The organism is Natrarchaeobius versutus (assembly GCF_041205745.1).
Taxonomy (GTDB): domain Archaea; phylum Halobacteriota; class Halobacteria; order Halobacteriales; family Natrialbaceae; genus Natrarchaeobius; species Natrarchaeobius versutus.
Window position 1 is genome coordinate 115,343 of sequence record NZ_JBGFCC010000002.1, and the last position, 226,063, is coordinate 341,405.

Sequence of the window (226,063 nt, forward strand, 5' to 3'; positions counted from 1 at the left end):
GTCGGCGTCATGAGAAATGATACGGGCGAGAGCGCCATAGGTTGGCTCAGAAAATCTTTCACGACGAGGCCCTCGAGCGCCGGACCGCCGTGATTTCGCCCCGTGAAATCCGTTCGAGGGGCGAAAATCGTTTATCACGGGGGAGACGAAACGGGGTATGGAATCGTCGCTCGAAGAGATCGAGTTTCTCGCGCTCTCGGCCAACCGCGTTGACGTGCTCCGATTGCTCTCGGAGGGGAGGTACACGCGCCGGGAGCTTTCGGAGACGACCGGCGCCTCGCAGGCGACGCTCGGGCGAATCCTCGGCGACTTCGACGAGCGATCGTGGGTGAGGCGAGACGGAAGCGAGTACGTCGCGACCGCGACAGGGCGACTCGTCTCCGCGGGGTTTACCGACTTACAAGAGATCGTCGAGACCGAACGCACGCTCCGGGACATCGTCGACTTCCTGCCGACCGAGTCGCTCTCGTTCGATCTCCGTCGGCTCTCGAACGCAACGATCACCACGCCGAGTCAGACGCGTCCGAACGCACCGTTACAGCGGCTCCTCGAGTTGCTCGAGGAGGCCGAGGATGTGCGGACGGTTTCCCACGCCTTCAACGAGCAGACCCTCTCGATCGTCCGAGAGCGGACGAAAGCGGGCGAGCAGACGTTCGAGGGAGTTTTCTCGCGACGGGCGATCGAGGCCCTTACCGACGAGTCCGAGCTTCGAAGACGGCTCGAGAGCCTCCTCGAGGCCGATCGGGCGGCCGTCAGGATCACGGACGACGACGTTCCACTCGCCGTGATGATCGTCGACGACGTCGTCTACCTCCTGTTGCGCGACGCTCAGGGTATTCTGCGCGCGTCAGTCGACGTCGACGACGATCACGTCCGGTCGTGGGCGAAGGAGACGATCGCGGACTACTGGGAGGAATCCACTCGCCTCGAGCCGGAGTCTCTCGGACCGGAGTGAGCCGACGACGGTGTGCAATCGTCCCTTAGCGACGGACGTTCGGACCCGATCAGAACGGCGGTGGCTCGATCTCGATCGGATCGGCGTCGCCACAGCCGTGGCGGTAGAGACGCGTCGCTTCCCGCGTGCGCTCGGCCGGCGAATCGATCGTCTCGAGCGTCACCTCCTCTTCGATCAGGTACATCTCGAGGTGTGTGATCGCGTCGCCCTCGCCGCTTCGTTCGGTACAGATCGACTCGGCGAGCCGGGCGGGAACCTCGGGGTGGTCCGGTGTGGCGACGCTGTTCATGTAGAACCGTTCGCGGTAGGTTCCGTACTGCGTCTGCAGTTCGTCGGACGGGCGCTCGTAACTCAGTTCGCGGTCGTTGTAGGCGTCGATCACCTCGCCGTCTTCGGTCGTCGCCGGAAAGACGTAGTACCGATCCGTCGTCCGTGGCTCGGGAGCGAAGATCCGCCACTCGGTCTGGTGGTCGACGAGCGCCGACGTCGCGGCGTTCGCCTCCGCGGCGGGCCCGGACTCGTCGTCGACGACGCCGCCCGCGGAGAGCGCCGAGACGAGGACGACCACCGCGACGGCGGCGACCAGCGCGTGGGAGACGGCGAACGGTCCCCACGGCGCCTGTTTCCGGCGGAGGGCGTTCGAATGGACTCCGAGCGACGACGGACCGGGTCGTGGAACCGTCGCCGCGAACGCCTCGAGGAGAGAGCGAGCGGTCGTGATGGGTTTGGTCGTGAAGGCGGCAGTCTCGTCGGTTCCGGTCCGAACGCAGACGTTGCGAGCCAGCCGCCGGGAATCGTCCCAGAACTCGGCCTGGAGAAAGAGGATCACGCCGGCGATGGCGACGTAGGCGAACGCGCCGATCCGGACGGTGAGCGCAAACGAGAGGTGGGCCGCGACGAACGCGGCGACGAGCGCGGTTCGGAGCCGGCCTCGAGTGAGGACCAATAGCCACGAAAACGACAACATGAGAAACCACGTCAGACCGCCGATCTGCAGGGCCGTCGGGGCCGACCGGACCAGGTCGCCAAGCAGGAACGTCATGTCGTCTAACCCGAGTACCAACACGGCGGCCTCGCCGGTGAGCCACAGGTCGGAGGCGGTCTTGTGGGCGGCGTTGACCGTGTACATGGTGATCATCTGGAAAAGGACGAACGCCGATCCGAGACTCGCGACGGATCGGCGAGGCGGTCCATCGGCGTGGACGGCGTCGATCGACCACCGGGCACCCAGCGGGAGAAAGATCGCCCAAAACGAGAGCCAGGCGAAGAGTACGTCGGCGTAGCTCAACACCAGCGGGTTGGCGAGGTCGAGCGAGAGGACGAAGACGAACGAGAGGGCCGTCGCGATTCTGGTCCGGTAGCCGACGAGCAACGCGAGCGCGATCAGTCCGTGGGCGACGAACAGCGCCGCGGTCGCGGCCGGCTCCGACGAGACGAAATAGAGCGAACCGACCTCGAGGGGTGTGGTTTCCCTCGCGAGTTCGTGTGAAACCAGGCCGCCGTCGGTGTAGAACGTCGAGAAGTTACGCGAGCGAAGCAGGAGGTCGACGAGGACCAACGACGCGAGGGCGACCCGGAAGACCGCGAGCGTCCGGGTATCGATACGGATACAGTTCCGGAGGTATCGTCCGACGGCCTCCCCCGGCTCAGATACGCGATCCCGCCACCCGTCTTCCATCGGTTTACGTCCCGTCCGGTGCGGTGATATGCCTTGTCTTCCGCGGAGAGCGGTATCGGTACCAGCGGGCGAACCGATCGAGTGATTGCCGGGCGATCGAATCCACGGCGGAACGGCCAACGGCACCGTTCTCCCGGGACTCAGGCTCGAGGACAGAATAGCGTATTCGGCGGCCCGACCTACGTTCGTCTGGCGATCAGATGTCCAATGATTTTCAGTGGCTACGATATACTGTCGGCGCACGATCCGCCGGGGCGATCCCGGCCGCCCGTCTGCAACCGGTGGGAAACCCGTTTCGACGACTACTATTGTAACGGGTTTCGGTCGCGACTCGCGACGGGTCCCAGTTCTCTCACAAGAGGGCAGGGATGGCTCGTCTCTCGAGTCGGCCGCCGGAACCGCGCGGATCAGCCCGGCGTTCCCGCGGTGGGCTCGTCCTCGACGACCGCGTCTCCCGGTTTCGGCGTCGGCTCGGCCTCCTCGTCGGCGCGGCTGAGTACCTCGGTAAACTTGCTCGAGCGGTCGGCGATGTAATCCATCGTCTCGCTGTCCGGGCTCATGCCTTCGGATTCGACGAGATAGGTCGTGATCACGACCGTCTTGATCCACGGTGAGAGGATGCCGAAGTAGCCGACCGCGACGAATCCACCGACGACGAGCCAGACGGCGGCTTCGACGATCGTCCCGAATCCGCCGAGCGCACCCGAGACCACGGCCAGCACGGCAACGAACGCGAGCGTCACCGCCTGCATCCCGACGACGATGACCGCCGTCGAGCCGAGAACCGGCTTCCAGGTCTTCCCGTAGAGGACGAGTCCGTCTCGAGCGGCCGTCCACGTCCCTTTCTCCTCGTGGAGGAACATGTGCGCCAGAATCGCCTGATCGAGATACGACGCCGCCATCCCGATTGCCGCCGTCACGATCCCCATCAGTTGTCGTAACGCCGGGACGAAATCCACCAGTCGTCCGACGGAGGCGACGGCTTCGTTGAACTGCTTGATCACCGTCTTGACGACCTGATCGACCGCGAACAGCCCGCTGGCTTCGACGAAGCGGCCGGAGACTTTCTCCTTGCCAAACCGAAGTTGGTTATCCGGAACCTCGCCGGTGTCGACGGCGTGTGCGATGACGGCGACGTGGCCGGCGGCGACGAGATACAGCACGTACCGCCGAACCAACATTACGAACCCGCCGAAGATGACGGTCGCGAGGAGAAGCGCCCCCAGTCCGATCAGTCCAGAGAGACCGATCGATCCGAACACGATCCAGAGGACGATCCCGAACCAGAGGACCGCGAGCAGCGCGAACGCAACCCCGACTGCGAATCGAGCCACGACCCACGGCATCGTCCGAAGGAAGATGCGCGTTGCCTTGCCAAAGTGTAAGACCATACTACCAAACTGGTGTTCGATGCGATATTAGTTTTTTGCTAATATGTACGGACATCCGTACAGCTACTGAGTGGTGATATTATCGGGATCAGGGTCGCAAAATGGGCTTTCGATCGGGTGGTACGCTTCGGTAACAGTATCTTCCGTTCAGAAGGGCGCAATAGCCAACTACGATGTTCGAACGGCCAGACGACTCCAGGGTCACACTGGTAGCCGAGCGACCGACGAGCCGATAATCCGGTTCCAGAATCAAGTGATATTTCTCTGGTACTGTCCCACAGCAAGCCCGTCGTACCGATTACCACACAGTAGTTTCGGACAGCACACGCTCGAGCGAGCTCCGAACGCGTCTCCGATTGTCTTTCTGACGCTTCAGGATCAGCCCGAGGGGAAAGCCACTCGAGTGCCGAGCGGGGCAAATCGTTTCACCGTCTACGGCGGTCCGACACACGGGGAAACGGCTAACTCTCGGGCGGGCAACGTCGGGATATGAACGTCCACTGGCACCGTCGGGACCTTCGAGCGACGGACAATCGTTCTCTCGACGCCGCGGCGGAAGCCGGGACCGTCCTTCCCGTCTTCGTCTTCGACCCCGAGATACTCGAGTTCGCCTCCCCGCCGAGGGTCGCGTTCATGCTCGAGTCGCTCGCTGAACTCCGGTCGTGGTATCGCGACCGCGGCGGTGATCTCCTCGTCGCCACCGGCAACCCGCGGGACGAGCTTCCGCGGATCGCCCGCGATCACGGCGCAGACCGCGTCGTGTGGAACCGAGACTACTCCGGACTCGCACGCGAGCGTGACGACGCGATCCGGGAGGCGCTTTCCGAGGTCGGAATCGAGACCGAGTCGTACGACGATGCCCTCCTCTACGAACCCGGCTCGATCACCACGCAGGACGGCGAGGCGTACGCCGTCTACTCGTACTTCTGGCGCAAGTGGCGCGACCGGGAGAAAGAGTCAGTCTATCCGGAACCGGACGCCGGCCGACTGGCGGACGTCTCCGGCGACTCGCTTCCGTCGCTCGCCGATCTCGGCTTCGACGAGCCCGAAGCGTCCGTCCCCGGCGGTGGAACGGACGCCGCACGCCGACGGCTCGAATCGTTCTGTGAGGGACCGATCTATCGGTACGCGGACCGGCGGGACGAGCCCGCGGCCGACGCCACCTCGGGGCTCTCGCCGCATCTCAAGTGGGGAACCGTCGGCATCCGCGCGGTGTACGAAGCTCTCGAGGGGGCGAGGGTCGAAGCTCCGGACGACGACGCGGTCGAATCTTGTGATGAATTCGCGTCACAACTCGCCTGGCGGGAGTTCTACGCCCACGCGCTCGCGGCGAACCCACACGTCGTCACCGCGAACTATCGGTCCTACGAGAATCCGATCGAGTGGCGAACCGATCCCGAGGCCTTCCAGGCCTGGACGGACGGCAAAACCGGCTATCCGATCGTGGACGCTGGAATGCGCCAGCTCCGGAACGAGGCGGTTATGCACAACCGCGTACGAATGATCGTCGCCTCCTTCCTGACGAAAGACCTCCTGCTCGACTGGCGCGAGGGATACGCCTGGTTTCGCGAGAAACTGGTGGATCACGACACCGCAAACGACGCCGGCGGCTGGCAGTGGGCGGCCGGAACCGGCACCGACGCTCAACCGTACTTCCGGATATTCAACCCGACGACCCAGGGAGAGCGCTACGACCCCGACGCCGAGTACATCCGCGAACACGTCCCGGAACTCGAGGACGCTCCGGCGGAGGCGATCCACGATTGGCCCGACCTCGACTCCGAGGAGCGATCGGCCGTCGCGCCGGCGTACCCGGATCCGATCGTCGATCACGCGACGCGCCGGGAGGCGGCCATCGAAATGTTCGAGGCGGCTCGCGGCGACGGGTGAAATTAGTCCTCGGTTGGGATCGACCGACCGACCCGTTCGCCGGTCTCGAGCCCGTTTCGAAGCGCGGCGTGGAGTCGACCCTCGCCGGCAACCCAGTCGCCGAGACAGTACAATCCCGCGCGTTCGGCCACCTCGAATGCGTCTCGGTCGACACCGTCTTCGGGCTGTGCGTACCGCCAGCCCTGGTGGTCGGTCCAGGTCGGGTTCTCCAGGCGGTCGTCACCGACGACCTCCGCAGTCAGTCGGGCGAGTTTCGCGACGTTCTCGGCCGGGTCGTCGTCGTATCGTTCGACCGACCACGGCTCGTTCGCCTGCACGATCAACACCGATTCGCCGTCGGGGACGTGACCGGGTTTGCACTCCTCGCGGGCGATCCAGCCGATCTCGTGGCGCTTGTCGGTGTTGACGAGAGCGTAGTAGGGGACCTCGAGTTCGAACTCGTAGCCGAGAACCGCGGTCCAGACCGTCCGATACTCGACTGACTCGGCGGCCTCGACGAGCGCGTCCCGACGCTCGTCTTCCCAGTCGGCTTCTCGAAGGAGACGTGCCGTCTGCGGGGCCGGTGGATTACAGAGGAGTTTGTCGTACGGCCCCCACTTTTCGCCGTCGGAATCGGTCAGTCGCCACCGCCCGTCGTCGCGGTTGATCCCCGTAATCTTCGTTCGACGGTTGACCGTCGCGTCCGTCTCCCCGAACAGTCGCTTTGCGATCTGCGTGAGTCCCGTCCGATAGGTCAGCTTCCGTTCGGTGGTCGGTCGGCCCTCGCCCACGGTACCGTCCTCGTCGAAGACGGATATCGGCTCGTCGATCGACACGAGTCCGTCGGTCTCGAGGCGTTCGGTCACGAGCGAGCGGACGCGCTCGTCGTCGTCTTTCAGGTAGTTCGCTCCGTAGTCGTACCACCGGCCGTCCCTGCGTCGGGTCGCCGCCCGCCCGCAGACGCCGCCGGACTTCTCGAGTACCGTACACTGTGCGTCCGGCGCGTCTCGGTGGATGGCGTACGCCGCGGCCGCACTCGCCGCGCCGGCGCCGATGATCCCGATGTCCATACGTGACGATGGGCCCGAATCGTTGCAGGTGTTACGATCAGACGACCACACGTTTCGTGGGGTATCGAGGAACACGCCAAAGGGAAGAGTCCCCCGAACCGAGGCGGACGTCGAACGTCCCAGCCTGCCTCGAACAATCTGTCCATATGAGAGTTGCTACTGAAACGACCCACACCGATCGCAATGCCGCCCCGTGATCTGGCGAACGTTGACTTTCAGTAGCTACTATACAAACGACTTCGAACGGCCGGTATGACGCTCTCGACAATCCCCCGATACGAACCCGGTCGCGTCGCCGACGTCGGCGACCGCGCGGTCGTCCTCGGGGGGAGTATCGCGGGCCTCTGTAGCGCGCGGGTCCTGGCCGACGGGTTCGAGGAGGTCGTCGTCCTCGAGTGCGACCCGCTCCCCGACGAGCCCACCCCGCGTGAGGGCGCACCCCAGACCGGGCATCCACACGTCTTGCTCGAGGCCGGGCGGGCGACGCTCGAGGACTTCTTCCCGGGATTCGGCGAACGGTTGTGCTCCGCGGGTGGGCTGGTGATCGACGCGGCGACGGACATGCGATACTACGAACAGGGAGACTTTCTCGCCGACGGACCGACGCGGCTTCCGATGTACTGTGCGAGTCGGGCGCTGTTCGAACACGTCGTCCGGCAACGACTCGCGACGGTCGAGGCCGTCGAGCAACGTGGCGACTGTCGGTTCACCGACTATCTCGTCGACTCCGACGGCGAGATCGAGGGCGTGACGTATCGGACCGACTCCGGCGGGGAAACGTCTCTGGACGCCAACCTGGTCGTCGACGCGACCGGCCGGACGAGTCGAACGCCGGCGTGGCTCGAGGCCAACGGGTACGCGTCTCCGCCCGTCGACGAGGTCACCGTCGACGTGACGTACGCGACCATCCGCGTCGAGCGACGACCGGACGCCCGCTATTCGCTTTTCGTCCCACCCGTTCCGTCTCGTCCTCGAGGCGGCGCGGCGATTCCCGTCGAGGGAGACCGCTGGGAGGTGATCTTCCAGAGTATCCACGGCGAGGCGGCGCCGAAAACCGAACGTGAGTTCGTCGCGTTTGCCGAGAGCTTCCCTATTCCCGATTTCGAACGGCTCGTAACGAGCCGCGAGTGGGTTTCCGAAAGGATCCACCACTACCCCTTCCCCTCGAGTATTCGACGTCGGTTCGAGCAGCTAGATCGATTTCCGGACGGGCTACTCGTCACCGGCGACGCCGTCGCCAGCTTCAACCCGGTCTACGGCCAGGGGATGTCGGTCGCGGCACTCGACGCCCTGGTGCTTCATCACGCCCTCGCCAGCGGGAGCAACGACCCCCTTGCGGCGCGTTTTTTCGACGGGATCGCACCCGTGATCGACGCCGCCTGGAAAATCGCCGTCGGCGCCGACTTCGCGTTCCCCCAGACGACCGGACCCAAACCCCGCGGGACGGACGTCTTCAACCGGTACACGTCGCGGCTGGTTCGCCAGGCACACTCCGACGGCGCCCTGACCGACGCGTTCTACCGCGTCTTCCGCCTCGAGTGCCCCCCGACTACCTTGCTTCGTCCCGGCGTCGCGTGGCGGGTACTCCGGCCGAACGTCTGAGCCTCGACTCAGTTGTCCCGATCGGCGACGCCGGACGCGTCCGTCGTAACGTGTGCAGTGGTAACGGACGTGCGAAACGGATTTTATCGACTACATTCATGATCCAGTATGAGTGAAAAATGGCCGTTCGTTCGTCGAACGCCCGCCAACCCGGGATCGACGTCCGATTCGGGCCCGCGGCGAGATCCCGTGTTGGAGTGGAAACACGACGCTCACGCACGAATATTCGCCACACCGCTCGTCGCCGACGGACGGGTGTACGTCACCACCACCGCACAGTCACACTGGGAGGATATCGGATGCGTTGTCGCGATCGATCGGTCCACCGGGGAACGGGTGTGGATGAGCGCGGCGGAGGCGATGGAGGTCCGCGGCACGCCCGGCCTCTCCGATGGAACCCTCTACGCCGCCGATCTCGACAATCAGGGATTCATCGTGGACGCGATCGACGGACGAACGCGTTGCTTCGACGATGAGATGAGCCCCACACCGGCCGACGGGATCTGTCCGCTCGTCCACGACGAAACGGTGTTTACGACGCCGTACCGGCTGGAGGCCCGCGACGCCGACTCGTGGGAGCTCCGGTGGTCGTTCGACGGGAAAGACGGCGAAATGAGCGTTGTTGAACCTCCCGCGATAGACGGCAGTACCGTCGTCGCCGCCTGCGAGAACGTCACCGGCGAGCGGATCTACGTCGGTCAAGACGACGGGTATCCGACGTATGTCCAAGAGATCGAGCCGTCGCTTCGCGCGTTCGACGCGGACACAGGATCCCTCCGATGGAAGCGGACGCTCCCGGGTCGCGCCCGATCGCCGGCGATCGTCGGCGGCGTCGCGTACCTCACGACCAGGGGTAGCGATCCGCAAGGCAGAAAGCTCACCGCGATCACCCCATGCACGGACGAGCAGCCGATTCCGGACGAGGAACCAACGGACTACCGCACGTTCGGAACCGTCCACGCGATCGACGTCGAAACCGGTACGGAGTACTGGTCGCGGCGACTCGACGATCCGGCCGCGACAATGCCCGCGATCTATCGGGACACCGTCTGCTTCGGAACAGCGGCTGGAACGGTCGCAACGTTCGACGCCGAAACCGGCGAACGCCGGTGGGAAACCCGCGTCAATAACGACGGAAACGTTCTGTCGTGGCCGACTATCGCAACGGACACGGTCTACGTCGGGAGCAGGGACGAAGGCCTCTACGCGCTCGATCGACGCGACGGAAGTATCCTGTGGCAGTTCGAGACCAAATCGGCCGTCGATTCGAACCCGGCGATCGTCGGGGGGACCGTATTCGTCGGCGACAATCGCGGAACCGTCTACGCGATCGGCGGCGAGTGAGAACGTTGGTTTCGCCACACTGGCGGATGCCGCGTAGGAGCAGCCGACTCACCGCTCGTCGATCAGGACGAACTCCTCGTCGTCGCCGTACTCCGTGAGCCACTTTTCGACTTCCAGAAACGTCGGCTCGAGCGCGTACAGCTTCTCGGTCGGTTCGTACTCGACGCGGGGCGGAATCTCGTCGTAGGAGTTCCTGACGAGGAAGCCGGTGTCGACGAGTTCCTCGAGACGGCGAGAGAGCGTGTTCGGGGAGACGTCGATACGCTCCTGGAGCTGGTTGAACCGGATCGGTGGATCGGATTTGATGACGATTTCACAGAGGATATTCAGCGTGTGTGCCCGGCCAAGCAGTGAAAAGAGTTCCGCCGAATCGAGTTTCGCCGCCGACTCGTCCACCCGTTCGTCGCTCATGTCCGGTAGTCGAACGGTAACGGTCTTACTCGTTTCGACCACGTACCGGAAGACGAGACAGGAACACTACCAGATCTGGTAGTGGATATCGATACCGATACTATCGATACTCCCAGCACTGGTATTTGATTCCGATACTGTCACTCGAGAATATTTGTCCTATCCGGCCGTGTCTCCGGATACAGCAGGTAGCGCCACTCGACGCGAACCGCTGACTCGAACAGACGCGGAAGCGCGAGGGACGCTACCGATCGCCTGAGACCGATGACAGAAACGAAAGCTACTACCGAACCGTTCGTACAGCACGTTGGAACTGACTGGGTGCCCGTCGTCCTCCGGGGGCTCGTCGCCCTGCTTCTCGCACCCGCTGCAGTGCTCAAGTTCGTCGACTACAGCGGACAGGCCGCGCTCTTCGCCGAGTATGGGATTCCGGCACCGGAGACCACTGTGTTGCTGATCGGCGCGATCCAGCTTCCGCTCGCGATACTGATCGCCCTCGGCATTGCGGGACGACTCGGCGCGTTGCTGGTGATCCCCATCATGGTGACAGCGATGCTGACGGCGGGCGTCGAGGCGACCAACGTCGTCGTTCTGCTCGGCTGCATCGGAATCGTCCTCCTCGGGACGGGCAACTATTCGCTCTGGGAACCTGAGGACGAACTCGTCAATCGTCGGTGACGGCTGAAACGGGACACTCTCTGTCGTTCTGAGGGCGGTGTTCAGATCGATGTTTCCGATAGCGAACCGCTCGAAACAACCACGAGAACCCTTGCGCGTTCGGTGCCTATGATCCGGAAAAGCAGACACCACGAGCCCGTGAGTTCGGATCGGTACCCGAAAAGCTCGAGAACCACAATAATTATTCTTCCCTCCCAGCAACGTATTGCTGCATTGAACAGCGGCTCGAGACCGATCGTCTCCGCGTAAGCGGCGAATCTGTGACGATCGGTCGGCCGGCCGGCTGTGGGCGTCCCGACGGATGCAGCCGTTCCGTGATCAGCTGTTTCCGCCGGACGTTACGCTTTCGGCCACTGGTATGCGTGCCCCAACCGCCAGCGGTGCGATTCTCGTTCTCGGTCGTCGTGGCCTCGAGTGGCCCGTGATCGAGCCAAGAGAGTGATGCCCGGAATTCGGTGGGTCGCCCATTCCAGGAGCGTTCGTACTGGTTTTCGGGGACACTGACCGCCAGAGCGGATCGCTGCGAACTCAGTTCGCCGGCGATCGCGTTACTTCTGTGGTTCGACGATACTGTCACTACCGCTGCAGTTCGAACCGGCATCGCCGTTTCTCGTCGGTGATCGGCGGATCCACCGAGAGGATCCGACCGATGGGGCACGCGGGTCCAGCGCGTCGATCGCCTGCCGTCGAGCCCCACACCAATGCAACACACGTCACGAGCCGAGTCGTATCGTTTCGAAACCGTTCGCAGCCGTCCGCTGGGTGGTCTGCAGTCTCTCGTCCCACGGTTGGGTGGTCGTCGATGACCGCCGAACGGTCGCGGTTGACACTCGAGTCACGCGTCCCCGACGGCCCGCAGACGTTCGAGTTCCGAACGACTGACGGCGTCCACTCCCCCGACGAGTTCAGGGAGGGGGAACTCGCACTGCTGGAAGCGCTTTGGGGACGGAAACTGGGAACCGTGCTCTGTCTCCAGGCCAACTACGGCGTGGTCGGAACGGTCCTTGCACGTTCCCCAACGGACGTGTTGATGACGGAAACGAGCGTTCGTGCGTCCCGACTCTGCCGGGAGAACGCCGAGCGAAACGACGCGGATGCGGCGGTTTCACTCGTCGAGTCACCGGCCGGTATGGACGCATCGTTCGACACCTGCTGTTACGCACCTCACGAGTACACGCCGATCGACGTCGGGAAACAGCGACTCGTCGACGGTCTCTCGACGCTGGACCCCGGTGGCCGGTGCTATCTCGCCGGGCGAGAATCCGGCGGGGTGAATCGATACGAGCGGTGCCTGAATCGACACTGTCCGACCGTCGAAACCATCTTCGAGCGGGGAGAGTTCCACGTCGTCGTGGGAACCGCCCCCGAATCGTTCGATCGATCTCGGTACGTCGAGTATCGAACCGTTCGAACGACCGTCGGCGGAATCGAACTGACGCTGGCCACGGCACCCGGGCTCTTCTCACCGACGGCGCTCGACGACGGCACGCGCCACCTGCTCGAGACGGCGACGGTTCGAGACGGACAGCGGGTGCTCGACCTCTGCTGTGGATACGGTCCGGTCGGCGCGTACGCTGCACGTGCCGCGGACGTCGAGGTCGTGCTCGCCGACGACGACGTCCGGGCGACTGCCTGTGCAAACCGAACGCTGGATCGTACCGGAGCGACGGGAACCGTCGTTCCGTCCGACGGTATCCGGCAGATCGACGGAACGTTCGACCACGTCCTCTGTAATCCGCCAACGCACGCCGGCAGTGGCGTCCTCTCCGAGCTGTTCGGCGGGGTCCGAGACGTACTCGAGCGAGACGGAACGTTGTCGGTCGTCCACCACCGCAAACTCGATCTCGACCACCAGCTACGCCGCGTCGGGGAAATCGTCGAACGGTTCGAGGGAGAGAACCATACGGTCGTGTCTGTTTCTCCATAGCCTCGAGTCCCCGATTTCGAAATCCAGCGAGACAGGATCGCCCGTCAGGTCCGTCGGGCAGAAATCCAGACAGCCGATGATCGTCTACTGGCGTCGACTGCGGTAATCGACGGCTGACACTCGGATCGAACGACTCCCCCGGCACACCGGAACCGAAGGACGGAGAGTTACGTACTATGACACGTATTGCGTTCAATGACCACTGGAACGGACGACGAACCGAGGAGTCTCTCGCCGGACGACGCCTTCGCCATCTTAGCCGACGAAACGCGCTTCGAGATCGTACGGGCGCTGTGGGAGCTGTACGAACCGGAGGATCCGTCCAACGTGGTGAAGTTCTCGAACTTGTACGATGTGGACACCGGGATTACGTTCTCGGAGCTGTACGAGCGGGTTGGCTACGAGGATACCGGGAACTTCAACTACCACCTCGAGCAGTTAACCGACCACTTCGTACGGCGAACTGAGTCGGGGTACGAACTCACCGAAGCCGGGTTCGAGATCGCCCGGTCGGTCGTCGCCGGGACGGTTCGCAAACGGCCACACTTCGACTCCGTGGAGATCGACGAACGCTGTCCTCGGTGTGAGGCATCCGTCGTCCTGGACTACGAAGACCATCACGTAACCGCCTCCTGTCGCCGGTGTACAGGTATCTGGCAAGACGCTGACGGCGCCGACGGCGTGTTGTTCACGTTTCCGTTCCCGCCGACGGGATTGTCGGACCGAACCCACACGGAGGCGTTTCACGCGGCGCTCGGGTACAACCTCCAGCGGGTTCGGTCGTTCATCGACGGCGTCTGCCCCGACTGCTCCGGCAAGGTCGAAGAATCGTTCGACGTCTGTGCGCTGCACGAACCGGACGACGGCGGCGGATGTCCACACTGTCACCGCCAACACCGTACGGAGGTTGCCGAACACTGTCAGCGGTGTAAATCCGTCGCCCGTGGCCCACTCACGATCGCGATTCTCACCCGCCCGGCGGTGACCGCGTTCTACTCCGACCACGTGATCGACCACCGATTCGCGTCGTGGGAGACGTTTCGATTGGCACAATCGATCGAGGAGGAAATCCTCGAGATCGATCCCGTCCGCATCCGCCTCACCGTCCCCTGTGATGGCGAGTCGCTGGGACTGACCGTCGACGAAGAACGATCGACCCCAGTACGTCGTCGAGTGCGAGGCCGTCGCGGAGGAGGGGCTCCGCACGGCGGACCTCGAGCCGCCCCGGCGGGATCGCGTGACGATCCTGGTGACCGACGAGGAAGAGGAAAAAGAACTCGTCGTCGGCCCACACCCCGGCTGTCTCGCCCTCAGCGAGACCCACCAGCTGTCGATCACACTGGACGGCCAACCGGCTGACCTCGCCAACCTCACCTGGTCCATCGAGGGCGACGGCGACGTTACCCCCGACGACACCTTCGTCCCGTCCGCGGAGGGCCTGGTCGAACTCGAGTTCTGGCTCTCCGACGACCGCAGTGTGAGCGACGGACTGGCGTTCCTTATCAGCGAGGAGTGTAGCGAACTGCACATCGAACTCGCGGAAGGGGGTCGGACCACCACCCACACGTTCACCTGCGTGGACAGCCACGGATTCCCCGGCACCGAGGAGACCGCCTCGAGCGGTATCAACACGTCTCCGGAGCGATGGCGGAACGGGCCCCGACGCTGGGATCCGTACACTCCGGCGCTCGTCGAAGTCCGCCTCTCGATACCAGGCGTCTACCTCCCCACACTCCCGCTCGAGGAGCCACAGGTGGTCTCCGGATACGTCGTCGTGGACATCGAAGACCCCGATGCGATTCCGGACAAGATCAGTTTCGGGGAGTACGTCGACCAGGTCCCGATCACGATCACCCGACGGGTCGTCCCCGAGGGGGGGAACGACGGGAGCGACCTCGACGTTTTCGACGGGGAGTTCGGCCCGTACACGAACGAAAGCGGGTACTACGGCGACATGACCGTCGAGGGGCACTTCACCGGCGTGGGCTGGTTCGAGGATCGCTGTGGCGGGTTCCTCATCGGCCCCCACCGGTAGTCAGCTCTTCCGTTCGTGACTCCCAGCGGATCTCGGTTCGCTCGCGAGAGGACAGGAGGGTGATCGTGCCTCGAGTCGACGACTGCCGGAACGCCGCAGGTCAGCTCGGCGTTCACGGAGTGGGATCGTCCTCGGCGGTCGCGTCCACCGGTTTCAGCGACGGTTCGGCCTCCTCGTCGGCGTGGCGGAATGCCTCGATGAACTTGCTCGAGCGGTTTGCGATGTGATCTATCGCCTCGCTGTCCGGGGGTTATCATCTCGTCGGTAGAAGAGCGACGGCTCGAGTCGTCGCGTTGCGCTCGAAAAGAGTTCGTCTTCCGCCCCAGAATGCGACCCGTCTCGTACTCTGTGCGTCTCTCGGATCCGGTTGGGTCGACGGCGGTCGGATACACGGAAGCGATACGAACAGGTCGATCGCTCCCGGTTCGAGTAGCCGCGACGTCGCCGTTACTCGGTCAACCAGTAGGTCATCGGCGGATTCGGTCGTCCGACGAAACAGTGGCGGGAAAACTCGTGGTGTTCGATAGTGGCCTTCGCCGTTCGGATCGCTTCTTCATCCGGGTCGGTCATGAGTCTGCGGGTCCCGTCGGTGAGTCTCCACTCCCCGCCGGCCGTTTGCTCGACCGTCAAGTTCGTGTGATCGATCGAAATACAGTCCTCCGTGAAGGGAGTTTGACTGAGCGTCGCCGGCCGACCATCGACCAACCAGTAGGCCATCACCGAATCCGGGCGACCGACGAAACAGTGTCGATTGAAACCGTAGAATTCAATGATTTCTTTGGCCGAAAACGCGTCACTCATCGACTCGAGTTCCAGCAATTGGTGAGTATCTTCAATTACTCGGGCAACAGTTTTCCAGCGGCCGTCCGGTTCCTCGACACGTGCTCGAACGACATTCAGATTATCCGGGTCGAAACTGATACAGTCCTCTTCGAGTGACGTGGGAGGGTCGTCTGCGTCTTCGCCGGCTTCGTCCCTGGAGTCGTCTGCGTCTTCGCCGGCTTCGTCCCTGGAGTCGTCTGCGTCTTCGCCGGCTTCGTCCCCGGAGTCGTCTGCGTCTTCGCCGGCTTCGTCATCTGCGTCCCCACCGTAATCTCCCTCATCGACACCACCATCGTCGTCAGCGTTACCATCACCACCGTCAGAATTACCATTCGTCCCTTGTGGATCGGAGTCGCCGGTCGCCCCGTCGTCAGACGTGTCGACTGTGGGGTCACCCCCAGAACCGGCTTCCGAGCTGTCGTCATCAGCGCCGAATCCCATCTCGATCCCGTCTTCGTTGATAGCAATACACCCGGCTAGCGACGCACCCACCGAGGTGACCGCAGCAGCACGAAGGAGCGACCGACGCTTCAGGTGATTATCCGACTCATCGGTCGTCACGCCCCACCCCCTGTAGTTGCTGGATCACTGACTGAGACCGTTCCCGTACACTCCCCATAAAATTCATAAATAAAGTTATGAATAATCTATTATAAAAATTCCGGCCGAAACCGATCCTCATCTGATAAGACCGACTATCGTCGATCTATGAGGAGGCCCCCGACGCCAACGTGACGTTCGACTACGACGCGGCCCATCCGCGGGCACAACAGTTCGATCTCGCCCGCTTCGACGACGATCGACCTTCGAAGGTGGTGAGAAGCCACCGACTCGAGCGCATCTGTCCCGAACCGCTACTGTTCGAACAACGTCGCGGATCGATCTACTCCTCGCTATAGTAGCCACTGCAGGTCTTGCACACCTGATCGCCAGACGGGTCGGCGATCAGTGTGTACATCGTTGCAGTTGTTACTATAGTCAGATCGTCCCAAGCGACGGCTCCCGTGTCGTCCTATGAGAGTGACTGTTTACACTATGGAATCGAGAGCGCCGTCGACGCACGGTACAGTATCACCGACTAACCGGTCGCGATCGCCTGACTATGGGTTTATCATCGTCGTGGACCTACGTTCACTTCGGTGAATCCCATGCTGTTCGTAGTTACCGCACACCACAGCGCAGACAACTGCTGGGCGCGTTCGGAGAACGAAGAGAAGGGCGAAGGCTGGGTCGACGGGATGGACGAGACGGCCGAAGAAGCCGGCGTCGAACTCCACGGCGCGTACGTCACGCCGAACGAGCACGCGTTCTACTTCGTCCTCGAGGCCGACAGCTTCGAGGCGGTGACCTCGTTTCTCGGACCGCCGTTCCTGCAGGACCACGAGGCCCACGTGGCGCCGGTCATGCCGTTAGGCGACGCGCCCCAGATCGTCCTCGAAAACTGAACGGGGTAAATCGGTGGCCTCGGCACTCATAGGGCTCGTCACTACCGGGTGCCGAGTCCAGTTCGGAGCGGGTGCATCGTCATCGGCCAGGAGATCGTTGGTCCCTCGAGCAAAAGAGCGTTCGGTGATCGAGATTTGCCCAGTCACTCGGGTGCACACCCAGTCCCAGGCTTCGGCTGGAAGCGAAATCATGCGGTGAACGTCGGCTTGGTCGTGAGTTCAGCCTCGCGAGGGATCTACGTCCGGTGGGCCGGCGGAACTGATCGTTCGCTCGGGCGACTCGAGACGCCGCCGGGGCCGAGCGTAACGCGTGCGGCGGCGCCGATGCCGAGGACGCCGATGGCGAGCCCGATCGCGGTGCCGAGGTAGGGGATCGGCACGATGAGCGCGCTGAGTAAGCTGCCGGCGAAGATGCCGATCCAGACGTTGTCGGCGATCAGTCGGTTCGCGATGACGGTGCCGACGACGACGAAACCCACGGTGGTCCAGATCACCTCCACGGCGATCGCGATCACGATCAGCGGGAGACCGACGATCGCGCCGATGATCGTTACGGTGAGCAACCCGCCGATGAACTGGAGCATCCAGATGCCGATAATGGCGAGTACGCCGAAGACGAGCGAAAAAACCGGGCTGTATCGGGCGGTTCGCGCCGCCTGGTGGCTCCAGTCAGGAAAGAGGACAAACAGCGAGATGCCGACGAACGCCGTCAGGGCGAACTCGAGGACCATCAACAGGGAAAGCGGGAGGGTGTCGAGGAACGATCCGGCCCCGACGTCGGCGGCGGTGACGACGCCCGGGATCGACAACACGAGGAGGCTCGACAGGAAGAGGACCTTCGTATTAGCCATACGACAATTCTCGAGTGGGCTGGTAAATTAATGTCGTTGTGTAGTCAGAACAGCTCGACGTGGCGATGACCGTTTCGATCGAGAACGTGTACACGCTTCGAGGGCACAGCATCGGGATCGGTCTCTCGAGTGCGAGAAGACGACAACGACTTAAGCCTCGTGCGGACGCACTTCGAGAGAGATGGCAGACGAAAGTGGGTCGGACGACTCGACCGGAACCGAACGGGTCGCCACCGAGGAGACGGCGAACGAACACTCTGCCGGCGAAGAAACCGGAAACGGACAGTCAGTCCTGCCGTCGAACCGAGACCCCGTGGACGTCAGCTTCGTCGTCCCGGCGCGAAACGAGGCGGCGTACCTCCGTGGAACCCTCGCCAGTCTCGCCGGGCTCGATACGGCATACGAGTACGAGGTGATCGTCGTCGACGGCGACTCGAGCGACGCGACGCCCGCGATTGCCAGAGAGTACGATGCGACCGTCCACACAGAGACGAACGGAACCATCGCGCGGGCACGGAACCTGGGTGCCGAGCGCGCGAGCGGAGAGTGGGTCGCGTTCGTCGACGCCGATACGCGGGTCCGGGCGACGTATCTAACTCGGATGCTCGGCTATCTCGAGGCGAACGACCTGGCCGCGGCGAGTTCGTACTGTCGGATGGCCGGCCCCCGCCGTGCGAAACTGATGGAGGCGACGATCAATCACGTGTTCCCACGACTCGAGCGTCCGATTCTCCCCGGTTTCAACTGCTTCGTCGACCGAGAAGCCTTTCAAGAGATCGGTGGGTTTCCGTCGGTTCCAAACGAGGACACCGCCTTCAGCCGCCGGCTCGGTCGGCGGTACCCAACGGGATACTGTCCGCAGGTGCTCGTCGAGAGCTCCGGCAGACGAGTCGCCGAGATGGGGTTGATCGGAACGCTCTCTCACTACCTTCGGCTGGACGCCGAACGGGTCCGTACGACGCCCGTCGGCGGGCGTCGCTGACAGCGGACGAGGGTGGATCGGACCACCGTGAGACGGGCCGTCTCAGACGGACTGCTGTGATCGACAGCAGTTCATACCGCACCCGTCGCCTCCCCGGCCGCGCATCCTCGTGGCGATCGCTTTTGTTTCTCGACGTCCATCCGACACCGTGACGGTTCCACCCGAAGCCGAACGACTGCTCGAGAGCGAGCCCCTGATGGCGCATCTTGGAACCTGCCTCGAGGGCCGACCACACGTCGCCCCCGTCTGGTATCGCTACGAAGACGGGTTCGTCGAGATCGTGACGACGGGGCGAAAGCTCGCCAACGTCCGCGAAAATCCCCGCGTCGCCCTCTCGATCCAGGCCGACGAGGGCGGCGACGCCCGCTGGATGGTGTCGGTACTCGGGACGGCGACGGTCGTCGAGGACGAGGCGGAGGCGACGGCGGCTCGCCGGCGAATCAACGAGAAGTACGGCGCGACGGCGGACGCCTACGAGGAGAACACCCTGGTCCGGATCGACGTCGGGTCGGCGACCTACCGGACGTACTGATCGCCCACCCGCTCAGTCTCGATTGGACACCCCGTCGACGATCAGCGGGCGATCGACGGCCGGGCGGGACCGATCCGCAACCGGAAGCCGAATCCGGTATTACGTTCGCCCGCGAACTATCGGCCCATGGTGACGACGCTGGCGCCGTTGCTCGTCGAGATCGGAGCGACGATCGAGGAAACGAGCGGCATCCTCCAGTACGCCCTGGTATTCGTCCTCGCGGCGATTCCGCTCCTCGAGGTTCTGGTCGTCGTTCCGATCGCGATCGGCCTCGGCCTCGACCCCGTCGCGACGGGCGTCCTCGCATTCGCCGGAAACGCCCTCTCCGTCTGCGGACTCGTCGTCTTTCACCGGCGACTGAGCGAGTGGTGGCACGCGAGACGCGGGACCGATGGGGCGGAAAAGCGAGATCGCTACGCTCGAGCGCGTCGGCTCTGGGACCGGTACGGGTTGCCGGGACTGTCGATCGGCGGACCGATTCTGACCGGCGTCCACGTCGCCGCGCTCGTCGCGCTGTTCGCCGGCAGTCGAGACCGAGCAGTGATCGGGTGGATGACCGTCGGCATCGGCGCGTGGACGGCCATTCTGGTCGCCGGCTCGGTGTTCGGCTTCTCGGTCCTGGGCCTGCTCTGAGGGTCTCGACGTGGAATCGTTCGCGGAACGGAATCCTGCTTGTCGCGTGCATGGAGGACCGGGCGTGCGTGGCAGGAGCCGAGGTCCAATCGACACCGATATCCGTAGCGAGATTCTCGGTCCGATCGATTCGATGCGCACCGCGCTGTAGTTGGGCCTGAATCGCAGGCCCACGATCGGCTCGCTCACTCGAGAGCGGGAGCTGTTCGATTCACTATCGGCGACAACCGTTGCCCACGGGACATCCTGCGACACAGTTTTAACGAGCGACCCGCTCGACGATCGAAGACACCCCATGAGAGCGAAGACACACTATGGACGGCGCAGACGGCAGGCGACCACGCGATCGGTCCACGGAGTACAGCACGCACGACGAACGACAGTCTAAGAGAGGGAACCCGGTTCGCGTCTCGAGACAACCAATCCGAACGAGGGCCGAGCTGAAACCGACGAGCACACCGAGCGATCGAACGATGTGGGCGAGGGCCGGGCTGAAACCGACGAGCACACCGAACAACTGCCCGCCCGCTGGAGGGAGTGCGTGACCGACGCTTCGAACCGGTCGACACGGTTTACGGAGGGGGCGCTCGCGTGGCCGTTGCTCGCCCTGGCCGGGCCGCTGATGGCGACGCAACTGTTACAGGTCGTCTACAACCTCACCGATACGTTCTGGGTGGGACAACTCGGAACGGAGCCGGTGACCGCCCTGTCGTTCTCTTGGCCGATCATCTTCTTGGTGGTGAGCGTCGGCGGCGGGATGACGACCGCGGGAACGATCCTCGTCTCCCAGCACGTCGGAGCTGGGGACGACGACCGGGTGACTCACGTCGCCGGACAGACACTCGGCTTCGCGTTGTCCATCGCCGTCGCTGGCGCGGCCCTCGGAACCGTCTTCACACCGCAGTTACTCGCCGCCATCGGGACCACGCCGGGGACGACGGTCCACGGTCTCGCGGTCACCTACACCTAGATCGTCTTCCTCGGGATGCCCGTCACTGTGAGTTTCTATGTCTTCCTCTCGCTCCTTCGTGGCTGGGGCGATACGAAGACGCCGATGTACCTGGCAACGCTCAGCGTCGCGCTCAACATCGCGGTCGATCCGTTCGTCGTCCTGGGGTTCGTCGACAACCCGCTGTTTGGCTGGTTCGGACTCGAGGGACTCGAGTCGGCGCTGTTCGCCGCGACCGGCTTTACCGGCTTTGGCGTCGCGGGAGCGGCGCTGGCGACGGTCGTCTCGCAGGGCGTCGCCGCCGTAGTCGGTCTGTGGCTCCTGTTCAGCGGCCGCGTCGGCATCCACCTCGCGCTCTCTGACCTCCGTCCGGAGGGCGCGACGATCCGAAAGATCACCTGCATCGCCACCCCTGGAGCCATCGACCAGAGCACGGAATCGATCGCCGCCATCGTGATGACGATACTCATCGCCACCGTGAGCGCCGATGCGGTCGCCGCCTACGGCATCGGCAACCGGTTCATCTCGCTCGTCTGGCTTCCCACTGTCGCGATGGGGATGGCCGTCGAGACCGTCGTCGGGCAGAACCTGGGCGATGGGCGTCAAAAGCGCGCCCGTCACACAGTGTACGTCGCCACTACGATCCTCTCGAGTGCCTTCCTCGTCGCCGGTGCGCTGACGATCGTCTTCGCCCGCCCCATCGTCGACACGTTCGTCACCGGACCCGGAGCCGGTGCGATCGTCGACCACGGTGAGACGTTTCTCCGAATCGTCGCGCCGACGTGGGCCGTCATGGCCGTCTATCACGTGATGAACGGAGCGTTCTACGGCTCCGGGTCGACCCGGATGGCGATGGGAATCGGCGTGACGACCCTGTGGGGAGCCAGGGCGGTGTTCGCCGCGGCGTTCGTCCTCGCAGTCGGTCTCGGTGCGACCGGCGCGTGGTACGCCATTGCGCTCTCGAACGTCACCGCAGCGCTCGTTGGCGCGTACTTTTTCTACCGAGGACGGTGGCTCGAGAACGTTCTCGAAGAACGAACGAAAGAGCAATAGACGTCAAAACGCCGGCGTTAAAAGGCTAAGGCGGACGCGAGTGACGCGCCGGAAAGGAGCTATCCCTCGAGTCGCTCCCTCGCGGCGGCGACGACCAGCGGGAACGCGATCGAGGCGTCGCTGTAAATCGAGACGTTCTCGGCGTCTGTCTCGAGTTTGCCCCACGAACGGGCCTCGTCGAGCGTCGCGCCGGAGAGGCCGCCGGTCTGTTTGGGGTCCATCGTGATCTGGACGGCGTAGTCGTAGGCGTCGGGCGTGACGAGCATCGTCTGGAGGGTGAAGTTCTTGGGGACGCCGCCGCCGACGAGAAACGCCCCGGCCTCGTCGGCTTCGAACGCGATGTCAGTAAGTGGCGACATATCCGAGAGCGCGTCGAGGGTAAACGGCGACGTCTGAGAGTACATCCAGGCCTGCAGTCCGAGGACGGAGTCCTGGACGGCCGGACAGTAGATCGGGACGTCACACTCGAAGGCCGCGGCGGCGATCCCCGCGTCCTCGTCGACGTCGTCGCGCTCGTTTACGTCGGCGTTCGCCCGACCGAGTTCCTCGGTGAGCCGTTGGATCGAGACCGGACCGTCTTCTTCACACTCGGCCTCGAGCACGGGAAAGACCTCCTCGCGGAGGTGGGACTCGAACGTCGCGAAGTACTCCTGGGGGAGGTAAACGTTGTAGATCCGGTCGACGCCCTCCTCGCGGAGGGTTTCGTCGTGTTCGCGCTCGGTCTTGCCCTCGGGGGTGACACAGCCGTGGTGGTGTTTGCCGCCGATTGCCTCGATGCTGTCGTGGGTGAGGTTCGCCCCCGTCGTCACGAGGACGTCGATGTAACCGTCGCGGATCAGATCGGAGACGATCCGGCGCATACCGGTCGGGACCATCGCACCCGCAAGGCCGAAAAAGACGGTTACGTCGTCGTCGAACATCGCTTCGGTGACGTCGACGGCCTCGTGAAGGGCCGCACCACCCAGGCCGACCTCGCCGTACTCGTCGGCGAGTTCGCCGACCGTCATCCCCGCCTCGACCTCGGCGTGGCCGATCGGATCGTGAGAAAACGTCTCGCGCTCTGGATCGTGGTGTCCGTGGTCGTGCTCGTCGCTGTCCTCGCTCATGAGAAGCCGTCCGTCGGCCAGCGCTTTGAACGCCCCGATTCGGCCGAAAGCGAACTGCAAGACGCGACGACGAGTCACGAGCAAACGAAAGAACGGTCGCTAACAGGCGTCGGTCGGATCCGCGGACGCCGTCGCAATCGGCACACCTTCGTAGTACAGCGTAACCGTCGCCTCCCCCTCGGCTGTCCCGACCCAGAACGTCTCGGCGCTAGCCAAGCTGTCCTCGACCGTAATCGCGCCCGTCTCGCCGGTCTCGGCGACGCGGTAGACGAACGTCAGATCGTCGTCGGTCGCGTTGTGGACGTACCACTGCGCGCGGCCGTTCTGGAGGTCAGTACACTCGAGGTCGAGTGCGACCTCCCCACGCGGGATGCAAGCGCGTCGGGTCGCGCTGTCGCGTCGATCGACCGTCTTGCCCTGATAAAAGAGCGCGACAGATGCCTCGCCGCCAGGTGCGAAGACCTCGAAGTAGGTCGCGCTCGTCGCCTCGACGGGGACCGAGCCGGACCGATCTGTTCCGGCAACCGCATACTGGACCATCACGGGACCGTCGCCCCGGTTGTCGACCCGGTATCGAGCGAGGTTCGTCTCCGCGTCGACGCAAACGGGAGCGAGCCCGAGGGAGTTCGGACCGACGTCGTCGGTTTTCTCGTGGCGTTTCGATCCCGCGGCGTCCATCGCACAGCCCCGGTTCTCGACGGTCTCGCCGTCGATCGTCACCGAGAGCACCTGATCTCCGGCACCGAGTGGCCGGTCGTAAAACTGGAAGGCGGAGAACGTCCACGCGTAGGCGATTTCGCCCGACGTCTGGACCGCCTGGAGATCGTCGATCGTGATTCTCGTAAGTACGTTCTCGATCCGATTCTTCCGCGCGTTGTACGTCCGGATGCGGACGTCCACCAGAGAGTCGCCTTCCATGCGAACGACGGGCGCCGAGACGTAACCGCCCTCGTCGTCGCGAACCGGGAACGCCGCGTCGCCGTTCTCGAGTGGGATCTCGATCGCGTCGTCGGCTTTACCCACCGCAGGTAACTCGAGAAAGCCGCCGCCTTTCAGCGGAATCTCGTAGTAGCCGTCGCCGTTCCCGGCGTACTTGATCGCGAGCGATTCGTCCGTTCGATTTCCGATCGGGACGGTGACCGTCCGGGTGGTCTCGACGACCGGGCCGTCGCTCCGGACGATCAGTTCGGCGTAGTCGTCGTGGACTCCCACAATCGGTACCGCGAGATACGCGTTTCCGGCCGTGATCGCCAGCAGGGCGGTGTTCTCGAGCGTACCCGCGGTCGGCACCTCGAGGTAGCCGTTTCGCCTCCAGGTCGGGAGCGTGACGTGGCCGCTCGCCGCGGGTTCGACGAAATCCCGGTCGAACGAGACCGTCGTCGAGTAACAGTCATCGAACGCGACGCTCGAGACGCCGTCTCCGGTCGGATCGCCGTCGTGATCTTTCTTCGCCGTTCCGTCGCGTTCGTTCTCGTCGTCACGAGTTCTCCCGACGCCTGCACTCGCCGTCGTCGTCCCGAACTCGGTGGCGCCGATCAACCCGCCAGTCGCTACGATTGCTTCGAGACATCGTCGCCTGGAGAGACGGTGTTCGCCTGTCATAGTCGCCTCCGGCCACCAGCGGGGACTCCGGTCGGCCGCGAGTATCGATATCGCCGTCGAGCGAACAGTTTGTAATCGGTGAACTACTCGATGGCACGAGAGTGATACTTGCCGAACGGTTCGACGACGATGACAGTCTCGTCGCCACAACCGTCCGGTACGGCGTCGCCGGCCGTCGCGGCGAGCAAAGCCGCCGGTTCACACCGGCTAGGGCTCGCCTTCGACCGGTGAACGGCCACGAAACAAATGGAAAGAGACCCCTTACTCGGAAAGAGAAACCGGCGTGAGGAGGACCGAGACCGGCGATTCGAGCGACGAGCGGTCGATTCTCGCCCGAAGCGTGAACGCAACAACCGAAGCCGCTGGACACCCACTCGAGGCGGCGAGCGAGTGCTCACGTGCGTGAGTACGGCGAATCCAGAAATTCAGAGTCCCGTGGGTACCTCGAAATACGTCGTCTCGAGCCCCCACTCTTCGACCAGCCCCTGGAGCGACCGGACGCCGAACGTCTCGCTCGCGTAGTGGCCGGCCAGGAAGACGTGGATTCCCGCCTCCTGGGCGGCGTGGTAGGCTTTCTGTTTCCCTTCACCGGTCACCAGCGCGTCCGCGCCGATTTCGGCCGCGTGCTCGAGCCAGTCGGTGCCGCTTCCGGTGACGATGGCGACGTCCTCGATCTCGTCGGGGCCGAACGCGAGGTGTTGGACCGAGTTATCGTCGGTCTCGAGCCCGGACTCGAGGCGTTCGCACAACTCGTCGGGGGCGTAGGGCTCGTCCGCAACGCCGCGCTGGCCGATGTACTGCGGGCCGAGTTCGCCGAACGGCGCGCGATCGGAGAGCTCGAGAACGTCCGCGACGCCGGCGGCGTTGCCGAGGTCCTGGTGGCCGTCGAGCGGGAGGTGAGAAACGTACAGCGCGAGGTCGTTCTCGATCAGCGTCCGGACGCGGTCGTACGTCCGGCCGGTGACGCGGTCGAAGCCACCCCACGAGATGCCGTGGTGGACCACGAGGACGTCCGCGTCGGCCTCGGCCGCCAGTTCGAACGTCTCGCGGACGCCGTCGACGGCGACGGCGACGCGGTCGACGGTCCCCTCCTCGGGCCCGATCTGCAGGCCGTTCGCGCTGGCGTCGAGGTCGGCGTACTCGTCGTGGCGCAGTTCCTCGTCGAGTCGGTCGACGAACTCCGAGAGCTCCATACGTGGGCCTCGAGCGCCGTCGGCTTGTACCTGTTCGATTCCGACAGCTACCCCGCTCACAGCCCACGAGCACCCCCCAGACAGGGGCCCGTTTTACCGTCCCGCGGCGCGAACGAACGGGTATGTCGCGTCGAACGATCAGTCACGAGGACGGTGCGATCTACGAGTTCGCGGCCGATCTCGAGGGGATCGAGACCGTCGAGTCCGGCACCGAACTGACGATCGAAACGAGGGATAGCTTAGACGGCGCGGTCCAGTCCGACGACGACGAGATCGAGACCGTCCCCGAGGAAGTGAACGCGGCGACGGGACCGATCGCCGTCGACGGCGCCGAACCCGGCAGCGTTCTGGCCGTCCAGATCGAGGCGATTCGGCTCGCGGAGGAACAGGGGCGGGTGATTACGATCGACGGCTTCGGTCTCCTCGACGGGTTCGACGAGATCGAGGCGCCTCGGACGCGAATGACGCCCGTCGAATCCGACGGCGACGAACGGGCTGGCGACAACGGCGGCCCGATCGAGGGTACCGGGAGTGAGATCCGCTTTGGCGACCTCGAGATCCCGATCGATCCCGTGATCGGCACGATCGGCGTCGCGCCCGCCGGCGAATCGTACACGACGCTCGTCCCCCACGACCACGGCGGCAACCTGGACACGACGGACGTCGCCGCCGGAAACACGGTCTATTTCCCGGTGTTCCAGGACGGCGCGATGCTCGCGATGGGCGACTGTAAGGCCGCGATGGCCGACGGCGAGATGTGCGGAACGGGCTCCGAGATCGCGACCGAGATCGACGTCACCCTCGAGGTGATCGACGATCCGGAAACGACCATCGAGCGGCCCCTGATCGAGACGCCCGGCGCTTGGAAGACCGTCGCGAGCGCGGAGACGCTCGAGGAGGCCTGCCAGCGTGCGAACCTCGACGCGGTCGAGTTGCTCTCGGCGGCACACGGGTTCGACCCGACCGAGGCGTACATGTTCTCGAGTCTGGTCGGCGGCCTCGAGATCAGCCAGGTCGTCGATCCGCTGGTCACGGTGCGAAACGCGATCCCGAAGGCGTACCTGCCGACGCCGTTTTGACCCGCCGGGCGGAAATCTCGGTCCTGTCGACCCGGGCTCTCGATGTGTGGCGCTCACTCCATCTCGAGCAACGCCTCGAGATCGTCGAGCAAGGCGGACTCGCCGTCGAGCGTCCCCCTCACGACGATATCGTCGCCATGGGAGGTGTACTCGAGTACGCGATAATCCGCGAGTCGTGGCAGGTGATTGTGGACGAGCGAGATCTCGATCTCGCGGCGAACGGAGAGCTGTTCCGGACTCGCCTCCGCCCGCTCGCGTTCGGCCAGTTCGCTCGCGAGTGTGGAGACGGTCAGCCGTCGCGTTTCGCACAGCCGAGAAAGCAGGTGCCGACGCCGTCGATCCGAGAGGAGCGAGTGGACCGTTTCTCGAGATAGGTCGCTAGTCTCTGGGGCGGGCATAGAACACAGCAGGTGGGATGTGGTCCCAATGCTTTGGCCTAACCAGTAGGGTCTGGTCGTTCGACTGACAACCCCTCGAGGATCGCCATCTTCGATGCGTTCGAAGGGGGCGAGATCCGTGTTGTCTCGCGTTCGTCGACGGCCGTCGCTACTACGTTCGCCCGCGTCGGCCGTCTCGAACGAAACGAGCGACGACGGCGACGAGCGCGAACAGCGCGACGACGAGTCCGAAGCCGGGGATTCCGTCGTCGACCGCTGGTTCCTCGTCGGTCGAATCGTCCGCCACGTCCCGCTGGTCGTCTGCGTCGTCGAGGTGGACATCGTCGCGGTCGTCGGTCTCGGTTCCCGGGTCCTCGACGGCGATCGCGAACGCCGAGAGATCGGACGTCGTCGATTCGATTTGTACGATCCCGTCGTCTACGGGCTCCGTCTCGAGTGCGGCCCACTCTCCGTCGAGGTACTGATAGATCGTCACGTCGCCCGCACCGCCGTCGACGCCGAACGTGATCGTCGCTTGTGCGAGTTCACCCTCGAGATCGTGATCGATCCCGGCGTAGCCGAGCGTATCCGAGCCGTCGACCTCGAGCGCCGGCGTCGAGTCGGTAACGTCGACGATCGTCCGGCCCGAACGGACGGTCGTCGAGAAGTCACCGTCTACGTCGGGGGTGATCGAGAGCCGCTCGACGCTCGTCGCGCCAGCGCTCGTAAGCGGATGCCCGTCGTCGCCCTCGATCGCGACCGGTTCGCCGGAAACGGCATTTTGGACCGTCGCCGTCGCCTCGGTTCCGCCGTCGCTCGAGACGTCGACGCTCGAATCGGTCGTCGAGGGCGCACCGCTTCCGCCACCACCGCCGCCGCCCCCGCCGCCCCCGCCAGACGATCCCGAGCCGGAGACCGTGACCGTCGCGGTCGCGGTCTGGCCGGCAGTTTCGGCGGTGAGCGTCGTTTCGCCGACCCCTTCCGCGGTGATCGTACCGTTGGCCACGGTCGCGACCCGTTCGTCGGCGCTCGAGTAGTTGCTGGTCGTCGACGCGGGAACGCTTTCGCCGTCGACGAGTGCGAGAGAAACGTTCGCGTCGGTCGTCTCGCCGCGTCTCAGGTCGTCTTTCGGTTCGAACTCCACAGCCTCGACGGCGTGTTGGTGAGCGGGGTAGCCGTCGGTGGCGACCCACGTCTGTGCGAAGTCGAGGTACAGGGTTCGGACGGCGTTCGTGCCGGTCATGTTCGCCGTTGGAATCCCCGTACCGCCGAAGCTGTCGTCGTCGACGACGTCGGCGTCCCAGTAGGAGTCCCCTGTCGCGCCGTTGGTAAACTTCCCGACCAGTCCGCCGACGTTCTCGTCGCCGCCGACCGGACCGGCCGCGTACGATCGTTCGATCGTCGAGTGATTTTTCGTGCCGACTAGCCCGCCGACGTTCTCGTCACCGTGTGCACTCCCCGTCGCGAACGAGTCGGTGATCAGTGCCGGGTCGGGGAACGAACTGCTGGCGATATCGAGTCCATCGGTCCCGAGTACGGTCAGTTCGGAGTCGACACCATTCCCGGGTTCGGACTCGCCGTCGAGGTCGGGTTCGGGGACAGCGTGGTCGCCGTCGGCGCCCGCGATTTCGACCGCGTTCGCGTCCGCGTCGACTGCTCCGAGGCCGACGGCGTCGTCTCCATCCAGCGGCGCCGCGTTCAGGCCGACGAGTCCGCCGACGTCGGTTTCGGCGGTGACGTTGCCGGTCGCACTCGAGGTCGTTACCGTGTGCGTGTTGAGTCCGACCAGTCCGCCCGCGACGGTTATTCCGTCGACGTCACCGCCGGCGCTCGAGGTCGAAACCTCGTCGACGTTCACACCGGCGAGACCGCCGGTGAGGAACCAACCGGTGGCATCTCCGCGCGCGAACGAGTCCGAGACTGGCCCGTCGTTGTGGCCGACGAGCCCGCCCACGAACCCGAATCCGGTCGCGCGCACGTCGGCGCTCGAGCGCTCGATTACCCCCTGGTTCTCCCCGACGAGCCCGCCGGTTCCGAGGAGCCCATCGGCCGAACCGCTCGCGTTCGACCCCGAAACAGTCGCGTTCTCGTTGGTTCCGACCAGGCCGCCGACCCACTCGGTCCCGCTTACGGTGGCACTCGAGTGTGAGTCCGAAATCGTCGCCTCGGCAGTCCCGGGAACCGGTGCGTCCCCCGTGTTGTAGCCGACGAGGCCGCCGACTCGTTCGGCGCCGCGGACGTTTCCGGTCGCCCGCGCGTCGGAAACCGTACTACTCGAGGCGCCGAGCAGTCCACCGACCCGGTCTCCGTCCGTCTCGACGTCGACTGCGGCGCTGGCGTTCGTCACGGGGCCGACGTTCGCGCCGACGAGCCCGCCCGCGTAACTGCCGTTTGCGCTGACGGTTCCCTCGGCGCTCGCGTTCGACACCGAACCGAAGTTGAAGCCGACGAGCGTGCCGACGCGCTCGTCGCCGTGGACGCTCGCGTTCTCGAGGCGGACGTCCTCGATCGCCGCGTCGGAATCGGTCTGGCCGAACAGGCCGACTCGATCGCTCGCGTTTCGGTCGATCGTCAGCCCGGTGATCGTCGAGTCGTTTCCGTCGAAGCTCCCCTCGAACGGCGCCCCCTCCGCTCCGATCGGCTCGAAGCCGGCGCCGTCGTTCCAGTGTGCAGTCTCCGTAGCGTCGATATCGTTTCCGAGGACGTAGTGGGCCTCGATGTCGTCGCTGACGGCCTGTAACTCGAAGACGTCGGTGACGACGTACGGATCGTCGGCGGTCCCCTCGCCCTCGAGTTCCTCGGAGGGCTCCCACGCGAGCGCTGGATACGACGCCGTGATCGTCCACTCCGTGGTGAACTCGAGCGCATCCATGTACTCGGCCGCCGCCGATCCGGTCATCTGCTCGGTTTCGAGGCCGATCACCCCGCTCTCGCCGACGCCGTCGCCGATCCCGCTCGTCGCGTCCGTCCCGGTCCCGTCCCACTCGTCCGCTCCGGTCGTCGTCCAGTACGACGCTCCGGCCGCGGTGTCCCAGTAAGATTCGGAGACGGCCCCGTCGGTGTTTTCGCCGACGAGTCCGCCGACGGTTCCCGAACCGTCGATCGGGCCGACGGCGAACGATCGCTCGACCGAGCCGGCGTTCTCGCCGACGAGTCCGCCGACGACGCCGTCGGCCCGGATCAACGCGTCGGTGTAGGAGTCGCCGATCACGCCATCGTTGTGGCCGACGAGGCCGCCGACCGCCGTCGTCTCGTCCGCGTCGATCTCGAGGTGTGACGAGGCCGTAGACCCGATAGTGGTCCCGCCCGCGTTTTCGCCGATTACTCCGCCGACACTGCCCGCCGAATCGGCTTCGACGAAGGCGTGCGTCTCGACGCCGGTGGCGACGACGACTGCATCCTCACCCGCGACACCGACGCCACCACCGAGGCGGTCGACCGAATCGGCCGCGGTGACGTCGACGAAGCCGTCGATTTCGGCATCGGCCATCACGTACTCACTTCCCGCGTCGCCGACCACGCCGCCGACCGAGTCGACCGAGCCACCGGAGTCGATTGTCACCCCGGTGGCGACCGTCGAGTCGACGAAGACCGTCTCGCCCGCTGTGGTACCGGCTACCGAACCGACGTTGCGAACGTCGCCGTCGGAGTCGATCTCCACCATCCCTTCGACGGAGGATCGGACGACCGTCCAGTCCGCCACCGGAGCTCCCGCCCCGAGTCCGACGTCGGCCACGTCCGCACTCGCGTCGATCGCGACGGTGCCGGTGATCTCCGACTCCACGATCGCCCATCCGTCTCCGGGTTCCCCCGAGGCGACGGCGACGCTCCCTGCGCTGTCGGCCCCCTCGAGGTCCACGACGCCCACGAGTTCGGAGTCCAGAACGGCCCAGTCGTCTCCGGCGCTCCCGCCGAGAACGCCGATCCGATCGGCCGCCGTCGTCTCGGGTCGGACGACGCCGACGATCTCGGATTCGGTGATCTCCCAGCCGTCTCCGGCGCTACCCGCGACCGAACCAATCCGATTAGCCTCTTCCGTCTCGGGTTCGACGACGGCCACGACCTCCGACTCGGCGACCTCCCACTCGTCGCCCGCATTACCGGAGAGGCTGGCGACCCGCGTGACGCTCTCCGTCGCGGAGACGTCGAAGATACCCGCGATCTCGGCGTTCGTCACGTTCCAGCCGTCGCCCGCGGTTCCCGCGACCGTGGCAACCGAGTCGACGTCGCCGGTCGCATCCGTCGCCGATTCGACGTACACCGTCGAATCGGTCACCGTCCAGCTATCGCCCGCAACCCCGGCGACGCCACCGACGTCGCTGACGTCGTCACCGACGACGAACAGACCGACCTGCGCGTCGACGTCCGCCAGCTCGAGCGCCTCCCCATCCGCGGCCCCGACGAGGCCGCCGATCCGGGAGACGTCGCCGGCCGACTCGACTGTCACCGTTCCAGTCACCGCAACGTCCTCGAGCGTCGCGCCGTCTGCGGTCCCGGCGAGTACGCCGACGCGCTCGACTCGCTCGCTCCCGCCGTCGACGACGAGGTCGGCGTCGCGGATCTCGAGGTCGCGAACCGTCGCCCCCTCGAGGCCGGCGAACAGGCCGACGCGATCCGTGCTCTCCTCGAGCGAGAGCCCGGTGATCGCGTGACCGTCGCCGTCGAGCGTCCCCGTAAACGGGTTCTCCGCGTCGCCGATCGGTTCGAACGCCCCGGATTCGCCCGCGTCGACGTCGTTGCCGAGGACGTACTCCGCCCCGAGATCGGCCGAAACGGCCTCGAGTTCGGACGCGTTCGTGATCACGTACGGCTCCTCGTCGCCGTCGCCGGCCATCCCCTCGAGCGTCGCCTCGTGGTCCGCGGTCGCCTGGGTCACGTCCGCCGCTCCAACGGCGGCGAGACCGACACCGGCGACGACGGCGAGCGCGAGCACGAGGACGATCCGCAGTCCGCGATTCATCGGTCCACCCCACTCGTAGCTAGGCCTCGAGTGACCCCACCGCATCCGGACGAAGTGATCCCCTCCCCCCAGCCGGAAGACGACTGGTGACAGTGGTATAATAAATTCAATAGTGACATTTCACTCGATACGAGAGTATTCGAGCGTCGAATTCCTTATCTGTTTCCTAGAGGTTCTGTGTGCGGAGTGAGATGCCGTCTCAGAAACGAGACGAATGATACGCTGCGATAAAATTCACCACGTTCTAAACGTGTTCGTCTCGGCGATTCGGTCAACGGATCGACTCGGCGACCGTCGTCTCGGACCGTCCTCGAGAACGATTTCGACGCTGTTGCTCGAGTCCGAGACGCTTCGGAGAAACGACCGTTCGTCCCTGTGTGACGAGCCGGCTCACTCGAGGGGATCGCTACGCGGATTCGTGGACGGCCGTGTAGACGAACTCTCGAAGGAGTTTGCCCGCGAGCGACGCCGCCTGGCCGTCGTCCCGATCGTTGACCTCGACGACGTCGAACCCGCTTGTGTGGGGGGCGACCTCGCGAACGACGTCGCGCATCTCGCGGGGCTCGAGGCCGAACGGCTCCATCGTTCCCGTTCCGGGCGCGTAGGCGGGATCGGCCCCGTCGATGTCGACGCTCAGGTAGACCTCGCGGCCCTCGAGTCGGTCGCCGAACGAGAAGTCGGCGACGTCCGCCGGGGCGACGACGGTGACGTCACCCTCGCTCGCGCGGTCCCACTCCTCCTCGCTTCCCGTTCGGGCGCCGAGGACGATCACCTCCTCGAGCGAGTCGACGCCCTCGATGATTCGCCGCGTGACGCAGGCGTGTGAGAGACGATTACCGTCGTAGGCCTCGCGTAAGTCGAGGTGCGCATCGAGGGCGACGAACACCTCGGGGTCGACGGCTCGCGCGCCGGCGAGCGAGATCGTGTGCTCACCCCCGAGCGTCAACGGAATCGCGCCGTCCCAGACGACGTCCCGGAGCGTCCCCTCGAGGTACTCGAGGTACGCTTGCGCGTCGTCCCACGCGTAGACGTCGCCGTGGTCGACGACGCCGAGTTCGGAAAAGTACTGGTCGGTTCGACGGTCGTAGTCGTCGAACGTCTCCGCAAACGTCCTGATCCGCCGGGGGCCGAATCGGGTCCCCGGCTGAAAGGTCGTCGATACGTCCAGGGGCGCACCGACGACCACGAAGTTCGCGCCGCCACGGCCCGATTCCTCACCGACCGCGTCGGTTTCGGCGTCGCGGTCGGGTTCGGTTTCCGTGTCGGTCCGCTCGCGTTCGTCGGTCGCCCCGGGAAACATCAGATAATCTTCCGCTGATCTTCCATCTCGAGGAACTCCATCTCGTCGTCTGGGGAGACGTCAACGTCGTCGGGAATACGCATCGTGATCGTCTCGTACGTCTCCAGATCCATGACCTGCATGTCGGCGCCGTCGACGGAGACGACCTGTCCCTGTTTACGCTCGATGATCGGAACCCAGATCTTCGCGTCGACCGGCTGGGAGAACGACCGTTTCTTGCCGTCGAAGACGCCGCGCGCTTCGACGCGCGCTTTCGCGCTTCCGTGTTTGCCCGGTTTTGCCGTCGAGTAGGCGTCGATCTTACAGGCCGCGTCGTCGATCATCACGTAGCTTCCTTCCTGGAGGTCGCGAACTTCTTGCTGCTGTTTCGCCATGTCCCGGCGTAATCAACCGACGGCCATAAACCGTTTGGAATGGCGCCTGCCAGTCGGTCAACGTCCAGACAGGAAACTATCACCTTCGTGGAGAACGAACCGCCACCGATGACGGAACCGTCGGTCGCCGCGGTCGCGGCGATCCTCGTCGGGATCGGCCTTCTCCTGTTCGCCGGATGGCGACGGCGCAGGCGAGACCAGCACGCGCTCGTCTCCGAACTCGAGAGGAAACTCGAAGCCGAGATGGCTCCCGGAACGGGATCACACCTCGAACGCGCTCCAACCGTGAGACGACTGGCTGTCGTCGAACGAGCCGAGGGCGACCGCGGTGACGCCGTCGTCCCGGTCGTCCGCGTCGACCTCGGGACGAGCGACGCACCGGGGATGGAGATGGTCTTCGAGTACGTCGCGGCCGTCCTCGAGGCGATCCACCCCGTCCTCGCCGAGCGGGACGAACGCGTCGCCCACTACGACGTGGAGTTCACGTTCGGCCCCGGTGGACTGCTCGTTTCGGGCGAGTGTCGTCGCGTCTCGGTCCCGCCTGCCCTCGCAGACCGGTTGTTCGCGGAGGAAAATTACCGCGCGTTCGACCTCCGACGAGACGTCGAACGCGGAGAAGACGGCTCGGCGACGTGGGCCGAGTGCACGAAGCACTGACGTCGCCTCGAGATCCACGGCGACGACGGTCGGACGAGTCGAGGTGCGGGCGAGCGGACCCGCACGAAGTGGGCCGCGGCGCGCCGGATCACCCTCGCAGGGCTTCGACCGGTCTGTCGTTAGCCGCCTTCCACGCCGGATACAGCCCGCTCAACACGCTCGCGACCACCGCGAACATGAATCCGTACAGGAGATACTGCGAACTCTGCCAGGTGAAGACTGCCGTCGCGTCGCCAACGAGTCCGTGGAACAACAGGAGCCCGACGGCGAGCGAGCAAAGCGCCCCGAGTGCGCCGCCGAGTACGCCGATGAGCAACGCCTCCGTGAGGATCATCCGAAGCACCTCGCCGCGACGGATCCCGACCGCCCGGAGGACGCCGATCTCGCCTCGTCGCTCGATCGTACTCATGAGCATGACGTTGAGGATGGCGACGCTCGCGACGACGAGCGAGATCGACCCGATCCCGAGCAACGCCAGGTTCAGCGTGTTCATGAACGAACCGATCTCCTCCTGGATATCGCTGTAGTTCGTGACGCTCAGTTCCTCGTCGTTCCCGTCGTTGAACCGATCCTCGAGCGCCGCCGCGATCTGGCCGGCCTGGTCTCCGTCCTCGGCGACGATCGTTACCGAGTCGTAGTTGTTCTGATCGGCGAGCGCCGACGGCGGTAAGACGATTTCGTTACCCATTCCACCGAACCCCTGCTTCGAATCGACGAACCCGAGGATTCGGTACAGTCGTCCGTCGAACTCGACGGGGTCTCCCTCTTCGAGGCCGAGTTGCTCGGCGGTTCCGGTATCGATCAACGCGCCGGATCGGAGCCGGTCGGGCGGCTCCCCACGGGGTGTGCCGTACATCACGTCAGCCTCCGAGACCGCGGTCACCCTGACGAACGCCTCCCCTCCACCTCTCGCTTCGAGCGTCGTGAAATTCGACTTCTGGGGGGCGACCTCGGCGGTACCGGCGATCGCGCGGATTTCCTCGACCTGGCTGGGGGTTACCCCGTCGGTGTCGCTGTCCTGTCCGTTGGAGATACTCACTTCTGTCGTCAGATCCTCGAGATCGGCCGTCGCCTGGTACTGTAACGCCGCACCGGCCATTCCGAGCGACGCGATCGCGATGACGCCGATGACGATCCCGAGCGTCGCCAGCGCCGTCCGGATCCGACTCCGTCCGAGGTTTCGCCAGGCCATGAGCGCGCTCGGGAACCGCCACAGCAGGTCGGCGATACGCACTACTGGATCACCCCGTCGACGATCCGGACGACGCGGTCGGCATACTCGACCATCTGCTCGTCGTGAGTTACCGAGACGATGGCGACGTTTTCCTCCTCTTTCAGCCGCGTCAGTTCGTCGAGGATCGTTCGACCGGTGTCCTGATCTAAGTTCCCGGTCGGCTCGTCAGCTAACAGAATGTCCGGTTCGTTGATCAACGAGCGCGCGATCGCGACGCGCTGGCACTGCCCGCCCGAGAGCTGGTCGGGCGTGTGGTTCAGTCGATCCTCGAGGCCGACCCGCCCGAGCAGGTCGACCGCCCGGTCGCGGCGGTCGACGGCAGTATCCCACATCGAGGGGAGCTCGACGTTCTCCGTCGCGGTGAGCATCGGCAGGAGGTGAAAGTCCTGAAAGACGAAGCCGATTCCCGACCGGCGCTCTTCCGTGAGTTCGTCTTCCGTAAAGTCGGTCACCTCCCTGCCGTCGAGTCTGATCGCCCCCCTCGTCGGCGTATCGAGCAATCCGATCATGTTGAGCATGGTGCTCTTTCCCGATCCGGAGGGACCGATCACCGTCACCATCTCGCCGCGGCTGGCCTCGAAGTCGACGCCTTTCAGCGCGTCGACCGTCTCGGTCCCGTTTTCGTAGCGTTTGAGCACGGACTCGAGTTCGATGACGGTCATTCGCGGTTCCAGACGTAGTAGAGGCCGCCACCGACAGCGACGACGGCGACCACCAGCCCGATCCCGAACAGCCCGACGAAGCCGAAGAGGCCGGACGAACCGCCGCCATCAGCCCGTGGCTCCGACGTCTGTGCGCGTTCGCCCGTCGCCGCCGCCTGACCGGAATCGACGCCGACCTCCTGGACGGTCGTCACCCGTTCGTCGTCGACGATGTAGGCGATTTCGACGGGAACCGTCGACGCGTTCGACTCGAGCGCGGCGGTGAGTTCGAACGTGGCGAACTCGCTTGCGTCGATCGAGCCGATGAAGTAATCGCCACCGGAGGAGCCGGGACTCACGTCACCTTCGTCCGGAATCCGGACGAGGACGGATTCGGTGTCCGTGTTGCCGACGTTCGCGGCGTCGCCGCGGATCGTCACGCCTCCGGCGGTCCGGGTCGTTTCGACGCCCGTGAGGAGGACCTCGCCTTCGACCGGCTGATCCATCATCCGAGTCGTGACGGTTTCGTGGTCGTCGCCGGCCGCCGCGTACGATGCGGTGAACGTCACCTCCTCGTCGGCCAGGTCGTTGGTGTCGAATCGGACGGTCCGACTCGATTCGGGATCGACGTCGTGGCTCGGCCGCCGGTCGACGACCTCCCCGTCGACGGATGCCGTAACCTCGACGTCGGTGAGTTCGACGTTGCCGTAGTTCGTCAGCTCCACTTGGGTCGTCCCGGACTGATTGATCGACGATCCGATCGAGAGATCCGCTCTGATCGTCGGATCGGCGACGTCGACCGAGACGGGATACTGGTAGGTCCGTCGGGTCTCGGAGTCGTCTTCGACGACGACGTGGACGGTCAACGTCTTCGTTCCGGGCCGATCGAACGAAGTAGTCAACGGAACAGTGACCGATCCCCCAGGCCCGATCGACCCCACGTCGTCGACTCGTCCGTGCGTCTCCGCGCTTCCGTCCGTTCGGACGTAGACGTCTGTCACGTCGACCGGCCCGCTACTGCTCTCTAAGTTCGCGATCTCGGTTTCGAGCGTGACCTGCTCGCCGGTCGTCGGCTCCTCCGGCGAAACCGTCACCGACGAGACCTGGACGTTCGACTGTGCGGCGACGACGGTCGCGACCGCCGCCCCCGCACCGAGAGCAATCACGAGAACCACAGCGAGAGAGATTGTCGCTCGAGAGTGATTCATCTCAGAGACCTCCACAGATGCCACCAACTGCGATCGAAATTCGCATCACGTACTCGTGTACATGATATTCGCCGAACATCAATCTACTGTTCTTCCAACAGCTCTCGGTCGGATCGCAACGGGGACGTGACCGCTCATTCCACCACTGGCCACAAACCGTTCGGCTCGCGTCAGTCTGCAGTCCAGCGGAATCCGGCGGGATCGACAGGCGGCTCGAGCGGGCTGGCTGGCAGTCCGTCGCCGACGGTCGCCTCGTTGTACGCCCGCGGCGCGACGTCGTTGGGGCCGTCGGGATAGCACAGCGAGGCGATCGTCTGGAGCTGTCCGCGGCCGACGCCGAGTTCGAACTGACCGCCGCCGTACAGCCGGATCCCGCGCTCGTCGCAGTGAGCGATCGTCTCGAACAGCGACTCGAGCGAGCCGAACCGGGAGGGTTTGACGTTCAGCCAGCCCGGCTCCCAGGGGAGCGCCTCGACGTCCTCGAGACCGTGGATCGGAGCGTCCCACGACGTTCGCGACCGCACGTCGGGATCGTCGAACAGCCGCTCTGTCTCGTCGGTCAGCGCCGGATCCTCGAGGACGGCCTCGGGAAACGCCTCGATCACCCGCTCGTACAGGTCGGGGTCCGTTGGGACGTCCACCTCGGTCCCCTCGTACTGACCCTTGAGGTCGAGGATTCGGATGGCGTCCGTGCCGACGGCTTCGCCGATCGCCTCGATCAGTTCCTCGTCCCACGACGGCGTCGGATCCAGCTTGAACGCGAGGTCGGGAACGCGTTCTCTCAGCGCCTCGAGTCGGTCGACCGTCGGCGGATCACCCAAGCGGGTGCTCGCGACGAACGTCACGGGCTCGAGCGATCGCTCGAGGCGGCTCGCGAGGTCGGTTCCGGCCTGCCGGAGCGCGAGGTCGAGCGCGGCGCTTTCGACCCCCCACCGGCGGTAGTTTCGAAAGACCTCGCGGTCGGGTGCGTCCCCCGAGAAGAGATCGACGTCTTCCAGACGCGTCGAGAACGAGTCGACGGTGTACTCGCCTGTGAGGTCGGGGAGACCGGTCGACGCCAGCGCGTCGTGGTGGTCTGCCTCGTAGGTGACGTCCTCGCCGATCCCGGACGACCGGTCGTCGGCCGAGTCGCCACCCGGTCCGGCGAGACTGATCAGCGTCGTCACGCGGGTAAACTCACTCGAGGTGTCGCGCGATTTCCGCTCGGTCGAGACGGACTCGATCTCGAGGGGAAGGTCGGCGATTCGGTCGTAATCCATACGCCGTTTTCTCGGGCCAACGAAAAGAGTGTTCACACGACCACGGCGGCGGCTACCGCTCGACCACACCGACGACGGACGCCGTTTCGACGACGGACACCGGTCACTCGTTTCCGCGCTCGCGCTGTCGCATGCTCTGTCGGGTGAACTGCGGTTTCACGCGGGTCGGTCGGCGCCTGCGGAAGCTTCGATAGAGCAACACGGCCACGATCAGCGAGAACCCCGCCGCGACGACGACGGCCCGCGGCGCCTCGAGGGCGTAGAGGACGCCCATCGAAAACAGCGACATGGTGAGCAACATGCCGTAGATCAGCCGTTTGGCGAGTTTGGCGAAGACGTTCTCGGAGTCCTCGACACCGATGCGGACGTAGAGGTCGTCGCGGTCGAGTCGGTCGAGGGCACGTTCGGCTTTCGGCGCGATCCGCGTCAGCGACTCGCCGCTCCGCCGGAGATTTTCACCCGTCTTCGAGACGTACTGTCTGATGGACTCCTCCCGGTAGCCCTGTTCGGTGAGGTAGTCGGTCGCCGTCGAGATGAAGTCGAAGTCGGGATCGAGAGTAACACAGACGCCCTCGACGACGGTTGCGACCCGGAGGACGAGCGCGAGGTTCTTCGGGAGCCGAAACGGGAAGACGTAGATCGAATCCTCGATCTGGCCGATGATTTGGTTGACCCGGTACTGTTCGACGTCCTCGCCGCGGGCGTCCTGGATGGCGATCTCCATCACCTCGGCCATCGTCGCCCGATCGGCTTCGGGACTCAAGGTACCGATTTCGACCAGGGCGTCGAGGATCGCGTCGATGTCCTGGTTCGCGACGGCGATGTAGAACTCGACGATCTTCCCCTGGATGAACTCGTCGACCCGTCCGGACATACCGAAGTCGTAGAAGACGATCTTCCCGTCGTCGGTTACCGCCAGGTTGCCGGGGTGAGGGTCCGCGTGAAAGACGCCGTCGTCGATGATCATCTGGAGGTAGGATCGCTCTAAGTTCTCCGCGACCTTCGTGCGGTCGATCCCCCGTCGCTCGAGTTCCTCGACGTCGTTGATCTTCGTTCCCTCGATGTACTCCATGGTGAGCACGCGCGAGTTGGAGTGGCTCTCGATGACCTCGGGGATGAGAAACCGGTCGTCGCCGGCGAAGTTCGTCCGGATCTCGGTCAACATCTCGGCCTCGCGTTCGTAGTCCATCTCCTCGCGGATCGTCTTCGAGAACTCCTCTGCCAGGTTCTCGAGCGAGAACGAGCGGGACTCGTCGACGAAGTACAGCAGGATCGGAAGCGACCAGTGGATCACCCGCAGATCCGCCTCGACGAGTTCCTCGACGTCGGGTCGTCTGACCTTCACCGCGACCTCTCGAATGCGGTCGCTCTCGGCGTCTCGAGTCGTCACCCCGGAGTGGTCGGAAACGCCGCCCTCGCCGTCGATTCGGGCCCGGTACACCTGTCCGAGGCTGGCACCGCTGATCGGGTCGGTGTCGAACTCGAGAAACCGCTCGTCGACGGCACCCAGTTCCGCCTCGAGCACCCGTTTCGCGTCGGGCCAGTCGGCCGGTGGTACCTCGTCTTGAAGCGCCGAGAGCACGTCGATGTACTCCGGCGGCAGGACGTCCGGTCTGGCCGACAGCAGTTGGCCGAGTTTGATGAACGTCGGCCCGAGGGTCAGAAGCGACTCGAGCAGGAGTTCGGCCCGCTTTCGGTGGGTGGCGTGACCGACCGTTCGCGATCGGCCAAACAGCAGGAACCGACGACGATCACGGGCGTAGGCGAGTAACAACGGGAGGAACTGCCACGCGACGAGGACGAATCGCCTGTACGCGCGCAGGGAGACCAGCCTGAGTCACCTCGGTTCGTCTCGGGAGTCGGCGCCGTCGGTGGCCTCGCGTTCCCCGCTTCGCACACCGGCGTCGCTTGCGTCCCCGTCGTCGTTCGTCTCCCCGTCGTCGCTTGCGTCCCCGTCGTCACGCTCGACGACGGCGATCGTCGTCTCCGCCGGCTCCCGTTTGGGGATGGTGACCTCGAGGACACCACGTTCGACGGCGACGTCCGTCTCCCCTTCGAGTGCGTCACGCGGGAGCGGCAGGTCGACGCCCACGAACAGCGATCGATTCTCCTCGAGGTATCGGTACTCGCCGGGGAGGTCTTTCTCCCGACGACCGTCGATGGTGAGGCGACCGTTCTCGACCGAGACCTCGAGCGAGTCGGCGGTGATCCCCGGCACGTCGAGGACGAGCAGGTAGGCCTCCTCGCTCTCGAGCAGATCGAAGAAGACGTCCTCGGAGAGGTCCCGCAACGCATCACGGAGCGCTGACATGCATACACGTTCGAACGCCGATACGAAAAAGGCCGCGGTACCGGCGGGTTCGTGGCCATGCACTCGGCCGACCGGGACGCCACGAGACGAGCGGATGGCGCGTGACGTGACCGGGGAGGTGGCGCGTGACGTGATCGTGAAAGACGGATCGTGAACGAAAGGAGACGAAAACCCCCTCAGCGGCCGAGCACGTCCTTTGCGACCGCGCCGAGCAAAACGACACAGACGAGGATCATCGCGCTCTGGGAGACCGTCGCGACGACAGAATCCACGTCGCCGCCGGTCACCAGCACGATCGCGTCCGGAACGACTCGAGCCGAGCCGAGGATGCCGAGGACGGCGAGTGCGCCGATACCGTAGACGGCCGCCCGTCCGCGATCGAACTGTCGTCCCGCGACGCCGAGCAGGGCGATCAGGACGCCGAAAATGGCGGGAATGAGCGCGGTGACGCTCGCGAAATCGGTGACGACGTACGCGCTGACGCCGAGGGCGACGAGAACGACTCCGAGGGCGGTGCCGACCGTGGACGTGAGCTGACCGGAGCTATCCATACGCTGAATTTCACGCCCAGTGAGGAAATCGTCTTTGGTCGAACGCTCGAACGAGCCGGTTCCGAAGACGGGGAACAGTCCCCCACGCTTTTGCCGTCGGGCGACTCGAGTGAGCGTATGAAAGGAGCCGATCGCGAGCGAACGGAGGCCGGGTTCAAGGTTCGGACGCCGGTCGACGAGGCGCGCCGGATTCTACGGGATGCGATCGAAGGGAGCGAAACCGGCGACGGCGCCGCGTGTCCGGTCGGAACGGAGACCGTCGACGTCGAGCGAGCCGACGGACGGGTGCTCGCGATGGACGTCGAGTCTGGCCGGAACGTCCCACACTACCGGCGGGCGGCGATGGACGGCTACGCTGTCCGGGCCGCCGACACCTTCGGGGCTAGCGACCGCTCGCCGGAGGTCCTGCGGTTGGCCGACGGCCAGGGAGCCGACGCCGCCGTCGAACCCGGCGCCGCCGCACGCGTCCACACCGGCAGTGCACTCCCCGAGGGAGCCGACGCCGTCGTGATGATCGAACGGGTGACCGAACTCGAGGCGGCGGACGAACTCGAGGTCGCGGACGCCGTCGCCGGGGGCGAGAACGTCGCGCCGATCGGCGAGGACGTCGAGGAGGGACAGTCGTTGTACGAGGCCGGACACCGCCTGCGCCCCTCGGATCTCGGTCTCTTGCGGTCTTCGGGCTACGCCCGCGTGCCGGTCGCACGCCGACCCACCGTCGGCGTGATCCCGACCGGCGAGGAACTGGTCGCCGGCGATCCCGGTCCCGGCGAGGTGATCGAGACCAACGGCCTCACCGTCTCGCGGCTGGTCGACCGCTGGGGCGGCCAAGCGACCTACCGCGACGTCGTCACCGACGATCCCGACTCGCTTCGAGTCGCCATCCAACGCGACCTGACGAAAGACGTCGTGGTCACGACCGGCGGCTCCTCGGTCGGCCAACGCGACCTCCTCCCGGAGGTGGTCGACGACCTCGGCGACGTGCTCGTCCACGGCGTCGGGCTCAAACCGGGTCATCCGGTCTGTCTGGGGATCGTCGAAGACACCCCCGTTCTCGCGCTTCCCGGCTACCCGGTCGCCTGCATCGTCAACGCCGTCCAGTTCCTTCGGCCGACCCTGCGGTGGCTCGAGGGGACAGTCCCCGCCCCGCATCCGACGACCCAGGCGGTTCTCGATCGAAAGATTCCCAGCGAGCCCGGCACCCGGACGTTCGCCCGCGTCCGACTCGAGGAAAGCCAGGCTGGAAGCGACGATACCGAACGCGAGGAGGGCGAGCCGGACTTCCGCGCGATTCCGACGCGAGCCAGCGGCTCGGGCGTGCTCTCTTCGGTCGCGCTCGCGGACGGGTGGGTCGTCGTCGACGACGACCGAGAAGGGATCCCGGCGGGGGAGACCGTCGCCGTCGAAAACTGGGAACCGAACGCGTGATCGACCCGGCGTCTCGAACCGAATCCGAGTCCGTCAGCGCCGATCGAGATCCCGGGAGCGCGAACGGGACGAGCGCCCGTCAGCGCCGTCGTCTTCCTCGAGCAATCGATCGAGTTCGCGCTCGAGTTCCGCCTCGTCGATCTCGCCGTCGACGTACCGAGACCGGGCGCGACGTTCGGGATCGGCCGGAGCGGCGTCGCGTTCGCGGCTCTCGAGTGACCGGCCGATCGGTGTGGTCTCGACGCTGTTCTGGTCGTCGTCGCCACGGAGCAACGAGAATAGCCCGTAGGCCGCGAGTGCGATCGCACCGAGGACGGCAACCGTGACGAGCAACGAGACGACGATGGAAACGACGGTACTGAGGATCGTCCAGGCGACGAAGAGGGCGATCACTCCGAGGAGGAACAGACCCAGGCCCTTGAGGAGGAACGTGCTGAGGCGGCCCATACCGGTTGTTCGAGCGGCGGACACAAAAACGCCCCGCGTCCCCGATCGTCGCCGCGTCGAGGGACGTCTCGAGTGGCGTGACCGAACGGCGACGACCTCGAGCGGCGTGCTGGTCGGCTCGTAACTCCTGGTGGCGGCCTCGAGCAGTCGGTCGCTCGGCTCCCAACGTCCGTCGACGCGGATTAAGACCCGTTCGAACGCGGTTCGTCGGGGGAGCCGACGGTCGCTCCCGTGCGTTCGGTCAGCCCGATGAGATAGACGTCGAGTATGCAGACGAGCAAGACGGCGAGGGGAACGGCGACGTCTACGTACTCGACGCTCTCGAACTGCAAGGCAGTGACGACGAACGGCTCGCCGGGCTCGAACGCACCGGAGAGTGTGCGCGCGCTCAGGAACGCAAGCGCGAGAACGTAGAGGGCGAACCAGATCGCCCCCCGCTTCCATCGGCCGACGTAACAGTGACCCAGTCCGGCGGCGATCGCCGTCAGCGGGTACGCCAGCCAGACCGGTCGCGTTAGCTCAGCCATCGGTATCGGCTACGCGCTCGAACGGGATGCGTGTTGCCCTCTCGAGACGATCGATCGGATCGTGGCCCTCGTGGCGATCCGTCGTCCCACCTCGGCGTCGAAGGGTTTCGATCGCCTCCCTGGCGGTCTCGAGGTGGTGAGTGCTCGCCGTCGGCTCCCCCTCGCCGCTTCGTCGATGTCCCTCATCGCTCCGCCGATGTTCCTCGCCGTTTCGTCGGTCATCGGCCACACGAGGCTGATCCCCGGCGACGGAGAGCGCTCGAATCGCGATTGCACGCACGTCGTCGCGAGCCGACGGCTTCGCTGACAGCGTCGTGGCCAACGACCCGGCGTAACGTTCGACCGCCGACCGCGTCTCGGCCGTCGCACCGACGGCGGTCGTTCCGAGCGCCGCCGCCGTTTCGGCGAGCGTGACGTCCGGGTGTGACGACGCGTCCCAGCGATCCGTGGCCGAGACCTGGGGTCGAGTCGCGTTCGGGGTCCCGGCTTCCGGCGCGCGAGAGAGAAACTGCGCCGCGAGCGCCGTCGAGCCGGAGACGAGCGTACGGTACAGTTCGAGCGATCGGCGGTCGGAAACCGGCGTTTCCGCGATCGTTGCGTACGCGGCGGCGTGAAGATAGTCACTCGCCAGGATCGCGGCGTCGCGAGCGTCCGCGCGTTCGTATTGCTCGCCCGAAAGAAGATCGAACCGAATCCGAACGTATCCGTCGAAGGAGTAGACCGCCTCGCTTACGGGCGCTATCGTCCGATCGATTCGCGCCCCGACTCCATCGCCGTCGACGCTCCGAGCGACCTCGCCGGCGAGCGTACAGAGCGTCACCGAAAGACACCGGTCGCGGGTCGGGAGAGAGTCGGAGACGATCGTTCGAACCGAAGGAGGGAGATCTCGGAACGATCGAGCGTCGTGATCGGGTCCGTCGTGTATCGTCGTGTATTCGCTCATGGTGGGTTCGGAGACCAATGGTGGTTACGAGTCGTCCTCAGCCGTCTCGGCGTCCGAGCCGGAATCGGTCTCCGGTGGCGGCGCCGCTTGGACCGGAAAGTCGGCGGGGTCGGTCAGCAGTTCGTCGAAGATTCGCGCGACGAGTGCGGCGCGAACGTCGTCGAGGTACGCCTGGCGATCGAGCGTAAGCTGTCGGATCCGTGCGCCGTCGATCGCCGCGATCAAAAGCGCGGCTGTCAGTTCGGGGTCGTGGTCGACGAACGCTCCGGTGGCGATCCCGTCCTCGAGGATTCGCTCGAGGGCGACACGGAGTCGGTCGTCGCTTCGCCGAAGTTGCTCGCGGTACCGGTCGTTGTACGGCGCCTGAGTCCGGAGTTCGAGCATCGCCGTATGGAACGATTGGCGATCCCCGTCGCCGGAGCCGTAGAGAAACCAGTCGACGAACAGCGCGAGGCGCTCGACCGGGTCAGCCGACTGGAACTCGGTGACTCGTTCGTCGATCACCTCGAGCAGGTAATCGAGGAAGTCGGCGACGAGATCCTCCTTCGAGTCGTAGTGATAGAACAGGAGAGACTTACTCTTGTCCGTCTTGTCGGCGATGTCCTGTGCTGTTAATTCGGTGTAGCCGTGCTCGCACAGCGCCTCGTAGGTCGCGGTCATGATCTCTTCTCGAACGTCCGGGTCGGTCACTAGCTGACCCATTGGTCAGGAACGGATAAAAGTCGTTTCGTTTCTTCGGGCTGTCACTTGCGAAACTGGCGGATCCCGAACCGACCGTACTCGCCGTAGGCGACCTCGAGCGAGCCGATCCACCAGTTCCATCGCTCGGCGGGGGTACCGTCGGGTGCGTCGGATAGCTCCTCGACGACGACCTCCGCCGTCAGGGGAACGCCGACGTCGTCGGCGTACGCTCCCGAGTCCGCGAGGTCGACGGCCTGGCGGACGACGACTCGCGCCTCGCCGCCGGTGCCGCCGAACTCCTCGCGGAGGCGCCTCTCGAGGCGGTCGGGATCGATGAACACGACCGAGGATAGGCGGGCAACGTACTTGACTGTTCGAGTCGCCGACGCTCGAGGGGTGGAAACCGTTCGGGCTGAAACGATGTTCTTTTGAGCGGCGACCGTCTTCCGTCGGTCATGGCAAGTTTCACTGTCGTCGTTGGCGACCCCGAGTCGGGGTCGTCCTACCAGCTCGAGGCGGAAGAACAGGATGCAAACCGGTTTATCGGCCGCTCGATCGGCGAGGAGGTCGACGGCGGTGCGGTCGGACTCGACGGCTACACGCTCGAGATCACGGGCGGCTCGGACGATGCCGGCCGACCGCTCAACGGCGAGGTTCAGGGGCCGAACCTGACCGAGGTCCTGATGAAGGGACGCCAGACCGGATACCACCCACAGCGCGACGGCGAGCGCCGACGAATCACGGTCCGTGGCGGCGAAATCTCCGATGCAGTCGCACAGATCAACGCCTCGATCGTCGGCCGTGGAAGCACCGATGTCGACGAACTGCTCAGCGGCGACGAGTAATCCCCGTTCTTCCCGCTTATGGCAGATCGAATCTCGAGTGACCATCCCTCGGTGCGGACGGTTCGAGCGACGTGTACGGAGACGACGACCGGCGTCCGACTCGACGTTCCGACCGGCGACCGCGACGCGTTTCCGGCCGACGACGTCGTTCGGATCGTCGTCGACCGTGACCGACTGTTCGGCCGCGCCGAGCGGGCGTTGACGGGTGACGACCTCACCATCAACGGTATCTACGAGACCCCGGATTCGGCCCGGAGTCCCGCCGGTGACGTCGACCGGCTGGCCGCGTGGGTCGACGATTCTGCCGTCCGCGTCGGCGGCTCGGTTCTGATCGACGTCGTCGAACCGGAGTTTCTCTACGGGTTGCGAGAGCCGGGCGAGACGGTCTACTACGACGCCGTCGAGCCGCCGAGCGATTCGCTGAGCGAGATCGCGAGAAACCTCGAGGACTCCTGAGACGATTTCCTGTCAGTCAGTTCCGGCGCAACCGCCGCCCGGGTCGCGGTTGCAACGGTTGACTCGCTACACTCCTCCACCGAGACTCGTCTCACACGGCTCGACTCACCGCCGGGACATCGGGACAGTAATCCGTATGAGACGGACCGTCGTCCGGACCGATCCCCTCTCGGAGATGGCCCGCGACTGCGCCGGAACCGACGGACAGCGTCTCGTTCGAACCGATCAGTACCGCGAGAGGTACGCGTACATCAACAGACCGAACGCCAGGTGCTGGATCATCGACCGCTCGAGCGACGAACGGACGAACTCCTCGTCGGCGACCGAGTACTCCTTCGTTCGCACTTTCGCATGCATCGATAGCACGTCCTCCTCCTCTAGGTCGTGTAGAGACGGATAGATCGTGCCCGGACTCAGTTCGGTTCCGAAAAAGCGAGCGACGTCCGAGATCAACTGTTCGCCGTGAGCACCCTCTCGGAGTGCGATGAGCATCAGAAGGATCTCGTCGACGTTCTCCTTGACGATGGCTTCGTCGAACTGCAGCTCATCGGTCGGCAACGCGCCGTCGACTTGCGACAGTAGTTCGTCGAGTTCACGCTCTCTCTGGTCGGTCGCGTCCGACGCGCCGAGCGAGTACGATTCCGACGGTCCGTCCGTGCTCGCCCTCGAGAGCGCCTCGAGAACGGATTCCGTGATGGTTGCATCCTCACGCATTGACGATCACTGCTGGGGGTTCCGTGAGTGGGCGTTCACCCGCCACTGATCCCACACCGTCGGCGACCATGTGACGTGATCCCATTCACGACTACTGGATTGCTGGAACTACCGACTATTAAACGACAGGGAACCAACCGTACCGATTTCCACTAAATCAACCGATTTGAGAGGAAACAATAACGGAAGATGGAATGATGATCGGACACAAGAGTTTATCCGGGAGTGAAAATAACCCACATGCCCATTATTATCTCCAATTATTGGCCTCATGTCCAGTATAGTCCAGGAATGTCGAGCCAACATAACAGTTCCGGCCGAGTAGGACAACGCTTCTGGCATTCTTCCAAACCCAGTAGTAATGGCCGAAGGCTATAGTAGGTACATCGGCCTGCAGTGATCGATCACGGTTCGGTCGAGGTGAACGACGCCCTTTTTCCGCCTCCACCGGCAACGTCGATTATGAGCACACCTCGTGAAGAGTTTCTCGCCGGCGAACGACCCGACGACGTCGCGCTCTTTCTCGCCGAATCGTACGTCTCCGACGATCGGTTAGGACAGTTCGGGACCGACGTCGAAGGCGGCGTGTTGATCGTCGTTGACGGCGAACGCGGGAGAAACGCCTTTCAGGCGGCGACCGGAACTGGGGCGATGGAGTTCGCCCAATCCGCGATGAGCCTCGAGGGAGAGATCGACGACGACCTCACTGGCGGACGGTGTCCGGAGGCGCCGGACGACGACGATCACGTCCCGCAGTTCGTCTTCGCGTTCGCCGAGGAACGTAACGAAGACGTGGGCGGAATCTACGCCGAAGGCGACGTGATCCACGCCTACGCGCAGTGTCGCTGTGGCACGGCGTACTCGGATCGGTGGAACGTTTCCCAGCGCTAACGCCGAAAGAGCAATCCGCTAAACGGATTTCACCAGCCCCCCTGAAACGACTATCGCAACAACAGACACTATCGTAACAACTGCAACGATGTACACACTGATCGCCGGACGGATCGGTGATCAGATGGACAACGACGTGCAGTGGCGACTATAACTTCCCCGCCGTCGTCGATAGCCCGTGAGCACCGATCCCGACGATCTCGAGTTGAGCGAATCCGAACAGCAAGCGTTACACGATCTGCAGGTAGGAATCGAATACGTTCACCGCTCGTACGGCTCCTTGCTCGAGTTCCACCACCAGCTCGGTCACGCCATGGACCGCATGAGCGACGCACAAGAGGCCCTGCGATCGGCGGGTCACGACGAGTGGGCCGACGAACTCAGGGACGACCACTTGCCCGCGGGAGCGATTAGCGACCAGTGGACGTTCGAACTGGTCGAGGAGTTTTCGACCGAGTTTCTCGAAGACGTCGACGATTTCGAAAAGACGGTACGCGCGGAGCTGGCCGACGGAGTCGACCACGTGACCGAACGCCGGCAGAAACGGCGACTGCGCGAGCGCGCTCGCCGGGACGAGTAATACCGTCGGACAACAGTCTGTGAACACGCAATCGGGTCTCACGGCTCGTCGCTGACGGCGACGGCCGTTCGCATGCGATCGATGTGTGAACCGTTTTGCCCGACAGTATAAGCAGACGCAGGGTTCCGTATGAGCAAGGGTTTTCGAGGGGCCGGACGTAGGCACCCCCATGAGCGAACGGTACGACGTGATCGTGCTCGGGGTCGGCGGCATGGGAAGTGCAACGGTCGCCCACCTCGCTGACCGCGGCGTCGACGTCCTCGGATTGGAACGATACGACATCCCACACAATTACGGCTCCTCACACGGCCTCAGCCGCGTCTTTCGGCTCGCGTACTTCGAACACCCGGCGTACGTCCCACTGCTCCAGCGTGCCCAGGAGCTGTGGTACGACCTCGAGGCAGACCACGACAGCCAGCTGCTGTACCAGACCGGCTCGATCGACGCCGGTCCCGAGGGCAACCCACTCGTCGAGAACTCGAAGCAATCCTGTGCCGAATACGACCTCGAGTACGATCTCCTCTCGAGTTCGGAACTCACCGACCGGTTCCCAGGATATCGGTTACCGGAGGGGTACGAGGCGCTCTATCAGCCCCAGGGCGGGTTTTTGCGCCCAGAGGAGTGTACCGTCGCACACGTCAACCGGGCCCACCGCGACGGGGCGACGATCCGCGCCCGCGAGCGCGTCGTCGACTGGCGGCCAACCGACGGCGGCGTCCGCGTCGAGACCGACCACGGCGCCTACGAGGCCGACCGGCTCGTGATCACCGCGGGCGCGTGGGCGGCGCGATTCGTGGACGAACTCGAGGGCCTCGCCGTCCCCGAACGGCAGGTGCTCGCGTGGCTCCAGCCGACCGAACCCGAGCAGTTCGCACCCGAGCGGTTCCCCGTCTGGAACCTCCAGGTTCCGGAGGGGCGGTTCTACGGCTTCCCGGTCTTCGGCGTGCCCGGGTTCAAGTTCGGTCGCTACAACCACCGCGAGGAGACCGTCGATCCTGACGCCTTCGAGCGCGAGGCGACCCAGGCGGACGAACGACTCCTTCGCGGGTTCGCCGAGGAGTACTTCCCGACCGGCGCCGGCCCGACGATGCGCCTCCAAACCTGTCTCTTTACGAACACACCGGACGACCACTTCGTCCTCGATACGCTTCCCGACCACCCCCAGGTCGCAGTCGGCGCGGGCTTTTCGGGCCACGGCTTCAAGTTCGCCAGCGTCGTCGGCGAGATCCTCGCCGACCTCGCACTCGAGGACGAGACCGACCACGATATCGACCTGTTCTCGCTCGATCGCTTCGAGTGATCGCGCGGAACGGCGACTGTCGAGGGTGTTTCTCCCGCCGACCGGCGGACGATACCCGGCCCGACGTTCAGAACTCCCCGATGATCTCGTCGGCGAACGTCGACAGCGCCCGTTCGCTGTCCCCGTCCTCGAGGCCGACGATGACGTGATCCAGTCCGTAGCCCTCGAGCCGTTCGAAGTACTTCCGGAGCCACTCGACGCCCGCCCGGTAGCCGAGATGCAGGTGTTCGGGGTCGGCGGTCGGGTCGTCCGCGAACGCGACGCGGACCGCGATGGCGAACGGCTTCTCGCCGGCGAGGTCGCGCCAGTCGGCGACGTAGGACTCGAGTGTCGGCTCCGGGAGGTGGTAGAACAGCCAGCCGTCGCCGCGATCCGCGATCCACTCGCGAGACTGGCGGGCGTTCCCGGTCGGTAACATCGGGACTGTCTCGGTCGTCGGTTTCGGAACGACGTCGAGGTCGCCCTCGAGGGCTCCCCACTCGCCCTCGAGTTCTGGGAACTCCTCGTGCCAGCACGCGCGAATCGCTTCGAAGCGCTCGCGGAACGCCTCGCCGCGATCCTCTCGGTCGACACCGAACGCCGGATACTCGGGGTCGCGGTCGCCGGAGGCGACGCCGAGGACGAGCCGCCCCTCGGAGAGCTGGTCGACGGTCGCCGCCGACTTCGCGACGTGGATCGGGTGGCGAAGCGGGAGGACGACGCTCGAGGTACCCAAAGCGACGTCGTCGGTGTGGGCCGCGACGTGTGAGAGCCACGGCCAGGTGTCGAACGTCTGGCCCGCGTCGCCGAATTTCGGCCAGTCGGTCGGGACGTCCCGCGCCCACAGTGCGTCGAAGCCGGCGTCCTCGGCGTGACGAGCCAGCCGGGTTTCCTCGGAGACGTCCGGCCTCGAGCGATTCGTGGCGGTCAGCGGGAAGCCGGCGCCGAACGTCAGTTCGTCCGACTCGAACAGTCGTCGGTAGCCGACGTTCTCGTGTCCGTCGCTCATTCGGTCTCGCTATCCGCGCCGCGGTCAAGGCGCTGTCCGTTCCCCTCGAGTACGGTGCCGTCAGTGTGTCGAGTTGACACTTTACACAGCACCACAACGCTCATTACGAGCTGTCCGCACGTCGAAATATGACACTCGAGGGGGAACCGGAGCCGACGGCCGACGAGGTCGCCAGGGCTGTGGCCGCACGGGTAGGCCGACCGGTGTCGTCCGTTGTCGACTTCGACGAGGGGATGAACGCGGTGTACCGCGTCTCGTTCGACGACGGACCGGACGCCGTCTTGAAAGCGGGGACCGTCACGGGCGGATCGAAGCTGCTATCCGGCCCGGTGTTGCTCGAGCGGATCGATCGGGAGACGAACCTCCCCGTTCCGGACGTACTGGCCGTCGCCCCCGACGGCGACGAGCACGTCGCTGACACGTACTTCTTGCTGACGTACGTCGACGGACGCCACATCACGGACGTCACTTCCCTCTCGGCGTCCGCTCACGAGCGACTCGTTCGAGAGGCCGGCCGTCACCTCGCGGCGATTCACGACCTGCCGTTCGACGGCCCGTTCGGGCGGCTACACGCCAGTGACGGCGAACTGTTCGTCGACTATGGATTCGAGTCGTGGGCGGAGTGTCTCGGCGCGAGCGTCGACTACCACCTCGAGCGACTCGAGGCGCGCTTTGCCGACCTCGAGCCGGCGATCGAAGACGCGATATCACGGTTCCCGAGCGTCGTCGCCGAGGATGGGATCGACAAATCGGTTCTGTACCGGGATTATCACCCGAAGAACCTCGTGTTAGCACCTGACGACGACGCCAGGCCGCTCGTCCGAGCCGTACTGGACGTTAACTTCCGACCGGTCGGCGACGCGCCGCTGGATCTCGCGATCGCCGAAGCGAACCTCGTCGATCTTCCGATGGGAAATACGGACCGCGCACAACCGCTCCGAAACGCGCTTCGAGAGTCGTACGTCGAGGCACGAGGCGGAACGCACGAGACCTACGTCGACGAACGGTATCCGTACTATCGACTCGTAGCGGCGCTCGATTTCATGTGTCACTTCGAGTACTTCGGTTCGTTCGGCTGGGAGAACGAGGTCGATCACGTCGCTGATCGATTGGACACGTTCGTACGGAAGCGGATCGCGGAGATCACGTAGGGGCTCCTGCTCGAGTCGAGACGCGTTCAAAAGATACCGCGTTCAAGTACGACTCCGGCGTCTTCAGTCGTCTGCGGTTGCGGCGCCGCTTTCTTCGGCCTGGTCTTTCGTCCAGGCGAGTTTACCACCGGCCGCGAGGATGTCGCGTTCGCGCTCGGAGGCGTCGAGCGTCGCCGTGTACTCGTCACCGTTGACGCGGACGGTGAACTCCTCTTGCCCGGAGGTGACGGCGTCGTAGACGTCGTCGACGATCTCGATCTCGTCGCCCTGGTCGATGTTCTCGTACGTTTCCTCGTCGATCGTCAGCGGGACGATGCCGAAGTTGAAGAGGTTCGCGCGGTGGATCCGGGCGAAGCTCTGTGCGAGGACGCCCTCGATGCCGAGGTACATCGGGCAGAGCGCCGCGTGTTCACGCGAGGAGCCCTGGCCGTAGTTCTCGCCGGCGACGAGGAAGCCGCCGTCAGCCTCGAGTGCGCGCTCGGCGAACGTATCGTCGACGCGGCTGAGAGTGAACTCGGAGAGTTTGGGGACGTTCGACCGGTACATCAGGATGTCCTGGGTCGCCGGGATGATGTGGTCGGTCGTGATGTTGTCCTCCATCTTGAGCAGCGCCTCGCCCGCGACGTCGTCGCCGAGTTGGTCTTTCAGCGGGACGTCGCCGATGTTCGGCCCCTTGATGAGTTCGTCGTCGACGGCCTCGTCGGGTGCGATGAGGTCGGTCTTCGAGCCGTCGTACTCGTCGGGGAGTTCGACGCCCGGATCTTCCAGGTCCTCGAGTTCGTCCGCCAGATCGCGGGGATCGACGATCTCGCCGGCGAGTGCGGCGGCGGCGGCGACCTCGGGCGAACAGAGGTAGACGTTGTCGTCTTCGATGCCCGAACGACCCTCGAAGTTGCGGTTGAACGTCCGCAGGGAGACGGAGTCGGAGGCGGGCACGTGACCGATGCCGATACACGCACCACAGGTCGCCTCGGAGAAGTTGACGCCGGCGGCCATCATCTCCGCGACCCAGCCCTTTCGGGCGAGCATCTCGGAGGCCTGCTTGGAGCCGGGGGCGACGATCGTCTCGGTCTCCATCGCCGTCTGGCGGCCCTCGAGCATCTTCGCGACGGGGAGGATGTCCTCGTAGCCGCCGTTGGTACAGGAGCCGACGATGACCTGCTGGACGTCCTCGCCAGCGACCTCGCGGACGGGGACGACGTTGTCGGGCATCGACGGCGTCGCGATCAGCGGCTCGAGATCGGAGAGGTCGACGACGATCTCGTCGTCGTACTCCGCGTCGTCGTCGGGCTGGATCTCGACGTACTCGTCTTCGCGGCCGACGCGTTCGAGGTAGTCCTCGGTCTGCTCGTCGGTCGGGAAGATCGAGGTCGTCGCACCGAGTTCGGTGCCCATGTTGGTGATCGTCATCCGCTCGGGTGCGGTGAGCGTCTCGACGCCGGGGCCGGTGTACTCTAAGATCTTGCCGACGCCGCCTTTCACGCTCAGACGACGGAGCATCTCGAGGATGACGTCTTTCGCCGTGGCCCACTCGGGGAGTTCGCCCTCGAGGCGGACCTCGACGATTTCGGGCATCTCGATGTAGTACGGCGCACCGCCCATGGCGACGGTGACGTCGATTCCGCCGGCACCGATGGCGAGTTCGCCGAGACCGCCGGGCGTCGGCGTGTGTGAGTCCGAACCCAGAAGCGTCTTTCCGGGGGCGGCGAAGTTCTCGCGGTGGACGTTGTGACAGATGCCGTTGCCGGGGCGAGAGAAGTGTGCCCCGTAGGTTCCGGCCGCAGAGCGGAGGAAGCGGTGATCGTCCGTGTTCTTGAAGTCGAACTGGTACGTCTGGTGGTCACAGTACTGGGCGGCAATTTCGGTCTGGACCTCGTCCAGTCCCATCGCTTCGAACTGGAGCCAGACCATCGTCCCGGTCGTGTCCTGGGTGAGCACCTGGTCGATCTCGATTCCGATCTCCTCGCCGGTCTCGAGTTCTCCTTCGACGAGGTGATCGTCGAGAATCTTCTCGGTGAGAGTCTGTCCCATAGCATCCGAAACTCGGCTGTCCGTCTTGATAAATCCAGCGTGTTACTATAGCGATCAACCATGTTAATTCCGCCCAAAGCGATAATTTTACCGGAGTTTTTGTCATTCATCCGGACAATCGTCGAGCAATTCACGGCGTTCGGTATCGATTAACGAACGCACCCGTTCGCGTCGAAGCGGTTGCTTTTTCTCCGTCCCACACGGTCTGGGGAACACGATTATGTTTCGCTCCGGTCCGTTCGTCGCCGACCACGTCTCGCCGATCGAAACCGAACAGGTCCAGCCAAACGGCGTCGACCTCACGCTCGACGTCGTCTTCGAGCAACTCGAGCCGGGACGGATCGGTCGCAACGGAACGCAGATCGGCGACCGCGTCGCCCGTCCGCTCGAGGAACTCGAACAGAAAGCTCCCGACACCTACTACCTCCCGAAGGGTGCCTACATCGCTCGCTACGGCGAACGGATCGAGATTCCGGAGGGCCACGTCGGCTACGTCTACCCCCGATCGTCGCTGATGCGCAACTCCTGTATGTTGAACACTGCCGTCTGGGACGCCGGTTACGAGGGTCGCGGCGAAGGCCTGCTTCAGGTTCACCACGATATCGAGATCGAACGCGGGGCGCGGATCGCCCAGCTCGTCTTCGCCGAAGCGAACCACGAGGAGGTCTACGACGGGAGTTACCAGGGCGAAAACATAGAGTAGCGACCGTACCGCCGTACCCAACGGCGGCGGTGATCGACAACGCTTTTCTCGATCGAGTGACACACCGCGGACATGAGTCGCCCTCCACGGTGTTCCCGACGGAACGCCCTCGCCGCCCTCGGAATCGGTGGACTCGCGTCACTCGCCGGCTGTACGACCGCCTACAGCGCCCTTCCGGACCGCGCGAGTTACGCCCGAACCCGACGACGATCCATTCCCGCCGTCCCGTCGCCCGTCTACGCGACCGACGAACACCTCCACGATCTGGCCGACGAGATCGCCGACTACGCCGCGGACGGACTCGAGGCCTGGGAGCGAATGGGCGAACGAGAGCGCTTCGTCGTCTACAGCGAACGGCGTCTCGAGGACGACCTCGAGTTCGCCGAAACGCGTCCGTGGGAGTCGGCGACCGCGGATACCGCGAGGTCGGCCCGATCGCACCTCTGGCACGCCTCGGGGGCGTTCGTCTACGCGACGGTCCGCACCGACGGCTTCGAGGGGGATCCGGCGGCCGGAACGGAGCAGGCTCTCGAGGAAGCCGGCTCTCACCTCGAGGACTTCGAGTACGTCACCGACGATCCGGCGACGTTCCTGACCTACGGCCGGTTTCTCGAGTACGAACTCCAGCAGGCCCACAGCCTGCTATCGCACCAGCTGAAAGCCGACGTCGACGACCGAAGCGACAACACGAGCCGAGCCGAACGCCTCGCGGAGATCTACAGCACCGTCCGGCAAGGGAGATCCCAGATCGACCTCGCGACCGCCTACCACGACACCCTGCGAGAACGCGATCCGGGCGGCGACCCGTTCGGTGAACGGATGGCCAACGCTCGAGCGACGCTTCGAGAGCGCACCGACGAGTTGCTCGAGGATCGCGAGGATTGGTCCGGGCGGATCGGCGAGTTCGAGGGCAACGACGTCGGCGAGTCCGAAAGCGGGCGTCGCGACGTCCACGACGCCCTGTACTCGCGATCCCACCGCGGCGAATCGGACGCACGCAGTATCGAGCGGTACGTCGACGAGGGGTACGAAGTGTACGGAACCGTCGAACTCGCGACCGCGTGGCTCGTCCTCGCGGCCGCACGGGGCGAACGCGACCGCCTCGAGGCGGCCGGCACCGATCGTCTCGACAGCGGTTGGATCGATACCGCGAAACGCGATGCAGTCGACCGACTCGAGGATCTCCTCGCAGACGAACCGGACCCACTCACGCTGTTTTTCGCCGAAGAAGGTCGGTCACTGATCTACTCCGGAGATCGCGGACTCGAACGATCATCACTCGACGACGACGCGGATTGGCAGTGGAGACAGGCCAACGGCTACGCCCGCTATCTACTCGCGAAGGGGATTCTCGGGAAGATTCCGGACGTGCGGTCGCTTCTGGTCGACGGCGACTGATACGGATTACTGTCCCGGTGTCCCGGCGGTGAGTCGAACCGTGTGAGACGAGTCTCGGTGGAGGAGTGCAGCGAGTCCACCGTTGCAACCGCGACCCGGGGGCAGTTGCGCCGGAACTGACTGACAGTAACCCGTATGAGACGGGTTGCTGTCTGATGAGAGATTCAGGACGACCCCACCGTACTCGCCGGCACGCGCCGCCGCGTCTCCCGGCTTTTTGTACTGTGACGCGAAGAACGGGATATGGCCGGTGATCCGCCGTGATGGCGACCACCCACGTCTTCGCCGCGCTCGCAGTCGTCACGCCGGTCGCATACGCCGTTCCCGAACTCGGGACCGCACTCGCCGTCGGCGCGATCCTCGGCGGACTCGCGCCGGATTTCGACCTCGTCCTCGAGCACCGCCGGACCTTTCACTTCCCGATTTCCGGCCTCGTCGTCGCCGCTCCCGTGGTGATGGTCGCTTCTGTTTCTCCCTCGAGTCTTACGGTCGGCGTCGCGGCGTTCGCCGTCGCCGCCTGGCTCCACGCCGCGAGCGACGCGATCGGCGGCGGTCCCGAGATGGATCCGTGGAACGACCGGTCGGAACGGGCGGTCTACGATCACGTCCGCGCCACGTGGATCCGGCCCCGTCGCTGGATCAGATACGACGGCGCTCCCGAGGACGCCGCGGTCGCGGTCGCCCTCGCGACTCCGGCTCTCATCGTCTTCGACGGCTGGATTCGAACGGCCGTCGCCGGCGGAATTGCGATCTCACTCGTTTACGCCCTCTTTCGGCGGCGCCTGGTCGCGTGGACGCCCGACTGGCTCGAGTGAGCGCCGATCTCGGTTCCGAGCATCGTCGTGCAACCAGGGTCGACGACCCCGGCCGGAGGTTTTCGCCGCCTGAAAGTCGGAACCCTGATACCATCCCTCTCCAAGCCAACCCGTATGGTCGATACGTTCCTCGCACAGACGGCACACCTCGTGTTCGCCGCGATCTGGGCCGGTAGCGTGTTCTACGTCGCGTTCGTCGTACTACCGCTCGCTCGAGACGGCGCGTTCAACACGACGCGGCCGCTCGAGGGAATTTCGGGGAAGCTCACGACGATTTCACGCGTGAGCGCGCTCGTGTTGTTGCTCACCGGTGGCCACCTCGCGGGTACGCGATACACCAGTGAGAGCCTCATCAACACGGTAAACGGCCAACTCGTTCTGGCGATGGTCGTCCTCTGGCTCGTCCTTGCGGCGCTCGTCGAGATCGGCGCGAAGCGACTCGAGGCCGGGCTCAACGGGAAGAAACTCCGCGAGCCGGCGAGCGACGCGCTGGGGCTGTACCGGGGGGCCGCGGTCGTCGCGATCGCGTTGTTGGTCGTCTCGGGTGCGATCACGACGAACCTCGCGGCCTCGTTCTAAACGTTCGCGGCCTCGTTCCAGACGTTCGCGGTCCCGTTCCAGACGTTCGCGGCCTCGTTCCAGACGTTCGCGGTCCCGTTCCAGACGTTCGTGGCGCTTTTCTGTCAAAGCACGACAGGAATCGGACATTCTTGCGAAAGATACTTAGTCGGTTGCTGTAACGTACTTCCATGATGAACAGGGGGAAACGGCTGGCGGTCCCACTGCTCGCGGTCGGGACCGCGGCGCTCGTCGGCTACGCGCTCCGCTCGAGTCGGTCCCGGAGCGAGACCGCGCGTTCGAAGGCGGACCTTGGGGCTCGACTCATCGGCCCCGAGCAGATTCCCGTCGACGCGACCGTCGTCGACGCCTCGTCGCGACGACTCGACGAGATTCCGGGCGTTCGGCGTGCGATCAAGCGAGCTGTCAGAAACGGCGCACACGACGAGTGGGAACACGTTACCATCGATCGCGACGGCGCGTGGTCGGTCGTCGACGCGATCCGCGGCTCGCTTCCCTACTACGACGGAGCCGACGGGGCGTACAACGGCGTCTACGTCCACTACGACGACCGCTTCGTCGTTCTCGATGCGATCGGCTGGGCCCGTCTCGAGGAACCGCTTTACTGATCGCCGTGCCGGCGCTTCGTGGATTCATCCCGCAGTTAGTAGCAACGACACCGATTCACACGCAGATCGCCAGACGGATCGGCGATCAGGTGTGTACTGACGTGCAGTGGCTCTTGTCGTTCCGCCTCCGCTCGAGGACGGGGACTCGAGAATCACAACCACTACCACCCACCGCCGCAGAGCTACCCGCATGCACCTTGGCGTAATCGGACTCGGACGGATGGGACAGATCGTCGTCGACCGCGTCCTCGAGGCGGGTCACGACGTCGTCGCCTTCGATCTGGAGCCGGAAGCCGTCGCGACGGCGGCTGACGCCGGCGCTGAGCCGGCCGACTCCGTCTCAGATCTGGTCGATCGACTCGGCGAGGAGAAGCGACTCTGGCTGATGGTTCCCGCCGGCGAGGCCGTCGACGCGACCATAGAGGAACTCTCCCCTCACCTCGAGGCCGACGACGTCGTCGTCGACGGCGGCAACTCCTACTTCGAGGACACCGTCCGGCGAGCGGAGGCCTGTCCCGCGGCGTATCTCGACTGTGGGACCTCCGGCGGCCCGGCGGGTGCGGAACTCGGCTTCTCGCTGATGGTCGGCGGCCCCGAGTGGGCCTACGAAGAACTCGAGCCGGCGTTCGACGCCGTCGCCACGGGCCCGGACGGCCACGAACGAATGGGGCCTGCGGGGTCTGGCCACTACGTGAAGATGGTTCACAACGGCGTCGAGTACGCACTGATGCAGGCCTACGGCGAGGGCTTCGAGTTGCTCCACGAGGGACGGTACGACCTCGACCTCGAGTCGGTCGCGTCGGTCTGGAACAACGGCGCCGTGATCCGCTCGTGGCTACTCGAACTCTGCGAGGAGGCGTTCCGCGAGGAGGGCACCGACCTCGGCGACGTCGCCGACCGCATCGAAGGGGGATCGACCGGCACTTGGACCGTCCAGGAAGGCTTAGAACAGGAGGTACCGTTGCCGCTGATTTACACCTCACTCGCCGAACGGTTCGGCTCGCGGGCCGACGACGGCCGCTTCTCGCGGCGACTCGCCAGCCGACTTCGGTACGGATTTGGTCGACACGACGTGCCCCGCCGATAGAACCGACCGAGAACGAGATTGAAACCGGCCATCCGCCCGAATCGAGCGATCTCTCGGGCTCGAGTCACGTGGCACGCTGCCCTCACTCGTTGGTCGGTGACTGGCTCGAGTCACTGGAGTCGTCTGCGTCCCGGCCACGTCACTCGTCGTCCGGCTTCCCGCTCGAGTCCCCGGCCTCCGCGGCCGCCTCGTACACCGTCTGGCGCTCGTCGAAGTACGCCGGTGCGTCGTGGTCGGCCTCGAAGCGGACGACCCGCTCCATCGCGTCGTGACCGTCCGCCACGGCGTCTAACTCCGCCGCGAGGTCGGTATAGCCCGCCGCGAGGTCCTGAAATGCCTGCATGCGCGCCTGTTTCGCCTCGACGAGTAGCTGTTTTTCCTCTAAATCGCGCTGTAGCTCCTCGAGGGCCTCGACGTCGACCTCGTCGCCGGTCGGGCGCTCGGTCGAGGACGGCGTCGTCGGACCGACGCCGCGCTCGCCGAGTCGGGTGCGGATCTCGGCCATCTCCTCGTCGATCTCGTCGAGTAACTCGTCTGCCTCGTCGCCCATCGTCTGTACCTGCCCGGAGAGAAGCCCAGCCTGGGTCCGACAGTAGTCGACGAATTCGTCGACCGACAGCGATGGGCCATCGTCGCTCATACCCGTCGGTTCGCGTTCCCGACCGAAGTCACTTTGGACGCATTGGCCCGATATTCGTCGTCGATCGTCCCCCGAGAAACCACGTTAGCACGCGACACACTGTTACGCTTTCAGACGTGTTAAGTTCCTCCGGCCACTGACGCAATTACGATGAATCGGGTACCGCGACGCGAAACAAATCGGTCGCCAGCCACGCCCAGCCTATGACGAAAGAGTACATCGAGGTGCGGGGTGCAGAAGAGCACAACCTGAAGGACTTAGACGTCACCATCCCCCGCGAATCGTTTACCGTCGTCACCGGACTCTCGGGGTCGGGCAAGTCCTCGCTCGCGTTCGAGACGGTGTACGCGGAGGGCCAGCGCCGGTACATCGAGAGCCTCTCGGCGTACGCCCGGAACTTCCTCGGCCAGATGGACAAACCGCAGGTCGAGTCCGTCGACGGGCTCTCGCCGGCGATTTCGATCGACCAGAAAAACGCCGCGAACAACCCTCGCTCGACCGTCGGGACGGTTACCGAACTACACGACTACTTGCGACTGCTCTATGCCCGTGTCGGTACGCCACACTGTCCCGAGTGCGGTCGCGAGGTCGGCGAGCAGTCGGCTCAGAACATGGTCGAGCGCATCCTCGAGTTACCCGAGGGAACCCGCGCGAAGATCGCCGCGCCGGTCGTCCGTGACCAGAAAGGTGCCTTCGAGGATCTGTTCGACGAACTCGTCTCCGAGGGGTACTCGCGGGTGGAGGTCGACGGCGAGGAGTACGACCTCACACTCGAGAAACCCGACTTAGACGAGAACTTCGATCACACCGTCGACGTGGTCGTCGACCGCGTGCGGGTCTCGACGGAGGACCGTCCGCGGATCATCGACAGCGTCGAGACCGCACTCGAGGAGGCCGACGGCGTTCTGAAGCTGATTCTCCCCGATCCGCCGGAGGAAGCCGCCGCGGAGTTAGGCGAAGAGGCTCGCCGAACTGGCGCGCTCGGCGACGAACTCGAGGAGGACGACCGCTTCGTCGTCGAGTTCTCGAAGGATCTCGCGTGTACGCACTGCGGGATCGACGTTCCAGAAATCGAGACCCGCTCCTTTTCGTTTAACTCACCCCACGGCGCCTGTCCCGAGTGTGAGGGACTGGGCGAGACCAAGGAGGTCGACGAAAACCTCGTCGTCCAGGACGAGTCGAAGCCGCTGAAGGAGGTCTTCGAGCCCTGGAGTTACAACCGATCGTACTACCAAACGCGACTCGACGCCGTCGCCGAGCACTTCGACGTTCCGCTGTCGATGCCGTTCGAGGACGTAGACGGGGAGATTCAGGACGGGTTTCTCTACGGCACCAGCGATCAGGTGCTGTTCAAGCGCAACACGAAAAACGGGATTCGACGCAAGCGAAAGCGATTCGAGGGGATCGTTCCGAACCTCGACCGGCGCTACCTCGAGACCGACTCGGACTCGACGCGCGAACACATCGAGGACTACATGTCCGTGACCGAGTGTCCCGCCTGCGACGGAACCCGACTCAAACCCGCAAGCCGCGCCGTGCTCGTCGACGGCACGTCGATCACGGAGATCAACGGGATGAGCATCGGCGACGCCCTGGCACACTTCGAGTCACTCGAGGCGAACTTCACCGAGCGTGAGAAGGTGATCGCCGAAGAGATCTTAAAAGAGATCCGCGCCCGCCTCGGCTTCATGGTCGAAGTCGGCCTCGAGTATCTCACGCTCGATCGGGAGGCCTCGACGCTCTCGGGTGGCGAGAGCCAGCGCATTCGGCTTGCAACCCAGATCGGATCGGGACTCGTCGGCGTCCTCTACGTGTTAGACGAGCCTTCGATCGGGCTCCACCAACGGGACAACGATCGCCTGCTCGACACCTTAGAGGAACTACGCGACCTCGGCAACACCCTGCTCGTCGTCGAACACGACGAGGAGACGATGCGCCGAGCAGACAACGTCATCGACATGGGTCCCGGCCCCGGGAAACGAGGCGGCGAAGTCGTCGCCAACGGCCCCGTCGAGGCGGTCAAAGCCTGCGAGGACTCTGTCACCGGCGACTATCTCTCCGGCCGAAAACGGATTCCGGTCCCCGACGAGCGACGCGATCCGGAGGGGGCGTTGACGATTCTCGGTGCCCGCCAGCACAACCTCGACGATCTAGACGTCGACATCCCCCTCGGCTGTTTCACGGCCATCACCGGCGTCTCCGGCTCGGGCAAATCGACGCTCATGCACGAGGTGCTCTACAAGGGCCTCGCTCGCGAGATGAACGACAACACGAGCGTGATCCCGGGCGACCACGACGCCCTCGAGGGGCTCGAGGAAATCGAGACCGTCCGGCTGATCGACCAGTCGCCGATCGGCCGCACGCCCCGGTCGAACCCGGCAACGTATACGAACGTCTTCGACTACGTTCGAGAGCTGTTCGCCCAGACGAAGCTCTCGAAACAACGCGGCTACGAGAAGGGGCGGTTCTCGTTCAACGTTAAGGGCGGGCGCTGTGAGGAGTGTGGCGGCCAAGGGACCGTGAAAATCGAGATGAACTTCCTCTCGGACGTCTACGTTCCCTGCGAGGAGTGTGACGGCGCCCGGTACAACGACGCCACGCTCGACGTCACCTACAAGGACAAGACCATCTCGGACGTACTGGACATGGAAGTCGGTGAGGCCTACGACTTCTTCGAAGCGAACTCCCAGATCCGGCGGCGCCTCAAACTACTGAAAGACGTCGGACTCGACTACATGACCCTCGGCCAGCCCTCGACGACGCTCTCGGGCGGGGAAGCCCAGCGGATCAAACTCGCCGAGGAACTCGGCAAGAAAGACTCCGGGGAGACGCTCTACCTGCTCGACGAGCCCACCACCGGCTTACACCACGAGGACGAGCGCAAGCTGATCGAGGTGCTCCACCGACTGACCGACAACGGCAACACCGTCGTCGTCATCGAACACGAACTCGACCTCGTGAAAAACGCCGACCACGTCATCGACCTCGGCCCCGAGGGCGGCGAGCACGGCGGCGAAGTCGTCGCGACCGGCACCCCGGAGGAGGTCGCCCGACTCGAGGACTCTCACACCGGCCACTATCTGCGGGACCTCTTGCCCGATATCGACCTCGAGGGGCCACGCGGCGAACGCGTCGAGCCGGCGACGCCGCCGACGGACGACTGATACGGATTGCTGTATTGATCTATCCAACCGCCGTCCAGATCGGGGTTGTGCCGGTACTGACGGACAGCAGACCGTACGAGCGCCCGACCCGTTCGCCCGTCGGTTCTCGGATCGAAACCCGAACGATTACCGGCCGGTAGCCGAAAGCGGAGGGCATGACCGATACGGAAGACGTTCGACGACGGCTGGTCGGGGGCGGCGCGATCTCCGCGGGAGGCGTCGTCATCCTCGTCGTACTCGCCGGCGTCCCGACGACGCCGGCGGAAGCGATTCCGGTCGTCTGGATCGGCGTTGGCGGCGTTCTGCTCGTTCTTTCCGGACGCCTCGAGCGCCTGTCACTCGGCGTGACGACCGTCGGCTGGCCCCGCGTCGGCGCAGTGGGGCTGGCGATCCTCGCAGTCGGCTCGAGCACGGTTGGATTCGTCCAGTTGCTCGAGGCGTCCGGATGGTTCGGACTGCTCAACGCCGTCTTCGCGCTCGGGGTCGCACTGATTCTCGCCTTCGGCGCCCTCGAGTGCTGGTTCGGCGGCCTGCAGATCGACGAGGACGCGTTCGCCGTCGAGGAGTAGTCCCCGCGTTGGCGGGGCGGACGTTCAGATCGTGCTCTCCGCCACCATCGTTTCTTCAGACCGTACTCTCCGCCACCATCGTTTCTTCAGACCGTACTCTCCGCCACCATCGTTTCTTCAGACCGTACTCTCCGCCACCATCGTTTCTTCAGACCGTACTCTCCGCCACCGTCGTTTCGTAGACGTTTCGCTCTCGGTCGGTGTAGGGAAAAGAGAGCGTCACGACCGTGCCGCCGTCTTGTCGGTCGGTAAACTCGAGGTCGCCGCCGACGTTGCTGACGATCCAGTTGACGAACCAGAGTCCGAGCCCCGAGCCGTGGGCCAGTTGCGTCTCCTCGCCCTGGAGAACCGCCCGTCGCTCGGAGACGGGAATGCCGTCACCGTCGTCGGCGACCGTGAACTCGAGACGCGACGCCGACGGATACTCGACGACTTCGGCGGCGACTTCCACGGTGAGTGGCTCCGATTCGCTCTCGGACCCGCCCATCGGGGCCGCCGTCCGTTCGGGCGAATCGGCACCCGTCCGGCCGAGATGGTGTTCGACGGCGTTGTCGACGAGTTCGTCGAGCGCGTCGACGACCGTGCTCTCGATCGTTGGCGTCTTCGAATCTGCGGTCGGCGTCTCCGTTCGGGCGACGATCCGAACGCCGGGGTAGGCGGCTTTCGCCCGATCCACGACGGCTCTGACGGCGTCGGTCGCGTCGACCGTTTCGCCGCGGTCGCGACGCTCGAGTTTTCGTTCGACGCCCCGTGCTTTGTCGGCGGTCTCGAGCAGATCGTCGATCTCCTCGCGGATGGGGTCGACGTGGCGGCGTGCGAGGTGCTCGTCGTACTCGCCGACGAGGTTCGCGTGACCGCGGATGACGGTGAAGGCGTTCCGGAGGTTGTGCCTGAGAACCCGATTGAGGACCTGGATTCGCTGTTCGCGATCGATCTGGTCGGTCACGTCGCGGACGACGACGACGTGGCCTCGGTCGATTCCGCGGGTACACATCCGAACGGTCTGTCGAAACGTCGTCCCGTCGACGCGGGTTCCGGTCAGGGTTCCCCGCCAGTAGCCGTGATCGCTGAGCGCTGGCACGGTCTCCCGTTCGATAGTGACGAGCGATTCGTTCGTGTAGCCTTCGCTCCACAGCCTGCCCTCGAGTCTCGTGGGATCGTCGACGCCGTAGAGCGACGCGTACGCCTCGTTGACCGAGACGAGGCGATCATCGACGACGACGGCGATCCCGTCTAGCGCGGCATCGTTCGCGTGACGGAACCGATCGGCTTCGCGGCGTCGACGCGATCGATCCGCGAGGAGGTGGCCGACAGTGGTTCCGAGCGCGACGCCGACGCTCGCGGCGGTCAACAGCGCGATTCCGAGCGTTTGGAAGGAAGACTCGTTACCGGGAGTTGCGAGGGCAACACACCAAACGAACGCAACGGCGACTACCACGGCACCGACGATCGCACAGCCGGCGACCACGGGAATTCCTCGGCGGTCGAGATCGACAACCGAGTTTCGGACGTCGTACCAGACGAGACCACAGCCGACTGCGACAGGGACGGACAGTTCGAGTGCCGACGCGGGAACCACAACGCCGGTCACCGCCGCGTAGAGGCCGGCGACGGCGACCAAACCGATCCCGACCATCGAAACCGAGCGCTCGCGGACGCGGTCGAGCGCGAACCGGACACGAGATGGCATCGATGTGACGAATTACCATCTGAATAGTCAGCATATAAATAAATTGGCTGTCGGGTGACACGTGGTGAGGGGGCGTCGAAGCCGCAGATCGATCGATCCGGCAAGAATTCTTTGATGCTGGCGAGCGTACGGATCGGTATGGTCACCGCACACATCGCTCTGCGCGACCGGCTTCTGGTCTGTCGACGCGACGCTGGCCCCGGTCGCTGGGAGACGACCCGCCGACTCGAGGGCCACAGCCTCGAGTGCGTCGCCGCCTCGCCCGGAGCTCCCAAGCGCGTCTTCGTCGGCACCGTCGAGGACGGCCTGTTCCGGAGCACCGACGGCGGAGAAACGTTCGAGACCCTCGAGATACCGGCGGAAAGTGCGATGATCACCTCGATCGCGATCGATCCGAACGATCCGGAGACGGTCTACGCCGGCACCGAACCGAGTCGCATCTACCGCTCGACCGACGGCGGCGACTCCTGGACGCACCTCGAGGGGATCGCCGACCTTCCCTCGGAGGACGAGTGGTTCTTCCCGCCGCGACCGCACACCCACCACGTCCGGTGGCTCGAGGTGGATCCGTTCGATCCGGACAGACTCTACGTCGGCATCGAGGCGGGTGCGTTCGTGTTGAGCACCGACGGCGGCGACACCTGGCACGAGCGCCCGAACGGGTCGCGACGCGACAACCACAGCCTGGCGACCCATCCCGACCGAGAGGGTCTGGTCTACAGCGCCGCCGGCGACGGCTTCGCCGTCTCGACGGACGGCGGCGAACGCTGGAAACATCCACAGGAAGGCCTCGATCACCGCTACTGCTGGAGCGTCGTCACCGACCCCGGCGACCCCGACGGCGTGATGGTCTCGAGTGCGAGCGGGGCTTCGACGGCTCATACTGCAACATCCGCGGAGTCGTACGTCTACCGCCGCCGGGGCAACGAGTCGTGGGAACGCCTCGACGGCCGCGGACTGCCGATCGGCGACGGCGTCGTCCGCGCCGTCTTCGACGCGACCGACGAAGGCGTCGTCTACGGCGTGAACAACCTCGGGCTGTTCGTCACCGAGAACTTCGGCGACCAGTGGCAACGGCTGGCGATCGATTGGAACGAGGAACTCGAGGCACAGACGCCGCGCGGGCTGGTCGCGCTGTCGGCGTAGCGGAAGGGCTGTCGTCCCTAGAATGGAATCGCTGGTGTCTGGTATGGGTTGTCCGGCGCTATATCGTCGTTCGCCGGTTTGCCTCGGATCGCGCCACCTCGATGAACGCGACGACGATCGCCGCGTGAACCGGTGCGACGGCGACGGTGCTCGCTACCGTCCCAACGTGGGGAACGGACGCGATGAGCCACGCCCCCAGCCCGAACAGGAGGATCAGGCCGAAGATGGACCAGCCGCGTCCTGCCGTTAGCTCGAAGCTCTCCTCGAGTGCCGCGGGGAGCGAGCGGCCCTCGACGACGAGTCCCGGCACGGCGAACAACCGCACGAACAGGTAGAGGTAGATCGCGAGCCAGACGAGCCCGAACAGACCCATCCCCTGGAGCAGGTCGATCGAGCCGAGCCCTCGATTGACCAGGTCGACTCCCAGCGCGAACCCGAGAAGCGAGACGAATCCCGCCAGGCCAGCCTCGCCGTCCATCGCACGATTGATCGTGAGAACGCCTGCGGCGACGACGACGAGCAAAGCGACGGCGTACAACCCGGCGCCCCAGACGAGATACGGAATCTCGAGTCCGACAAGTGACTCGAATCGAACCATCGTCTGCGGTACCCCCGCCGGGTAGCCGACGAACTCGATCTGAATGTCGAGATTCCCCGTTCCGGGCGCGCCACGCTCGAGGACGGGAATCGGATCCATCAGCCGAAGCGCGTCGACGGCCGAGAGAACGAGGCCGGCGACCAGGAACGGGACGAACAGCCACGGATCGTCTCGAAGCATCTCGAGGCCCCTCGAGAACGTATCCGGCGATCGGGATCGTTCGGGAGCGGTCCCGCCGCTGGCGGAGGGACCACCATTGTCTGGTGGGCGACCCGGATCGCGGACGATCGGAGTTTCGTCGTCATCGTCGAACCGGTCGTCGCGATCGAATCGCTCGTCATCGCCGAACTGGTCGTCACCATCGGATGGATCGTCGGCCATCGTTACGATCCCTCCTCGAGTGCGACGACGCCGTCTTCTACGCCGACGTAGATCACGCCGTCACCGATCGCCGGTTGTGAAATCGCGACCGGTTCGTCGTACGTCCACCGCCGCTCGCCGGTCTCGAGGTCGAACGCGACCAGTTCGCCGGCCCAGAAGTAGGAGACGTAGACGACGCCGTCGGCGACGACGGGATTCGTCGCGAAGCCGTACTCTACTGTCCACTCGGCCTCGCCGGTCTCGAGGTCGATCGCGTGTAACTCGTCGTCCCCGTCGGTGACGAACGCGAGGCCGTCGGCGACGGCCGCGCTCCCCTCCGTGGTGTTTCCGCCGTGGTCGTACGTCCACAGCGTTTCGCCGTCGTCGGCGTCGAGAGCCACTACGGCGTTGCTCGCGGGGACGACCACGCCGTCGTTCGTCGCGGTCGGCGACAGGGGTCCGACGAGATCGGGTTCGACGGCCCAGCGCTCCTCGCCGGTGTCGGCCGCGACGGCCGAGACAGTCAAACCGGCGTTCGAGGCGAAGACGGTCCCGTCGCGGACGGCCGGCCGGTTCGCCGAACTGCGCGACGGCCCGTCGATCGCGTACTCCCACTCGAGGCCGCCGCTGTTGGCGTCGAACGCGGCGATCCGATCCGTTTCCGGGAGAGTCGCGTACACCGTCCCGTCAGCGACGACGGGCGACGGTTCCCTCGGTTCGGCGCTGAGATAGCCGCTCGGAGGGTCGCCCGGTGCGTGCCAGCGCTCGAGGCCGACGGCCCGTCCCGGGAGGTCGTAGCCGCCTGCCGCGTCGAGTCCGTAGATACCGGCGGATCCCGAGACGGCAAGCGCGTCGGTCCGGTACGCGCTCGTCTCCACGTACGCCGGCGCCGAGAAGAACGGCCCGTCCCGGACGAAGCGGGTGTGGCCAGTCTCGCGCTCGAGGGCGACCAGCGATCGTCGGCCGACGACGTACAGCGCGTCACCGACGAGGATCGGTGCGGCCGTCCCGCGGATCGAGGCGTCGGGATCACGCTTCCACCTGCGCTGGACGCCGTCTTTTGGCCCCGACGCCGCTGGGCTGTAACCAGTTCCCGCGGCGTCGACACGGCGCATCGGCCACTCGAGGTCGCGTTCGGCGGATCCGGAAGCCTGCGTCGCACTCGCGGGCGAGGCCGGGATCGGATTCCCGCTTCCGACGGCGAGAACGCCAGCGCCGCCGACCGATCCCGCGAGGGCCGTTGCACTCGCCGCGAGCAATCGTCGTCTGGAGGGCATTGAATTCGACCTCACGTGGCCGACGTGAAAGTTTTTCCATATGTCCGGGTTCCCGCACCGAGAACCCACCCCGGTCGCGTCGACCGCCACCGCCGTCTCGAGGACGAGCCGGTGCGATCCGGCGGTTCGAAATCCTTTTAGGCGCTACACGGGGATAGTAGGGTAACTGAGTGATATCATGGACGTCGACATCATCTCCGAAGAGGAGAATCCCATGTTGCACAGAACCGACGTGACCTTCGAGCTCAATCACGACGAAGCAACCCCCGAGCGCCTCCAGGTCCGAGACAGCCTCGCGGCGAAACTGAACAAGGATGCCGCGGAGGTCGTCATCCGCAAACTCGACACGAAGTTCGGGATGCGAAAGACCGTCGGCGAGGCCAAAGTCTACGAGACGGCCGACTTCGCCCGCGACGTCGAGCGCGATCACATGCTCGAGCGCAACAAGATCGTCGCCGACGACGGCGAGGGCGACGCCGAAGCGGAGGAGGCCTAAATGGCGCGACACGAACTCTACGGTGACGACGGAAGCGTCGAAGGCGAGCAGTGTCCTCGCTGTGGCGACACCTTCCTGGCCGACCACGGGGACCGCAAACATTGCGGGAAGTGTGGCTACACCGAGTGGGAGTAACGAACTCGTAACTCGACTCGAGCCGTGAGCGACGCCACCCGAGTACTCGGAATCGAAGGCACCGCCTGGGCCGCCAGCGCGGCCGTCTCCGATTCCGAATCCGACGACGTTTTCATCGAAACCGACGCCTACCAACCCGAAAGCGGCGGCATTCATCCCCGCGAGGCCGCCGAACACATGCACGAGGCGATCCCCCGCGTCGTCGAGCGAGCGCTCGAGTACGCTCGAGAGACGTTCGCCGGTCCCGACTCGGCGCCGCCGATTCACGCCGTCGCATTCTCCCGCGGCCCGGGGCTCGGACCGTGTCTACGCATCGTCGGAACCGCGGCGCGGGCGCTCGCCCAGACCCTCGAGGTCCCGCTGGTCGGCGTCAACCACATGGTCGCCCACCTCGAGATCGGCCGTCACACCGCCGACTTCGACGATCCGGTCTGTCTGAACGCGAGCGGGGCGAACGCCCACCTGCTCGCGTATCGCAACGGCCGCTACCGCGTGCTCGGGGAGACGATGGACACCGGCGTCGGCAACGCGATCGACAAGTTCACGCGCCACGTCGGCTGGAGTCACCCAGGCGGACCGAAAGTCGAGGCGGCGGCCGAAGACGGCGAGTACGTCGATCTGCCGTACGTCGTCAAGGGAATGGACTTCTCCTTCTCGGGGATCATGTCCGCCGCGAAGCAGGCCTACGATAACGGAACCCCCGTCGAAGACGTCTGTTACTCCCTCCAGGAGAACGTCTTCGGGATGCTTACGGAGGTTTCGGAACGAGCGCTCTCGCTGACCGGAAGCGACGAACTCGTCCTCGGCGGTGGCGTCGGACAGAACGCCCGCCTGCGTGAGATGCTCGCCGAGATGTGCAACCAGCGCGGGGCCGAGTTTCACGCCCCCGAACCCCGATTTCTCCGGGACAACGCCGGCATGATCGCCGTACTCGGAGCGAAAATGTACGAAGCCGGCGACACCCTCGTACTCGAAGAGTCGCGGGTCGACCCGAACTTCCGACCTGACCAGGTACCGGTGACGTGGCGTCCAACGGCCGAGTCCTCGCTCGCAGGAACCGAGACGGACCGCGAGAGGCGCGTCCGCGGCGCCGAAGCGGTCGTCGACCTCGAGCCCGAGTCCGGCCGCGTACGAAAGCGCCGCCGGCCAAAGAGCTACCGCCATCCTCAGCTCGACGACCGACTCCGGCGCGAGCGAACGACGCTCGAGGCGCGCCTGACCAGTCTCGCTCGTCGAGAGGGAGTACCCACGCCGGTGCTGGCGGACGTCGATCCCTTCGAGGCCCGACTCGAACTCGAGTACGTCGGCGACGCAGACCTGCGAGACGCCCTGTCCGAAGCGCGCGTTCGAGACGTGGGGCGTCACCTCGCAACACTCCATCGAGCGGGCGTCGTCCACGGCGACCCGACGACGAGAAACGTCCGAGTGAGCGACGAACGGACGTATCTCATCGACTTCGGCCTCGGCTATCACACCGACCACGTCGAAGACTACGCGATGGACGTCCACGTCTTCGACCAGAGTCTCGTCGGAACCGCGGACGGCCCCGCCCCGCTTCGCGAGGCGGTCCGCGAAGGGTATCGCGAAGCCGGCGACGAACGGGTGCTCGAGCGCCTGCGAGACGTCGAGGGGCGAGGCCGGTACGTCGTCGACGAACCGTAAATCGTGCCGCCGCGGGCGACGCCGACCGCTCGATCGTCTTCCTGCCGCTTTTAAGACGAACCGGGCCGTTCGACTTCCCATGAAACGGATTATCGAGACCGAAGACGCACCGGCGGCCGTCGGCGCGTACAGCCAGGCGACGACCGACGACTCCCTTCTCTTTACCGCCGGACAGATCCCCCTTACCCCCGACGGAGACCTCCTCGAGGATGAGTCGATCGAAACCCAAACGGAACAGGCACTCGACAACCTGATCGCCGTCCTCGAGGAGGCGGGAGCGAGCGCGGAAGACGTTCTCAAAGTAACCGTCATGCTCGACGACATCGACGACTTCGAGGCGATGAACGAGACCTACGCGGCTTACTTCGACGACGAACCACCGGCCCGAAGCGCGGTCGAGGTTGCCGCACTCCCGAAAGGCGCCGGCGTCGAGATCGAGGCAATCGCCTCGCTCGAGTGATGCTGGCCGCTGTTACCGGTTTCCGAACGCCGCGTTCCGTTCCGAGGGTGCCCCGAAAACGTCTGCGGACGGTCCGTTCGGGGTCGCCGGAGTCGACGGGTTCCCGTCGGCGGCCGACCGAGGTGTTCCCGTGATCGATCCTCGAGCGCTCTCCCGCCGAACGAAGTCGGCGCTTCTGTGGGGTCTCGTCGGGTTCATGGCGTTTCTCACCCTCGTCCAGGGCTACGCGCTCGTCGTCTCGCCGCTCGTGACCATCGTCCAGGGGGCCGCTGTGGCGATCCTGGTCGGTCTCGTGACTGCCGGCTGTGCGTACCTCCTCGAACACCGAGTCGCGGCGTGGTCCGCACGGCGGACGCAGGGTGGAACCGACTCACACGGCGGCGACGGTAAAAGTAAGAGTTAAACGACGGACGCGGTTAGGTTCACACGAGCCAGGATGGCCGAACGGTAAGGCGCACGCCTGGAAAGCGTGTTCCCTTTGGGATTCAGGGTTCAAATCCCTGTCCTGGCGTATTCTGTCGCGAACAACTCGTGAGCGACAAATACCCAACGAATGGATTTGAAGGAGAGAAGTCACAGCTCACGCAGTGAACGAAGTGAACGAGTAAGAACGTCTTCGCGTAGTTCAACTCTCAGCCCTGACGTTTGCGTAATTTCAATGCCGACGAGCGGCCTTGGAACCCATAAAGAAGACAGGTTACTGCACCGATCTGTCAGCGTATCCGGAAAATGAGGTTCGGGTGTGCCGGAATTGACTGACAGCGGTTCGCTCGGTGCGTTACAGTCGGGAAACCGGTTGCCTGCTAATCCTCACAGACGACCGATGGATCGCTCGTCGCTCCGCCGACGCGCGTTCCGCGGTAGTACACCGTGACCCTCGCTTCACCGTCGGGTGCTTTGACCCAGAAGGTCTCGGCCGTCGCGAGATCGTCTTCAACCGTAATTTTGCCCTTTTTGTCGGTTCCGGCGATCTTGTACGTGAACGTCAGATCGGTGTCCAACCCGTGGTGGATGTAGAACAGCGCTCTGTCGTTTTGGGGATCCGCACACTCGAAGTTGAACGCCACGCGTCCTTCGACTTCGTCGGCCGGCACGTGTTTGCCGTGTTTCTTCTTTTTCTTCTTTTTATCCTTCTTCCCTTTCTTCCCCTTCTTTCCTTTGCCGTCTTTCTTGCCTTTCTTCCCCTTCTTTCCGTTCTTTCCGTTCTTCTTTCCGTCCGTTTTCTTCTCGCCTTTTTTCTCTCCTGCGCTGGCCGACATAGCACCGAAGGCGGTACCACCGAGGAGTGTGCCACTGATTGCGATACCTTTGAGGCTCGCACGCCGTGAAATTCGATCGTCGTCTGTCATGGGAATCCCTCCAGCGCGACGGTGTCGCCGTCGAACTGGTGAGTACCGTTATCGCCACCAGCGACACGTTTTGTTATCAGTGAGATACCGAATTTAACGACACTTCTACCGCACAGACTATTCGACGGAGACTACACAGACGAGAACCAGACTATAGAGCGTGCACCTGCAAGCACTGGACGATCCGTCGCTTACGATGAAATACGTGCGTACGTTACGATTATCCGGATGGGTGGACCTGAGGCCGAGGAGTATTCCCGTCCATTCGGGTTCTACCTCTCGGACGGTGCAACTGACGGTCGATTTTGGTCACGACTGAGTAGCCGCGTTCATCGAGACCGACCACGACTGCTGCCGGCCGTCACGGCTCGAGGAAAGTCGCGAGATATAGATAGTCGGAGTCGAACGAACGGGTGTGACGAGACGACGACTCTGGCTGGGGGTAGCGTTCTGTTTCGTTGCCGGCGACGCGATGGCGATGCAGGTACGGGGTGCGTTGCTCCCGAACTTCGAATCGACGTTCGGGGTTTCGGAGTCGTTACTGGGGTTGGTCGCGCCGGCGGGAACGGTCGGTTTCGTCGCGGCGATCGTGATCGTGGGGCTGATCGCAGGACGGGTCAACGCACGCTACGTCCTCGCTCTCGGCGCGGCGACGATGGCGCTCTCGCTGTTCGCGATCGCCGCCGCCCCCGCTTACTCGGTGTTCTTGCTCGCCTTGCTGGTTCAGGGGGCGGCCGCCGGCGTCTTTCGGGCGATCGACCGACCGCTTTTGAGCCACCTCTATCCCGAACGGCTCGGGCGTGTGTTCGTCCTCTACGCGCTCGCGTGGGCCGTCGGTGCCGTCGCCGGACCGGTGGTCGCAAGCGCCGTGTTGTCGATCGCCGACTGGCGGGCAACGTACGTCCTTCTCGGTCTGTCGATCCTCCCGATCGTCGCCGCCGTCTGGGCGCTCGAGACGCCGTCGGAGTGGGACGAGCGACGCCTCGAGCGAGAGACGTTGGTCCAGTTGCTGTCGAAGCCGGGAATCCGCGGGACGTTACTGGGCATGGCGATCGTCGGCGGTATCGAAGGGACGATCTTCACGTGGCTGCCGTACTACGCGGGAACGTTTCTCGATCGAACGACCGCCAATCTGGCGCTGTCGACCTTTTTGCTCGCGTACGTCCCAGGTCGGTACGCCTACTCGAGGCTAGTCGAGTCGGTAGCGTATCTGCGATTGCTGACGGTGACGACCGCGCTCGCGATCCCGGTGTTCGCCGTCGCGGTCGGATGGACCCACGTCGGCATGCTCGCGGCAGTTTTCTGTGCCGGGATCTTGCTGTCCTCGTTGTTTCCCCTGCTGTCGGCGTACGGCGTCGAACTCGCCCCGGAGTACAGCGGACCCGTAAGCGCACTCGCCACCGCGGCGACGTACGCCGGAATCGCGATCGTCCCGACCGTCGTTGGCGTCGTCGCGGAGGTGTCGACCATCGCCGTCGCGATGTGGATCCCCGCCGGACTCACGGTGGTGTTGTTCGCCGTCGTCCTGGTCATGCGGATTCGCCTCGAGTGAATCGGCGAGCGAGAGATATAGTAACAACTGCAACTATAGTAACAACTGCAACTATTTACAGACTGATCGCCGACACATCTGGCGATCAGGTGTGCGATGACGTGCAGTGGCTACAATAGTCGGACGTCTCGCGTGAGGATCCAGCCGATTGAAGTGGAATCGGATCCCTCGAGACGTATGAACGAGACGCGACGCGCGATCCTCGAGCGGATCGCCGAGGGGCCGGTTTCCGGACCAGACCTGGCCGACGAACTCGAGATCTCTCGGGCCGCCGTCTGGAAGCACATCGAGGGGCTTCGCGACGCCGAGTTCGAGATCGAGAGCGGATCGAGCGGCTACGAACTGGTGTCGGCAGACGCCTACAACGGACCGGCGATCGAGTACGAACTCGAGGCGCCGTTTTCGGTCGAGTACCACGATTCGGTCGCGAACACGAACGAACTTGCGCGTGAGCGGGCGGTCGACGGCGCGACGAATCTCGCCGTCCTCGCGGACGAGCAGACCGGCGGCCGGGGTCGCCTCGAGCGCGAGTGGTCGTCACCACCGGGGGGAGTCTGGGTGAGTCTCGTCACCCGACCGGCGATCGCGCCGTCGCAGGCACCGCTTTATACGCTCGCCGCGGCGGTCTCGGCGACACGCGTCGCTCGAGAGGCGGGCGTCGACGCGCGGATCAAGTGGCCCAACGACGTGGTGATCCCGGAGGGCGAGGACGGCGACTATCGAAAGCTGGCGGGCGTCCTTACGGAGATGGAAGGCGAGACGGATCGTATCGAGTGGCTCGTCGTCGGAATCGGAATCAACGCGAACGTCGACGCCGACGTCCTTCCGGAGGAGGCGACCAGCGTTCGGGAGGAAGCCGGCGACGTCGACCGTCGTCGATTCGTCCAACGGTTGATAGAGGAGTTCGATCGTCTCCGCGGTACCGTCGACGAAATCGTCCCCGCCTGGCGGGAGCTAACGTTGACGCTCGGTCAACGAGTTCGGGTCGATCGCCCCGCCGGTGAGGTGGTCGGCGAAGCCGTCAACGTCACCGAGTCGGGCGCGCTCGTCGTCGAGACCGAAGACGGCCGAGAAACGGTGTCGGCTGGCGATTGTGAACACCTCCGGCCGGTTTGAGTTCGGTCAGTCGCCCACCCAGCGCCTTTGCTCACTCGGGAGCGAACACGACGGAGTACATCGACGTACGATATCCCCTATAGTAGCCACTGCAGATCTTGCACACCTGCTCGCCAGACGAAAAGCGCGGTTCGGAGCGTGCGCGGTTCGGAGCGTGCGCGGTTCGGAGCGAACGGAGTGAGCGAGAACCGCGGGAATGCGAACGGGGAGGGACGACCCGTGAGCGAAGTGAGCGAGAACCGCGGGAATGCGAACGGGGAACCCAGTGACCCGTGAGCGAACGAAGTCGTTCGAACGACCGCTGGTCGTTCGTGATGACGAAAATCTTCGATTTTCGAACCATGAGCGAGAACCGCGGAACGGCGAACGGGGAACGAACGTGACCCGTGAGCCAAGAACTGAGCGAGAACCGCGGAATAGCAAGCGGGGAACCCAGTGACCCGTGAGATCGGCGATCAGTGTGTACATCGTTGCAGTTGTTACTATAGACAGACTACAGTGGCTCTGTTGAAGTCAATTTAGCCAGACAATATCGGGGCGCTGAATACACAGCGCATACCTTACGCGAGCCGCGTGAAGAATAGAGTAGTCGAAGCGGCCAGAACGGATGAACCAGATAGCAATCTCTACATCTACTGCCGAGTGTGAGAAAGAACCACATAGCTTGCCAGCGTAGCATTATGGCAGAGATAGCATGGAAACAGCCACATCAGCAGATGGCACGGCAATCGCGTACCAACGGACGGGGAGTGGGCCACCGCTCGTGCTCGTGCATGGGAATGGCGACGTTCACAAGTTCTGGGATATGGCTGGAGCGCGTCCCGCTCTCGCGGAACACTGTACGGTCTATGTGATCGAGCGTCGTGGCCGCGGTGAGAGTGGGGATGCTGTCGAGTACGAGCTGAAACGGGAATCCGAGGACGTGGCTGCGGTTGTCAATTCGATCGACGAACCAGTGACCCTGCTTGGTCATTCCGGAGGGGCACTCTATTCGCTGGAGGCATCCCTACGAACTGACAATCTCCGTAAGCTCATCCTGAACGAACCTCCTCTTACGGTCGGCAACCACGAACTCGGTGTTGAAGAGGGAATTGCCGAAATGAATCGGTTGCTTGATGACGGTCACAACGAGCAGGTGCTTGTGTTCTTCCTCCAGGAAGTTGGCGGACTCACGCCAGCTGAACTTGATGCCGCTCGCTCCAGTCCAATCTGGCAGGATATGGTTGACGCCGCACACACATTGTCCCGTGAGTTGCAAGCGATCGCCGAGTATGAGTTCGATGCCACCCGATTTGAGGAGATGACGACGCCGGCCTTGCTAATGACCGGCAGCGAGAGCCCACCGTTCTACAAGGATGCAATAAAAGCAGCCAACAGTACACTCCCCAACAGCCAGATCAGTACCTTCGAGGGACACCAACACGAACCGATGAACACCGCACCAGACCGCTTTGTAGACGAGGTACTCAGTTTTGTTCGGATACCGAACGATAGCAACAACTGAAACGATTCATCACTGATCGCCGATCCGTCTGGCGATCGGGTGTGCAAGACCTGCAGTGGCTACTATAATGAATCCGCGACCCGTTCCCTTCGCTTTCATCACTGTTCGAGATGCACATTCACTGAACGGCTGAATCAACCAGTTCAGCGTGAACGAAAGGAAGCCTCGCTGTTGAATAGCGTCTTTGTATTCTCGTGAGCTGTGCGAACAGTGTGTCACTCGGTGCAGTTGGGACTCTCTCACTCCACGGCGACCTGTGGTTGATCGGCTCCCTCTCTCTCATCGACGCTCTTTGGGTTCACGTTGACGGTGAGGACGGGAACGCACGCGCTTCGTACCACGCGCTCGGTCACGCTCCCGAGTAAGAGTCTGTCGATGCCGCCGCGACCGTGGGTGCCCATCACGACGAGGTCACAGACGTCCGGCGTCGCCTCGTCGATGATGACGCGACTCGGCGACCCCTCGAGGACGGCCGTTTCGACTCGAACGCCCTCGGGTGCGAGGTCTTCGACGCGGTCGACCGCCGCCCGTCCCTCCGCGCGGAGCGCGTCGCTGATTCCTTCCCACGCGGTCTCCATCGGGAGCCCCCCGTAGCCGGCCGCGTTCACGACGTAGATCGCCCGGATCGTCGCGTCGTGAGTCTCCGCGAGCTCGAAGGCGTACTCGAGCGCGCGCTCGACCTCCGGTGAGCCGTCGGTCGGGACGAGAATGCAGTCGTACATCGTGCGATATGTTCGCATAACACGTGGAACTATAATAAGATTATCGTGGGCGCGGTGAGCGATCGAACGGAACCGACGGTGACTGATAGAACGGTGTCGAGTTCCTCAGGTCGACGGGGAACGCACGACGTCGACCACGTCGTCGACGCCCGCCCGCCGGACGGCGGCCCGAACTGGGTCTCGTACGCCTGCGAGGTTGTCGGAACTGCCGTCGAGGACGAGCAGGCGCGCCTCGTAGCCGGGCTCGAGGAGGCCGTACTCGAGGTCGGCGATCTCCGCACCGTTGATCGTCGCCATCCGGAGGATCTCGGGTGCCGAGAGATTCGAGACGTTCGAGAGGACCGCCATCTCTCGGAACATCGACGGCGAGTTCAACATCACGTTGTCCGTCCCGAGTGCGAGCGTCGTCCGCTCTGCGAGTTCGGAATACGGCGAGAGTCCGACGTTCGTGGCGAGGTTCGATCGCGGACAGACGACGACGGGGACCCCCTGCTCTGCGATCCGCTCGAGGTGTGCTGGCTCGGGGTGGACGACGTGGACGAGAAACTCGGGCTCGAGGTCGAGCGCCGGGTCGATATCGGTTTCGTCGACCTCGCCCGCGTGAATGGCGAACGGTTTGTTCGCCTCGCGGGTCGCCTCCCGCTCCCGGTCGAACGTCGCGTCGTTCGCGCCACTCGCGCCGAAGCCGTCGCCCGCCTCCATCGCTTCGATCGACTCGCGACCGAACGCCAGCGCGTCGATCCCGAGACCCTCGGCGGCCACCCGGAGCATCTCGACGCCCGCGACGTCGCCCTCGCGGAAGTCGAGACAGGCCGCGGTTCCGCTCCGTTCCATGAATCGAAGCGACGTCCGCATCGCGTCGACGAGTTCCGCGCGATCGGCCTCCCGGAGCAGGCGGTGTTTTAACCCGTCGGGTGGGGCGACCAGTTCCTCGAGTGAGAGGCCACGTCCCGCTTCCTTCGCGATCGAGTCACCGATGTGCGTGTGTGCGTTGACGAACGCCGGAAGGACGATGTTCGAACTGTCGACCGACTCCTCCTCGATCGCCTCGATCTCGCCGTCGTCGCCGACGACGACCCGTCCCTCGACGGCCTCGAACTCCCGCCCCCGAAGGATCGTTCCCGTGAGTTCCATACCAGTGAGTTCGTGGTCGTCCCCTTCAACCGTTCGACGTCGCTCGAGGGGGAGACGCCGACCTCGCGCTGGCGGAGGACACGGGCGGCCGTCGTTGCGCGAAAGGTAACGCACTTGACCGCGCCGCGTCGAGTATCGGTATGAGCATCGCCAGCTCCGATAGCGAGGAAACCCTCGCCTCCGTGGTCGTCGTCGACTACGGGCTCGGAAACCTCAGGAGCGTCACCCGCGGTCTCGAGCGCGCGGGCGCGAGCGTCGAGATCACCGACGACCCGGACGCGTTCGCCGACGCAGACGGCGTCGTCCTCCCCGGCGTCGGCGCGTTCCGAGAGGGCGTCGAGAACGCAGACCACGTCCGCGAAGACCTCCTCGCGGTCGCCGAGCGCGGAACGCCGCTGTTCGGTATCTGTCTGGGAATGCAGATGCTGTTGACGACGAGCGAGGAGGGGGAAAACGAGGGCGAGTCGGCCGTCCAGGGGCTCGATCTGATCCCCGGCACGAACGTGCGGTTCGCGGAGGGCCAAAAGGTTCCACACATGGGCTGGAACGAACTGTCGGTCGAACGCGACCACCCGCTCGTGGACGGAATCGACGGCGTTGGATCGGAGATCCAACGAGCAGACGGATCCGTCGGTGGCGGATCCGTCGATGGCGAGTACGCCTACTTCGTTCACTCCTACTACGCGGTTCCGGACGACGAGGACGCCACGGTGACGACGACCGACTACGAGCGCGAGTTTCCCTCGATCGTCGCCAACGACGAGGGAACCGTCTTCGGCACGCAGTTTCACCCCGAGAAAAGCGGCGAGACCGGACTACGAATCCTCCGAAACTTCGTCGACATCTGTGCCGACGCTTAGACGTCGGTTTCGTGCGAGCTGACAGACCTCTCGAGTGATAGTCGCGACTGTATCACTGCCCACCTGATCGCCGACTCGTCCGGCGATCAGGTGTTAATCGGCGCAGTTGTTACTACAACAGTTATTGACCCGCCGGGGCAACCTCGGCGTATGTCACAACAACAGCGACGGATCAGCGTCGTCATCGGACTCCTCTTTCTGATCGTCTTCGCGTGGTCGTTTCAGGGTAGTCTCGAGGTGATTCGAACCGATCTCGCCTCGCCGATGGGTGTCGCACTCGTCGTCAGCGGCGTCGCGATGGCACTCGGCGGACTCGCGTTCGTGATCGGCGGACTCGTCGGCCGGACGACGGTCGGTGAGATCACCCTCGAGTGGTGGCAGTTCCAGAGCGTCGGGTTCGTCTGCATCGGGCTCTACATGGCCGTCTCGGGGCTAGCCCAGATGACGCCGCCCTCGCTTCTCGGCGTCATGATGTTCGTCGCGGGAATCGGCTTTCTCGCGTTCGGCGTCTATCGCCTCCGTGCCGGCGCGCCGACGAACGACGTCGAAACGTCGGCCTGACCGCTCGTCCCGGTTCGACGACTCACCGGCACCAAGACCCTACTCGAGACGGTCTCCTCACAACAGTTCGCGGACGTCCGAGTACCACATATCGTGGTAGTCAACGTGGCCGACTCGGCGGGCGATCGCCACCGCGAGGGCGTGCCAGCACAGCTCGGTCGGATCTTCGGGATCCAGGTTGTACTCGCTGTCCTTGCAGGTACAGCCGCCACCCTCGACGATGTACTCGTCGTCGTAGCCGACGACGATCGTGAAATCGCGGTAGGTTTTGACGCGTCCTTCGCCGACAGCCTCGATCGCGCGAACCCCGCGGTCGCCGTGGAGCGTCGAGATGCGCTCGACGATCTCCGGTGTCAGCTCGCCGGCCTCCTCGAGGTCGGCCTGCCAGCGCTCGACGGGGTTCGCGTTTGACACGTGCGTGACTGTGCGCCGAACTGTAAAATCGGTTTGGTTGTCGCCAGCGGTTTGTCTTCTCGATGGTCGGTTCGTCGCATCGCCAAACGTCGACTCGATCGTCCGCAGATCACGTCGTTTTTCGCCCTCGCCCGACGAGAGGGCGTATGCGCGTCACCGAGGGCGGGGTCGAACTCGAGGTCCCAAGCGAACAGACCGAGGGCGTCGAGGAGTCGGTCTTCTACAATCCGCGACAGGAGTTGAATCGGGATCTGACGATCGCGACACTGCGAGCGTTCCGCGAGCGCGAGGAGCGCGCCGAGAGCTACCTCGACGCGATGACAGCGAGCGGCGTCCGCGGCGTTCGAGCCGCGGCGGACGGCTGGGAGGTCACCTGCTGTGACCTCGAGACCGACGCGATCGACCTCGCACGGGAGAACCTCGAGCGAAACGATCTCGCGGCGGACGCTCGCGTCGAACACCGCAACGTCAACGCGCTCGCACACGACGAGGCGTTCGACGTGATCGACCTCGATCCCTTCGGCTCACCGATGCCGTTCGCCGACGCCGCGTTCGCACGCTGTCGGGACCTCGTCTGCGTGACCGCCACCGATACCGCGCCGCTGTGTGGCGCACACTTCAACAGCGGCATCCGATCCTACAGCGCCGTCCCACGCAACACCGACTACCACACCGAGATGGGCGTGCGCATTCTGCTCTCGGCGCTCGCACGAAGCGCCGCCCGATTCGACGTCGGCGTCGAGCCAATCTTCACCCACGCGACCAGCCACTACGTTCGAACCTACCTCGAACTCGACCGGAAGGCCAGCGCGGCCGACGCCGCCATAGAGAACCTCGGTTATCTCTCTCACTGTGAGGACTGTCTCTACCGCGAAGCAGAGTACGGCATGATCGCAGATCCGCTCGAGTCCTGTCCCGAGTGTGGTGGCGACCGGATTCTCGTTGCCGGGCCGCTCTGGCTCGGCCCCTACTGCGACGACGAGTTCGTCGCCGCGGTTCGCGAAGAAGTCCCGGACGCGTTCGCCACCGCGGAGAAGGCACGCGAACTCTGTGACGACCTCGTGGCCGAACTCGACCGCCCCACACATTACGACCAGCACAAACTGTGCAAGAACTGGGGACTGCCAGCGAACGCCATGGACGACTTCCTCGCCGACCTGCGGGCGGCGGGACATGCGGCCTCGAGAGCCCACTACGGCGGGACGACGTTCAAAACCGACGCGGACGTCGGCGAGATCCGCGAGGCGACCGAACGGAATCTCGAGTAACGTCTCCTCTCGGTGAGAGACCGCCACCCGCTATTTGTCCGTTCCGCACGTGTAGTCGTCCGTGGTCGAGTTAGACGAGGTACGCGAGTTCGGAACGCGCCTCCTCAGAGTCGCACAGACCCAACAGTTGACGCTGTTGGCGGCCGGCGTCGCCTTCTACGGCTTTCTCTCGCTCGTTCCGCTCATGTTGCTCGCGCTTGGAATCGCGGCGTCGATCGGCGGCGAAACGCTCGCAAATCAGCTGACCGCGGCCGCAAGCGACGTACTGACGCCCGCGGCACAACAGTTGCTCGCGGAGACGGTTCTCGACGAGACGAGTCGACAGAGCGCGACCATCGTCGGCGCACTCGGGCTCCTCTGGGGCTCGAGTCGCGTTCTTCGGGGGCTCGATCGCGCGTTCTCGCGCGTCTACGGAACCGCGGGGACGAAGTCGTTGCTCGATACGTTTTGGGACGCGACGATCGTCTTTCTCGTCATCGCGTTCGGTCTGTCGATTATCGCCGTCTTCGAGGCGATCGTTCGATTCCTGCCCGTGATCGGATTCGGGCCACTCGGACCGCTTCTCGTGGTGGTTGGGCTGGTCGTGACCTTTCTCCCGCTGTACGTTATCTTCCCGGACGCCGACGTCGGCGTCGCGGAGGCGTTGCCGGGAACGGTCCTGGCCGCGATCGGTTGGCTCGTCCTCAGCCGGGCGTTCTCGCTCTATACGACCTTCGCGACCCAGTACGTGATCTACGGCGCGCTGGGAGCCGTCTTTCTCGTTCTCGTCTGGCTGTACGTCGGCGCGATCATCCTCATCTTCGGCGCGGTGCTCAACGCCGTCCTTGCCGACCGTGAACTGGATCGGCAGCTACAAAGTCCCGGCCCTCGACAGGTTCAGACAGAAGCGATGACCGACGACGACACTGGTGCCGACGAGGGGGGCACGCAGGAGCGCTCGAGCGCCGACGAACCGGCGAGTGCACGCTCGAGCGAGCGGACGCGGGACCGATCTGACGACCCCGAAGCGCTCCGGGAGGAGATCGAGCGACTCCGGGATCGCGTCGAGACGTTCGAGGACAACGTCGAACGACGAACGGTCCAGCGTGACTCCCTCGAGGGCGACCTCAAGCGTTACGTCCGACGGCGGATCCGCCGCGGGCACGCCCGCGACTGGGGGCCGTACATCGTCCTGTTGTACGGAACCGTACTGGCACTCGGCGCGTTCTACTATCTCGAAGGCATTTGGGCGATCCTCGCGATGTTCGTCGTCTGGACGTCGACGCTCGGCGTCTACGTTCTGATGTTGCTGTTCGGCGCCGGAATTGCACTGCTGGACGTTCCCGGACGGATTCGCGATCTGATCGGCGACCGGCGATCCTGAGTACGACTACGTTCTACCGAACGAACCGCCTCGAGTACGCGTGACGAAGCCGTCGGCTGCTGGTTCCGAGCCGACCGAAAAAACGGATGCCAACCGAGAAGACTGCGTCTAGAACGTCTCGAGGTAGCGGTCGATCTCCCACTGAGAGACGTCGACGAGGTACTCCTCGAACTCCTGAGATTTCGCCTCGATGAACTTTGGACCGACGTGCTCGCCGAGGGCGTCGAGGATGACCTCGTCCTCCTCTAGGGCGTCGACGGCCTCGCCGAGGTTCGACGGGAGCGTCTCGATGCCGTACTCCTCGCGTTTGGCCTCGTCGAACTCGTAGATATTTTCGCGGACCGGGTCGGGACACTCGAGATCCTGCTCGATGCCCTCGAGACCGGCGTGGATGAGCGCGGCGAGCGCGAGGTACGGGTTACAGGACGGGTCGGGGAAGCGGGCTTCGATGCGCGAGGCCGCGGGAACGCGCGCGGCGGGCTTGCGGATCAGCGCCGAGCGGTTGCGGTCGGACCAGGCGACGTAGACGGGCGCTTCGTAGCCGGGGACGAGGCGTTTGTAGCTGTTGACTGTTGGGTCCGCGACGGCGGTGATCGCCGGCGCGTGCTCCAAGATGCCCGCGAGGAACGAGTGTGCGGTATCCGAGAGGTTGAACTCGTCGTTCTCGTCGTGGAACGCGTTCTCGCCGTCCTCGGTGAACAGCGAGAGGTGCGTGTGCATGCCCGAACCGTTGATCTTCGGAATCGGTTTGGGCATGAACGTCGCGTGCAGGTCGTGTTGGGCGGCGATCGCGCGGACGACCGTGCGGAACGTCGCGACGTTGTCGGCCGTCGAGAGCGCATCGTCGTACTCGAAGTTGATCTCGTGCTGGCCGCGGGCGACCTCGTGGTGGCTGGCTTCGATCTCGAAGTCCATCTCCTCGAGGCCGTAGATGATGTCCCGGCGGACGTCGCTTGCGAGGTCCTTCGGTGCGACGTCGAAGTAGCCGCCGTGGTCTCCGGTTTCGGTCGTCGCGTAGCCGTCCTCGTCCTCCTCGAAGAGGAAGAACTCGGGTTCTGGCGCGGCGTTGACATCGTAGCCCATCTCCTCGGCGCGGTCGATGGCGTTTTTCAGGACGCGGCGTGGGTCGCCCTCGAACGGGTCGCCCGTATAGGTGTCGTAGACGTCACAGATCATCCGACCGGCGGCGCTGTCTTCTTTCTGCCTCCAGGGGAGGATCGCGAACGTCTCCGGGTCGGGGACGAGTCGCATGTCCGATTCCTGAATGCGGACGAAGCCTTCGATCGAGGAGCCGTCGAAGTAGATTCCCTCGGAAAACGCCTTCTCGGCCTGGCGTGCCGGGACTGAAACGTTCTTGACCGTTCCGAGAATATCGGTAAACTGCAGACGGAGGAAGTCGACGTCGTTCTCTTCGATTTCGTCGAGCACCGCCTGTTCGGTGTCGCTGATGTTTCCGCTTGTCATCTTTCTGGTCGTGCTATCCAAGAATCTCCCCTACTAAAACACTGCTGATCCGAGCAAATCTTCTCTGACTCCTGCGAAATTGTATATTCGTAAATTTCTAAAGGGCTGAGTGAGAGGGTACACGTGATGACGTACGAAAATCTCGATGCAAAACTAGTGAATGCACTTCTCGGAGACGGGCGAGCGAGTCTCAGGAGTCTGGCCGAAGAACTCGACGTCTCCGTGACGACCGTCTCGAATCACCTCTCCGACCTCGAGGACGAGGGTGTAATCGAAGGCTACACCCCCCGGTTGGATTACGACGCCGTCGGCTACGACGTCACCGCCGTCATCCAGCTTCAAGTCGAGGGGAACGCGTTGCCGGACATCACCGACACGCTTCGTGACCACCGCCAGATGATTAGCGTCTACGAAGTCACCGGCGACTACGACGTGATCGCCATCGGCAAGTTCAAAGACACCGACGGAATGAACGACCAGATCAAGACGCTTCTCACCGACCCGGACATCAAAGCGTCGAACACCAGCGTCGTGTTGAACGCCGTCTCCGAGAACGAGCAGTTCGAACTCGACGTCGGCGACGCCTGATCGGCGCTCTCCCGGAGTCGCCTCGAGCGACCCGACACTTACCGCACGTACAACACGAAGACCCCGAGAGCGAGCAACAGGAATCCCCACCACAGCGAGTCGCCGGGCAGGATCTTCAAAAAGAGCGTGACGAGACCCGAGGTGAACAGCGACCAGCCGATCGTCGTTCTGTATGCCATACTCGGTATACGCTATCGAGACGGATAGCTTTTGTACGCGCGTTGTCCGGACGGCGAGTGAGGTGGGATCGAGACGCCAGTTCAATCGCCCTCGTTTCTCGAGCGCGCGCCGGCTACTCTCGAGGTGTTCGTACGGACTCGAACCCGCTCGGAGACGAGAGCGTTGGTTCGGAGAACGCCACCGTAGTCGACGAAAACGCACAAAAAACAACGATCGGCGGGCCGAGAACCGATTCGGTCGGTAACGCGGACGCTCTCCGCTCGCCTCACGGGGTTCGAGACGAGTGACGTCGTTCGAACGACCAGCGGTCGTTCGTGATGACGAAAATCTTCGCTTTTCGAACCACGAGTGAGAACCGCGCGTACTTCACGGCGCAAAGCGCCGTTCGGATGGACGCGGTGTTCGCTTCGCTCCCCGCTCGTGTTCGGAGGTTCTCGACCTACGGTCTCCGAACCTCCCTTACATCATGCCGCCCATGCCACCGCCCATGCCGCCCATGCCGCCGGGGGCACCGCCGGGTGCGCCGCCTTCCTCGTCGCCGCCCTTGTCGGTCGAGAGGTCGCCCGCGGAGATGATGTCGTCGATTTTGAGCACGAGGTTCGCGGCCTCGCTGGCGGAGGTGACCGCCTGCTCTTTGGCGTGGGCCGGTTCGACGACGCCCGCCTCGAACGTGTCCTCGACGTCGTTCGAGAAGACGTTCAGGCCGGCGGTGACGTCGCCCTCGTCGTGGGCCGCACGCAGGTCGACCAGCGTGTCGATGCTGTCGAGGCCGGCGTTCTCGGCGAGCACGCGCGGGACGAGCTCGAGCGAGTCGGCGTAGGCCTCGACGGCCAGCTGTTCGCGTCCGGAGACGGAGTCGGCGTAATCGCGCAGACGCGAGGCGAGTTCGACCTCGATCGCGCCGCCGCCGGCCAGCACGCGGCCGTCGGAGACGGTCTGTGCGACGACGTCGAGCGCGTCGTTGATGCCGCGCTCGAGTTCGTCGACGACGTGGTCGGTCGAGCCGCGAAGCAGGAGGGTGACGCCGTGGGCGCCCTCGCCCTCGACGTAGAACAGTTCGTCCTCGTCGTCGCGGGTGACGTCGCCGTGACCGAGGTCCTCGGTGGTCGCGCTCTCGAGGTCGGAGACGATCGACGCGTCGACGACTTCCTTGAGGAACTCGAGGTCGGACTTCTTCGCGCGACGGACGGCGAGGATGCCCTCCTTGGCGAGGTAGTGCTGGGCGAGATCGTCGATGCCCTTCTGACAGAAGACGACGTCCGCGCCGAGGTCGGCGATCGCCTCGACTTTCTCCTTGAGCTGTTTTTCCTCGCGGTCTAAGAACTTCTGGAGCTGGTCCGGGTCGGTGACCGAAACCTCGGTGTCGACGTCGGTCTCCTCGACCTCGATGGGCTGGTTGAGAAGCAGGATGTCGGCGTTTTCGGCCGCCGTCGGCATGTTATCGTGGACGGGATCCTTGTCGACGATGCCGCCCTCGAGCAGGTCGGATTCGCCGACGCTACGGCCGGTCTGGGTCTCGATGTTCAGGAACTCGAGGTCGACGACGTTCTCGCCCGCATCGTTCTCGACGGTGACCGAGCGGACCGCGTCGACGATGAGCTGCGAGAGGTGTTCTTTGTTGACTTCGGCCCCTTTGCCGGTCATCGACGTCTCGGCGACCGAGCGAAGCAGGTCCTCGTCGTCGGTGTCGACGTCGCGTGCGATGTCGTCGATCTCCTCGCGAGCCTGCTCGCTGGCGAGGTGGAAGCCCTTGATGATCGCCGTCGGGTGAATGTCCTGCTCGAGGAGGTCCTCGGCGTTTTTGAGGAGTTCGCCCGCGATCGCGACGGCCGTCGTGGTGCCGTCGCCAGCTTCGTCCTCCTGGGTTTCGGCGACCTCGATGATCATCTCGGCCGTCGGGTTGTCGATGTCCATCTCCTGAAGGATGGTGACGCCGTCGTTCGTGATGGTGACCGACCCCATCGAGTCGACGAGCATCTTGTCCATTCCTTTCGGACCGAGCGTCGAGCGTACGGCCTCGGCGACCGCTCGAGCGGCGCTGATGTTGTAATCCTGCGCGTCCTTGTCCTTGACGCGCTGGGCGTCCTCACTCATCACGATCATCGGCTGTCCCTGTTGCATTCGCTGGCTCATAGTCGACCGATCATTGATTGCCCTTCTACATAAAGATAACGTTATTCGGAAACAGTGGCCCGAGATTCGATCTGGTGAGAACGAGACGGAAACCACGGTATAGCGCCACACTCGTCGACTACTCGAGCAAGGAGATCGGTCCGTCTACAGTCGATCAGGAGACGAGGGTGTCCGCCATATTTAAGTATCTCTGGGAGGCGGTCACGTCTCGAAGGAGGCGACCCGATCACGTCTCGAGGGGGTCGATCAGCGACGGGACGTCGGTGCTCGGATCGTTGACGGCCGTCGAAACCGGGTACGCACGGAGGTCGTCCGCCGGATGCGGTGTGAGGACGTCTCGCGGGTCGTCTCCGGTGAGCCATCGGCGCTCGTCGTCCGGCTCGAGGACGACCGCCATCCGATGGTGGAGATCCGCGACGAGGTCGTTCGGTTCGGTCGTCACGACGGTGAACGTCTCGAGGGGGCGGCCGCGGTCGTCCTCGAGGTCGGCCCCGCCGCCGAACGCGTCGAGACCGGTCTGGCGAGACGCCGACCCCGGCTCCGTGCGCGTCCACAGCCCCGCCATCGCGAACGGACGATCGTCCGCGAAGGCAACTCGATAGGGCTGTTTGCCCTCGGCCGTCTCGACCCACTCGTAGAAGCCGTCGGCGGGAACCAGACACCGACCCGCCGCCGGCGTCTCACGCGAACCGTCAGTATCGGCGGCGGACGGCGACCGTCCATCGTAGGCGTCGCGAAAACTCGGTTTCTCGTCGATCGTCTCCGCCCGCGCGTTGATGATTCCGGTGGCGCCATCGTCGGCCCAGTCGGGAACGAGACCCCACTCGAAGCGTTCGAACGCCTCGGGTACTTCGTCCGTGATCACCGGTAGGCGTTGGCTCGGCGCCGCGTTGTACCGCGCCGAAAACCGCCAATCGAACGTCGCGCCGAATCGGTCCTCGAGCTCCTCGGGCGGAGTAAACAGCGAGTAGCGTCCGCACATACGAATTCTTACGCGGTGTCACACCAAATCACTGTCCCGGCGTCTGCGCTTCCTTCGCGCTGTCGGATCGGAAATTATATGCCGACAGTGTCGGTCGACTATCGTATCATGCTCGATCGACATCCGAGTCCCGTTTCGGGGACGGAAGACGAAGTTCTCGTCGGGCGAATCGGTGCCTACGTCGTCGATTCGATCGTCGTCTTCGGCGGGGTCGTCTTCTTGTTCGCGACGACCGCGGTCGCATCGACGGCTCTCCAGGCCGTCTCGGAACTGCTCTCGATGGCGATCGTCTTCGTTGGAATTACGGCGATGTTCGTCTTTTTCATCTACTACGTTTTCATGATGGAGGGTCACTTCGGCCGGACCCCCGGCAAGGCGTTGTTCGGACTCGTCGTCGTCAAAGAGGACGGATCGAAGTGTACGATGGGTGCCTCCGTCGTCCGAAACTTCCTCTGGCTGATCGACTCGTTCGGATTCTGGCCGCTGGTCGTCGCAGTGATCTGTTTTTTCACCGACCGAAACCAGCGGGTCGGAGACATGGTCGCGAAGACCGTCGTTCTCAGGGCGAAACGGAAATAGGCCGACCGCCATCGACTCCGGAAGCGTCGTCTCCGAGCGACGCGTCGTTTTCGTCCGTGAACGAAAGGATAGAAGTTCGCCGTTCTCGAACGGACGGTCATGTACGACCGAATCAAGGGCTTTCGTGACTTCTATCCCGGCGAGATGGCCGCCAGGCGGGCGGCCGTCGACACGATAGAGGACGCCGCACGGCGATACGGCTTCCGCGAGATCGGAACGCCGGCGTTAGAGCGCGCCGAGATGTGGACCGACAAGAGCGGCGACGACATCGTCGAGGAGCTGTACTCCTTCGAGGATCAGGGCGGGCGCCACGTCACGCTGACTCCCGAACTCACGCCGACAGTCGCGCGAATGGTCGTCGCCAAGCAACAGGCGCTATCGAAGCCGATCAAGTGGTTCTCGACGCGGCCGTTCTGGCGCTACGAACAGGTCCAGCAGGGTCGTCAACGCGAGTTCTACCAGACCAATGTCGACATCTTCGGTTCGTCCGAACCCGAAGCCGACGCCGAAATCCTCGCGTGGGCCGCCGACGCCCTCACCGGCCTCGGCCTGACCGGCGAACACTTCGAGTTCCGGATCTCCCACCGCGACGTCTTAGGCGGCCTCCTCGAGACCTACGACGCCGACGTCGACGTCGACGACGCCATCCGCGCGGTCGACAAATCCGACAAACTCGAGACCGTCGAGTACCACGACCTGCTGATCGGTGCCGGGCTGTCGGCCGATCAGGCCGTCGAGTTCGACGACCTCGTCTCCAGTGGCGACTTAGAAGAGGTGAAAGCGTTCGCCGACACCGAACGCGTCGACGCGGCCGTCGAGAACCTGCAAGCGGTGCTCTCGGCCGCCGAGGACTTCGGTGCCCGCGAGTACTGTACGGTCTCGCTCGAGACCGCCCGCGGGCTGGATTACTACACCGGCGTCGTCTTCGAGTGCTTCGATTCGACGGGTGAGGTCTCGCGGTCGATCTTCGGCGGGGGTCGCTACGACGACCTGATCGAGAGCTTCGGCGGCCAGCCGACACCCGCGGTCGGCGTCGCCCCCGGCCACGCCACGCTCTCGTTGCTCTGTCAGCGCGCGGGCGTCTGGCCCGAGGAGGCGATCGAGACCGACTACTACGTCCTCCAGATCGGCGACACCCGCACGGAGGCGGCCCGAATTACCCGGGAGCTTCGCGACCGCGGTCACATTGTCGAAACCGACGTCGCGGGGCGGTCGTTCGGCGCACAGCTGAACTACGCCGACTCGATCGACGCCGAGACGGTCGTCATCGTCGGCGAACAGGACCTCGAGAACGACGAGGTGACGATCAAGGATATGAACTCTGGCGACCAGACCCAGGCACCGGTCGCGGAGTTCCCGGGCGACGCAGAACGGCCGACGTTCGCCGATTTCGATTGACGAAAGCGATCAGCCGCGGTCGGATCGACCGCGACTCGCTCGAGCCGACGGGTCGCGTTTCGACTCCGAGTCGGCTCGAGCGTTTTCGACCGATCGGTTTTCGGTGGTCGAGACGGTGTCATGGCGTTCGACCGATCGGTTTTCGGTGGTCGAGACGGTATCCTGGCGTTCGATCGGCGAGTGACCCGTCTCGACGAGGTGGTCGATCATCGCCCGGTCGAGTTCCCTCGTCGACTCCTCGTCCACCCGATACTGCCAGTCACACTCCCCACACGAGGCGAGAGGCATGCGCGAGTTTCGAACCCGATCCCCCTGAATACCGGGGTGAACCACGTCGCACATTATCCGGCTGGATCCGGGCCCACCATTAATTACGCCGTCGGTGTACGACCCTCGATGGCCGACACCCGCCCGAACGTCCTGTTCGTCCTCACCGACCAGGAGCGCTACGACTGTAGCGTCCCCGAATCGCTCGACGGGAGCGGATCCGAGTCGCCCACCGGTGGCGGAGCCGCCCCGGCCGTCGAGGGCGTACTCGCCCCACCCGTCGAAACGCAGGCGATGGATCGGCTCTCGAGGCAAGGAACCAGGTTCGAACACGCGGTCACGCCGATCAGTATCTGCTCGAGCGCCCGCGCCTCGCTTCTGACCGGGCAGTTTCCCCACGGCCACGGAATGCTCAACAACTGCCACGAGGACGACGCCATCCTTCCCAATCTGTCGCCGGACATTCCAACGTTCTCCGAGGCACTGGCCGACGCCGGCTACGATCTCACCTACACCGGCAAGTGGCACGTCGGTCGAGACGCCACCCCCGAGGAGTATGGCTTCAGCTATCTCGGCGGCAGCGACAAACACCACGACGACATCGACGAGGCGTTCCGCGAGTACCGCCGCGAGCGCGGGACGCCGGTCGAGGAGGTCGATCTCGAGGAGAAAATCTACACGGGTGAGGATCCACGGGATAGTTCGGAGGGAACGTTCGTCGCCGCGAAATCGTCGATCGACGTCGAGGATACCCGGGCCTGGTTCATCGCCGAACGGACGATCGAGGCGCTCGAGGCCCACGCTGAGGGGTCTCGAGCGTCCGATCTCGAGAGCGATTCCGCCGACGCCGCTGGTGAGGATCGACGGCCGTTTTTCCACCGGGCTGACTTTTACGGCCCCCACCACCCCTACGTCGTCCCCGAACCGTACGCCTCGATGTACGACCCGGACGAAATCGAACCGCCAGAGAGCTACGCGGAGACGTTCGACGGCAAGCCTCGCGTCCACGAGAACTACCTCGCCTACCGCGGCGTCGAAGGCTTCGACTGGGAGCTGTGGTCCGAGGCGCTCGCGAAGTACTGGGGGTTCGTGACGCTGATCGACGAACAGTTCGGGCGGATCCTCGCGACCCTCGAGAATCTCGAGCTGGCCGAGGAGACGGTCGTCGTCCACGCCTCCGACCACGGCGACTTCGCCGGAGCCCACCGCCAGTTCAACAAGGGGCCGCTGATGTACGACGACACCTATCGGATCCCCCTGCAGGTTCGCTGGCCCGGCGTGACCGAACCGGCGTCGGTCGTTCGCGAGCCGGTCCACCTTCACGATCTCGCGCCGACGTTCCTCGAGATCGGCGACGTCGAGATCCCCGAGAGCTTCGACGCGCGAAGCCTCGTCCCGTTGCTCGAGGGTAACGGCGGCGACGAATCCGACGACCGGGGGAGCGGTCAGAACGAGTGGCCCGAATCGACGTTCTCGCAGTACCACGGCGACGAGTTCGGCCTCTACAGCCAGCGGATGGTCCGCACGAAGCGGCACAAGTACGTCTACAACGGCCCCGACGTCGACGAACTGTACGACCTCGCGGCCGATCCGGCCGAGTTACAGAACCTGATCGATCACCCGGAGTACGCGGACGTTCGCCGGACGATGCGCGACCGGTTGATCGCGTGGATGGTCGAGACGGACGATCCGAACCGCGGCTGGGTCCCGGAAGCGCTCCGCCAGGCGGATTGATCGTGGCGGCTTCGACGACCGTCGACTCCCCGCCGCCAGCGCGAGCCAGTCGCCGGAGCGGAAGCGTACGTTTACGGATCCCAAGCGGCTACTCCCAGCTATGATCGTCGACACCGAGACGGGTGAACGCCGATGACCGACGACTCGAACGACCCGTCGAAGGCGGAAAGAGCCGAGGAGATCGCGGACGCACTCGAAGACCTCGTGATCGAGCTCCGCGACGAACCGGTCAAGGAGTCCCGCCTCGAGGGGCTGTTCGACGAGGCGACGACGAGCAACCCGCGGATCTGGAACACCGTGACCGCCTTCATCGACGTCGAAAACGGCGAGGCGATCGTCACCGACGAGTCGAAGTTAGCGGAAGGAAAGTGGGCGCCGGAGATCGTCGACGACTGCGACGCGATGGTCACGACCGACGTCCAGCGCGGCCTGATGCCCGACGAGTTCACGTACGCCGTCGGGAAGAAACTGCAAGCCGAGATCGAGAAGTTTCGCGAGCGAGCGGCCGAAACGTCGGGCGCGGAAGACGATGCCTAACGTACTCGTTGAAAGTCGATGCACTCCCGCTCGCGAACTGGCGACCAGCACGACCGGTGCTGGCCGCTCGAGTGCGATCGGTGAGGAACGAGTTTCGACGAGTACTGTAACGCCGGAGGACGGAGCCGAGTCGCCGGCTGACGGAGACTGGATCGTGATCCGTCACGACGACGTTCCGACGATCGTAAGCGCCACCGATAGGGCGACCATAGCGAACGTGAGGAGAATCACGACCGCGTAGCCGTCGGTGTACGCGATCGTGGCGGCGCCGAGTGGCGGCATCGCGAGGGCGCCGACGCCGGCGGCCACGTTGAAGATGCCGACGATGGCGGTGTCCTTGTCCGGATCGAATATCCCCATGAGCAATGGGATATAGAGCGTTGCGGCGCCGCCTAATCCGATCCCGATCAGGAAGATACTCAACCACAGGGCCGGCGGCTGTGGCGCGAGAAGCAAGCCGACTCCGGCGCCCACGCAGATGAGCGACGCGACGAACGCCCGTCTCGAGCCGACCGAGTCCGCGGCGTAGCCACTGCCGATCCGGGAGATGATGCTGACGCCGCCGATGAGCCCGAACGCGCCAGATGCGCCCGCATCGGTCAACCCGCGGGCCGCGAAGAGATCGACGGCATAGGCGGCCAGAAGCTGGTACCACGCGAACGCGAGCCCCACCGCGACGAACAGCAGGTGAAACGACCGCGATCCGGCCAGCCGGCTGACCCACTCGAGGAGGTCGCCCGCCGTCGTCGACGACTGCGTCGTCCAGCGGGGACGCCGACAGGCGAGCCCCGCGAGCGCGAACACGACCGCTGTCACCGACATGATCACGAGAAATCCGCTTCGAACGTCGAGGCGGGCGAACGCGAGCTGCCAGAGCGGCGGCAAGAGAAACAGGCCGAGTCCGTTGCCGACGAAGATGAGCCCCGTCGCCGCACCCCGGCGCGTCTCGAACCATCGAGGGATTATCGACGCGATCAACACGTACGTCGTTCCGAGCGCGAGGCCGAGAACGCCGAAGACTGCGACGAGCCCGAGGTAGGATTCGGTTACGTACAGCGCCGGACCGAGCAGACCGGTCGCCCCCGCACACGCGAGGAGGACGGCTCGAGCCGGCAGTCGTGCTGCGAAGACGCCGACGACGCCGGAGCCGATGAAGAACGTAAACAGCATGATCGAGAAGACGGTCGACATGGCGACGAGGGAGATGTCGAATGCGTCGCTGAACGGCTGGTGAAAGATTCCGTAGGACAGCGGCGTTCCGAACGTAAACACCATCGCCATCGCACCGAGTACTGCGACCAACCAACTCCGCCGACTGTCCGGTTCCTCCGCGAGCCAAGTCCGTCGACGACCGGTTTCGTCTTCGAACGTGGGAATCACTACCACTGGTTACTGGTCCCGGGAGAAACCTATTTCGTTTCGAAATAGTGAATGCCCCGCCGAAACACCACGGTGTCCGACCGACAGTCGGGTCGTCAGTACTGGCGATTAGCGGCGGTGGTCGGTGGTGACGAGTTTGCCGTGTCTGATCGACCGGTCACTCGAGCGGTTCGACCAGTTCGACGACGTAGCCGTCCGGCCCCTCGAGAAAGGAGACCCGAGCGCCGGCCTCGTCGATCGTCAGCGGGCCGTTGACGACGTCACAGCCGGTTTCCTCGACCACCCGTTCCGTCGTCGCGTCGACGTCGTCGACCGAGAGCGCGAGGTGGTCCATGCCCGTCCGATCGGGATTCGGATCCTCGCGATCGGGGTCGTATCGAAGCTGGATCTCGCCGTGATCGCCGCCGACGTAGACGTTTTCGACCCCGTCGAGCGTAAACGACCAGTTCTCCTCGAGTCCGAGCGCATCGACGAAAAACGCGCGGGCGTCCTCGAGATCCGATACCCAGATGGCGGCGTGGATGACGTCCATACCCCACAGTGCGTCCCACCTCCCTTAACTGTTGATTTCTCGGGGAAACGGACTCGTGTCCCCGATTTGTACGTGTCAACGGAGGTCGTAACGAACGAGTCGATTCCAAAGCGCCGGGCGTCGGAGCATCATGAGGGCATCACGATCGCGGTCACAGCACGACGTCCCCCACTGCGACTTACTCGAGGACGAGTCGCTCACGCTCGAATCGACCCTCGGACTCGGAGGTCACGTCGTTGTCGGCGCCCGCCGGTCGCCAGCGCCAGGATCCGACCGCCAGTGGGTCGAGCGAGACGATCAGGTACGACCGATTCGGCCAGGTCGCCTCCGCGGCGTCGGTCTCGCTCGGGTCCGCCGGTCCGCGCGGGTGGGAATGGTGGAAGCCGACGATCTCTTCCCCTCGATCGTCGAGTTGCTCGAAGATCTCGAGTTGTTCCTCGGGATCGATTCGGTATCGCGTTCGGGGTCGATCGGCGACGTTTTCCGCCGGGTACTCCGACCGAACGCGACTCCGTCCGTCGGGATCGAACGTCCCGCCGAGAACGCCACAGATCTCGTGAGGTCGCCCGGCGCGGGCGCGCTCGAGTACGGCGTCGCGAACGGCGACGGGGACCACGAGTCCGGCGACCGGAGCGTCGCCGTCACCGGCAGACTCGTCGGACGAACGACGACACGTCCGACCGGGCGTCGATTCGCTCGAGTCTGGATCGCGATTCGGACTCACGGCTCGACTCGAGCGTCGCCGTCGCGTCCCTCGAACGCGCCTCGGTGGCCGAGATCGTCGAACTGACACACCAACTCACCGTGATCGCCCGACGACGGCCCGATCGAGGGGGCGAACAGATCCGGGCGGACGATCGGCGCGAGCGCCTCGAGCGTCTCGACCAGCCGTGGACCCGGTCGATTGAGGTAGTGGTTGCCGTCCATCGCCCAGACCCGCCCCTCGCGGACGGCCGTCAAGTCGTCCCAGCCGTCGCGGTCGGTGAGATCCCTGCGGTTTTCGGCGATCTGCTCGAGGGAGAATCCACAGGGCGCGACGACCACGATTTCGGGATCGTACTCACGGATCGCCGCCCACTCGTGCGGTCGCGAGGCGTCGCCGACGTCGGCCAGTCCGTACTCGCCGCCGGCCCACTCGACGAGTTCGGCCGTCCAGTGGCCCGCGATCATGACGGGATCGGTCCAATCGAAGATGGCGACCCGCGGACGTTCGCCGTCGGGACCGTCGGCGCCTCGATTGCGAACCCGGGCGAGGCGTTCTTCGAGCGATCCACGAAATTCCCGGGCGCGGTCCTCCCGGCCGATCGCCCGACCGATCCGGTCGACGTCGGAGAGGACGTCCCCGACGGAGTGGGGGTCGGTCGTCAGAATCCCCGGGTCGGCCTCGAGTTGGGCGACGGCGTCGGCGATGACCGCCTCGTCGACCGCACAGACGTCGCAGATGGCCTGCGTGACGATCAGCTCCGGCTCGAGTTCCTCGAGCGTCTCGAGGTCGACCTCGTAGACGCCGTCCTCGCCGACCTCGAGGACCTGGCGGTCGATCTCCTCGCTCGAGGCGTCGACGTCGATCCGCGAGCGCGTGATCGACGGCCGCGACCGGACCCGCGGCGGGAAATCGCACTCGTGGGAGACGCCGATCGGATCGACGCCGAGGGCGGCGACGGTCTCCGTCGCCGAGGGGAGCGTGGTGACGATGCGCATGAACGGGCGTAAGCACCCCGAAGACAAAAACGGCCGCCTCGATCGTCGGCCTCTCATCGCGTCGTTCTCTACCGCGATCGATCGACATCGACCGGTACGTCGACCGACTTGCCGTTCAATTTGGCTTCTCCGACGGCGCGATCCTCGTCAGATCTCCCAACTGCGCTCCTCCCCATCCGATCTCCCCACGGCGCCCCCGTAGCGCTCGAGCACCTGAGAGAAGACCGCCCGCTGTGCCCGTCTGAGCGCCACGGAGGCGGAACTCTCGGCACACCCGAGTTCGTCCGCGACGTCGGCGAGCGTCGCCGTTCGCGGCACGTCGTAGTAGCCAAGGCGGAGCGCCGTGTTCGCCGCCTCGAGCTGGCGGTCGGTGAGCGAGCCGGCGACGGTCCCGCCACGGCGGTCGTACGTGCCGATCTCGTGGACCGTCGTCTCGACGTCGGGGGGCAGTTCCTCGAGTACCGCCTGCAGGTCGCTCCCTTCCCCCACGAGCGTCATGCCCATGGCGGCGTCGTCGTCGAACTGAACCGGCGGGACGACGAGCAGATTTTGGTCGGCGAACGCCCCGCGCCACGACCGGTCCTCGGGCCGGGTTTCCTGACAGGCCCAGACGTGGAACGACTCCTCGTCGATGGGCGCGAGTCGGTAGTCTCGGACCGACTCGACGCGGTCGACCGCTCGGCGATAGCGCTCGAAGTCGGCTTCGACGTAGAACAGTTCGTACTCGAGGCCCGCCTCCTCCTGGATGTTCCACGTGAGTAGCTCCTCGTACCGAACGGCGTCCTCGTCGCGGATGAACTCCTGCATCGGGTGAAGCATCCAGTCCGGTTGGCGAATGCGGACGTCGAGGTACTTCATCAGGAGGGGTTCGATTTCGAGTATAAAAATACCCTAGGAGGTTCGACGTAATCCGGATCCACCGAGCGCTCGTCCCACTGAGTATGGCATCAGGATCGTCGGACACCGACGGGACCGATCGGGGGATCGACGCGAGCGACGGAAACGCAAACGATCGTCCGATCGAGGAGTATCCGCTTCCGCCGGGTCCCGACGGCTACCCGATCGTCGGGAACGCGTTTCAGGTCGTCCGCGACCCGTTCGGCTTCTACGACGTCGTGTCGACACACGGTGACGTGGTGCAGTACAGCATCGTCGGAAACACGTTCACGGCGCTGTTACACCCCGATTACGTCGAGCGCGTCCTGGTGTCCGAACACGAACGATTCGAGCGCTACCTCTTTGCCGACCTCGGTCTCGATATCGGTGCGGAGGGGCTCGTGATGAGCGACGGCGAACAGTGGCGGCGCCAACGTGGCGTGATGCAACCGGTTTTCACCACCGATCGGGTGCAGTCGTACGGGGAGACGATGGCGACGTACGCCGACCGCGCGACAAAGCGATGGGACGACGGCGACGTGATTGTGGCGAACAAGGAATTTTCCCGGCTCACGCTCCGGATTCTTGCCGAGGCACTGTTCGATCTCGAGGTCGATCCGACGTCCGACGACGAGGCGGTCGTCCGGGCCGCACGGGCGATCAACGAGCGCGCCGACGCTCGGCGGCTGTCGACGTTTTTGCCTGGATGGGTCCCCACGCTGGCAGATCGGCGTTTCGAGCGGACGATGGACGACTACAGGTGTCGGGTCGAGGAACTGATCGAACACCGGCGAGCGGTGGGGGCAGACGGCGACGACCTGCTCTCGATTCTCGTCCGCGCGGGCGGATCTGGCGAGAGCGCGCTCTCGGAGGCGGAGATCAGCGACAACCTCGTCGCCTTCCTCTTTGCCGGCCACGAGACGAGTTCGGTCGCGCTCACGTACACGTTCTCGCTCCTCGCCCAGTGCGACGACGTCGTCGACGAACTCCGCGCGGAACTCGAGTCTGTCGTCGGCGACGACCGTCCGGGTGCCGAACACGCCCGGGATCTCGAGTACACCGACGCGGTGATCACGGAGGCGATGCGACGCTACCCGCCGGTGTACATGCTGTTTCGACGGGCGCTCGAGGACGTCAGTATCGGCGGCTATCGAATCCCCGAGGGAACGATTCTCACCCTACCCCAGTTTCGACTCCACCGCGACGAGCGCTTCTACGACGCACCCGAGGAGTTCAGGCCGGAGCGCTGGATCGACGGCTCCAAACGCGACCGTCCGGAGTACGCGTACTTTCCGTTCGGCGGCGGGCCCCGCCACTGCATCGGCATGCGCTTTGCGACCCTCGAGATGAAACTGATCGTCGCAACCGTGCTTCGGCGCTTCGATCTGGAACTGCTGAGCGATCCGGATCCCGAAATTTCGGCCACGACGACGTTCGGCCCGGCGGCGGACGTTCGCATCCGACTGCACCGCCGGTGACCTCGCGTTCGGTCGCAGTCACGGCGGGCAATCGCCGTTGCGCTACAGTTCGCCGCCTTTGTCGAATTCGTCACCGTCGAGCTCTCCCGAACCGTCGTGACTCCCACTGCGGTCGATATCGATTTCGGCGTCCGTTTCCCCGTCGTCGACGTCGAACTCGTCCGTCTCGAGTTCGGTTCCGCTGACGCCGACGCTTCCGTCTTCTATCTCGATGACGACGCCGTCGTGGCCCTCCGAACGGCCCACCAGTCGGTTCGTGGCCGACTCGACTTCCCGGTTGACCGACCAGACGAACCGGAGCACCGACTCGAGGTCGTCGCCGGTTCGTCGCGGACCCGGCGTACTCGAGAGAGTCCCGAGACTCCGCGCACCTTCGGGGTGAAGGAACTGGATGGGGTGATCGTTCGGCACCTCGTGTAAGTCGACGTCGAACGACCAGAGGTAGGGCAACAGCTGGATGGCGTACCCTTTCGGTTTCGGCGCGTACCGACCAGCGGCGGTCGTGACGGAAGCAATCGCCGTGGTTCCCGAATCGGTGTCGTAGTAGACGCCCGGAACGCCCGGAATCGAAACTCGCATACTCGAGTCCAGCCGTGCTCCCGGCCTAACGGTACTGCCGGCAGGGCCACCCCCCTTATACCGCCCTCTGGAACGGGCCGTCTCGCCGAACCGCCCTCGAGTCGCCGTCAGTCATCGGTCGAACACTCGAGTGTGATTCCGGCCGCCGGATCCGCCCCACTGCGTTCCGTTCGCCGGATGGACGAACCGTCGACGTGGTAGTATCCCCGTTCGACGGTCTCTTCGTGCCAGATGTCGCCGTACAGATCGTCGTCGTGACCGGACACCTCGATCACCGACTCGACCTCGACGGTCGTCGTCTCGTCGCCGCTCTCGACGGATTCGACCTCGACCGTGACCAGGCCGGGTGTTCCGTCCTCTACCTCGTAGTGGTCCGCCACGTACGCCTCCTCGCAGCGCTCGAGTCGCGATTTCGACAGTCCCTCGAGGGAGTCGAGTCCGGCGTCGGTCTCGGATTCGAGGTCGGTCGCTGGTTCGTCGGTCTCCTACTCCTCGGCGGTCGCGTCGCGGTCTCGCACCGCGGAAGTACAGGCGGTGAGCGCCACGAGCACACCGCTCCCGAGTGCGAGTAGCTCCCGTCGAAACGCGTTCGACCGGTCCATCGGCCGTCAGAAGTTGTCCGCGAACTTGTCTCGCCGGTTGACGTCGAGTTCGCTCACGCTCGAGCCCTCGCGCGTGGCGGCGAAGGTGATGGCGTCGGCGACCTCCTCGGGTTCGCTGACCTCGCCCTCCTGGAAGGCATCCGCGAACGTCGAGCCGTCGGTCGTCTCGAACTCCGAGCGAACCTCGGCGGGGTTGACGACGGAAACGCCGACCCCCTCGTCTCCGACCTGGGCCGCGACGCTCTTTGCGAATCCCCGGACCCACCACTTCGAGGCGGCGTAGACCGGGTTGAACGACCGCGGATACTGGCCCGCGAAGCTCCCGACGAAGATCAGGTGTCCCCCGCGCTCGCTGACGTGAGGAATCGCCGCCCGCGTCGCGTAGAAGACGCCGTCGACGTTCGTCTCCTGGATCGTCTCGTACTCCTCGGTCGTCAACGCGGCGACGTCGCTCCCCCGCGAGAGGCCCGCGTTGTTCACGAGGACGTCGATCCCGCCGAAGGTCTCGACGGTTTCGTCGATCAGCGCGTCGACGTCCGCTTCCTCGCGGACGTCCGTCGGAACGACGAGCGCATCGATTCCGTACTCGGCCTCGAGTTCCGCCGCGAGCGTCGACAGCCGATCCTCGCTCCGTGCGGCGAGCGAGAGATTCGCGCCCTCGGCCGCGAGTTTTCGGGCGGTAGCCGCCCCGATACCGGCGCTCGCACCAGTGACGATCGCCGTCTGCTCCTCGAGTCGACGGTCGGATGACATGGTCGCTTCCCCCTGTGTCCGCCAGCACCGTTGGTGTTTCGCTCCGCGTGATGGATCACGATTCGAGAGCGATTTTCTCGTCGGTGCGGTCGGCACCGTCAGTCGGAACCGAGAACGAGGAATCGAGTGGCGAGCGGAATCACAGTCCGGATATCGCTTCGGACGAATCACCGAACCAGGTATCGCTCCGGAACGTACCGGCGAGCCGAAGGCGGGAGAAACCGGACACCCCACTTGGCGACGTCCTCGAGGCGCTTTCGGCTGACGGTGTATCCGATCGAGACGGCGAGCAGGCTGACGATCAGGAGTTCCCAGGCGCCGTCGAGAACCAACACGAGGGGCAGAGAGATTACTGCCGCGAAACCGAGATCGGCCGGCGATCCGTCGTAGGGGATCCACCGCCGCGGCGGAACCCACGTCCCGCGGACGTGGTCGTAGACGGCTCGATCGGACGGCGGGTTGTCCCAGGGTCTGGCGCCGAGACCACAGCTGACGACGTCGCCGACGCAGTGTAACGCCGCCGCGAGCGAGAATACGAACGCTCCGAGCGTGAGCGCGGTCGGGGCGGTGACCGCCGCGGCCAGTGCGACCACCGCCGCGGCGAATCCGTACACCGGATGGTGGAGCGTCCGGCGGTGCTCCGCGAAGACGTCCAGATCCGGAACCACGCCCCCGAGGGCGCCCGCGGCGAGGGCCGTCGGGCCGTGTTCGGGAACGAGGATCGCAACTGGCAGGGCAACGAACAGCCCGACCAGCGCGTGGGTCGTCACCATCATCGGGGCCGTGTAAGGCCTCCTCGAAGATAAGACACCAGGTTCGGTATGGTGGCGTATCAGCACTCGTGAGTGTCGTTCAGGACGGAAGAGCGCCAATACTCGAGACGGCCGTTCACCACCACTGGTGTGTCAGGACTCGAAGCGGGAATTGACCGCTTTCGAAGCCTCATACGGATTGCTGTACCGATGTCCCGGCGGTGAGTCGAACCGTGTGAGACGAGTCTCGGTGGAGGAGTGCGGCGAGTCCACCGTTGCAACCGCCGCCCCGGTCGCGGGTGCGCCGGAACTGACTGACAGTAAACCGTATGAGACGGACTGATGTCCCGATCGTCCGTACGGCCACGCTCGGTCTTGCGACGACAGCGAAAACGACGAACAGTAGACAGTACGACCGTCCGTGACGCGACGAACTGCCGGCCTCCCTCGACGCCGTAACCGGTCGTCTTTTGCCGTCACCCGCCCTCCGTCGAACCGTGTCCGAGTTCGCGTTCGAACTCGAGCTCTGTGCCCACCTCGAGTCCCGTCACGAGCGAATATTCGCCCGTCAACTCGGTGCGAGCGTCGCGGATCCCGGCGGGCGCATCCTCGACGTCGTCGGCATCGAGCCCACCTCGAACCTCGAAGAGCGTGCGGCGATCACGAGCGAATCGATTCCGGACGCGGCGATCGAGTCGGACGTTGGGACGGGACGAGCGCGCTACTGGAAGGACGCCTTCGACGACGACTGCCATCCGGACCACGCCCGCCGAGTGACCGAACGCGCCTGCGAGATCGGCTTTTTCGAGTCCGAACGCCGAAACGGCCGCGAGTACGTCCGCCAGGTCGCCCGCTATCCGGAGTGGTTCGACCGTATCGTCGGCATCGAGAACAAACCCGATCTCGGTCGACCCGGCGACCTCGAGTCTCAGCTCCGGACGGACGTCAGCCTCGCGCTGGTCGACGAGGCCATCCTCGCGACCGAGAGTTACGTCACTCGCGCACACCTCAACCGCATCCCGGAAGAGGTCGGCGTCTGGCGAGTTCACCGCGAGGCTCGCGACGAGCAGACCGACGGATCTGCCATCCGGATCGAGGTCGTTCGTGAGCCGACGCCGCTTCCCGTCGAAAAGCCGGGGATCGAACCGCTCGAGTTCCACCCTGGCCGGACCGACGTCGCCGTCGTTTCCGTGGCGGCGAAAGCCCGCGCACGTCGGCGACTCGCGGAGCGAGCATACGGGAAGGGGTGGCGGACGTACGACGTTCCCGCCTGTGGGGCCTGTTCGCCGACTGACGCCGACGAGCGGGGTGCGACGCTTCCCCACTGTGTGTGGAACGATCGAGTCGTCGACGCGGCCGCCGAGTGCGGTCCGACGTGTCCGGGATACGAGCCCGCAGACGCGCCCGCCGTCGACCTCGAGGCCGAGCGCGACCGGCAGACGCCGTGGCGGGCGGACCCCACCGGCCGACGGCGACGGCAGTCGGGACTGGATCGGTTCGGGTAGGGTCGCTGGGACTCGATACGATACAATATATATTTGTACATGGGGATGTATTAAATAATCATTTGAGGAGTAAAATTATCTAGGGTGTTTTGCATGTTTATAACGGTCCAACAGAAATAGTCTTAATAATGGTCCAACGCCGAAGATTGCTTACCACGTTTGCTTGTACAATAGGCTCTGTAATTCTCGGTGGCTGCCAATCTAATAATCAACAAGATAATGAAGAAATTACTGTGGGATATACAGCAGTTAGTCCACCTGGAAGAGATGCAGGAGAGCCAGGATGGGTATTAGTGAAAAGGACAGAAAACATATTCTCAGTGACGTTTGACGTTCGCCTTTGTGGGGCTATTGACGATGTTTCGGTAGACCAATTTCAACATAACGAATATGTATTGAATATAACAGGGCAAATTTCTGATAATGGGGATTGCCAACCTACACGTCTTCTTGGAGGTGTTGAAGTTCCGACAGAACAGCTCTCTCTACAAGTTGAAATTAATAATGATCAAATCAAACAAATTGAACGAGATGGCACAACTACATCACTCCATGATCTTCCAGACTTAGTGCATAATGACAATATTGGATAGTAGTGTATGGAAAATATATGTTGGATTCTCGACAGAATCCCAACGTTCTACCTGTGACAGAACAGCGGACTTCCGCGAGTGTTATTGTGGATTCGATGTACACGGTTACACGACTTTCCGGCCGAGAGACTAATTCTATCTCACCAACTGGGCCTCGAGAGCGCCGAACGTCGGTCGCTGCTCATACCTGTTGGCTAGCCATTCGCTCGCGAGGATCACGGCAACGTGGACCTCGTCGATTTCCTCGAGAGTGTACCCAACACTGTACTAAGGCATACACTCTTTCAGCGTCTTGTCTTCGTGGCGTACCTTGCTGACCGGCTTGAGCTCGAGGACACCCGATCGGTCTTCGACCGCACGACGAACCAGTTCACTATCCAGTGGAAGGTGGCCGACGTACTAGATCGTGTACGTCTCGCCGTCGAGCGCCAGTGGCTCCTCGAACGCCTCGTCGGCGGGGTAAAAGTGGGACACGTGAACGAGGCGCGTCCGCTCTGCGTTTAGCTCCTCCGCGAGCGCGAGTGCGCCCTCTCGAGTCATGTGTTTCGTTCCGAACGTCCGGGGGACGCCGTCGGGTCCCTCGTGTCTCCCGCCTGCGGGATGGTACTCACAGAGGTGGGCCGGGACGATGGCGTCGGCGAGGAGCAGATCGGGGTCGGCGAGAACCTCGCGCGAGCGGTCCGGGATCGCAAAGCTCGTATCGCCCGTAACCGACAGCTTCGAGCCCGTCGCCGGATCTTCGATCGTGAGGCCGTAACAGCGCTGGGGCGGGTGTTCGACCGGCACCAGCGTCACCTCGAGATCGCAGAGGTAAATGGTCTCGAACGGCGTGATCGGCTGTACGGAGAGCAACTCGAGGTAGTCGTACTTCGAGGCGACCGTCTCCGCGACGCTCGCGCCGGTCGCCGGATCGGTCTCGTCGGCCGCGTACACCGAAAGCGAGTCGAACAGCCGAAAGGCGTTGCCCAGACCGTCGAGGTGATCGAAGTGGATGTGCGTGACGACGGCGGCGTCCGGGAGCGGAACCTCCTCTCGCAGAAACTGGGTGCGAAAATCGGGACTGAAATCGATCAACAGCGACTCGTCGATCCGTTCGTTCTCGACGTGAACCGAAAACCGCGTGCGCTCGAGGCCGCGTTCTCGCGCGAGTTCGCACGTCTCGCAGTCACAGCCGACGGTCGGGGTCCCCGTCGTGTCTCCGGTCCCAAGAAGCGTTACGCGCATCGTTACTCGATCCCTCCACCGTCGGCGACCATCACCGGACCGACCGCACTCGAGGCCGTGAACTCGGCGGTGGACTCGCCGTCCCGGATCGGTGCGTCTCGGATCACGAGAGTCCACGGACTCGTCGATCGCACCCCCGAACGCGCCGGTCTCGTGTGGCGATTCATCGCTCGTTGTGCCCTCATTCGAAGGCGGTACATATGGGTGTTCCCCGCCTCGTCAACGAAACAGCGTGGTTCGTGTGACACTCCTTTGGGTTTTCGAACGGGAATTGCGCCGTTTCACGCGGTCGCATCTCGAGTTCACCCGCTATCACCTCGTCGAAGAGAAAGGGAATCGGAGTCGAACGCCCCGCCTCCACTGGAGATGCGATAGGTCCGCCGGACGCGATGGATCAAAACCGATTTTGAGTTACGGAAGTAGTTAGGTATCGTCGACACGAACGGTTCGACACCACCGCCCTCGCTATCCATGTCACGACTCCTCCCGACGACGACGAACGCCTCGACGGAGCGGACGGGCGATCCGTCGCTCCTGTGTATCGACGACGACCGAACGAGCGACGTCCTCGCGGCGCTCTCTTCGGAAACCGCTCGGGACGTCTTTCGAGAACTGAACGAGCGGCCGCTGACCGCCGCCGCCCTCGCCGACCGACTCGACATGTCGATCCAGAGCGTGAGCTATCACCTCGAGAACCTCTCGGAGACCGGTCTCATCGACGTCGCCGACACCTGTTACTCCGAGAAGGGCCGCGAGATGGACGTTTACGCCGTCTCTGAGGAGCCCCTGATCCTCTTTCTCGGCACCGAGGACGATCAACCGGGACTCAGGATGGCGTTCAAGAACCTCGCCGTCGCGGTCGGCCCGGCGTCGATTCTCATCGCCCTCTGGGAGACGCTCGCACGCTACGTCGGCTCCGGCGTCGGCGAAGCGTAACGAGCCGAGCGGTACGCACAAATATACGCATGGTTACACTTATACGAGACCGTCGAGTTCCTCCGGAGTGAATGGTCGAACGGTTCAAGCGCCGAGACGATATCGACGGCTGTGCCTGTCTCGAGTGTCGGAACGTCAGCGCCGCGACGACCAAACGAAGAGTCGGAGACGTCATCCTGTGGTCGGTCGGGTTCTTGCGAACGCATCCGTCGGTCGTCGCCGTCTTCCTCGGGCTGGCGGTTTTACAGTTCGTCACCCATCTCGCGCCGACGCCCGTCGAACTCCTATTGCTCCCGCTTCTGTTCGTCGGCAGTCTGTTCGCCCGCGGCTACGCGGCGATGTTCGCCGCGAGCACGCTCTCGGAGCGCCCACACACCAGAAAAGCGGTAGCGTGGTACACGCTTCGACGAGTGCCGGCCGTCTTCGCGATCTTCGTCCTCGTCGGTCTCGCGATGATGGCGCTGTTCGCAGTCGGGGGCGTGCTCGTCTTCGTCGTCCTGATCGGTAGTCGACTCTGGCATCTCCTCGTCGGTCTCCTCGGCTTCGTCGTACTCTTTTGTCTGTTCGTCGTCATCTCGGTCAAGTTCATCCTCGCCGCGGAAGCGGCCGTCGTCGGCGGTTATGGGCCGATCGAGTCCCTGCGGGTGAGCTGGTCGATCGTCTCGTTCCGTCGTCGGACCACGATCTTGCTCATCGGTCTGGTCGTCGCGCTCGTCGCCTCGTTTACGATCGTCGGAATCGGCGCAGCGACCGAACCCTACCCCGTTCTCGGAAACGAGACGGTGAGACACGTCTTCGTCGGGCTGATGAACGCCGCGACGTTCCTCTCGACGGCGATCACCGCCCTGGTCTTCGCACACGTCTACGTCCAGGGCGTCCTCGAGTGACGTGCCGTCCGCGATATTCATCGACGCTAAACCGTCGTTACTGTTGCTCAAAACCCATTTTGAGCCATCTGAACCCCTAATACGTGCCCCGCCGAACGTTCAGTCGCAATGATACCTGATTGGTCCCTCCCGAAGGGCGCCGCGATCGGCGTCGCTCTCCTGTTGGTACTTGCAGGTTGTACCGCTGCGCCGATCACCGGCGACGACGTCGACGCCGCAGAGGTCGTCGAGAAAGTCGAACAGCGACACGACGAGATCGAGGACGTCCACGGCGTCCAGCAGACCACCGTCGACGATGGCGAGGAAGTCACGACGACGACCGCCGAGGTCTGGGAGAAGCCGCCGAACCAGTACCGCGAGGAAGTCCTGTCGTCGACCGCCGATTACACCGAGGAAGGCGACACCACCGTCGCTGACGGAACGCAAGTGTGGAGTTACACCGCGGACGACGACACGGTTCGAACGTTCGAATTCGAGGACGACGCCGCCCTGGGCGCGACCGGGTTCGAGGACGAGGAACTCGTCGACGAGTATCTCGAGGCGTTCGACGTCGAGTACGACGGGACCGAAACCGTCGCCGATCGCGAAGCGCACGTCCTCAGGCTGACGCCGAGCGAGGACGGCGACGAGAACGTCGCGGAGGTCTACGACGAGATCGTCCTGTGGATCGACGACGAGTACTGGTACCCGCTGAAGCAACAGGCCGAAATGGACACCGAGGAACACTCGATGGCCGTCACGATCACGTTCGAGGAGATCGAGTTCAATGCCGGCGTCGAGGACGACCGTTTCGCGTTCGATCCGCCCGAAGACGCCGAGGTCGTCTCGCTCGAGGATATCACCACCGAGGAGTTCGAGACGCTCGAGGACGCGTCCGAAGCGGCGCCGTTCGACGTCGCCGAACCCGACGTTCCCGAGGGCTACGCCCTCGATCGGGCGAGCGTGACCGACGACGGCACCGGTGGCGTGACGGTCACCGCGACGTACACCGACGCTGACGGCGAATACCTGTCGCTGTCGGTCGTAGCGGACCGCGACGTGACGCCGTCCGGTGAGTCGGTGACAGTCGACGGAAGCGAGGCGACGCTGGTCGACGGATCACTGTCCACCCTCTACTGGGAGTGTGGCGACCTCGAGTACACCCTCTCCGGTGACCTCGAGGGCGAGGAGTTGACCGAGATCGCCGAGACGGTCGACTGCCAGTAAGCGGCCGGCCGGTATCGGTACCCGGCACCGACGGTTGCACTATCGCGTCAGTGATGGCCGTCGATTTGTCGCCACACTTTTTTGACAACCGAAGTGAGTCGCTCAAAGCCGTTCGATAACTCGGACGTTCCCGTTTTCCGACACCGCGACGACGGTCGACTCGGAACACTCCTCGATCGTCTGGCCGACGCCGTCGGCTGCATCTTCGTGGGTTCGAACCTCAGAGAGCGGATCGTCGCCCTCGATCGGCCCGCACTTGACGCCTTCCGTGTTCGGATCGAGGGACATGACGGTTATCGTCCCGTCGGCGTCGATCTCGAGGTCGGCACCGGGTGGTTGCTCGAGGCCCTGAGTCACGTTCTCGACCGTCTCCTCGGCTTCTTCCTCGAGTTGGTCGATCGATTCGTCCTCGAGTCCCTCGGCCGTTTCCTCGAACAGTTCCGCCTCGTCGAGACAGCCGCCGACCACCGCGGCCGCTGTCGTCGCACCGACCCCTCGAAGTAGATTTCGTCGTTTCATACCGTAAGAACACGGCCGCTCGCCGTCGACGGTCAGCCGATTCGAGCGTCAGTAGCCGTCTCCGGGCCGACGATTGGCTCGGGGCGGAATCAAGGTTGTGGCCATCCCGTCTGGCCGAGGATTGTGGGGGCCGGTCACCGATCAGTCGTGGTCGTGACTGTGATCGTGATCGGCGTGGTCGTGGTCGTGGTCGGCGTGATCGTGATCGGCGTGGTCGTGGTCGTGGTCGGCGTGGTCGTGATCGTGACCGCCGTCGCTCGCCTTGCCGAGGTCCCCGCCGGCGACGAGCGCGTCGTGGTCGCCCTCGATCATGTCCATATTCTTCAAGGTGTCACGTTCTTCGAACTCCTCGACGGCGTCCAGCAGGTCCTCCTGGTTCAGCGTCGTCCGGTCCTCGGTCAACGCCTCGAGGACGGCCTCGCGAAGCACCATTCGGAGGTCGCTCCCAGTCAGCCCTTCGGTGATCTCTGCGATCAGTTGCGGATCGAACTCCTCGATGTCCATCGTCCGGGTGATCACCCGGAGGATGTCCGCGCGCATCCCGTAGTCGGGTTTCGGGAAGTTGATGATCTCGTCGAACCGACGCCAGGCGGCGTTGTCCAGTTGGTCGGGGTGGTTGGTCGCACCGATGAGGAGCACGTCGTCTTCGATGAGCGAGATGTTGTCGATGCTCTTGAGTAGGGTGTTGACGGCTCGTTTGAGCGCGGCGTGTTCGTCGCTTCGTCGCGTCTTCGCGACGAAGTCGAACTCGTCGATAAAGAGGATACACGGCGAGAGTCGCTTTGCGACTTCGAACGTCTTGTCGACGTTTTTCGCCGTCTCACCGAGGTACTGGGAGGTGATCATCGAGAGTTTGACCTCGACGAACGGCAGGTCCATGTCGCGTGCTAGCGCCTGGGCCGTCGACGTCTTCCCGGTGCCGGGTGGCCCGACGAACAGCAGTTTGCCGATCTCGCGCAACCCGATATTGGCGAGGTAATCGCGGTGTTCGATCGCCTTCGCGATCTTGTCGATCTCGCTTTCCTGGCCCTCGGTGAGCACGAGGTCGTCGAGCGTGATGTCGACTTCCTCCGGCGCGCGGACGTCCACCAGATCGAGCATCTCCTCGTCGTCCTCGTCGTCGAAGTACTCCTCGAGTAAGCCGTCGATCCAGACGCGGTCGGCCTGGATCGGCCGGTTCGCGTCGCGAGCCTCCTCGTGGCTGACGTCGAACTCGAACTCCTCGAGGTCCTCGAAGCGTTTCGCGAGCGTCGGATTCTCGCGAAGGCGCTCGTCGTCGATTCGTTCGGCGAACCACCGTTCGGCCATCTCCTGTTCGGCGAGGGTGACGGTCCCGGAGAACTCGTCGCGCTCGGTGAACATCAGCTCCGAGACGGCGTTCCAGGGCTGGTCGGTACCGGTCGCCTCACGCGTGGTACTGTTCGTCGCGGAGAGCGGGCGGCTGATCCCCGTTTTCCTCTCCCCGTCACCTTCGTCTCCACCGGTCCAGAACACCCGGCGAAACGACGGCGGCAAGTCGTTCTCGTCTAACGTCCGGTCGTCGGAATACACGCTCGTCGTGAGCAGAAACTCGACGACATCGAGCGCCGCATCACTCATTCGGTAATCGTACCGTCCACACGCTCTTAACGGCGTCGTCATGCAGGAGGTGTGCGAGACGTACCCAGGACGGCATCCGGTGGCGATTGTGGCACAACGATTTTCGTCTCCCGTCCCGCAATCGGAGATATGAACGTCCTAGTCGGTCTCGGCGGAAGCGACGAATCGGTAAAGACGCTCCGGCGGACGATCGAGCGCACACAGAAAGTCGGCGACGATCTGACCATCGCGGTCCTCGAGAAGCCCGAATCGCCCCGATCTCAGGACGAGATGTACGACGCCGCGGCGGAACTACTCGAGGACGCCGGCGTCGAAAGCGAGATCGTCCGCCTCGAGGGCGATCCGGGGAGTTCGCTCGTCGATTATGCCGAACAGGGTGAGTACGATCAGCTGGTGATCGGCGGCGGAACGTTGAGTCCGATGGGGAAGATCCAGCTCGGACCGATCACCGAGTTCGTGCTGTTGAACGCACCGACGACCGTCAAGTTGGTCCGATAACGATGTCGGGTACGCGAACGTATCCGGACGAACCGGCCGGCTCGTTCCCCTCGCCGCCGGCGACCGTTCCGGATCGCGAGGATCGGGAGATCACCCTCGAGGCGGCCGGCTCGCTCTCGGACGGCCGACTCGAGGACGTCATCGAGATGTACGTCCGGTTCGATCCGGCAGATCGGGCACAGGGTATCCCCCCGACCGGCCACGAACGGATCCGGAGCTGGCTCGAGGGAATCGGCGAGGACAGCGTCAACGTCGTCGCCATCCACGACGGTGACGTGGTTGGCCACGCGATGCTCGTTCCGGACGTCGAGGATCGGGACGTCGATCGCTCGGGTGCCGATGAACCGGACGTCGATCGCTCGGGCGTCGATAACCGAGGCGACGACCTCGTCGCAGGCGAGTGGGAACTCGCGATATTCGTCGTCCAGGAGTATCAGCGGGCCGGGATCGGAACGACGCTTCTCGAGCACTTGCTCGGTCACGCGATCGATATCGGTATCGACCGGGTGTGGCTGACCGTCGAGCGGTGGAACCACCCCGCGATCGCGCTCTACGAACGCGTCGGGTTCGAGACCACGGGGTCACAGAGCTTCGAACAGGAGATGGCGATTTTGCTGGAGAGCTAGACCGAAAGGACCGGCTGGCTCGCATACGAGAGAACGTACTCGGCGACTTTCTCGAGAACCTCTGCGGAGGCGGCGTCGGTCACCGGCTCGCGCGGGAGGACGATGAAGTCGGCGTCGATCTCGTCGGCGGTATCGAGCACGACGTTGCCGGGGTGGCGGGTTTTCCGACTCTGCGAGAAGCCGTCGTCGACGGACGTCGACAGCGGGACGCCGGCGCCCTCGGCGACCCTGGTCACGTCGTCGAAAAACCCCTGGGTGTTCTCCGCGACGACCGCCTCCTCGACGGTCCCGACGTCCATCCCGCGAACGACGCCGTGGCCGAGGACGTACAGCGCGTGAACGGACGCGTCGTACCGATCGGCGATGGCGATGGCGTACTCGACGGCGGTGGCGGACTCGTCGCTCCCGTCGACCGGTGCGAGGACCGTGTCGACCGAGAACTGCTCGCTGTCGTCCATACCCGCCAGTGTGTCGCCCGGTGCAAAAAATGCTCCCCCGCCGGCGAATTGCGGGGGTGCGACGACGGTATCGGGGGTGTTTAAGCCGCTCCGGGAGAAATCCTCGGCCATGTTCGATACGGTCGTTGTCGCCACGGACGGCTCCGACAGCGTCGAGCGGGCGGTCGACGTCGCGCTCGATCTCGCCCATCGGTTCGACGCCGACGTCCACGCGCTCTCGGTCGTCGACGCCGGGGAGGTCGACGCCTCTCCCGAACAGCTCCGGGAGGAACTGCGAACGGCCCTCGAGACCCACGCCGACGCCGCGCTCGCGACCGTCGAAAACAGAGCCGACGGCGCGGTGACGCCCGCCGTTCGCGAGGGGCGTCCGGGGGCCGAAATCTGTGAGTACGCCCGCGAGGTCGACGCCGATCTGATCGCGACGGGAACCCGCGGCCGCCACGGCGAGAACCGCCTTCTGCTCGGGAGCGTCGCCGAACGGATCGTCCGAATCTCGCCCGTGCCCGTCCTCACCGTTCGCCAACTCGAGACGGTCGACGAGGGCGCGGCCGCAAGCGTCTGACCGGGACCGGGGGGTACTTCCGGCGTCGGCCCGGAATCGAGGGTATGTACGACGATCTCATCGACAGCAGTGATCTGTCGATCGCCCGCAAGTCTATCTTACCGGGAACCGGTTTCTTTCTCCCCGATACGCTCGAGGAAGACCGAGAGGAAGAACGAACCGAGGCCGCACTCGAGGGTGCCGACGTCGCCGTCGTCGCCGACCCCGACGCGGACGGGCTGGCCTGCGTCGCGCTGATTCGTGAAGCCTACGACGACGTCCGAACCGTCCCCGAACCCGACGCCGATGCGGACGAGGAAGACGGAAACGAGAGCGACGTGGCCGTTTACGGGTCCGAGGAGGAGCCGCTCGAGGACCCCGAGCCAACGCCCCACTCGGTTGCACTCGTCCCCGCGAGTCCACACGACGTCGAGGACGCGCTGGGCCGCGTCGCCGAGTACGCCGACGAGGGGATCGACCTCTACGTCTGTGACCTCGCCCCGGATCGGTACGAGTACGTCGAGGAGGAACTCGACGCCGCCCTCGAGACCGCTTCCGGCGTCGCGTGGTACGACCACCACCAGTGGGGCGACGACGTCGCCGCGGCTGTCCGCGAGGCGGGCGCCGACCTCGTCGTCGGCGACTCCGAGGAGGAGTGTAGCGCCGACGTCGTCTACCGCTCGCTCGAGTACGAGTTCGGACCGGTGTACGAGGAGTTGGCGGCGGTCACGCGCGATCACGACCTTTGGCTCCGCGAGGACCCGCGAAGCGACGACCTCGCGGACTACGCCTACTGGACCGAGCCCGCGGAGTACGTCGAGGTCGTCCGCGAGTACGGCGTCGACCTCCCCGAGTGGGCTCAGGCGTTCATCACCGAGCGCCGCGTCGAGAAGGAGGCGCTGATCGACCGCGCCGTCGCTCGCTCGGAACTCCGAGAGATCGGCGGCTACACGGTCGGGATCACCTACGGCCGGTGTTCACAAAACGAGGTTGCCGAAGCGATGCGCGAACAGGGCGCCGACGCGTCCGTAGTCGTCAAACCCGCCGGTTCGGCCTCGATTCGAGGCACCGACGAGTTCGACCGCTGTCACGAGGTCGCCGGACGGGTCAACGGCGGCGGCCACCCCAAGGCGGCGGGCTGTAAACCGGATATCTACGAGGACATGCTCGATTACGCCCACCACTGGACCTCCCGCGGCGCGGTGACCAAACAGGTCATCCTCGAGGCGTTCGAGGCGGTCGTCGCGGCAGAAGCCGACGAAGCGGAGCGCGACGACGAATCGGACGCGTAGACACAGCGCTCGAGCGAGGGCGTCGGGTTGAGGACAGAGCCCTTACGGCGTCCCGAGGTAGCGGTGTCTGTAGTTGAGGTACATCACGGCCGTGAGCCAGAGGGCGAGGGCGAAGCCGTACAGTCCGTCTCCCGACGGGTTCACGGAGTTTCGGAGCGTCGCCACGACGTAGACGACCGCGTACGCGCCGACCGGAACGCCGACGTACACCCGCCAGCGCGGTTGCCAGACAGTCCCGACGGAACGGATGTCCTTGGTGAGTGCGACGAGCGCACCGATCATCGCGCCGACCAACGCGAACAACATCGCGACGGCGAGGAGCACGCCCGCGCCGCCGTCCGGGGAGACCCCGAAGACGTAGAGAAACACCACCGGGGTGAACAACACGTACGCCGCGATGTATCGCCAGTGGCCCGCATCCACACCGTTTCGGTCTGCTCCTTGAGAGTGGGTCTCCGGTGAGTCGGCCGAGGTACGTTTCGCGTGGCCGTCCGTCGCCACGAGTTCGCCGATGACCGCACCGATCATACCGGCGAAGACGGAGAGGATCACGACGAATCCGATCGCGATCGCGCTTACGGCGACGACGGCGACCGCGTATCCGGCCGATGCACCCCACAGCCCCGTCACCATCGTGACGACGACGAGGAGTATTCCACCGATCGAGCCGACGAGTCCGGTCCGCTTGCCGGCGCGTCGGCCCGACGTCGGCCGCTCGCCGTAGCGGTAGCCGACGACCAATCCACCGACGAGAACCGACGTAATCGATATCGCTCCGCCGATCGAGATGGTATCCGTCGAGGCATTGGCGCTCCACGACGAAAGTAGGAGGGTGAAGGGAATCGTCGCGAGGCCGACGACCGTCGCGGTTCGAAGCCGCTCGTCGGTCGCCCCCGCGACGACCCGCTGGAGGGCGATCATACTGTCGTCGTTGGTTTCACCGTCCGGTCTCCTAAACGTGTCGACCAGAGACTACTTTCTCGGCTCGAGTGCTTCGGCGCGAACCGCTTGAGCCGTCAGTCCTGCGAGAGGACGTATCGCATCACGAGCTGGAGGATGTGAACGAAGACGCCGGCGACGGCGATGTAGACGCCGATCGTCTGGAGCGCGGTCGACATATCCCGGTTATCGCGAACCTGCCAGATCTCGTAGCCCAACCGGAGCAGGAAGCCGAGGAAGATGCAGACGAAGCCGACGAGCAACAGGACCGGCAGGACGAACGTCCCGACGGCGATGACGACGACGCCACCGAGAAAGGCGAAGTTGGCGAACCGGCCCCAGTGTTCGAACGTCGTCGAGCGGGCGTAGACGTAGCCCGTGATGATCGCGGTGGCGATGGCGGTCACGATGGCGGTGATGCCGAGGATCGTTACGCGGGTGTCAGCGGGCGCAAAGGAGATGACGCCCGCGCCGAAGACGCCGAAGGCGAGCTGTAAGATCACCATCCCGACGAACGCGATTCCCATGTCGCCGCCTTTGACGCCGCGCTCGGCGATCAACTCGCCGCCCATGATCGCCGCACCGTAGACGATGACGCCGAGGATGGGCGCGGCGAACAGGTAGTCGTTGACGACCGCGAGCGGCGTCATCGCGAAGACGTACATCAACGCGACGGTGATCGTCATCAATACGCTCGCGCCGCCGATCACCCGTACCTCGCGACTCGAGAGACCGAATCCGCGTTCGGTCTCGTGTGGCGTCTCGAACGAACTCATTGGTGTTTCTACCCGATCGCCGTGGAAAAACGTACTCCTTACCGTCGGCCGATTCGGATCAGTGGCAGGCGATGACTCGAGAAGAGCGGGAGCTGAGTCGACTCGAGTGGGACAGAAGACGAGTCCGACTCGAGGAACCGCCCGCCCGCTGGCGGAGGCCGAAAGACTATCGTCTCCCCGATAGGTAGGGATCGGTGAACGCGATGGCGCTACTCGACGAGCTCTCGGGGTACGAGTTCGAGGACCTGATGGTGGACGTCTTTCGCCACCTCGGGTACGAAAACGTTCGCCAGTCGGCGCGGACGGCGGACGAAGGTCGCGACGTGTTGATGGAGGAGGTCGTCGACGACCGTCGACGCGCGGTCGTCGTCGAGTGCAAGCACACTGACGCGGTCGGCCGGCCGGTCGTCCAGAAACTCCACTCGGCGGTCGCGACCTACGACTACGACGGGCCAAGACGCGGGATGGTCGCCACGACCGGGCGGTTCACCGGGCCCGCGCGGGAGTACGCCAGCGATCTCGGCGACGGCGACGGAAGCGTCGAACTGCTCGACGGGGCGGACCTCCGGGAGATCGGCGAGGAGATCGGGATGGATCTCTACAACGGCCGCATCGAGATCCTCCGTGCGGAGGCGCTGTGGCCGACCCATCCGACCGCGGGGGACCACGCACCACTGTTCGAGGTCGCCGACGAGGTCGAGAACTTAGCGCCCGCGTCGGTTCCGGACCCCGAGACGGTCCTCGAACTCGAGCCGACGGTGACGGTCTCGGCCAGGACGAGCGCCACCTTCGAGACGTCCGTCGGGGTCGTCCACAGCGTCGACGAGACGACCGACCTCGTGATCCGTGCGGATCGCGGATCGCCACGGGTCGTCGCCGCCGAGTTGCAGTCGCTCGTATCCGACCGAACCGCACCGAGAATCGACCTCGAGGAGTACGAGCGAACCCTCGAAAACGGGTTCGACGATCTCGAACGATCGCGCTTTGGCCGGACCGAGACGGCGTACAAGGAGTGGTCGGTCGACAAGTTCCGGGCCATCCACACGACGACGGTCGGGTACACCGGCGACAACAACGTCGACTACGAGAAGACCTGCACGCCGAACCAGTCGGACGTCTCGATCCTGTCGATCGATCCGGTCTACCTCCCGCGGGTCCGATCGCGACTCTCCCTCGGCGAGTACGACTACCGCTACGAGTACTACGCCGCCGGCCCCTCGTGGACGGAGACGACGAACGACCTACACCGGTGTGTTCACTGTGAAACTGGCGGCGCTCGAGGCCACGGAAACGTCACCTACTGTTCGAACTGTGGGAGCATCAACTGCGACGACCACGTTCGGACGGAGCGACTCGAGGACGAACCGGTCTGTACCGGCTGTGCGGTCACCGAACGCTTCGCGCTGAGCCGGAAGTACTTCTACGACGAGCAGAACCTCGAGGCGTTCCGCGAGGAGTACGCTGAGATGGCGCTTCACGAAAAAGCCATGGAGAACGTCCCGCTCGTGGTCGGAACGGCGCTCGCGGCGGTGTTCCTGCTGGTGGTCCTGGCGGCTGCCGTCGGACTGTAGTACGCCGCCACACCGTCGTGCTATCCCTCCTGAAGTGCGACCAGTTCGTCGGCGAACTCGAGTGCGAACGACTCGACGTCGTCCCAGTCGGTGTACTCGTGGTCCCGGGACGTGTCGGTATCTCCGCCGGCTCTGCCGGCGATTCCGCGCATCGCAAATCGTTTGAGTAGGCCGTACTCGCGGTACTTAAGCGCGCCCGCGACGGCGAGCGTCCGGTCGGGCTCCCAGCCGGTCTCCGCCGGTAGCTCTGCGAGCAGTTCTCGAGCCGTCGTCTGTGATTCCGGATCGTCGCCCGCCGCCGTCAGACTCACCGAGAAAAACGCCGACGGGAGCCGATTCAACGCCTCGACGTTATCGCTGACGAACTCGGTCACGTACCGCTGGTGGTGGCCCATGTGGATCGATGCGCCGACGATCACGCCGTCGTACGCCTCGAGGTCGAGGTCCCCCGGCGGGTGTTTCAGGTGGACGAGCGTCGCGTCGTATCCGTCGGCTGCGAGGGCGTCGCCTATCTGTTCGGCGATCGAGGCGGTCTGGCCCTCGCTCGAGCCATAACAGACGAGAATTCGAGCCGTCATTGCCGACGGTTCCACGCCCGCCGATATCAAACGAGACCGTGAGCACGCCGGCGGTCGCGGGTCATACTGCCGGACAGAAGTCAGTGAGAAGTCGGTCGCGAACTCGCGGCCGTCCCCACGGGTGACGGCCGCAGTAGAGCGACCGATCTTCAAATAGTTCTGTCCGGCAGTATCAGTCTTCGGCCAGCCACGCTTCGATCTCCGAGGCAAGCGCGCCCCGGCGGTGGATCGTCCCCCTCGAGACGTCGACGACGGTGCTCTCGATTCCCGGCGTCTCACCACCATCGAGGACGATCGCCTCGTCCCTGACACGTGCGTCTATCTCGGAAACGCGACGACCACTCGGCTCCCCGCTTACGTTCGCGCTAGTCGCCGTGATCGGCCGGCCGGCGCGCTCGAGCAATGTGAGTGCGGGCTCGCAGTCGGGCACCCTGATCCCGACACGATCGCGACCCGCGGTGAGGGCGTCGGGAACGACGTCCCCGCGCCGACAGAGGAGCGTGACGGGACCGGGGAGAAAGGCCTCGGCGAACTGCCGTTCCCGTTCCGTGGCCTCGATGTACCCCTCTTCGAGTGCGGTCTCGAACCGTGGGACGCCGAGCGAGATCGGTTTCGACCGATCGCGATCCTTGACCGCGAAGACGCGGTCGACGGCGTCGGAATCGAGCGCGTCCGCGCCGAGTCCGTACACCGTCTCGGTCGGGTAGACGACGAGTCCGCCCTCACGAATCGCCCGTCCGGCGCGCTCGAGGTCCTCCGGATCCATACCTACGCGTCTCGTCGTGGCGGGCAAAAACGTACCGTCACGGCGTCGGGAAGAACGTGTTCGGTGGCCGTCGCCACCGGTCGCGTTCGGCGATTCGCGAAAACGAGACAAGCTACTTACCGGTTCGGGACGACCGATCGATATGCGCCGCCGCGCCCTCCCCGCGACGGACGAATCGGACCGTGATACCCTCCCTGCCGCGAGCGGCATCCGTCGTCGTACGCTCCTCGCAGCCGTCGGAACGACGACGCTCGCCGGGTGTACCACGAGCCTCCCCACGGTGTGTTCGCGGCCGTCGTTTCGCGCTGATCGTCTCGAGTACGAGACCCGGCGGCTCCGCTCGGTGAGCAGGTGGGTCGGGCAGGAAGACGCCGCGCTGGCGACGCGACCGGACCACGTCGAACGCTTCGAACCGCCCGAGGAGTTCGCCGCCGAAACCGATGCGGAGCTGGCGGACGAAGATCGCTCCTTCCTCGAGGAGACGAACTTCGACGAGGCGTTTGTCGTCGGCATCGTCGTCGGCTCGTCGGGGCAGTCGACCGACGCACGCATCACGCACGTCGTCCGCGAGGACGACCGCGTCCACTGTTACATCTGCATCCGCAGGCGGGGGATGACCGACGACTGGGCGCCCCAGCCGCGACTGGTTCGCGTCGACTCGGCGTGGGAACCCGAGTCAGTTCGCATCACGTTTACGAACGGCACCGACGGAACCGAGACGTTCGATTCGGACGGAACGTTCGAACCGATCGGCGGGTTTTGAGACGGACCGCTGTCCGCCACACTCGAGGCCGAATCAGTCGAGTTCCGGCGGCCTACTCGAGATCGAACCGGTTCTCGAGGTCGTCGTAGTCCGGAAATTCGGGCCACTCGGTTGCCACCCAGGCGTCGGCGACGGTGAGGTCCGCCTCGAGGGCGAAGAAGGCGAGTCTCGGCTCGGTGATGCCGGCCATCCCGTCGACGTCGTGGACGAGGTCGTAGGAGTCGGCGACGCCGTTAGCCGGGTCCGAAAAGAGGGGAAACGGGAGGTCGTTCTCCTCGAGGAATCGCTTGACTCCGTAGGGGTTGGCGGCCGTGATCCCGACGACGCGGCCGGCTCGCTCGTCCCACGCCCGTTTCGCGAGTTCGTCCCAGACGTACTTGGCGAGAAACGAGCCGACCATGGGCGTGAAGACGACGATGTGCGGTCCCGTCGGCGCGGAATCCGATTCGTCGACCGCCCCAACGAGTTCCGACAGCGATCGGTCCTCCCAGTACTCGCGGGTGACGAGCGGACGGGTAAAGTCGGGCGCCTGCTCGCCGGATTCCGGGTGGTCCGTCGACCCCAGGTCGACGACGTCGAACTCGGGCATCAGTCGGCACCTCCCGGTTCGCCGTCCGTATTCGTCGGGGAGCCGTTCGGACTGCCCTCGCCGTAAGTCGACTCGAGGTAGTCCACGATGTTGGCGCTCTCGGCCATCGTTACGCCGGTTCGTTCGTCGACGACGACCGGGACGGTCCGGACGCCAGCGACGCGTTTGACGACGTCTCGGTCGGAGTGCATCGGTTCGACGAACCGCGAGCGGTACTCGAGGTCGAACTCCCCGAGACGTCGGGCGACGCGTTCACAGTACGGACAGCCCTGGAGCCGGTAGAACGTGATCGGCGCGTCAGTGCGTTCGCTCATACACCTCCGTTGGGGAAACAGCCCGGTAAACGTATCGTCGCCGGCCGAGCGGACCGAAGAATGGTAAACGGTTAATCGATCCGGCGATAAGCCCCACCATCGATGGCGTTCTCTCTCCCGCTCGAGATCGTGCTCGCCTACGAGGTTCCCGTCGTTGGATACGACATCGAGGAGTCGACGGTAACGATCTTCGGCGCGTTCGCAGTCGCCGTTCTCATCGCGCTCTCCGGCTTTTTCTCCTCTTCGGAGATCGCCATGTTCAACCTCCCGAAACACCGCCTCGAGGGGATGGTCGAGGACGGTATCGCGGGCGCGAGCAGGGTCAAAGACCTGAAAGACGATCCTCACCGACTGCTGGTGACGATCCTCGTCGGGAACAACATCGTCAACATCGCGATGTCGTCGATCGCGACGGCCGTCCTCTCGATTCACTTCGGCGGCCTCCTCGGTGTGATCCTCGCGACGTTCGGTATCACCGCGATCGTCCTCCTGTTCGGCGAGAGCGTCCCCAAGTCCTACGCGGTCGAGAACACCGAGTCGTGGGCGATCCGCATCTCGAAGCCGCTGAAGGGCACCGAGTACCTGCTGTTTCCGCTGATCGTTCTGTTCGATTACCTCACCCGCCAGGTGAACAAGCTCACGGGCTCGACGGGCGCGATCGAGTCGCCGTACGTCACCAGAGACGAGATCCAGGAGATGATCGAATCCGGCGAGCGCGAGGGCGTTCTCGAGGAAGAAGAACACGAGATGCTGACCCGAATCTTCCGCTTTAACAACACCATCGTCAAGGAGGTGATGACGCCTCGACTCGACATGACGGCGGTGCCGAAAGACGCGGGGATCAACGAGGCGATCGAGACCTGTATCCAGAGCGGCCACGCCCGGATTCCGGTCTACGAAGGCAGTCTCGACAACGTCCAGGGCGTCGTCCACATCCGGGATCTCGTTCGCGATCTGAACTACGGCGAGACCGAAACCGAAGACCTCGAGCTCGCCGACCTCATCCAGCCGACGCTACACGTCCCCGAGTCGAAGAACATCGACGAACTGCTCACGGAGATGCGGGAGAATCGGATGCACATGGCGATCGTCATCGACGAGTTCGGCACGACCGAGGGGCTGGTGACCGTCGAGGACATGATCGAGGAGATCGTCGGCGAGATCCTGAAAACTGGCGAGGACGAACCAATCGAGGAACTCGACGAGCGAACCGTCCTCGTCCGCGGCGAGGTCAACATCGAGGACGTCAACGAGGCCCTCGAGATCGACCTCCCCGAGGGCGAGGAGTTCGAGACGATCGCCGGCTTCATCTTCAACCGCGCCGGCCGGCTCGTCGAGGAAGGTGAGGAGATCACCTACGACGGCGTCCGGATCACCGTCGAGAGCGTCGAGAACACCCGCATCATGAAAGCCCGCCTCCACAAGTTCGAGGTGGCGCCGGACGACGAAGACGGAGCGGACGACGGAGAGGATGCGGGCGACAACGGCGTCGAATGATCTGCACGCTCTGATCCGCGGTCTCGAGTGATCTGCCGCCTCCAATGATCCGCACCAGTGATCTGCGGTCTCGAGTGATCTGCCGCCTCGAGGTCGGCCCTGGCATGCATTCGCGACCGGACTTGTTTTCTCTCTCGCACGCGAGGGTAGTGGTATGCAGGCATCCATCGACGCGGTACGCGTCGCGGGAACCCCCCAGGGACCGGTTCCGGTGGTCGTCCTCGCCGTCGACGACGAGGACGATGTGATCCCCATCTTCATCGGCTTCGAGGAGGCGACCAGCATCGCTCGCGGACTCGAGGCCGAGGATATCGGCCGACCGCTGACGCACGATCTGTTACTCGACGTGATGGAGGAACTTGGCAGTCGGATCGACCGCGTCGTCGTCAGCGAGATCGAGGCGCGCGAGGACGGTCAGGGGGGAACGTACATCGCCGACCTCCACGTCCAGACGCCTCGTGGCGAGACCGTCATCGACGCCCGCCCCAGCGACTCGCTCGCGTTGGCGGCCCGAACCAACGCCACCATCGAGGTCACCGAGGACGTCTTCGAGGACGGCCGAGACGACAGCGAGAAGTTCGACGAGTTAAAAGACATCCGCACCGTCGCCGGTGAACGATAGATGGACGACGTACTCGAGGAGCTATTCGACGTCATCGAGGATCGAAAGGAAACGCTACCCGAGGGATCGTACACCGCCTCGCTGTTTACCCACGAGAAAGGCGAGAACGCGGTGCTCGAGAAACTCGGCGAGGAGACGACAGAACTCGTGTTGGCGGCGAAAGACGACGACCGCGACGAGGTCGCCTACGAGGCCGCCGACATCGTCTACCACCTGCTGGTCTTGCTCTCGATGAAGGAGATGGAGCTTTCGGACCTCGAGGCCGAACTCGAGGCGCGCCGGTAACGCCGTCCCGTTTGCCCACCGAGCACCGTCCGAAGCCATCGAATCGTCCACAGCCGTCACACCGCCCGAAGCTATCACACCATCCACAGCCGTCGGCTTTCCCGTTTCTCGGTCCCGCTCGTCCGCTGTCTGGTGACCGCAAATGGCGCGCGGCGGCGCGGCGACCGGCGGTGAGCCGCGCCGCGACTCGCGAGGAACGAGCGAACGGCGTGAGCGAGTCGGTTGGGGAGGACGTGGCCACTCCCCGTTGCCAGGAACCGCGTACTCGTTTTGAGACCACTGTCGATTGCCCGCCTGGTTTGCCGACCGACACGCCGACGAAACACCGCTGAAGCGGATTCTCGAACTCGAGGTCGCCACCGGTTCGTCGATCGAACGAAAACCAACCGGGTCCCACTCAGAACGTCGAGGCGGCGAGTACCGGCACGACGACGATCGCCACGTTGTACAGTCCGTGACACAGCGCCGGGACGACGAGGTTCCCGGTTCGCTCGTACACCCAGCCCCAGACGACCGAGACGATGACCAGCGGGACCAACGAGACGGCGATCGCAACGGGATCGGCGCTGGCGTAGACGGGAAGGTGGACGGCGGCGAAGAGCATCGAGACGGCGACGATCGCTCCGCCCACGGAGATCGCCTCGGTCAGGCGCTTCTGGAGGACGTTCCGGAACAGGAACTCCTCGACCGGTGCGTTGACCAGCAGGATGAGCGCAGCGAGCAGGAAGACGAACGCCGGCCCGGCCGTCCCGGCTTCCTCGGCGATCGCGTGTGAGACGACCGGCAACTCGAAGAGCCAAACCGCGGTCGCGAACGCGCCGTAGGCGGCGAGCGACGCGACGAGCCCGACGACGAGGTAGCGACCGTCGCGGGCGTCGGGTATCGCCAGGTCGACGTACGTCCACGAACGCTCGCTCGCGAGCAGGTAGGCGCCCCCGGCGAGTGCCCAGCCGAGAAAGCCGGCGACGAACGTCGCGGTGAACAGCGCTGTCTCCGACAGGGGCAGTTGCGTCGCCGCCCCGATCTCGAGGGAAAGCGAGAGGAGGAGTCCAACCAATCCGAGCCCCGCTATGAGTTCCAGCGCGTAGACGGGATCCGGTTTCCGGGGCCGGCCGTACCCCGCGATACCGCTGACGGCGAACCGATAGCCCGCGTCGGCGGCGATCAGCGAACAGAGCGCAACCGCCGCGAGCCCGCCGACTCGAGCGACCGGCGCGAGATCTCCGATCAGGAGGAACGCGCCGGCCGCGGCCAGCGCCGTGACCACGGCGCCGTGGACGAGTATCGCGAGCGTCTCGGGCGGTTTGGCTTCGAACTTCTCGAGGACCCTCCCGGGTTCTGATCGGGGAAGGAGCGTTCCGACGCCGACGGCGAAACACGCGCTCACCGGGACCATCACGGCCAGGAATCCGCCGATCAACGGCGCCTCGAGACCACCGAGTTCGTCGACGGTCAACAACGCCGTTCCTCCGAGGACGAGCGGGAGCCCGATCGCCGTTCCGACGAGAATCCGCGCGCGGACGAACGTCTCCGGCGAGTACGCCGCGAGGACGAGCTGGCCGAGCATCGATCCCTCGTCACCGATCGGATTCAGGCCGACGGCGCCGCCTGCGAGCCAGAGGCCGAGCAGGACGAGCGACGCGCCGACTGCGGTCGCCAGGAGGGAAGGATCCGCGACACCCAGCGAGACGACGACGTATCCGGCGCCGACGAGGTAGTAAACGACGTGAAGCGACCGGGCCGGCGTCCGAATCGCTCGGCGGACGACGCCGTCGGCGACGTATCCGGTGGCTACCTCGAGCCACGGCCAGTCTCGTCGCATGGCGATTTCGGCTCCGGCTGGCTCGCCGCCGGTCGACGCGGCGTCGGAATCCGTCGAATCGCCGTGGGATTGGCCGCGCCACAGGCGAGGCGTGATCGCGATCGTTCCCCGAACGGCGAGGGGAATCGCCGCGACGACGAGCGCCCCGCTTGCAAGCGCCAGGTACCCGATTCCCTCGAGCATCGGCGTCCCGACGAAGAAGAAATCGGCGTAGTAGCCGATCGCCAGCGGCGGCGGCCCCTCGGGTGCGAGCTCCGCGGGCGAGGTCTCGCCGAGGTCGAACGACGCGCCCGTTTGTCCCGCGATCGCACCGCCGGCGACGAACAGCAAAAAGACGCCGACCGAGGCGACGCCGCTCAGCGCAGATTGTGCCGAACTCGAGATCGGGACGTAGCGCAAGCCCAGTCTTACGCCCAGTCCGACGACGTAACCGACCAGCGTGGCCGCGACCGTCACCAGCACCGCCGCCACGGTCGCGACGGCGACGAGCGTCGGCGAACCGACGCCGACGCCGAAGACCAGGACGAGAACCGCGGTCGGGCCGAGGAGGTACCACCCCGATTCGCGGAGATCAGCGAGCAAGAGGCCGAGAACGAGGTCGCGATCGCGGACCGTCGTGAGCAACAGTTCGCGGGCTTCGAACCCGAGTAATCGTTTGCCGGCCTCGTTGGCGCCGGCGAGGACGTAGAGACCGATGACGACCGGCACGTACCACCGCGCGAGGGTCAACAGCCCGTCCATCCCGCCGTCTCCGACCGAGACGCCGAACCGGTAGGCTCCCCAGAGCATGGCCCCGAAGATCGGAAGCAAGAACGCGAGTGCGACGTACGCCACCGCCTTCTTTCGCCGGGTCGACGTGTGTCGGTGGTCGAAGCGACGACGCTCCGCGTGAGAAATCGCGAGAATCACCGACAGGGAGGATCCTCCCTCGCGATCCTCGAGCGCCCGACCGCCGACGACGCCCGCTCCGCTCGAGTCGTTTCCGGCTTCGCGTCCGCTCTCGGATTCGGACGGACGGTTATCTCCCATCTCCCGTCTCCGTCGCCACGGCGTCGTCGCCGGCGAGATGGCCGTCGTCGTCGGTGACTTCGAGGAACACCCGCTCGAGCGATCCTTCGGCGTCGTCGACGGCGCGGCGTTTTAGCTCCGCGGGCGATCCCTCGGCGACGAGAGTACCCTCGTGGAGCACGCCGACGGTGTCGGCGAGTTCCTCGACGACGGGAAGGATGTGCGTCGAGAGGAAGACCGTCGTCCCCTCGGCGGAGAGATCGGCGATCAGGTCGACGACCTCCCTGGCGGCACGCGGATCGAGTCCGTTCGTCGGTTCGTCCAGCAAGAGGACCGACGGCTCGTGGACCACCGACTGGACGAGTCCGACCTTCTGGCGCATCCCCTGGGAGTAGCCGTCGATCTGTCGGTCAGCGTCGGCGGCGAGCCCTACCCGGTCGAGGAGACGGTCGATCCGGTCGGAGGCGGCCTCGAGGCCGCGAAGCGTCGCGACGTACTCGAGTTGTTCGCGAGCGCTGAAGGCGTCGTACACCGGCGGATCGTCCGGCAGATAGCCGACGTGGGGTTTGATCGCGTCGCGTTCGGTCGTCGAATGCCCGGCGACCGACGCCCGGCCGGCCGTCGGCGTCGACAGCGTGGTGAGCATCTCCATGGTCGTCGTCTTGCCGGCTCCGTTCGGGCCGAGGAATCCGTACACCTCGCCCGCCTCGACCCGAAGGTCGAGGCCATCGACCGCGATCACGTCGCCGTAGCGCTTGGTGAGGTTCTCCGCGACGATCATCCTCACCGCACCCCGGCGAATCCGGACCGGGGCGTCGCCAATCCTGTTACTGACTTGTCGATACTCATCTTATTCGCCACCACCGCGTTTCCACTGAAAGGTTTTTGGATCTACACGTAATACAACATATTTGTATACTGGTGGGCCGAAACGAACGTTCGTGTCGATTCGATCCCCGCGTATCGCCCGGCGCTCTCCAGAACCGACCGCCCGGACGAACGTGACGCCTCCAGTGGCTGTGTGTGCTCTCGGCGGCCACAGCCGACTGGGAGCTCGAGCGTTCTCCGAGTCTGCAACCGCGTGGACACATTCATGATCCGGTAGCCCACACAGCCGATACCAACGATCGGTCGGCGTTCGACCCGATCGGTCCCGCGATTGAAGACACCAATGGACCCCGACGATCCGCCCGACGAGCCGACGACCGGCACCGATTACCGGCAGGTCTCGTTCGTCGTCCTCGCGGCGGTTGCCGTCGTCGTCGCGGCGTTTTTCGCGCCGGCGATCGGCGGCCAGGGGGAGTCCGGCTTCGGCGAGCCGATAGACGAACCCGACAACTCCTTCGACTGGCTCGAGTTGCTCGAGTTACTCGACCTGTTCACCGAGCCCGAACCGGCCCAGGCCCAGTGTACGATCTGGTTGAGCGACGAGCCGGTCCCGGGAACCGAGGTGACGGCGACGATCCACTACGAAGACGAGGAACTCGCCGACGCGCCGGTCTGGTTCAACGACCGCCACGTCGGCGAGACGGACGATCAAGGGCAGGTCACGGGAACGGTTCCGTACGAACGGGAGCTTCTGATCCGGGTCGGAACCGGCGAGGACGGCGAGTGTCGCGCCGGCCAGACGACTGCCTCGAGTTCGTCCGCTCAGACCGACGTCGGCATTTTCCACTCCGGCGTCTCGCCGACACCCGACGCTCCGTCTTCGGTCGACGCCGCTTCCGCCGTCGATTTCGGAGCGCTCCCCTCCGTAGACACGCCTCGAGCCCAGCTCGGCGGGAACGCGACGGCCGAGTACGAGATCGACGGGTTCGTCATGCTCGACCTCCAGGACGATCCGTATCCGGGCGAGGAGGTCACCGTCGAAGCCAGCATCCAGGGAGCGCCGATGCGGTCGGCCGACGTCGCCGTCGACGGCGAGTCGATCGGCGAGACCGACGACGACGGAACGATCGACCTGACGATCCCGGACGACGGCTCCGATCGGCTCTCGCTTACCATCTCCCGCGGCGAGTTCGAACGGACGGCGACGCTTCGCATCCTCCTACTCGAGGCGGGATTCGTCTCCGACGGGATCGCGCCGATCCCTGGCAGTGATGGCGCCGTTCAGGCCGAAATCGCGGGCGAGCCGGTCGAGGACGCCGCCGTCGCCGTCGACGGCGAACCCCACGGAGCGACCGACGAAAACGGGACGACACCGGTTTCGCTTCCGCTGAACCCGACCGAACCCGTCACGGTTGCCACGGACGATCAGACTGCGACGACCACGTTCTTCGATAGCTACGGCGGTGTGTTGTTCGCCCTGACGGTGCTCGTCGGGGGGAGCGTCGCGGCCGGCTATCGGACCCACGGAAGCCGCGGTTCGGTCGCCGTTCTCGCCGCGGTTTTGGGCGTGATGGCCGTCCTCGTCGCGGAGGCGTTTTACGGCACCGTCGGCGGGCTGGCCACACTCGTCGCGGTCGGACTCGTCGCGCTCGCGCTCGCGGCGCGTCGATCAGATCGACGCGTCCGCTCATCCGTCCCCTCGAGGCCGTCGGTTCGCGGCGACGTTTCCGACTGGATCGTTGCCAGGACGCTCGCGGTCGTGGCCGCCCTCGAGTCACTGCTCGCGTGGCTTCGGTCGCTGGCCGCCGCGGTCCGTCTCCGCATCGGGTCGCTCCCGCGCTCCGCTGGCGGGCTCGCACGCGCACTCGGCCGATGGCTCGCGACGCTTCCCGGGCGAGCGGTTGCTGTCACCCGACGCGCCATCGCGAGCACGCCCCGACCCGGCGTCAGAACGATCGCCGCCGTCGTCGTCGGGACGGCCCTCGTGGCCGCCAGCTACGTCGAGTTCGGCGAACGGGTGGCCGCGGTCGTCGCCGCGGTGCTCGTGTGTCTGGCCGTCGTCTATCGGTTCGTCGGCCACGACGACGCGGACTCGAGCGAGGCGGGTGACGACCCCGACGGAACGGGCTCGACCGACGACGACGTCGCCACCGCGGACGATCGCACGTTCCGCGAGGTCTGGCGGGCGTTCGCCCGGGACGTCGCGCCCCGTCGCTGGCGCACGCGAGCGCCCGGCGAGATTCGACGACGGGCGCTCGAGGAGGGGTATCCGCGCGAGCCGGTCACCGAGTTGACGACGCTGTTCCTCGAGGTGGAGTACGGCGATCGATCGCTGTCGGAGACGGTTCGACGGCGCGCGACCGACGCCTACGACGAGATTACGGCCGCCACGGAGCCGGCAGACGTGCCCCTCGAGGGGGAGAGCGAGGATCGTCCGTCGGTCACCACACCCGATTCGGAGGGCGCGTCACCGGAGGGAGCCGAAGGCGGGAACCGACGGGTGGTCGAGTCGTGACGAGCGCTCGTCGTGCGGGAGTCGCGCTTCTGGGTCTGGCGTTCGTCGGCGGCGGCGTCGCCCTCGGACTCGGCGGTGCGTCGGGTGGAGGGCGATCCGTCCAGACCGCCTTCGGCGTCTTGATCGTCCTCCTCGCACTCGCCGTCGCGGGCTGGAAGGTCTGGGGCGCACTCGAGTTCGACGGATCGAAGCCGCCGGCTCCCTGGGCGGACGACGAGCCTTTCGCCAATCCGGCGCCCGAACGGACGGTCCGGGAGCCACCCCTGTCGAGTGACGGTCTCACGGCCGTCGTCGAGGAGGCGGGGGCCACCGCCCGGAAGAGGGGAACCGTCGACGACGGCCTCGAGGTCCTCCGTCCGGTGTTTCGCGAGGTGCTCGTCGGCGCGCTTGTACAGGGTGGAACCGCTCGGGGCGAGGCCGAAGCGGCGCTTTCAGACGGCTCGTGGACCGACGACGACGTCGCCGCGAGCGTTCTCGAGGAGACGATTTCCGGGCCCGACCGGCCGTTCCGAAACCGGGTGTACGCCTGGCTGTTTCCCGAACGCGTCGTCCGTCGACTCGCGAGGCGGGTGATGGGCGCCGTCGCGGACGCCGCCGACGAGGCGCTCCCGACCGTTCCCGGCCAGACCGCACCCCGGACCGTCCCCGTCGTCCAGCCGCGTCTCGAGGAGTTGACGCGGGGTGCCGACGGCCGACTCGAGCGGGCCGTCGACCCGGACGCTATCGCTCGGGGACCGCGGCCATCGGGCGTTCGATCCCCAGCACACGCCGCGAGCGAGGTGCCGAGCGAGTCTCCTCGTAACGATCCTGGACAGGACTCCGACCGGATCGCGACGGAGGGGACGAACGAGGCGACGGGGTGGACCAACGAGGCGACGGGGTGGACCAACGAGGACACAAACTCGAGTTCCGACGGGACGAGTGAATCCAACGTCGGCCCGGACCGGTCCGGCGGAGCCGCCGGGGACGTGGAGGTGAACCGACCGTGAGGTGGAGACAACACCGCTGGCGGGGCGCCGTCGCGGCGACGATTCTCCTCGTCGCGATCGGGGTCGCTCGGGGCAACGGTGCCGTGTTGCTCGGCGCGGTCGTCCCGCTGGCTTACGTCGCGTACGGAGCGATTTCGAGCGTGAGCGTTCCAGACGGGCTCTCCGTTAGACGGACGATATCGCCGACGCCCGCGCCGCCGGGGCGGCCCGTGACCATCTCCCTCGAGATCGAAAACGACGGCGAGCGGACGCTCACGGACGTCCGCGTCGCCGACGCAGTACCCGAGGATCTCGCCGTTACCGGGGGATCGCCGCGGGGCGGCGCGACGCTCGAGCCCGGCGATCGGCTCGTCCTCGAGTACGCGGTGATCGCCCGGCGCGGCGAGTACGAGTTCGACCCGCCCCAGGTCAGGATCCGCGGGCTCGGTGCCGGCGCGGTGGTCACGGCCGCACCCGCAGTCGACGGCGACGGCTCGCTCGCCTGTCGGCTCGACGCCGATGCACCGCCGCTCGAGCGGATCGGGACCGGGCGGATCGGTCAGCTGACGACGGACCGTCCCGGCGAGGGGCTTACCTTCCACTCGACTCGTGAGTATCGCCCCGACGACCCCGCGGATCGGATCGACTGGCGCCACTACGCCAAACGCGGTTCGCTCGCGACGGTCAACTACGAACGACAGGTCGCCGCCACCATCGTGTTGGTCGTCGACGCCCGCGCGCCGAATCGGGTCGTCGCCGGTCCGGGTCGACCCACTGCCGTCGAACTCTCGGCGTACGCCGCGACGCGTGCGTTGACCGATCTGCTCGGCCACGGTCACGACGTGGGCGTCGCCGCGATCGGTCTCGCCGGCCCCGGCCCCGCGGGGCTCCACTGGCTCGAGCCAAACAGCGGAGCCGAACAGCGCGCCCGCGGGCTCGAGATCTTCCGGAAAGCGACGGGCGTTCGCGACGCGAGCGACGACGGACAGCCATCCGAGTGGGCGGACACAGGGACCTCGAACTGGGGGCGACGCGACCGGGCGAAGCGGGCTGGAGGAGCAGATCGAGCGGAGCGGCCAGGAGGGGACGGTCGAGTGGAGCAAACGGGAGGGCGTGATCGAACGGAACGGATGGAAGGACACGATCGAGCAAAGCGAGCGCCGGAGCGAACGGAACGGACGGCGAGAGCCGCCGAGGTCGACGACCGCCGGGCGGACGAACAGATCCACAAGCTGATCGAACTCGCACCCGCGGGGGCACAGATCGCCCTGTTTTCACCGTTGCTCGACGATCAGCCCGTCGAGGCGGTCGAGACCTGGCACGGTGGCGGGATCCCGTCGATCGTCCTCTCACCCGACGTCGTGCCCGAAAACACCGTCAGCGGACAGTACGCACAGATCCGGCGACGGACCCGACTCGCCCGCTGTCAGTCCGTCGGAACCCGCGCCGTCGACTGGCGACGCGGCACGCCGCTCCCGCTGATCATCGAGTACGCCTTCAGCGCAAATGCACGGCTCTCGAGTGCCCGACTCGGTGCGAACGCGGGCTCCGGCGGCCGACAAACCGACGACGACGCGGCCGAAACACGCGAAAACGGCGACGGTCCAGACGCGCCCGCTCGAGCACCCCTCGAGTCCGAGACGTCCGGCGCGGGTTCCCGCTCGATCGAGACCGAGACGACGCCGGGAGACGGGGCGGACGGTCCGACGACCGAACGCGCCGAGACGGGGGGTGAGGACTGATGTCCCTCGCCGGTCCGCGCCTCGATCGTCCGTCGGCGATCGGCGACGAGGGTCGGCCCAGGGCAGTCAGCCTCTGGATCGCCACCCTCGTCATCGTCGCGATCACCGTCGCCATCGGGATCGCCATCGGCGAGCCGACGCTCGTGACCCTTCCCGCGACCATCGCCGGACTGGCCGTCGCCGGAATCGCCCTGCTCGAGCGAACGGGGTTCACCCACCTCTTCGTCGGCCACACGTTGATCGTGACGTTCGGCTCGGTGTTCGCGTTGCTGGTCGTCGTCGCGCCGGTACTCGGCGGTCCGGGTATCGCACTCGCCGGCTTTACGATCGCGCTGTTCGGGATCGCGATGGCGTGGGCGGACGTCGGCGGCGACGGGACGAAACGCGCCGTCGCCAGCTGTTTCGTAACGTACGCGACGGTGCTCTGTTCGTCCGTGTTCCTCGTGGTGTTGGCCGCCTTCGGCGTCCTCGGGTGGGCCGCTATCCTGGTCGTGACCGAGGCGTCGTCGGTCGCGGGCTCGGTCGTCGGCTTCGCCCTCGTCGCGATCGGTGCCGGCTGTTCGGCACTGATCGCCCTCTGGTTGCTCCCGATCCGACAACTGACCCCGCGAAGTCGCCGGGATCGCATCGAGGGACTGCTCTCGACCGCCCGATGGCGAATCGGAATCGGAACGATCGCCACGTTCGGCGTGCTCCTCGCGGTGGCGATCGCGTCCGTCTTCGACCTGGTCGATCCGGGAATCGGTGGATTTCCCGTCCTCGAGTCGATCCTGATCGGCCTCTCCGCACCGGTCGTCGTCTGGCCGCTCGTCGCGGCGTCGCTTCTGGCGGTGTTCGCGAGCGTCGTGACGGTCATGCTTCGCCTGCTCACTCGTCGGTTCGGAACGAACGCGATCCGCTGGAGTAGTGCTGTCGTCGTCGGCGTTTCGCTGGTCGCTTTCGTGGTAGGGATGGCGATCATCGCGTTCATCGGGGTGGTCTACCTCAACCTCTTCGGGACCGCTATGGCCGCCAACGCGGCGTCGATCGTCGTCGCCATCCTCGCGTTCGGACCGCCGGCGTTCCTGATCGTCATCGGGCTGTTACTCGTCGGCGTGTTGATCCGCATCGTTCCCGACCGCGCCGGCGGCCCGGCACTCGCCGGGCTCGGCCTCGTCGTCGCCGCAATCGGCTTCGGATCGATCAGTCCGATTCTGGTCTTCGTCTGTCTTGCCGGCGCGGCGGTCGTCTGGGACGTCTCGACGTTCGGTCTCGGGCTGACCGCCGAACTCGGCCACCTGCCCGATACCCGCCGAACCGAACTGTTCCACGGCGTGCTCTCGGTCGGCGTCGGTATCGTCGCCGTCGTCGCCGCGACCGCCCTCGAGTTGGTTCGAACCGACGTCTTCGGCGGCGTCGTCGCGATGGGTGCGGTCGTCACGATCGGCTTCGGCGCGTTGATCCTGTTACTCCCGCTTCGGGGCTAGCCGTCCCCCGCGGGGTCGTCACGGAACTCGTCCTCGAGAGACGGAGAAGATGGCAACGAAGCGAGGGTTCATGGTGGCTCGGCATAATGATCGGGTATGAACGAGACGAACGTAACGCCCGACGAGGCCGCGGCGGCCGTCCGGACGATCCTCGAGCGGATCGAGGAGGCCGCCGTCGTCGATCGACGGGTGCTGTTCGCCATGCTCTCCGCCATCCTCGCCCGCGGTCACGTCCTCCTCGAAGACGTCCCCGGGACCGGGAAAACCGTTACCGCCCGCGTCATCGCCGAGGCGATGGGCCTCGAGTTCACCCGCATCCAGTTTACGCCCGACCTGTTGCCCTCGGACGTCACCGGTTCGACCGTTTACGACGAACACGCCGGCGAGTTCGAGTTCGCCAAGGGCCCGGTGTTCGCGAACGTCGTGCTGGCCGACGAGATCAATCGCGCGCCGCCGAAAACCCAGGCCGCCCTGCTCGAGGCGATGGAAGAACGCCAGGTCAGCATCGACGGGACGACGTACGATCTCCCCCAGCCGTTCGTCGTCATCGCGACCCAGAACCCGATCGAACAGGAGGGAACGTTCCGCCTGCCCGAAGCCCAGCGCGACCGGTTCAGCGTCAAGACCTCCTTTGGCTACCCCGACTTCGACGGCGAGATGGGCCTGCTCGAGCGCCGAGCGAACCGCCGGACGCTGTCGCCGAGCGTCGATCCGGCGGTGACGCCGAACTCCGTTCGCGTCCTCCAGATGCTGGCCGAGGAAGTCGACGTCGACGTGAAGGTTCGCGAGTACATCGTCGAACTCGCGCGCGCGACCAGACGCGACGGCCGAGCCGAGATCGGCGTCTCTCCCCGTGGCGTCCAGCGGGTGTTCGAGGCGACCAGGGCGGCCGCGATCATCGACGGCCGCTCGTACGTCACGCCCGACGACGTCAAGCGACTCGCCCAGCCGACGATGGCCCACCGGGTCGTCCTCACCACCGAGGCGACCGTCGAAGGCGTCGAGGGCCGCGACGTCGTCCGATACGCCCTCGAGACGGTCGACGTTCCGGGGGTCGCACCCGACGACGAGGAGTCGGACGGGGACGAAGCGGTAGACGAGGACGAGGAATCCGCAGAACGCGACGAACCGGGCGACGACGGTGAAACGCCAGCGGACGCCGCGGACATCGCTGGATCGGACGACAGGTCGACGGACTCCGGCGAACTGGCTTCGGGTTCCGACGCCATCGACTCGACAGCCGTCTCCGGCGGCAACTCTCCGGACGGGTCTGACCGGTAGCGATTCCGACGGCGGGACCTGATACGGATTACTGTAGCGATTTACCGGTGAGACCGCCGCCCGGGTCGCGGTCTCACCGGAAACGATCTACAGTAAACCGTATGAGAGTCGAAAGCCAGACGCCCAATCGCGCAGGGAGGCCCTGGCCGAATCGGTCCAGAAGCCAACAGCCCTCGACATCCGGAAGCGAAAGCTGGTGCTCGAGACTCGCGCTCGCCCGGTTCGTGCTTGCACTCGCCCGGCCCACGTTGATTGACGCGTTCGGAGAACTCCGGCGTGATGGCGCTCCAACAGATCGACCACGCCGACGACCACATGCAGGAGTGTATCGACAACTGCCTCGAGGCCGCCCAGGTCTGTGAGTGGTGTGCCGACGCCTGCCTCGACGAGGGCGAGGAGATGGCCCGCTGTATCCGGCTCTGTCGGGACGTCGCCGACGTCACGACGCTTCACGCCCGTTGGATGGCACGAAACTCGGGGTATCACCGCGAACTCGCGGAGCTCTGTGCGGACCTCTGTGAGGAGTGTCTCGAGGAGTGTGAACGCCACGACCACGACCACTGCCAAGCCTGTGCGGAGATCCTCCCCGATTGCGTCGAGAGCTGTCGGGAGATGGCCGCCTGAACCAAGCTATCGATTCACGATGTCTACGGCGCTTCCCGACACCGCCAGCCGAGTCCCCGAGAGCACGCACGAGGCGGTCAACGAACGGATCTGACGCGAGATCGGCCGGCGGGTCCGGTACTACGCCGAACACGACGAGGAGATCGACGACCGGCTTGCGGAACTCGAGTGTGGGTGGGACGTCGAGCGGACGCTCGAGGCGAACGCCGCCGGACTCACGCTCGTCTTTCTCGCACTCGGTGCGACAGTCGACCGACGGTTCCTCGCGATGTCCGCCGTGATCGCCGCGTTTCTCCGCCAGCACGCACTCCAGGGGTGGTGCCCGCCGATCCCGGTCCTGCGCCGGCGAGGTGTTCGTACCCGACGCGAGATCGACACCGAACGGCGCGCGCTCGAGGAAATCCAGCGATCGTAGTGAGCGGTCGAACCGCTCGTCTGAGCGTCGGGACCACCGTTCGTCGGCGCGTCCGGGTCACCGCTCGCCGACGGGCGTCCACGTCCGGTCGGTCTCCCCGGCGTACCGCGACACCGGCCGCACCAGCCGGTTATCCTCGAGTTGCTCGAGGCAGTGGGCGCTCCAGCCGCCGACACGCGAAACGGCGAACGTCGGCGTAAACAGCTCCCGTGGAACGCCGACGCCGTCGAGCAACGCGGCGGTGTAGAACTCGACGTTCGTCTCGAGTCGGCGATCGGGCTTGTGTTCGGCGAGCGCGTCGACGGCGACCGATTCGAACGCCTGGACGGTCTCGAAGAAGTCGGCGTCCGCCGACTGCGCGTACAGCCGTTCGGCGCCATTCGAGAGGACGGCGGCCCGCGGATCGCGGACCCGGTAGACCCGGTGGCCGAAGCCCATCAGCCGCTCGCCGGCTTCGAGTTTCGCCCGGACGTATCCCTCGGGGTCGCCCTCCTCGTGGACCTCCCGGAGCATCTCGAGGACTGGTCCCGGCGCACCGCCGTGGAGCGGACCTTTCAGCGCGCCGACGGCGGCCGTGATCGCGGAGATCAGGTCGGACTCAGTGGAGACGACCGTCCGCGCGGTGAACGTCGACGCGTTGACGCCGTGTTCGATCACGGTGTTGAGGTACGTCTCGAGGCCGCGAACGTCGGCAGGCGTCGGCTCCTCACCGGTGAGCAGATACAGGTAGTTGGCGGCGTGGCTCAGGTCGGGACGGGGCTCGAGGGGTTCCTCGTCTCGCCGGTAGCGCCAGTAGGTGGCGACGATCGTCGGGACGACGGCGACGAGTCGCATCGCGTCGTCGCGCGGCTCGGGGTCGATCCCGGACGTCGCCTCTGGCTCGTCGCGGTCGTCCCCGAGACTGGCGGCCGCGACGCCCATCCGAAGCGCGTCCATCGCCGGCGCACCGTCCTCGGCGGCGCGACGGAGCACCTGCTGGACCTCCTCCGTAATCCGGCGGCGAGCGGCGAGGTCGGCACGAAACGCCTCGAGTTCGTCGGCCGTCGGCAGTCGTCCCTCGAGGAGGAGGAAGACGCTTTCCTCGTAGCTCGCGTTCGCCGCGAGTTCCTCGAGCGGGTAGCCGCCGATAATCAGTTCGCCCGCTTCGCCGTCGACGTCGCTCAGTTCCGTCTCGGCAACGATCACTCCCTCGAGTCCGGGGTTCGTCGTCTCTCCCATATCGGTGGCTGGTGTGACGGCCACGTAAGCGCTCGGAGGACGGTCGTTCTCCAGGGTCGGTGACACGTACCGGGACTGCCGTCGGTCGCCGAACGACCGTGGAGTTGTCGCCCGGATTCCGGCAGGAAACTGGGCGTTCGTCGGCGCTCGTGTCCCGGATTCACCGGTGTCGGGCGAGGCACGTTCTTCTTCTGCTTTGACACTCCTTGGCGACTCGGGTTCGTCCATACTGGCCGAACAGACGACCCCTTCCGAGACGAAACCGCGTATCGTGTGAGTGGTGTGAGAGGGTTTCTATAGTAACAACTGCACCGATGGACACACTGATCGCCGATCCGTCTGGCGAGCAGGTGTGTACTGACGTGCAGTGGCTACTATAGTTTTCGACCGGTGAGTGGACGGACGTTCGTGGAAACGTTCACTTTCGCGCCGTTCGTATCGGCGGCCATGCAGTTCGAACTCGAGCGACTCGGCGTTCACGAATCGGTCGATCAGGTCTTTCCGTCGGCGGAGCTGTCGGCGTACCTCTCGGATCTGCCGGTCGACGTCGTCGGCGACGAGGCGGTCCCCGACTGCGATGCCGTCGTCACCCTCGAGCACCGCGAAGCCTTCCTCGAGGTCGGCTGGGTTCACTCGGTTCAGGCGGGCGTCGATCGCTTCCCCTTCGAGGAGTTCGAGTCAAACGACGTCGTGCTCACCAACAGCACCGGAATCCACGACCGGACGGTCGGCGAGACGGTCGCGGGCTACCTGCTCGCGTTCTCCCGGCGGCTCCACGAGCACGTCGCGAACGGGACCGAGCGTCGGTGGGACCAGCCGGCCTGGGACGACGCCTTCACGCTTCCGGGGACGAGCGCCTGTGTCGTCGGCACTGGAACGCTCGGTAGTGGCGTCGCCGACGTCCTCGGTGCCCTCGGTGTTTCCGTCACGGGCGTTCGGCGCTCCGGCGATCCCGTCCCCGGCTTCGAGGAGGTGTACGCCAACGACGACCTGCTCGAGGCCGTCGCCGACGTCGAGTTCGTGATCGTGACGCTTCCGTTGACCGACGAGACCCACCACCTGATCGACGCCGACGTCTTCGAGGCGATGGACGAGGAGGCGCGCTTCGTCAACGTCGGCCGCGGTCCGGTCGTCGACCAGGACGCGCTGACCGACGCGCTCGAGTCGGGTTCGATCGCCGGCGCCGCGCTCGACGTCTTCGAGACCGAGCCGCTCCCCGAGGAGTCGCCGCTGTGGGGGATGGACGAGGTGATCGTCACGCCCCACTGTGCGGCCTTTACCGAGGACTACTTCCGGGATACGGGCGACATCGTCCGGGAGAACGTCGACCGCCTCGAGTCCGGCGAGGCGTTTCACAACCGGGTGGTGTGACGGTGAGCGGCGAGGACGAATCGATCGGTCCGAACGGGGTTCGCGTCCGCGAGGCGACGGCGACCGACGCCGTCGACGTCGAGGACGTCCACGCGGCGGCGATTCGCGAACTCGGGAGCGACGCGTACGACGACCGGCGGATCGAGGCCTGGTGCTCGCACGTCCACTCGGAACGGTACCCGGTCGGCGAGTCGGGGTTCCGGGTCGTCGTCGCCGACCGCGACGGGGAGATCGTCGGCTTCGGCCTGCTCGAGTGCGACCCGAGCGACCTCGAGGCGTCGACGGGCGAGATCGGGGCCGTCTACGTCCACCCCGACGACGCCCGTGACGGCATCGGCAGCGCGATCCTGGCCGATCTCGAGGACGCCGCTCGCGAGAGCGGGCTCGAGGCGCTCGAACTCACCGCCTCGCGGAACGCGATTCCGTTCTATCGACGCCGGGGATACGAGGGGTGTGAGACGGTCTTCCTCGAGATGCAGGAGGGCGTGAGACTCGAGTGTCTGCGGATGCGAACGCGGCTGAGTCCGGCGTGATCACGCGGGTAAGCCACGGGCGAACCCACCGCGATCGTCTCCGGCGTTCACGACGATGGTTCTCGAGACGGCCACCGACGACTGGTGGTCGCGGGTGCGTTCGCATCTCGTAGCTGGGATCTCAGAACTGAACAGTTTCGAGTAACAGATCGTGAACCGACCCGTTAGAGGCGACGAGCCCGTCGCTATCGTGGCGCCAGTGGTCACCGTCAGTGTCGGTCACCACCCCACCCGCGCATCGAACGAGGTGAACGCCGGCGACGGTGTCCCACGGATTTCCACGATTGTTCGATACGACGCCGTCAACGGCACCGGAAGCGAGCAACGCGAGTTCGAGTTGCGTCGAGCCGTATCGTTTGAGGTCCCCAAATCGTGATGTGATTGCTTCACAGACAGTAGCGTACTCGTCTCGCGAATCGTAATCCCACCAGAGTGTCGGGACGACGTCACACCGTTGTGGATCCGAAACATCGCTCACGGAGGCGGCGGCCTCGTCGTAGGTCGTCGTGGTGTCGTCAGCGACGAACGCGTCATCGGTAGTCGGCGCGACGGTGGAGGCAGCGACGGGCTCGCCGTCGATGACACACGCCACGCTCGTCGTCCAGAGGGGGACACCTCGAACGAAGTTGTTCGTTCCATCGATCGGATCTACGATCCAATTCGGGCCGTCGGAACTGAGCGTTGTTTGAACCCCTTCCTCTTCGGCAACGATGCGTTCGCCCTCGAATGCAGATCTGATCTCGTCGACGGCGGTCGCTTGCGCTTCGTGATCCGCGCGGGTAACCACGTCCGTCTTATCGCTTTTCGTACTGACCTCGAGATCCGCCCCAAAGTACGAATTAGCCGTCTCAGCACCAACAGTCGCAGCACGCGTTGCAATCTCGGCTCGATTTTCCATACGCTCTCGAGCGGTGCTCTCGATCCGACGGAAATAGTCGTTTTGTTTTTCCCATACGTATATTATGTATCTATGTGGCCAATTCTACGTAGGTTATATAGTGCTATTTAAAACAAATGGCAAGATCAAAATCAATCACACGAAGTCGGAGTAGTAGTCATGCAATCGACTGCCACCGGATTCGTTACGGACATCAACGTCCCGTTCGACCGATCGACAGCCGTCGCAAGTGAACTCGAGTTCGAGTTTATCGAACTGTTCATGGAGGGGCGGTTTGCTAGAACAGCAATCGAACGTGATCGAGAAACGTATCGTGATCTCCTTGAGCAGAACGACCTCGACCTGATCGTTCACCTGCCGTTTTCGCTCGATATCGGATCGCCGTTCGAACGGGTACGGGACGCGTCGGTGGCCGAACTCGCCGACTGTTTGCAGATCGCGTCCGAGCTCGGCGCAACGAAAGCAGTGGTCCATCCGACGGCTGCCGTCTGGGACAAAGCGTGGGATGCCTCCGAACTCAGACCGCTAATCGTCGAGTCGATCTCTCGATTGACCGAGACTGCACGGGAGTGTGATATCGAACTCTGTGCGGAGAACATCTTCGGAACGGCGTTTACGCTCGCGGAGATCGATGCGTTGCTGGAAGCGACGGACGTTTCCATGACGCTCGATACAGGTCACGCACGCATCACTGGCTACACTGGCGAGGAACTCTCGTCTTTCGTGACGGAGTACGCCGACCGCATCTCACACGTCCATCTGAACGATTCACGGTATCCGGAGGATGAACACCTCCCATTCGGTTCCGGAACGGTGGATTTTGCCGCACTATTCGATACACTCCGACAGTGTGAGTGGGGAGGGACGCTCTCACTCGAGGTCCATACGGATAATCTCGAGTACATTCGGGCGAGCAAGCGGAACTTCGATGCAGTGTGGCAATCCGTGGAGTAACACTGCGGTAGCCACAGAACGTCGGTGGAGGACCAATCTCACCGCCTCCGTATAATCGACGTCTACTGACGTTCGACGGTCACCCTATCGTCTCGAACGATCTGTTCAGATGTGCTGATGTCTCTGATACGGATTGCTGTCCCGACCTGTCGATACAACCGCAAACGGGTTGCTGTATGCCGGTACTGATGGAGGGGTGTCCGTCTGAGCGGGATTGGCGATCCCCGTGTTCAGCAGGAACGTGTTTTCATCCGGGAGGATACTAATTTAAATAACTGGCGAATTTATGAACGTCTATCGGTATATATGTTACATAGTGGTATGTTTAATACGAGTTCATTGGTATTTCTGTAGAGAGATACTATAAACGTTCATCTGGGTTTGGGGGAATCCCTTGTACCGTCGAACTGATGAAAAAGCCCGATAATACGGTCACGGATCCGCGGGATATCGATCCTGCAGATCTCCAGGGACCAACGATTGACCGTAGAACAACCATGTCTTTGCTTACCGGTGCAGGCCTGGTTGGGATTGCGGGTTGTCTAACAGATACCGACTCGACCCCGGAGGGCGGCGATAGCACCTCGGCGTCGGGGGAGGACGATACCGACAGTGGAAGCCGCTCGGGCGGCGAGATCACGGTTGGCTGGTACGAACAGAACATCGACAACCTCGACCCCCACTACGTTACGAACGGCGAACACTTTCAGGTCGTGCCGAACATCTGTAGTGGGCTGACGATGATGACGCCGGAAGTCGAGTTACAGGGTGATCTGGCCGAAAACTGGTCCGTCGAAGCGGACGGCGCTCGCATCGTTTACAACCTCCGTGAGGACGTGAGGTTTCACAACGGTGACCAGTTTACAGCGGACGACGTGGCATTTAGCATCGAACGTTCAGTCTCCGAAGAGGCACCGAATTCTGACCTCATCGCGCCACTCAAACCGATCGACGACGGCGGCGTGGTGGTCGTCGACGAGTACACCGTCGAAGTGGAGTTCGAGGAGCCGTTCATCCCCGGATTGATCTATCTGAGCCGAGAGGGGCGTGCGGCAAACATTATCAATCAGCGAGCGCTCGAGGAGATGGGCCGCGAGGACTTCCAGCGAACGCCGGTCGGCACCGGCCCGTTCGAAGTTACCGCTCACGACGTCGGTGAGCGTATCGTTCTCGAGGCGTTCGACGAGTATTATCGAACCGATGACGGGAACCAGTTACCGTATCTCGACAGGATCGAAATTAGGCCGATACCCGAGGCAGGGACGATATCCAACGCCTTACAGAGCGGGGACGTGGACTTCATCAACGAGGTCCCGCTCGAGAACGCGTCTCGGATTCGGGACGATTCCGATCTCGTGACACACGAGCGGCCGGATTTGAACTTCTACACTCTCTCGATGAACACCGAGGTCGAGCCGTTCGATTCTCGGACCGCCCGTCGCGGAATCACGAAACTCATCGATTCGGAACAGCTCGTCGAAGAGGGGTTTTTCGGTAACGCCAACGCGGAGCCTACACTCTTTACACCCGCACTCGAATGGGTGTATCGCGACTGGGAAGAGAAGGCACAGGACCAGGCGTACGATCCCGACGAGGGTATGCGGTTGCTCCGGGAAGCCGGGGCCGAGGATGCGAGCATTACGCTTCTCGCGGACAATCGGACGCTCCGATTGATAGAGATCATCCAGCGACAGTTGAGCGAGGCAGGCCTCGACGTCGATATCGACCAGGTTTCGACCTCGGTGTACTGGGATCGAGTCGGCGAAGCAGACGCGGTTGTGACGTGGTCGTCGGGTGATTACGATCCGGACGTTGGCATTTATCGGAACTTCCGAAGCGACGGAGCCTGGAACGATACCAGGTGGGGAGATTCCCGTATCGACGAGTTGCTCGACGCCCAGCGGACGGCCGCTGACAGGGACGAACGGCGCGACATGCTCTGGGAGATCGAGGATACGCTCATTCGAGAGGCCCCAGTTGCGTTTCTAATGCACAGAGAGGACGTCGTCGGACACCGCGCCCATCTGGACGGCTTCGTTCACGTTCCCTTCCAGCGCCGGTTGGAGTACCTGTACCGGACCGACTGACAATCACGATCTTACGGTAATTCAGTTATGAAACGCTATCTGTTAGCCCGACTTGGACAGTCGGTCGTGTTGGTCTGGTTAGTTGCAACGGTCGTCTTCTTCTGGGTTCGATTGCTTCCGGGTGGCCCCTTTCAGACGATGTTTGGACGCCACGCCACGCCGGAAACCGTCGCACGGATGAACGCTGAGTTCGGTATCGATCAGCCCCTTTACGTTCAGTACGTGGCGTGGATGCGGGATCTGATACTGCTCGATTGGGGACGAAGTGTTACCAGCGGCGAACAGGTAACGACGATCCTCCTTCAGGCGGCGCCCCAATCGTTCTCGATCGCGTTCGTTGGTGCGGTATTCGGGCTCTCGCTTGCGATCCCAGCCGCAATCATCAGCACGATCCATCGAAACGAGCTTCCGGACAACGTCGCGACCGTCGCCGCGTATCTCGGACTCTCGATGCCCTCGTTTTTCATCGGCATCGTCCTCGCACTGGTGTTCGGCGTGCGCCTCGGCTGGTTTCCGGTCTTCGGTTACACGCCTCTGCGCGAGGGGATCGGTCCCTGGTTGCGATCCGTTCTCCTCCCTTCGATCGCCGTCGGACTCCCGTACGGTGCGGTCGTAATGCGAATGATGCGGTCGTCACTCGCCGACACTCTCCGAGCACCCTATCTACGTACCGCACGTGCGAAGGGCGTAAACGGACGCGTGCGGTTGTTCAAACACGCGTTACAAAACGCGCTCTTGCCAGTCGTCACGGTCGCTGGTATCCAGTTTGGGATCATCGTTGTCGGGACCGTTACCGTCGAGTTCGTCTTCGGAATCAACGCCCTCGGGCGGTTGCTGGTCGGTTCGATCTTAGAGCGGAACTATCCAGTCACACAGGGTGTGATTATCTTCATCGCGACAGTGATGATCTGTCTCAACCTGCTCGTCGATCTAACGTACACCGTTCTCGATCCGAAAATATCGTACGGGGGTGAGAACAGCCTATGAGTCCGACGACCGATTCGTCGTCGAACGACGTCGCGTCGAGTACGGGTTCCGACACTGTCGTCCAGAACGCGTTCGCCGACCGGTATACGCTACTTGGCGGCATCGGCGTCCTCGTGGTCGTTCTCGTCAGCATCTTTGCGCCGTACATCGCACCGACGGATCCGCAGGCAACGTTCGAGCTGATGACTCCGCCGAACGGTTACTCCGAGGGTGACTTTACCAACGACGGGACAATCGACCGCGTTTGGCACCCTCTGGGAACTGATTCGCAGGGTCGGGACATCCTCACGGAGCTCGTCTACGGTGCTCGAATCTCGCTGTTGGTCGCCTTCGCCACGGTTGGGTTCGCGTTCGTCGTCGGAACCGCGATCGGTCTTCTCGCCGGCTACTACCGGGGATGGATCGACTCGTTGTTGATGCGGTACGTCGACTTTCAATGGGCCTTTCCGGAACTGGTTCTGGCGATCGCGATCATCGCCATCGCGGGGGGGATCGGTGTCGTTCCGGTCATCATCGCCGTCGGGTTCGCGTTCATTGACGACTTCGCTCGTATCGTTCGAAGTGAGGTGCTCAAGATACGAGAAGAGGCGTACGTGACCGCGGCCCGGGCCGTCGGAATGAGTCCACGCCGGATTATGATTCGCGAAATTCTTCCGAACGTGACCGGGACGATAACGGTACAAACCACGCTACTCGTCCCCATTGCAATCCTTTGGGAGGCCGGGTTATCGTTTATCGGCGTCGGCGTCGCGCCGACGACGCCGACGTGGGGGCTATTGCTCTCCGACGGCCGACAGTTCATCAACGAGGCGTGGTGGATCAGCGTTCTCCCCGGTCTGGCGATTCTTGTAACTGTGCTATCGTTTACACTGCTCGGTGAAGGTCTCAGAGAGGCGTTCGACGTAAGCGACCGCGAGGTGAAAGACCGGTGACCGTTCTCGAAGTCGAAGCGCTTCGAACGGAGTTTCCGACGAAAAACGGTCCGATCCGCGCCGTCGCCGGCGTCGATCTTCAGGTTCCCGCTGGCGAAATCGTCGGCCTCGTCGGCGAAAGCGGAAGCGGAAAAACGGTGCTGGCCGAGAGTATCATGGGAATCGTCGAGGAACCCGGTCGGGTCACCGCCGGAGACGTCCGGCTCAACGGCGAATCGCTTCTCTCGAAAACCGAGACCGAACTCGAGTCGATCCGTGGGAACAACGTTTCGATGGTGTTTCAGGATCCGATGAACAGCCTGAATCCGACGATACCCGTCGGCGAGCAGGTTGCTGAGACGATTCGACTTCACCAGGATATTGGAGAATCAGTGACGTTGCCCGCCGAATTCAAGCGGAAACTGCTCGGGACGGCGACCGACACAGTGTCCTGGCAGAAAAGTATCGAAATGCTCGAGACGGTCGGAATCCCCGAACCAAGCACTCGAGCGACGAACTATCCCCACGAGTTTAGCGGCGGGATGCGCCAACGTGCCCTCATCGCGATTGCGCTCTCGTGTGAACCTGATCTGCTGATCGCCGACGAGCCGACGACGGCGCTCGACGTGACGACGCAGGCCCAGATCCTCGACGAGTTAGAAGCGCTCGCCGGGGCGTTCGATACGGCGGTCCTCATGATCACCCACGACCTCGCCGTCGTCTCGGAGCTGTGTGAGGTCGTCAACGTCATGTACGCCGGAGAGATCGTCGAACGGGCTCGACCCAGGGAGCTGTTCGAGCGGCCCCAACACCCGTATACGAGGGGATTGCTCGATAGCGTCCCTCGGCTCGATGGCACACAGTCGCTCGAGTCGATACCTGGAGACGTCCCCGAGATTCTCGGTGAACCGACCGGCTGTACGTTCGCTCCGCGGTGTCCGGAAGCGACCAACGAGTGTCGCGAGATACGCCCGTCGATGCGGACCGTACGCGACGGCGATCACCAGACAGCCTGTCTCAAACGAGACGCGGTACGGACGGAGATGATCGAGAGATGAAACAACGTGTCGAACGAACGGCGTCGGCTCCTCCTGTAACTGACGGAGACGAAATCATCGAAATTCGAGGATTGAAAAAGCACTTTCAGTCGTCGACGGGGTTGGTCGATCAGTTGTTCGGAGAATCGACCGTCGTACGCGCCGTCGACGGCGTCGATCTAACGATACGAAACGGTGAAACGATCGCGGTCGTCGGCGAAAGCGGTTGTGGGAAGAGTACGTTGGCGAAGACGCTGTTGAAGCTCCACGAACCAACCGCCGGGTCGATCACATACCGTGGGACGGATCTGGCCGATCTCTCTCAGTCGGAGATGCGCCCGTTTCGCCGGGAGATGCAGATGATCCTTCAGGATCCACTGGGATCGCTCAATCCCAGCAAGACTGTCGGAGAGATCGTCACGGCTCCACTGGAAGTACACGGTATCGGGTCCGATTCCACGGACCGCAGAACGCGCGCTGTCGAGTTGCTCGAACGGGTCGGCCTCGGGGCCGATCACTTCAATCGAAGTCCGCGACAGCTATCCGGTGGTCAACAGCAACGAGTCGGTATCGCGAGGGCGCTTGCAGTCGAACCCGAGTTTCTGGTCGCCGATGAACCCACCTCTGCACTCGACGTAAGCGTACAGGCGAAGGTTCTGAATCTCCTCGACGAACTGACCGACGAACACGGGAGTGCAATGTTGTTTATTGCACACGATCTGAGCACCGTTCGCCACATCGCAGACCGTGTCGCGGTGATGTACCTGGGTGAAATTGTGGAGTGTGCACCAGTCGACGAACTGTTCGACGCTCCGAAACATCCATACACGAAAGCACTCCTTTCTGCGGTTCCCCGAATCAATCCAACGGACCGAACGGAGCGGATCCGACTGGACGGAACCGTCCCATCGCCGATGGATCCGCCGAATGGGTGTCGGTTCCATACGCGGTGTCACGAACTCGTTCCACCGCCGGAGTGGACCGGAACCCAAGAGCAGTTCAGGCGAGTGTTCACGTTCCGAACGAGCGTTCTCTCGGAGCGAATCGATGTCGAGAGCCTACGAACGCGCGCCAGCCAACACGGTGAGGACGTTTCGACCGAAGAGACCGCTCGATTGCTCCTCGAGGAGGTCTATCCTGGCGATCCTCACGACCTCCCAGCAGAAACGTACGAGGTCGTGTGGTCTGTCAGCCTCGCACTCGTAGAGAATAACGAACACGACGCCAAGAAAATGGTCAGAGAGCGGTTTCAGACACCGTGTGAGCGAAACCAACCGGAGCATCACTATCCGACTCGTGACCATCTCGTACGCTGTCACAAGCACGATGGCAACTAATTCAGAGACGAACGGACACTCCCGTGTGGAACCGGTCGAACGAAAAGTCCAACTCACTGGCGGATCGACGTACACGGTCTCGCTTCCGAAAGCGTGGGCGGACCAACAACAGATCGAGGCCGGCTGTCCGGTCAATCTGTACCCTGCCGAGGACCAACTGGTCGTTACACGACGCGAGCGGACCGTCGAGGAGAATCCCCACGATACGTCGATTGCTGCTGATAAATACGACACGGTCGCGCTCGTATCCACCATCGAGTCGATGTACACCGCCGGACGTGACTTGATTCGGATCGAACGTATCGACGAGACAGCGAAGCGCCGGGCCGTTACCAAGGCGGTTCGGCAGTTCGTCGGGCTCGAAATCGTCTCCGAGAGCGAACGCCGTCTCGTTGCGAAAAGCCTGCTTGACGTCGAGAAACTGACCCCAGAGCAGACGTTAGAACAGTTGAAACGAGCGTCACAAGAAGTACACCGCGAGGCGATCGAGGCCATCGTCGGGTCTGGTGGTTCGAACATTCACGTCTGTCGGCACATCGAGACCATCGATCGGCTGTGTGCTCTCCATTCACGACGATTTCAGTGGTCCTCAGCCGATCCCAGCACGATGGCCAACGGTGATCAGACGTCCCACATGGTATCGTATCTGGTGGCAGTACAACTGAAACGGATCGCCGAGCACGCAGCGAGGATTGCGGCTCTCGCTGACCGTTTCGAAAGATCGCCAGATCAGGACGTTCCTGTCACACTCGAAGCGTTCGACGAATCTGCTCGCGCGCTCCTCGATCGGGCGGTGTCCGGAGTGCTCGAGAGAGCGGCCAATCCGGGTTCCGTTCTCGTCGATGCGAACTCGTTGCTCGCTGAGATCGCGCCACAGGACGGACGATGCGACCGAACCCGGGGAGACGGCGGATCTTCGCTTGGATTAGCTCTCGAGGTGATCGCACATACGATAACTCGGTGTATCGATATCGTTACGGCGGAGTTACGGGAACAGTATCGCATCGATTGACGACGACGAGCTGAACGAGAGAACGCGCCACCACGCGTCGCGGAGAGCAAACGGCCGAAGGCCGTGATCCGGGACGCTCGAACTCACCGCCTCGCGGAACGCGACCGGCTTCTACGAACGACGAGAGTTGCGAGACGGTCTCCCTCGAGATCCAAGAGAGCGTGAGACTCGAGTGTCTGCGGATGCGAACGCGGCTGGGTCCGGCGTGATCCGCCTGTCGTCGACGTAATCTGGTTCGGCGCCGGTTTCAGTTCCACCGCGGATGGCCGACAGTTACGGTCCCCCGTTTCCTCTCGCCGGTATGGAAACGACGCGTCACTTCACGTCGACCGTCTACATCGTCAACGACGGAGCGACCGCCCTTCACGACCACAAGCGACTGGACCTGATGCTCCCGCCGGGCGGCCACGTCGACCGGGACGAACTCCCCCACCGCGCCGCGATTCGGGAGGTCCGAGAGGAGACCGGCCTCGAGCCCACCCTGCTGGCCGAGCCGGCGGCGGTCGACTCGCCCGACGGGCGCCCGCTTCCACAGCCCCACCACCAGATGCTCTACGATATCAACGTCCACGACGGCGAGGTCGGCCACCAGCACATCGACCTGATCTACTACGCGACGGTTCCGAGCCGCGATATCGCGCCGGCCGACGGCGAAGTGAGCCCGGACGACTGGCGGTGGTACGCGTCGCGTGACCTCCGCGAGAGCGACCTCCCCGAGGACAACGTGACGTTCGGCCTCGAGGCGATCGAGGCCGCTGGGCCGACAGCGTAACCGCTATTCGGATTCTCCGGAACTGCATTCGTCACGATACGCCGACTCGAGTGCGGGCAAGCACCTCGGCGAGTAGCGGCCGTTCGTCCTCGTCGGCTCTTCGCTCACTTCTATTGGCACGTTCTCCTCCGGCCAGTGCTTAGGCTGGCCTAAATCAATACGTTTTAACATTTTAGGTTAACCTAAATTCGCTATGGTACACAGACGGCGCGTACTCACCTCGAGTGCGACGCTCGTGGCAGCCGGCGTTGCCGGCTGTCTGGGCGACGACGATTCGAGGGGGGAGGATGATAGTTCCGAGACGAGCGAAACGGCCGAAACGAGTAGCGAATCCGGCGGGAACGGTGCTGAAAGCGGGGAGATCGAACCCTACGAGGTGTGTATCGAGCCCGCCGGCTGTCACACGTTCGAGGAAGTGCCGGAGACGTTCTTCACGATCCCCGGCGCGGCGGAGGACATGGCGATGTCGCTCGGTATCCAGGCGGACGCCCACGCCTATCCCGAGCGCAAGCCCTACAAGTTCTACGACCAGTTGCCGGGTGTCGAGCACGATCCCGACGAGATCTTCCAGTACGGTGAGGGCGAATCCGCCCGCAACTACGACAAGGAGATCTTCTACGAGGTCGATCCAGACGTCGTTCTGGCGGATCCGCGGATGCTTCAGTTCTACTCGAACTGGACCGCCGAGGACATGGCCGAGATCGAGCAGGCGGTCGCCCCGATCCTGGGATCGTACATCCGCAACGACTACGAGGGCGAGGACCCCTACTACACGCTGTACGAGCTGTTCGAGAGGATCGCCGAGATCTTCCAGCGACAGGCCCGGTACGAGGCGTGGGTCGACCTCCACGACGAGTTTATGGGCGAGATCGAATCGAATCTCCCGGACGGCGAGGGGCCGACCGTCGCCGTCTCCTGGCGCGGGATCCACGCCGAATCCGGCGATTTCTTCCCGGCGCCCATCCACCGGAAGCGAAACGACGCCCGGAGTTTCCACGATCTGGGCATGCGCGATGCGTTCGCCGAGTCGGGTCTCGAGCCCGAGGGTACGGTCGGCTACGAGACGCTGCTCGACCTCGACCCGGACTACATCGCCGCCTTCACTCTCTCGTCGATGACCGGCGAGGAGTGGCAGTCCCAGGTCGTCGAACCGCTCGAGGATAACCCGTCGGGGAGCCACCTGTCGGCCGTTCAGAACGGCAACGTCGTCCGTTCGTCCGGCCAGTTCATGGGACCGATCACGCACCTGTTCTCGACGGAGGCGCTCGCCAAGCAGGTCTACCCCGACCGGTTCGGCGAGTGGCCGGGAGATTCGGTCGACATCCCGGCGGACGAACGGCTGTTCGACCGCCAGCGCGTCGCCGACATCGTCAACGGGAACGTCTGACCGGATCGCCCGGCCCGGTTAGTCTCCCTCGAGCGGATCCACCCGCGGCCATCCGGTCGGTGCGGCCGACCGGCGCCCGTTCAGGGACGGACCCGAACGTCGCTCATAGGTACGCGCCGTCGCGCCCGCCCATCTGCGCGACGATCGTTCGGCCCCGTCCCGCCGCTCGGACGCGAGGATCTGCCCTCGCGTTTCCCTGCTGTTTTCGCCGCCTTCGAGTCCGTCAGGGCTCTCGAGTGTTCGCCTCGTTAGGGCTCTCGGCCTCCTCCCGTGCACTCTGGAGTACACTTCGCACGAACCGCGACTTCCGCTCGGTGTAGGCGGATCGGTCGTCGGGATAGTCGGCCGCCAGCTCCCGCTTTAGTTGGGCGTACTCGTCGGCTTTCGCCGGATTCGCCCGGAGATAGTCGCGAAACAGGAGTTGCTCGCGGTGCGTGTCGCTCCCGCGTTCGGTCACCGAGACGTAGTGTGTGCGGTCGTCTTCCGGACCCTTCGCGAAGAAGAGCCGATCCGAAACGGGGTCGTTCGGCCGAAACGCGTAGCCGCTGGCCTCGAGTCGGTCGATCCACCACGCCTCGTCTCCGTCCAGCGTGTCGGTGACAAGCAAGACGTCGACGATCGGCTTCGCGACCATGCCCTCGATCGCCGTGCTCCCGACGTGTTCGATCGTCGCGACCCGCTCGCCGACCGCGTCGCGCAGTCGCTCGGCTTCGGTCTCGAACGCCCGACGCCAGCCCTCGTCATAGGCGACGAGTTCGACGGTTCCGCGCTCGAGGCCGACCATACCGTCGAATTCGGCCGCCGATAAAACAATCTGTCGCCGCGATTTTGCGTCGGCACTCGAGGCTGTGGTTGGAAAAAGTCGGTGTCGGAACGTATGGTGGGAATGGGTTTGTGGGTTGGCAGATGTGGCTAAGGCCAGAGCAACAAACCAACCGCCCTACCACCGCTATGGTAGCTGTGGAAACGTTGGAGTTCAGAGAGAATCCAAATATTATGTGCCAAACTCATCAAGAGCTATTTCAGAAATAGACACATCTTTTCGATTGGTTGTCAAGTCATGTATGTCCGATTTTTCGAAATACTCTTCATATGTTTCTCCAGATATATTTTCAATTGTTTTCAATAATTCCACATAATGTGTCTCACCAGAAAGATCATCATATGTTAGATACACTGCAGGTCTACTTTCAATTCGTGTTGCACTCAATTGGTAATTCTCAGCAATGGATTTGACACGATTATTCACATGACTATCATGAGGAAACGTTTCGTATTTTATCTCAACTGAATAGAGATCAGCTTCTGAAGAGGGGAGGATTGTATTCAGTCCATGTCCATTAGAGAATTTAGTGTAATTACGTGATCTCTGGGGGTCCTGATCAGGTTCGCCGGATCCCATGAATAGGTGCATATTGAGTGCCGGTCCGTTCCCGATATTTTTGATTAGTGCCTCAAAATTGTCTTCAGAAATAAAAATATCCTCAAATACTAATACTGGCTGATGCTGGGTCTCTTGGAAGTCAGCTTGTTTCTCTAAAATATCTTTTTGAGAGTTTTGAATCCGTTGTTGTTTATTATACAACAAGACTAGTAATGCTGAGAGAAGAACCGCAATAGATCCCTCATAGTTCGATATATGGTCGTCCAATTGCTGTATCATATTTAGTCCACCATATAAAAAATCAGCTATTATGAAAGAAATGAATAGTAGAATTATGAATCTGAAAGAGTTAACAATTTTCATACTATTTAGAAGTATTGAATACGATTTTGTGATTGTATAGCCAATCATTCTCCCTAACTCCAACATCATAATTCGTGATTGGACCACAATTTGAAGTAACTTTCCGCTCATAACTTCTTGTTTGAACGGATCCCAAGGATCGTACGTCAAGAAACTCTGTTCACGAATATGAACAGGAACGGCAATTATTTGTGCCCATAACTAGTTCCCGTCATCAAGAATCCCATAACGCTTCTTCAGTATCCTCTTCGCGTAGGATATGTCTCAAATCACAACCAGACCGCATGAATAATAGATCCTGTATTCACCATCCGGTAGCCGCGTTCTGAGTAGATATCCTACTCGAGGTCGTCAACCGACTCGAGTTCGCTCGCGTCGAGTTCTTCATTGAGAAATGCCTCTCCCTCGTCGGTGATCCGATAGAGTCCTTGAGCTACACGCTCGACGAGGCCATAATCAGCCATCTTCGATAGACGGTTGCTTGCGTAGTTGGCAACAGTCACATCCAGTTGCTCGAGCGCGTTGGGAGTCATATTCCCTTCATCACGCATCGTCTCGAGTATTTTTTCGTCAACTGGACGCATCCACTCAGCTCGCTGTCTTACCACGCTCATTGGTGTCACTGTGGAACTCATAGTAGTATCGATGAGCGGTTATACAGAGTGTGTTCTTATAAATATACAACCAATTCCTACACTTCTACTGTGTACTCCACAGTAAATTATTAGTGGTCTACGCGATAACAAGAGCAGTGACCTGCCCTTTCGGGCCTGAAAGGTCCGACGTGGTACCAGCACGTCGGGGCGGGTCATCTCCCCTACAGGGATCGAACGACCCATGCGAAACGACAGCTTCCGAGCCCATAACTGTAGGGCTCACGAGCCAGGAGTATCGCCTGTCCACACTGATCAGCGTACCACTCAGTTTACCGCGAAGATACCGACCCGCCCACCCACAACTCACTACGCCGAAATTCTCGTAGCAAGTGACGACGCGATTTGCATCGAGCCAACAGGAGGTAGCCGCTGATGGTCCGTGGCGACTCGAGACACGGAAGCCCACAACTCACCACCAACAATCGGTGTCAGGACCTCGAGCAACGCGACACCACCATCACCCAGCCCACCGCCACCACCCACCCCACCGATACCGCAACCCCTGACGACATCCTCGAGCCAGAAACTACACCCCGCGGTGGTCGCGATGGCTAACGACCGCACCGCGATCGGCGTCGATATCGGCGAGTACAACCTCTACACTGCCTGCCCGGCGACGATACCGGACGACACCGGCGCGTACGCGGTCGACGGCGACGACGTCTGTGCCGAACTCGACGAGTTGCGCGCACAGGCCGCCGCCCTGCTCGGCAGCGACTACGGCCGCGAGACCATCGTCGCCTACGTACGGGACCGTCGTGACGCCCTCCTCGAGGAGATCGACGAGGCGGCACAAACGATCTGCGAGTACGCAACTCAATCCGCCGATCCCGTCCTGGTCACCGAGGATAGCAACCACGAGACCGACCTCTGGGCGTGGCTGACCGACCCCGACGCACACCGCGGGACGGCGTGGCTCATCCCGGCCGCCCACCGCCGGCTTCGCTGGGTGGCCGCCGAGTACGGCCTCGAGGTCGTAACGGTTCCAGAACGGTACTCCTCCCAGGAGTGTCACGCCTGTGGGGTCATCGGCGCTCGAGTGCAGAGCCAGACGTTCCACTGTACGAACCCTGACTGTCACGTCGAGACCATCGACGCCGACGCCAACGCCGCGGCGGTCCTGGCCCGGCGGTACTACCCCGGCCGACAGTGTGCCTACCGCCCGACGCGCCCAGTCGCTCCGGCCGACCGACCCGCAGTGCTGGCTGACGGCGGCCGACGCGAGCACGATGCCTAACGGCCGGCACTGCTCGAGCCCAACAGGCCCACCACGCTTTCGCGACCCGAGAAAGGCAGGCGTTACACCGAATTCACCGCGAACGACCGCAGGGAGTGAGCGGGCCGACTACACGTCACTATCCGACAGCAGCCACGAGCACGCCGCAGTCCGAACCGAACGCATCGCACGCAGACGACCGCCGAACTCGAGACCCTGCGCGAGCGAGTGACGGCCCTCGAGCACGAACTCGAGAACGGCGCACATCTGCTCGAGGCGACCGTCGACGAAACCGGGATCGACCCCGCCTCGAGAGCGTCATCCGCTCGAGGATGTGAACCCGCTCGACCCTCGAGAACCCCCGCCCGACCCCGGTGAGTGCTGTGGCCGGGAGCGCGCCTCGAGCGACTGCGAGAGGCGCGCGACCCGGGGAAGGGCAGGCGATACACCGGTTTCACCGCGAACGGCAACGCCGTGAGCGGGCCGACGACCGACCCAACAGCCGCGCCGTGCGCGGCTGGCGGGGAGGGAGGAGGCTTTTCATCAACGTTTTGCCGAGGGCGCGGCTTTGCCGCGCCCGCAGAGCAAAAGGTTGTTTAGAAGAATTTGAACAGATCGTCCCGCTCTTGCTCGTGGAGGTGGTCGCGGACGGCCTCGTTCAGTGGCTCGATTTTTCCCTGTTTGGCCCTGATGGGTGCGATCGTCCCCTGCCACTGCTTCCAGGGTGGGAGCAGGCCGAGGCGATCGCAGAGGGCGTTCAGCCGCTCGTCGCGGTCGTCGACTTTGTCCATCTTGTTGACGGCGACGACGGTCGGGATGCCGAGATCGCGCAGGAAGTGAAACATCTCGACGTCGTAGGGAATCTCGTCGGGGCCGGAGTGGCGGTCGATGATGTCGATCACGCTCTTGCCGTCGACGACCAAGATTGCGACGAGGACGTTGTCGGCGTACTCCTCCAGGTAGTGGACGATGTTGGTCTTGATCTCCTCGCGGTACTCTTCGTCGACGCCGCTCATGAAGCCGAAGCCGGGGAGGTCGGTGATGACGAAGTCCTCGGGCGCCCAGTCGTAGTGGTTGGGGTCGCGAGTGACCCCGGGTTTGCCGCCGGTGTCGAAGCTGTGGCCGGTCAGTTCGCGCATGAGCGTCGACTTCCCGACGTTGGAGCGACCGACCAGCGCGACCTCGCCCTCGCGGTTGGGACGTGTCTCGAACATACCGACCGTTGGATCGTCTCGAGGATATATGTGGCGTCACGGCTCGAGTCGACTGTCCATCCGCGCCGACGCGCCATCGCTACTCGTCGTCGATGACTGAAAGTTATGACCCCCCACCGTCTCAGGGTGTACTGTGCGGCTCGTACAGCTGACGGTTCCGACGGGTAAGCGAGAGACGATCCTCGAGACGCTGGACGACCGGGGGATCGACTACGTCGTGACCGACGAGGATAGCAATCGCGACTACACGGCTGTCGTCTACTTCCCGTTGCCGTCGCCGGCGGTCGAGGCGGTCCTCGACGAGCTCCAGGAGGCGGGGATCGACGAGGACGCATACACGGTCGTCGTCGACGCCGAGACGGTGGTCTCTCGGCGGTTCGAGTCGCTTCGTGAGGAGTACGAGAACGGCGACGTCGAGTCCGACCGGATCTCGAGACAGGAGCTGCAGGCCGAGGCGGAGTCGTTGACGCCGACGTTTGCGGTGTACGCGATCATGACGGTCATCAGCTCCGTCGTCGCGACGGCCGGGCTCTTGCTCGACTCGCCGGCGGTCGTCGTCGGTTCGATGGTGATCGCGCCGCTGATCGGGCCGGCACTCGGCGCGAGCGTCGGGACCGTGATCGACGACGAGGAACTGTTCTTCGAGAGTATCCGCTACCAGTTCGTCGGTATCGTCCTCGCGATCGCCGCGGCCGCGATCTTCGCCTGGCTGGTTCGAGTGACCAACGTCGTCCCGCCCGGTCTTGCCATCGGCGACGTCGACGAGATCTCCGAGCGGCTCGCTCCGGATCTCCTCTCGCTGGCGATCGCACTCGGTGCCGGCGTCGCGGGGATCATCAGCATCGCGACCGGGACGTCGGTCGCGCTCGTCGGCGTCATGATCGCCGCGGCGTTGATCCCGCCAGCGGCCGCGGCGGGTATCGCCATGGCCTGGGGACAGCCCTCGGCGGCGATCGGTTCGACCGTGCTCGTATTGGTGAACGTACTCTCGGTTAACCTCGCGGGTTTGCTCACGCTGTGGTACGCCGGCTACCGACCGGAGAACCTGTTCTCGCTCGGCCCGACCGAAGAGCGGGTCCGCCGGCGCATCGTCGGCTTCGGCGTGATCGTCCTCGTCTTTACCGTCTTCCTCGGGGCGATCACCTACTCGTCGTTCGCCGTCGCGTCGTTCGAGGAGAACGCTCGAGGCGAGGTCGAACTCGCCCTCGAAGACGGGGAGTTCGCCCAGTACCAGCTCCTCGAGCTCGAGGTGATTATGGACCAGGACTATCCGTTCCAGAGCCCGGAGCGGGTGATCGTGACGATCGGTGGGACTCCGGAGGAGCCGCCGCCGGAGTTGGCCGATACGTTACACGAGCGAATCAACCAACACGCGGAGGGTCCCGTCGACGTCGAGATCAGGTATATGGGCCTTCTCGAGCGGGAGGGTGGGTGACCGTCAGAACGAGGCTGTAACCGTCCGACCGTGGGACGACTCCGGTTGTAGAACGTCCGTTTGGCTGTTGGGCGACTCCGACCGTGGGACGAGACGGTCAGCGGTTTCGAAACCGGTCGAGCGGACTCGAGAGCGACCGTTCGCTCCCATCGTCCGGCTGTCGACTCTCGGATTCCACCTCGCTCGAGGCGACGTCGGTACGTCCGAGTCGACGTCGAATCCAGGTTCGCGGCCCGCCGATTTTGTTGACGAGATACGTCGGGAGATACAGCGCGACGAGTCCGATCGCGAACATCCCGACGCCGGCGGCGATTCGTCCCGTTCGAACGAACTCGGCGCCGACGATGAACATCGGGCCGGCCATCGAGAGCCCGGCGGCGGTCTGGAGCATCCAGAGAATTCCCGGACTCTTCATCGTCACCCCTCGAAGGGAAGCTTCGGTTCGTAGTCGATCGCCTCGATCGCCGCCTCGAGGACGGTCTCGACGTTCTCGCCGGTTTCGACGCTCATGCGGTAGTCGTCGTTCATCTCCGCGACTGCGTCGTCGGTCCAGACCTCCGCCCGGTCGACTTTGTTCGCGACGGTGAGGACGGGAACGGCCTCGAATCGGGCCGCGATCGCGTCCCGAAGTTCGAGTTGGGACTCGAGTGGGTAGCCACACTCGCCGCTCGGATCGAGGACGACGAGCATGCAGTCGGCGAGGTGTTCGATCGCGCTGACCGCCTGGGATTCGATCTCGTTTCGCTCGGCCGGCGGACGGTCGAGGAGGCCGGGCGTGTCGACGATCTGGTAGCGGATGTGATCTCGCTCGAAGTGGCCGACTCCAATACCTTTCGTCGTAAACGGGTAGGAAGCGGTCTCACCGCGAGCGTTAGTGACGTCGTTGACGAGCGAGGATTTGCCGACGTTCGGATAGCCGGCGACGACGATCGTCGGCTCCTCGGGATCGATCTCCGGGAGGTCCCGAAGGTCGTTGCGGGATTTGTTGATATACAACAGTTCGTCGTCGACCTGTTCGACGATGTCGGCAAGCCGTGCGAACGCCTGTTTGCGGTGCTTTCGAGCCGTGTCGACGTCGGTCTTCCGAAGCTTCGACTGGTACTCCTCGTGGATTTCGCGGGCCTTCCTGCTGGCCCACATCACCTCCGAGAGACTCTGACGGAGCTCGTCGACGTCGACGATCGCATCCGCGAGTTCGTAGTAAAACGGGTGGACGTCGTCCTCGTACGCGAAGTCCGGCCAGGCCGTCACCACGTTCTCGAGATTGTCCGAGATGATGTTCGCCGCCGTCTGGAGCATCGACTGCTGGGCGTCGAGTCCCCCCTGGGCCCGCCCGGCACGCGCCGCCCGCGAGAACGCCTTGTCGATCAGCTCTTCCGACGTGGGCGTCGTCGGAAGGTCTTCGAAAATCATACTCCGTCGTAGGATGCGCCACCGTAAAAGGTCGTTCGTTATGAGCCGCGCTGGCCACAGTCTCGAGCGATCGCTCGTGAAATGCTCGAGACGGGATATAGTAGCCACTGCACGTCAGTACACACCTGCTCGCCAGACGTGTCGGCGATCAGTGTGTCAATTGTTGCCGTTGTTGCTACAGAACGACGACCGTGATGTTATTCCTCCTGGTCGCCATAGGACCGCCATGACCGACTGGCGTGCCGTCATCATCGGCTTTCTCGTCATCACCGTACTAGGGGCGATTGGACTCACGTTACCCGGCGTCGGCCAGCTCGCGGCGGGACTCGTCGGCGGTTTCGTCGCCGGCTACCTCGCCGGTGGCGGACTCGGGCGAGGCTTCTGGCACGGGTTGCTCGCGGGCGCGTTCGGGGGGATCGTGACCGGATTACTGCTGGCGCTCGTCGTCGGGGTCGCCGGCTGGGCCGGCGGCCCCGTCGGCGGGCTGATCTCCGGGGTCGCCGGAATCGGTATTTTCGCCGTCGCCATCGTCCTCTCGTTCGTGCTGGCCATCGAGAGCGCGATCGCCGGCGCGCTCGGAGCCCTCCTCGAGTCCTGATCGATTGCGACGTCGCCCGACGGCATCGCATCGCTACGCTTGTCCGGTAGTCTTACGAGCGCAGAAGGCGACCGTGGAGCCATCGTGGTGCCATCGGTGTTCGATCCGGAACTCGAGTCGATTACTGTCGCCGAGACGAAACTCTGTGACGTCGACGGCGAGGCCGGCGAGTTGATCGTTCGTGGCTATCCCATCGAGGAGCTCGCGGCAAACGCGGGCTACGAGGAGAGTCTCTTTTTGCTCCTCGAGGGGCGACTGCCGACGGCCGACGAACTCGAGCGGTTCCGTGAGGCGCTTTCGGCCCGGCGGGCACTCCCACCGGTCGTGGACGACCTCCTCCGCGAGGCGGCTCGAGCCGACGGTTCGCCGATGGACGCCGTTCGGATGGGCGTCGCGGCCGTCCCCCTCGAGACGATGGACACGGCTCAGAACGCGTCGGTGATAACCGGGACGGAGGTCCCCGTCGCGGCGGAGCCGGTTCGGCAGGTGGTGTTACGCCTCGTGGCGGTCGTTCCGACGATCGTCGCCACCTACTGGCGCTACCAGCGGGGCCAGGAACCCATCGAGTCCCGTCCCGACCTGGATCACGTCGCGAACTACCTGTACCTGCTCACCGGCGAGAAGCCGACACCCGCCGAACGCCGCGGCCTCGAGACGTTCTTCGTCACGGTCCTCGAACACGGGCTCAACCCGTCGACGTTCACCGCGCGGACGGTCGTCTCCACCGAGTCCGACCTCGTCTCGGCGATCACCGCGGCCGTCGGCTCGTTCAAAGGCCCTCGCCACGGCGGCAACCTCGATTCGGTCTTCGCGACGCTCCGAGAGGTCCACGACGCCGGGGATGGGGAGCGCTACGTCCGTAAGCGACTCGAGGCCGGCGAACGACTCGAGGGGTTCGGTCACCGAATCTACCGCGTCCGCGATCCGCGGGCGGCCGTGCTCGCGGCCGCCGCGGAACGGTTTTACGAGCGAGCGGGGGAGGACGACCTCCTCGAGAGCATCCGGGAGTTCGAGACGGTCGCGGAGGGGGTACTCTCCGAACGGATGCCGACGCGGGACGTTCGGGCGACGGTCGAGTTCTACGCCGCCGCGTTGCTCCACGGCGTCGGCGTTCCACCGGCGCTATTTACGGCGACGTTCGCCGCCTCGAGAGTCGGCGGCTGGTGTGCTCACTGTCTCGAGCAACTCGCCAACAACGGACTCGTCCGGCCGACAGGGCGATACGTCGGGAAGACGGGGCGAAACTGGACGCCGCTGGACGATCGGTTCGTCGCGGGCGACGACCTCGTTCGAACGCCCGCCCGGTCGTCACTCGAGCCCGTCTCGGAGACGCTCTCGGTGCTCTCGGAACCCAACCGGTTGCAGATCCTCCTCGCGCTCGCGGAGCGCGAGGAACCGATCGCGTACTCGACGCTCCGTGCGTCGGTATCGACGGAGGACAAGGGGCAGTTCAACTACCACCTCAGACAGCTTCGGGAGTACTTCGTCGCCGATCGGGAGGAGGGGTACGAACTGACCGACGCCGGCCGAACGGTCGTCGACGCCGTCCTGACCGAAGATCGACTGCTCGAGGATTTACTCGAGTAAGCGGGAACCGCGATTCGAATCAGGACCAAATGAAGAGACAACCAGTCCGTAACTACGTTTCGTCGCATAGTCCTCCGTAGCCGTATGTCCGGTCCACACCCCAATATAGTGGAATTAGCAACAGACTAATAATAACGCACGAGCCGTACGGTCGATGACGGATTCAACTCCGAACGCGACTCGGCGGCGCGTTCTTTTCGGTGGTGCCACCGGTCTCGGACTACTCGCGGGCTGTCTGAGCGACGACGACGGCAACGGTGATACCACCGACACTGGGGGCAACGGGGGCAACGGTAGCTCGAGCGGAAACGACGATGGCGACGGTGGCAGTGACGGCGACGTGTCGGGCGAGGAGTACGACGTCGGCTACGACGAACACCAGACGATCGTGAGCGCTTCGGCGTTCCCGGATGAACTGCGAATCTACGCCGTTCAGACCGGCTGGTCGAACTGGGACGCGGTGATGGAGAACTTCGAGGCCGAGTACGGCGTCGCGCTCTACGACGCACAGGGATCCTCGGGCGAGGCGCTCCAGGACGCGCGATCGAACGCCGGAAATCCGACCCACTCCGCGTTCAACGGCGGCTACTCCTTCGCCCTGGAGGCGATGAACGACGGGCTGACGACGGCGTACAAGCCGGCGAACTGGGACGCCGTGCCGGACGAACTCAAAACGAACAACGGCCACGTGACGGCGACCAGACAGATGACGACCGCCGTCACGTACCGGGCGGACGTCTACGAGGAGCGCGGTCTGGACGCCCCCGAAACGTGGGAAGACCTCAAACACCCGGATATCGCCCAGGACCTCGCCTTTACGCCGCCACACACCGCGAACGGCCTCGCTTCGGCGCTGTCGGTCAACAACGCCTACGGCGGCTCGGTGTCGAATCTCGACCCCCTCATCGAGTACCACGAGGAGATCCACGAACACGGGGCGGATTTCCGCCGGAACATCGAGGGTGACGTCACGAGCGGCGAGATTTCGACCGTCGTCGAATACGACTACTCCGGGTTGAACATGAAGTACAACGTCGACGAGATCGATGAGAGCCAACTCGAGGTAGCGATCCTCACCGGCCCGAACGGCGAGGACGGCGCGATGAACGTGCCCTACGGCTACGCGTTACTCGAGAACGCGCCGAACCCCGAGGCGGCGAAACTCTTTATGGACTACGTGCTCACGCTCGAAGGCCAGGAGGTGTTTTTCGACGCCTTCGTCCGACCGATTCGGGCGGACGAACTCGATCAGCCAGCGGAGTTCCCCGACCAGGCCGACTACGACGCCGCCGAGTTCGCGCTCGACCAGGAGGAACTGGTCGAAAACCAGGAGGCGATCCAACAGGAGATCACCGAACGGACGCCCCTTCAGGGCGCTCAGTGAGGATTCGATGTCGGTTCAGCGCTCTCGCACGCGACGTATTCGCCGGCTGTCTGCGGGCGCACGCTCGATCGCGTTTCCGGCAACCGAACGCGAGCGCGAGCGACGGCGGATCGCGATCATGTGCCTGCCGTTTTTCGTCCTCGCGACGTTCGCGGGGTTCGTCCCGCTCGTCGTGATGGCGCGAATGAGCCTCTCGGCCGAAAACCTCGAGAACGCCGGGTGGAGTCTCGCCGCGTGGGAGACGCTCCTCGCCGAACCGGTCTACCGCGAGATCGCCTGGAACACCCTGTGGTTTGCGACCGCGGCGACGCTCGTCAGCGTCGCGCTCGGCGTCGCGATCGCCCACGCAATCGAGAAGTACTCGCTTCCCTTCGAGCGCGTCCTCGTCGCGGCGGTTTCGTTCCCTATCGCGTTACCGGGGATCGTCGTCGCGTTCATGGTCATCGTCCTGCTCGGCCGGCAAGGGCTCCTGACCAACGCGGCCGCTTTCTTTACCGGCTCGAGTCCGATCGACCTCGCGACGGCGACGACCGTCTTCGGGCTCTTTCTGGGGTACGTCTACTCGCTCGTGCCACGGGCGACGATGGTGCTTCGCGGGACGTACGCGGAGGTCGATACCCGTGCCGAGGAGGCCGCGAGATCCCTCGGCGCGACGCCGCTCGAGACGTTTTATCACGTCACGCTGGCGGAGATCCGTCCGGGGATCGTCGCGGCGTTCATCCTGACGTTCCGGTCCGCGCTGGCTATCTTCGGGACGGTCCTCGTCCTCCAGGCGCTCGCCGTCGTGACGCTTCGGGTCGACTACGAACTCGGCGTCGGATTCAACACCCAGATCGCCGGCGCGATCGGGCTCGTCTACGCCGCGTTCCTGATCGCGTTTACGTTCGCCGGCCTCCGCTTCGTCGACTCGAAGGCGGTGGAGATCTGACGATGGCGGGTGAACGCATCGCCGATTCGGCCGGCACGACCGACCGCGACGGATCCGAGGCGACGGCCGAGCCCGACTGGTCCGACGCCGTGCCATCGTACTCGACCCGGTTCGGGCGACCGCTCGTCGTGGCGGTCGTCGCTCTCACGATCGCGGTGTTGGTCGTCCCGATCGTGACGACGGTCGTCTTCTCGTTCGCCGAGACGGCGACGGGGCTCGTTCCGCGCGGATTCGTCACGCTCGACCACTGGCGCCACGTGCTCGGGCTGGGCGACTACGGCGTTCGGACGAACGCGGTGCCCGGACTCGCGTTCAGCTTGGCGGTCGCGACCGGCGGAATGGTGTTGAACGTTCTCGTCGGCGTTCCGATCGCGTACGCACTCTCGCGGTACGACTTCGTCGCCCACGACTGGGTGAACACCCTCGCGATCTTGCCGCTCGTCCCCGGCGTGATCCTCGGGATCGCGTTCCTGCGGACGTACCCCTCTTATCGCGGGTCGGCGCTCGTCCTCGTCGTCGGCTACTGCCTGCTGAAATCGCCGTACATGGTGTTGACCGTCCAGAGTTCGTTTCAGTCGATGGATCTGGTTCGACTCGAGGAGAGCGCGCGATCGCTCGGGGCGTCTTGGCCGCGGGCGTTCCTGACGGTCATCGTCCCGCAGGCCAAAGACGGCATCTTGGCCGGCTGTATCATCACCTGGACGCTCGCCGCCGCGGAGTTCAACTTCACCTACATGGTCCACACCGGTGACCCGGAGCCGTTCTCGATGTTTCTCTTTCGAAATATCTCGAACGCACCGTACCTCCAGTCGGCCGCGGCGATCTCGATTTACTTCTGTATCGTCGTTTGTGCCATCGTCGCCTTACAACTGCTCGGCAATCACGGCTTCACCACCGCGAGTGATACTCGATGACAGCACGCTCCCGTTTCCGACCGCGACTGTATCGTGGAATCGACCGCCTCGGCTTTCGAGGTGATCGACCGTGAGTTCCGTCACGCTCGAGGCGATCACCAAAACGTACGGCGAGGAAGTCGCCGTCGACGGCATCGATCTCCGGATCCGCGACGGCGAGACGCTCGGCGTCGTCGGTCCCTCCGGCTGTGGAAAAACCACCACGTTGCGAACGATCGCCGGCTTCGAGACGCCGACCGAGGGTCACGTCCGCTTCGACGGCACCGACGTCACCCACGTCCCGCCGGAGAGACGACACGTCGGGCTCGTCTTCCAGTCGTACGCGCTGTTCGAGACGATGACCGTCCGCGAGAACGTCACCTTCGGTCCGAGGATGCACGGCGTCGGGCCGGAAACCCGTCGAGAGCGTGCGGACGACCTGCTCGCGATGCTCGATATCGCCGAACTGGCCGACCGCAATCCCGCAACGCTCTCCGGCGGCCAACAACAGCGAGTCGGCCTGGCTCGAGCGCTCGCGATCGAACCCCACGTCCTGTTGCTCGACGAGCCGATGACCGGCCTCGACGCCGAGCTCAAACGCCGGCTTCGCGACGAACTGGGGTCGTTACTCGACGATCTCGACGTCACGGCGCTGTACGTCACTCACGACCAGGAGGAGGCGATGGCGATGTGCGATCGGATCGCGGTGCTCGCCGACGGCCGACTGCAACAGATCGGTTCGCCGGCCGACGTCTACCGCCGGCCCGAAAACGAGTTCGTCGCCAACTTCGTCGGCACGTCGAGCCTGCTGACCGGAACGGCCGACGGGAACCGAGTCGACCTCGGATTCACCGAACTCGAGGTCGACACGGACGCGACGGGCGAGGTGACGGTCGCCGTTAGACCGACGGACGTTCACGTCGGCGGTCCGATCGAGGCGACCGTCGTCGATGCGACCTTCCTCGGGGAACGAACCGACCTCGCAGTCGAACTCCCCGACGGGACGTCAGCGACGGTGCGGGTCGACGGCCAGTACCAACCAGCGGCCGACGAAACCGTCTCGCTCGGAATCGACGCCGACCGAGTCCACGTCCTCGAGTGATACGGTCTGCTGTCAGTCATTTCCGGTGCGACCGCGACCCGTCCTGCGGTCACACCGGCACATCGTTACAGCAAACCGTATGAGTCCTTCCGGCTCTGGTGGCACTGTTTCCCCTCAGTTTATCGGCATTGATTCCTCCCAATGTAGCGACACTGTTTCGGTTACTCGGGTTTCGATCCGAACGCTACGACGTTAGCCGGACCGTTCCGTTTCGCGGCCCTGACGTGGCCCCGTATTGACGGGATCGATTCCGTCGCTCCGTCGCTCGAGCGTCGCCGCGACCGTCTCGGGATCGTCGATCACCGATCGAGCACACCGGATCGTCGCCGCGCCTCGACACTCGACGATCAGGGTCGACTCGTCGAGACGGACGGCCGTCACGTCCTCCCACGGCACGAATCGGTCTCCAAGCGGACGCTCGTCGACGAGCCCGCCGTCGTGGACTCGAAGCGTCGGCAGGTGCGATCGATCGAATTCCGCACTCGTCGACCAGTCGGTTCCGTACACCCGCCGTCGCGTCCGATCCGGCAAGAGAGCGTGTAAACGCGTGTTCTCACCGCTATTTTCGAACTGGACTCGATGCGAGAGGCCGACGAAGATAAACGAGAGGCCGAGGACGCCCACGAAGACGCCGCTTCCGGCGATCGCTAGCGACGACCGGGGAACGCCGTCGATTCCCCCGGACGAAGCGACGAAGCCGAGAGCGACGGCCCCGGCGAGACACGCGACGCCGATGCCGAGGGTCCGACGGACGCCGTTCGGGTGCAGTCGGGGAACCGTCAGCGATGGCTCGTCGGGTGCCATCGCTCGAGCGTACCGCGTCCGGGCCATCGAGGCGACTCCGAGCGCCGCGAGGAACGTCCCGACGAGCCCGAATCCGGTCCCGACGACGGTTTCGGGCGGGATCGACGGAACTCGAGAGACGATCGGAGTTGCGAGCGCGAACGCGGCTGGCACGAGAAACGGGAGCGCGAGCGACCGGCGGCGTTGGCCGAGCCGTTCCGGGAGGCCGTCGACCCCGCTCGCGAGGAGCGCGCCGACCACCAGGCCGAGGGTGGCCGCCGTGGTGACCGTGCCGACGACGACGGACGTCGACCCGCCGGCCGCGAGCGCGACGGTGATCGCGCCGCTTACGAACAGGACGGCGACGGCGGCACCGACGCCGGCGACGAAACCGGCATCTGGCGAACCGAGATCCGTGGGGAGGGGTTTCGATTCTGGCTGGGACACGGTTCGTCCATCGATACGACGCCGGAGCGAAAATACGTATTCCCGTCTCAGCGTTCGTCCCGATCCGACTCGAGCCCCCAGGAGCCGTACTCGAGGCGGTCGTTGTCGGCGTTCGCGGACGCACTCGAGTCGTCGGAATCGTCTTCACCAGTCGTCGCCGTCGAAGGGGCCGAGGGTGCATTCGGCGGACGTCCGCCTCGGTCTTTCGCCTCGCGCTCGGCCGTCTCGCGGTCGACGACCGTCGGGTTCGACGTCTCGGCGTCGATCAGCAGGTACAACACGAGCGGTGCGCCGAGTCCGAACAGGACGAACAACAGGACGATTACACCTCCGGTCATCGCGCTCGAGTTCGACCGCCCACCGGAAGACATTTACCATACTCGTCTGACACTACCGGGTATGAACGATCACGACCGAGACGAACACGGCTGTCCGAAGTGCGGCCACACCGAGACCGAGGTCGACGACATCTCGACGACGGGAACCGGACTCTCGAAGTTCTTCGACATCCAGAACCGCCGGTTCCGGGTCGTCTCCTGTACGAACTGCGGCTACGCGGAACTGTACAAAGGCGGGCGGACGAACGACATGGTCGACCTGTTTCTTGGGTGAATCCGTCGTCGACTTCGGACGCTTCGGCGCTCGCCTCGAGACGACGCTCTGTCTTCGTCTGCTGACGTTCGTCTCGAGGCGACGGTCCGGCTTCGGTTCGACTCGAGCCTGCCGACGACGCCGAGCGGGCCGAAACCCGCCGACTGAAACTGTAAACAGTTATCCGACTGGGAACGCAAGCCACCACCAAGATGGCCAAGGACGTCAAACCAACCCGCAAGAATTTGATGGAGATCGAGGATCGCATCGAACTCTCCGAGCGGGGTCACGGCACCCTGGAAAAGAAACGGGACGGGCTGATCATGGAGTTCATGGACATCCTGGACAAGGCCCAGGACGTCCGCGGTGAGCTTTCCGACGACTACCAGGAGGCCCAGAAGAAGATCAACATGGCTCGCGCGATGGAGGGTGACGTCGCCGTTCGCGGGGCCGCCGCGGCACTCCAGGAACACCCCGAGATCACCACCGAGTCGAAGAACATCATGGGCGTCGTCGTCCCGCAGATCGAGTCCTCGCGCGTCTCGAAGAGTCTCGACGAGCGCGGCTACGGGATCATGGGCACCTCCGCCCGAATCGACGAGGCCGCAGAGGCCTACGAAGATCTCCTCGAGAGCATCATCCTCGCCGCGGAAGTCGAGACCGCGATGAAGAAGATGCTCCGCGAGATCGAGACGACCAAACGCCGTGTCAACGCCCTCGAGTTCAAACTCTTGCCCGAACTCTACGAGAACCAGGAGTACATCGAGCAGAAACTCGAAGAACAGGAACGCGAGGAGACGTTCCGTCTGAAGAAGATCAAAGAGAAGAAAGAACAGGAGGAAAAGGAAGAACGCGAGGCCGAAGAAGAAGCGGCCGAGGAACCCGAGATGGAACAGGCGACTGCAGGCGGCGTCCCCGGCAACTGAGCGGACCTCCGGCGCCCGTCTCCGACCGATACCGTTTCGGACGAGGGCATCGATCTCACTGCTATGGCCTGTCTCGAGTGCGAAGCGCCGACGGTTTCGTTTGCCGTCCCGTCCGAGTTTCGCGAGTACACACCCGAATCGGCGAGCGACGTCGAGTTCTGTACGCGGTGTCTCACACTCGAGCCAGCCGGCTCGAGCCCCGCTCAGTCGATAGATCCAGATTTCTCACGCGTCAGCGACTCGTTTCCAGAAAGCGCCGACCGTGCGATCCCGCTCGCGCTGGCGCTTGGGCACTGTACGTCGCTCGCGACGAATCGGTCGACGATCGAGTCGCTCTTCCGTGAGGTCGAACGCGCGGGTGCCGACCCTCTGCTCGCCATCGATCGACTCCAGCGCGATCCGTCGGTCGAACCGGCCTTCGACCTCGAGCGTCGAGCACACCAGATCGAACAGCTACTGTACTGATCGGACTACTACCCCGATCTGGCGGTGGGATCGGGTCGTACCGGAACCGACGGACGGAAACCGTGTGAGTGGCAGTCATCGGATATTCGGACACCGGTTTCGGCCATCGGAGAGTGGAAGGGTACGCCAGCAGTTCGCTCCAAAAAACATTTACTATTCCGACAAGTGGGTCGCTGTATGAAGCGGCGTCGACTGCTCGGAACTGCCGCAGTGACGGGCGCGCTCGCGGGCTGTCTCGACGGGTTTTGGGTCGATGGAACCGCCAGTGACTCGAGTCACGATCGGACGGTCACCGATTCGGTGGGGGCTGGCGGAGACGCCGATCCGAATCGGAACCAAACCCGCGGTGAATCGGAAAACGAGACGGACGGCGAGGCGGAAACCGAACAGACGGTCGCCCAGCAGTTCGACTGCGAATCGGCCCGCCGGCCGTCGTGTGACGTCGAGGCCGGCGAGTACGTCTTCGAGGCTGGTGACACCGCCTACGAGACCGTCGGCACCGTAGCGTACCCGAAACCGCCCGACGAGGTCACCGAATCGACCGCCCTCATCTTCGCAAAAGACCACGAGCGTTCGTATCAGCAAAACGCGGACGTCTGTCCCGAAAACGAGACGATCACGAGTTACACCGCCACCGTTCCGGCGACCGAGACGTTCGACTGGTACGACGACATTTTCGTCGTACGTCTCGAGTTAATGGTCGGTGTCGAGTACAGAGATCACGACTCCGACGTCGTCGATATCGGCGACCTCTCGAGTGCGGCCGTCTACGCGATCGACGAGACAGGTGCTGCCCGCGTCGAAACGGATCACCATCAGGAACCGGCGGATCCGATCGAGTCCGGCGAACTCGTCACCTGCTTTTGATACGACTGTCGTACCGATTTACCGGAGCGACCGCAGAACGGGTCGTGGTCGCCCGAAAATGATGGACAGCAGTCCGTCTGAGGCCTTACTTCCCGGTCGGCGTCACGTTGTCGCTTACCGCCCGTTTCACCTGGAGGGCGGCGCTTGCGGCCAGCCCGCGGGCGACCTCGCTTCGCTCGTCGGACGTGATTATCTCCTCGGTTGCGTTCTCGAGGTTGGGGGTGAAGCCGGCACTGACGGCGTGGCCGACCGGCGGCCTGACCGCGACCGTGACTTGGGGTCCCCCAACGCCGCTCGAGACGTCGGCGTCGACGACGTACTCGTCCGGGAGGAACTCGCGGGTCCGGGCGGCGATCCGCGAGACGTCGCGATGAAGCAGTCGTTTCTGTGTACTCGTGAGAGTCGGAACGTCCGCCGCTGCTCGCTTTCCGGCCTGCGTCTCACCTGGCAGCCCTGCGTACGGCGTATTTCCGTTCATAGAAGTCTGTGCCCGCACCAACGGGATGGGCAATCAAAAACGTTCGCTTTCGATGAATGCGAACAATCCGCACGGCTGGGGCCGGACGGTCGTGTCTCTTCGCCGTATCAACGGATTACAAAATCGGTTCGCTCTCGCCGTAGACGGCGAGGACGACTGCTGTGGTGTACCCGCCAGGGTCGACGTCGACGCTCTCGCAGACGACCGACGGCTCGTCGAACTGCCAGCCACGAAGCTCCTGGCCCGCGGCGAGCCCCGCTCGGACGCGTTCTTCGGCGTCGTTCGCGTCGGTTCTTCCGCCGTACTCGTAGAACAGTCCCGGACCACCGTCGACGTCCCGGGACCACGCGAGCGCCGCGCTTACCTGGGTGTCTGCTTCGCTGCGTTCGTCACCGGCGGCGGTCGCTCGAGATTCGACGACGGTCAGGCGCTCGCCGGCGGGGCCGAGATCCGGCGCGGTTCCGACGGTCTCGACGCCGACGCCCGCAGGGATCACCGAGGAGACGGCGACGAGATTGTAGTTTTCGACGCCCGCGTCGGCGAGTGCGGCGTCGTAGGATGCCATCGCCGTCGGTCCCGAGGCGGCCCCCCAGACGACTCGGATCGAACTCATAGGCGCGCTCGGGGACGCACGGCGTAAGGCGTTGCGGTTCGGGATTCGGAGTCTCGAGACACTGTCACGGAACACGCTCGACGTCGCTTCCTCGAGCGTTAACCATCGCTATCGACATCCGGCGGTACTATCCCGTTTACCATCCTGGTTCGTCTGGAGGGCGGAGTGAGATCCGTCGGTCGTTTCGAACGATCCGCTCCCGGTCATTTCGGGTGCAGCTACGAACTATTCGCGGCTACAACGGAAATCAGTTCAGCAGACCGGCCGATACGGACAGCTGTCCGTGGGTTCCGGCACAACCGCGCCCTTCTTGCGGTCGTGCCGGTAGCCGGTACATCGGTACAGGATTCCGTATCAGTCGTCCGACTCTGTCGGCTTTCTCGCGGCTTCGGACGGTGCCGCAGGATCAGTTCCACCCTCGCTGGATCGAAGGTAGAACGCTTCGGCGACGTCACCAGCTGTTTTGATCGCGCGTTTCGCGTCGACCACGGGTTCGTCACCGGTTTCCAATCGACTGCCGGGAGCTTGCTTCATCGGAATTCCGCTGTAATCGCTGTAGACTTTGTCGAGGATGAGTTCGTACAGCGTGATGTCGAGTTCGTTCGCCATCACGAACAGTGAATAGACGCCGGGCTTCGAGTCCGTGTCAGTGGCTGCGACGGGCCCCTCCACGGGATCGGTTGCATCCGCCATCTCCGGCAGGAACGGCCGCCCGCGAGTCAGCATATCGATCCGGTACTCTCGCCAGACGAGATAATCCGCGATCTTCTCGGCGTCCTCCCCGATCAGGTTCGTTCCGGGGTGGGTGGACTTGGGGCCGTAATCGCCGAACCGCATGTAGCTCTCGAGGTTGTCCATGTACACCTTGTAGTCCGGATCGGTCTGGAGTTCCATCAGCGGCGACAGACTCTCGTCGATCTCACGTCCGGTGGTCGAGTTGTCGACGGTGAACTCGACCGGATTTTCGTCGATTCTGTCGCTGAGTTTCCCCAGTTGGGCCACGTCACTGCTGATGTCGACGAGATCCGGCGCTTGTTCGGTAACTGGCTCGTCCATCGGCGACAGGACGAGCGACGAATCGGCGTCGGGATCGCGAAGTTCGTACGTGAGGTCGTACTTTTCACTGTCCTCGCTGTGTGGGCTGAGCCTGATCCGGAGCACTTCGCCGAACGCAGGACTGTTTACGTCGACGTCCCTCGCACGCACCTCCCACGATCCGTCAGGTTCTCCCTCCGGATGAAGTTCTTCGACTACCTCGAAGAGCGCAGTCAAGCGGTTTTCGCTCTGTCCCTCGGAGTAAATGTTCCGATAGATCTGGTTGCTCCGTGGGCCGAGGTGATCCTCGCCGCAGACCGCTTTCGCCGTGCTACCGGCCGCCGTGACTCCGAACTTGTCCATCGGCTGACTCGCCCTGAACACTTCGATCCGTTTGTGCAGGTTGTCGCTATCGTCGAACACTGTGACTTCCGAGAAGCCGCCGTTGCTCTTCACGCTCGAGCTAACTTGTCTCATGGTCATTGTTGACCATCCTAGTGGCCATTACCAAGTATAATAAGGCTAGGGAATGGATAGTAATTAGACACGTTTTCAATTTGTTATTAACATGTCTGAACCGGCATTCTGGCTCGACGAAAGCGAGTTACGGCGTATCCCTGGAGTCGAGGTCGAAAACCCCGGCGTCCGTCTCGTCGATCGATGGGATTCCACGAGCGGTCGGTGCGGCTGCCCAGTACAGGCCGACGACGAAGAATCCTGCTCCAGCCAACATCATGACCGTCGACGTGAGAACGAGTTCGCCGGCCGCACCGCCCAGGAGAATGCCGACGGAGGTCAGAAGGCTCGAGACACTTGCACTCGTTGCCATCACCCGTCCGAGCAGCCGGTCGGGAACTCCTTGTTGGAGGAGGGATATCGACAGGATGTTGTATATTCCGATCGGGATCCAGGCGATCGTAAACAACACCGCCGTCGGGAAGACGGACCCGAGCGCGACTGCGCCGATCCACGCAGCAGCGGTCCAAACGAATAGGCCGACCGTTGCCAGTCCAAACGAATACCTCTCGAACTCTGAAGCGAGTGCCGCGCCGAGAAAGAGCCCAAGTCCGACGCCCGCATAGAGGATTCCGTACGTCGAGGCACCCCCGATCAGGCCCGCCACATCGGCAGTACCGGAGATCGAGTCGGCGTAGGCCGGGAGAACTGCTATCGACAACCCGTTGAGAAAGTTCGCGATCCCCGTTCCGAGAACGATATACAGGACGGCCGAGTGTCCGATGATCGCCGTCCCCTCGTACAGGTTATCGAGGTAGTTTCGCAGTTTCGTTCGGAGTGTTTCGGCGCCGCCATCGGAGGTCGTCTCCCGCCGATTAGGGTCGGGAACACGAAGCAGTGTAAAAATGAGCGCGCCGAGAAGGAATGTAAACGCGTTCACGAGAAAAATTGCGACAGCCCCGAGTACGCCGATGAGAATTCCGGCCGCTGCTTTGCTTCCAGCCTCCATTCCGCGACGCGTAAACGTAAACATTGAGTTCGCTTTCACCAACTGTTCGCTACCGACGATTCGCGGAAGGGCTGCATCCATCGCCGGCCCCGAAAACTGGTCGGTAAGCGAAACGAGAAACATAACGACGAGCACGACTGCGATATCGAGCTGTCCGACGACGACCACAATCGGCACGAGAAGGACAACCGCCATCTGAACGAGTTGTGTAACCGTCAGAATGAGTCTTGGATTACGGCTGTCCACGATTGGGCCAACGAGAAAACTGAGCGTCGTCGGTACCCGTCCAAGGAAGGCCGCAAGTCCGGTAAAGAACGTGGACCCAGTTAGCTCGTACACCAACCACATCGCCGCAACGATGTAGAGGTTGTCACCGATGAGCGTGACGATCCGACCGCTAAACAGTATTCGGTACATCCGATTGGAGAATAACGATCGGTACTCGCCAATAGTATTCATCAGGTCCATAGAGACGGATTCACTTGCCAACACTTAATAATTTCTCGCATCTTGCTGTGATGAAATCATAATTCGTTCGAATCCAGGACGACGACCGCTACTCGACGTGCTCGTCCAGAAACGCGGTGATAATCGAGTACGCCTCGAGCAGGTTCTCCCGTTTCGTAAATCCGTGACCTTCGTCCTCGAATATCCGTTTTTCGACGGGAACCTCCTGCTCTGCGACCTTCTCGACGATCCGTTCTGCTTCGCTCGCGGGAACGCGAGGATCGTTTCTTCCGTGAAGCACAAGGAGAGGGGCTTCGATCCGCTCGACGTCGTGTATCGGACTGATCGACTCGAGGAACTCGGCGTCGTCCTCGAGCGACCCGTATTCGGACTCGCGGTGTTCGCGTCGCCACTCGCCAGTGTTCTCGAGGAACGTAATCAGATTCGCGATGCCGAACAGGTCCACTCCAGCAGCCCACAGTTCGGGATACTCGGTCATCGCGGCCAGTACGACGAACCCACCGTACGATCCGCCGAACGCGACGATCCGTCTCCGATCGACTTCCGGTTGATTCTGAAGCCAGTCAACGCCAGCTTTGACGTCCTCGATCGCGTCCACCCGGCGCTCGACGTCGTCGAGTTGCGAGTAGATCCGACCGTATCCGGACGACCCGCGGATATTTGGCTCGAAATACGCGTACCCTCGCTGTAAATAGTACTGTTTGATTCCGTTGAACCGTGGCCGGCGTTGACTTTCCGGTCCGCCGTGGATGTCGACGATCACTGGCATTTGCTCGGCCGTCGCGTCGGCCGGAACCGAGAAAAATGCTGGAACCTCGAGGCCGTCGAACGATTCGTAACGGATCAGTTCGGGTTCGACGAACGACTCTTTCGGAATGCCGGCGGTCGCGACGTCGGTCCAGCGATGGCTGGCACCGGTCGCGACTTCGAGTACGTAGATATTTTCGTTCTCGACGCTCCCGCTTACCGTTAACGCGACCGTCGAGCCGTCGTTGGCGAAACACGGGTTTCGATATACGCCCGACGGAAGCGCCGGGGTGGGAAACTCTCGCACAGTAAGATCGTCGACGAGTTCCCCCGTCGTTAACTTCGTGTAGCCGTCCACGTTGGTTCCGAAAACGACTCGACGACTGTTCGGCTCGAGATCGAAACACTCGATGTTCCACTCCCCACGTTCGACGACGGTCTCGACCGCCCCCGTAGCGACCTCGATTCGGGCGAGATACTTCGTATCGGAGCCCCTGTCCGTGGCACAGTAGAGTGATTCGCCTCCGGGTCCCCACCTGATGTCGTCGTATCGGACGCCGTCGGTGTGATCCGTGACCCGGAGACAGCGTCCGGACTCGACCTCGAGAACGAGAAGTTCCCTGTCGAAACTCGAGCGGTCCCGACAGATCGCGAGTCGGTTGTCGTCCGGACACCATCCGACCACTGAGAGCATTCCCTCGCCCTCGTAGACGAGCCTCGCGTCGTCACCGAACTCGTTTCGCTTCTGTACGTAGACGTCGAAACTCGAGTGGTCCCGTCTATTGGCTGTATACGCGAATCTCGAACCGTCGGAACTCCACGCCCCCCAGCGGTGAATTGAACCGGAGGCGTCAGTCAGCTGTGTCGTCCGGTGTCCGTCCCCGTCGATTCGGAACAGCTGGGTGTGTTCGTTACCGCCTTCGTCCATTCCAAATATCAACTCGTCTCTCGTGGGCGACCAGGCAGCGAAGCTGACCCGTTCGTCCGTGAAGGTGAGCTGTTGTGGCCAATCCCGCGGTCCGTCGATCCGATACAGTTGCCGCACCCCCGTCACATCCAGCAGAAAAGCGAGTCGACTTCCGTCTTGATCGATCGATGGCCCGTTTGCGCGACGGATGTTAGCGTACCGTTCGAAGTCGCCGACTGTCATAAAAATACGACCGTAAGTACAAACAAATATCTTCCGGAAATGGCTATTGGAGTTAGAGGTTAGCCTTCCTCAGGGCCGACGACTTCGACGACCACGTCGTCCGGCCCCTCGCAGTAGAGTGCGTAGTAGCCGCCTGCGTAGGGGTGGCGGTCCTCGTAGAGAACCGACGCGTCGTCGCGATTTCGGACGCCTTCCGTGATCGTATCCACCTGACTGCGTGAGGACGCGTGGAACGCGACGTGGTCCATCCCTGGGGCCCGTCGAACGAACGGCCGGTCCGGGTGATCCGATCGCTGGACCACGACGTACGTCGGCCCGTTGACCCAGGAGCGTCCGCCGTCGAACGAGTTCTTCGATTCGTAACCGAGTTCCGTCAACAACCAGTCCCAGAAGTCGATCGCGCTCTCGAGATCCGAGGCGGAAATCTCGAGGTGGTGAATCTCGCCTCCGTGATCGGGATCGGCGTGATCGTCGCTCATCGACGACAGTTGTTAGGAGAGCAACGTAAAATCGTCGACTATTCGGGCATAAGTGTCAGATATCGACTACGCGGGGGGGCCGAACGCGTACTCGAGAGCCATCGGTGCAACACGTTGGTCCGACGAAACACCCGACCGAGCGCGTACGGCGCCGGTCGACTCGAGAGCCCGACTCCCGGTTCCGATCGACGATACCTACTGGTAGAAGTAGCCGGCGGAGGAGACGACGTCGCTCGAGTCGTCGTTCTCGATCTTCTCGACGGCCTCGAGGAAGTCCTCGTAGTGGACCTCGTCGCGATCGTTGCGGATGGCGAACATGCCGGCCTCGGTCGCCAGACTCTCGATGTCGGCCCCGGAGTAGCCCTCGGTGTCGTCGGCGAGCGTCGCGAAGTCGATGTCGTCGCCGACGTTCATACCGCGGGTGTGGATTTCGAGGATCCGTTCGCGGCCCTCGCGGTCGGGTTCGGGGACTTCGATGAGGCGGTCGAATCGGCCCGGTCGCAAAATTGCGCGATCGAGCATGTCGAAGCGGTTCGTCGCGGCGATGATGCGAATCTCGCCGCGGGCCTCGAAGCCGTCCATCTCGCTCAACAGTTGCATCATCGTTCGCTGGACCTCGGCGTCGCCCGAGGTCTTCGACTCCGTTCGTGTGGTGGCGATGGCGTCGATTTCGTCGATGAAGATGATGGCGGGTTCGCGTTCGCGGGCCATCTCGAAGAGGTCGCGGACGAGCCGCGAGCCTTCGCCGATGAACTTGCGGACGAGTTCGGAGCCCGCCATCTTGATGAACGTCGCGTCGGTTTTGTTCGCGACGGCCTTCGCGAGCATCGTCTTCCCGGTCCCCGGTGGACCGTACAGCAAGACGCCGCTCGGTGGATCGATGCCGACCTCCTCGAAGAGTTCCGGCTGGGCGAGGGGCTGTTCGACGGCCTCGCGGACCTCACGAACCTGCTCGCCGATGCCGCCGATGTCCTCGTAGCCGACAGCGGGCTTCTCGGTGATCTCCATCGACTGGGCGCGCGCGTCGGTCTCCGCCTCGAGGATCGTCTGGATCGCAAAGGAGTCGTTGACGGCCACGCGGTCACCGGCGGAAACCCGGTCGGCGAGACGCGGCGAGAGCTCGGTGAGCACCTCCTGGTTGTTTCCGTGCTGTTTTACGATGACTTCCTCGTCATCGAGGACGTCCTCGACGGTCGCGATGTACAGCGACGAGCTCTTGAGTGTCTCGTTCTCGCGTTCGACGCGGTCGACCTGTTCGCGCAGGCGCTCGCGGCGCTCCTCGGCCTCGTCGAGTTGACCCGAAAGCTGGTCGTTGACTTCCACGAGGTCCTCGTAGTGACCGCTGAGCGCCTCGAGTCGCTCGTCGTCGGGGAGATCGGGGTCGATATCGCGATGGGGTCGGTCGGGGAGAGACGGGCTTCGAGACATCCTGACGTGCACCGATAAGTTCCCGGTGATAAATGTGCCTTTGGGTCGCGGGTGGTTCTTGCAGTGGGACAGCCCGTCGACGACCGCGGACCGTGGTGGTCCATCGTCGTCGTTTTGCGTCGATGCACCCCACACGCGAACTGTGGCCCGAACGAGTCGTGCTGGCCGCTCGAGTGCGAGCGGGGGAATCGTTTCAGTTGTTACTGTATACTGCCGGACAGAAGTCAGTGAGAAGTCGGTCGCGAACTCGCGGCCGTCCCCACGGGTGACGGCCGCAGTAGAGCGACCGATCTTCAAATATAGTAACAACTGAAACGATTTACACACTGATCGCACAGCTGTCGTGCGATCAGGTGTGCATTGACTTTCAGTGGCTACTATCGTTCTGTCCGGCAGTATATCTATCCGATCACCTCGAACGCGCTCGCGCCGACGCTGTCGATTCGAACCGCTGGACTCCGGCGGGTACGATCCGCTCAAACACTTCGATACCAACGGTAATTTTAATAGGAGGACCGCGGTATTTCCGAGAAATGTTCGAGAAATACTTTTCAACCCTCGCTCGTGAAGTGGGCCATCTGGTCCTTCTCGGTGTGTTGCTGTATTTGATTCTCGACGTCGGGAGCGACGCAACAGTCGCGATACTCGGCTTCGTCGTTCTCGTGAGGGCCGTGTGGCTCTTACCGTCCACGGATCGTCTGACCTCTCGGACGGTGTCGGTCGTGGTCCTCCTTGGCGTCATTGTCGTCGGGACCGCCGTAACCGTATTGTACTGGACGGACGTCGGATGGCTCGTCCCGCTTCTCGTGTTGATCGCATTGTGGCTCCTTCTCGACGTACTCGTCGGAACCACGGGAGAGCCCCCTCAGGATCGGTTGCCCGAGGACGACAGAATACAGGCGGCGCTCCTCTATGAACTCCGAGATGCACTCAGAAACGCCGACTCGCCCCAGACGGACGAGGCGCTCGCGGCCGAACTGGGTGTCGACCGGGCGCGCGTCCACGATGCCCTTACGACACTCGAGGAAGACGACTTCGTCGTCTCGAACGCCGAAGGGTACGCTCTCGAAGAGAACCGTCTCGGACTCGTATATTGGGTTCGGCGGGCCGTCCGCCGATTGCTGAAACCGTTTCGATCGATCGGATGACGGTGTTCGGTGTTCTGAGACCGTATGGCGCTCGCTCGGCGGGACGATTGTGACTTCGATCCTCGACGTCGGAGAATAAAAGTAGACCTCTTCGAGAACGAATAATGAAATATGGTTACAAAATAAAGATATAAGTGTATGATTATAATTATTGGATATTTCCATGTCGGGAGGGAATCCAGATGGCGATTCAGAAGAAACGTCAGCGAATCGGCGAGCGATTTTGAAAGCGGTCGGCGCCACCGGTGTCGCTGGAATCGGGACAGGAATGCTGGGCACTGCGGGTGCAACAGAGCCCGACGATCTGCTCACCGGCTCGGAGGTCCGCCAGTACACCGCAGCCAGTCGTCGATCGGATGAATCGCGGAAACTCTACCGGAACCTCTCCGAGAAAGGGTTCAATCGAGCGATGCAGGACGCGGTCGCGATCCCCGTCTCGGCTGGCGACCTCTCCCTCGAGGAGAGAGCGGAAGTGGCCATCGATACCGAGGAGTTCGAGCAACTCGATCCGGTGAGTCTGTTCGTTCCGTTTCACAGTGAAGACGAAGAGGAGATAGCGCTACTCAACGCGCTGATCGTCGAATCCGAGGACGGGAATGGGAGACACGTCCCCGTCGCCGCGTGGGCGTTCGTCGTCAGCGGCGAACAGAACGAGGCAACCGGGGAGATCGACTTTACCGTCGACGTCGTTGCGTTCGAAGAGTCCGACGCTGAGGTCGCGACGACCGACGCTGGAACGGCCGACACTGAGACGACCGACGCTGGAACGGCCGACTCGAGCCGGGACGTCGAGAGCATCGACGAATTTACCGTCTCTCGGTCCATGTCGGAACTCGAGGGCGAATCGGAGGTCGGTACGCAATCGTTGCCGAGCGTGCCAGGGGTCATTAGCGCTGGGCTATGCATCGCGGTCGTGTCGGAGGTCTGTGACCGGTACGGAGATCAGGTTCAACGTTCGGCGTGTGCACGGATCTGTCTACGGACCGCAAACCCGATCGCCGCCGGTGGCTGTGCCGCGTTCTGTCTGGCTGTCGTCGAGGTGATCGATCGATACGGGTGCCAGCGAAGCGGTGACTTCCTCTGTGCCGCACTCGGGTTCTCCGTCTGAGCCATCGCCGTTCGAGAATTTTTGAACGAGAGCCGCGGGACTCCGTCTGGATATTGGATCCCACTATACGATCGACCAGGTACCGATCGGTCGTTACCCGGTTGTTCGAAACTGCTATAGTAGCCACTGCACGGCATTGCGCACCTGAGCGCCGGACGGATCGGCGATCGGTATGCAAACCGTTGCAGTTGTTACAATAGAGACGGTGATCGTGCTCTACTCGAGTAACTCGGTTAACTCCTCGAGTCGATCGCCGTAAGTCGCCAGTGCTCGATCGATCGGTTCCGAGGAACTCATGTCGACGCCAGCGGTCCGCAACAGTTCGAGGGGGTACTCGCGTGAGCCCTGCCGGAGGAACGTTCGGTAGTCCGCGGCGGCGGACTCTCCGTCTTCGAGGATGCGATCGACGACGGCGAGCGCGGCGGAGATGCCGGTCGAGTACTGGTAGACGTAAAAGGCCCGATAGAAGTGGGGGATGCGCATCCACTCGCGGGCGATGCGGTCGTCGACGACGGCGGGCTCGTAGTACTCCTCCTTGAGACCGCGGTAGAGTTCGTCCAGCCTGTCCGCGGTGAGCGGTTCGCCGGCCTCCTCGAGTTCGTGACTGCGGTGTTCGAACTCGGCGAACAGCGTCTGGCGGTAGAGCGTCGACCTGACGCGCTCTAGGAACTCGTTGAGGACGTGTCTCTTGAGTTCGGGGTCGTCGACGGTCTCGAGGAGGTGATTCGTCAACAGCGCCTCGTTGACCGTGCTCGCGACCTCGGCGACGAAGATTTCGTAGCCCGAGTAGACGTAGGGCTGTTCTTCTTTCGTCAGTTCGGAGTGCATCGAGTGGCCGAGTTCGTGGGCGAGCGTGTACATCGAGGAGACGTCGTCCTGGTAGTTCATCAGGATAAACGGCTGGGTGTCGTACGTCCCGCTGGAGTAGGCCCCCGACTGTTTGCCCTCGTTCTCGTAGACGTCGACCCAGCGCGATTCGAGTCCCTCCGCGACGCGGGATTGGTACTCCTCGCCGAGCGGTTCGAGCGAGTCGACGACGTACTCGGTGGCCTGTTCGTACTCGAGGTCGGGGCCCTCGTCGCCGGTCAGCGGCATGTAGAGGTCCCACATTCGAAGTTCGTCAACCTCGAGCGCCTCGCGTTTGAGTTCGGTGTGGCGGTGGAGCTTCTCGAGGTTGTCGTGGACGGTGTCGACGAGCGTATCGTAGACTTCGACGGGGACGTTCGGCCCGTCGAGGGCGGCCTCGCGTGCCGTATCGTAGTTGCGTGCTCGAGCGGTCTTGACGTCCGCTTTGACGCTGTTCTTGTAGGCCGCGGCGACCGTGTTCCGCATCGATCCCCACTCGTCGAAGTACGACTCGTAAACGCGCCGGCGCAGGTCTCTGTCGGGTCGTTTCAGTAAGTTCGTGAAGTTACTCTGGGTGATCTCGACGACCTCTCCGTCGGGGTCTTCGACCGCGGGGAAGGACATGTCCGCGTTCGAGAGCATGTTGTACACTTCGCCCGTCGCACCGGTGACTTCCCCGAGTTCGGCCAGCAACTCCTCGACTTCGGCAGAGCGGGTGTGGGGTTTCATCCGGAGCACGTCGTCGACGTAGTGGTCGTACGTCTCGAGGTCCGACTCCGCTTCGATCATCTCCTCGAACTCCTCGTGGGTCAGCTCCTGGATCTCGGGATCGATAAACGACGCCGCGGAGGAGGCGTCGGCCGCCAGCGACTGCGATCGGGCAGTCAGCGCCTGGTATTGCTGGTTCGTGGTGTCCTCGTCTCGGCGCATCCGGGCGTAGGCGGCGACGGTCGATACCTCTCGCATGATCTCGTCGCGGAGTTCGAGCACCGAGTGGAGGGTCCCCGCGTCCTCGGCGACTCGCCCTTCGTAGCTCTCGAGTTCGTCGATCCGGTCGGCGACGCTCTCGTAGGCGCCCTCCCAGTCGTCGTCGGTCGCGTAGATGCTCTCGAGGTCCCAGGTATATTCCTCGTCGACCTCGGAGCGATCGGGAACGGAACTCATGGGCGCCGCTTCGGAGCGAAGGTGGTAAAGAGTGTCGAACGGGTTCGTGACGCGGACGGCCATCAGTCACAGCACACGAGAAATCGTGTCGAGGACGCCGTCAGAAGCGGTCGCCGGCTTCGATCTCGACGGCCGTCTCGTCGACAGCGGTTACGGTCCCGTCGATCGATGCGTGCTGTGGGATGCTGATTCCCTCGGGCACCGACGCCGCGACGACCTGTCCCGTCTCGACCCGATCACCGGGGTCAACGACGGGCTCGGCTCGGCGGACGGTCTCTTCGAAGGCCGGGTTCGTGATGAGCGGAATCCGAACGCGAGCGGGCTCGAGCGTCGCCGTCGGCTCGGTCTCGAGATCACCATCGCCCCACGCACGCGACTCGAGGACGTCGATTCGGCCGTCCCCGAGCGTGTTGTCCTCGACCGTCGACTCCTCGAGGACGAGCAGGCCGTTCGTCGCCTTCGTCACCCCGAACTCCCGCGGCGGGGAGTCTACCGCGAAACACCAGCCGGGGCCACCCGAGGCGACGACGGCGTCCGACGGCAGTGACTCCGGTGGGACTCCCGCCGCCTCGAGCAGTGTGTTCGCGGGGGTCCCGATCGGCGCCTCGAGAAACCGGTGGCGGGGGACGTTCCCGTCGACGTGGACGTAGGTGGACGTGACCGGCCGTGCCTCTCGGAACGCCTGCGAGACGTTGTAGATCGTCTCGGTGTTCTGGACGAGCCAGCCGTGGTCCGCGGGGAGGTCGCTCCCGATCACGGTGTCGGCGACGACGTTCAACAGGACGCTCTCCATTCCGTACTGGTAGGTCGGATCGGTGTACGCGAACACGACGCCTGACTCTGATTCGACCTCGAGTGGCAACTCCTCGGGCGCGCGGATCGTTCCGCCGGTCTCGGCCTCGAGAGAGCGCAGGTACGCCTCGCGGTCGGTCCGCTTTGCGCTCACGACGATCACGTCGAAAACGTCCTCGAGCAGGCGGTCGAACAGTTCGGCGAACTCCCGGGCGCGGGTCTTCCCCAGCCACTTGTCGACGACGTAGTTCGGCTCGCTCTCCTGGTGGTTGACGAGGAGATACTCCGTCGAATCCGCCCGTTCCCACTTCGCGTGGGTGGGAAATCCGGCGCCGCCGGCGCCCGCGATGCCGGCATCGCGAATCCGCTCGACTTCGTCGGCGAGGTCGTCCGGCCACCGGGGCGCGTCGTCGGGTCGCACTACCTGTTCGTGCATAACGTTCGAACGTCGGTGGCGACCATTTCTCCGCGTTCTGCCCCACGAATGAGGGTATTTTATTACGGATGTCGTGCGTTATCCCGTCTCAACCGGACGATCGGAGAGTTGGGCCAGCCGCGAAAATTAGTCCGTTCGCCGACTCGAGTCAGCCGCGCACCTCCGCATCGACCGCGGTTCGGACGACGCGAGCCACGCCGAGTATCGCGAGGAACGTCCCGGCGAAGACGATTACGGCAAAGAGAAAGACGCCCATCAGGACCGGTGCGGCGTCGGGGTGTGAGAGCAAGTGCGTGAGTACGAACCGGTAGCTCAGGTAGACGACGAGGATCCCACCCGCGATGCGAATCGAGGCACGCCAGTAGGCACCGTACTCTTCCGGCGACAGTTCCATGCGCCGAGGTGTGTTCCGGGTGGTAAAAAACGCTCGTACACGAGGCGCTCGAGTGTTCGTGCGGAGACCACTCGAGGGAGAGAGAGACCGCCCCGAGTCGACCTCTCTCCGTCGGTCCCAGCCGAGTGTCGATCACCGAACGCCGTCGGCGACGTGGCGGGCGACTCGAGCGCCGGTTTTCCGTTCGACCGACCGCGAGTCGAAGACGGCTCGAGCGCTCTCGGCCGCCTGGGAATCGATCTCGAACGAGAGCGCTGGGTACGCGACGTCGGTCAACACGAGCGGCTCCGGCGGCGCGGGGGCGATTCCCTCGTGACCGGGCAACGGGTCGGGCGCGAGCGCCCGGTCGATCTTCTCGAGGGACGTCTCGCCCGTTCCGACCGCTCGTGCGAGCGAGACCAGCCGCCGAACCAGTTCGCGGGCGAAGCCGTCGGCGACGACGGTGACGACGAGGTAGTCTCCGTCACGACTCGCCTCGAGCGTCGGCGAGCGCTCGGTGTTATCGTCGTCCAGCGTGAGGTTGTGAAAGTCGTGAGCGCCGGAGAGCGCCGTACAGGCGGCCGCGAATCGCTCGTCTTCGACGGCCCGTTCGCGCGCGAGCCCGCCCGATTCGGCGTCGTTCCGGTCCGCCCTCGAGCCGGCGGCGGGCGCGTACAAATGGTACGTGTACTCCCGGCGGGTCGCATGGTGGGTCGCGTGGAATCCGTCGGGGGCGTCCGCGACGGCCCACGCCCGGACGTCGGCCGGGAGTTCGGCGTTCACCGCTCGCGGGGTGAGCCAGTCCGGCGCCTCGAGGGCGACGGTCTGGGCGAGCGCGGAGACGCCGGCGTCGGTGCGCCCGGCCGCGGCGTACCTCGTCGGCTTTTCCTCGTCGTCCTCGAGAACCGAGAGCGCACGGAGTGCGTCGAAGATGGCGTCCTCGACGGTCGGAACCTCCGGCTGGCGTTGGTATCCGTAGTAGTCGGTGCCGTCGTAGGCGATCCGGAACGCGCGCATCGGTACCACCGACGGCGGCGGTCGAGTTAGGGTCGTCGACCTGACCCGGGTCGACTATCGGCGGTCGAGTGAGGGTCATCGACCGCGTCCGCGTTCAGCTACCGACGGTCGTCGCCCATCTCGAGGTGGATCTCCTCCCAGTCGCTCGGCAAGACGGGCCCTTCGAGCAACGGATCGTTCGTCTCGTGCATCCACTCGAGCAACTCGTCGCGAAGCCGGTCGCGAACGGATTCGTGGTCCGTCTCGTCGGCTGGAGCGCTGTCGGCGACGTCGGCGCGCTCCGTTCCGTGGGTCGCCTCGCCGTCGAGGAGGTTCCGCCGCTCGAGGGGGTCGGCCTCCAGGTCGTACAGCTCTTCGTACGGTCGTTGTCTGCCGTAGTAGTCCTCGCGCACCGCTTTGCCAGCCTCGCTACAGTAGATGTCCGTCGTGAGGTAGACCTCCGGAAGGTGCCAGAAATTCCGGACGTACTTCCAACGGTCGGTGCGGATCGCCCGTACCGGGTTGTACCGATCGTGCCAGGTCATCCCGGCGAAGATTCGGTCTCGAGGGTCGTACTCCGTCCCGCCGAGGTCGTCGTCGAGAAGCGACGCGAAACTTCGGCCGGCGATCCGACCGTCGTCGGGACTCGGCGCGTCGGCGAACGCGAGCAGGGTCGAGAAGACGTCGACGTTGCTCACGAGGTCGTCGACGACCCGGCCGGCCTCGAGTCGGTCCGGATACCGCATTAGCAAGGCGGCCTCGATACCGGGGTCGAAACAACAGCCCTTGGCGCGGGGCATCGCCAGTCCGTGTTCGGTCGTGAAGACGACGAGCGTCTCGTCGTCGACTCCCGCCGCCTCGAGGGCGGACAGTATCGTCCCGACGCCGTCGTCGAGGGCGCCGAGCATGCCTTCGAGCCCCGCAATATCGGCCCGAATTCCGGGCTCGTCCGGCAAGAACTCGAGCGGGTCGACCTCGTCCGGGTCGGGCGCGTCGTACCGGTCGGCCTCGAACCCGAAGCCGCCGTCTTCCTCGACGCGGTGGAGTTCGAAGAAGCCGACCGACGCGAAAAACGGCGGCTCGTACTCGCCGTTCTCGAGGACGCTCGAGACGCGTTCCGCGACGTTTTGTGCACGAGCGGTTTCGTGGACTGCGGGCTGTGCACTCTCCGTGAGTGGCGTTTCGGCGTGTCGCTCGTCGTAGCCGAGGCGACCGGGATACTCGGTGACGTGCTGGAGGCCGAACAGGTGAGTCTCGTAGCCCGCCTCGCCCAGCAACTCCGGGAGGAGCCGTTCGTCGGGGTGAATCTCCCAGTCCCCGTGAGCCAGCCCGAGCATGCCGTTCTGGTGGGGATGTCGCCCGGTGAACAGACTCGAGCGACTCGGCGAACACTGCGGGGCGGTGACGAAGTGGCGATCGAACCTGACGCCCTCCTCGGCGAGTCGGTCGATGTTGGGGGTGTCGACTGACCGCCCGTAACAGCCCAGGTACGTCCCGAGGTCGTGACAGTGGATAAGGACGACGTTCGGTCGAGTCATAGGCGGTGTACGACGACGCCGCGAGTAAGGGTTCGGACGGTCACAAATCGGTGACTCTCTCGAGCAGTGATACAGAACTGGTCGTCCCCCACGAGGTGCTATCGAAGACTGGCCGGGAGTGTACGGACCCGGTCGCCAGTGGCCGGCTCAGCGGATCGGTTGTTGAGTCGGTCGATCGGACGGCGGGACGGTGAGGACGGGGATCGACGCCGACCGGCGAAGTCGCTCCGCGACGCCGCAGGGAGAGAGAAATCGCTCGAGGCCGGTTTTGTCGTTGTCGCCGACGACGACGAGGTCGACGCCGTTACCCTCGGCGTAGCGTTCGATCTCGGTGGCTGGCTCGCCGTATCGGATCGACTTGGTGACGTCGACGTGGTCGGTCGTGCCGAGTTCGCCGACCGCATCCAGGACCGATTCGGCTTCGTCTTCGCGCCGCTCGACGACCACGTCCCAGTGGTCGACGGACGCGCTCATTCGAACGATCGAGAGCGCATCGAGGCGCGCGCCGTGTTCGGCCGCCAGTGAGCCGGCGACCTCGAGGACCGCACGATCCGTTTCGTCCGCGACCGCGGCGAGGATTCGGTCGAAGAGCCCTTCCTCGCCGCGTTTAGGTGTTGGCTCGCTCGCGCGGGCGCTCCCGGGTGACTTCTGTTCGTCTGCAGGGGATCGATCACCGTTCGGGTTCGATCGTGGCGTACTCGTCATACACTCGCGTACGCCTCGATCGAAGATAGACCTGCCCAGAAAATCACGCAAATCGTGCAATAGTTTCAGCCCGAGAAACGTACTCGTCGGCTGACGGTCACAGCTACCCTAAACTCCCTGCATCCTCCGGGCTGAGGACCTTCCGCGAGTGAAGCGGAGTTTCGTTCCCATGAGCGAATCCAGCGGACGTGATTCTGAGTCACACGAAACCGTCCGGAACGTCGTTCTCGTTGTTCTCGATACCGCGCGGGCACGAAGCGTCGACGTCACCGGCGACCCGGCAACTCGAGACGGAACGCGTTCCGGCACCGACCGACCGACGACGCCGACGATGAACCGACTCGCGGCGGAGGGAACCACGTTCGAGCGCGCGTACTCGACCGCACCGTGGACGTTGCCGTCCCACGCCTCGATGTTCACGGGAACGTACTCGTCCGAACACGGGGCTCACGGCGGGCACACGTATCTCGACGACGATCTCCGGACGTTCCCCGAGGCGTTCGCCGACGGCGGCTTTCGGACGATCGGCGTCTCGAACAACACCTGGATTACCGAGGAGTTCGGTTTCGACCGCGGGTTCGACGACCTCCGGAAGGGGTGGCAGTACATCCAGTCCAACGCCGACATGGGCGCGGTCGTCCGCGGTGAAGACACGCGCGAAAAACTCGTGGCGACCAGAAATCGCCTCTTCGACGGCAACCCGTTCGTCAACGCGGCGAACATCCTCTACAGCGAGGTTCTCCAGCCCGCGGGCGATGACGGCGCCGACCGGTCGACGACCTGGATCAGAAACTGGCTGGCAAACCGCGAACGCGACGAGCCGTTTTTCCTGTTCTGTAACTTCATCGAGCCCCACGTCGAGTACGACCCGCCTCGCGAGTACGCCCAACGGTATCTCCCCGAGGACGCGAGCTACGAAGAAGCGACGGCGATCCGTCAGGACCCGCGGGCCTACGACTGTGAGGACTACCACATCACGGACCGAGAGTTCGCCATGCTCCGCGGACTCTACCGCGCCGAACTCGCATACGTCGACGACCAGCTCGCCGAACTCCGGGGTGCACTCGAGGACGCCGGCGAGTGGGAGGACACTCTGTTCGTCGTCTGTGGCGACCACGGCGAACACATCGGGGAACACGGCTTCTTCGGCCACCAGTACAACCTCTACGACACGTTGATCCACGTCCCGCTGGTCGTCCGTGGCGGGCCGTTCACCGGAGGGAAACGACGAACTGACCTCGTCCAGTTGCTCGACCTGCCGGCAACCCTGCTCGAGGCCGTCGGGATCGACGATCCGGCGCTTGGAAGGCAGTGGTCCTCGCGGTCGTTTCTTCCCGGTTCAGACGACGAGCCCCGCGACGCTGTCTTCGCCGAGTACGTCGCTCCCCAGCCGTCGATCGAGCGACTCGAGGCCAGGTTTGGCGAGATCCCCGACCGCGTTCGCGCGTTCGACCGCCGGCTTCGGGCGATCCGGACGACCGAGTACAAGTACGTCTACGGCGACGACGGCTTCGAACGGCTCCATCACGTCCCGACCGACCCGTTCGAGCAAACCGACGTCTCGAGCGACGAACCTGAGCGAGCGCGTGCGCTTCGCCAGCGCCTCGAGGACCGGTTCGGCTCGCTCGAGTCGGCGACCACGGACGGGTCGGTCTCGATGCGCGAGGGGACCAAAGAGCGACTGGCGGACCTCGGTTACCTCTGAGACGGATTGCTGTCACGATTTGCCGGTGCAACCGCCGCCTGGGTCGCGGTTGGTCCCGGAATAACGTACGGTGAACCGTATGGAGCGGACGCACCCATCATCAACCGTGAACGTGTACAGGACGAACGGTTTCCGCCGTCGTTCGAAACGTCGGTTCGTGCCCTACGCCCCCTCCATCGAGACGGACCCCTTCCGGACTCGAGTCGTCTACGACCGCTCGGCCGAGCGGCTCCGGATTGCCGTCGACGCGTTCGCCGACGACGCCGACGTCTCGGTCGCGGCTGACTCGAGTCGCGTTCGGATCCGCCTCGAGCGCGCCGGTGGCGTCTACGATCGAACGATCCCCTCACCATCCCACCGGCGGTTCACCGACGACCGCGAGGCCGTCTTCAACAACGGCGTCCTCACCGTCACGCTCGAGACGGCTCCGCGGCCGTTCTCGCAGGCGGTCCAGGCCAGGCGGTGATAACACCGACCGGCAGCGGCGACGATGCTCGAGGCGCGCGTTCGCCTGCAGTACGCTTTTGCTCGGCGGTCCGATACCGCCCCCGTCGACCGACTCGTTTCCGGCTTCCGACCGTTCGGGCGCTCGCGCCCGTTCGGCACTCCGTCGGCCCGGCCGGACGACCGTCGACCTCGCCCACAATGTCCACCCACGAGGCCCGATTCGACGGTGACGGGTTCGTCTCCTTCTTCCGTGGTTACACGAAGACGTGGATCCACACCGTCGCGGCGGCTGGACTGACCGCGTTCGGAACACTGACGGTCCTCAATCGCTGGTTCGCCGTCCTCGCGATCGCCACCTACGTCGTCCCGCCGATTGCGCTCTATCTCTCCGGCCCGCGAGACGCAGTTCGCCGGCGGACCGACCACGCCACCGACGGCGCTGACGCCCCCTCGAGATCAACGAGCCGTCGGTCCGACCAAACGGCGGCCGACGCCGATGGCTCGAGAGCCCAGACCGACGAACCGGCATCGACGGCCGACGTCGATGGCGACGGCGACCCCCCAACGGAGTCTCAGGAAGGCCGCTGGGAAACGGTCGATTTCCCCACGTCGGCGACGCTTCTCGACGTCGTCGTCACCGCGACCGGCGACGCGTACGCGGTCGGCGAGGGTGGCGCCGTCGTTACCGACCGCGGTGAAGCGTGGGAACTCCTCCTCGAGGACGGACCGGCCGCAGGCGGGAACGACCTCCGGGGCGTCGACGCGGCCGACGACGGCGCGGCGGTCTGGATAGCCGGCGACAGCGGTGCGCTGGCCCGCATCGACGTCGACTCGAGGCGCCACACCGACTACACGGCGCCTCGCGACGTCACCGACAACTGGCTCGGCGTCGCGGTCGGCGGCGCGGCCGGCGACGAGACGATCCTCCTGATCACCGGCTCCGGCACGGTCGTCCGCGGCCGGTATCGCGGCGACGACCTCGCCTGGGACGACCCCGTCAAACCGGGAAGCGGCTCGAGTCTGAGCGGCGTCTCGCTCGTCGATTCGTCGGTCGGCCACTGCTGTGACACCAACGACGGCGTCTTCGAGACGGCCGACGGCGGTCGATCGTTCGACAGGATCGGTCTCGAGGGCGCGGACGGAACGCTCGAGGGCGTCGCGGTGAGTGACGGCGGCCCGCTGGTGAGCGCCGACGACGGCGTCGTCCACCGCTACGACGGGTCGACGTGGACGCCCGAACGCGTCGCCGAGACGGCGCTCCCGGGAATCGCGGTCGGCGCCGATCGCGTCGTCGTCTGTGGCGCCGACGGATCGATACACGAGCGAGCGATCGACTCGACGCGGTGGGAGCGGATCGAGACGGCCGCTGACGGTCTGTTGGCGGTCTCGAGCGGTCCCGAACGGTCGATCGCCGTCGGCGAAGATGGGATCGTTCTCGAGCGGACCCGGCCACCGGGCGGCGATTTCTGACCCGGCGACGACTCCCAGGGGTTTACGTGAGACGACACGAACGGTCGAACATGGTCCCACGCAGACATGTACTCGCCGGCTGTGGCGCCGCCATCGCAGCGACGGCGGGCTGTCTCGGCGACGAGATGGACAATCCACCAAGCAACGGTGCGGACTCGGCGACGGCTGATGACGCGAACGCGGCGACGGCCGACGGCGACAATCCACCAGCGGGTGACGACGAAGCAGACGCCGAGGAGCCGACGGTCGACGACGCCGGTGACGACGCGGCCGATCGCTCGGACGAAGCGGAACCGTCGCCCGACAATCCCGACGCGGCGCTCGTCACCATCCTCCGAAGAGACGAAAACGGTGAGAACGACGACCCGGAACACGACGATACCGGCCGTGACGACGTGGGTTCTGCTGACGACGATACTGGACGTGACGACCGGTCGGGGGACGACCTCGAGCGCGGTGACGACGGGCCGACGGACGACGAGGTCGTTCTCGTCACCCACGGGGACGTCACGAACGTCGGAGCCGTCGGCCGCGACGACCAACGAGGGAACTACTACCTCCCGATCCAGTTCTCAGACGACGGCACAACCAGGTTCACCGGCGGACTCGTGGCCGTCGACGCGTTCGAGGAACCCGAGGAACAGGAACTCGTCGTCTACGTCGACGGCGAGGTCCTCGGGACGTACGGCCTCGGTCAGAACCTCTCGAACGCGATACGCTCCGGCAGGTGGGATGGCAACTTTCGGATCGTCGCACTCGAGGAGGCCCCGCTGGTCGAACTCCGCGAGGACCTCGAGCCTTCGGCCTGAAACGAGAGAAGCGAGACGGCCGACGAAAGGGACGAAAGCGACACGGAGAGTCACTCGAGGGTCAGCGTGTCGCCACAGTCCGGACACTCGAAATCGACCCCGGCTTCCGACGAGATTCGCATGCTGTCCCGATCGCAGCCGGGACACTCGACGGTTCTGTCTCCGAGCGTCGGAATGCGGGCGACGCGGACGTCCTCGGTTTCACGCGGTGTGCCAAGCGCGAGCGCGACCAAGGGTTCGCTGCCATCGTTTCTACCGGACTGGAACTCGCCGGGTGCGAACCGGACTGCTTCGTCCGCGGTGACGACGAGTTCCCGGATACCCTCGTCTTTCGTTCGCAGTTCGAACGTCGCTTCCCCCTCGAGTACGACGAAAATCTCCTCCTGGTCGGCGTGTGCGTGGATCGAGCCGCTGAATCGTTCGCCAGGTGCCAGGACGTACCGCACGATTGCAACGCCGTCGGCACTCAGCGACTCGGTCAGGTCGCGGCGGTCGGTGTGGAGGGAGGGATCGTTCGGTTCCGGGTCGACGTCGTCGATCGAGACGCGCTCCATGGGGTGCCTTCGACGTGTCGGCCCAAAAGGGGTGACCGGCGCGAGCGCGACCCGTCCTGTGGTCGTGCCGGGAAACCGGTACCGCATGCCGTCTCAGGAGTCGTTCGACTCGCGCCTGGCCGGCGGCGTCGTCGAGACCACGCGTCCCAACAGGTCGCGGTTGTTCGCGGCCCACCGGTAGCCGTGCTCGCGCAGGCGTTCGTAGTCCTCGAAGTTCCGGGCGAACCCGACGACGTCGTCGAGCGGGTCGACGATCCCAGAGTGGGCGAGGACCTGTTCGATCGACGCGCCACAGGAGTAGACGTCTGTCTCGGTGAGGAAGTGCGAACAGGCCTCGTACTCCTCGGGCAACCGCTCGCGCAGTTCGGGCGTCAGGTCGGAGAAGCCGACGATCCGGACGTCCGTCCGATCGTCGAAGTACTCGGCCCACCAGGTACAGAAACCACAGTCGTCGTCGTAGACGAGCGTCGTCCGGGCCATACTCGAGTGAACGGGATCGAGATACAAACGTGTGGCTCCGACGGAGACGGTCGTGGTGACACGCTGGGACGGCCGGCGGCGGACGTCGATCCGAACTGGTTGGTTTCGGGAAATGTTTTTTGTCGTCGGGTGACCTATAACACGAGCGTGAAGTCCGTTAGAGAAGGACTCCGAGAGGGCGAACTGGAAAAGGACACCTACGACAGACTCGTCTGCGTAGAAAGCGGCAAGCAGTTGAAAACCAAAAACGACCCCGACTCGATCGAGACGCTCCGCATCTGCCCCGAAACGGGCCAGAAGTGGAAAGAGGTCCGGTGACTGGACGGCGTCGACGGGCTGAACGCGTGGGAACGCCCCTGGTTCTTTCTTGCGGGTAGCTATCAGGGAGACTCGAGACGACCGGGAACGGTTCGAGTCTCCTCCAACAAACGCCGATAGTGTCCCGTCTCAGCTCGGTACACGGTGACAGCGATTCGTCTCAGCCCGGTACACTGATAGAACCCCATCTCGGGCACCGTCTCGAGCCCGCACCGACTGCGCCGTCGGTTCTCGAGTGTGCACACCGGATCGTCACTGCCGGAACAGTATTGACGACGGTGTCCGATGGATTCCCATGGCCACTGCGACCGACTCGCTCTCGGAACCGCGAGTGCTCGCACACACCAAGCGTCGGCTGTTTCCCGACGACGGGGCGGAGTCGTCGTACGTCGTCGCGGACACGCAGTTCGCTCGAGACGAGTGGCTCCCCGGCCAGCCGATCGATCCGGCGATCCGGGATCGGCTCTCGCCGTTCAATCACGTCCGGATCGGCGGTGGGTATCCCGACCTCGTCGGGGTACGATCGCTCGAGTCCGATCTCCTCTCCGTCCCCAGACTCGGCGACGAACCGCCGTTGATCGCCGTCGAGGCGAAGGGGGAGACGAGCAGTGGGGTCGACACCCATCTGGGGATCGTCCAGGCCCACGGTCGGCTCGACGAGGCCAACGCCGCCTACGTCGCCGCGCCGGCAGGCGCTATCTCGGGGACCGACCGGACGCTCGCACGCGAATTGAACGTCGGCGTTCTCGGCGTCGACGCCGGCGGCGACGTCGAGGTGCTCGAGACGCCGCGGATCGTCGGCAACCGCTCGACGAGCGAGGCGACGGCGCTTCGGTTCCAGGCGGGAACACAGGGCGTCGCGGACGCCTCCTTCGGACTCAACCATCCCAAAAACTACCTCGGCTATCCGCTGGCTCACTACGCCGACGGCGACACCGGCGAGCTCCTCTCCGCGTACGACGTCGTCGGCGCGGTCGACGACGCCAGACGCGGCGCCGCGTTCCTCGGGCTGATCGAAGTCGGCCCCAGCGTCGAACTCACGTCGTTGGGCCACGAGGTCGTCCGCTACGCGCGGGCCCGCCACGGCTCCGTCGACGCCGCTCTCGAGGAGTTTTCGGGGTGGTACCGCTCGAGAACGCGGTTCGTCGATCTAGCGCCGGGTTGGGGGCAGTTGGCCCGTCGCGTCGTCTTCGCGTATCCCGCGACGGAACTGCTCGTAACCGAACTCCAGACGATGCACGACGACTGGCAACCCGAGCCGACGCTGGTCGACCTCCTCACGCACATGCACGAACTCCACCCGACGTTCACGGTGGAACTGTTCGTCCGCGGCGACGAGGCCGTCCGCCGGCGCGTGCTGACCGACGACGGAGCGCTTCGCCGATCCGTACTCGAGGACGGCTCGGTCTACCACTCGCCGACGGTGTTCCAGCTAAAAGCGATGCTGTATCACACCGGGATCCTCACCGAACGGGGGAGCGAGCCCCACCGACTCGAGCCGACCGAGGACGTGTGGGCGCTTCGAGAGCCGATTTGAGACCGGTAGCACGGTCACAGGACGGTACGGGTGTAGCCGACGGCGAACGCGAGTGCGACGAGCAACGTCACGATTCCGGCGAGCAGTTGGACCGGAGCGAGGATCACCAGTTCGTGGACCATGAGCGGATACAGCGTGAGCGGAACGCCCCACTGTCCGAACACCGTCAGCCCGACGATCAGCCCTCGCCGCCGCGAGAAGATATCGTCGAGAACCAGCGAGTACAGAAACACGACGAGCGAGAGGCCGAGAACGTGTATGTGTGTAACTCGCATCCAGTGTGGGACGCCGTCGTGTGCGGTCGAAATCATCGGATCGAGGGTGAACATCTGGTAGACGCCGATTCCCAACCCGAACGCGAATCCAAACAGCGCCGAAATCGTGAGTATCTCACTGTGTCGCGTCATCCGTGCCTGCACACAGATTCCATTCGGGCAATATAAATCGACCTATACCTACGTAGTGCGTTCTACGCATTCGATGCGCTCGAGGCACGCTGTGGGTTGTCCTCGATTGACGGTCTTCTAACACTATTGGGCTCTCGGGTTCGAGACGGTCGGAACGAAAGACTATACGGTTCGATCGAACAACACCAGACAGTGTCGCCCATTCACGTTCGAATCGAACGAATCCGGTCAACGGCGACTCTCCAACCCGCCTAACCATGCGGCCCATCCCCAACGCCTTCACGAACGACGGTCTGTTTTCGAGCGGTTATCTCGAGAATCACGTTCCGGAGTCTACGGAACGGGCCGACGTCACCGTGGACGAACGTCGGGAGACGGCCGAACGCGTCGCCGCCATCTGGGAACGCGAGCGAGCGAACGCTCCGTCGTACGACGTCGCCGAACTCGAGGCGGCACTCGTCAGGCCCATCCTCCGCGCACTCGACGTCCCGTTCGTCCGCGTCGACCGTAACGAGCGGGTCGACCGCCCGCGACGGCGGCCGTCGTACGCCATCGGTCAAGGGGTAACCTCGACCGATCGATCGGACCCCTTCGGGCACGCGATCGCCGTCGCGGACGTGCGACGGTGGGGACGACCGCTGGACTCGCTCGCGGTCGATGTGCGAGACGACGGCGGCTACGAACGTCCGTTCGAACATCCGAGCCACCGAATGCGCGTCTTTCTCGAGGAGACGTCCACCCGATGGGGCGTGCTCACGGACGGCAGGCGGTGGCGACTCTACGGTGCGGACGGGCGGTTCGACAACTACTGCGAGGTCGACCTCGGGGCGGTCCTCGAGTCGGACGACCGGACCGCCTTCGACCGATTCGTCCGACTGTTCGGCGGGGAGGCGTTCCGCGAGGACGAAACCGGCGCGTGTCGGCTCGAGGACGCCTCGAACGAGAGCGAGGCGGTCTCCCGCGAATACGTCCGCGAACTCCGGGAGGACGTCTGCCGTGCGGTCGTCGACCGTGCGGGCGAGCGATTTGCACACAACGATCGCGTCGAATCCGACTCCCTCACCGACACCAACGAGGCAGGCCTCACCGACGCCAACGAGGCAGAACTCGACGACGCCGATGGGAGTGACCCAGACGACATCCACGGGTTAGACCTCGAGGCGGGGTACGAGCGCGCGGTTCGGGACGTCTTTCGGGATCTACTCGGACGGTATCTCGAGCAGTCGTCTCCGGCCGACGCCGACGCCGGGTGGTCCACGGCAATCCCGTTCGCTTCGGTGACGGCCGACGACGGGCGCTCGAGCGATTCAGCGGCGACGCCGCTCGAGACCGACGTTCGCCTCGATCGACTCGAGATACGCCATCTGGGTCGCGTCTACGAACCGATGCTCGAGTACGAACTCGCGGTCGCCGAAACCGCCCGACCGGTCGCGGACGGGGAGTTCGCGCCCGCTCACGGGAACGCCGAACGGCCCGATCGGGTCCGTCCGGGCGACGTCACTCTCTCCGTCGACTCGAGCGAGCGAAAGGCCAGCGGGTCGTACTACACCCCCGAGTGGGTCGTCGACGAGGTCGTCGAACACACGCTCGACCCGCTCGTCGAGGAGATCCGAGACGGACTCGAGCGGGACGATCCGGCGTTCGCCGACGCGTTCGTCGACGAGCTGCTCGGACGAGCGATCCTCGATCCGGCCGCGGGGACGGGGCGGTTTCTGACCGGCGCGGGCGAGTTTCTCGTCCGGGAAATCGTTCACAATCGGGAACGCCACGCCGCACGGCACGGACTCGGGGCGATCGACCCGGACCGCGACGTCGCGTGGGCCCGGCGTCGAGTCGCCGCGCGTTGTCTCTACGGGGTCGACCTGGATCCCGTCGCGATCGGTCTGGCGCGGGCCTCGCTGTGGGAGCGTTCCGGGAGATCGGCCGCGGTTCGGGACGAACTCGAGGACCACCTGATCGCCGGCGACGCACTGGTCGGGACGGATCGCGAGCGACTCGACCGCCTCGCGTCGCGACTGGTCGACGCCCCGGTCGGAAGCGACGGTGCCGGGGCCGACGCCTCGCTCGAGCGTAGTGGATCCCTCGAGCGTCTCGAGGCGATCGCGAACGTGTCGACGGCACACCGGTTCGGTGCCGGTCTCGAGGACGACACGGAAGACGTGCCAGCCGAGGCGCTCGACGATCTCAGGTCGGCGACGAACGGGGAGGCGTACGAACGTCTCGCCGGGAGTGCGTGGTTCGAGGCCGCACAGCGTCGCGCCGCCGCCGGTCGGTACCTCCACTGGCCGCTCGAGTTTCCCGACGTCCTCCTCGAGGCGGGCGAATCCGAGCGATCGGACCCCGGGTTCGACGCCGTCGTCGGGAACCCGCCCTGGGTCGCGACTGCCGGACGCGCCGATATCAGCGCGACCATCGAATCCGGGCTCCGGTCGTATCTCTCGCGGACCCTCCAGGCCACCGAGGGCCAGTTCGACCTCTACGTCGCCTTTCTCGAGCGCGCGATTCGACTGGCACGGAACGGCCGCGTCGGATTCGTCGTTCCCGACTCGATCCTGACTCGCGAGCAGAACGAACCGATCCGACGATTCCTCCTCGAGCGGGCGCCGCCGTCGCGAATCGTCCGCGTCGGCACCGTCTTCGAGGGCGTCGAGTCGGGCGCGGCGATCCTCGTCTGTGGGCTCGACGCGTCGACGGTCTCCTGTGGGGATGTAACGGATGACAACGGGCTCAGTGGCGATGGGGCGGCCGGGACCGGTAGCGAAGCGCTGGACGACCTCGTGACCGAGGGGATTCCACTCGAGACGTTCGAAACCGAATCCGCGGCGCGATTTTTGATCTACCTCGACGAGCCGACGCGGACGATCCTGGACCGAATCGACGAGCGGCCGTCGCTCTCGACGGTCGCCGAGATCGCACGCGGTGAGGAGGTGAGCAAGCGAGCGCCCCATCTCGAGGGGGAGCCGACGCCGACGACACGGCCGATCGCGCCCGGAAGCGCGATCGATCGGTACGGACTCGACGAGGCCGAACTGCGGTACGTCGAACCCGACGACCTCGAGAAGCGAGCCGACCAGTACCGGAGTCCGAAACTCGTCTTCAGACAGACGAGCGATTCGCTCGTCGGGACGTACGATCCGAACGGGCTGGCGACGATCAAGTCGGCGTACACGATCCACCTCCGGTCCGATTCCCCCCTCGCGGAGTTCGACCGGGTCGACGCGTACAAACACGTCCTCGGTCTTCTCAACTCGCCGCTTTTGAACTACTACCTCCGGTACAGACACACGGCCTACCGGTCGGTGTTTCCACAGATCAACCAGTCGACGTTCGAGTCGTTTCCTCTCGCGGTCGGCGATGGCCCGGATTCGGAACTCGTCGCTGCCGTCGACGCGCGCCTCGAGGCGACGGCCGAGCGGAACTCGATTTCGCTGGATCTCGACGACTACCTCGGGGAGTACGACGACGACACCACGCTGGACGACGTTTCGGCGTATCAGCCCGCCCCGAACGCCGAGGAGACGATGCTCACTGAGACGGCGACGAAGCGCCCTGGCCTCCGGATCGATTCGGTCGAAACGAAACGAAACGGGAGCGCCCGACGGGACGGCGACGTGGTTACGATTTCGGTCCGTCTTCGATACAAGCCGACCGAAAGCGCCGCCGAAACGGATCGGTGGGGGTACGCGAGGACCGACCTCGTACCGGCCGTTCGGTTCGTCGGCGTCGACGACGCCCTCGCACGGGCACTCGAGACGTTCGTCCCGCACGCCGTCGAGGAGGGTGATGGGTTCGCCGGTTTCAGGGCGGCCGCGACGCGAACGATCACGCCTCTCGATCGGGTGAACGCGCTCACGCTACCCCGTCTGGACGACGTCTCGGCCGACCTCTCGCGGTACGTCGACCGCCGCGACCGCGCGCGGGAATTGGACGAGCAGATCACGGCGATCGACCGCCGGATACACGAGCGCGTTTGTTCGCTCTACGGCGTTCCGGCGGACGAGCGCGAACGCGTTCGGCGGGAGTGTGGACTCGTCTCCGACCGGCCGGCCGACGGTTATCGCGACAACTGATACGGTCTACTGTCAGTCATCTCCGGCGCAACTGCGACCCGGTGGCGGTTTCGCCGGTAGTTCGGTACAGCGAACCGTATGAAACGATTCCTACACCGCTTGCAACCCCCTTCCGGATATCGGCCCACTCCAGCCGGTCTCCGGGTAGACACTCGCGAGCGGCTCTGTACCGACGTTCAGGTCGACGACTCGGTGTCTACCGCTCCGGATGCATCGGTTTGGTGAACGCTGTCGACGAGCGTAATCTCCACTCCGTCGCAGGTCCGTTCGACGAGAACCGTCCGACCGGCGTACGTGAATTCGATCCCGAGCGATTCTGCACTCGACTCACAGAGCGAATCCAGACCGTCGGGATCGACGGTGTCGTACAGCGGCTCGAGTTCGATCGGATCTACCCCCTCGGTTCGGGCGACCAAGTCGACGATAGCCATACTCGGTCGGCTTTCGTCTGAAGGGCTCACTGTCGTCGACGGGCAACCTTGGTTCATGAATGCTGATGTCGGGACCACCAGTAAAGAATATATCCCAATATTCCATCGACAAATCGTCCGGGAAAATTAACGTCCGAGGATCCCGAATTACGGAATCGAAGTTCCACCCTCGGATGGGTTGTCGTGTCAACGAACTCTAGCCTTAAACGCATTTCGGTATGAATTTCCGGGACAGCGGCGAAAGCCGACCGATGCTCCCGCTCGAGCGGGTCGGCCGACGACGGCCGTGGTGGAATCGAACTGCCATCCGTGTTCATCGACGGACGGTTCATCTGATCACCGAATCGACACCACACTCACTAAACCGACGTTGAGTGCAGTTGCGGGCAGTGACTCCGATATTTCGATCAATCTCCCGCGGGATGTCGGTGAACGGAGTTTCGCCGAGAGACGTCTCGAAACCATCACGTTGGCCGGAAACCATACCTTTCGGAACCCCCGATTTACACTCGAGGTGAACGCTCCGGGTGAACCGCGTGGCCACGGCCGATGCAATACCGGTCGGCGTCGCCGAGTACGCCGTCTCGAGTGACGAGCGCCCGCTGAAGACGAGCGGTGTCGGCTCGTGTGGCGTCGTCGTCGTCAGAGACGAGGTCGCCGCAGTGAGCGGCTTGCTACACTTCATGTTACCTGAGGCGGCCTCGCCCGTCGACCGCGAGGCGAAGTTCGCCGACTCGGGTATCGATGCGCTGTTTTCGGCGCTCGAATCGAAGGGAGGCGACCGATCCCGGACCTGGGCGAAACTCGCCGGCGGTGCGACCATGATCGACTTTCAAAGCATGGGCAGACCGATCGGGGAACGAAACATCGAAGCGGCTCGAAACGTTCTCGACGCCCTCGAGGTCCCCGTTCGCGCGGCCGACGTCGGCGGTGACGCCGGCCGTCGGGTAACGTTCGACCCCGCGTCGGGGGAACTGCTGATCAAAACGGCGAGCAGTGAGGCCCCCCGTCGACTCTAGTGCTTTGGCAAGCCTGAACTGCAGGGTCGAATCCGTCGCCGCAGGCCGGTTCGAGCCTGCAATCGACGTTTGGAACGGTACTATAGTAGCCACCGAAAATCAATGCACACCCGATCGCCAGACGAAAAGCGCGGTTCGGAGCGAGCGCGGTTCGGAGCGAACGAAGTGAGCGAGAACCGCGGAACGGCGAACGGGGAGGAACGACCCGTGAGCGAAGTGAGCGAGAACCGCGGAATAGCGAGCGGGGAACCCAGTGACCCGTGAGCTCGGCGATCGGCGTATACACCGTTTCAGTTGTTCCTATTGAAGTGATCGCTCGGGTCGGTCGCCGTCTCGCCCGCGCGCTCGACGGGAAGCGTCTCGAGGACGCCTTCGAGTTCGCTCCGACGGGGGAGCGCGAGCAGTTGACATTGGACCGTCCCGGAGTCATCCGTTTCGATCGTCGAGTCGAGGACGAACGCGTAGTTTTCCGTTCGGGCGATGTCGGCGACGATCGGGCTCAGGATCGCCGAACCCATATCGGCGACGAACGACGGCGGCGAGTGCCTGATCGACGTCTCGAGTACGTTCGCCCAGCCATCGAGAAAGCCACTCGCGATGACGTTACAGAGTTCCTCGAGTGCACCCCGTTCGCGCTCGCCCCACTCGTCGGTGCCGTCGACCGGAAGCAACGCGCCGACGCTCTCGGCCGCCGACTCCGGTCGAAACAGGATCGTGAGATAACCGCCGGGCGGCCCCTCGTACTCGACGGCCGCTCCGACTCGCCGGTCGTCGCCGACCTGCGCGGGAATGTCGGGGATCGAGACGAAGTTCAACCGATTCACCTCGACCGTCGTCTCGAGACCGGTCATCGTGGTGAGTTTCTCGGCGGCGACCGCCCCACCACGCTCGGTCATCTCCGTGAACACTTCGAGTTTCTCGAGGGGGATCCCTCCGCCGGCTCGGTTCCCGAGTAACTCCTCTAACGCCTCGACCGTCGGGAAGAGCAGTATCCGAAAACTGAGGTCCGCCGTCGACCGAACGACGCTCCGAAAGACGAAGGTGTACTCGCCGTCGTCGGTCGGGACGTGAGGAAGGACGTCGACGCCGGAGCCCTCGACGTACGTGGGCGGTGAGACCGGTATCTTCGTCTCGAGGTGGTCAGCCCACCCGCCGACGAAGCCGTTTGCCAGGATGTTCCCGACCTCGGCGACTGCCGCTTCGACCTGCTCCGGGTCGTCGGTGGGAACGAGGTCGCTCGCGATCGCTTCGCGTCCGTCGTCGTCGAACGCGAGGGTGATCTCACCGGTCAGGGGGGATCCAAGCGAGACGCTGATGCCGGCGAACGTTCGATCGGCGAACTCGTATCGGAGGTCAGAGCCCGATAGCAGGGAGACGCCGGTCGTCTCCACGCGGGTTTCGACACCCGTCAACGCCGAAAGCGCCTCTGCGGCCGACTCGGCACCATCCCGGGCCAGGTCGTTGTACGTCTCGAGTGCGTGTACATCGATCTCCATCCACTATCCTCCAGGGAGTTCCGTGGCTACTCGGCGCACACACGCCACTAGTTGCGTCCGATAATTTATCTTTCGGGCTAGGCTCGTGCTCGATTCTCGTAAATCGGCCGTCTTCGGACAGCGACGGTGGCCCGAGACGATTCCCGCTGACGACCCCTGACTATATGAGTCGGGTCATCTACACATAACCCAGGGCGAGTACCTCGGGCTCGATCCCGAGATACTCCACGATACGAGCGGTAGGCGTCGGATCACCACGACCATGAGCTACACCCGAGAGATCAGCGACGACCTTGAGGAACGCCTCGACGGCCACCCGGAGGAAGACGAGACGCACGAGGAGTACATCGAGGAACTCGTCTCGATCTACGAGACCGAGGGAACGTTCCTCCAGGAAGGATATTCGAAGTGAGATGGGCCTCGAATATCCCCACTTTTTGATCAACTTCAAAACGGCCGGGTCGGCCGTCGGACGGGACGGTCTCGCGTTTGCGGAGACGATCGACCGCGTCAGCGCTGACACCGGCCGCCAGTTTGTCGTTTCGCCCCACCACTCCGACGTGCGACTGCTCGCCGAGCACGCCTCGCTCCCGATCGTCGCACAGTCGGCGACACCGGCCGCGACGAGCGAGACGGGTGCGATAACCTGCGAGGCGGTCGCCGCGGCGGGGGCGGACGGAATCTTCGTAAACCACCCGGAGAATCCGACGCCGTTTACCGCCCTCGCGCGCACGGTCGACCGGTGTTCGGAGCTAGGCCTCGAGTCGATCGTCTGCGTGACCGATCGCAAGACTGCGCGGGCCGCACTCGCACTCGAGGCGGACTGCCTGCTGTTCGAACGGCCGGCGGACGTCGCCGCGGACGACGCGACGATCCGGAGTGATCCCGGCCGGATCGAGGCGGTCGTCGAACTCGTCGAATCCGTCCGTCCCGAAACCGCAGTGTTCGTCGGGGGCGGAATCCGGACCGCCGCGGACGTCGAGCGGGCGTTCGACCTCGGAGTCGACGCGACCGGCGCGGCGTCGGCCGCACTCGAAGCCGACGACCGCGAGGCGTGGCTCCGATCGATCGCGACGGCGATCCCGGCATCACTCGAGTGATTTAGCGCCGAGTTCGGATTTCGGTATCCAGTCCCATCTCAGAAGGGTCGGCGTCTCTATCTTTGAACAGTGAGAGAATCACATTGTTTGCGGTGGGCGTAAATCGCGTCACTGGCCGATACAATCAGTGTTCCTCGTCGGGGTGTTCCTGGAGGTGTTCGATCGCGTGGAGTTCGACGACGGGGATGACTTTGGAGACGAGCAAAAAGAACAACACCACCATTCCGATCGTGCCGGTGACCGAGGCGATTTCGATCAGACTCGGGAAGTAGACGCCGGGCGTTGCGCCGTAGATCTCGAAGGTCGGATACATCAGCCCCTCGACGACGAAGAGAATCTTCTCGAGTAGCGTCGCCATGAGGATCGCGATTCCGGCCACGACGGCGCGGCGTTTCGCGAACAGCGAGGGTCGGATCGTCTGGGCGAAGATGTAGGCGAGGACGATCGCGACCAGCGCCATCGAGACGATGTAGATCGGGTGCTCGAGGGTCGCCGCCCAGGCGTACTCCATGTCGACCGGCGGGAAGAACGTGCCGGCGGTGACCTGCTGTAACTGGAGCCAGAGAAACAGCAGGCTGAAAAAGCCGAGCCACAGCGTCAGTCCTCGGAAGATGTCGTCGGTGAGGATGTGATCCCAGTTGTACGCCCGGCGAAAGCCGTACGAGAGGAGGATGACGCCGCTGATCGCCGACGTCAACGCGATCGTCAGGAACTGCGGGCCCTGCACGCCACCAAACCAGCGGGGGTAGGTCGGGAGCAACGCGAACAGCCACGGAATCACGCCCCCGTGGAGCAACAGCGGTGCCATGATGATGATCGCCAGTGCGAGCCACCAGACCATCCGTTGGACGACCTCGTCTTCCCGTTCGGAGTAACCGACCGTCAGAAGCGAGTAGATCGGTCCGAAGTGATCCGGGAGGTCGCCTCGAAGGCGACTGACGTCGTAGCGCAACGTCAGCATGAGATACGTCGCCGTCAGCACGAAGTACGCGGTGATGACCGTCACGTCCCACACCAGCGGCGAACCGTGGATGGTGATGTGATAGTGGCCGATGATGCTCGTGACCATCCGATCGGGCCGCCCGAGGTGAACGACGATGTAGAAGCCGGCCGCCGAGAGTCCGGCGATCGTCAACAGTTCGGCGAGTCTGGCGACCGGCATGTACCGGTCCATCCCGAGCAGGCGCACGGCCGCCGACAGGATGATGCCGCCGTGAGCGATTCCGACCCACCAGATGAACGCGCCGATGTAGACCCCCCACGTGACGCCGCCGCCGGTCCCCCAATCGGAGAGCGCGGTGACGACCATCCCTTCGTAGAGCTGGTAGAACCAGCCAAGCAAAAACAACGCGAACGCGAGCCCCGCGACGGCCGCCAGCGCGTAATACTTCGTCGACGTCTGCTGAAACGGCCTGAGGATATCGGCCTCACTCGGCGTTTTCGTACTCATTGTGACCGAATCCCGAAGACGTATTCCGGCCACGCCTTTCGAACCGAACGTTGCAATCGCAGGCCCGTTTCCTCGAGTTCGTTCGCGAGTGAACTCGACGGGATCGGAAGCGATTGCGGATCCAGACGAAATTCGGATCGACGGCGGAGCCCGCGCAGGTTGGATACCGGCGAGGCAGTCGCCGATCGCGAGTGTCTACGAACCGCTCGAGTGAAAATACGAAATCGTCCGCAACGACCGTTACTGTTCCTGGCTCTGGGCGGGCGCCAGGTCGTCGAGGTCGACGGATTTCTTCATAAGGGCGTCGGCCTGGTCGGCGACGACGCGCTGTTCGCGCATCAGCTGTTTGAACTTACTCTGTGGCGAGAGGTCGCCGATCAGGACGCCGCCGACGATCTTGCCGTCTTTGAACGCCACGCGTCGCCACTCGGTGTCGCTGTAGCGACGTTCGGCGTGTTCGTCGCCGAGCGTCGGGTGTCCGAAGGAGAGAAACGGGAAATCGAAGTGGGTGATCGAGTACGAAGAGACCCACTCGAAGACCTCGGCTTCGTCGTCGGCGGCCATGTTGATCGCCGCGACGCGGCCCTGCTCTTTTGCCGACCCCCACGAGCCGTTCTGGGCCTGTTCGCCCAGTAAAACGTCGTAAAATCGCGTGATGTCGCCGGCCGCGTACACGTCCTCGACGTTCGTCCGCATGTACTCGTCGACGACGATCCCGTTGTCCTCTTCCAGGCCCGCACCGCGGAGGAACTCGGTGTTGAACGTCAGTCCGATGGCGACGCCGGCCCAGTCGCACTCGTACCGGTCGCCGTTCGGGTCGATCGCGGCCGTCACGTGACCGTCGTCGTCGGTTTCGAACTGGCCGACGCCGCTGTCGAAGACCGGTTCGACGCCGACGTCGCGCATTCCCTGGTGCATGATCTCGGCGCCGTCGGCCGAGAGTGCGTAGCGCCACCAGCGATCGCCGCGCATGAGGTACTTGCCGGAGACGCCCTGTGCGCCACAGACGGCCGCGAAGTCGATCCCGAGGAGCCCGGCTCCGACGACGACGGCATCCTCGCCGGCTTCGGCGCTCTCACGGATTCGCCGTGCGTCCTGGAACGTCCAGAAGTGATGGATACCGTCGGCATCGCTGTTCTCGACCGGAAGCTGGGTCGGGGTTCCGCCGGTTGCGACCAGCAGTTTGTCGTACGGAACGTCCTCGCCCTGGTGGATGCGGACGACTTTCTCGTCGGTGTCGACGGACGTTACGTGCGTGTTGAGCGAGAGCTCGATGTCGCGCTCGTCGTACCACTCCTCGTCGTGAATCGAGATCGGCGCCTCGGGGAGTTTCCCTTTCGCGTGTTCCTTGATGAGAATTCGATTGTACAGTGGCTCCCCCTCATCGGTGATGACGGTAATCTCCGAATCCGGAGCTTCCTCCCGGAGGGTCTCGGCAGCAGAACTGCCCGAGATCCCGTCACCGATGATAACGTACTGGGTCATATTCGGACCGTTCGTAATGCGGGTTAAAGTGGGTTGCTATCTCGTCTATTTTACCTCCCCTACCGAACTGGCCGAACAATCGTCCGGTCTAACCGAATACGTTCACGGAATCATATAGTTTAGCGGGAGTATCTCACGAGCGTGTTCGTCTCTGTCCCAGAACCACCTGGAACGATTGTCTGGAACGATTATGCACCGTCCGGTCTGGAACGATTCACGCTCCGCTCTCGCGTCGAAACCAGGAATCGCCGGAGGACGAACGAACGGCCTAAAACTCGTGATCCGGATCGTCTTCGACCTTTCGCTTCATCGAGTCCCGTCGCGATTTAGCGTCACGGCCGGTCGCCTCGAGCAGAAAGTCGTTTTTCGCGTCGACGGCGTCTCCGGCGGCCTCGAGTTCGTCCGGTCCGAGCTCCGTTGGGTCGCGTTCGTGGAACTCGACGGCGAGTTTGTCCTTCTTGCCGGAGTACTCGACCGCGCCGACGATGATCTTCTCGAAGACGGGGTTGTCGGGTTCCCCGATGACGTAAAGGTCGGATCCCTTGAAATCCTGGGTGGTGGTGATGGGGCCGAAGTAGTCCTCGATCGTCGACTCCATGTCGGGGATTCGCTCCTCGAGATATTCACCGCGACGCATCTTGTACTCCTTCATGGATTGGAGATACACGGCGGGGTGTTTACCTCTTTTCATACCCGATGTTTTGGATGGCCAACAGGAGGGCGGCAGTCGGGCGCCCGGTATCCGTCTCCGTCGTCTCGTTTCCCGATACATTCGAGTCACGAACGAATCGGGTTACGTTCCCTACACACTTCGAGACGAACGAATCGAACCACGACCGCTCGAGGCAGAAACGAGAACAGCGGACTACTACAGGGGCCGTTCCCCGAGATATCCCTTTCGACACTCGGGGCAGATGTCGCCGGCGCGCAACGAGCCGCGGTCGTCGGTGTCGACGTAGTCACACCGTGGACAGTAGAACTCCGTCGGAACGTCCTCGGATCGACGGTCGGGCATCTCGCCCGGCTTGGGGGCGGGTTCGGCCCGCTCGATTCCCGAGCCGGAGTCGGTGTCCGGATCCGTCTCGACGCCGGCGGCGGCATCGAGAATCTCCGACTCCGTCGCGATCGCCTCGGCGCCACTCGAGGTGCCGACCGTCGACTCGTCGTGTTCGAGGACGATCGCGTCGTCTTCGATCGCGTCGTCTTCGCCGTCGGTCGCTGACGGAGAGTCGTCGCCCTCTCGGTCGGGCCAGGACGACGAGTCGTCGGCTTCGACCGGCGGGCCGACGTCGTCAGACTCCGGCCACTCGCCGCGCTCGCGGTCGTCGGCCGGCCGACCGTCCGTCTCTCCGTCGAGAATCTCGCCGTCGTCCGTGATCGGCTCGCCGCTCTCGTCGGTCGGGACGTCGAGATCGTCCGACTCCGCACCCCCGTCGTCACTCGAGGCGGATACCGGATCGGCGTCGGCCGGCTCCTCCTCGGTGGGTTCGGCGTCGACGATGACGGCGTCGGTGTCCGATTCGTCGGGGGTGGCCGCCGTTTCGGCCACGTCCGGTTCCTCGTCTGCGGTTGCCGCGACCTCGGCGTCCGGGTCGGGTCGTTGTGTAGTCGATTCTGGCTCGGAGTCGTCGGGTCGTGACCGATCGTCCGAGTCGGTGACGAGACTCTTCACCTCGGTATTTTCACTGATGACATTGCGTTCGCCACAACGGGCACACTCCTCGAACTCCTGAACGGTGACGACGACCTCGCTGCCCCGTTCTTCGCGCTCGCGTTGGACTTCCGGCTCACCGTAGGCGTGCCCGAGCAGCGAACATCGCAGGACCATTGTCCAATCGTACCGATCGAGGGCATAAAAAACGTACCGGCTACGTCGGACGCCAGGCTGACACGTCCGGCTACGCTGGACACGAGAGTGATGCGTTCGAACCGACTCGGGCGGCGTTTGTGCCGAAAATGACGGACAGCAGACCGTCTCGAGTGATCGGTGAGCGCCAGCCGAAGATCGAACGTCAGTCGGGAGGCCCGAACATTCGGAGACGTTGTCATGGAACGACAAACGTCAAATCCCGGGTGGTCGAATACTGCATTGGATGAGAGTCAAGCGGGAGTACCGAGACCGTGCGGGGACCGAGGTGGCGGTACTCGATGCCCTCGTCGACCGCGCGGACGACGGGATGACCGTCTTCGAGCTTCGAGCGGCCGTCGAAGCCGAGATCGACGACTTAGAGGAGGCGCTCTCGACGCTCAAGACCGACGGCCTGATCGTCGTCGACTCCGAGGGGAGCGAGACGGTTATCAAACCGGACGAACGCGTCGTTCCAGACGAACCGATCGACGTCGACGACGAGCAGACGATCGGGGAGTGGATTCGCGAGCGATTTCCGTTCTGAGGCCGAGAGGATCTGTCCCCGAAGCGTTCACCGGCGGCATGGATCGTCCCTCAGCACACGCGACTCGCGGACGTACCCCTGAACGCGCAGACGTACCCCTGAACGCGCGGACCACACGACCCCAGGACAGGTGCGGGCACGTTCGTCGCCGTCACTCGAGTGACCGAATCGAAACCCCTGAGAGGCTCACGCACCTTCGGGTAGATATGACCGTTATCGAGTCCGTCCACGCGGACCACGGGGCGACCTTCGGCGAGCGCGGCGGACGGAAAATCGTCGAGCACTTCGGCCGACCCGACCGAGCACACCGCGCGGTTCGAAACGGCGTCGGCCTCATCGAAGCCGTCTACGGCGTGATCGTCGTCGAGGGCGACGACCGCCTCGAGTACGTCGACAACGTGGTCTCCAACCGTGTCCCGGCCGAGGACGGCCAGGGCTGTTACGCGCTCGTGTTGGACCCCCAGGGCAGGATCGAGGTCGAACTCTACGTCTACAACGCCGGCGAGCGACTCCTGTTGTTCGTCCCGCCCGAGACGGCCGAACCGCTCGCCGAGGACTGGTCCGGGAAGGTGTTCATCCAGGACGTCGAGATCCGGGTCGCCACCGACGAGTACGCGATCTTCGGGATCCACGGACCTAAGGCGACGGAGAAGGTTGCGAGCGTCCTGAACGGCGCCGCGTCTCCCGACGAACGACTCTCGTTCGTTCGCGGCACGATGGGCGACGCCGGAGTCACGGTCGTCCGAACGGACGCGCTCACCGGCGAGGAGAGCTACGAAGTGATCTGTGGCGTCGACGACGCCGAAGCAGTCTACGACGTCCTCTTGAATCAGGGGCTGAACGCCGCGCCCTTCGGCTACCGTACCCTCGAGAGCCTCGCGCTCGAGGCCGGCTCGCCACTGTTTGCGACCGAACTCGAGGGTCGGATTCCGAACGTACTCGGGCTTCGAACCGCACTCGACTTCGAGAAGGGCTGTTACGTGGGCCAGGAGGTCGTCTCCCGCGTCGAGAATCGCGGTCGCCCGAGCAAGCGACTCGTCGGGCTTACGCTCGAGGACGACGCGACACTCGAGGCTGATAACGCCGAAAACGGTTCGTCTGCACCACCGATCCCGACGGCGGGTGCGGCCGTCTTCGACGGCGACTCGAGCGTCGGCGAGGTCACGCGAGCGGGGGTAAGCGAACTGCTCGAGACGCCGATCGCGCTCGCGGTGGTCGCCTACGATCTCGAGAGCGAGCGCCTCTCGGTCCGCGTCGACGGCGAGGAGGTGCCGGCCGTCAGGACGGCGCTCCCGTTCGTCGAGGGATCGGACCGCTCCGATCGGCTCCCCGACTACGAGTGATACGGTTTGCTGTCCCGATGTCCCACGGACTGCTGTCCCGATGTCCCACGGACTGCTGTCCCGATGTCCTGGTGCGAGCGCGAACCGCCCTGTAGATTCACCGAAAGCGACGAACAGCAGACCGTCTGAGGCTAACTCGAACTTGCGGCCGCGGTGCTCGAATCGTTCGAACGACCGGGTGAAAACGGATCTCGTTACGTTCGCGGTGGCTCGCCGCCGGTGGGCAAGTGGCTACTCCGCAGGGAACTCGGAGCGCTCGTAGAGGTACATCGCTTTCCACAGGACCTCTTCGGTGTCATCGTTACTCGAGAGATCGTCGAGCTTGCGGGCCATGGTTTCGGAGACGTCGATCGCTGGCATGGATGACACCTCGACGTGGCCCGTATTAAAGGTACGGTATTTCAGAATGGAGTTAATTTTGCCCGTGAATGTCTCGTGGCCGCGATTCGCGGTAACGGGCTTACTGTCCAGGATCGTCGGACGCCGGGGCCGACGCCGCTTCGTTCTCGAAAAACGTCAACCCGTGAATTCGGCTGTCGGGAGTCAACTCTGGGTGAAACGAGGTGCCGACGACGGGGCCATCTCGGACCGCGACCGGGCGCCCATCCCACGAAGCGAGTACCTCGGCGTCGCCGACGTCCTCGATGGCCGGCGCACGGATGAACACCGCAGGATACGGCTCGTCGTCGGCGAGTCCGTCCACCGACAGTGGGGCCTCGAAGCTGTCTTTCTGTCGACCGAAGGCGTTTCGTTCGACGGAGACCCCGACCAACTCGAGTTCGTCGACGCGGTCGTCTCCCGCGTCGCTCGAGGCGACGATCAGTCCGGCACACGTCGCGAGCAGTGGCTTTCCCGCCTCGACGTGGGCGACGATTTCGGGGGCGATTCCCTCGCTGTGAAGCAGTCGAGAGATCGTGGTCGACTCACCACCAGGCATCGCGAGCAGATCACACTCCGGGACGATCCCCGACTCGCGAATCTCACGGACGACGACCTCGCGGCCGCGGGTCCGAGCCGCGCGTTCGATAGCGTCGGCGTGTTCTTCGACGTCGCCCTGGACCGCGACGACGCCTGCAACGAGTGGCATACGACGGGCTAGGGAGGGGGGTCTCAAAAAGGCCGCGTCACGACGGCGTCGTCACTCGAGCCGGCAGATACGGGATCGAAAAAACGGTGGGATCAGGAGACGAACGTCAGCAACTGTACGAGCACGCCGATCATGATGCCGGTCGCGATGACCGTCTTCGGGTTGATGAGAATCGCGTTCGAGTCCTCTGCGTCGAAGTACCGGACGAGTCCGGCACTGGACATCAGCCCACCGGTGTTCTGTCCTTTGTCCATGGATGGCTATTCTAGGCGCGGCGAACTAAAGCTTTCGACGGAGTTGCGCGAGCGGCTACCGGTGTCGGCATCTCGCTCGTGGGGCTCGTCACGCCGTTCGCGCAGGTGGGAAACCCTTATGCGCGGCGCGCGGCAACTGTCGATGAACCGTATGACTGTCACGCTCAAGGACTTCTACGCCGACTGGTGTGGCCCCTGTAAGACGCAAGACCCCATCCTCGAGGAGCTCGAAGACGACTGGGACGGCCGATTCGAAGTCGAAAAGGTAAACGTCGACGAACAACAGGACGTCGCAAACGAGTACCAGGTCCGCTCGCTGCCGACGCTCGTTATCGAGAACGACGACGGCATCGTCGAGCGGTTCGTCGGTGTCACCCAGCGAGAGGATCTGGAGGACGCCCTCGAGTCCGCCGGCGCGTAGAGTCGACCCGCCGAGGAAATTTCTCCGGTTGAAACCCGTTTGGCCGACGACTCACCCGAACGATCCAGGAGGCGGTATCGGGTTCGAACCGTCGCCCGTTCGCCGCGTATAAATTCAGACTAGTAACACCAGTAGATTACTGTGTGGCGGTAGTACACAGCGTGTATGCCGCAGATGGGGCCAAACCACGGCGAAGAAGCTGGACGTCGATGGGGGGAGGACACACAGTTGTCGTCCACCGGGGACGAAAACGAAACCGGCGAGACCGATCCTCGAGGCGGCCCGTCGAACCAACCGACGTCGACCGCCGACCTGCGTCCACGAACGCTTCTGACCGTCGCGGAGGTCGTAATGATCCCCTTCTTCTGGCTGGCTCCACTCTCGCTCGTCGTTCTCGGCGGAGCGATGGCGCTCGATCTCTCGCGAAGCCGGGATCGCTTCGAGGAGTACGGTCTCGAGTCGCCGTTCGATTCGACGTCGTATCTCCTGTGTGCCATTCCGTTCGTCATCGCACAGCTCGGCACGCTCGTCTATCGAATCGTCCGTGTGAACAAGATGCGTTCGTCACTCGGCATCTCGCAATCGGGGTTCAACCGCTGTGTTTCGCGACGAAACCCCTCGAGCGGTCGGGTGGTCGGTGTCGTGTTCGGATTCCAGTTACTGAGCGTAGCCGTCCTCCTCTTCCATCCGATCGGCGACTGGCTCCTGCTGATCGGGTTGCTGGCCGCCCCGTTTGCCGTCTGGTACGATCTTCGATCCGTCCGTGCACTCGAATACGTCGACTGGGGGTGGCCGTGGATCCTCCACGTCCTGCTGGGGTGGCTTCCCGGTGCGACGTTCGTCTACCTCATCAAACGCCAACAGCAGGTCCAGCTCGCCGCGCTGGTCGACGTCTGGACGACCGATCCGGTGACGCTCGAGCCAGATCCCGACGAGATGACGCGAAGCGAGCGGTTCGCCGACTGGCTCGACCAGCGTCTCTAACTATAGTAACAACTGAAACGATTTACACACTGATCGCACAGCCGTCGTGCGATCAGGTGTACATTGACTTTCAGTGGCTACTAGATCCACTTCACGCCGACGTCGTGCATCTCGTCGTTGTATTTGGCGATGTTGATCACGAGCGGCGTGACGCTTTCGACCTCGGCGGCGTTCGAAAGCGGCCCGGCCTCGAGTGCGCGTAGTCCCTCGATCTCGTTCGTGAGCGTCCGGACCGTCTCGTTGGCGTCGGCGTCGTCGCCGACGATCAGGGTGTCGAGGTCGAACTCGACGTCGAGCTCGGCGAGTTTGCCCGCCGCGAGGTTGTGGTAGGCGCCGACGACCGGGACGCCATCAGGTGCTCGCTGGGCGACGAGTTCGCTGACGCTTCCGACGCCCGGCGGATGGTAGTGCATCCCGTCCTCGTCGCCTTTCATGCCGACGGCGGGGGTGACCAGAATCGTCTCCTCGCCGAGGACCTCTTCGATCGCTTCGACGGTGTCGCCGGCGTAGTACGGCGGAACCGAGAGGATCACGACGTCCGCTCTGTCGGTCGCCATCTCGTTGGCGAACCCCTTTATCGTCGACTCGTGGCCGCGTTCGTCGAGTTCCGCCTCGTAGCTCTCGACCGCGTCGCGCGCTTTCTCCGGGTCTCGAGAGCCGATCAGGATCTCGTGGTCAGTGTCGCGCGCGAATCGGAGCGCGAGGCCTTCGCCGATGTCGCCGGTACCGCCCAGTAGTGCGATTCTCATGGTCGCCTCTCCGGACGGGAGTCGAATAAATGGGGGGGAGGCCGGCCGATCTCGCCGGCTTCCCGGCCGCGATACCGATCACGTTAGGGCGCTTCGTCCTCGTCGGGATTCATCGCCGAGCCGAGGCCGCTATCGTAGGCGTCTCGGTTTTTCACCTCCCGTATGCGCTGGCTCAGACGATCCTCGAGCGCCTGGCGCCGATCCTCGTCGACCTCGGAATCGGTTCCCAGGTCGCGCAGATCGGCGCGCGCCGTCCGTAACACCGCGACGGCTTCTGCCGCCTCGAGTTCCGTCGCGCGGTCGAGACTTCGTTCGACGTCGGCGAGTGTCGGTTCGGTCATACGCGTCCGTTCTACGGACGAGCTATTCAATGCTCGACCGGGACCTGCCACCCGGTCCCGATCGAACGACGTCGGCCGATCCGTGGGTTACTGGCGTGAGGCGGATGGAACCGACTCGTGACGAACTGTACCGAACCCCGCGAAGAGAACGACTCCCTGTCCGAGGAGGGCGAACACCGCGAGGGTCGTGTCGGCGAGCAACCACGTGCCGGCCAGCCAATCGAGGAGGCCGACGGGCGAGACCACCGTCTCGGCTGTAAACAACACGAGGGCCGCGCCGAAGACGACGAGAAACGTCCACGCGAACGACGAAATCTCGAGATCGAGCCGTTCGAGGCCGCCGTAAAACGCCAGCCAGCCGCCGAGTAGAACGCACGCGACGAGATAGAGGTTGACGAAGACGGCGGGGATCTCGAAGAGAAGCGCCAGCGCGTATCCCACGGGCAGAAAGGTAAACGGGAGATAGCAGACGGATAGCCAAGCGAAGTTACCGCCGCCGTTCGGATCTGCACGAATCAGACGATAGCCGTCGCGTTCGAGCCAGATCGTCCCGAGGGAGGCGACCCCGAGAATGCCCAGCCAGACGAGTTCCTCCGGAACACCGGCGGTTGCAGGCGATAGATCGGTTCCCTGGACGCCCGCGAGGACGACGTTGGCGGTCAGCCAGACCAATCCAACGAACGTTCCGATCGCCGCGGCGATCTCGGTGAGCATCGATCCCGCGGTCGTACGGAGGGTTCTGATCGTCTTCGTCACGGGCGTTGACACCGTACTACTATCGCTATTCATTCATGCAAACAAATAGATGTCGGTGAAATACGGTCGGCCCAACAGCGCTGTGGACTACTCCATCGGCGGCTCTCTCGAGGGAAGATCCTCTGTCGCCGGTCCTTCGAGTCGCTCTCCGTCGGGACCGAATCGCGAGCCGTGACACGGGCAGTCCCAGCTACACTCCGCGTCGTTCCACTCGAGCAAACAGTACATATGCGTACAGACTGCCGACGTCGCGTGGAGGTCGCCGTCGGCGTCGCGGGCACAGGCGATCGGTTTCCCGCGACGGCGAACGATCGTTCCCTCCCCCGGCTCGAGTGCGGACCGATCGGGTGTGAGAAGCGTCTGAAGCCAGTCGGTCGTGAACTCGCTTGCGACGTCGGCGTTCTCGGTAACCGTCGTTCCGAACGACGCCTTGGGGGTAAACCGAAGCGGATCGAACAGGTCGCGTTCGGCCGGCCGTTCGCCCACGAGGAGATCGGCAAGCAGGCGTCCGGCGGCCACGCCGTTGGTCATCCCCCAGCCGCGAAAGCCGGTCGCGACGAACACGTTCTCGGTCGCCGGCGCGGCGCGGCCGATCAGTGGAACCCGATCCGCCGGCTTGTAGTCCTGAGTCGACCACCGGTAGTCGACCGACCGGACGGAAAATCGCTCCCGGGCCCACCGAAGGAGTCGCCGGTAGCGCTCGGTCGTCGGGCCGCCCTGTCCGGTCTTGTGGTTCTCGCCGCCGACCAGCAGGAGTTCGCCGTCCTCGTCGCGATGCGTTCGGACGGAGCGGTAGTTCTCCCCCGTCCGATAGTACATTCCCTCCGGTGGCTGTCCGTCGAGTCGCAGACCCAGCACGTACGAGCGCTTGGGGTACATTCGAGCGAAGTACCCCGCCCGATCGAGGATCGGGAAGCCGGTCGCGAGGACGACACGTCGAGCCGAGAGCCGCGTCGAACGCGTCGGTTCGCTCTCGCGTCCTGACTCGCTTTCGAGCCGAACACGCGGCGGCGACCCCGGCGTCACGTCCGTTACGCGAGTTTTCTCGAGGACTGTGGCTCCTTCGTCGGCCTCGAGTTCGGCGGCGACCCCGAGGAGATACTTTCGGGGGTGAAACCACGCCTGATCGTCGAACCGGACGCCGGCCTGGGCGCGCTCGAACGGCGGCACCGACGTCACGTACGTCGCGGGGAGGCCGGCCGCTCGCGCCGCCTCGGCTTCGCGTTCCATCTCGTCCGGTTCGTCGCCGTAGAGGTAGGAGGGGTGACGTTCGAACCCGCAGTCGATCTCGAGGTCGTCGATCCGTCGCTCGACGGTATCGATCGCCGCCTCCTGGGTCGTCGCGTACTGACTCGCCCGCCGCCGGCCGAACTCGCGTCGGAGGTGATCGTAGATCAACCCGTGCTGGCTGGTCAGCTTCGCCGTCGACTTCCCGGTGACGCCCGTCGCGACGCGATCCCGTTCGAGGACGACCACCGTCTGCCCTCGTTCGCGGAGTTCGATCGCCGTCGAGAGTCCGGCGATCCCCGCACCGACGATCGCGACGTCGACCGGTCGGTCTCCCTCGAGGAGACCCGCCGCGTCCCGGAAATCGCCTCCCTCACGTTCGTCGGACTCGCGTTCGATCGCCCCGTCTCCCTCGAGCGTCGTCTCGAGCCAGACGGACGTCTGTTTGCCGGGAAGGTCGTCGCGGCGGCTGAACTCTGACATCGGAACACTCCCACGCTACGGCGTCCGCCCGCAAAAAACGGCTGGGCGAGGGTGCAGGCAATAGCACCTCGAGCCCGCTGAACCGGTCCGTATCCGGCCTCGAGACTCGATTAGCGCTGGAGGCGATCGGCTAATTCGTTGATCGACTCGAGGACGGCCGCCGCGCCCTCCTCGTCGTACTTGCGTCGCCCCTCCTCGCCGGTGAGTCCACCGGTCAGGACGCCGACGCCGTGGTACGTTCTCTCGGCGTCCGCGTCCGCGGCGTTTGCCGCCGTCCGAACGTCGTCTACCGTGTCGCCGACGAAGACGACGGTTTCGGCGTCGAAGCGTTCGGCCAGCGTCACGAGCGCCTTCGGATGGGGTTTGCCCTCCGCCCAGTCGTCCATGGTAAAGCGGTGCTCGGCGGGAACGTCTCCGTCGAGTCCGACGCGTTCGAGGGCGATTTCGGCTTCGGCTTCCGGTCTGCCGGTCAGAACGCCGACGTCGTAGCGTTCGAGGAGCGTTTCTCGAGTTTCGGCCTCGAGGATCACCGGCTCGTCGTGGATGAACCCGCGCGTTTCGAGGTCCGGTTCGTCGCCCTCGAGTCCGCGATAGAGCTCCGCGCCGAGGTAGAGTTGCTGGAAGACGTCGCGCAGACGCTCGCGGTCCCACCGCTCCGTCACGCGCTGGGTGGCTCGCGCACCGATCCGATCGCGGACGACGATTTCGGCGGCCTCGAGGCCGCCGCCCTCGGCGGCGATTCCGTCGGTGTAGGCCTCGATCGACTCGTCGTACCCCTCGCCGGTCGCGAGGACGTAGAGAGCGGCGGCGTAGGTGAGTTCCCAGTCGTTGTTGAACCCGCCCGCGTCCTTGAACTGCTGGATGTCTTCACGGCGGATCGTGCGGTCGTGGACGTGCTCGATCGACTCGAGAATCGCCCGGCGGTAGGAGTTGGCGACGTCGACGAGCACTCCATCGATGTCGAGGACGACGGCGTCTGCGTGCATACCTACTCGAACGGGTCGATAGGGATAAAGGCGGTCGATTTCAGGCGTGGCGTTTCGGTGCGGGACTGGGACTCGACACGGGCCTGTTGCTCGTTTTACGGGTGCTGATCGATCGGCACATCGGAACCGCTCATACGGTTTACCCCCCATCATTTTTGGCGCAACCGCCGCCCAGGTCGCGGTTGCAACGGTGGACTCGCTGCACTCCTCCACCGAGACTCGTCTCACACGGTTCGACTCACCGCCGGGACACCGGTACAGGAATCCGTATCAGACGCCGACAGGGTTCCCGAGGAGTGCGAACGCGAGTGCGAGCAATCCGAGCGCGTAGAGTACGTCCGCCCACAGCCACGAAAGGAGATTCGCGAGATAGATCACGGCGACGACGGGTAGCCCGAGCAAAACGAGCGGCGACCGTCGCCACTCGAGGCGCGAACGCGTCCAGAGTACGTTTGCATCGCCGGTGCTCGGAAAGGCGTACGTTCCGACGGAGAGCCCGAGCCACGTCAAGAGTGCAAGCGCCGCGAGGCGTTCTCCCGGACTCGTTCGCACGTCATCAATCGACGCGATATCACCGGCGACGACGAGTGTGGCAACTCCCAGAAACGCGGCGAACGCGACGAGCGTATTGACCAGAAACGGCGCAACGCTCACGGCGAACGCCTCGCGGTATTGCTGTGGCTGCTCGTGGCGTACGTAGCCCGCCGGATCGCCGAAGCGAAAGTAGACGACCTCGAGCACTCGTACCCCGACGAGTCGGCAGGCAGTGGCGTGGGCGAACTCGTGGACGATCACGCCGGGGATGGAGAACACGTGGGATGCGAACCAGACGATTGTGCCGATACCGACGATGGCGAGTGCAACCACCGCCACGACGAAAACGGCCACGAGTACGGTCGGGAGGGCCTCGAGGAGCGGACTCACGTCTCGTCACTCGGGAACGTCGCCGGCGCTGTTAGCTCTTTCCGTCGCGGGCGACGTACAGTGTCCCCGATTCGACGGTCTTGCGCTCGACCGGAATCGCCGGCTGATCGCCGCCGAGCGTCGTAAAGAGCAAGTCGGCGTCGGCACCTCGAGCGACCTCGAGCGTCGGTCGGTGCAATTCGGGCGGCAGGTTCCGTGCGTAGACTGCCTCCGCATCGGCGTAGACCGACGGATCGGGATCGACGATATCGTCGCGGACGAACCGGACGCCCTCGGGGACGTCGCGGTGGTAGACGTCGGTTGCGACCACGGAAATCCCGTCTTTCGCGAGCGCCGCCGCCAGTTCGGTTCGACGGCCGATTCCCACTTCGACGAGGCGGTCGTACTCGCGAAGGTAATCGATTATTGGATCGAACTGACGGCGAGAGTCGCACACGGCGGGACGTTTATAGCGTCCGCGGTCATAGGCTTTGCCATGCTCGTCGACATCGTGCCGGTCGGCAACGTCTCCGCGGAGGTCAAGCGGGCGGCGTCCTCGGCACTGCGATCGGTGTACGACTGCGACGTCACGGTCAACGAGTCGCAACCGGTTCCCAACGGCGCGTACGACTCGGGACGAAACCAGTACTCGGCCGAGACGTTCATTCAACTCGCCGAACGCGTCGGAGGCGGAGAAAAGAACATCGCGATCACACCACACGACCTCTTTTACCGACGCCGAAACTACGTTTTCGGACTCGCCTATCTGGACGGAAGCGGGAGCGTCGTCTCGACGTACCGCCTGCAGACCTCGAGTGACGGCGGCTTCTCGAACAAGAGCGCGAGCGACATCTTCGAAAATCGGGTGCGCAAGGAGATCGTCCACGAGATCGGCCACACGTTCGGACTCGAACACTGCGACAACAACCGCTGTGTGATGAACTTCTCGCCGACCGTTCGCGAAGTCGATATCAAAGAGGAGAACCTCTGTGGGAGCTGTCAGCGATTGATTAGCTGACTCGACTCGATCCCGTCCTCGCTCGAGCGGTAACCGATTACGTCCGGTTCTTTTACGCTCGAGTTCGTGGTTCCGGATCGATGACCTCCTCCCCTTTCGAGACGTGCGTCGAGGAATACGACGAGTGGTTCGAGGACAACGCGAGCGCCTATCGTGCCGAACAGGCCGCCCTCGAGACGCCCCTCCCCCCGGAGTTCGATCCGCACCGGGCGCTCGAGGTCGGCGTCGGGACGGGCCGATTTGCCGACCCACTGGGAGTCCCCCTCGGGGTAGACCCGGCGCGGGAACCGCTCGAGCGGGCGCGCAACCGCGGGGTCGAGCCCGTCCGCGGCGTCGCAGAATCGCTTCCTGTCGCCGACGACGCGCTCGAACTCGTGACAGTCGTCACGGCCCTCTCGTTCGTCGACGACGTCGACCGCGCGCTCGTCGAAATTCGTCGCCTGCTCGCTCCCGAGGGGGTGCTCGTCGTTGCGATCCTCGACCGTTCGAGTCCGATCGGTCGGACCTACCACCGACACAAAGACGAGAGCCCGTTCTACGCCGACGCCGACTTTCTGACCGGGAACGAACTTCGGAACGCCCTCGAGCGTGCCGGGTTCGCGATCGAACGGCAGGTTCAGACCATTTTCGAGGATCCGACCGCGCTCGAAAGCGATTCAGCAGATCAGCCGGACGTCCGGGATGGCCACGGTGAGGGGCTGTTCGCCGTCGTCCGCGCCGTCCCCGATCGTGGCTGAGACGGACTGCTGTCGGTCAGTAGCGCCGAACCTACGATCCGAATCGGGTTTCGCAGGGATACAGTGACAGCAATCCGTCCGCGCCGACCGAACGGCCGTCTCCCGTGACGGTCACGCTGTCGGAAGAACAACACCTTACTGTGAGCGACGCTTACCGGCGAGTATCCGGTCGCGTCTGTCGACGACCGCGTCGACGCGACTCCGAACGGCGAACCATGACTGATACCGGCGACGACGAGATCGAAATCGAGATCGAACGCGACGAGAACGACGGTGCCGACGGGAGCGACGGGCACGGCGAGAGAGGCAGGTCCCGCGAGTACGACGAACGCCAGGGGGACGACGAACGCGGGAGATACGGCCCTCACGCCGAACGCGAACGCGGCGACCCCGATCCGATCGCCGAACGCGAGCGCCGCGACCCCGATCCGATCGCCGAACGCGAGCGCCGCGACCCCGATCCGATCGCCGAACGCGAGCGCCGCGACCCCGATCCGTTCGCCGACCGAGACGACCGCCACGGGGGACGGGCCGGCGACGAGTTCGACTCGCCGACCCGCCGACTCGAGGAGGAGCTGGGCCGGATCGACCTCGAAACGACGCCCGACGGATACGTCGAGGGGCGAATCAGCGACCTCGAGTCGATCGACGAGTCGCGGGTTCGACTCGAAGTGACTCTCCCCCACGGCGAGGTCCTTGAGTTTCACCTCGAGAAACCGATTCCGTGGTCGACGGAGTTCCTACTCGCCCGAATCGTCGAGGACGTGGGCTACGACGCGACGTCGATCAGCTACGTCGTCGGCGAACGGATTCCCCTGAAGCGGACCGATCTCGAGGAGGACGCCGCCGACGCCGCCGACTGGAAGACGACGACCGCACACGCCGTCGGCGAGGCAATTCTCTCTTCGCTCGGCGGGCGGTTTCACTTAGCGGAGCAACCCAATCCCGAGTGGCGGCTGGTCGACCCGCTCGAGCGGCGGACGCTCGAGGACGACGATGGTGGACGCGAGATTACGCGTGGGCTCGGTATGCTATTGATTTTTGCGAGTCCGTTGATCGCCGCAGTCGGCGTCGGCGTCGCGACGACGGGCGCCATTGCGATTTCGATCCCGATCGTCGCCGCGGTGTTCACGGCGCTCGTACTCGCGCTGATCGGCTTTTCGTTCGTCGCCGGAAGCAGGCGCTAGCGGTGGTGTTGGGATCGCTCTCGAGGACGGCGGAATCTTCCCGACGAGGGATCTGTGCGGGGACTCAGGGCGCGTAGTAGTACTCGCCTTCCGACTGCTGCTGTTTGTCGAGTTGGGAGTCGGGCTTGTTGATCCGCGGCCGGGAGGTACGCTCGTCCCGGCGGAACGTCACCTCGAGGTTCGCGAGGAACTCGTTCATGCCCTCGCGCATCGACTGTGGCGTGCCGGCCCGGCCGTGGGCGGCGGGTTCGCCGTCGAAGACCATCAGGCGGTCGGCGAGTAAGTCGATCATGTAGATGTCGTGGTCGATGACGAGCACCGTCGCGTCCTGCTGTTCGGCGTAGCGGCGGATGGCGCTCGTCGCTTGCACCCGCTGTTCGACGTCGAGGTGAGCGGATGGCTCGTCGAGCAGGTACAGATCCGCGGAGTCCGAGAGACAGGCCGCGATGGCGACCCGCTGGCGCTCGCCGCCGGAGAGATCCGAGAGGTTCTGCTCCATGATCCGCTCCAGTTGCAGAGGCTGGGCGATCTCGGTGTTCCAGTACGACGAGCCGAACTGGTCGGTGATCGACGAGAGGAAGACGTCGACGCGCATGTGCTGGTCGATCGTGACGTACTGAGGTTTGTACGAAATCTCGAGGTCGAGATCCAGGTCGGTTTCGTCGACCGAACCGGAGACACTGTCGGGTTCGAGGTTACCCGTCAACAGTTTCGCGAAGGTGGACTTCCCGATTCCGTTGGGGCCGACGATTCCCAGGACCTCGTTCTGTCGGATTTCGCCACCCTCGACGTCGAGACCGAACCCGCCGTCGCCGTAGCTTTTCGTGAGATCGGGGTACTCGACGAGGGTATCCCCGCGGGCGCTCGATCGAGGGGCGTGTTCTTCGAACTCGATCGGGTTCGGACGGATCCGCATGTTCTCGTTGTCCAGATAACCCGCGAGGTACTCGTTGATCCCGTTTCGGACGGATTTGGGCGACGTGATGACACCGTAGGCACCGGGCTCACCGTAGGCGACGTGGAGCGTATCGGCGAGCAAATCGAGGATCGCCAGGTCGTGTTCGACGACGAGCATCGATCGATTCTCCTCCTCGGCGAGTTCCCGAATCAGGCGCGCCGCCGTCACGCGCTGGCCGATGTCGAGGTACGGCGTGATCTCGTCGAGAAAGTAAAAGTCCGTGTCGCGGGCGAGCGTGGCCGCGAGGGCGACCCGCTGGAGTTCCCCGCCCGAGAGGTCGTCGATCGACTGCTCCATCACTGGCCCGATCGAGAGTCGGGAGACGAGGTCGTCTAGCGCGTCGCGTTCGTCGGTTCGCTCGAGCAGTTCGCGCGTGTTGCCGTCGAAGGAGGCGGGTATCTGGTCGACGTACTGCGGTTTTCGGGCGACGGTTACGTCGCCGTCGCGGACGTCGGCGATGTAGTCCTGTAACTCGGTTCCGCGGTAGGCCTCGAGTACGTCGTCCCAGTCGACGTCCTCGTCGTGGCGGCCGAGGTTGGGCTCGAGTTCCCCCGCGAGGATGTGGACGGCGGTCGTCTTCCCGATGCCGTTCGGACCGAGGATGCCGGTTACCTTTCCCTCCTGGGGTGCGGGAAGTCCGTACAGCGAGAAGGCGTTCTCGCCGTAGCGATGTGCCGGATCGTCCTGGAGTTCCTTTGGCAGGTTGATGATCTCGATGGCGTCGAACGGACACTTCTCGACGCAGATGCCACAGGTTTCGCCGAGACAGATCTCCTCTGAGATGTGAATCTGTTCGGGCTGGCCCTCGTCGGCTTCCTCGCCGCGGAGGGTGATACACTCCTTGCCCGTCCGGTTGGGTGGACAGTAGTTCTTACACTCGTAGCTACACCGGTCGGGCTGACACCGGTCCAGGTCCACGACGGCGATGCTGTCGTCGGCCATCGTTAGACGGCGGCCTCCGCGGTGAGCAGGATCCCCCACACCACGAACCAGAACGAGAACGTCATGAACGTGATGAACAGGTAGTGTTTGATCCCGAACTCGTCGTCGCCGTAGATGCTCGTGAAGTCAAAGAGCACGAACTGGACGAGGATCGCACCGACGACGAGCATCAGCGCCCGAATGTCGGTCGCCGCCTCCGCCGGCGCAAGATCGCCGGTGAGGGCGGCGGAGCCGAGTGCCGCCCCGACGCCGAGCAGCGCCGACAGCGCGGTTACGCTGATCGAGCGGATGTGCTCGCGTCGATCGCTGATCGATTCGGTCGACATAGCGAAGACTCTGTGGTCGGTGGTCAAAAGGGGTTCGGGTTCCGAACGAATCGATTCCACTCATTCGTCACCGACTCGACTCTCGCCGAACGATCGATACGGATTCGGTGGGACGATTCGAACTATCGAACGGGCCCGAGCGCCGCTGTCTAGAACTGTGTTGGTGGATTACCCTTCAGAGACTTCCCCGTTGATCGTCACGTTCTCACCGGTCACGACGTCGCCGCCACTGGTGACGTCGCCGTGGACGGTGACGTCATCTTCGATGTATACGTCACCGTCCGCTTCGATGTTGTTGTTGACGAGAGATCCCTCGCCGATCGTGACGGATCCACCCGAAACGATGTCACCGCTCACTTCCGTCTCGGCGCCGATCACGATGTCGTCCCCGGATGTGACCCCGTTACTTATCGTCACGCCGCTCCCGACGGTGATGGTTCCATCAGATTCGAACGTACCGTGGATGATCGATCCGTCACCGACCGTCACGTCATCGCCGGCGACGATCCCGTTCGAGATCGTCACATCGTCCGCGAGGCTGACGGTTCCGTCGGCCTCGAGGGTGCCGTGAATGGTCGCTCGCTCGTCGACCATTACGTCCCCACCGGCGTCGATCCCGTTGTTGACGGTCGCATCGGATTCGACCGCGACGTTGCCGTCCGTCTCGACCGGCTCGTTGTGGGTCGATCCGCTTTCGACGACGACGTCAGCGTCGTTACCGTTCTCACCGTCGTCTTCGTCGCCATCGTCGTCTCCCCCGTTACCGGGCCCCTCCTCGTCTTCATCGACGCAGGTAACGGACACCTCTCGCTCGAGGTCGACTGTCACGGTTCCATCGGTCGTCTCGATATCGACGAGAATGGGCGTACTCCCGCCGACTTGATCGGCGTCGGCGCCACTGATGGCACCGCCACTGACGTCCCTCGCCGAGCAACGAAATGTCCCAAGGATGGCTACGCTCTCGTCTTCGCTCTCGAGCGTGACCGACTCCAGCGATGGTGACTCAGCGCCCCCACCCGTCTGTTCGACGACGATCGCCTCGTCGTCGAGATCGAGTTGGGAATCAGCAGTGTTGTCCGTCAGCGTTCCCACGTGTTCGTCCTCGTACTCGAAGTGTCCATCAGTACACCAGAACAGAAAGTAGTTGGTACAGTCGAACTCCGCGCCTTCGAGGACAGGATCGACCGTCTCGACACCCAACAGTGCGTTCTCGTCGTCGGCGACGCCGACGTCGACGCCACGGTCGGCATCTAGTACGCTGAACGCGCCACTCGAGATGAGCAGTATCACTGCGCCGGCGAGGACGAACACGAGACCGATCCGTTTGACGCCGCTCATCGTGGCCGCTCCGTTGTGCCGAGCTTGTGCCGTCGGTTCTGCCAGACGTGAACCACCGCTGACGTGGCAACCACTCCGAGGACGAGCGTCATCCAGCCGAGTTCGGGAACGGTCTCAGTCGGGATCCACTCGAGCCAGAGACCCGCAACGACGACGAAGCCGAACGCCGCGAGCCCGAGGTAGTAGGTCCCCCACGGAATCGAGTCGCCAGGAACGATATCGAGGTACACCTCGAGTTCCTGGGCCTTCTCGGTGAGTTCGATCGTCCGATCGTCGAACTCGACCATCTCGGCCTCCGCGAGCGTCGGCAAGTGGGTCTGCTGTAACGACGTATAGACCCGCTTGCGCTCGGCTGAGGTCAGCTCCTCGATCTCCTTGTCGAGTTCCCAGGCCGCGACGTGCTCCGCGAGGTCGCCGAGTTCGACGGCCTCTCCCTCGCGCTTGCAGTAGTGGATGGCATAACGCCGTCGGTGGTTGCTCAACAGATCGAAGATTTTCCCCCGGTTCGATCGTTCCCCCATACGAACTGAGATGCGTTTTCTGTCTCGGAAACTAACTGATACCAGCACATAAACTAATCGGCCAACTGATATGTTGTTATGTAGTTGTCAATAATCCGGTGGAAAAAACGGCCACTGAGAACGGACGTGGTGAAACGGCTGAATGTCCCGTTTCAGCGGCGGTTAGCCGCTTTTCTCGCTCCGTGAATCGGCCCAATCACCGGTTCAAACCCGACTTGAACGATCGTATCGCCGATCTTTCGCCCGTTCTGGCGGCTCAATACAAAGTGGGTGGCGTCCCTCCTCTCGAGTAAGAACCGCGCCGGGTAACGTCGTGCTACGGTTGCCAGTGCGGTCGTACGAGGACACTACCAATGAGAATGAACAGACGCAACGTGTTGATCGGACTCGGAACCATCGTCGCTGGCGGCGGCGCCGCGCTCGGAACGGGCGCGTTCAGTACCGTGACGGCAGACCGAACGGCGAACATCGAGGTCGCCGACGACAGTAACGCCTTCCTGGCGCTCGAGCCCGTCGACGACAATCCATATGTGGTCGAAGAAGGCGGTGAAGTCGTGTTTTACTTCGACGGCGAAGACTCCAATGCGGGCGGGTTGAACGACAACGCGGTTACCGAGTTCGAGAGTATTCTCCGGATCACCAACAACGGCTCGAACGAAGTCGACGTCTCCATCGAGGCCATCGACGAGAACGGAGACGAAGTCACTGATATCGGCCTCGAACTGACTGGGCTCGAGGACCCAATCTCCAGTGGCGATAATACTGAAGTCGGCTTCGAGTTCGACCTGGTCGGGGGAGATGGAGAGAATATCGACGACATCGACGACCTTCGGATTCTGGCCGAAGAGACCGAGAACTGATCGGTCGACGCCACCCGTTCGGTAATCCGGCCGAAACGCGGATCCAATCGATTCGTTCGATCAGCTCTCTACAGACCTGCATAACACTCGAGGTCAAACGGACACCCGTTTCCGGATGCCACCCGCCAAGCTTACCGTCGTGATAACCGCCTGCGTGCTACTCGCACTCGCAGTCCCGACTGCGGCGGTCGGCGTCGGTGAGGACCACGCGACCGAGGACGTCACCCTCGAGCCGACGAGCACCCACGCCTCGATCGACGACGGCGAACTTCGACTCGATCTCGAGGCGCTCAACGGACAGGCGGCGACGCAGGTCGACGACGTCTTCGCCGTCGGCGTCAACCTCGACACCGTCGATCGAATCTGGGTCGAGAACGACGTCGACGGCGTTTCCTTCTACGATAGCGACGATCGAACGACGATCACCGACTCCTCGCCGCTCGAGTTCGACGACGGCGCGACGGCTTCGATCGGCGTTTCGATCGATACCCGCGTCGCACCCGAGGGAGCCGAGACGTTCACGATCGTCGTCGGCTACGAGGGCGATGGTGTCGGCGACGGGGACGAAGACGACGAGGGGAGCGCACCTGGTGGCGGTAACGGTGCAGTCGGTATCCCGGTTGGTGACGATACTGGTAAAACAGACGAGGGTCAGCCGGCGGCGATCGAACAGACCGACCTCGAGGCGTCACCGACGACGCTCGAGCCGGGTGAGACGGTGACCGTGAACGCGACGTACGAGAACGTCGGCAACAAATCGGGCGAACACACGGTCGAGTTCGTGGCCGACGGGACACTCGTCGAAACGGAGTCGATCGAACTCGCACCGGATGAGTCGGAAACGGTCGACTTCGAGTGGACTCCGGACGAGCCGGGGACCTACGAACTCGCGGTCGACGGCGTCTCGGCCGGGTCGATCGAGGTCCAGGGGTCGACGGTGTTTCCGATCGAGAACCGGGAACTCCCCGCGTCCGTGACGGCAGCGCTCGCCCCGCCGACGGCGATCGGGCTGTTCCTCGCGATAACGAACGTCAGGCGTCGGTGGCTGTGAGTCGCCTGAGTTCGCCAGTCGTGTGTGAGCCGATCCCGGTGGGAACTCTCGGTCTCCGGGCTTTATGTGGCTGTACTCCCCACCGACTACCGACACAACGAGACACGATCATGACGGCGTTCCGGTGGTCGAGGTGACGACGCGAGCGCTTCTCGAGCGCGGGGTAACGATCGTCATCGCGCTGATCGTCGTTGCTCTCCTCGTCGGACAGCTCCTGGGACAGCCGATCTTGCTCGGTTACGTCGCGACCGGGAGCATGGAGCCGACGATGTCGGCCGGCGACGGGTTCGTCGCTATTCCGAGCGTGGTCTCCGGTGACGTCGAGGAAGGAGACGTCGTCGTCTACAACGCGAGGGAACTCCACGATGGCGGGTTAACGACCCACCGCGTCGTCGAGGTGACCGACGACGGGTACGTGACCGCTGGCGACGCGAACCCGTTTACCGATCAGGACGGCCCCGAGCCGCTGGTCTCGGACGGACAGATCGTCGCGACGGCCTGGCAGCCGGGCGGCGAGGTCGTCACGATTCCCCACCTCGGAACGGTCGTCATGGGTATCCAGGGACTCGCACTGGCGGCCGTCGGCGCCGTTTCCGGGGTGTTTGGCTTGACGACGGCCGCCGATTCGGACGGCAT

The 226,063-nt window shown here is 64.2% G+C and carries 226 protein-coding genes and 1 tRNA gene (1 of these 227 only partly in view); 119 read left to right on the top strand and 108 right to left on the bottom strand.

The window, feature by feature from the left end:
* Positions 1-157: 157 nt before the first annotated feature.
* Complete coding sequence (locus tag AB7C87_RS05895) at positions 158-955, top strand: helix-turn-helix transcriptional regulator (RefSeq protein ID WP_369728496.1); 798 nt, start codon at positions 158-160, stop codon at positions 953-955.
* 49 nt (positions 956-1,004) lie between these two features.
* On the opposite strand, the gene AB7C87_RS05900 is transcribed toward AB7C87_RS05895, so the two are convergent.
* Together AB7C87_RS05900 and AB7C87_RS05905 are read right to left on the bottom strand one after the other, a co-directional pair.
* Complete coding sequence (locus tag AB7C87_RS05900; RefSeq protein WP_369728497.1) at positions 1,005-2,633, bottom strand: HTTM domain-containing protein; 1,629 nt, start codon at positions 2,631-2,633, stop codon at positions 1,005-1,007.
* Between the two features lie 407 nt (positions 2,634-3,040).
* Positions 3,041-4,024 (bottom strand): hypothetical protein, encoded by a 984-nt coding sequence (locus tag AB7C87_RS05905; RefSeq protein WP_369728498.1) that lies wholly within the window; start codon positions 4,022-4,024, stop codon positions 3,041-3,043.
* Positions 4,025-4,513: 489 nt separating this feature from the next.
* On the opposite strand from AB7C87_RS05905, the gene AB7C87_RS05910 reads away from it, so the two are divergent.
* Complete coding sequence (locus AB7C87_RS05910; protein ID WP_369728499.1) at positions 4,514-5,914, top strand: cryptochrome/photolyase family protein; 1,401 nt, start codon at positions 4,514-4,516, stop codon at positions 5,912-5,914.
* A 2-nt stretch (positions 5,915-5,916) separates the two neighbouring features.
* Here AB7C87_RS05910 and AB7C87_RS05915 read toward each other — a convergent pair whose 3' ends face one another.
* Entirely contained in the window at positions 5,917-6,963 is a 1,047-nt protein-coding gene (locus tag AB7C87_RS05915; RefSeq protein ID WP_369728500.1) for an NAD(P)/FAD-dependent oxidoreductase, read from the bottom strand.
* Positions 6,964-7,215: 252 nt separating this feature from the next.
* Between AB7C87_RS05915 and AB7C87_RS05920 the strand changes: the two genes are divergently transcribed.
* Both AB7C87_RS05920 and AB7C87_RS05925 read left to right on the top strand, forming a co-directional pair.
* A complete protein-coding gene (locus AB7C87_RS05920; RefSeq protein ID WP_369728501.1) occupies positions 7,216-8,565 on the top strand; it encodes an FAD-dependent oxidoreductase in 1,350 nt (449 codons plus the stop codon).
* A 108-nt stretch (positions 8,566-8,673) separates the two neighbouring features.
* A complete protein-coding gene (locus AB7C87_RS05925; protein WP_369728502.1) occupies positions 8,674-9,909 on the top strand; it encodes an outer membrane protein assembly factor BamB family protein in 1,236 nt (411 codons plus the stop codon).
* Positions 9,910-9,957: 48 nt separating this feature from the next.
* Here AB7C87_RS05925 and AB7C87_RS05930 read toward each other — a convergent pair whose 3' ends face one another.
* Positions 9,958-10,320, bottom strand: a complete 363-nt coding sequence (locus AB7C87_RS05930; protein ID WP_369728503.1) for a winged helix-turn-helix transcriptional regulator — start codon at positions 10,318-10,320, stop codon at positions 9,958-9,960.
* 264 nt (positions 10,321-10,584) lie between these two features.
* Between AB7C87_RS05930 and AB7C87_RS05935 the strand changes: the two genes are divergently transcribed.
* The 4 genes from AB7C87_RS05935 (at position 10,585) to AB7C87_RS05950 (ending at position 14,960) form a co-directional block, all read left to right on the top strand.
* On the top strand, positions 10,585-10,998 hold the full coding sequence (locus AB7C87_RS05935) for a DoxX family protein (protein WP_369728504.1): 414 nt from the start codon (positions 10,585-10,587) through the stop codon (positions 10,996-10,998).
* 802 nt (positions 10,999-11,800) lie between these two features.
* Positions 11,801-12,925: a methyltransferase gene (locus AB7C87_RS05940; RefSeq protein WP_369728505.1), complete on the top strand. Its 1,125-nt coding sequence runs from the start codon at positions 11,801-11,803 to the stop codon at positions 12,923-12,925.
* A gap of 195 nt (positions 12,926-13,120) precedes the next feature.
* Complete coding sequence (locus AB7C87_RS05945) at positions 13,121-14,284, top strand: winged helix-turn-helix domain-containing protein (protein ID WP_369728506.1); 1,164 nt, start codon at positions 13,121-13,123, stop codon at positions 14,282-14,284.
* On the top strand, positions 14,175-14,960 hold the full coding sequence (locus AB7C87_RS05950) for a hypothetical protein (protein WP_369728507.1): 786 nt from the start codon (positions 14,175-14,177) through the stop codon (positions 14,958-14,960). Before AB7C87_RS05945 ends, AB7C87_RS05950 begins: the two co-directional genes overlap by 110 nt.
* A gap of 447 nt (positions 14,961-15,407) precedes the next feature.
* Here the strand turns inward: AB7C87_RS05950 and AB7C87_RS05955 are convergent, their stop codons facing one another.
* Complete coding sequence (locus AB7C87_RS05955; RefSeq protein WP_369728508.1) at positions 15,408-16,223, bottom strand: hypothetical protein; 816 nt, start codon at positions 16,221-16,223, stop codon at positions 15,408-15,410.
* 290 nt (positions 16,224-16,513) lie between these two features.
* Here AB7C87_RS05955 and AB7C87_RS05960 point away from each other — a divergent pair, with 290 nt between their 5' ends.
* Positions 16,514-16,681, top strand: coding sequence for a hypothetical protein (locus tag AB7C87_RS05960; RefSeq protein WP_369728509.1), 168 nt, complete (start codon positions 16,514-16,516; stop codon positions 16,679-16,681).
* Between the two features lie 249 nt (positions 16,682-16,930).
* Entirely contained in the window at positions 16,931-17,227 is a 297-nt protein-coding gene (locus AB7C87_RS05965) for a DUF3303 domain-containing protein (protein ID WP_369728510.1), read from the top strand.
* Between the two features lie 236 nt (positions 17,228-17,463).
* Here the strand turns inward: AB7C87_RS05965 and AB7C87_RS05970 are convergent, their stop codons facing one another.
* A complete protein-coding gene (locus AB7C87_RS05970; RefSeq protein ID WP_369728511.1) occupies positions 17,464-18,078 on the bottom strand; it encodes a DUF8173 domain-containing protein in 615 nt (204 codons plus the stop codon).
* A 181-nt stretch (positions 18,079-18,259) separates the two neighbouring features.
* Between AB7C87_RS05970 and AB7C87_RS05975 the strand changes: the two genes are divergently transcribed.
* From AB7C87_RS05975 to AB7C87_RS05995, 5 genes are all read left to right on the top strand, one after another.
* Positions 18,260-19,060 (top strand): glycosyltransferase family 2 protein, encoded by an 801-nt coding sequence (locus AB7C87_RS05975; protein ID WP_369728512.1) that lies wholly within the window; start codon positions 18,260-18,262, stop codon positions 19,058-19,060.
* Positions 19,061-19,208: 148 nt separating this feature from the next.
* A complete protein-coding gene (locus AB7C87_RS05980) occupies positions 19,209-19,592 on the top strand; it encodes a pyridoxamine 5'-phosphate oxidase family protein (protein WP_369728513.1) in 384 nt (127 codons plus the stop codon).
* Positions 19,593-19,718: 126 nt separating this feature from the next.
* Positions 19,719-20,225, top strand: coding sequence for a small multi-drug export protein (locus AB7C87_RS05985; protein WP_369728514.1), 507 nt, complete (start codon positions 19,719-19,721; stop codon positions 20,223-20,225).
* A gap of 541 nt (positions 20,226-20,766) precedes the next feature.
* A complete protein-coding gene (locus AB7C87_RS05990) occupies positions 20,767-21,195 on the top strand; it encodes an MATE family efflux transporter (protein ID WP_369728515.1) in 429 nt (142 codons plus the stop codon).
* A 27-nt stretch (positions 21,196-21,222) separates the two neighbouring features.
* Positions 21,223-22,227, top strand: coding sequence for an MATE family efflux transporter (locus AB7C87_RS05995; RefSeq protein WP_369728516.1), 1,005 nt, complete (start codon positions 21,223-21,225; stop codon positions 22,225-22,227).
* Positions 22,228-22,286: 59 nt separating this feature from the next.
* On the opposite strand, the gene AB7C87_RS06000 is transcribed toward AB7C87_RS05995, so the two are convergent.
* From AB7C87_RS06000 to AB7C87_RS06010, 3 genes are all read right to left on the bottom strand, one after another.
* Positions 22,287-23,333, bottom strand: coding sequence for a deoxyhypusine synthase (locus AB7C87_RS06000; protein ID WP_369728898.1), 1,047 nt, complete (start codon positions 23,331-23,333; stop codon positions 22,287-22,289).
* A 99-nt stretch (positions 23,334-23,432) separates the two neighbouring features.
* On the bottom strand, positions 23,433-24,935 hold the full coding sequence (locus AB7C87_RS06005) for a hypothetical protein (RefSeq protein WP_369728517.1): 1,503 nt from the start codon (positions 24,933-24,935) through the stop codon (positions 23,433-23,435).
* A gap of 425 nt (positions 24,936-25,360) precedes the next feature.
* Positions 25,361-26,128 carry a Nif3-like dinuclear metal center hexameric protein gene (locus AB7C87_RS06010; protein ID WP_369728518.1) on the bottom strand — a complete coding sequence of 256 codons (768 nt, stop codon included), beginning with the start codon at positions 26,126-26,128 and terminating at the stop codon, positions 25,361-25,363.
* Between the two features lie 122 nt (positions 26,129-26,250).
* Between AB7C87_RS06010 and AB7C87_RS06015 the strand changes: the two genes are divergently transcribed.
* On the top strand, positions 26,251-27,207 hold the full coding sequence (locus AB7C87_RS06015; protein WP_369728519.1) for an acetamidase/formamidase family protein: 957 nt from the start codon (positions 26,251-26,253) through the stop codon (positions 27,205-27,207).
* A gap of 53 nt (positions 27,208-27,260) precedes the next feature.
* On the opposite strand, the gene AB7C87_RS06020 is transcribed toward AB7C87_RS06015, so the two are convergent.
* From AB7C87_RS06020 to AB7C87_RS06035, 4 genes are all read right to left on the bottom strand, one after another.
* On the bottom strand, positions 27,261-27,605 hold the full coding sequence (locus AB7C87_RS06020; protein WP_369728520.1) for a DUF7344 domain-containing protein: 345 nt from the start codon (positions 27,603-27,605) through the stop codon (positions 27,261-27,263).
* Positions 27,606-27,756: 151 nt separating this feature from the next.
* Entirely contained in the window at positions 27,757-32,544 is a 4,788-nt protein-coding gene (locus AB7C87_RS06025; protein ID WP_369728521.1) for a beta strand repeat-containing protein, read from the bottom strand.
* 406 nt (positions 32,545-32,950) lie between these two features.
* Positions 32,951-33,844 (bottom strand): agmatinase, encoded by an 894-nt coding sequence (gene speB / locus AB7C87_RS06030; protein ID WP_369728522.1) that lies wholly within the window; start codon positions 33,842-33,844, stop codon positions 32,951-32,953.
* Positions 33,844-34,218 carry a translation initiation factor IF-5A gene (locus AB7C87_RS06035; RefSeq protein ID WP_369728523.1) on the bottom strand — a complete coding sequence of 125 codons (375 nt, stop codon included), beginning with the start codon at positions 34,216-34,218 and terminating at the stop codon, positions 33,844-33,846. Before AB7C87_RS06035 ends, speB begins: the two co-directional genes overlap by 1 nt.
* Positions 34,219-34,326: 108 nt before the next feature.
* On the opposite strand from AB7C87_RS06035, the gene AB7C87_RS06040 reads away from it, so the two are divergent.
* A complete protein-coding gene (locus AB7C87_RS06040) occupies positions 34,327-34,875 on the top strand; it encodes a hypothetical protein (protein WP_369728524.1) in 549 nt (182 codons plus the stop codon).
* 88 nt (positions 34,876-34,963) lie between these two features.
* Here the strand turns inward: AB7C87_RS06040 and AB7C87_RS06045 are convergent, their stop codons facing one another.
* The 7 genes from AB7C87_RS06045 to AB7C87_RS06075 form a co-directional block, all read right to left on the bottom strand.
* Complete coding sequence (locus tag AB7C87_RS06045) at positions 34,964-36,109, bottom strand: ABC transporter permease (protein WP_369728525.1); 1,146 nt, start codon at positions 36,107-36,109, stop codon at positions 34,964-34,966.
* Positions 36,109-36,771: an ABC transporter ATP-binding protein gene (locus AB7C87_RS06050; RefSeq protein ID WP_369728526.1), complete on the bottom strand. Its 663-nt coding sequence runs from the start codon at positions 36,769-36,771 to the stop codon at positions 36,109-36,111. The genes AB7C87_RS06045 and AB7C87_RS06050 overlap by 1 nt, the downstream gene beginning before the upstream one ends.
* Positions 36,768-37,958: a COG1361 family protein gene (locus tag AB7C87_RS06055; RefSeq protein WP_369728527.1), complete on the bottom strand. Its 1,191-nt coding sequence runs from the start codon at positions 37,956-37,958 to the stop codon at positions 36,768-36,770. The genes AB7C87_RS06050 and AB7C87_RS06055 overlap by 4 nt, the downstream gene beginning before the upstream one ends.
* Before the next feature lie 170 nt (positions 37,959-38,128).
* Complete coding sequence (locus tag AB7C87_RS06060) at positions 38,129-39,217, bottom strand: hypothetical protein (RefSeq protein WP_369728528.1); 1,089 nt, start codon at positions 39,215-39,217, stop codon at positions 38,129-38,131.
* Between the two features lie 103 nt (positions 39,218-39,320).
* Positions 39,321-41,048: an ABC1 kinase family protein gene (locus AB7C87_RS06065; protein ID WP_369728899.1), complete on the bottom strand. Its 1,728-nt coding sequence runs from the start codon at positions 41,046-41,048 to the stop codon at positions 39,321-39,323.
* A 6-nt stretch (positions 41,049-41,054) separates the two neighbouring features.
* On the bottom strand, positions 41,055-41,528 hold the full coding sequence (locus tag AB7C87_RS06070; protein ID WP_369728529.1) for an Hsp20/alpha crystallin family protein: 474 nt from the start codon (positions 41,526-41,528) through the stop codon (positions 41,055-41,057).
* Between the two features lie 176 nt (positions 41,529-41,704).
* The gene (locus AB7C87_RS06075; protein ID WP_369728530.1) at positions 41,705-42,079 is read right to left on the bottom strand and encodes a hypothetical protein; all 375 of its coding nucleotides are present in this window, start codon (positions 42,077-42,079) and stop codon (positions 41,705-41,707) included.
* Positions 42,080-42,196: 117 nt separating this feature from the next.
* On the opposite strand from AB7C87_RS06075, the gene AB7C87_RS06080 reads away from it, so the two are divergent.
* Positions 42,197-43,507, top strand: a complete 1,311-nt coding sequence (locus AB7C87_RS06080; RefSeq protein ID WP_369728532.1) for a molybdopterin molybdotransferase MoeA — start codon at positions 42,197-42,199, stop codon at positions 43,505-43,507.
* 33 nt (positions 43,508-43,540) lie between these two features.
* Here AB7C87_RS06080 and AB7C87_RS06085 read toward each other — a convergent pair whose 3' ends face one another.
* From AB7C87_RS06085 to AB7C87_RS06105, 5 genes are all read right to left on the bottom strand, one after another.
* Positions 43,541-43,954, bottom strand: a complete 414-nt coding sequence (locus AB7C87_RS06085) for an SHOCT domain-containing protein (RefSeq protein WP_369728534.1) — start codon at positions 43,952-43,954, stop codon at positions 43,541-43,543.
* A 182-nt stretch (positions 43,955-44,136) separates the two neighbouring features.
* Positions 44,137-44,481 carry a hypothetical protein gene (locus AB7C87_RS06090; protein ID WP_369728535.1) on the bottom strand — a complete coding sequence of 115 codons (345 nt, stop codon included), beginning with the start codon at positions 44,479-44,481 and terminating at the stop codon, positions 44,137-44,139.
* Positions 44,474-45,424, bottom strand: a complete 951-nt coding sequence (locus AB7C87_RS06095; protein WP_369728537.1) for a polyprenyl synthetase family protein — start codon at positions 45,422-45,424, stop codon at positions 44,474-44,476. The genes AB7C87_RS06090 and AB7C87_RS06095 overlap by 8 nt, the downstream gene beginning before the upstream one ends.
* 24 nt (positions 45,425-45,448) lie before the next feature.
* Positions 45,449-46,114, bottom strand: coding sequence for a TetR/AcrR family transcriptional regulator (locus tag AB7C87_RS06100; RefSeq protein WP_369728538.1), 666 nt, complete (start codon positions 46,112-46,114; stop codon positions 45,449-45,451).
* Positions 46,115-46,167: 53 nt separating this feature from the next.
* Positions 46,168-46,446, bottom strand: a complete 279-nt coding sequence (locus tag AB7C87_RS06105; protein ID WP_369728539.1) for a WNWW family protein — start codon at positions 46,444-46,446, stop codon at positions 46,168-46,170.
* Positions 46,447-46,560: 114 nt separating this feature from the next.
* Between AB7C87_RS06105 and AB7C87_RS06110 the strand changes: the two genes are divergently transcribed.
* The gene (locus AB7C87_RS06110; protein ID WP_369728540.1) at positions 46,561-46,950 is read left to right on the top strand and encodes a 30S ribosomal protein S6e; all 390 of its coding nucleotides are present in this window, start codon (positions 46,561-46,563) and stop codon (positions 46,948-46,950) included.
* A gap of 18 nt (positions 46,951-46,968) precedes the next feature.
* Positions 46,969-47,406, top strand: coding sequence for a DUF7112 family protein (locus AB7C87_RS06115; RefSeq protein ID WP_369728542.1), 438 nt, complete (start codon positions 46,969-46,971; stop codon positions 47,404-47,406).
* Positions 47,407-47,631: 225 nt separating this feature from the next.
* Here the strand turns inward: AB7C87_RS06115 and AB7C87_RS06120 are convergent, their stop codons facing one another.
* Complete coding sequence (locus AB7C87_RS06120) at positions 47,632-48,120, bottom strand: helix-turn-helix transcriptional regulator (RefSeq protein WP_369728543.1); 489 nt, start codon at positions 48,118-48,120, stop codon at positions 47,632-47,634.
* 462 nt (positions 48,121-48,582) lie between these two features.
* Between AB7C87_RS06120 and AB7C87_RS06125 the strand changes: the two genes are divergently transcribed.
* The 3 genes from AB7C87_RS06125 (at position 48,583) to solA (ending at position 50,891) form a co-directional block, all read left to right on the top strand.
* Positions 48,583-49,011, top strand: coding sequence for a DUF5807 family protein (locus tag AB7C87_RS06125; RefSeq protein WP_369728544.1), 429 nt, complete (start codon positions 48,583-48,585; stop codon positions 49,009-49,011).
* Positions 49,012-49,189: 178 nt separating this feature from the next.
* On the top strand, positions 49,190-49,591 hold the full coding sequence (locus AB7C87_RS06130; protein ID WP_369728545.1) for a hypothetical protein: 402 nt from the start codon (positions 49,190-49,192) through the stop codon (positions 49,589-49,591).
* A gap of 169 nt (positions 49,592-49,760) precedes the next feature.
* On the top strand, positions 49,761-50,891 hold the full coding sequence (gene solA, locus AB7C87_RS06135) for an N-methyl-L-tryptophan oxidase (RefSeq protein WP_369728546.1): 1,131 nt from the start codon (positions 49,761-49,763) through the stop codon (positions 50,889-50,891).
* Between the two features lie 67 nt (positions 50,892-50,958).
* Here the strand turns inward: solA and AB7C87_RS06140 are convergent, their stop codons facing one another.
* A complete protein-coding gene (locus AB7C87_RS06140) occupies positions 50,959-51,879 on the bottom strand; it encodes a TIGR03571 family LLM class oxidoreductase (RefSeq protein WP_369728547.1) in 921 nt (306 codons plus the stop codon).
* Between the two features lie 128 nt (positions 51,880-52,007).
* Here AB7C87_RS06140 and AB7C87_RS06145 point away from each other — a divergent pair, with 128 nt between their 5' ends.
* Positions 52,008-53,030: a phosphotransferase family protein gene (locus tag AB7C87_RS06145; RefSeq protein ID WP_369728548.1), complete on the top strand. Its 1,023-nt coding sequence runs from the start codon at positions 52,008-52,010 to the stop codon at positions 53,028-53,030.
* Positions 53,031-53,093: 63 nt separating this feature from the next.
* On the opposite strand, the gene AB7C87_RS06150 is transcribed toward AB7C87_RS06145, so the two are convergent.
* A complete protein-coding gene (locus tag AB7C87_RS06150) occupies positions 53,094-55,061 on the bottom strand; it encodes an aconitate hydratase (protein ID WP_369728549.1) in 1,968 nt (655 codons plus the stop codon).
* 220 nt (positions 55,062-55,281) lie between these two features.
* Between AB7C87_RS06150 and AB7C87_RS06155 the strand changes: the two genes are divergently transcribed.
* The 6 genes from AB7C87_RS06155 to gnd all read left to right on the top strand — a co-directional run bounded on the left by AB7C87_RS06155 (position 55,282) and on the right by gnd (position 60,251).
* Positions 55,282-55,764 (top strand): deoxyuridine 5'-triphosphate nucleotidohydrolase, encoded by a 483-nt coding sequence (locus AB7C87_RS06155; RefSeq protein WP_369728550.1) that lies wholly within the window; start codon positions 55,282-55,284, stop codon positions 55,762-55,764.
* 72 nt (positions 55,765-55,836) lie between these two features.
* Positions 55,837-57,162 carry a hypothetical protein gene (locus AB7C87_RS06160; protein ID WP_369728551.1) on the top strand — a complete coding sequence of 442 codons (1,326 nt, stop codon included), beginning with the start codon at positions 55,837-55,839 and terminating at the stop codon, positions 57,160-57,162.
* 263 nt (positions 57,163-57,425) lie between these two features.
* Positions 57,426-57,977: a metal-dependent hydrolase gene (locus AB7C87_RS06165; protein WP_369728552.1), complete on the top strand. Its 552-nt coding sequence runs from the start codon at positions 57,426-57,428 to the stop codon at positions 57,975-57,977.
* A 114-nt stretch (positions 57,978-58,091) separates the two neighbouring features.
* On the top strand, positions 58,092-58,556 hold the full coding sequence (locus AB7C87_RS06170) for a copper resistance protein CopD (RefSeq protein WP_369728553.1): 465 nt from the start codon (positions 58,092-58,094) through the stop codon (positions 58,554-58,556).
* Positions 58,557-58,726: 170 nt separating this feature from the next.
* Positions 58,727-59,164 (top strand): hypothetical protein, encoded by a 438-nt coding sequence (locus tag AB7C87_RS06175; protein WP_369728554.1) that lies wholly within the window; start codon positions 58,727-58,729, stop codon positions 59,162-59,164.
* A gap of 190 nt (positions 59,165-59,354) precedes the next feature.
* The gene (gene gnd, locus AB7C87_RS06180; protein WP_369728555.1) at positions 59,355-60,251 is read left to right on the top strand and encodes a phosphogluconate dehydrogenase (NAD(+)-dependent, decarboxylating); all 897 of its coding nucleotides are present in this window, start codon (positions 59,355-59,357) and stop codon (positions 60,249-60,251) included.
* A 139-nt stretch (positions 60,252-60,390) separates the two neighbouring features.
* Here the strand turns inward: gnd and AB7C87_RS06185 are convergent, their stop codons facing one another.
* The gene (locus tag AB7C87_RS06185) at positions 60,391-60,891 is read right to left on the bottom strand and encodes a hypothetical protein (RefSeq protein ID WP_369728556.1); all 501 of its coding nucleotides are present in this window, start codon (positions 60,889-60,891) and stop codon (positions 60,391-60,393) included.
* 203 nt (positions 60,892-61,094) lie between these two features.
* On the opposite strand from AB7C87_RS06185, the gene uvrA reads away from it, so the two are divergent.
* Complete coding sequence (gene uvrA / locus AB7C87_RS06190) at positions 61,095-64,055, top strand: excinuclease ABC subunit UvrA (protein ID WP_369728557.1); 2,961 nt, start codon at positions 61,095-61,097, stop codon at positions 64,053-64,055.
* 155 nt (positions 64,056-64,210) lie between these two features.
* Positions 64,211-64,624 (top strand): DUF7994 family protein, encoded by a 414-nt coding sequence (locus AB7C87_RS06195; protein ID WP_369728558.1) that lies wholly within the window; start codon positions 64,211-64,213, stop codon positions 64,622-64,624.
* Between the two features lie 148 nt (positions 64,625-64,772).
* On the opposite strand, the gene AB7C87_RS06200 is transcribed toward AB7C87_RS06195, so the two are convergent.
* Positions 64,773-66,314 (bottom strand): sensor histidine kinase, encoded by a 1,542-nt coding sequence (locus AB7C87_RS06200; RefSeq protein ID WP_369728559.1) that lies wholly within the window; start codon positions 66,312-66,314, stop codon positions 64,773-64,775.
* A gap of 138 nt (positions 66,315-66,452) precedes the next feature.
* Between AB7C87_RS06200 and AB7C87_RS06205 the strand changes: the two genes are divergently transcribed.
* The gene (locus AB7C87_RS06205) at positions 66,453-67,460 is read left to right on the top strand and encodes a beta propeller repeat protein (protein WP_369728560.1); all 1,008 of its coding nucleotides are present in this window, start codon (positions 66,453-66,455) and stop codon (positions 67,458-67,460) included.
* A 58-nt stretch (positions 67,461-67,518) separates the two neighbouring features.
* Here the strand turns inward: AB7C87_RS06205 and AB7C87_RS06210 are convergent, their stop codons facing one another.
* Entirely contained in the window at positions 67,519-68,439 is a 921-nt protein-coding gene (locus tag AB7C87_RS06210; RefSeq protein WP_369728561.1) for a hypothetical protein, read from the bottom strand.
* 2 nt (positions 68,440-68,441) lie between these two features.
* Positions 68,442-69,695 carry an outer membrane protein assembly factor BamB family protein gene (locus tag AB7C87_RS06215; protein ID WP_369728562.1) on the bottom strand — a complete coding sequence of 418 codons (1,254 nt, stop codon included), beginning with the start codon at positions 69,693-69,695 and terminating at the stop codon, positions 68,442-68,444.
* Between the two features lie 178 nt (positions 69,696-69,873).
* Here AB7C87_RS06215 and AB7C87_RS06220 point away from each other — a divergent pair, with 178 nt between their 5' ends.
* The 6 genes from AB7C87_RS06220 to AB7C87_RS06245 all read left to right on the top strand — a co-directional run bounded on the left by AB7C87_RS06220 (position 69,874) and on the right by AB7C87_RS06245 (position 72,959).
* A complete protein-coding gene (locus AB7C87_RS06220) occupies positions 69,874-70,191 on the top strand; it encodes a 30S ribosomal protein S24e (protein WP_369728563.1) in 318 nt (105 codons plus the stop codon).
* Entirely contained in the window at positions 70,192-70,326 is a 135-nt protein-coding gene (locus tag AB7C87_RS06225) for a 30S ribosomal protein S27ae (protein ID WP_369728564.1), read from the top strand. It begins immediately after the preceding gene.
* A 24-nt stretch (positions 70,327-70,350) separates the two neighbouring features.
* Positions 70,351-71,988 carry a bifunctional N(6)-L-threonylcarbamoyladenine synthase/serine/threonine protein kinase gene (locus tag AB7C87_RS06230; RefSeq protein ID WP_369728565.1) on the top strand — a complete coding sequence of 546 codons (1,638 nt, stop codon included), beginning with the start codon at positions 70,351-70,353 and terminating at the stop codon, positions 71,986-71,988.
* Between the two features lie 79 nt (positions 71,989-72,067).
* A complete protein-coding gene (locus AB7C87_RS06235; RefSeq protein WP_369728566.1) occupies positions 72,068-72,448 on the top strand; it encodes a Rid family detoxifying hydrolase in 381 nt (126 codons plus the stop codon).
* Positions 72,449-72,578: 130 nt separating this feature from the next.
* Positions 72,579-72,851: a DUF7981 family protein gene (locus AB7C87_RS06240; protein WP_502260028.1), complete on the top strand. Its 273-nt coding sequence runs from the start codon at positions 72,579-72,581 to the stop codon at positions 72,849-72,851.
* A 27-nt stretch (positions 72,852-72,878) separates the two neighbouring features.
* Positions 72,879-72,959, top strand: a tRNA-Ser gene (locus AB7C87_RS06245).
* Positions 72,960-73,251: 292 nt separating this feature from the next.
* On the opposite strand, the gene AB7C87_RS06250 is transcribed toward AB7C87_RS06245, so the two are convergent.
* Positions 73,252-73,797 (bottom strand): GreA/GreB family elongation factor, encoded by a 546-nt coding sequence (locus AB7C87_RS06250; protein WP_369728567.1) that lies wholly within the window; start codon positions 73,795-73,797, stop codon positions 73,252-73,254.
* A 415-nt stretch (positions 73,798-74,212) separates the two neighbouring features.
* Here AB7C87_RS06250 and AB7C87_RS06255 point away from each other — a divergent pair, with 415 nt between their 5' ends.
* The 3 genes from AB7C87_RS06255 (at position 74,213) to AB7C87_RS06265 (ending at position 77,969) form a co-directional block, all read left to right on the top strand.
* Entirely contained in the window at positions 74,213-75,349 is a 1,137-nt protein-coding gene (locus AB7C87_RS06255) for an MFS transporter (RefSeq protein ID WP_369728568.1), read from the top strand.
* Positions 75,350-75,526: 177 nt separating this feature from the next.
* Positions 75,527-76,465: a biotin--[acetyl-CoA-carboxylase] ligase gene (locus AB7C87_RS06260; RefSeq protein ID WP_369728569.1), complete on the top strand. Its 939-nt coding sequence runs from the start codon at positions 75,527-75,529 to the stop codon at positions 76,463-76,465.
* A gap of 694 nt (positions 76,466-77,159) precedes the next feature.
* The gene (locus AB7C87_RS06265; RefSeq protein WP_369728570.1) at positions 77,160-77,969 is read left to right on the top strand and encodes an alpha/beta fold hydrolase; all 810 of its coding nucleotides are present in this window, start codon (positions 77,160-77,162) and stop codon (positions 77,967-77,969) included.
* A gap of 239 nt (positions 77,970-78,208) precedes the next feature.
* On the opposite strand, the gene AB7C87_RS06270 is transcribed toward AB7C87_RS06265, so the two are convergent.
* Positions 78,209-78,691 carry a universal stress protein gene (locus tag AB7C87_RS06270; protein WP_369728571.1) on the bottom strand — a complete coding sequence of 161 codons (483 nt, stop codon included), beginning with the start codon at positions 78,689-78,691 and terminating at the stop codon, positions 78,209-78,211.
* A 105-nt stretch (positions 78,692-78,796) separates the two neighbouring features.
* On the bottom strand, positions 78,797-79,825 hold the full coding sequence (locus AB7C87_RS06275) for an amidohydrolase family protein (RefSeq protein ID WP_369728572.1): 1,029 nt from the start codon (positions 79,823-79,825) through the stop codon (positions 78,797-78,799).
* 140 nt (positions 79,826-79,965) lie between these two features.
* Between AB7C87_RS06275 and hisH the strand changes: the two genes are divergently transcribed.
* Positions 79,966-80,685 (top strand): imidazole glycerol phosphate synthase subunit HisH, encoded by a 720-nt coding sequence (gene hisH / locus AB7C87_RS06280; protein ID WP_369728573.1) that lies wholly within the window; start codon positions 79,966-79,968, stop codon positions 80,683-80,685.
* Positions 80,686-80,835: 150 nt separating this feature from the next.
* The gene (locus AB7C87_RS06285) at positions 80,836-81,246 is read left to right on the top strand and encodes a DUF7994 family protein (RefSeq protein WP_369728574.1); all 411 of its coding nucleotides are present in this window, start codon (positions 80,836-80,838) and stop codon (positions 81,244-81,246) included.
* A gap of 57 nt (positions 81,247-81,303) precedes the next feature.
* Here AB7C87_RS06285 and AB7C87_RS06290 read toward each other — a convergent pair whose 3' ends face one another.
* On the bottom strand, positions 81,304-81,660 hold the full coding sequence (locus tag AB7C87_RS06290; RefSeq protein WP_369728575.1) for a hypothetical protein: 357 nt from the start codon (positions 81,658-81,660) through the stop codon (positions 81,304-81,306).
* 146 nt (positions 81,661-81,806) lie between these two features.
* On the opposite strand from AB7C87_RS06290, the gene AB7C87_RS06295 reads away from it, so the two are divergent.
* Entirely contained in the window at positions 81,807-82,928 is a 1,122-nt protein-coding gene (locus AB7C87_RS06295) for a tRNA (guanine(26)-N(2))-dimethyltransferase (RefSeq protein ID WP_369728576.1), read from the top strand.
* A 61-nt stretch (positions 82,929-82,989) separates the two neighbouring features.
* Positions 82,990-84,291: a YihY/virulence factor BrkB family protein gene (locus AB7C87_RS06300; RefSeq protein WP_369728577.1), complete on the top strand. Its 1,302-nt coding sequence runs from the start codon at positions 82,990-82,992 to the stop codon at positions 84,289-84,291.
* Positions 84,292-84,399: 108 nt separating this feature from the next.
* Here AB7C87_RS06300 and glnA read toward each other — a convergent pair whose 3' ends face one another.
* Positions 84,400-85,755 carry a type I glutamate--ammonia ligase gene (gene glnA, locus AB7C87_RS06305; protein ID WP_369728578.1) on the bottom strand — a complete coding sequence of 452 codons (1,356 nt, stop codon included), beginning with the start codon at positions 85,753-85,755 and terminating at the stop codon, positions 84,400-84,402.
* Between the two features lie 126 nt (positions 85,756-85,881).
* Here glnA and lrp point away from each other — a divergent pair, with 126 nt between their 5' ends.
* Positions 85,882-86,343, top strand: a complete 462-nt coding sequence (lrp, locus tag AB7C87_RS06310; protein ID WP_369728579.1) for an HTH-type transcriptional regulator Lrp — start codon at positions 85,882-85,884, stop codon at positions 86,341-86,343.
* Between the two features lie 38 nt (positions 86,344-86,381).
* On the opposite strand, the gene AB7C87_RS06315 is transcribed toward lrp, so the two are convergent.
* The 3 genes from AB7C87_RS06315 to AB7C87_RS06325 form a co-directional block, all read right to left on the bottom strand.
* Entirely contained in the window at positions 86,382-86,522 is a 141-nt protein-coding gene (locus AB7C87_RS06315) for a hypothetical protein (protein WP_369728580.1), read from the bottom strand.
* 460 nt (positions 86,523-86,982) lie between these two features.
* Positions 86,983-88,644, bottom strand: coding sequence for a thermosome subunit beta (gene thsB, locus AB7C87_RS06320; RefSeq protein WP_369728901.1), 1,662 nt, complete (start codon positions 88,642-88,644; stop codon positions 86,983-86,985).
* 238 nt (positions 88,645-88,882) lie between these two features.
* Positions 88,883-89,638: an SOS response-associated peptidase gene (locus AB7C87_RS06325; RefSeq protein ID WP_369728581.1), complete on the bottom strand. Its 756-nt coding sequence runs from the start codon at positions 89,636-89,638 to the stop codon at positions 88,883-88,885.
* 108 nt (positions 89,639-89,746) lie between these two features.
* On the opposite strand from AB7C87_RS06325, the gene AB7C87_RS06330 reads away from it, so the two are divergent.
* Positions 89,747-90,217: an RDD family protein gene (locus AB7C87_RS06330; RefSeq protein ID WP_369728582.1), complete on the top strand. Its 471-nt coding sequence runs from the start codon at positions 89,747-89,749 to the stop codon at positions 90,215-90,217.
* Between the two features lie 99 nt (positions 90,218-90,316).
* On the top strand, positions 90,317-91,615 hold the full coding sequence (gene hisS / locus AB7C87_RS06335; RefSeq protein ID WP_369728583.1) for a histidine--tRNA ligase: 1,299 nt from the start codon (positions 90,317-90,319) through the stop codon (positions 91,613-91,615).
* A 9-nt stretch (positions 91,616-91,624) separates the two neighbouring features.
* Here the strand turns inward: hisS and AB7C87_RS06340 are convergent, their stop codons facing one another.
* On the bottom strand, positions 91,625-91,903 hold the full coding sequence (locus AB7C87_RS06340; RefSeq protein ID WP_369728584.1) for a hypothetical protein: 279 nt from the start codon (positions 91,901-91,903) through the stop codon (positions 91,625-91,627).
* 108 nt (positions 91,904-92,011) lie between these two features.
* Here AB7C87_RS06340 and AB7C87_RS06345 point away from each other — a divergent pair, with 108 nt between their 5' ends.
* Entirely contained in the window at positions 92,012-93,616 is a 1,605-nt protein-coding gene (locus AB7C87_RS06345; protein WP_369728585.1) for a sulfatase family protein, read from the top strand.
* Positions 93,617-93,748: 132 nt separating this feature from the next.
* A complete protein-coding gene (locus AB7C87_RS06350) occupies positions 93,749-94,153 on the top strand; it encodes a hypothetical protein (RefSeq protein WP_369728586.1) in 405 nt (134 codons plus the stop codon).
* A 162-nt stretch (positions 94,154-94,315) separates the two neighbouring features.
* Here the strand turns inward: AB7C87_RS06350 and AB7C87_RS06355 are convergent, their stop codons facing one another.
* The 5 genes from AB7C87_RS06355 to AB7C87_RS06375 all read right to left on the bottom strand — a co-directional run bounded on the left by AB7C87_RS06355 (position 94,316) and on the right by AB7C87_RS06375 (position 98,624).
* The gene (locus tag AB7C87_RS06355) at positions 94,316-95,434 is read right to left on the bottom strand and encodes an MFS transporter (protein WP_369728902.1); all 1,119 of its coding nucleotides are present in this window, start codon (positions 95,432-95,434) and stop codon (positions 94,316-94,318) included.
* Positions 95,435-95,690: 256 nt separating this feature from the next.
* A complete protein-coding gene (locus tag AB7C87_RS06360; RefSeq protein ID WP_369728587.1) occupies positions 95,691-96,065 on the bottom strand; it encodes a VOC family protein in 375 nt (124 codons plus the stop codon).
* 178 nt (positions 96,066-96,243) lie between these two features.
* Complete coding sequence (locus AB7C87_RS06365) at positions 96,244-96,681, bottom strand: desampylase (protein WP_369728903.1); 438 nt, start codon at positions 96,679-96,681, stop codon at positions 96,244-96,246.
* A 104-nt stretch (positions 96,682-96,785) separates the two neighbouring features.
* Positions 96,786-97,766 (bottom strand): ABC transporter substrate-binding protein, encoded by a 981-nt coding sequence (locus tag AB7C87_RS06370; protein WP_369728588.1) that lies wholly within the window; start codon positions 97,764-97,766, stop codon positions 96,786-96,788.
* A 147-nt stretch (positions 97,767-97,913) separates the two neighbouring features.
* Positions 97,914-98,624, bottom strand: a complete 711-nt coding sequence (locus AB7C87_RS06375; protein WP_369728589.1) for a helix-turn-helix domain-containing protein — start codon at positions 98,622-98,624, stop codon at positions 97,914-97,916.
* 83 nt (positions 98,625-98,707) lie between these two features.
* Between AB7C87_RS06375 and AB7C87_RS06380 the strand changes: the two genes are divergently transcribed.
* Complete coding sequence (locus AB7C87_RS06380; RefSeq protein WP_369728590.1) at positions 98,708-100,120, top strand: cytochrome P450; 1,413 nt, start codon at positions 98,708-98,710, stop codon at positions 100,118-100,120.
* 42 nt (positions 100,121-100,162) lie between these two features.
* On the opposite strand, the gene AB7C87_RS06385 is transcribed toward AB7C87_RS06380, so the two are convergent.
* The 4 genes from AB7C87_RS06385 to AB7C87_RS06400 all read right to left on the bottom strand — a co-directional run bounded on the left by AB7C87_RS06385 (position 100,163) and on the right by AB7C87_RS06400 (position 102,830).
* Positions 100,163-100,699, bottom strand: coding sequence for a hypothetical protein (locus tag AB7C87_RS06385; RefSeq protein ID WP_369728591.1), 537 nt, complete (start codon positions 100,697-100,699; stop codon positions 100,163-100,165).
* A gap of 107 nt (positions 100,700-100,806) precedes the next feature.
* On the bottom strand, positions 100,807-101,079 hold the full coding sequence (locus AB7C87_RS06390) for a hypothetical protein (protein ID WP_369728592.1): 273 nt from the start codon (positions 101,077-101,079) through the stop codon (positions 100,807-100,809).
* Positions 101,080-101,307: 228 nt separating this feature from the next.
* Positions 101,308-102,054, bottom strand: coding sequence for an SDR family oxidoreductase (locus AB7C87_RS06395; RefSeq protein ID WP_369728593.1), 747 nt, complete (start codon positions 102,052-102,054; stop codon positions 101,308-101,310).
* A gap of 167 nt (positions 102,055-102,221) precedes the next feature.
* Positions 102,222-102,830, bottom strand: coding sequence for a metal-dependent hydrolase (locus AB7C87_RS06400; RefSeq protein WP_369728594.1), 609 nt, complete (start codon positions 102,828-102,830; stop codon positions 102,222-102,224).
* Positions 102,831-103,303: 473 nt separating this feature from the next.
* On the opposite strand from AB7C87_RS06400, the gene AB7C87_RS06405 reads away from it, so the two are divergent.
* Together AB7C87_RS06405 and AB7C87_RS06410 are read left to right on the top strand one after the other, a co-directional pair.
* Positions 103,304-104,311: a DUF5787 family protein gene (locus tag AB7C87_RS06405; protein ID WP_369728595.1), complete on the top strand. Its 1,008-nt coding sequence runs from the start codon at positions 103,304-103,306 to the stop codon at positions 104,309-104,311.
* A 128-nt stretch (positions 104,312-104,439) separates the two neighbouring features.
* A complete protein-coding gene (locus AB7C87_RS06410) occupies positions 104,440-104,904 on the top strand; it encodes a hypothetical protein (RefSeq protein WP_369728596.1) in 465 nt (154 codons plus the stop codon).
* 399 nt (positions 104,905-105,303) lie between these two features.
* Here AB7C87_RS06410 and AB7C87_RS06415 read toward each other — a convergent pair whose 3' ends face one another.
* Positions 105,304-106,128: an MBL fold metallo-hydrolase gene (locus AB7C87_RS06415; protein ID WP_369728597.1), complete on the bottom strand. Its 825-nt coding sequence runs from the start codon at positions 106,126-106,128 to the stop codon at positions 105,304-105,306.
* A gap of 471 nt (positions 106,129-106,599) precedes the next feature.
* On the opposite strand from AB7C87_RS06415, the gene AB7C87_RS06420 reads away from it, so the two are divergent.
* From AB7C87_RS06420 to AB7C87_RS06430, 3 genes are all read left to right on the top strand, one after another.
* Positions 106,600-107,064 (top strand): ArsR/SmtB family transcription factor, encoded by a 465-nt coding sequence (locus tag AB7C87_RS06420; RefSeq protein WP_369728598.1) that lies wholly within the window; start codon positions 106,600-106,602, stop codon positions 107,062-107,064.
* 71 nt (positions 107,065-107,135) lie between these two features.
* A complete protein-coding gene (locus AB7C87_RS06425; RefSeq protein WP_369728599.1) occupies positions 107,136-107,951 on the top strand; it encodes a hypothetical protein in 816 nt (271 codons plus the stop codon).
* Positions 107,952-108,059: 108 nt separating this feature from the next.
* The gene (locus tag AB7C87_RS06430) at positions 108,060-109,157 is read left to right on the top strand and encodes a DUF4367 domain-containing protein (protein WP_369728600.1); all 1,098 of its coding nucleotides are present in this window, start codon (positions 108,060-108,062) and stop codon (positions 109,155-109,157) included.
* A 102-nt stretch (positions 109,158-109,259) separates the two neighbouring features.
* On the opposite strand, the gene AB7C87_RS06435 is transcribed toward AB7C87_RS06430, so the two are convergent.
* Both AB7C87_RS06435 and AB7C87_RS06440 read right to left on the bottom strand, forming a co-directional pair.
* A complete protein-coding gene (locus tag AB7C87_RS06435; RefSeq protein WP_369728601.1) occupies positions 109,260-109,676 on the bottom strand; it encodes a twin-arginine translocation signal domain-containing protein in 417 nt (138 codons plus the stop codon).
* Positions 109,677-109,817: 141 nt separating this feature from the next.
* Complete coding sequence (locus AB7C87_RS06440; RefSeq protein WP_369728602.1) at positions 109,818-111,275, bottom strand: ATP-binding protein; 1,458 nt, start codon at positions 111,273-111,275, stop codon at positions 109,818-109,820.
* Between the two features lie 129 nt (positions 111,276-111,404).
* On the opposite strand from AB7C87_RS06440, the gene AB7C87_RS06445 reads away from it, so the two are divergent.
* Together AB7C87_RS06445 and AB7C87_RS06450 are read left to right on the top strand one after the other, a co-directional pair.
* The gene (locus tag AB7C87_RS06445; RefSeq protein WP_369728603.1) at positions 111,405-111,773 is read left to right on the top strand and encodes a universal stress protein; all 369 of its coding nucleotides are present in this window, start codon (positions 111,405-111,407) and stop codon (positions 111,771-111,773) included.
* A gap of 2 nt (positions 111,774-111,775) precedes the next feature.
* Positions 111,776-112,399, top strand: a complete 624-nt coding sequence (locus AB7C87_RS06450) for a GNAT family N-acetyltransferase (protein WP_369728604.1) — start codon at positions 111,776-111,778, stop codon at positions 112,397-112,399.
* Here the strand turns inward: AB7C87_RS06450 and AB7C87_RS06455 are convergent.
* A complete protein-coding gene (locus tag AB7C87_RS06455) occupies positions 112,396-112,857 on the bottom strand; it encodes a universal stress protein (protein WP_369728605.1) in 462 nt (153 codons plus the stop codon). The genes AB7C87_RS06450 and AB7C87_RS06455 overlap by 4 nt on opposite strands.
* 109 nt (positions 112,858-112,966) lie before the next feature.
* Here AB7C87_RS06455 and AB7C87_RS06460 point away from each other — a divergent pair, with 109 nt between their 5' ends.
* The gene (locus AB7C87_RS06460) at positions 112,967-113,419 is read left to right on the top strand and encodes a universal stress protein (RefSeq protein WP_369728606.1); all 453 of its coding nucleotides are present in this window, start codon (positions 112,967-112,969) and stop codon (positions 113,417-113,419) included.
* Positions 113,420-113,463: 44 nt separating this feature from the next.
* On the top strand, positions 113,464-114,690 hold the full coding sequence (locus tag AB7C87_RS06465; protein WP_369728607.1) for a DHH family phosphoesterase: 1,227 nt from the start codon (positions 113,464-113,466) through the stop codon (positions 114,688-114,690).
* 42 nt (positions 114,691-114,732) lie between these two features.
* Here the strand turns inward: AB7C87_RS06465 and AB7C87_RS06470 are convergent, their stop codons facing one another.
* Complete coding sequence (locus AB7C87_RS06470) at positions 114,733-115,611, bottom strand: DUF5518 domain-containing protein (protein WP_369728608.1); 879 nt, start codon at positions 115,609-115,611, stop codon at positions 114,733-114,735.
* 95 nt (positions 115,612-115,706) lie between these two features.
* Positions 115,707-116,405, bottom strand: coding sequence for a hypothetical protein (locus AB7C87_RS06475; protein WP_369728609.1), 699 nt, complete (start codon positions 116,403-116,405; stop codon positions 115,707-115,709).
* Between the two features lie 203 nt (positions 116,406-116,608).
* On the opposite strand from AB7C87_RS06475, the gene AB7C87_RS06480 reads away from it, so the two are divergent.
* Positions 116,609-117,976, top strand: a complete 1,368-nt coding sequence (locus AB7C87_RS06480) for a restriction endonuclease (RefSeq protein WP_369728610.1) — start codon at positions 116,609-116,611, stop codon at positions 117,974-117,976.
* Between the two features lie 20 nt (positions 117,977-117,996).
* On the opposite strand, the gene AB7C87_RS06485 is transcribed toward AB7C87_RS06480, so the two are convergent.
* Both AB7C87_RS06485 and AB7C87_RS06490 read right to left on the bottom strand, forming a co-directional pair.
* On the bottom strand, positions 117,997-118,554 hold the full coding sequence (locus AB7C87_RS06485; RefSeq protein WP_369728611.1) for a flavodoxin domain-containing protein: 558 nt from the start codon (positions 118,552-118,554) through the stop codon (positions 117,997-117,999).
* 172 nt (positions 118,555-118,726) lie between these two features.
* Complete coding sequence (locus AB7C87_RS06490) at positions 118,727-119,320, bottom strand: L-threonylcarbamoyladenylate synthase (protein ID WP_369728612.1); 594 nt, start codon at positions 119,318-119,320, stop codon at positions 118,727-118,729.
* 142 nt (positions 119,321-119,462) lie between these two features.
* Between AB7C87_RS06490 and AB7C87_RS06495 the strand changes: the two genes are divergently transcribed.
* Complete coding sequence (locus AB7C87_RS06495; protein WP_369728613.1) at positions 119,463-120,083, top strand: hypothetical protein; 621 nt, start codon at positions 119,463-119,465, stop codon at positions 120,081-120,083.
* A gap of 52 nt (positions 120,084-120,135) precedes the next feature.
* On the opposite strand, the gene AB7C87_RS06500 is transcribed toward AB7C87_RS06495, so the two are convergent.
* Both AB7C87_RS06500 and AB7C87_RS06505 read right to left on the bottom strand, forming a co-directional pair.
* The gene (locus tag AB7C87_RS06500) at positions 120,136-120,672 is read right to left on the bottom strand and encodes a redoxin domain-containing protein (RefSeq protein ID WP_369728614.1); all 537 of its coding nucleotides are present in this window, start codon (positions 120,670-120,672) and stop codon (positions 120,136-120,138) included.
* Positions 120,672-120,986: a glutathione S-transferase N-terminal domain-containing protein gene (locus AB7C87_RS06505; RefSeq protein WP_369728615.1), complete on the bottom strand. Its 315-nt coding sequence runs from the start codon at positions 120,984-120,986 to the stop codon at positions 120,672-120,674. Before AB7C87_RS06505 ends, AB7C87_RS06500 begins: the two co-directional genes overlap by 1 nt.
* Positions 120,987-121,088: 102 nt before the next feature.
* Here AB7C87_RS06505 and AB7C87_RS06510 point away from each other — a divergent pair, with 102 nt between their 5' ends.
* The 3 genes from AB7C87_RS06510 to hisE all read left to right on the top strand — a co-directional run bounded on the left by AB7C87_RS06510 (position 121,089) and on the right by hisE (position 123,390).
* Positions 121,089-122,483 carry a hemolysin family protein gene (locus AB7C87_RS06510; protein ID WP_369728616.1) on the top strand — a complete coding sequence of 465 codons (1,395 nt, stop codon included), beginning with the start codon at positions 121,089-121,091 and terminating at the stop codon, positions 122,481-122,483.
* 154 nt (positions 122,484-122,637) lie between these two features.
* Positions 122,638-123,105 carry a bifunctional nuclease family protein gene (locus AB7C87_RS06515; RefSeq protein ID WP_369728617.1) on the top strand — a complete coding sequence of 156 codons (468 nt, stop codon included), beginning with the start codon at positions 122,638-122,640 and terminating at the stop codon, positions 123,103-123,105.
* A complete protein-coding gene (gene hisE / locus AB7C87_RS06520) occupies positions 123,106-123,390 on the top strand; it encodes a phosphoribosyl-ATP diphosphatase (RefSeq protein ID WP_149081481.1) in 285 nt (94 codons plus the stop codon).
* Positions 123,391-123,787: 397 nt separating this feature from the next.
* On the opposite strand, the gene AB7C87_RS06525 is transcribed toward hisE, so the two are convergent.
* Both AB7C87_RS06525 and AB7C87_RS06530 read right to left on the bottom strand, forming a co-directional pair.
* On the bottom strand, positions 123,788-126,241 hold the full coding sequence (locus AB7C87_RS06525; protein ID WP_369728618.1) for a CPBP family intramembrane glutamic endopeptidase: 2,454 nt from the start codon (positions 126,239-126,241) through the stop codon (positions 123,788-123,790).
* Positions 126,231-127,001 (bottom strand): ABC transporter ATP-binding protein, encoded by a 771-nt coding sequence (locus tag AB7C87_RS06530; protein WP_369728619.1) that lies wholly within the window; start codon positions 126,999-127,001, stop codon positions 126,231-126,233. Before AB7C87_RS06530 ends, AB7C87_RS06525 begins: the two co-directional genes overlap by 11 nt.
* Before the next feature lie 390 nt (positions 127,002-127,391).
* Between AB7C87_RS06530 and AB7C87_RS06535 the strand changes: the two genes are divergently transcribed.
* The 7 genes from AB7C87_RS06535 (at position 127,392) to AB7C87_RS06565 (ending at position 136,059) form a co-directional block, all read left to right on the top strand.
* Positions 127,392-129,563, top strand: coding sequence for a DUF4129 domain-containing protein (locus AB7C87_RS06535; RefSeq protein ID WP_369728620.1), 2,172 nt, complete (start codon positions 127,392-127,394; stop codon positions 129,561-129,563).
* On the top strand, positions 129,560-130,552 hold the full coding sequence (locus AB7C87_RS06540; protein ID WP_369728621.1) for a DUF7269 family protein: 993 nt from the start codon (positions 129,560-129,562) through the stop codon (positions 130,550-130,552). Before AB7C87_RS06535 ends, AB7C87_RS06540 begins: the two co-directional genes overlap by 4 nt.
* The gene (locus tag AB7C87_RS06545) at positions 130,549-132,273 is read left to right on the top strand and encodes a DUF58 domain-containing protein (RefSeq protein WP_369728622.1); all 1,725 of its coding nucleotides are present in this window, start codon (positions 130,549-130,551) and stop codon (positions 132,271-132,273) included. Before AB7C87_RS06540 ends, AB7C87_RS06545 begins: the two co-directional genes overlap by 4 nt.
* The gene (locus AB7C87_RS06550) at positions 132,273-133,739 is read left to right on the top strand and encodes a DUF7519 family protein (RefSeq protein ID WP_369728623.1); all 1,467 of its coding nucleotides are present in this window, start codon (positions 132,273-132,275) and stop codon (positions 133,737-133,739) included. Before AB7C87_RS06545 ends, AB7C87_RS06550 begins: the two co-directional genes overlap by 1 nt.
* A 96-nt stretch (positions 133,740-133,835) precedes the next feature.
* Positions 133,836-135,020, top strand: coding sequence for an AAA family ATPase (locus tag AB7C87_RS06555; RefSeq protein WP_369728624.1), 1,185 nt, complete (start codon positions 133,836-133,838; stop codon positions 135,018-135,020).
* A gap of 279 nt (positions 135,021-135,299) precedes the next feature.
* Positions 135,300-135,644, top strand: coding sequence for a four-helix bundle copper-binding protein (locus AB7C87_RS06560; protein ID WP_369728625.1), 345 nt, complete (start codon positions 135,300-135,302; stop codon positions 135,642-135,644).
* A 268-nt stretch (positions 135,645-135,912) separates the two neighbouring features.
* Positions 135,913-136,059, top strand: coding sequence for a hypothetical protein (locus tag AB7C87_RS06565; RefSeq protein WP_369728626.1), 147 nt, complete (start codon positions 135,913-135,915; stop codon positions 136,057-136,059).
* Positions 136,060-136,116: 57 nt separating this feature from the next.
* On the opposite strand, the gene AB7C87_RS06570 is transcribed toward AB7C87_RS06565, so the two are convergent.
* Positions 136,117-137,277, bottom strand: coding sequence for a citrate synthase (locus AB7C87_RS06570; protein WP_369728627.1), 1,161 nt, complete (start codon positions 137,275-137,277; stop codon positions 136,117-136,119).
* Between the two features lie 447 nt (positions 137,278-137,724).
* Between AB7C87_RS06570 and ddh the strand changes: the two genes are divergently transcribed.
* Together ddh and AB7C87_RS06580 are read left to right on the top strand one after the other, a co-directional pair.
* A complete protein-coding gene (gene ddh / locus AB7C87_RS06575; protein WP_369728628.1) occupies positions 137,725-138,648 on the top strand; it encodes a D-2-hydroxyacid dehydrogenase in 924 nt (307 codons plus the stop codon).
* Between the two features lie 2 nt (positions 138,649-138,650).
* Positions 138,651-139,181 (top strand): GNAT family N-acetyltransferase, encoded by a 531-nt coding sequence (locus AB7C87_RS06580; RefSeq protein ID WP_369728629.1) that lies wholly within the window; start codon positions 138,651-138,653, stop codon positions 139,179-139,181.
* Positions 139,182-139,302: 121 nt separating this feature from the next.
* On the opposite strand, the gene AB7C87_RS06585 is transcribed toward AB7C87_RS06580, so the two are convergent.
* The gene (locus tag AB7C87_RS06585) at positions 139,303-140,079 is read right to left on the bottom strand and encodes an inositol monophosphatase family protein (RefSeq protein ID WP_369728630.1); all 777 of its coding nucleotides are present in this window, start codon (positions 140,077-140,079) and stop codon (positions 139,303-139,305) included.
* A gap of 159 nt (positions 140,080-140,238) precedes the next feature.
* Here AB7C87_RS06585 and AB7C87_RS06590 point away from each other — a divergent pair, with 159 nt between their 5' ends.
* The 9 genes from AB7C87_RS06590 to AB7C87_RS06630 all read left to right on the top strand — a co-directional run bounded on the left by AB7C87_RS06590 (position 140,239) and on the right by AB7C87_RS06630 (position 150,563).
* Complete coding sequence (locus AB7C87_RS06590; protein ID WP_369728631.1) at positions 140,239-141,033, top strand: sugar phosphate isomerase/epimerase family protein; 795 nt, start codon at positions 140,239-140,241, stop codon at positions 141,031-141,033.
* 497 nt (positions 141,034-141,530) lie between these two features.
* Complete coding sequence (locus tag AB7C87_RS06595; protein ID WP_369728632.1) at positions 141,531-143,120, top strand: ABC transporter substrate-binding protein; 1,590 nt, start codon at positions 141,531-141,533, stop codon at positions 143,118-143,120.
* Positions 143,121-143,147: 27 nt separating this feature from the next.
* The gene (locus tag AB7C87_RS06600) at positions 143,148-144,107 is read left to right on the top strand and encodes an ABC transporter permease (protein WP_369728633.1); all 960 of its coding nucleotides are present in this window, start codon (positions 143,148-143,150) and stop codon (positions 144,105-144,107) included.
* Complete coding sequence (locus AB7C87_RS06605; protein WP_369728634.1) at positions 144,104-145,039, top strand: ABC transporter permease; 936 nt, start codon at positions 144,104-144,106, stop codon at positions 145,037-145,039. The genes AB7C87_RS06600 and AB7C87_RS06605 overlap by 4 nt, the downstream gene beginning before the upstream one ends.
* Complete coding sequence (locus AB7C87_RS06610) at positions 145,036-146,076, top strand: ABC transporter ATP-binding protein (RefSeq protein ID WP_369728635.1); 1,041 nt, start codon at positions 145,036-145,038, stop codon at positions 146,074-146,076. The genes AB7C87_RS06605 and AB7C87_RS06610 overlap by 4 nt, the downstream gene beginning before the upstream one ends.
* The gene (locus AB7C87_RS06615; RefSeq protein ID WP_369728636.1) at positions 146,073-147,392 is read left to right on the top strand and encodes an ABC transporter ATP-binding protein; all 1,320 of its coding nucleotides are present in this window, start codon (positions 146,073-146,075) and stop codon (positions 147,390-147,392) included. Before AB7C87_RS06610 ends, AB7C87_RS06615 begins: the two co-directional genes overlap by 4 nt.
* Positions 147,382-148,404, top strand: coding sequence for an AbrB/MazE/SpoVT family DNA-binding domain-containing protein (locus tag AB7C87_RS06620; RefSeq protein ID WP_369728637.1), 1,023 nt, complete (start codon positions 147,382-147,384; stop codon positions 148,402-148,404). Before AB7C87_RS06615 ends, AB7C87_RS06620 begins: the two co-directional genes overlap by 11 nt.
* A gap of 301 nt (positions 148,405-148,705) precedes the next feature.
* Positions 148,706-149,176, top strand: a complete 471-nt coding sequence (locus tag AB7C87_RS06625; RefSeq protein ID WP_369728638.1) for an NUDIX hydrolase — start codon at positions 148,706-148,708, stop codon at positions 149,174-149,176.
* A 193-nt stretch (positions 149,177-149,369) separates the two neighbouring features.
* On the top strand, positions 149,370-150,563 hold the full coding sequence (locus AB7C87_RS06630) for an ABC transporter substrate-binding protein (RefSeq protein ID WP_369728639.1): 1,194 nt from the start codon (positions 149,370-149,372) through the stop codon (positions 150,561-150,563).
* A 223-nt stretch (positions 150,564-150,786) separates the two neighbouring features.
* On the opposite strand, the gene AB7C87_RS06635 is transcribed toward AB7C87_RS06630, so the two are convergent.
* The 3 genes from AB7C87_RS06635 to AB7C87_RS06645 all read right to left on the bottom strand — a co-directional run bounded on the left by AB7C87_RS06635 (position 150,787) and on the right by AB7C87_RS06645 (position 152,945).
* Positions 150,787-151,347, bottom strand: a complete 561-nt coding sequence (locus tag AB7C87_RS06635; protein ID WP_369728640.1) for a GrpB family protein — start codon at positions 151,345-151,347, stop codon at positions 150,787-150,789.
* Positions 151,348-151,557: 210 nt separating this feature from the next.
* Positions 151,558-152,226, bottom strand: a complete 669-nt coding sequence (locus tag AB7C87_RS06640; protein ID WP_369728641.1) for a DUF8453 domain-containing protein — start codon at positions 152,224-152,226, stop codon at positions 151,558-151,560.
* Positions 152,227-152,648: 422 nt separating this feature from the next.
* The gene (locus tag AB7C87_RS06645; RefSeq protein WP_502260046.1) at positions 152,649-152,945 is read right to left on the bottom strand and encodes a winged helix-turn-helix domain-containing protein; all 297 of its coding nucleotides are present in this window, start codon (positions 152,943-152,945) and stop codon (positions 152,649-152,651) included.
* 393 nt (positions 152,946-153,338) lie between these two features.
* Between AB7C87_RS06645 and AB7C87_RS06650 the strand changes: the two genes are divergently transcribed.
* Complete coding sequence (locus tag AB7C87_RS06650) at positions 153,339-153,521, top strand: hypothetical protein (protein ID WP_369728643.1); 183 nt, start codon at positions 153,339-153,341, stop codon at positions 153,519-153,521.
* Positions 153,514-154,203 (top strand): zinc ribbon domain-containing protein, encoded by a 690-nt coding sequence (locus tag AB7C87_RS06655; RefSeq protein ID WP_369728644.1) that lies wholly within the window; start codon positions 153,514-153,516, stop codon positions 154,201-154,203. Before AB7C87_RS06650 ends, AB7C87_RS06655 begins: the two co-directional genes overlap by 8 nt.
* Before the next feature lie 575 nt (positions 154,204-154,778).
* On the opposite strand, the gene engB is transcribed toward AB7C87_RS06655, so the two are convergent.
* Positions 154,779-155,396, bottom strand: coding sequence for a GTP-binding protein EngB (gene engB / locus AB7C87_RS06660; RefSeq protein ID WP_369728645.1), 618 nt, complete (start codon positions 155,394-155,396; stop codon positions 154,779-154,781).
* A 133-nt stretch (positions 155,397-155,529) separates the two neighbouring features.
* On the opposite strand from engB, the gene AB7C87_RS06665 reads away from it, so the two are divergent.
* Positions 155,530-156,831 (top strand): TIGR00341 family protein, encoded by a 1,302-nt coding sequence (locus AB7C87_RS06665; protein ID WP_369728646.1) that lies wholly within the window; start codon positions 155,530-155,532, stop codon positions 156,829-156,831.
* 97 nt (positions 156,832-156,928) lie between these two features.
* On the opposite strand, the gene AB7C87_RS06670 is transcribed toward AB7C87_RS06665, so the two are convergent.
* Positions 156,929-157,246 carry a hypothetical protein gene (locus tag AB7C87_RS06670; RefSeq protein WP_369728647.1) on the bottom strand — a complete coding sequence of 106 codons (318 nt, stop codon included), beginning with the start codon at positions 157,244-157,246 and terminating at the stop codon, positions 156,929-156,931.
* 2 nt (positions 157,247-157,248) lie between these two features.
* On the bottom strand, positions 157,249-158,244 hold the full coding sequence (locus tag AB7C87_RS06675) for an NOG1 family protein (RefSeq protein ID WP_369728648.1): 996 nt from the start codon (positions 158,242-158,244) through the stop codon (positions 157,249-157,251).
* A 226-nt stretch (positions 158,245-158,470) separates the two neighbouring features.
* Here AB7C87_RS06675 and AB7C87_RS06680 point away from each other — a divergent pair, with 226 nt between their 5' ends.
* The 6 genes from AB7C87_RS06680 to AB7C87_RS06705 all read left to right on the top strand — a co-directional run bounded on the left by AB7C87_RS06680 (position 158,471) and on the right by AB7C87_RS06705 (position 164,736).
* Positions 158,471-158,842, top strand: a complete 372-nt coding sequence (locus tag AB7C87_RS06680) for a DUF5518 domain-containing protein (RefSeq protein WP_369728649.1) — start codon at positions 158,471-158,473, stop codon at positions 158,840-158,842.
* 87 nt (positions 158,843-158,929) lie between these two features.
* Entirely contained in the window at positions 158,930-160,429 is a 1,500-nt protein-coding gene (locus AB7C87_RS06685) for a citrate/2-methylcitrate synthase (RefSeq protein WP_369728650.1), read from the top strand.
* Positions 160,430-160,583: 154 nt separating this feature from the next.
* Entirely contained in the window at positions 160,584-161,813 is a 1,230-nt protein-coding gene (locus tag AB7C87_RS06690) for an extracellular solute-binding protein (RefSeq protein ID WP_369728651.1), read from the top strand.
* A 7-nt stretch (positions 161,814-161,820) separates the two neighbouring features.
* The gene (locus tag AB7C87_RS06695; protein ID WP_369728652.1) at positions 161,821-162,741 is read left to right on the top strand and encodes an ABC transporter permease; all 921 of its coding nucleotides are present in this window, start codon (positions 161,821-161,823) and stop codon (positions 162,739-162,741) included.
* A 2-nt stretch (positions 162,742-162,743) separates the two neighbouring features.
* Positions 162,744-163,655, top strand: coding sequence for an ABC transporter permease (locus tag AB7C87_RS06700; protein ID WP_369728653.1), 912 nt, complete (start codon positions 162,744-162,746; stop codon positions 163,653-163,655).
* A 70-nt stretch (positions 163,656-163,725) separates the two neighbouring features.
* A complete protein-coding gene (locus AB7C87_RS06705) occupies positions 163,726-164,736 on the top strand; it encodes an ABC transporter ATP-binding protein (RefSeq protein WP_369728654.1) in 1,011 nt (336 codons plus the stop codon).
* 192 nt (positions 164,737-164,928) lie between these two features.
* Here the strand turns inward: AB7C87_RS06705 and AB7C87_RS06710 are convergent, their stop codons facing one another.
* Entirely contained in the window at positions 164,929-165,966 is a 1,038-nt protein-coding gene (locus AB7C87_RS06710; protein ID WP_369728655.1) for a PH domain-containing protein, read from the bottom strand.
* A gap of 47 nt (positions 165,967-166,013) precedes the next feature.
* Complete coding sequence (locus AB7C87_RS06715) at positions 166,014-166,304, bottom strand: DUF8143 family protein (protein WP_369728656.1); 291 nt, start codon at positions 166,302-166,304, stop codon at positions 166,014-166,016.
* Between the two features lie 61 nt (positions 166,305-166,365).
* Between AB7C87_RS06715 and AB7C87_RS06720 the strand changes: the two genes are divergently transcribed.
* The 4 genes from AB7C87_RS06720 to AB7C87_RS06735 all read left to right on the top strand — a co-directional run bounded on the left by AB7C87_RS06720 (position 166,366) and on the right by AB7C87_RS06735 (position 168,815).
* Entirely contained in the window at positions 166,366-166,578 is a 213-nt protein-coding gene (locus AB7C87_RS06720) for a zinc ribbon domain-containing protein (RefSeq protein ID WP_369728657.1), read from the top strand.
* Positions 166,579-166,769: 191 nt separating this feature from the next.
* Positions 166,770-167,483, top strand: coding sequence for a V-type ATP synthase subunit D (locus AB7C87_RS06725; protein ID WP_369728658.1), 714 nt, complete (start codon positions 166,770-166,772; stop codon positions 167,481-167,483).
* Between the two features lie 63 nt (positions 167,484-167,546).
* A complete protein-coding gene (locus AB7C87_RS06730; RefSeq protein WP_369728659.1) occupies positions 167,547-167,948 on the top strand; it encodes a DUF6276 family protein in 402 nt (133 codons plus the stop codon).
* 177 nt (positions 167,949-168,125) lie between these two features.
* Complete coding sequence (locus tag AB7C87_RS06735; RefSeq protein ID WP_369728660.1) at positions 168,126-168,815, top strand: hypothetical protein; 690 nt, start codon at positions 168,126-168,128, stop codon at positions 168,813-168,815.
* An 85-nt stretch (positions 168,816-168,900) separates the two neighbouring features.
* On the opposite strand, the gene AB7C87_RS06740 is transcribed toward AB7C87_RS06735, so the two are convergent.
* The 7 genes from AB7C87_RS06740 to pan2 form a co-directional block, all read right to left on the bottom strand.
* Positions 168,901-169,293 carry a DUF5811 family protein gene (locus AB7C87_RS06740; protein ID WP_369728661.1) on the bottom strand — a complete coding sequence of 131 codons (393 nt, stop codon included), beginning with the start codon at positions 169,291-169,293 and terminating at the stop codon, positions 168,901-168,903.
* 115 nt (positions 169,294-169,408) lie between these two features.
* Positions 169,409-169,906 carry a pyruvoyl-dependent arginine decarboxylase gene (locus AB7C87_RS06745; RefSeq protein WP_369728662.1) on the bottom strand — a complete coding sequence of 166 codons (498 nt, stop codon included), beginning with the start codon at positions 169,904-169,906 and terminating at the stop codon, positions 169,409-169,411.
* Between the two features lie 354 nt (positions 169,907-170,260).
* Complete coding sequence (locus tag AB7C87_RS06750; RefSeq protein ID WP_369728663.1) at positions 170,261-171,418, bottom strand: hypothetical protein; 1,158 nt, start codon at positions 171,416-171,418, stop codon at positions 170,261-170,263.
* Positions 171,419-171,545: 127 nt separating this feature from the next.
* A complete protein-coding gene (locus AB7C87_RS06755) occupies positions 171,546-172,874 on the bottom strand; it encodes an MFS transporter (RefSeq protein ID WP_369728664.1) in 1,329 nt (442 codons plus the stop codon).
* 88 nt (positions 172,875-172,962) lie between these two features.
* Positions 172,963-174,771: a S9 family peptidase gene (locus tag AB7C87_RS06760; protein WP_369728665.1), complete on the bottom strand. Its 1,809-nt coding sequence runs from the start codon at positions 174,769-174,771 to the stop codon at positions 172,963-172,965.
* A 59-nt stretch (positions 174,772-174,830) separates the two neighbouring features.
* On the bottom strand, positions 174,831-175,250 hold the full coding sequence (locus AB7C87_RS06765) for a VOC family protein (protein ID WP_369728666.1): 420 nt from the start codon (positions 175,248-175,250) through the stop codon (positions 174,831-174,833).
* 195 nt (positions 175,251-175,445) lie between these two features.
* The gene (pan2, locus tag AB7C87_RS06770; protein ID WP_369728667.1) at positions 175,446-176,678 is read right to left on the bottom strand and encodes a proteasome-activating nucleotidase Pan2; all 1,233 of its coding nucleotides are present in this window, start codon (positions 176,676-176,678) and stop codon (positions 175,446-175,448) included.
* A gap of 533 nt (positions 176,679-177,211) precedes the next feature.
* Between pan2 and AB7C87_RS06775 the strand changes: the two genes are divergently transcribed.
* Both AB7C87_RS06775 and AB7C87_RS06780 read left to right on the top strand, forming a co-directional pair.
* Complete coding sequence (locus AB7C87_RS06775; protein WP_369728668.1) at positions 177,212-177,826, top strand: hypothetical protein; 615 nt, start codon at positions 177,212-177,214, stop codon at positions 177,824-177,826.
* A 163-nt stretch (positions 177,827-177,989) separates the two neighbouring features.
* Positions 177,990-178,934 (top strand): halocin C8-like domain-containing protein, encoded by a 945-nt coding sequence (locus tag AB7C87_RS06780; protein ID WP_369728669.1) that lies wholly within the window; start codon positions 177,990-177,992, stop codon positions 178,932-178,934.
* Between the two features lie 216 nt (positions 178,935-179,150).
* On the opposite strand, the gene pepF is transcribed toward AB7C87_RS06780, so the two are convergent.
* From pepF to AB7C87_RS06810, 6 genes are all read right to left on the bottom strand, one after another.
* Positions 179,151-180,944 (bottom strand): oligoendopeptidase F, encoded by a 1,794-nt coding sequence (pepF, locus tag AB7C87_RS06785; protein WP_369728670.1) that lies wholly within the window; start codon positions 180,942-180,944, stop codon positions 179,151-179,153.
* 100 nt (positions 180,945-181,044) lie between these two features.
* Entirely contained in the window at positions 181,045-182,172 is a 1,128-nt protein-coding gene (locus AB7C87_RS06790) for an NADH dehydrogenase subunit (protein WP_369728671.1), read from the bottom strand.
* A gap of 148 nt (positions 182,173-182,320) precedes the next feature.
* On the bottom strand, positions 182,321-182,566 hold the full coding sequence (locus AB7C87_RS06795; protein WP_369728672.1) for a hypothetical protein: 246 nt from the start codon (positions 182,564-182,566) through the stop codon (positions 182,321-182,323).
* Between the two features lie 132 nt (positions 182,567-182,698).
* Positions 182,699-183,562, bottom strand: a complete 864-nt coding sequence (gene truA, locus AB7C87_RS06800; protein WP_369728673.1) for a tRNA pseudouridine(38-40) synthase TruA — start codon at positions 183,560-183,562, stop codon at positions 182,699-182,701.
* 98 nt (positions 183,563-183,660) lie between these two features.
* A complete protein-coding gene (locus AB7C87_RS06805; RefSeq protein WP_369728674.1) occupies positions 183,661-185,079 on the bottom strand; it encodes a sulfatase family protein in 1,419 nt (472 codons plus the stop codon).
* Between the two features lie 147 nt (positions 185,080-185,226).
* Positions 185,227-185,784 (bottom strand): universal stress protein, encoded by a 558-nt coding sequence (locus AB7C87_RS06810; protein WP_369728675.1) that lies wholly within the window; start codon positions 185,782-185,784, stop codon positions 185,227-185,229.
* A 169-nt stretch (positions 185,785-185,953) separates the two neighbouring features.
* Here AB7C87_RS06810 and AB7C87_RS06815 point away from each other — a divergent pair, with 169 nt between their 5' ends.
* The 4 genes from AB7C87_RS06815 to AB7C87_RS06830 all read left to right on the top strand — a co-directional run bounded on the left by AB7C87_RS06815 (position 185,954) and on the right by AB7C87_RS06830 (position 190,215).
* On the top strand, positions 185,954-187,489 hold the full coding sequence (locus AB7C87_RS06815; protein ID WP_369728676.1) for a sulfatase: 1,536 nt from the start codon (positions 185,954-185,956) through the stop codon (positions 187,487-187,489).
* 157 nt (positions 187,490-187,646) lie between these two features.
* On the top strand, positions 187,647-187,955 hold the full coding sequence (locus AB7C87_RS06820) for an Hsp20/alpha crystallin family protein (RefSeq protein WP_369728677.1): 309 nt from the start codon (positions 187,647-187,649) through the stop codon (positions 187,953-187,955).
* A 179-nt stretch (positions 187,956-188,134) separates the two neighbouring features.
* Complete coding sequence (locus tag AB7C87_RS06825) at positions 188,135-189,406, top strand: hypothetical protein (RefSeq protein WP_369728678.1); 1,272 nt, start codon at positions 188,135-188,137, stop codon at positions 189,404-189,406.
* Positions 189,407-189,456: 50 nt separating this feature from the next.
* Positions 189,457-190,215, top strand: coding sequence for a preprotein translocase subunit SecD family protein (locus AB7C87_RS06830; RefSeq protein WP_369728679.1), 759 nt, complete (start codon positions 189,457-189,459; stop codon positions 190,213-190,215).
* A gap of 50 nt (positions 190,216-190,265) precedes the next feature.
* Here the strand turns inward: AB7C87_RS06830 and AB7C87_RS06835 are convergent, their stop codons facing one another.
* Together AB7C87_RS06835 and AB7C87_RS06840 are read right to left on the bottom strand one after the other, a co-directional pair.
* A complete protein-coding gene (locus AB7C87_RS06835) occupies positions 190,266-190,769 on the bottom strand; it encodes a cupin domain-containing protein (protein WP_369728680.1) in 504 nt (167 codons plus the stop codon).
* Between the two features lie 93 nt (positions 190,770-190,862).
* Positions 190,863-191,249, bottom strand: a complete 387-nt coding sequence (locus tag AB7C87_RS06840) for a DCC1-like thiol-disulfide oxidoreductase family protein (protein WP_369728681.1) — start codon at positions 191,247-191,249, stop codon at positions 190,863-190,865.
* Between the two features lie 147 nt (positions 191,250-191,396).
* On the opposite strand from AB7C87_RS06840, the gene AB7C87_RS06845 reads away from it, so the two are divergent.
* Both AB7C87_RS06845 and AB7C87_RS06850 read left to right on the top strand, forming a co-directional pair.
* Entirely contained in the window at positions 191,397-191,567 is a 171-nt protein-coding gene (locus AB7C87_RS06845; protein ID WP_369728682.1) for an HVO_0758 family zinc finger protein, read from the top strand.
* Positions 191,568-191,862: 295 nt separating this feature from the next.
* Positions 191,863-193,104 carry a hypothetical protein gene (locus AB7C87_RS06850; protein WP_369728683.1) on the top strand — a complete coding sequence of 414 codons (1,242 nt, stop codon included), beginning with the start codon at positions 191,863-191,865 and terminating at the stop codon, positions 193,102-193,104.
* Positions 193,105-193,118: 14 nt separating this feature from the next.
* On the opposite strand, the gene AB7C87_RS06855 is transcribed toward AB7C87_RS06850, so the two are convergent.
* Positions 193,119-193,511 (bottom strand): DUF8059 family membrane protein, encoded by a 393-nt coding sequence (locus AB7C87_RS06855; RefSeq protein ID WP_369728684.1) that lies wholly within the window; start codon positions 193,509-193,511, stop codon positions 193,119-193,121.
* A 257-nt stretch (positions 193,512-193,768) separates the two neighbouring features.
* On the opposite strand from AB7C87_RS06855, the gene AB7C87_RS06860 reads away from it, so the two are divergent.
* Positions 193,769-197,581: an Eco57I restriction-modification methylase domain-containing protein gene (locus AB7C87_RS06860; RefSeq protein ID WP_369728685.1), complete on the top strand. Its 3,813-nt coding sequence runs from the start codon at positions 193,769-193,771 to the stop codon at positions 197,579-197,581.
* Between the two features lie 176 nt (positions 197,582-197,757).
* On the opposite strand, the gene AB7C87_RS06865 is transcribed toward AB7C87_RS06860, so the two are convergent.
* Complete coding sequence (locus tag AB7C87_RS06865) at positions 197,758-198,069, bottom strand: HalOD1 output domain-containing protein (RefSeq protein WP_369728686.1); 312 nt, start codon at positions 198,067-198,069, stop codon at positions 197,758-197,760.
* Positions 198,070-198,539: 470 nt separating this feature from the next.
* Here AB7C87_RS06865 and AB7C87_RS06870 point away from each other — a divergent pair, with 470 nt between their 5' ends.
* Entirely contained in the window at positions 198,540-199,031 is a 492-nt protein-coding gene (locus tag AB7C87_RS06870; protein WP_369728687.1) for a chemotaxis protein CheD, read from the top strand.
* Positions 199,032-199,321: 290 nt separating this feature from the next.
* On the opposite strand, the gene AB7C87_RS06875 is transcribed toward AB7C87_RS06870, so the two are convergent.
* Positions 199,322-200,527 (bottom strand): chemotaxis protein CheC, encoded by a 1,206-nt coding sequence (locus AB7C87_RS06875; RefSeq protein ID WP_369728688.1) that lies wholly within the window; start codon positions 200,525-200,527, stop codon positions 199,322-199,324.
* Between the two features lie 262 nt (positions 200,528-200,789).
* Here AB7C87_RS06875 and AB7C87_RS06880 point away from each other — a divergent pair, with 262 nt between their 5' ends.
* Together AB7C87_RS06880 and AB7C87_RS06885 are read left to right on the top strand one after the other, a co-directional pair.
* A complete protein-coding gene (locus AB7C87_RS06880; protein WP_369728689.1) occupies positions 200,790-200,939 on the top strand; it encodes a DUF7557 family protein in 150 nt (49 codons plus the stop codon).
* Between the two features lies 1 nt (position 200,940).
* Positions 200,941-201,627, top strand: coding sequence for a triose-phosphate isomerase (locus tag AB7C87_RS06885; protein WP_369728690.1), 687 nt, complete (start codon positions 200,941-200,943; stop codon positions 201,625-201,627).
* A 124-nt stretch (positions 201,628-201,751) separates the two neighbouring features.
* Here AB7C87_RS06885 and nrfD read toward each other — a convergent pair whose 3' ends face one another.
* From nrfD to AB7C87_RS06905, 4 genes are all read right to left on the bottom strand, one after another.
* Positions 201,752-203,077, bottom strand: coding sequence for an NrfD/PsrC family molybdoenzyme membrane anchor subunit (gene nrfD / locus AB7C87_RS06890; protein WP_369728691.1), 1,326 nt, complete (start codon positions 203,075-203,077; stop codon positions 201,752-201,754).
* Positions 203,078-203,317: 240 nt separating this feature from the next.
* Positions 203,318-204,562, bottom strand: coding sequence for an NAD(P)/FAD-dependent oxidoreductase (locus AB7C87_RS06895; protein WP_369728692.1), 1,245 nt, complete (start codon positions 204,560-204,562; stop codon positions 203,318-203,320).
* Positions 204,563-204,830: 268 nt separating this feature from the next.
* Positions 204,831-205,214 (bottom strand): DUF5611 family protein, encoded by a 384-nt coding sequence (locus AB7C87_RS06900; RefSeq protein WP_369728693.1) that lies wholly within the window; start codon positions 205,212-205,214, stop codon positions 204,831-204,833.
* Positions 205,215-205,430: 216 nt separating this feature from the next.
* Positions 205,431-206,390: a DUF7093 family protein gene (locus AB7C87_RS06905; protein WP_369728694.1), complete on the bottom strand. Its 960-nt coding sequence runs from the start codon at positions 206,388-206,390 to the stop codon at positions 205,431-205,433.
* A 265-nt stretch (positions 206,391-206,655) separates the two neighbouring features.
* Here AB7C87_RS06905 and AB7C87_RS06910 point away from each other — a divergent pair, with 265 nt between their 5' ends.
* A complete protein-coding gene (locus AB7C87_RS06910; protein ID WP_369728695.1) occupies positions 206,656-206,955 on the top strand; it encodes a DUF6432 family protein in 300 nt (99 codons plus the stop codon).
* Positions 206,956-207,161: 206 nt separating this feature from the next.
* On the top strand, positions 207,162-208,298 hold the full coding sequence (ygfZ, locus tag AB7C87_RS06915; RefSeq protein ID WP_369728696.1) for a CAF17-like 4Fe-4S cluster assembly/insertion protein YgfZ: 1,137 nt from the start codon (positions 207,162-207,164) through the stop codon (positions 208,296-208,298).
* Between the two features lie 231 nt (positions 208,299-208,529).
* Here the strand turns inward: ygfZ and AB7C87_RS06920 are convergent, their stop codons facing one another.
* From AB7C87_RS06920 to AB7C87_RS06930, 3 genes are all read right to left on the bottom strand, one after another.
* On the bottom strand, positions 208,530-208,658 hold the full coding sequence (locus tag AB7C87_RS06920) for a hypothetical protein (RefSeq protein WP_369728697.1): 129 nt from the start codon (positions 208,656-208,658) through the stop codon (positions 208,530-208,532).
* Between the two features lie 100 nt (positions 208,659-208,758).
* Positions 208,759-209,385: a pyridoxal 5'-phosphate synthase glutaminase subunit PdxT gene (gene pdxT / locus AB7C87_RS06925; RefSeq protein WP_369728698.1), complete on the bottom strand. Its 627-nt coding sequence runs from the start codon at positions 209,383-209,385 to the stop codon at positions 208,759-208,761.
* A 92-nt stretch (positions 209,386-209,477) separates the two neighbouring features.
* Positions 209,478-209,639 (bottom strand): preprotein translocase subunit Sec61beta, encoded by a 162-nt coding sequence (locus AB7C87_RS06930; protein WP_369728699.1) that lies wholly within the window; start codon positions 209,637-209,639, stop codon positions 209,478-209,480.
* A gap of 118 nt (positions 209,640-209,757) precedes the next feature.
* Between AB7C87_RS06930 and AB7C87_RS06935 the strand changes: the two genes are divergently transcribed.
* On the top strand, positions 209,758-210,060 hold the full coding sequence (locus AB7C87_RS06935) for a thioredoxin family protein (RefSeq protein ID WP_369728700.1): 303 nt from the start codon (positions 209,758-209,760) through the stop codon (positions 210,058-210,060).
* A 174-nt stretch (positions 210,061-210,234) separates the two neighbouring features.
* Entirely contained in the window at positions 210,235-211,044 is an 810-nt protein-coding gene (locus AB7C87_RS06940) for a hypothetical protein (protein WP_369728701.1), read from the top strand.
* 80 nt (positions 211,045-211,124) lie between these two features.
* Here the strand turns inward: AB7C87_RS06940 and npdG are convergent, their stop codons facing one another.
* From npdG to AB7C87_RS06975, 7 genes are all read right to left on the bottom strand, one after another.
* On the bottom strand, positions 211,125-211,793 hold the full coding sequence (gene npdG, locus AB7C87_RS06945) for an NADPH-dependent F420 reductase (RefSeq protein WP_369728702.1): 669 nt from the start codon (positions 211,791-211,793) through the stop codon (positions 211,125-211,127).
* An 83-nt stretch (positions 211,794-211,876) separates the two neighbouring features.
* Positions 211,877-212,134 (bottom strand): hypothetical protein, encoded by a 258-nt coding sequence (locus AB7C87_RS06950; RefSeq protein ID WP_369728703.1) that lies wholly within the window; start codon positions 212,132-212,134, stop codon positions 211,877-211,879.
* Positions 212,135-212,221: 87 nt separating this feature from the next.
* Entirely contained in the window at positions 212,222-212,923 is a 702-nt protein-coding gene (locus AB7C87_RS06955; protein ID WP_369728704.1) for a hypothetical protein, read from the bottom strand.
* Between the two features lie 54 nt (positions 212,924-212,977).
* Positions 212,978-214,600, bottom strand: a complete 1,623-nt coding sequence (locus AB7C87_RS06960) for an FAD-dependent oxidoreductase (RefSeq protein ID WP_369728705.1) — start codon at positions 214,598-214,600, stop codon at positions 212,978-212,980.
* 110 nt (positions 214,601-214,710) lie between these two features.
* Positions 214,711-215,586: a TIGR01548 family HAD-type hydrolase gene (locus AB7C87_RS06965; RefSeq protein ID WP_369728706.1), complete on the bottom strand. Its 876-nt coding sequence runs from the start codon at positions 215,584-215,586 to the stop codon at positions 214,711-214,713.
* 270 nt (positions 215,587-215,856) lie between these two features.
* A complete protein-coding gene (locus AB7C87_RS06970; RefSeq protein ID WP_369728707.1) occupies positions 215,857-216,510 on the bottom strand; it encodes a DUF3267 domain-containing protein in 654 nt (217 codons plus the stop codon).
* A 31-nt stretch (positions 216,511-216,541) separates the two neighbouring features.
* A complete protein-coding gene (locus AB7C87_RS06975) occupies positions 216,542-216,946 on the bottom strand; it encodes a UPF0146 family protein (protein ID WP_369728708.1) in 405 nt (134 codons plus the stop codon).
* A gap of 39 nt (positions 216,947-216,985) precedes the next feature.
* Here AB7C87_RS06975 and AB7C87_RS06980 point away from each other — a divergent pair, with 39 nt between their 5' ends.
* The 3 genes from AB7C87_RS06980 (at position 216,986) to AB7C87_RS06990 (ending at position 219,431) form a co-directional block, all read left to right on the top strand.
* Positions 216,986-217,507 carry an archaemetzincin family Zn-dependent metalloprotease gene (locus tag AB7C87_RS06980; RefSeq protein ID WP_369728709.1) on the top strand — a complete coding sequence of 174 codons (522 nt, stop codon included), beginning with the start codon at positions 216,986-216,988 and terminating at the stop codon, positions 217,505-217,507.
* A gap of 80 nt (positions 217,508-217,587) precedes the next feature.
* Positions 217,588-218,244, top strand: coding sequence for a class I SAM-dependent methyltransferase (locus tag AB7C87_RS06985; protein ID WP_369728710.1), 657 nt, complete (start codon positions 217,588-217,590; stop codon positions 218,242-218,244).
* Positions 218,245-218,459: 215 nt separating this feature from the next.
* Positions 218,460-219,431, top strand: coding sequence for a hypothetical protein (locus AB7C87_RS06990; RefSeq protein ID WP_369728711.1), 972 nt, complete (start codon positions 218,460-218,462; stop codon positions 219,429-219,431).
* 64 nt (positions 219,432-219,495) lie between these two features.
* On the opposite strand, the gene AB7C87_RS06995 is transcribed toward AB7C87_RS06990, so the two are convergent.
* The 4 genes from AB7C87_RS06995 to AB7C87_RS07010 all read right to left on the bottom strand — a co-directional run bounded on the left by AB7C87_RS06995 (position 219,496) and on the right by AB7C87_RS07010 (position 223,516).
* Positions 219,496-221,331, bottom strand: a complete 1,836-nt coding sequence (locus AB7C87_RS06995; RefSeq protein ID WP_369728712.1) for a ribosome biogenesis/translation initiation ATPase RLI — start codon at positions 221,329-221,331, stop codon at positions 219,496-219,498.
* A gap of 2 nt (positions 221,332-221,333) precedes the next feature.
* The gene (locus AB7C87_RS07000; RefSeq protein WP_369728713.1) at positions 221,334-221,657 is read right to left on the bottom strand and encodes an EMC6-like membrane protein; all 324 of its coding nucleotides are present in this window, start codon (positions 221,655-221,657) and stop codon (positions 221,334-221,336) included.
* Between the two features lie 168 nt (positions 221,658-221,825).
* Positions 221,826-222,995 carry a hypothetical protein gene (locus AB7C87_RS07005; protein ID WP_369728714.1) on the bottom strand — a complete coding sequence of 390 codons (1,170 nt, stop codon included), beginning with the start codon at positions 222,993-222,995 and terminating at the stop codon, positions 221,826-221,828.
* Positions 222,992-223,516, bottom strand: coding sequence for a DUF7344 domain-containing protein (locus AB7C87_RS07010; protein ID WP_369728715.1), 525 nt, complete (start codon positions 223,514-223,516; stop codon positions 222,992-222,994). The genes AB7C87_RS07005 and AB7C87_RS07010 overlap by 4 nt, the downstream gene beginning before the upstream one ends.
* A 353-nt stretch (positions 223,517-223,869) precedes the next feature.
* On the opposite strand from AB7C87_RS07010, the gene AB7C87_RS07015 reads away from it, so the two are divergent.
* The 3 genes from AB7C87_RS07015 to AB7C87_RS07025 all read left to right on the top strand — a co-directional run.
* A complete protein-coding gene (locus AB7C87_RS07015) occupies positions 223,870-224,376 on the top strand; it encodes a hypothetical protein (protein ID WP_369728716.1) in 507 nt (168 codons plus the stop codon).
* Positions 224,377-224,491: 115 nt separating this feature from the next.
* Positions 224,492-225,427 (top strand): CARDB domain-containing protein, encoded by a 936-nt coding sequence (locus AB7C87_RS07020; protein WP_369728717.1) that lies wholly within the window; start codon positions 224,492-224,494, stop codon positions 225,425-225,427.
* A gap of 133 nt (positions 225,428-225,560) precedes the next feature.
* Positions 225,561-226,063 carry the start of a signal peptidase I gene (locus tag AB7C87_RS07025; protein WP_369728718.1) on the top strand. The gene runs 667 nt beyond the window's last position, so 503 of the gene's 1,170 nt are visible here — the first part of the coding sequence; its start codon is at positions 225,561-225,563; its stop codon lies beyond the right edge, outside the window.

Bases quoted from the DNA above. Each gene is read 5' to 3' on its own strand.
- AB7C87_RS05895 (WP_369728496.1), top strand. From the start codon at position 158: ATGGAATCGTCGCTCGAAGAGATCGAGTTTCTCGCGCTCTCGGCCAAC.
- AB7C87_RS05900 (WP_369728497.1), bottom strand. From the start codon at position 2,633: ATGGAAGACGGGTGGCGGGATCGCGTATCTGAGCCGGGGGAGGCCGTC.
- AB7C87_RS05905 (WP_369728498.1), bottom strand. From the start codon at position 4,024: ATGGTCTTACACTTTGGCAAGGCAACGCGCATCTTCCTTCGGACGATG.
- AB7C87_RS05910 (WP_369728499.1), top strand. From the start codon at position 4,514: ATGAACGTCCACTGGCACCGTCGGGACCTTCGAGCGACGGACAATCGT.
- AB7C87_RS05915 (WP_369728500.1), bottom strand. From the start codon at position 6,963: ATGGACATCGGGATCATCGGCGCCGGCGCGGCGAGTGCGGCCGCGGCG.
- AB7C87_RS05920 (WP_369728501.1), top strand. From the start codon at position 7,216: ATGACGCTCTCGACAATCCCCCGATACGAACCCGGTCGCGTCGCCGAC.
- AB7C87_RS05925 (WP_369728502.1), top strand. From the start codon at position 8,674: ATGAGTGAAAAATGGCCGTTCGTTCGTCGAACGCCCGCCAACCCGGGA.
- AB7C87_RS05930 (WP_369728503.1), bottom strand. From the start codon at position 10,320: ATGAGCGACGAACGGGTGGACGAGTCGGCGGCGAAACTCGATTCGGCG.
- AB7C87_RS05935 (WP_369728504.1), top strand. From the start codon at position 10,585: ATGACAGAAACGAAAGCTACTACCGAACCGTTCGTACAGCACGTTGGA.
- AB7C87_RS05940 (WP_369728505.1), top strand. From the start codon at position 11,801: ATGACCGCCGAACGGTCGCGGTTGACACTCGAGTCACGCGTCCCCGAC.
- AB7C87_RS05945 (WP_369728506.1), top strand. From the start codon at position 13,121: ATGACCACTGGAACGGACGACGAACCGAGGAGTCTCTCGCCGGACGAC.
- AB7C87_RS05955 (WP_369728508.1), bottom strand. From the start codon at position 16,223: ATGGGATTCGGCGCTGATGACGACAGCTCGGAAGCCGGTTCTGGGGGT.
- AB7C87_RS05965 (WP_369728510.1), top strand. From the start codon at position 16,931: ATGCTGTTCGTAGTTACCGCACACCACAGCGCAGACAACTGCTGGGCG.
- AB7C87_RS05970 (WP_369728511.1), bottom strand. From the start codon at position 18,078: ATGGCTAATACGAAGGTCCTCTTCCTGTCGAGCCTCCTCGTGTTGTCG.
- AB7C87_RS05975 (WP_369728512.1), top strand. From the start codon at position 18,260: ATGGCAGACGAAAGTGGGTCGGACGACTCGACCGGAACCGAACGGGTC.
- AB7C87_RS05985 (WP_369728514.1), top strand. From the start codon at position 19,719: ATGGTGACGACGCTGGCGCCGTTGCTCGTCGAGATCGGAGCGACGATC.
- AB7C87_RS06000 (WP_369728898.1), bottom strand. From the start codon at position 23,333: ATGAGCGAGGACAGCGACGAGCACGACCACGGACACCACGATCCAGAG.
- AB7C87_RS06005 (WP_369728517.1), bottom strand. From the start codon at position 24,935: ATGACAGGCGAACACCGTCTCTCCAGGCGACGATGTCTCGAAGCAATC.
- AB7C87_RS06010 (WP_369728518.1), bottom strand. From the start codon at position 26,128: ATGGAGCTCTCGGAGTTCGTCGACCGACTCGACGAGGAACTGCGCCAC.
- AB7C87_RS06015 (WP_369728519.1), top strand. From the start codon at position 26,251: ATGTCGCGTCGAACGATCAGTCACGAGGACGGTGCGATCTACGAGTTC.
- AB7C87_RS06020 (WP_369728520.1), bottom strand. From the start codon at position 27,605: ATGCCCGCCCCAGAGACTAGCGACCTATCTCGAGAAACGGTCCACTCG.
- AB7C87_RS06025 (WP_369728521.1), bottom strand. From the start codon at position 32,544: ATGAATCGCGGACTGCGGATCGTCCTCGTGCTCGCGCTCGCCGTCGTC.
- speB (WP_369728522.1), bottom strand. From the start codon at position 33,844: ATGTTTCCCGGGGCGACCGACGAACGCGAGCGGACCGACACGGAAACC.
- AB7C87_RS06035 (WP_369728523.1), bottom strand. From the start codon at position 34,218: ATGGCGAAACAGCAGCAAGAAGTTCGCGACCTCCAGGAAGGAAGCTAC.
- AB7C87_RS06040 (WP_369728524.1), top strand. From the start codon at position 34,327: ATGACGGAACCGTCGGTCGCCGCGGTCGCGGCGATCCTCGTCGGGATC.
- AB7C87_RS06050 (WP_369728526.1), bottom strand. From the start codon at position 36,771: ATGACCGTCATCGAACTCGAGTCCGTGCTCAAACGCTACGAAAACGGG.
- AB7C87_RS06055 (WP_369728527.1), bottom strand. From the start codon at position 37,958: ATGAATCACTCTCGAGCGACAATCTCTCTCGCTGTGGTTCTCGTGATT.
- AB7C87_RS06060 (WP_369728528.1), bottom strand. From the start codon at position 39,217: ATGGATTACGACCGAATCGCCGACCTTCCCCTCGAGATCGAGTCCGTC.
- AB7C87_RS06070 (WP_369728529.1), bottom strand. From the start codon at position 41,528: ATGTCAGCGCTCCGTGATGCGTTGCGGGACCTCTCCGAGGACGTCTTC.
- AB7C87_RS06075 (WP_369728530.1), bottom strand. From the start codon at position 42,079: ATGGATAGCTCCGGTCAGCTCACGTCCACGGTCGGCACCGCCCTCGGA.
- AB7C87_RS06080 (WP_369728532.1), top strand. From the start codon at position 42,197: ATGAAAGGAGCCGATCGCGAGCGAACGGAGGCCGGGTTCAAGGTTCGG.
- AB7C87_RS06085 (WP_369728534.1), bottom strand. From the start codon at position 43,954: ATGGGCCGCCTCAGCACGTTCCTCCTCAAGGGCCTGGGTCTGTTCCTC.
- AB7C87_RS06090 (WP_369728535.1), bottom strand. From the start codon at position 44,481: ATGGCTGAGCTAACGCGACCGGTCTGGCTGGCGTACCCGCTGACGGCG.
- AB7C87_RS06095 (WP_369728537.1), bottom strand. From the start codon at position 45,424: ATGAGCGAATACACGACGATACACGACGGACCCGATCACGACGCTCGA.
- AB7C87_RS06110 (WP_369728540.1), top strand. From the start codon at position 46,561: ATGGCAAGTTTCACTGTCGTCGTTGGCGACCCCGAGTCGGGGTCGTCC.
- AB7C87_RS06115 (WP_369728542.1), top strand. From the start codon at position 46,969: ATGGCAGATCGAATCTCGAGTGACCATCCCTCGGTGCGGACGGTTCGA.
- AB7C87_RS06120 (WP_369728543.1), bottom strand. From the start codon at position 48,120: ATGCGTGAGGATGCAACCATCACGGAATCCGTTCTCGAGGCGCTCTCG.
- AB7C87_RS06125 (WP_369728544.1), top strand. From the start codon at position 48,583: ATGAGCACACCTCGTGAAGAGTTTCTCGCCGGCGAACGACCCGACGAC.
- solA (WP_369728546.1), top strand. From the start codon at position 49,761: ATGAGCGAACGGTACGACGTGATCGTGCTCGGGGTCGGCGGCATGGGA.
- AB7C87_RS06140 (WP_369728547.1), bottom strand. From the start codon at position 51,879: ATGAGCGACGGACACGAGAACGTCGGCTACCGACGACTGTTCGAGTCG.
- AB7C87_RS06145 (WP_369728548.1), top strand. From the start codon at position 52,008: ATGACACTCGAGGGGGAACCGGAGCCGACGGCCGACGAGGTCGCCAGG.
- AB7C87_RS06150 (WP_369728549.1), bottom strand. From the start codon at position 55,061: ATGGGACAGACTCTCACCGAGAAGATTCTCGACGATCACCTCGTCGAA.
- AB7C87_RS06155 (WP_369728550.1), top strand. From the start codon at position 55,282: ATGTTTCGCTCCGGTCCGTTCGTCGCCGACCACGTCTCGCCGATCGAA.
- AB7C87_RS06160 (WP_369728551.1), top strand. From the start codon at position 55,837: ATGAGTCGCCCTCCACGGTGTTCCCGACGGAACGCCCTCGCCGCCCTC.
- AB7C87_RS06165 (WP_369728552.1), top strand. From the start codon at position 57,426: ATGGCGACCACCCACGTCTTCGCCGCGCTCGCAGTCGTCACGCCGGTC.
- AB7C87_RS06170 (WP_369728553.1), top strand. From the start codon at position 58,092: ATGGTCGATACGTTCCTCGCACAGACGGCACACCTCGTGTTCGCCGCG.
- AB7C87_RS06175 (WP_369728554.1), top strand. From the start codon at position 58,727: ATGATGAACAGGGGGAAACGGCTGGCGGTCCCACTGCTCGCGGTCGGG.
- gnd (WP_369728555.1), top strand. From the start codon at position 59,355: ATGCACCTTGGCGTAATCGGACTCGGACGGATGGGACAGATCGTCGTC.
- AB7C87_RS06185 (WP_369728556.1), bottom strand. From the start codon at position 60,891: ATGAGCGACGATGGCCCATCGCTGTCGGTCGACGAATTCGTCGACTAC.
- uvrA (WP_369728557.1), top strand. From the start codon at position 61,095: ATGACGAAAGAGTACATCGAGGTGCGGGGTGCAGAAGAGCACAACCTG.
- AB7C87_RS06195 (WP_369728558.1), top strand. From the start codon at position 64,211: ATGACCGATACGGAAGACGTTCGACGACGGCTGGTCGGGGGCGGCGCG.
- AB7C87_RS06200 (WP_369728559.1), bottom strand. From the start codon at position 66,314: ATGCCATCTCGTGTCCGGTTCGCGCTCGACCGCGTCCGCGAGCGCTCG.
- AB7C87_RS06205 (WP_369728560.1), top strand. From the start codon at position 66,453: ATGGTCACCGCACACATCGCTCTGCGCGACCGGCTTCTGGTCTGTCGA.
- AB7C87_RS06210 (WP_369728561.1), bottom strand. From the start codon at position 68,439: ATGGCCGACGATCCATCCGATGGTGACGACCAGTTCGGCGATGACGAG.
- AB7C87_RS06215 (WP_369728562.1), bottom strand. From the start codon at position 69,695: ATGCCCTCCAGACGACGATTGCTCGCGGCGAGTGCAACGGCCCTCGCG.
- AB7C87_RS06220 (WP_369728563.1), top strand. From the start codon at position 69,874: ATGGACGTCGACATCATCTCCGAAGAGGAGAATCCCATGTTGCACAGA.
- AB7C87_RS06225 (WP_369728564.1), top strand. From the start codon at position 70,192: ATGGCGCGACACGAACTCTACGGTGACGACGGAAGCGTCGAAGGCGAG.
- AB7C87_RS06235 (WP_369728566.1), top strand. From the start codon at position 72,068: ATGAAACGGATTATCGAGACCGAAGACGCACCGGCGGCCGTCGGCGCG.
- AB7C87_RS06250 (WP_369728567.1), bottom strand. From the start codon at position 73,797: ATGACAGACGACGATCGAATTTCACGGCGTGCGAGCCTCAAAGGTATC.
- AB7C87_RS06260 (WP_369728569.1), top strand. From the start codon at position 75,527: ATGAACGAGACGCGACGCGCGATCCTCGAGCGGATCGCCGAGGGGCCG.
- AB7C87_RS06265 (WP_369728570.1), top strand. From the start codon at position 77,160: ATGGAAACAGCCACATCAGCAGATGGCACGGCAATCGCGTACCAACGG.
- AB7C87_RS06270 (WP_369728571.1), bottom strand. From the start codon at position 78,691: ATGTACGACTGCATTCTCGTCCCGACCGACGGCTCACCGGAGGTCGAG.
- AB7C87_RS06275 (WP_369728572.1), bottom strand. From the start codon at position 79,825: ATGGAACTCACGGGAACGATCCTTCGGGGGCGGGAGTTCGAGGCCGTC.
- hisH (WP_369728573.1), top strand. From the start codon at position 79,966: ATGAGCATCGCCAGCTCCGATAGCGAGGAAACCCTCGCCTCCGTGGTC.
- AB7C87_RS06285 (WP_369728574.1), top strand. From the start codon at position 80,836: ATGTCACAACAACAGCGACGGATCAGCGTCGTCATCGGACTCCTCTTT.
- AB7C87_RS06295 (WP_369728576.1), top strand. From the start codon at position 81,807: ATGCGCGTCACCGAGGGCGGGGTCGAACTCGAGGTCCCAAGCGAACAG.
- glnA (WP_369728578.1), bottom strand. From the start codon at position 85,755: ATGACAAGCGGAAACATCAGCGACACCGAACAGGCGGTGCTCGACGAA.
- lrp (WP_369728579.1), top strand. From the start codon at position 85,882: ATGACGTACGAAAATCTCGATGCAAAACTAGTGAATGCACTTCTCGGA.
- AB7C87_RS06315 (WP_369728580.1), bottom strand. From the start codon at position 86,522: ATGGCATACAGAACGACGATCGGCTGGTCGCTGTTCACCTCGGGTCTC.
- thsB (WP_369728901.1), bottom strand. From the start codon at position 88,644: ATGCAACAGGGACAGCCGATGATCGTGATGAGTGAGGACGCCCAGCGC.
- AB7C87_RS06325 (WP_369728581.1), bottom strand. From the start codon at position 89,638: ATGTGCGGACGCTACTCGCTGTTTACTCCGCCCGAGGAGCTCGAGGAC.
- AB7C87_RS06330 (WP_369728582.1), top strand. From the start codon at position 89,747: ATGCTCGATCGACATCCGAGTCCCGTTTCGGGGACGGAAGACGAAGTT.
- hisS (WP_369728583.1), top strand. From the start codon at position 90,317: ATGTACGACCGAATCAAGGGCTTTCGTGACTTCTATCCCGGCGAGATG.
- AB7C87_RS06340 (WP_369728584.1), bottom strand. From the start codon at position 91,903: ATGCCTCTCGCCTCGTGTGGGGAGTGTGACTGGCAGTATCGGGTGGAC.
- AB7C87_RS06345 (WP_369728585.1), top strand. From the start codon at position 92,012: ATGGCCGACACCCGCCCGAACGTCCTGTTCGTCCTCACCGACCAGGAG.
- AB7C87_RS06350 (WP_369728586.1), top strand. From the start codon at position 93,749: ATGACCGACGACTCGAACGACCCGTCGAAGGCGGAAAGAGCCGAGGAG.
- AB7C87_RS06355 (WP_369728902.1), bottom strand. From the start codon at position 95,434: ATGGCGATGGTGTTTACGTTCGGAACGCCGCTGTCCTACGGAATCTTT.
- AB7C87_RS06360 (WP_369728587.1), bottom strand. From the start codon at position 96,065: ATGGACGTCATCCACGCCGCCATCTGGGTATCGGATCTCGAGGACGCC.
- AB7C87_RS06370 (WP_369728588.1), bottom strand. From the start codon at position 97,766: ATGCGCATCGTCACCACGCTCCCCTCGGCGACGGAGACCGTCGCCGCC.
- AB7C87_RS06375 (WP_369728589.1), bottom strand. From the start codon at position 98,624: ATGAAGTACCTCGACGTCCGCATTCGCCAACCGGACTGGATGCTTCAC.
- AB7C87_RS06380 (WP_369728590.1), top strand. From the start codon at position 98,708: ATGGCATCAGGATCGTCGGACACCGACGGGACCGATCGGGGGATCGAC.
- AB7C87_RS06385 (WP_369728591.1), bottom strand. From the start codon at position 100,699: ATGCGAGTTTCGATTCCGGGCGTTCCGGGCGTCTACTACGACACCGAT.
- AB7C87_RS06395 (WP_369728593.1), bottom strand. From the start codon at position 102,054: ATGTCATCCGACCGTCGACTCGAGGAGCAGACGGCGATCGTCACTGGT.
- AB7C87_RS06400 (WP_369728594.1), bottom strand. From the start codon at position 102,830: ATGATGGTGACGACCCACGCGCTGGTCGGGCTGTTCGTTGCCCTGCCA.
- AB7C87_RS06410 (WP_369728596.1), top strand. From the start codon at position 104,440: ATGGTCCAACGCCGAAGATTGCTTACCACGTTTGCTTGTACAATAGGC.
- AB7C87_RS06415 (WP_369728597.1), bottom strand. From the start codon at position 106,128: ATGCGCGTAACGCTTCTTGGGACCGGAGACACGACGGGGACCCCGACC.
- AB7C87_RS06420 (WP_369728598.1), top strand. From the start codon at position 106,600: ATGTCACGACTCCTCCCGACGACGACGAACGCCTCGACGGAGCGGACG.
- AB7C87_RS06425 (WP_369728599.1), top strand. From the start codon at position 107,136: ATGGTCGAACGGTTCAAGCGCCGAGACGATATCGACGGCTGTGCCTGT.
- AB7C87_RS06430 (WP_369728600.1), top strand. From the start codon at position 108,060: ATGATACCTGATTGGTCCCTCCCGAAGGGCGCCGCGATCGGCGTCGCT.
- AB7C87_RS06435 (WP_369728601.1), bottom strand. From the start codon at position 109,676: ATGAAACGACGAAATCTACTTCGAGGGGTCGGTGCGACGACAGCGGCC.
- AB7C87_RS06440 (WP_369728602.1), bottom strand. From the start codon at position 111,275: ATGAGTGATGCGGCGCTCGATGTCGTCGAGTTTCTGCTCACGACGAGC.
- AB7C87_RS06445 (WP_369728603.1), top strand. From the start codon at position 111,405: ATGAACGTCCTAGTCGGTCTCGGCGGAAGCGACGAATCGGTAAAGACG.
- AB7C87_RS06450 (WP_369728604.1), top strand. From the start codon at position 111,776: ATGTCGGGTACGCGAACGTATCCGGACGAACCGGCCGGCTCGTTCCCC.
- AB7C87_RS06455 (WP_369728605.1), bottom strand. From the start codon at position 112,857: ATGGACGACAGCGAGCAGTTCTCGGTCGACACGGTCCTCGCACCGGTC.
- AB7C87_RS06460 (WP_369728606.1), top strand. From the start codon at position 112,967: ATGTTCGATACGGTCGTTGTCGCCACGGACGGCTCCGACAGCGTCGAG.
- AB7C87_RS06465 (WP_369728607.1), top strand. From the start codon at position 113,464: ATGTACGACGATCTCATCGACAGCAGTGATCTGTCGATCGCCCGCAAG.
- AB7C87_RS06470 (WP_369728608.1), bottom strand. From the start codon at position 115,611: ATGATCGCCCTCCAGCGGGTCGTCGCGGGGGCGACCGACGAGCGGCTT.
- AB7C87_RS06475 (WP_369728609.1), bottom strand. From the start codon at position 116,405: ATGAGTTCGTTCGAGACGCCACACGAGACCGAACGCGGATTCGGTCTC.
- AB7C87_RS06480 (WP_369728610.1), top strand. From the start codon at position 116,609: ATGGCGCTACTCGACGAGCTCTCGGGGTACGAGTTCGAGGACCTGATG.
- AB7C87_RS06485 (WP_369728611.1), bottom strand. From the start codon at position 118,554: ATGACGGCTCGAATTCTCGTCTGTTATGGCTCGAGCGAGGGCCAGACC.
- AB7C87_RS06490 (WP_369728612.1), bottom strand. From the start codon at position 119,320: ATGGATCCGGAGGACCTCGAGCGCGCCGGACGGGCGATTCGTGAGGGC.
- AB7C87_RS06495 (WP_369728613.1), top strand. From the start codon at position 119,463: ATGCGCCGCCGCGCCCTCCCCGCGACGGACGAATCGGACCGTGATACC.
- AB7C87_RS06500 (WP_369728614.1), bottom strand. From the start codon at position 120,672: ATGCCCGAGTTCGACGTCGTCGACCTGGGGTCGACGGACCACCCGGAA.
- AB7C87_RS06505 (WP_369728615.1), bottom strand. From the start codon at position 120,986: ATGAGCGAACGCACTGACGCGCCGATCACGTTCTACCGGCTCCAGGGC.
- AB7C87_RS06510 (WP_369728616.1), top strand. From the start codon at position 121,089: ATGGCGTTCTCTCTCCCGCTCGAGATCGTGCTCGCCTACGAGGTTCCC.
- AB7C87_RS06515 (WP_369728617.1), top strand. From the start codon at position 122,638: ATGCAGGCATCCATCGACGCGGTACGCGTCGCGGGAACCCCCCAGGGA.
- hisE (WP_149081481.1), top strand. From the start codon at position 123,106: ATGGACGACGTACTCGAGGAGCTATTCGACGTCATCGAGGATCGAAAG.
- AB7C87_RS06525 (WP_369728618.1), bottom strand. From the start codon at position 126,241: ATGGGAGATAACCGTCCGTCCGAATCCGAGAGCGGACGCGAAGCCGGA.
- AB7C87_RS06530 (WP_369728619.1), bottom strand. From the start codon at position 127,001: ATGATCGTCGCGGAGAACCTCACCAAGCGCTACGGCGACGTGATCGCG.
- AB7C87_RS06535 (WP_369728620.1), top strand. From the start codon at position 127,392: ATGGACCCCGACGATCCGCCCGACGAGCCGACGACCGGCACCGATTAC.
- AB7C87_RS06550 (WP_369728623.1), top strand. From the start codon at position 132,273: ATGTCCCTCGCCGGTCCGCGCCTCGATCGTCCGTCGGCGATCGGCGAC.
- AB7C87_RS06555 (WP_369728624.1), top strand. From the start codon at position 133,836: ATGAACGAGACGAACGTAACGCCCGACGAGGCCGCGGCGGCCGTCCGG.
- AB7C87_RS06560 (WP_369728625.1), top strand. From the start codon at position 135,300: ATGGCGCTCCAACAGATCGACCACGCCGACGACCACATGCAGGAGTGT.
- AB7C87_RS06565 (WP_369728626.1), top strand. From the start codon at position 135,913: ATGTCCGCCGTGATCGCCGCGTTTCTCCGCCAGCACGCACTCCAGGGG.
- AB7C87_RS06570 (WP_369728627.1), bottom strand. From the start codon at position 137,277: ATGGGAGAGACGACGAACCCCGGACTCGAGGGAGTGATCGTTGCCGAG.
- ddh (WP_369728628.1), top strand. From the start codon at position 137,725: ATGCAGTTCGAACTCGAGCGACTCGGCGTTCACGAATCGGTCGATCAG.
- AB7C87_RS06585 (WP_369728630.1), bottom strand. From the start codon at position 140,079: ATGGAAAATCGAGCCGAGATTGCAACGCGTGCTGCGACTGTTGGTGCT.
- AB7C87_RS06590 (WP_369728631.1), top strand. From the start codon at position 140,239: ATGCAATCGACTGCCACCGGATTCGTTACGGACATCAACGTCCCGTTC.
- AB7C87_RS06595 (WP_369728632.1), top strand. From the start codon at position 141,531: ATGTCTTTGCTTACCGGTGCAGGCCTGGTTGGGATTGCGGGTTGTCTA.
- AB7C87_RS06600 (WP_369728633.1), top strand. From the start codon at position 143,148: ATGAAACGCTATCTGTTAGCCCGACTTGGACAGTCGGTCGTGTTGGTC.
- AB7C87_RS06605 (WP_369728634.1), top strand. From the start codon at position 144,104: ATGAGTCCGACGACCGATTCGTCGTCGAACGACGTCGCGTCGAGTACG.
- AB7C87_RS06615 (WP_369728636.1), top strand. From the start codon at position 146,073: ATGAAACAACGTGTCGAACGAACGGCGTCGGCTCCTCCTGTAACTGAC.
- AB7C87_RS06620 (WP_369728637.1), top strand. From the start codon at position 147,382: ATGGCAACTAATTCAGAGACGAACGGACACTCCCGTGTGGAACCGGTC.
- AB7C87_RS06625 (WP_369728638.1), top strand. From the start codon at position 148,706: ATGGAAACGACGCGTCACTTCACGTCGACCGTCTACATCGTCAACGAC.
- AB7C87_RS06630 (WP_369728639.1), top strand. From the start codon at position 149,370: ATGGTACACAGACGGCGCGTACTCACCTCGAGTGCGACGCTCGTGGCA.
- AB7C87_RS06635 (WP_369728640.1), bottom strand. From the start codon at position 151,347: ATGGTCGGCCTCGAGCGCGGAACCGTCGAACTCGTCGCCTATGACGAG.
- AB7C87_RS06640 (WP_369728641.1), bottom strand. From the start codon at position 152,226: ATGATACAGCAATTGGACGACCATATATCGAACTATGAGGGATCTATT.
- AB7C87_RS06645 (WP_502260046.1), bottom strand. From the start codon at position 152,945: ATGAGTTCCACAGTGACACCAATGAGCGTGGTAAGACAGCGAGCTGAG.
- AB7C87_RS06650 (WP_369728643.1), top strand. From the start codon at position 153,339: ATGGTCCGTGGCGACTCGAGACACGGAAGCCCACAACTCACCACCAAC.
- AB7C87_RS06655 (WP_369728644.1), top strand. From the start codon at position 153,514: ATGGCTAACGACCGCACCGCGATCGGCGTCGATATCGGCGAGTACAAC.
- engB (WP_369728645.1), bottom strand. From the start codon at position 155,396: ATGTTCGAGACACGTCCCAACCGCGAGGGCGAGGTCGCGCTGGTCGGT.
- AB7C87_RS06670 (WP_369728647.1), bottom strand. From the start codon at position 157,246: ATGAAGAGTCCGGGAATTCTCTGGATGCTCCAGACCGCCGCCGGGCTC.
- AB7C87_RS06675 (WP_369728648.1), bottom strand. From the start codon at position 158,244: ATGATTTTCGAAGACCTTCCGACGACGCCCACGTCGGAAGAGCTGATC.
- AB7C87_RS06680 (WP_369728649.1), top strand. From the start codon at position 158,471: ATGACCGACTGGCGTGCCGTCATCATCGGCTTTCTCGTCATCACCGTA.
- AB7C87_RS06690 (WP_369728651.1), top strand. From the start codon at position 160,584: ATGACGGATTCAACTCCGAACGCGACTCGGCGGCGCGTTCTTTTCGGT.
- AB7C87_RS06695 (WP_369728652.1), top strand. From the start codon at position 161,821: ATGTCGGTTCAGCGCTCTCGCACGCGACGTATTCGCCGGCTGTCTGCG.
- AB7C87_RS06700 (WP_369728653.1), top strand. From the start codon at position 162,744: ATGGCGGGTGAACGCATCGCCGATTCGGCCGGCACGACCGACCGCGAC.
- AB7C87_RS06715 (WP_369728656.1), bottom strand. From the start codon at position 166,304: ATGACCGGAGGTGTAATCGTCCTGTTGTTCGTCCTGTTCGGACTCGGC.
- AB7C87_RS06720 (WP_369728657.1), top strand. From the start codon at position 166,366: ATGAACGATCACGACCGAGACGAACACGGCTGTCCGAAGTGCGGCCAC.
- AB7C87_RS06725 (WP_369728658.1), top strand. From the start codon at position 166,770: ATGGCCAAGGACGTCAAACCAACCCGCAAGAATTTGATGGAGATCGAG.
- AB7C87_RS06730 (WP_369728659.1), top strand. From the start codon at position 167,547: ATGGCCTGTCTCGAGTGCGAAGCGCCGACGGTTTCGTTTGCCGTCCCG.
- AB7C87_RS06735 (WP_369728660.1), top strand. From the start codon at position 168,126: ATGAAGCGGCGTCGACTGCTCGGAACTGCCGCAGTGACGGGCGCGCTC.
- AB7C87_RS06740 (WP_369728661.1), bottom strand. From the start codon at position 169,293: ATGAACGGAAATACGCCGTACGCAGGGCTGCCAGGTGAGACGCAGGCC.
- AB7C87_RS06745 (WP_369728662.1), bottom strand. From the start codon at position 169,906: ATGAGTTCGATCCGAGTCGTCTGGGGGGCCGCCTCGGGACCGACGGCG.
- AB7C87_RS06750 (WP_369728663.1), bottom strand. From the start codon at position 171,418: ATGAGACAAGTTAGCTCGAGCGTGAAGAGCAACGGCGGCTTCTCGGAA.
- AB7C87_RS06755 (WP_369728664.1), bottom strand. From the start codon at position 172,874: ATGGACCTGATGAATACTATTGGCGAGTACCGATCGTTATTCTCCAAT.
- AB7C87_RS06760 (WP_369728665.1), bottom strand. From the start codon at position 174,771: ATGACAGTCGGCGACTTCGAACGGTACGCTAACATCCGTCGCGCAAAC.
- AB7C87_RS06765 (WP_369728666.1), bottom strand. From the start codon at position 175,250: ATGAGCGACGATCACGCCGATCCCGATCACGGAGGCGAGATTCACCAC.
- pan2 (WP_369728667.1), bottom strand. From the start codon at position 176,678: ATGTCTCGAAGCCCGTCTCTCCCCGACCGACCCCATCGCGATATCGAC.
- AB7C87_RS06775 (WP_369728668.1), top strand. From the start codon at position 177,212: ATGTTCGAGAAATACTTTTCAACCCTCGCTCGTGAAGTGGGCCATCTG.
- AB7C87_RS06780 (WP_369728669.1), top strand. From the start codon at position 177,990: ATGTCGGGAGGGAATCCAGATGGCGATTCAGAAGAAACGTCAGCGAAT.
- pepF (WP_369728670.1), bottom strand. From the start codon at position 180,944: ATGAGTTCCGTTCCCGATCGCTCCGAGGTCGACGAGGAATATACCTGG.
- AB7C87_RS06790 (WP_369728671.1), bottom strand. From the start codon at position 182,172: ATGCACGAACAGGTAGTGCGACCCGACGACGCGCCCCGGTGGCCGGAC.
- AB7C87_RS06795 (WP_369728672.1), bottom strand. From the start codon at position 182,566: ATGGAACTGTCGCCGGAAGAGTACGGTGCCTACTGGCGTGCCTCGATT.
- truA (WP_369728673.1), bottom strand. From the start codon at position 183,562: ATGCGCGCGTTCCGGATCGCCTACGACGGCACCGACTACTACGGATAC.
- AB7C87_RS06805 (WP_369728674.1), bottom strand. From the start codon at position 185,079: ATGACTCGACCGAACGTCGTCCTTATCCACTGTCACGACCTCGGGACG.
- AB7C87_RS06810 (WP_369728675.1), bottom strand. From the start codon at position 185,784: ATGACGAGTACGCCACGATCGAACCCGAACGGTGATCGATCCCCTGCA.
- AB7C87_RS06815 (WP_369728676.1), top strand. From the start codon at position 185,954: ATGAGCGAATCCAGCGGACGTGATTCTGAGTCACACGAAACCGTCCGG.
- AB7C87_RS06825 (WP_369728678.1), top strand. From the start codon at position 188,135: ATGTCCACCCACGAGGCCCGATTCGACGGTGACGGGTTCGTCTCCTTC.
- AB7C87_RS06830 (WP_369728679.1), top strand. From the start codon at position 189,457: ATGGTCCCACGCAGACATGTACTCGCCGGCTGTGGCGCCGCCATCGCA.
- AB7C87_RS06835 (WP_369728680.1), bottom strand. From the start codon at position 190,769: ATGGAGCGCGTCTCGATCGACGACGTCGACCCGGAACCGAACGATCCC.
- AB7C87_RS06840 (WP_369728681.1), bottom strand. From the start codon at position 191,249: ATGGCCCGGACGACGCTCGTCTACGACGACGACTGTGGTTTCTGTACC.
- AB7C87_RS06850 (WP_369728683.1), top strand. From the start codon at position 191,863: ATGGCCACTGCGACCGACTCGCTCTCGGAACCGCGAGTGCTCGCACAC.
- AB7C87_RS06855 (WP_369728684.1), bottom strand. From the start codon at position 193,511: ATGACGCGACACAGTGAGATACTCACGATTTCGGCGCTGTTTGGATTC.
- AB7C87_RS06860 (WP_369728685.1), top strand. From the start codon at position 193,769: ATGCGGCCCATCCCCAACGCCTTCACGAACGACGGTCTGTTTTCGAGC.
- AB7C87_RS06865 (WP_369728686.1), bottom strand. From the start codon at position 198,069: ATGAACCAAGGTTGCCCGTCGACGACAGTGAGCCCTTCAGACGAAAGC.
- AB7C87_RS06875 (WP_369728688.1), bottom strand. From the start codon at position 200,527: ATGGAGATCGATGTACACGCACTCGAGACGTACAACGACCTGGCCCGG.
- AB7C87_RS06880 (WP_369728689.1), top strand. From the start codon at position 200,790: ATGAGCTACACCCGAGAGATCAGCGACGACCTTGAGGAACGCCTCGAC.
- AB7C87_RS06885 (WP_369728690.1), top strand. From the start codon at position 200,941: ATGGGCCTCGAATATCCCCACTTTTTGATCAACTTCAAAACGGCCGGG.
- nrfD (WP_369728691.1), bottom strand. From the start codon at position 203,077: ATGAGTACGAAAACGCCGAGTGAGGCCGATATCCTCAGGCCGTTTCAG.
- AB7C87_RS06895 (WP_369728692.1), bottom strand. From the start codon at position 204,562: ATGACCCAGTACGTTATCATCGGTGACGGGATCTCGGGCAGTTCTGCT.
- AB7C87_RS06900 (WP_369728693.1), bottom strand. From the start codon at position 205,214: ATGAAGGAGTACAAGATGCGTCGCGGTGAATATCTCGAGGAGCGAATC.
- AB7C87_RS06905 (WP_369728694.1), bottom strand. From the start codon at position 206,390: ATGGTCCTGCGATGTTCGCTGCTCGGGCACGCCTACGGTGAGCCGGAA.
- AB7C87_RS06910 (WP_369728695.1), top strand. From the start codon at position 206,656: ATGAGAGTCAAGCGGGAGTACCGAGACCGTGCGGGGACCGAGGTGGCG.
- ygfZ (WP_369728696.1), top strand. From the start codon at position 207,162: ATGACCGTTATCGAGTCCGTCCACGCGGACCACGGGGCGACCTTCGGC.
- AB7C87_RS06920 (WP_369728697.1), bottom strand. From the start codon at position 208,658: ATGCCAGCGATCGACGTCTCCGAAACCATGGCCCGCAAGCTCGACGAT.
- pdxT (WP_369728698.1), bottom strand. From the start codon at position 209,385: ATGCCACTCGTTGCAGGCGTCGTCGCGGTCCAGGGCGACGTCGAAGAA.
- AB7C87_RS06930 (WP_369728699.1), bottom strand. From the start codon at position 209,639: ATGGACAAAGGACAGAACACCGGTGGGCTGATGTCCAGTGCCGGACTC.
- AB7C87_RS06935 (WP_369728700.1), top strand. From the start codon at position 209,758: ATGCGCGGCGCGCGGCAACTGTCGATGAACCGTATGACTGTCACGCTC.
- AB7C87_RS06940 (WP_369728701.1), top strand. From the start codon at position 210,235: ATGGGGCCAAACCACGGCGAAGAAGCTGGACGTCGATGGGGGGAGGAC.
- npdG (WP_369728702.1), bottom strand. From the start codon at position 211,793: ATGAGAATCGCACTACTGGGCGGTACCGGCGACATCGGCGAAGGCCTC.
- AB7C87_RS06950 (WP_369728703.1), bottom strand. From the start codon at position 212,134: ATGACCGAACCGACACTCGCCGACGTCGAACGAAGTCTCGACCGCGCG.
- AB7C87_RS06955 (WP_369728704.1), bottom strand. From the start codon at position 212,923: ATGAATAGCGATAGTAGTACGGTGTCAACGCCCGTGACGAAGACGATC.
- AB7C87_RS06960 (WP_369728705.1), bottom strand. From the start codon at position 214,600: ATGTCAGAGTTCAGCCGCCGCGACGACCTTCCCGGCAAACAGACGTCC.
- AB7C87_RS06965 (WP_369728706.1), bottom strand. From the start codon at position 215,586: ATGCACGCAGACGCCGTCGTCCTCGACATCGATGGAGTGCTCGTCGAC.
- AB7C87_RS06980 (WP_369728709.1), top strand. From the start codon at position 216,986: ATGCTCGTCGACATCGTGCCGGTCGGCAACGTCTCCGCGGAGGTCAAG.
- AB7C87_RS06985 (WP_369728710.1), top strand. From the start codon at position 217,588: ATGACCTCCTCCCCTTTCGAGACGTGCGTCGAGGAATACGACGAGTGG.
- AB7C87_RS06990 (WP_369728711.1), top strand. From the start codon at position 218,460: ATGACTGATACCGGCGACGACGAGATCGAAATCGAGATCGAACGCGAC.
- AB7C87_RS06995 (WP_369728712.1), bottom strand. From the start codon at position 221,331: ATGGCCGACGACAGCATCGCCGTCGTGGACCTGGACCGGTGTCAGCCC.
- AB7C87_RS07000 (WP_369728713.1), bottom strand. From the start codon at position 221,657: ATGTCGACCGAATCGATCAGCGATCGACGCGAGCACATCCGCTCGATC.
- AB7C87_RS07005 (WP_369728714.1), bottom strand. From the start codon at position 222,995: ATGAGCGGCGTCAAACGGATCGGTCTCGTGTTCGTCCTCGCCGGCGCA.
- AB7C87_RS07010 (WP_369728715.1), bottom strand. From the start codon at position 223,516: ATGGGGGAACGATCGAACCGGGGGAAAATCTTCGATCTGTTGAGCAAC.
- AB7C87_RS07015 (WP_369728716.1), top strand. From the start codon at position 223,870: ATGAGAATGAACAGACGCAACGTGTTGATCGGACTCGGAACCATCGTC.
- AB7C87_RS07020 (WP_369728717.1), top strand. From the start codon at position 224,492: ATGCCACCCGCCAAGCTTACCGTCGTGATAACCGCCTGCGTGCTACTC.